Raw genomic sequence first — 230,686 nt, 5'->3', positions numbered from 1 at the left:
TGCTTCAGTTTATCCATTCTTTTTTGTCCATCAAGAGCAATATTATTGAAAAACTATTTACCGGCTTGTATGCTTTCATGTCGTTGTGGATAGTGATCGAATATATTGTTTTTAATCAGATAGAGTATTTTACAAAATATATATACTTCCCTTTCATTTTTATTTCATTGATGCTGCTTGTGTACGGAAATATCATATGCATCAAGTCCATGAGGGACAAAAAGCCTTATGCGGGCATGACCTTCATGGGGTTTTTCCTTTTAACTGCCGGTTATGCCTACAGTATTCTCACATTCATGGACATCATTAAAAGTGAAGCTGTTCTTATAGAAGGCTTCTTCGCCATGACCCTGGTCTTCGCATGGGTCCTGGCCTCGCGTTTCGCCCAGGTCCACACGGACCTGGAAACGGCCCATGGCGAGCTGCTGGTCATGGATAAAATGAAGGACGAGTTTCTCGCCACGACCTCACATGAGCTGCGTACGCCCCTGCACGGCATCATCGGCCTGACCCAGTCCCTGCAGTCCCGGGGGAGCGGACCGGTCACGGAACAGCAGATGGAGGACCTCCTGCTCATCGAATCGAGCGCCCAGAGGCTGAACCGCCTCGTGGAGGAAATACTGGACTTCAGCAAGATCCGCGCCGGTCGCGTGGACCTCTTTCTCGGCGAGGTGCGCCTTGACACGGTCATTCCCTCCCTGGTGTCATTGTCGCGGGGCCTTCTGGGGGAGAAGTCCCTGGAGCTGAAATATGAACTGGCACCGGACCTGCCGGCCATTATGGGCGACAAAGAGCGCATAGAACAGGTTCTCCTGAATCTCATAGGCAATGCTATAAAGTTCACCGCGACGGGGTCCGTCACCGTTTCAGCCGTTCCCGAAGAGGGCGGCGTGCACATAACTGTGAGCGACACGGGAAAGGGCATCAGCCGGGAAAAACTGGAGCGCATCTGGAATCCCTATGAACAGGCCGACGATGCCGATTCCCGCGAGAGCGGAGGCACGGGCCTGGGACTGGCCATCGCCCGTCATCTCGTGGAGCTCCACGGCGGCAGGATATGGGCCGGCAGCGAACCGGGCCTGGGGAGCGATTTTCATGTCTTTATTCCCCTGGAACCGCCGCGGAACATGGCCGGCATATCACGCAGGAAAATGGAGCAGGCCGAGACTCTGCCTTCCGTGATCATTGACCCGGGAATGAACCAGGCGAAGATCATGCAGGAAATATCCGACATTGACGCCCGAAGCGCCGGTGGGGGCGGCGATACGGTGCTCCTCGTCGACGATGATCCCGTGAATCTCAAAATACTGCAGCGCATTCTGGCCGAAGAGGGATATACGACCGCTACGGCCCGCACCGGACCCGAGGCCCTGGAAATAATTGCACGGCAGAGGCCCCAGTGCATTCTTCTGGACCTCATGCTGCCCGGCATGAGCGGCTATGACGTCATGATGCAGCTTCGGAGCCGGTACCGCGAGGAGTTCCTTCCCGTCATCATGGTAACGGCGCGCAACCAGATGGAAGACATGGTGAAGGGATTCATCTTCGGGTGCAACGATTATCTTACCAAGCCCTTCAATCCCCGGGAGCTCCTGGTGCGCGTGGAAAACCAGCTGGTCATGAAGCATTTTTTCGATACGGAGCGCCATGTCAACCGTGACCTGGAGGGAAACAATCATGACGCGCCGTCACCCCTGGAGAGGAGCCGCCTTTTCAGCGACACGGTGCGGAAGCTCCGGGACTGGGAGAATATAATCGCCAAGGACCTGGTCCTTTCACAGAATTTCCTGGAAAAAATGATGAACCGAGAACTGCGAACGGACAGGGTCGCCGCCTGTCTCCACTACGATCCCCTCATCACTATCGGCGGTGATCTCTATGACATGGAGGAACTGCCTGACGGCCGCGTACGCTTTTTCATGGCAGACGCCACGGGGCACGGCATCAACGCATCCATGAATCTCATAACGATACTTTCGGAATACAACCTGTTGAAGCGCGAAGACCTCTCACCGGCCCGGCTCATGGAGCAGCTCAACAACCGGTTCTGCATGGAGCAGGCCCCCTATCATATCGTATTCACCTGCTGCCTGGCCGACATAGATCTGCACGCCGGTACACTCACCGTGGCCTCGGCGGGCCACCCGAAGCAGTACTGCACCCTGCCCGGCGGTGAAATTAAAGACCTGTGGACTCGGCGGCCCATCATCGGTATGATGAACAACCTGGAATATCACGAGATAACGTGTGATTTTCCGCCGGGATCGACGCTCTTTTTGTTCACCGACGGCCTCATTGAGGGCTATGCGGGAAGGCCCGCTTCGGAACATGATAACAGGCGTATTATAAAAGGAGAGAGCTATCTCCGGGAAACCATCGGGAAAAACGCCGTCGGGGATAATGTGGAGGCCATGTGCCGGGACATAATTATCGACATGAAAGGCGACTATAAAAAGAACCGTCTCGATGACGATGATATCACCCTCATGGTGGTGCGACGCCTTTCCTGAAGCCGGTGGGTCATGATTCGCCCTGCGTATCGGACACCGTTTCCGCGCAGGCCAGGTCCATCACCCTCATGCAGTAGGGAATCTCCGGGTTCATGTCGCGATACCATTCTGAAGGCCGAACCAGGCCGCATTTCACGCATAAATCATTGTGACGGCACGAGGGGCATGTTTTTTCATCAGGACCCACGGCTGTGTCGTATTCTCCCGAGACCAGTATCTCTTCAAGCAGACCCCGCCGGTACTCTCCGAAGGATTCCCGCGTGGAATGGGCCAGGGTTACATTGCGGTCGGCCATGATGACCAGGCGTCCACTGCGGTGCAGGTGCGGTTCCACGGGCAGCCAGGGCATACCGAGGCAACGGGCCGTCACGGCTGCCAGGGGATTTTCCAGTATGGTGACCCCGTATCCTCCCAGGTCCAGGAGCGCCGTCGTTTTTACCAGGGAAATGAAATCTTCAGGCCGCAGTACCTCGCGGGAAAGATCGAGCGCGTCCCCGGCGACACGGATCATCTGGATGAAGGCAAGGTACTCAATGGCGCTGAACCGCTTAAAGATATCGGCAACGAAACGGGAAAGCCCCGGGAGGAGCGAACGGCCCGTGGCTGTATACACGGCGGTCTTGATGGAACGGTTCAGGAGGTTCCCGATGCCCGCGGCGGCCCTGTCCCATGATCCTGGACCGCGTACAGTATCGTGCAGCTCCCGGGGGCCCTGGAGGCTCACGGAAAGAGACAGGCCGGGGCCGTATCCCGCCAGCACACTGCACAGGGAATCGCTGAGCAGAGTCCCGTTGGTGTTGATGAAAACGGTTTCATATCCTGTTGAGAAAGCCTCATCCAGCAGTTCCAGTATCGATTCATAGAGAAAGGGTTCACCACCCGTTATGTGAAGGCGGTGGTATCCCAGGGTGAAGGCCTCGCGGAGTATGGCCGCCGCGGTATCATGGTCCAGGGAGAAATCCCGCCCGCGTCCGGCCCGGGCGAAGCAGTGCGAACAGGAGCTGTTGCAGCGCGTGCTTATTTCAATGGAAACGGCTTCCCCGGTTAGATTATGCCTGATCCGGTTCATGGGCGGTCATGGAGCCACAGGGCCAGGGGCCCGCGGAGCGTCATGAGTTCATCGGCCAGTTCTGTCATGCCCCGGTCACGGACGATGGTTTCCGCCCTGAGAAGATATTTTTCGGCGGTGAGAATAAGGGTGTCGATCGTATCGGCGGCGTGGATGTGAAGCATGAGCTCGTTTATATCGCGCACGGTCTCGTGGGAGTCCCAGAGGATCTGCCACTGGCGGGGAAGCAGGTAGTACACGGCGCTGTGCTCATGGTTGTGCATGTCCTCTTCTACGTCATTGATGTCGTCGAGGAGCCGCCAGGCGATGCCGAAACATTCATAGGCCTCTTTGATGTCGTCGGCGAAACTGCGGTCGCGGTAGCGCTTCAGGCTTGCCAGGTAGGGTATCAGGGTCCAGGTGGCCATCTGACGGCGGAAGAGGCGGCAGTATTCGTCGAGCCCTGAAAGGGTTGCCCTGCTGCTTATCCCCTCATAATAGGTGTTGATGAAGTCGTCGATGGTTGCCCGGTCCACGGCATTGCCGCCGGTGAAACGTATCAGCTTTTCCTTCATGAGAAGCCAGGCCTGGCTTCTCAGCAGCAGGAGCAGGTGCGACGGGGTCATGGAGCCGTCATGGATATGATCGTCCAGGGAGTGAAGAAACATGGCCATGGCCTGGGCCCCGGCGGCGCATTCCATTTCGTCCGGTGTCAGGCGGCGGGATACCTTTTCGGCATGGCCGATCCAGTACAGGAAGGACCATGACGGCGAATGATAGTTCCTGAAGAGATCAAGTTTTTCGCCGATCCGCATCCCCGCATACTGCATGAGAAAGAGGAGGGACTCGGTCTGCATCGACACGGGCAGGGAATATACCAGGTCGATCATGTGTCGGTTGAAGGCATCGTAGAAAGCCCTCTCTTCGCTGGCAAGTAATGGTCTGCCGAAGGAGAGGGCGGTGAATTCATGTAATAGGTTGAGTCGTTCCTGGTACATATTGCAAGTGTCCAAATCACTTTTAAATGATAATGAAAATACGTATTTACATATACCAATGAAATGTTTATATATTTTGCCGGCAATAATTTTTTTGGCCTGTCGTCCAAAAAAATTATCAGGCTTCGCCATGGTGTTTTCATGATCCATAATAACTGAACAATGGGGGATTTTGATGATAATTGCAATTTAAATTTGTCGGTAAAACCATGACAAATACGTGAAAAAATGTGAAAGAGCATATTTAATGATGAAAAAAATATTGACAGATTTATATCCCTGTTTTAAAATAAACCGTCCGGACGTATTATAATATTGTATAAAAATAAATTTTAAAACCGGATAGCGTACTTGTCATTTTACTGAATAATTGAGGGAACAGTAACGTTATTTCTGTTCAGAGGCTATTTTAGAAAAACTTGCAGATTGGGGGGCAATCATGATGAGAAAGGGTTTTGTGCACATATGTTTCCTGGCACTTGTACTGGCACTGCCGTATGTAACTACGGGTTGCGGTAATTTTGATCAGAACTATACTCCGGCTTCCATTGAGTTTATCAGTCCCGGCAACGCCACGGTGTATGCCCCGGGAACGGAATCGGTGGTTATCACGGGCCGTGTCATCCCGGGAGAGACCGTCGATGACGACGGACTTGTCGTGGAAGTTCCCGTGGAAAAACTCTATGTGGGCAACAGCATCCTGGGTGAGAACCTGGCCTTCGATGAGACGACGGGAGAGTTTTCCTATACATTCACACTCGATCAGGATAAAGTCCATTCCACCTGTACTTTTGAGGTTCTCGATGCCGAGGGTATATCAAACCTGGAGCGCATTTCCTTTACCATGGGTACAACAGTGAGAGCGGGAGATCCCGGTGTGGTGGACGACGCTATCGGCGCCCTTCTTACGCAGGACATCATGGATACGCTGGCCATAGTCATAGCCAGGGTGATCAACACGGTAAAATACGATCTGGTGTATGGATATGACGATCCAGTGTACGGTTCAGGCACTCCCGATCCGCTTTTGGGAAATACAAAACTTCTTCCTCTCGATGTTCCCGTCGATGGGCTCGGCAGTATAGTAATTGACAATGATAATAATGTGGGCGGCAACAAACAGGGCTTTATCAATTTCGGCAAGGTCTCCCTGGGCGTTGATCTCCAGAACGGCAACAATATCGGCGCCACACTGACCATGGCGCCCGAAAGCGGTGTAAATCCCCGCGGCGGCGAGAGTGCCATTTTTGTCCAGGGATACCACGACTGGTGGCTGACGGGCTTTCCTCACTTCACGGTGTATGCGGCCGCCGTCAACGTGACAAATCTTAAAATACAGCTCCATATCAACTCGGAAAACAAGATATGTGCAAAGCTTGATTTTTCCAATTGCTCGATCGATATACCACGGGCGAATGTGGAATACGGCATTTTAAGCATTCCATCATGGCTCATGGGCATTGTTATCGATGTCGTTGAATTCGTACTCAAGCACATCCCCATCGATATCCCCATTATGGATGCGGGAAGCCTGGGGGCCGATATCATGGGTATGCACCTGGGCGTATGGCCCATGAATGCCAATCCCATCTTCACCTCGACGAACGACCAGATGAAGATTGACCTGGGAATTGCCATGTCTCTCGTGGACTGGAGCGCGGCTCTCAATCCCGGCGTGGATCGCTTCATCTCCACTCCCGGCGACGCCATGCCTGACTACGCCCTTACCGGCGATGAGAATGTTCTTGTGGCCGTTTCCGACGATTTCGTCAACCAGGCGGCCTTTATACTGGTTCAGTCCGGCATGCTTATGAACCTGGACATCACGGAAAAACTTAAAAAGGATATGCCGGATCTGGCGCTGTATAACGAGGACCTGAAAGTGACGGTTCAGATCAACACGCCGCCTGTTGCTGATTTTAATGAGGAAGCCATAATAAGCGAGGATTTCCAGAAATTCGGACGGTTCAAGATCGCCAACCTGGTGCTCAATATCAAGAGTCTGAAGCTCACGCCTTTCTCCTCGCCCATGGACGCCAGGGTCGGTGTTGACGCCGATGCGGTGGTAAACCTGGTTCTCAGTGAAGACATGAGAAAGCTCGAGGCGCGGGCCGATTTCACTCTCAGTGATGTCGATCTGAAGCTCCTGTACTGCACCGACATCAATGCCGGTGTGGGCGATGCTTTCGTTTCCACGATTAAATCCGTGGCGCAGATGCTCATCAACGATACGCTCTCGCTCACCATGGATCAGGACATACCGGCCATTGATTTGTACGGTGCGTCTCCCAAAGTGGAATTCGTGGGTAATGATTTTGAAAACAATTATATCATTGCCCGTCTCATACTTGGATTTGACATATAAAAATATCCTCGATTGACATATAATAGACGGCCCTTTCCTGCCGGCACAGACCGTCGGAAAAGGGCCTTTATTTTTTTTAAAAAAAAAGGGGGCACAGCAATATGTTGTACCCGTCGTTAATCAACCAGAGAATAAAAAAGTTATTCTGTTTTCATCTCATCATACTGATCGCCTTCATCTTCTCGGCCTGCGGCGGAAGCGGCGGCGGAGATGATAATCCATTTACCTGGACCGATCCTCTCATGCCCGAAATTTCTGTAACACAGGAGGGGGAGGAGTTTCTCTCCGGATCACAGTATGATTTCGGGAACATCCCTCTTGCCCAGGAAAGATCAGTTCAGTTCCTCATCGAAAATGCCGGGATAGGTCCTCTCACCATACACGATATGTTCATGTTTGACGAAGAATCTCTTTTCACCGTTGATGGTCTGGATGATATTGAACTCCCTATGGAACTGCAACAGGGTGAGAGTGTCATGGTCTCAATAATCTTTGAGTCAGAAGAAGAGACTGACAGCGTGGATAATACATTTTGTATCTTCAATAGCGATGGCGATGATGCTGCCTTTCTCATCGATGTAACCGGAAGATGTAATCAGATTATTGAGGATGAAACCTGGAATCTGCGTTTTGACGGTGATGGTGGTTATGATAGTGTGAAGGCGCTGGCCGTTGACAGTCTGGGTAATGTTTATGCAGCTGGCTTCGGAACGAATGTGGCCAATACGGATTCAGGCATGGACTGGTGGATTAAGAAATTCAGCAGTCTGGGAGCAGAAATTGGCGATGACCAGGGTTGGGATAAAAAACTGGATATCGATGGAGACCTTGAAGAGGTAATCGCTCTGGCCGTCGATTCAGGCAATAACCTGTATGTTCTGGGGCTTAGTTCGTCAGAAGACTTTACCGAGGATTATGTTCATATCAGAAAATACAACAGTGCCGGTGTGGAAGATCCAGTGTGGAACAAGAAAATAGGAAATATAAGCGGTAGTGCAGAGTATATATATGATTATCCCGGGGGCATTGTCGTAGGACCGGGTGATACTATCTATATAACCGGATACAGCACAGATGAATATAACAGCAGCAGTATCTTTTGGATTAAAAAATACGGGTCGGACGGAGTTGAAGATGCGACTGTATTTAATACGCAACTTCATACAAATTCTATCAGGCGTGATTGCGCAACAGCAATCAGTGTGGACAGTGCATCAGGAGATATCTATGTGGCTGGATACGCCTATGGGCTTGTGAGGTATTCCGAAGTAACCTTTGAAGAATCCAGCAGGGAAGACTGGTGGGTGAAGAAATTCGACAGTTCCGGCGTGGAGCAATGGTATGCAATCATTGGTTCGGAAACAGAAACCGATGATTCTTTCAGTGATATGTTGTATGACATTGCCCTTGATGCTTCGGGAAATCTGTATTGTGCAGGAAAAAAGGGTAGTGACTGGGCTATAAGTAGAATTGATACAGATAATGGTGAGGTTTCTATAGACTGGCAGCGCGAATCTATCTGGGAAACGGAAAGTGCCGCAAGGGCTTTATCTGTTGATGGTGACGGTAATGTCTTTGCAGCCGGATACGGCAAGAATATCGTGGGGGGGCAGAGTGATTATGACTGGTGGGTCAGAAGATTGAATCCCGCAGGCGACTATGCTTCCGATTTGTGGGAGGTCATGTACGACGGGTCTTCTTCGGCGGGAGACGACGCTGTTCTGGCCCTCTGTGCCTATGGTGACTCTCTCTATGCAGCGGGTTACGGCAGCAATCTTCTCAGCAGCAGCGACCCCGTCAGCAACAACGACTGGTGGATAAAAAAATTCTATGTCGATCCGGTGGATAAGTGATGAAACGGAAAATGAAAATAACCGCATCGTCTTTGTTTTTAAATATAATGTTATTATGTGTTGCCATGATATCTGCGTCCTGCTTTTCCGATCCGCTGGCGGAAGAGAAGAGTAAAATTGCCCCCGTGGCCCTGGCCGGCAGCGATCAGACGACGATCCCCGGCGCACTGGTGTACCTTGACGGATCCTATTCCTATGATCCCGATGGAAAGGTGGTTCTGTATAAATGGGCCGTTACCGATTCTTCCTGGAATACCAGAAGTGTCACCTCACCTCTTCTGTCCCGCGACGATGTTGCCAGTCCGGTCCTGCTAATTCCCACAAATGCTGATGATGGTGATACAATCGACCTGCACCTTACCGTTACCGACGACAGCGGCCAGACTGCCGTTGATAATGTAACCATAACGGTTGAAAAAACGGTCACTCTCAACAGTCTCGGTCAATATAAGGATATTCTCTTCGCTGCCTACGCCGGAATAGCATCGGAGTCTCCGGGTTCAGGCAATGATGTCCCTGTACTCTACAAAGTGATGATAGATGATCTCAACAGGGTCTCCATGGAGATGGCTGATTCAATGGTAACAGGACTTGAGCTGTCGGAATATTATGATCTGCTGGTAGACGGTAAGGAAATAGATGTGATCGACGAGGAACATGATACCGATGATGAACTGCTCTACCGTACGACATTGACCATGAAAGCCTGGTTTGATACACTTTGGGATCAATGGAATTTAATATACACCTTCAATGGCAGCCTTGTCATCGATGTCAATGAGTTTATCCCCGATTCCTGCGACTGCATATATACGGGAGCCTCTTCCTCCGATATAACCGTGAAACTGCAGGGAGAGTTTGAATTAAACGTTGACTATGAAGTAAAGAGATTCGAAATCACCTCCGTATCGATTTCAGCCGCCGATACTCTTCAGGCCTCTTATGACGAAGCATCGGTAGATGTTTCGTACGGCGGGTGGGAGATAAACTACTCCGTGAGTGAAGACTATAACCGGGGGATTCTTCCTGATAGTCTGTACTGGGAAGAGGGAGTCACCCTGTCAGATAACGATAACCGTGATTATACGGTGACCGGTAGTTTTAGAACTGCTTATACGACCGCCGAAGAGGTTGAAAGAAAGAGTTACCGCTATCTCAGCGGCTTCCGATATCGGCAGTACGAACCTGATAGCGGTGATATAATTCTATCGGTAAACGGAACGCTGGAAACCGACGAGTCGGGAGGAGCGGTGGTCATCGCTTCCACATATAATACATCCAATCCGACTTCCTATAATTCCATAACGCGCAATGCCGGCGGTCTCTTGAATTCGGGAGCTATGACCATCAACGGCACTGCCATGAACGTTGATTTTTATGTTGATTCAGGTACCGATACAGAAATAGCTGACTTCAGCGGTAGTAACAGTGAACTTACCGGAACGGAGTCTAACTGGCAGACGTCACTGGATCCACATAATTAAATATCACTTACTCCGCATCGAACTGAAATACCGGTTATCGGCCAGCACCACCGATGTCTCCACCTGCCGGTCCGGAAGGGACCAGTATGCTGTGAGCAGCCTGTTTTTTTCCTCTTCAGTCACCAAGGTGAAGCCGTGTTTTTCGTAAAAACGTACGGCCCATACCGCCGCAGACCAGGTCCCGATAAGAGTGGGCCGTTCCGTCCGTTGAACCAGAAATTGCAGAAGTTCTGAACCTATCCCGCAGCCTCTTTTTTCCGTGAGAACATAAGCGTGCCGCAGAAGCGTGACATCGCGGACATGCTGTATCCCCATCACCCCGAGAAGATTATTTTCTTTGTCATATCCATAGAACATAACACCGCTGTCGATTTCAGCGCGGAGGTAGTCTGCGGTCATGTAGGGTATATGATACCGGTCCGGGGGGATGACGCCGCGGTATGCCTGCGCGGAATCGTTAATGACCAGAAGCATTGTCTCGAAATCGGCTTCATTGCAGGGACGGATCATTACATTATCTCCATTTGTATGATGGGACAAGTATATACGGTGAGTAAAAATGGCAATAAAATTTTCAGGTTGACCGGCCTTTCACATCTTCCCTGCGACGGGAATATCATAGAAGGAGGCCAACTGGTCGCTCCGGTTGGTGAAGAACCCGTCGGCGCCGAACCAGCTGAAGAGCCGGTATTGCCAGTTCTCATTGATTGTGTAGATATGTACAAGAAGGTTTTTTTCATGGGCTTTTGCGGTATTCCAGGGCCAGCCCAGATATCCAACGGGACCCACTCCGGCGCAACGGGCCGAAAGGGCGTTTTCAAGAAGCCGGTCCCAGCCCTGGGTCTCTTTCATTTTTTCCTTTATAAGATAGATACGCGGCACCTGCGGTGAAAGGGCCTGGAGTTTCATCAGGCTGTCCAGATCAAAGGACTGGAAGATGACCGCCGCAATTTCCTGCCCGGTGACTGTAGTGACCAGGTAATCTCCGGCGGGTTTATTTCCGCCCGGGGCCGGTATCCACCGCCTTTTTGCAAGTGCTGATGCGAGTTGCTCTTCAATGCCGGGATAGAGGTGTGCGTCCTTGGTCTCGATGTAGAGGCCCGATTTCCTGCCCGAACCCTCGGCAATATCCAGGACTTCCTCCAGAGTCAGAATTCGGAGGCCCCTGTAGCGATCATCGGCCCTTTCGGGATAACGAAGGTTAAACCAGGTCCCGGCATCGAGTTTTTTCAGCTCGGCCAGGGTGAAGCTTCCCACGGGATCTTCTTCCCTGCCGGGAAAGGTTTCGGCAACGTTGGTATTTCGTGACAGGGTCTCGTCATGAAAGCATATAAGAACATTGTCCCTGGTCCGTTGAACGTCCATTTCCAGGTAATGGATTCCCATATTGCGGGCAAGCAGGTATGCCGGTTCCGTTTCCTCCGGGGCCAGGTATGAGGCACCGCGATGGGCAATGACAAGCCTGCCAGGGATGGAATATTTTTTATAAACAATATTTCCTTCGGGCCAGCGGGCCATGATGCTGCCCATAAGCAGAAAAATAAAAAGAATGAAAAAAGGGATGCCTGCCGCTATGGATGTGATTTTCAGTATTCTCATCGCTGCTACCTGCCTGTATCCGGTTTATGGGATTGCCGGAGTATCATGGTGTACAATTTTAATATTGTATGATACATATCCCCGGTAATAATTCAACCGGTATTTCTCCAGGGGAATGTCATTTTTAAATAAATTTGACAGGTCAGTTTGAGTATATAAAACTGTCATCAGGAAATTACTGCATTCCAGTCCGGGAATCGTCTCGCAGCAGTGATTATAAATGTTACTATAAAAGGGGATATCATGGAACAAAGCCTGATTTTGCAGACAATAGCATTGGAGCTGTCACTGAAAGTTAATCAGGCTGAGGCCGTAGTGGCCCTCTCCACCGAGGGATGCACCATCCCTTTCATCGCCCGTTATAGAAAAGAGAAGACCGGCGGCCTTGACGAGGTGGCCATCAGCGCAATACTGGAATCCTTTGAAAGGCATACGGAGCTGGAAAAGCGTCGGGAATATATTCTCCAGTACCTCACCGGGCAGGATAAACTGACGCCGGAGCTCGATACGCGGATCAGGAAGGCCCTGACCATGGCGGAACTCGAAGACATTTATCTTCCCTACAAGCCACGGAAGAAAACCCTGGCCGACCGGGCCATCGAGCTGGGCATGGAACCCCTGGCTGATCTCATCGTGGAGAAAAACCCGTCGCTTGACCGGGTACTGGCCCTTGCCGCTGAATTTACCGGCGGGGACGTTGCTGAACCCGGTATAGCCCTTGAGCATGCCATGAACATTCTGACCCAGCGTGTGTCCGATAATGCCGATGTGCGGCGGATAGTGCGCGTCGATCTGCAGAAGGGGAGCGTAAGGGCCGCGGTGAAGCGCGGTAAAAAGGAAGAAGGACAAAAATACCGTGATTACTTTGATTTTTCTGAAAAGGCGCAGCACATGGCAAGCCATCGCATCATGGCTGTTCTGCGGGGAGGCAAGGAGGGAATTCTCAATGTATCACTGGAATCGGCTGTGGGAACTGAACAACTGGCCGGGACGGTTATGACGGCTTGTTTCGGGAAGAGGGGCGAAGTCCTCCTGAAGAGCGCAACGGAATCTCTCGAGAGGCATCTCCTGTCCTCCATGGGAAATGAGATACTGAAGGAACTAAGGGAAAAGGCCGAAAGGGAGTCCCTGGAAATTTTTGCCCGCAACCTGGAGAAGATACTCCTGGCCGCACCATTCGGGGAGAGGGCGGTTATCGGCATTGATCCCGGCATCCGCACGGGGTGCAAGGCCGCGGTGATCGATAAGAACGGCGTGTACCGTGATTTTCTCACGATGCAGCTCAATGGAAATCCCTCCGAGGCAGGGAAGATTCTCCCCTGGCTGGCGACATACGGCGTGGAGGGGATTGCCGTGGGAAGCGGAACCTTCGGGCGGGAGACATGGTCCATGATCCGGGATCTGCTCGGGGAAAGGGGAGTAGTGGCGGCCCTGGTTGATGAGGACGGAGCCAGCGTCTACAGCGCCAGTGAAACGGCCCGGGAAGAGTTTCCCGGCCTGGATGTGACGGTAAAGGGAGCCATCTCCATCGGTCGGAGGTTCCAGGACCCACTGGCAGAGCTGGTCAAGATTGATCCGCGTTCTCTCGGCGTGGGCCAATATCAGCATGACATAACTGCGTCGCTCCTGGAGACAAAGCTCCGCCAGACCGTGGAGTGGGCCGTGAACAGGGTGGGAGTGAATCTCAATACGGCCGGTTATCATCTTCTGGCCTTTGTTTCGGGCCTCGATAAAAACAGGGCGCGGGAGATTGTGAAGTACCGCACGGAAAGCGGCCGTATCAGGTCCAGGAAGGAACTGAAGAAAATAAAGGGCATCGGTGACAAGGCCTTCCAGCAGTGTGCCGGATTTCTGCGCATCATGGACGGCGATAACAGTATCGAGCGGACCGGTGTGCATCCCGAATCCTACGATGATGTTGAAAAGATCGCTCATTATTACGGTAAAAGTGTTGTCGAGCTTGTGGCCGGCCCGGAGATAATGAACAAGGATGATATTAAAAAGCAACTGCACATAACTGAAGCAGAGGCTGTCATGGGCGAGCTCCTGAGCAGGGGGCTCGATCCCCGCAAAGAATATACGCCCGTATCCTTTGACGAGAAGTTAAAATCTATTGATGATATCGGCGACGGCATGATTCTCCACGGCATAGTTGACAATGTCACGGCCTTCGGCGCCTTCGTCGATGTGGGGATAAAGGACAAAGGGCTGGTCCATATCTCGGAGATATCGGTGGAATATGTGAAGGACATAAACAAGGTTCTTTCCGTGGGCGACCGGGTTCTGGTGAAGGTCATTGCCGTGGACCGGGAACGGGGGCGCATAAGCCTCTCCATGCGCCGGGCCGCTGAACGCTGATGCATGGCCGGCTCTATCCTGCTTCGCGCCTTTATCTTTTTTCTCATAGAAAACAGGCATTTGTCCCGTTTTATGCTTTACTATCGGTTCCCTGATGGTATAATTCAGTCATATCCCAAATTGGGATAAATATCATTATATGGTTATTATTGTATGGGGGCCGCAATGCAAAGACTGGCAGGAATTAAATATGTCATTGGCTGCGTTATTTTTCTGATTGCTGCAATTGCGGCTTTCGGCTGCGGGAAAAGCAGGCATGGGTATACCGTGGGCGTTATTTCCAATTTTGAAGGAAGCAATGCCCAGCCATCCATATTCGGTTTCAATGCAATCAAGCTTGCTTATGAGGAGTCCAGGGCCGTGAATCCCGCGTCGCCGGAAATTGAACTGCTCGCCATCGACAACAGTTTTGATCCGGAAAAGACCCGCCAGGCCTATGCGTCAATCGCAGATAAATGTGATATCGTTGTATTCCTCACTACCTCTACGTCATTTCTCGCGGTATATGACGATGTGTTGAAGAATCCCGTTAAACTCCACTGTGTAATCGGTCCCTCTACGACGATCATCAGCGGCCACGACGACAACATTATCCGCGGCAGCATGGACCTGGAACAGGAACAGAAAAATATTGCCTGGTTTTTGAATAAAAAGAACGCGGGCAGGACCCTGGTTTTTCTGGAAACGGAAAGCAACAAGGCCTATACGGAACCGGCTTTCAAATTATTTTCCCGCTATTTCAAGGGACCCCTGATTGTCAGCCGGTTTTCAGCCCGGCGGATGGATATCACGAAGGGACTGGAAATACTGCGCAGGGGAGGAGTCGGCTTTGTGTATATCCTGGCGGGTGGAGCATCCAGGGAAGCGGGCCTTATCATCCAGAATGTGAGGAAAATAAATCCAGCCATCGGCATCATGAACACCCTGTGGATAACGAGCACCATTTTCGAGGAAGCGGCGGGAAAGTCGGATAAAAATGTATTTATCCCTTCACAGTCTTTTATGTCCGAAGAAAATACCCGGTACATGAATTTTAAAAATACCTATGAGAAGCATTTCGGACCTTTAACCGGCTATTACGCCCCGGCCGCCTATGACATGGCTAAAATACTGCTCGACGCCCTGGAAAAAACAGGGAAGGCCGAAGCGCCGGTGTTGAAGAGTCATATCCTCTTCCGTAAATACCAGACAACCATGGGGACCATTTCCTTCGACAAATATGGAGACCTGGAGGGCAGGCTGTACTATTATTCTTACGGCGGGCGAGTCTATGAGAAAATCGAATAGAAACGTCTCACTGAGAAAAACCTCCTATATCATTGATGCGCTTCTGATCGTTCTTATCATACTCATCTCCTACATGATCTATGTAAACGCCACGGAACGTATTGTCATGCAGCTTGATCAGGAGCGGGAGAATCGTGTCCACAGCATGATCGGGAGTATTGACAACTACATTTTAAGTGAAATGAACAATCTCCAGATTGCCGCTTCAATGGTGGAAAGGACGGGATTACAGTGGCAGGACAGGAAAAATTTTCTCGCCAGGGTTCAATACCTCCAGGCCCTTTATCACGTGAACAGACGCCAGATTATCGGCGATTTTTATTACCTGCGCAATGAAAGCGGAGCCATGGATTTTCTCGACCTCTCGGGAACCGGAATGGCCCGGTATCTGCGTGAGGTTCAGGATACACAAAAACCCCTGGTAACACCGGTGTATTCATCGGTGATAACGGGTAAGGAAACATTCAGCTTCATTTTTCCTCATCACCGGGGGGTCATGGTGGGGGAGATCGATATCAGAGCCCTCTTCAGTCTCATCAAGAGGACCGGACTGATAAGGCTCCATTCCGAATCGATTATTCTTCTTCTCAAGGCCGACTCAAAACAGGTTTTGTACCGTTCATCCCCTGAAAAGTATCCCTACTGGGAATTCAGGGGAGGCCCTCATGAGGAGACGGTGATCAATGATGTCCGGTATCATTATCTTGAACAGATCATACAGAGCCTGAAGCTCCATCTCGTCATACTCACTCCCTACAAAGTGTACCACGAATCATCGTCAATAATCCGATATTATTTTATATCCCTTGTTTTTCTTGTAATCGGATTTTATTTTATAAGGATATTCTGGTTCAATAAATCATTTTTTGCCCCCCTGTATGAATTTCTCGGTTTCATAAAGAATAAGGCAGCATCGTCTCTGGTTCTTCAGTCCCGTTATGCGGAATGGAAAGTTCTTGAAACGACTTATAATGATGCAATTACTAAAATGAAGGAAACTGAGAAAGAACTGGAGAGGGCGCACAATTACCTGGGCAACGTATTCGATTCCATGCCATCGCTCTTGGTGGGAGTTGGCAGGGATGGCATGATCACGCAGTGGAACCGTGCAGCCCATACGATGACGGGCGTATCCGCAATCGACGCCCTGGGAAGGCCTTTCTGGGAAGTAACGGGGCTCCTGAAGAAGTACAAGAAGTATTTTGAGAATATAATACGAGACGGCAGGGAAGTTCAACTGCGTCGCGAAGTATTCCATGAAGGCGATATATCCTATCATGACGTGACGCTTTTCCCCATCGCAGGTGACGGCAGCAGCAGCGGTATCGTGATACGCATAGATAATACGACCGAAATGGAGAAAAAAGACCTGCAGCTCAGGCAGGCGCAGAAAATGGAAACCGTGGGAAGCCTGGCGGGCGGCCTGGCCCATGACTTCAATAATGTCCTGGGGGGGATTATCGGCGCTATTTCCCTCCTGAAAGTGAAGTTTGCGAAACTGGATGTTCATGCGCCTGACATCGAACGGTATCTCTCTCTCCTCGATGAATCATCACAGCGAGCTGCGGATATGGTGCAGCAGCTTCTTACACTCACGAGGAAGCAGGAACTGGTTCTTGTTCCCGTGGACCTGAACGAGGCGGTGCGGCACGTGCTGAAGGTCTGTCAGAGCTCTTTTGATAAATCAGTGACCGTCTCGGCCGAATACTGCAGTGACAGTGCCGTGATCAGGGCCGATCTTACCCAGATGGAACAGGTCCTGCTGAATCTTTGCGTAAACGGCTACCATGCCATGACACTTATGCGGGGGGAGGGAGAACCACAGGGTGGAGAGCTCAGGGTTGATATTCAAAAAAGGTTCGCCGATGACCGTTTCTGCGCCACGCACCCCGAATCGGAAATCAGGGACTACTGGGCCATTTCCGTGAGCGACACGGGCGTGGGGATTGATGCCACCGTGGCTGCAAAAATATTCGATCCTTTTTTTACCACAAAGGATAAAGGCAAGGGAACGGGCCTTGGTCTTTCCGTGACGTATAATATCGTCCGGCAGCATCGGGGATTCATCGACCTCTACTCCGAAGTCGGTGAAGGGTCAACATTCACCATGTATCTTCCTGCCGCAACTGAGCTCCTTCCCGAGATAAAGGAAAGGCCCGGATCAGGAGAGCTCACCCGGGGATCGGGGCTTGTTCTCGTAATTGACGATGAAGATATTATGCGCCGGTCGGCACAGTCCATTCTCGAGGAGTGCGGCTACGAAGTGATTCTGGCCGGGGATGGCGAGGAGGGAGTGCGTCTCTATAAAGAGAAACGGGATGATATTATCCTGGTGCTCCTGGATATGGTGATGCCGAAAAAATCAGGGAAGGAGGCCTTTATAGAATTGAAGGCATTTGATCCCTCCGTGAAAGTAATCCTCTCTTCGGGTTTCCGTCAGGATGACCGCGTGAGTGCCATCATCAATATGGGTGTGTCCGGTTTTCTTCAGAAACCTTATACGGCAGAAAAGCTTGCTGAAGCGGTTCATCAGGTTCTGTACAGTGCATAAAAGGTACAATGATTTTACCGTGGCGTGTCGTTGAAAAAGCGGTGTGCCGGTTATTTTTTCTGATACATTTCCCCCCGGTCATGGTTCTAATAATCGGTAAGCACGGGCAACGGCACCGGGCAAATATGTATAAGCAGGTATGATTATGGATAACTACCGGTACATCGAAGCAGAAGATTACTACGATATGGCATCGGCGTGGATAAATCACCGCAATTATGAAAAAGCGGAAGAATGTCTTAATCATGTAATTGATCTTAACCCGGGATTTGTCTATGCCTATATCGATCTCGCCTATATTCATGCCCTGAATGGCGCCTTTCATGATGCTATTCATGTTCTGAAAAAAGCCACACACCATGACCCGGCCTTTGACCGTATTTATTATCTCATGGCCAAATACGCTTACAAGGACGGCGATTTTCGCAATGCCGTACATTTTATAGGCCAGGCCTGTGATATCAACCCCTCGGCAATCAATGAAAAGGTTAAACGTATTATTGAGATTGCCTATCACCGGAAAAGAAGGTGAGGTCTGGGTATAGCCGCTGCCCCATACACTGAATAATTCCAGCCCGCATTTTTTTCTTGTCAAATTTGCCCCCTCTTTTTAATACTCACTTTTTTTATGTAAAAGAAAACCGTACATATGGGAACCGGGAGTATGCAGACAATGAATTCCGCGGCAAAAACAACCACCATTATAAAAGGTGCGGGTATTGATGATACCCGCACCTGGAGCCGGTACAACAAGGGCATGTGTTCCCGTTGTGCAGCCCGCTGCTGCACACTCATTGTGGAAGTAAATGCCGAGGATATGATTAATTGCGGATATGCTTCTCTCTGGGAAACGCAGCATGACATGAAGGGGCTGGTTAAGTCTCTTAAAAAGCAGGGAATTATAAAACGATATAACATCAGAACGGGAAAATTTGTCCTTGAACAAACGGCCAAGGGCGAGTGCATTTTTCTGGATGAAAGGAAACTCTGTTCAATTTATGACATGAGGCCCAGGGTCTGCCGGGAACATCCCGATGTGGCGGGCCCGAGGAAGGGGTTCTGTCCTTTCAGTCTCAAAGCCTGAGGGACCGGGCCCTGGTGGGAAAAGTTGAAAAGATGAACCGCGATATTGAAGAATTCGGCGATGAGCCCGCCGGCCTACAATGAAAACATCACATACCTGATGGATTTATTCTGGAGAAGGTACCGTTTTTCGTAGATGGTCTGGATTTCCGTGGCATCGCCGGAAAGGGCTGAAGAGTAGAGATTGTCGGTATTTCGGAGTATCATCCCTCCTTCCCGCCGCACCGTATCCATGGTATAATTATAGAGAAAACTGTCATCGGTCTTCAGATGCACAAGCCCGCCTTCTTTCAGAATTTTTTTGTAAATTGAAAGAAACCGCGGCGACGTGAGCCTTCGCCGGTCGCTTCGCACGGGACTGTCCTTATGGGGATCGGGGAACGTGAGCCAGATTTCCGAAACACTCTTATCGGGGAAAAAATAAGCAAGGTGGCTGATCTGCATCCGGATGAAAAATACATTGCTGAGTCCCTCTTCCAGGGAACGCACGGCGCCGTGCCAGAGCCGTGAGCCTTTGATGTCGATGCCGATAAAATCGCGTCCGGGGTGCCTTTTGCCAAGGTTAAGGGCATATTCTCCCCAGCCGCAGCCCAGTTCCAGTGTCAGGTCCTGACGGTCCCTGAAAATGCTGGTTTCCCAGCAGTTGCTCAGCACGAGGGGATCGGGGCTGATCAGGTTGTTCTCCAGGACATTGGGAAGGGTCCTGATGTGGTCGAATTTACGCAGTTTTCCTCGTGCCAAGATAGGGAGCTCCCGTCAATGTATTATGCCCCGCTGCAGTGGGGCATACATAACCTGACTTTGTCGTGGCTCTTTTTGTCAATTAAAAAGTCGGACGGGATTATTCACGGGAAGGATGGAAGGGCGCGCACTTCCCGTGAACTTTTTTTATCAACACTTAATCAGGACAACTGTTTCAGTAGAATCTCAACTGTCCTTTTCAATATGATATCGCCGTCTTCGGGCGCGATGTCCGAATCATACAGAGATTCCGTTTCATCGCCGGGAAATGCCCGGTCTAAACCTCTGGTAGCGCGCATAATAACCTTTTCCGTAAAATAGTCCCGCAGACGCTGTTCCCGTTCCTCGCGGGAACGCATAATATAGACGTTTTTCTCAAACTTTTCCATGGCTGCGGGAGAAATCATGATCATATCCTCGCCGCCTGCAGCTTTCTTGAGAAATGAATCCGGGCCCGGTGTCCCATTGTGACGTCCGGTATGGTTCCATCGAGTTTCGCTGAATTGTGCAAAATCATATATTTTCATACTGTTCCCCCTGGATTATTGAATTTCATATCGCAGGCTTTTTATATAGCCTTTATATACTATACATCGGTATAACTATATAAATGTTTAGCAAAAATTATGTGTAGTAGAAATATTTTTTTAATTTTCTATGATATTGATGTATTGTTTTCATCTACGGGACGAAATAATTTTTAAATATTCAATTTTTCTTAATAAATTTTGTCCACTTTTTCCACTCCCAATTGTATAACAGGCAGGAGATACTATGGGGTCTGCGAAGATTTTACTCTGAGCAACTACCCTGCAAACCCGCATATTATTTTCATACATGATTATATTTCCGGTTTTCAGCTGTCGCTCCCGCATATGACGGTGGAAATAAGGAAATAATAAAGAAAAATAGAAATATGGGAGTACTGATTTATTTTTAACAGTCTCAAATTTTTAAATTTTAACGGGGAGATTTTATGAAAAAGAACCTGTCGATGTATCTCGGTTTATTTCTTTCCGCCCTGCTCATCAGCTCCGGTCTGCTGGCCAGTCCGAAGATCATGAACAAGGAAGTGGAAGGAAAGAAGGTCCATTTTGCACAAAAAAATGGGCAGGCAGTTAACAAATGTGATTACTGCCACAAGGTCGCCAATATTGAAAAGAAAAAGCTTGGCTATTTGAAAGGGGAGACCAATTTTCAGAAGATCAAGGGAATTCAAAATTGCGCGGGAAGCGGATGCCACTAGGATCATATTTTGTCTGAGAATCATGTCTGATTACGAATGATAATATGAAGGCTGATGGAGCGGCAGATTTCATCAGAAAGATGAAATCTGCCCATCCAGACCACCGTTTCTGGGTCTGAAAAATATTTTTTAAGATGTTATACATCGGGGACAAAGCCCTATGAGACATAGAATGTATTCCTGCAGTTGCGCACTGCTCGTCATAATAAGTTGTTTTGCCATGTCGGCCTGCGGAGATATAAATTCCAATTTTGCCGAAGAAGAAATGTATGATACTGACGCGTCATGCGAAGCATCACTCTGTCATGTGTCTACAACCCTGGGCTTGTATCCGCCCCGAAGCGGTAAACATGAATCCCATTTATCCCCGGCGCTCAATATGACCTGTGATGATTGCCATAGCGGCTATCTTGATCATCCGCTCCACAAAGACCGCATACTGAACGGATACGATAGTGTCAATGAAACACAGACCGGGGGTGATATAATATTTTTCAGTGCTAAAAATGCCGATGCAGTCTGGGACAACAGCACCGGAACCTGCGCCAACATGAGCTGCCATGGAACGGTGAGCTGGTACACGACAGAGGAATCAAGCTGTCAGCTCTGCCATGGCCCGGGTCTTGCCAATGACCCTCTTGTGCTGGGCGGTGACGGGATCAATGGAAAGCATTCGATTCATGCCCAAGACCTGGACTATTCCTGTGAGACATGCCATAGTAATTATAAAACCAATCCCCTGCATATGAACGGCCAGCTTGATTCGGATAGTACCGCAGAGCTTATTTCTTTTGAAGGGGAAGATTCGGCAGTCTGGAATAACAGTACCGGGACATGCGACAATCTAAGCTGTCACGGATCGGTGAGTTGGTATACGACTGAAGAGTCGACCTGCCAGCTCTGTCACGCATCGGGCCTGGCAAACGACCCGATGACTCTTAACGGTTCCGGTAGCGACGGGAAACATGTTGCGCACGTGGGTGAGCACGGCTATTCATGCGATATCTGTCACAACGGATACAAAAGCATGCTGGATGCCGATGGAGCCGGGCAGATCATTTATTTTGCCGACGGATTCACCGCAACATGGGACAACAGCACCGGGACGTGCGCTAATTTAAGCTGTCACGGATCGATAAACTGGTACACGACAGAGGAATCAGGCTGTCAGCTCTGTCACGGACCGGGTCTTCCCAATGACCCTCTGGCTCTTAACGGTTCGGGCAGCGATGGAAAGCACTTGACTCATGTGAGCGACCGGGGCTATTCCTGCGAGACCTGTCATAACGGATATAAAAGCAATCCTCTGCACAGCAATGGAGAACTGGATACTGATGGACTGGCGCAGCTTGTTGTCTTTGCCGAAGAAGACACGGCGACCTGGAATAACAGTACCGCGACATGCGCAAATCTGAGCTGCCACGGATCGGTGAGCTGGTATACGACTGAAGAGTCGACCTGCCAGCTCTGTCACGCATCGGGCCTGGCAAATGACCCCATGACCCTTAACGGTTCCGGCAGTTATGGGAAACATATCGCTCACGTGGGTGAGCACGGCTATTCATGTGAGACGATGCCGATGGAGCCGGGCAGATCATTTATTTTGCCGACGGATTCACCGCAACATGGGACAACAGCACCGGGACCTGCGCAAGTTTGAGCTGTCATGGATCAATCTCCTGGTATACCACGGAAGAACTGGATTGCGTATCGTGCCACGCGCCGGGAACGGTCCTGGACCCCCTGGGGAAGGGGAGGCACAGCGTTCATCTGTCGACAAATCAGGCTGAGATGAATGGCATGATCTGCGAAACGTGTCATTACAATTACCGTGACAACGCCGCGCACACCGATGGAACGACGGACCTGTCGGGAATGGTGAGCTTCAGCGTGGAATACGGCGGCTCCTGGAATGATGTCCAGGGGACCTGTGAAAGCATGAGCTGCCACGGGAATGCCTCATGGGAAGGAGCATCACTGATGACATGTACATCATGCCACAGCAGCGCCTATTCTGCCTACTATCCTGATCCTCTTGATTCCGGTCACCATGACACGCATGTCGGGTATGCCCGTAATTTTGGCTACGCCGATACATGTGATTGTTGTCATCATGAATACACTAACAGCGGGACGCATATAAACGGAACGGGGGACCGGGATAATGAGGCGGTGAACCTGGTAATTTTTGAAGATCCGGCGAGCATTCTCCTGCTCTGGGATGATTCCAATAATTCCTGCGGACGGGTTGGTCTGGGCTGCCATAACAAATCGGCCCCGGGATGGGAAACTAAATACTGGTAAAAGCGGCTGTATGGTCTGAGAGTCGGGGTCTCAAACGTGCAACACGGCTGTGCCGCCTTTATGAGAATACAGCGAGTTCTGATATGAAGATTAAGTATTTTTATATTTTCTTTTTGTTCTTTGTGCAGGTTATAGTAATGAATCAAGGAGCCCGGTCTGAAATCAAATTCAGCGGGGTTTCCGATACTTCAGCCTATATGTATCCCACGGAGAATAAGGATCTGACAGGAACCGAAACTAACTGGCGCTTCCAACAGGGTGTTCTTTTCGATGTGGAGTTCACCGATGCGTTCGGGTTTCATCTCAACAGCAGGGTAATTTACCGGACCAATGAATATGAAAATCCCGAACAGCTGGCCTTCAACTGTTATTACGGCTATTTTCAGTACGCCTTTACGGAAAAGCTGGTTATGCAGATGGGCCGCATTATGGACGCCGGAAATTTATCCCTGACTTATTTTGACGGCGCCAATCTTGAGTATGGCCTGACTATGTTTAAACAGGATTTTACTTTCAATCTCTACGGCGGTATGCTGGTCAATGACGATTATCTTGACGAGGATTCGATCGCCGGGTTTAACAGTTTTGATTTCAAGAATTTTTTCATAAAGCAGAGGGCCGGGGACTATACGGCGGGTATGAAGACTAACTGTCATATCAAAGATATTGCCTTTGTGGGACTTGATTATCAGACCCTTTTCAACGGCGGTTCTCTGGCGGAGCAGTATATATCCCTTGACTTTGACACTCTTTTTTCAAAAAAGATCCGCTTCTACGGCTACGGTACCTTCGATCTCATCGAGGGACTTCCTTCAAATACTCTTGCGGCGACGCAGATCAACGCCGTGGATAAGCTCTCTGTCATAATTGAACATGAATACTATCGTCCCGTATATCCCCGTGATTCCTATTTCTGGAATTATTTTATTCCCTATGGCAACCAGGAGATAAGCTGCATGATGGTTTATTCCCTGACTGAATACGTCACGGCCGATATCAGGTACGGGGTTATCCTCTATGAGGCCGAAGGTACGCCGGGTCATGAAGTTTCGGCCGGATTTGAGCACGGCAGCTTTTACAATACCCGGATAAAGGTCAACGGTGAATATATCTTCGGGCCCGAAGGCGATAAAATAACACTCATGACGGTTCTCAACAGACGGTTTTTTATAATTGATGCCATAGCCGGAGGCGGTATAGTATTTTATCAGGATGGCGAAGGCGGCGATACATACGATACAGGCATCTATGGCATGGGCGGAGCCGAGGCTTCCATTCTTAAGGATCTTCTTCTTTCCGTTACTATGGAATATTATCATAACCCTAAATACGATTATGATCTACGGGGTATTTTTTCGCTAAAATATTTTTTCTGACAGGACATGACATGACCAGGAACGGACGACACATGCTTATTATCATATCGGCGGCAATTATGCTTGTATTTGCCGTATTTCTCTATTCGGAGAACAGCCGGGTGTTCCCGCATAAGCCGCATATGGATATGGAGATGGAATGCACGGCCTGTCACACCGGTGCTGCGGCCAGTGAAAAGGCCCGTGATAATAATCTTCCCGACCTGAAAAAATGCAGCGGGGAATGTCATGAGAAGGATATCCTGAAGAAATTCGCCCCTGCCGGGTCCAGGCCCGGATACCGTCTCGACTTCAATCATAAAATGCACGCCGATCTGGACATGAAATGCCAGAAGTGCCATAAGGGGATTGCCGCTGATAAATTTGTTCCAGGCAGCGCTTTCCCGGCAATGAAGCTCTGTTTTGAATGTCATAACAATGACATGGCGGAAAAGAAATGTACAAAGTGCCACAGTGAAAAAGTCCGGTTTCCTCATAAAACGCATATTGACGCGTCGTTGAGCTGCGATGGGTGCCATACGGAAATTGCCAAAAGCATAAAAACCGATAACGGCCCTGATATTCCCGGCAAAGCATCCTGTAATGACTGTCATGAAAAAGAGGATGGTTACGGCGAGGTAACGGATTTTCAGTACAGGCAATCATATAAATTCAATCATACGTATCATACGAAGGAGCAGGGCCTTGAATGCAAGGGCTGTCATGAGAGCCTTTTTATAAAAAACAGGGTGGAACAATTTGAGATCGTTAAGGATTATAAGGATTGCTGTGCCTGCCATGATAATGAAACGGCATCGGGGTACTGCATGTACTGTCATATAACGCCCATAAAACCGGTAGACCATGGCCCCGACTGGGACAGGCAGCATAAGGTAAAGGCGGCTACGAATCTGAAAGCATGCAAGAGCTGTCACATCAGCAAAGATTTCTGCAGCAGCTGCCACAACGGGGTCCGGAAACCTCTGAACAGTCATAATCCGAATTTCGAGCTTACGCACCGGTATGAGTCCCGTGTATCATTGAAAAATTGTAAATCCTGTCATAGCGAACGATACTGCAGGAACTGTCACACCGCACGGGGGGTAACCACGGCGAGCAAAAAGTATCGTAGTCCTCACCCCGCCGGATGGCTAACAGCCGGTTCGCCGAACTTTCACAAGCGCAAGGCCCGTTTAAGGCTTTCTTCATGTACATCATGCCATACGAAGAATGACTGCAGTTTCTGTCATTTTACAAAAAGAAGGCGGTAGCTGGAATTGTAATGGAAGAATTCATTGATCAAACCGCTGCATGGAGTGGAGCAGGTAATCGGAATTGCTTCTGACGGAAGTGTAAAAATTACCGAATTTCCCTGCCCAGATCGCGGGCGCCTTCGCGCAGGTCATACAGGGCCCAGTTACGGCTCTCTATATCCATTTTTTTCTTCTTCATCAGGCCCAGAAATTTGCGTATACCCACGGGTTCATTCCCGTTGCCATGCACCAGGATAATGCTTCCATTGTGGGGCCACTGGTTTTTTGCCAGCCATGAATCGGTTCCGATGGGTATAAGGCCGAAACCGGTAATTTTATTAAAAAGGGTCAGGTCCGATGTGAGTCCGGGAAAACGGAAAAATATTGATGGCTTGATAGATCTTTCGATCATGGCCTTCTCGGTTTTCAGAATCTCCTCCTCAATGTGCAGCTTGTCGCCCAGGAGAAAGTTTTTGCGCAGCGGTGTCCCTTTTTTACTGTGGTGATAGTATGTATGGTTGATCCAGGTAATGGCAATCTTGCCATCGGTCTCCATGCGGCGGAGCCAGATGATATCATCCTCATGTTTTTCCATCCAGAGACCCGTGACCGCCACTGCCATGGGGACCGGCCTTCCCGCCGTCGTGAATTGCTGGATAACCTCGGTAAAGAGCTTCCTGTCCAGGGGATGCCGTGACGGGCACAGGTCAACGGTGAGATAGGTTTTCCGGTTCTGCGGTGAAAAATGGGTGATTCCCGCGTTGAGGAGCTTTTTTCCCCTTGATTCCGCATAGGAGAACAGCCGGCAATAGGGAGTACCCCTGAAAGTTTCCCGTATCTTTTTCATGTCGGCCGGAACCATGGTCAGGGAGTCGCGGGAATATATGGCGGTCTGAAGGGTTACGGGGTGAATTGTCAGAATCAGGTTGTTGCCGTTATGTCTGAATTTTCTCAGGGCAATTACCTGGACTCCGGTGTTCTTGATGGCGCATATGGCGTAATATTGTTCATAGAGATCGACGGTCCGGGCCGTCAGGGACAATGGCAGGAGTGTGAGCAGAATGATTATCTTTTTTTTAATACCCATGTGCCTTTGGGGGAAATCAGTTTTTTCAGGAAGGCGTCACCTGTGCAGCATGAAATCACCGCTTTCCCCTGCCACCTCCATAATTAATCACACAAATATACTGAAAGTCATGATATTTGTGGAGTAAAAATTATGGCATTGGCGATAATTTTCGATTTATCTCACAAATTTCTATTCTGCCCGAACAGGGGCTCTGACCCCCCAATGAGGATTTACAGTGCCCCGAAATATTCCTTCGGATATTCCACTTTCCCGGAGATTTCCGCAAGCCCGCCCGGGACAAGTTCAATGGCCAAGGAAGCTTCGTCAGGGGCGTCAAAGGGGAGGCGGATATTCCATGCCGAAGCACGTTTAAAACCAAAGCGGGGATAGTAGTCTGCATGGCCCAGGACATGCACTGCTTTGAATCCCTGTTTCACGCAGGCCTCGAGCCCGCTGCGTACGAGCCTGCTTCCTATGCCGCGATACTGGTATTCCGGTAGAACGGCCATGGGGGCCAGTGACAGTATAGTATGACGTTTGGCGTCGTCCAGGAGCGGTACGGGGAAAAAAAGGATGTGGCCCGTGAGTTCATCGCCCACCATCGCCACGAGAGACAGTCCGGGAATGAAAGCCTTATTCTTTCGCAGTTCCCTTATCATTACTCCTTCGTTGGTCTGGCCGAAGGCCAGGTCATTGACGGCGGTGATCTCGTCGTAGTCGCTGCTGTTTTCGAGGCGGATGATTATGTTCATGATGTGATAATGGCCTGGATATTTTCCCGTGTCAATGGAAATATATTTCCGGCGATGCTTACAGTTACGCATATCATCTTCGCGATGACGATATTCCTGATTTTTCCCGGTGTTTAATTCCCCTGATGTAATTGTTAAAAATGCTTGACAATTACACTGTTATTGCGATAAACGATTATCGATAATCGATATAATAAAAAAATATTGATCATATGTGGAGAGGATGTATGAATACCGCTATCAAAACTGAACAGTGGAATGTGGCCGAGACCCTTGATTCGCAAAGAAGCTTTTTCCTTACACAAAGAACAAAGGATGTTAAATTCAGGATCGAAAACCTGAAAAAATTGAAAAAGGCCATATTGAAGTACGAGGACGACCTTTTTGAGGCCCTGAAAATGGATCTTAATAAGGCGAAGTTCGAGGCCTTTGCCACGGAAGTTGGTTTTGTCCTTGAGGAAATATCCCATCATATAAAGCACCTGAAAAAGTGGATGAAACCGGTAAAGGTCAGGACTGACCTGGTGAATTTTGGTTCGCGGAGTTATGTCCTTCATGAACCCTTCGGAGTCGTGCTCATCATGTCTCCATGGAATTATCCGTTCCAGCTCCTCATGGACCCACTTGTAGGCGCCATTTCGGCGGGTAACTGTGCCGTGCTCAAACCGGCAAATTATTCCAGGCATGTTACCGATGTCATAGTACGTATGATAGGTGAAACTTTTGACCGTGAATATATCAGTGTTTTTACCGGGGGCCGAGACGCTATTCAGGAAATTCTTGAACACCGTTTTGATTATATCTTTTTCACCGGCAGTCCTTTTCTTGGGAAAATCGTCATGGAAAAAGCGGCACGGCACCTGACACCCGTGTCCCTGGAGCTGGGAGGCAAAAGCCCCTGCATAGTCGAGGATGATGCCAACCTGGATGTGGCGGCCCGGCGAATAGTTTTCGGCAAGTTTCTCAATTCCGGGCAGACCTGTATCGCACCCGATTATCTTCTTGTAAATGCGAAAGTAAAGAGCCGGCTCATTGAAAAATTAAAACATTACATTACACTTTCTTATGGAACCGATCCACATGTCAGTCCTGATTACGGCCGGATAATTAATGACGCCCAGTTTAAAAAATTATCGGAATTACTGAAAACTGGCGAGGTGATTTTTGGCGGTGATGTCGATGTGAGGGACCGCTATATGGCACCAACGCTCATGGACAATGTGAAGCCCGGGGACCCCATAATGCAGGAAGAGATTTTTGGACCGATTTTCCCCATCATGGAATACGATGATCTCGACGAGGTCGTATCATACATTAACAGCGGAGAAAAGCCCCTGGCCTTCTATTTCTTTACATCGAGCCGGAAAAAAGAAAAACTGGTTCTTTCGCAGACTTCATCGGGCGGCGGTTGTATCAACGATACTATGGTGCACCTGACTAATCCGCGTATGCCTTTCGGCGGTGTGGGGAACAGCGGCATGGGAGCCTATCACGGTAAATACAGTTTCGACACCTTCAGTCACCACCGTTCCATTCTGGCCAAGACAACGCTTTTTGATATTCCCCTGAGATACGCGCCTTATGGGGATAAGCTGAAGTATGCGAAAATGGTTTTCAAATAGTACTTAATCCACACCGGGGGAACACCGCATCGGCGGTTGATTGTCACTGTTTCCCTGACAGGTTTTTTGAAAATACTGATCGCAGGTATTCCCCGCCGCGTGGCGGGGCTGCCTGCAGGAAAAAGTCGCGTGAAAACCCATCAGGACTTTTCCAGGATGCCGATGGCGATTCTTTTTTCATTCCGGGTATATTCTTTGATCGTTTCAATCAATTTATCCAGGTTGGCTTCCAGCATGTATTTTTCCAGCTGCTTGAAATATTTCAGGTTCTTTAACAGTTCGTCTTTCCGGTATTTCAGGGTCATATATTCGACCCTGCGCTTGTTGGGCCACAGATCGGTGATGATATTTTTCAGCAGGGAGCTGTCTACGGCCCTGAGGGCTACCATGGCGATTTCGAATATGTTATTGAAGTAGTTTTCCACATCATTATTCTTTGCCGATATCTCGAGTTTTTTAAAGACCTCAAGAATTTCTTTAATGTAGAGCTCTGTTTTGCGCTCCATGGCTTTTCGTATAAGCAGCGCGTAGAGCTCCGAAACGATATCATACATGATATCGATATTCGATATGGATAATTCCGTTACATAGGTGCCCCGTCTCTGGTTTATTTCAACCAGGCCGTTTTTTTCAAGGATGCGCAGGGCCTCACGGACGGAACTCTGGCTTACGTCGAGATCTTTAGCTATTTTTGATTCGATCAGACGTTCACCGGAGCCCAACTCCATCCTGATAATCCTGCCCGATAGATGTTCCGCTATTTCATAAGCGAGGTTCTGAGATTTTAGCACAGCCATTTGTGGATCACTCCTATTTTTGGTAACAGATTATGGATAATGACAGGTACTGTGTTTATTTGTTAAGTATTTTTTAAATTAAAATTATCGTTGACTTTAAAACGATAATCGATAACCGTTAAACGGTTAATGGTGATTCTTGTTTGATAATAATAAGAATTCACAAAATAAATATATAAAAAGAACTCATACATGCCTGTCTTGAAACCGGTTAAAGCTCTTTGCCTGTTCATGTTTTATTTCCAATTCAAACATAGTTCTGGTGAATTATCCAGAAAAATTTAACAAAAAGAGAGATAATTATGAACAAACCGAAAATCCAGAAAAAAGCCTCATCAGGGAAAAACACAACAATCTGCATCAATCCTGCCACGGGGGAAAAACTGGCGGAATATGATGTGAACAACGTAAATGACGTTAAGGAGGCTGTGCGGAAGGCCGGGAAGGCGCAGCCCGCATGGGAGGCTCTCCCCCTTAAAAAGCGGATAGCTCATATCAAAAAAATGCGGCGATACATCATTGATAATCTCGATGAACTTTCAGAAATTATTTCCCGCGATAACGGCAAGACCCGCGTCGATGCCCTTGCCACGGAAGTTCTCTGTTCCGCCATGGCCGCTTCATATTACTGCAATAATTCCAGAAGATTTTTAAAAGACAGGAAACTGAGCATGGGAAATATCATGTTCATTAACAAACGAAGCAGGATAGCGCGCGTTCCTTTCGGCGTTGTGGGAATTATTGCGCCGTGGAATTATCCCTTTTCAATTCCCTTCTCTGAAATTGTCATGGCGCTTCTGGCCGGCAATACCGTAATTTTTAAGGCCGCTTCGGAAACCCAGATGGTGGGACATGTTTTGAAAAAGTGTGTCGACGCAGGGGCTCTGCCTGAGAACGTCTTTACCTATATCAATATGCCCGGGAGCCAGGCTGGCGACGCTTTTCTTGAGGCCGGTATCGACAAGCTTTTTTTTACCGGATCAGTGAAGATAGGCATGTATCTCATGAAAAAGGCCTCGGAAACCCTGACACCGGTATCCCTTGAGCTGGGAGGCAATGATCCCATGGTGGTATGCGAGGATGCCGATCTCGAGAGGGCCGCGAAGGGCGCTGTCTGGGCTGGCTGCCAGAACGCCGGGCAGTCATGCGGCGGCGTCGAAAGGATATATGTTCACAGTAATGTGTATCATGAATTCCTGAATCTGCTGCGGAAAGAGATACTTGCCCTGCGTATCGGTTATGATAGTGATTACAATGTTGATATAGGCGCCATGACAACATCGCGGCAGATGGACACGGTCAGGTCGCATATAAAGGACGCCCTTAAAAAAGGCGCCAGAATTTTTGCCGAATCACAGCCGCCGCAGGGAACCGGGGGGCAGTTTCTGCCCTGCACGGTCCTGGTTGATGTCAATCATGACATGGACGTGATGAAGGATGAAACTTTCGGTCCGGTACTGGGCGTAATGCAGGTGAACAGCATCGACGAGGCCGTTAAGCTCGCCAATGATTCATATCTGGGGCTTACCGCTTCGGTGTGGTCACGGAATAATAAAAAGGCTCTGGCCATTGGCCGGAAGATAAAATCAGGGGCCATCACCATCAACGATCACCTCATGAGTCACGGGCTTGCCGAAACGCCCTGGGGCGGATTCAAGCAGTCGGGGATCGGCAGGACCCACGGGGATATCGGCTTCGCCGAGATGACCCAGCCGCAGGTCCTGGTCAACGAAATACTTCCCTTTGCCAGGAAAAATTTCTGGTGGCATCCCTTCAGTCGGAATATTTATGAGGGACTAAAGGGTGTTGCTTACGTTCTGTATGCGAGAAGCCCCTTTTTACGGATTAAGGGCGCGATAAATCTTCTGAAGGTTTTTCCGAGAACATTTACCTTGCGATAGAATTTCTACTGAGTAAAGAAAGCAGGCTGATAAACCGGGACGGAAGGATTTCTGCCCGGTTTTTTTGCCCTATGGTACTGCTGAGCTGGATTACGGTTGCTCGGTTATAGTTGCTCAGAGTAAAAATTTTACTCTGAGCAACAGATTATTTTTGTTTACCCCTGTAATTACTGTTGACGATGAAGACTTTTATCATTAAATTGGACTCATAAACCGAAACGGACTGATAGTCCAAATATAATCAGATTAAAGCAGGATATCAATTTAACCATGGGACCCCGTGACAGAAAACTGCGTGAGCTGGAGGACCGCAAAAAATACATTCTGGAGAAGAGCAGGGAACTGTTTTTCCGGAAGGGCTATGAGCAGGTTACTATCCAGGATATCTGTGATGCCGTGGAATACGGCCGCAGCGTCATTTACTCCATGTTCGAGAGCAAGGAGGAGATTTATTCCTACATCTATCTCGATGCCCTGGAAATCCTCATTACGCTCAATTCATCCATTGATCCGCATAGCGATGACTTCGATGCGCAATTCATGAGGGGAGCGGAAAATCTGTACCGGTTTTACGCCGATTATACTGACTACTATAAGGCACTGTCTTATTTTAACAATAATTCCATGGCCTATTCAAAGATACCTCCGGCGCTGCTGGAACGGAAAAAATTTTTAGGGGAAAAAGCAGGGGAGCCCTTTGCCGTTCTGCTGGAGAGGTTTATGCAAAAAGATCTGCTCCGCCGTGTGAATATCCCCGACTTTATTAATCTTTTCTTTTCCGCTGTGATCGGTGTTATCGGCTTGTTCATTCATACCGAGGAAGAAGAGGACAAGGAGCGGATTCGGTCCTTTGTCATGCTTCATGCAGAACTGTATCGTGAGGGATTGAAAAAATAAATTGTTTTTTGCAAATACCGGACTGGCAGTCCGTTTAAGACTACTATATTAGTAAGATCGGATATTCAGAGAAGAAAAAGTGAAGTGAATAATCGGGTAAGGAGGATAGAGATGCTGTACAGAAAAATGCCGAAGAACGGTGATACCCTTTCAATCCTGGGTTTCGGCTGCATGCGCCTGCCGGAAAAGAACGGCAGGATCGATGAGGAACGGGCAATGGCCCAGGTGCGTCACGCCATTGATAACGGGGTCAATTATATCGACACTGCCATGCCCTACCACCTGGGGGCCAGTGAGCCCTTCCTGGGCCGGGCCCTGAAGGACGGCTATCGCGAAAAAGTGAAACTGGCCACGAAGCTGCCGCACTGGCAGGTGAAAAAAGCCGGTGACATGGAAAGGCTTCTGCGGGCCCAGCTGAAAAACCTCAATACGGGCAGCATCGACTATTACCTGATCCACAACATGAACGGTGATGACTGGGAGCGGCTCCAGGGCCTGGGTCTGCGTGAATTTATCACGGCGTCGAAGAAAGAAGGACTCATCGTCAACATTGGTTTTTCCTTCCACAGCAGGCTGCCGGAATTTAAAAATATCATCGACTCCTTTGACTGGGACTTCTGCCAGATCCAGTACAATTATCTCGATGAAGAAAACCAGGCCGGGACCGATGGCCTGGAGTATGCCGCGGCAAAGGGACTGGGGGTCATCATCATGGAGCCCCTGCGCGGCGGGAGCCTGGCCGGAGAGATGCCGCCCGCCATTGAGGATATATGGAGAAAGTCCCCGGTGAAACGCAGCGCTGCTGAATGGTCACTGCGGTGGATTTGGAATCATCGTGAGGTCACGGTGGTGCTCTCAGGTATGAACAATGAGGATCACATTGCGGAAAACCTGCGCATCGCCGGCGAGGCCCACGCGGACTCCCTTTCAGCCGAGGAGCTTGCCCTGGTCAGGGAGGCGGCGGAGAAATTCCAGTCCCTGATGAAGGTGGGCTGCACGGGTTGCCGGTACTGCATGCCCTGTCCATCGGGGGTCGATATTCCGGGCTGCTTCGAGATGTACAACAGCCGTCACATGTGGGGCAAGGAGAAGGAATCCATGATCAACTACATGGCGCGTTTCATGGGTGCCCTGGGTAAGGAACCGTCCAACGCCTCGCTGTGCCGCGAATGCGGGATGTGTGAAAAGGAGTGTCCCCAGGAACTGCCCATACAGGAACACCTGAAAGAAGTGGCCCGTGAGTTCGAGGGATGGAAGATGACCATGCTCGCCATGGTGGTACGCAGGATATTCGCGTTCCAGCGATGGAAAGAGCTGAGGAAGGGAGGCAGGTGATGGCCATGACTGTTTTTATGAAAACGGCACTATTCATATCCGTAGCAGGAGTCTTTCTGTTCGTGGCATCACAGTGTTCGAAATCAGCGGTGCGGAGAAGTGCCGACGGAAATTCCCTCCGGACACTGAAGGTTTCGCGTAACTATGACGGGAAGAAATTTTATAACACGGAATACACGGTCGTGACCAGGCCGGGGACCTTCTGGAAGAATATGGCAAACTTTTTCAGGGGTGATGAAATCCGCCGCCCTCCCTTTGCCCTGAAAAAGTTTACTGTGAACAGCTCCGCTCTGCATGATAGCGGCGCGGAACATCTGTGCGTCACCTGGATGGGACATTCAACGGTCCTGATTGAAATTGACGGCAAACGCTTTCTCACGGACCCGGTCTGGAGTGAGCGTGTTTCTCCCATCCCCTTTATGGGTCCCAAACGATTCTTCGATCCTCCCTGCGCCCTGAGTGAACTGCCTCCCCTGGACGGCGTCATTATTTCCCATGACCATTACGATCATCTCGACAGCGATACGGTCCGGTGGTTTGCCTCACGCGGCGTTGATTTCTACGCCCCCCTGGGCGTGGGCAGGTACCTCCTGGAGTGGGGTGTGGCCCCGGAGAAAATTCATGAGTTGGACTGGTGGGAGGATATTGTCCTGGGACAGCACCGGCTCGCGGCCACCCCGGCCCGGCATTTCTCGGGCCGGAAATTCATAAACGGCAATGATACCCTCTGGGCCTCGTGGGTGATCGCCGGACCGGGACACCGGGTATTTTACGGCGGTGACGGCGGCATGTTTTCCGGGTTTCATGAAATCGGTTCGAAGCTGGGCCCCTTTGACGTGACCATGCTTGAGATCGGCGCCTATCATGAAAACTGGAGCGAGATACACCTGGGGCCCCGGGGAGCACTGGAGGCCCACGCCTCCCTGCGGGGAAAGATTCTCATGCCCATCCACTGGGGAACCTTTACCCTGGCTTTTCATGACTGGGATGGGCCGGTCAGGGAATTGATCAGGGGGGCCGACGATGATGATATAAAGCTCCTGGTTCCGGAGCCGGGGAGAAGCATTGTACCCGGCAATGATCCGGTGATACAGCGCTGGTGGGAAGAAGGGGCCCATTAAAAAATAATTGCAATAAGAAATATATTATCGCAGTGCATTATTGTGCCGCGATAATTTTTCAGTGTGCGTTTTTAAAACTGTCAAAGACCTCCAGGAACTGTTCGGGAATGTCGCGGCGCTTTGATTCGTCATAGGTTCCTGCCAGTACGGACTGGAGCAGGTGGAGATAATTGCCAATGGCCTGGGGCGGAGGATTCGTTGAAGAGAGTAATTCCTGGATAACCTGCGATACCGGTATCCTCTCGGCGGGCGGGCCGTTCAGGGATTCGGCGAATGCGGAATCTGTCAGTGTCGTGAAGAAGTCCATCATGTCCGTGCGGGCCATATCGCGTATGACGCCGGTATATAGCTCCGCGAGTTTCCGGTCCAGGAGGGGAAACATTTCGGTCGTATCCTCACCTTTAACAAGGGCCATGAGAAATGCCAGGTAGCGGGCAATATCCTGAGATCCTCCCTCGGGCTGGGATGCCAGGATCATCTCCAGTTCCTGCAGGGCCATATCCTGCTCCGTCTTTTCTCCTTTGGCTGCCAGCACGGTCTTTTGTGTGATTTCCTTGAGCCGGTCAAAAATTTCATTGCCCTTGAATTTGCGCATTACCTGGCCGAAGATGTCCTGTAAATCCGGTGTCAGGCGTGACCATAATTCCTCTGCATCGTCGCCCTTCACCACGGTGAGAAGAAATTCCAGGTAGAGGAGCATATCCTGCGGCGCTCCCTCTGGCCGGTCAGAGAGCAGTGTATCCAGCTCGGATTGAATTTGTTGACGTTCCAGGTCGCCGGTACGGGCGGCAATAATTGCGCGTTCGGTGAAGCTTTTCAGATATTCCTGCATTGATTTATTCTCCCAATGAGGTTATTTTTCTCACAGGGACATTCAGGGCAAGACTTTTTCGCAGAAAATGACGCGTGGTTTTGAAAAAAGAGTCTTTTATCGGGGAATGAATGAAGGGGCTCTGACCCCGATCGCGGGAAAAAGTAAAAAAGAGTAGCCGGAAATGGCCTTTTTTCATATCTGGAGTGAAAAAGCAGGGGGACAGAGCATAATGGTGCAACCGGGAAAACATAACAAGCTGAAGGTCTTAAAAGTACATGAATCAGGCGTGCTTCTCGATGGAGAGGATTACGGTCAGGTGAAGCTGCACCCCAGGGAGGCTCCCGCGGGATGCAAGGCCGGTGATATAATCATTGTTTTTCTTTACCAGGATGCCGGCGGGACGCTGAAGGCCACGACCCGGGAGCCCCATGCTGAAGTGGGGCAGTTTGCCCTTTTAAAAGTGGTGTCGGTCAATGAGACCGGTGCTTTTCTCGACTGGGGTCTGCCCAAGGATCTCCTGGTTCCTTTCCGGGAACAGCACAAAAAGATGGAAGAGGGAAAAACCTACGTGGTCCATATTTATTTTGATGAAACGAGCGGCCGGATCGTCGCCTCGTCAAAGCTGAACAGGTTCGTCGATAAAAGCCCCATAGCCGCAAAGGAGGGGGAGGAAGTTGACCTGTTAATCTGCGGACGTACTGACCTGGGATACAAGGCCGTCATCAACGGCAGGCATATGGGTGTGCTGTATAAAAATGAGGTGTTCCGGTCGCTGCATACCGGGGAGCCCGTCAAGGGATTCATTAAAAAGATACGTGATGACGGAAAAATCGATCTGACGCTCCATAAGCCCGGATTTAAAAAGGTGAACACCTTGTCAAAGGTGATCCTGGAAAGGCTCAGGAATGAGGGCGGCTTTATTGCCGTGAACGATAAAAGTCCACAGGAACTGATTTACCGTCTCTTCGGTGAAAGCAAGACTACTTTCAAGACCGCCATAGGCAATCTCTATAAGAAAAGAAAAATATCCATTGATAAGGACGGCATAAGGCTTGCCGAAGACAAGGGGAACGCTGATCGGGGTGAGCGATAATATTCTTGACAGGGACTATCTGAATTAAGACTATATATCGATACGTTGCAACCAGGCGGAATTTTCGCCGCTGCTTAAATAAAACAGTATAACGATTGTGTGATGAAAGAAGCAATAAGAGAGCTGAGTCTCAGACGCCAGGAAATAGACGAGATACTCTATGAAACCATGTCGGCGATATATCAGTTCGACCGCCTGAAGGTGTCGCTCTTCGGCATGACGTACCAGGACTCCTACCTGCTTTATTATATATCATATAAGGTTTCAGCGCGGATCGGTGAAATCGCCGAGGAAATGAATATTCATATCAGCACTGCCAGCAGGGCCGTTGATAAGCTGGAAAAACGGAGACTGGTGGTGAGAAAAAAAGACCAGGCCGATAGACGGAATATGCTCGTAGCCCTGACACCGGCAGGCGCCATGCTGATGAAGGCCTCGGAAGATCATTCGTTCAATACGATCCTGGCCGGTTTGAGCGATTTTACCGACGAAGAGATAATGGCCATTATCAAAGCCGCGAAAAAACTGAATAAAATTCTCGGAGTTCCTTCCATTTCCAATTTACAAAAAACCTCAAAGCCCTGAAGGCAATCTTTTCTTCTGTCCTGAAACCGGAATAGGAGCCCCATTGACTGTCAAATAATACTTGTATATATACAAATAATATTTGACAAATTAAATAATCCCTGAATTATTGAACTATTACATAAATATTCAATGATTGCATGCATGCAACCAAAATATACATCGCGGAAGGTTATATAGAAAAAGACAAGTAGTGAAAATACAGGCGACAAAGAACTCCGGAGAAATCGCACAAAATTTTATAACCGAGGGAATCTATGAAAACCATCTTTTTTGAGGTCAGTATTCCACGAATATTACTTACAAAAGCACTGGCGAAGCTGAGTCAGCGGGTGTATTACTCGCCGCTCTCTCCGGTGAGGTTCAGGAATATACCCGACAGGTCACTGCCCGGGGAAAACTGGGTGCGAGTCAAGACCCGGATCGCCGGTATTTGCGGCGCCGACATGTCGCTTTTCTATGTAAAGGCCGACCCGCGAATTTCAATCGCCGCCCTGCCCGGAGTTCCCAGGGTTTTCATGGGCCATGAACTGGTAGGAAATGTTGTGGAAACCGGTGACGGCGTCACGCACCTTTCTCCGGGCGACCGGGTTGTACTCCAGCGTTATCTTCCCTGCTGTTCGATCAAAGAAATAAAACCGCCGTGCAGGAGTTGCAGCGAAGGCAACTATACTCTCTGTGAAAACTTTTCTGAAGGTGACATGCCCGTAAACCTCGGTGCCGGATTCGGCGACCATTTTATAGCGCATAGCTCGCAGTTGATAAAAATTCCCGATGATATTTCCGATGAAACGGCTGTCATGATCGAACCGGCTTCCGTATCGCTCCACGCCGTGCTGCGCCGCCTTCCCCGCAAGGGTGAACGGGTGCTCGTAATCGGTGCCGGTGTGATAGGATTGAATGTAATACAGTTCGCCCGACTGCTGCAGCCCGAGTGTTCAATTTATGTCCTCGAGAAAATGGATTTTAAAAAGAAGCTGGCCGGACAGATGGGAGCTGATCATATCCTGGAGGGAGATCCTTATGAGGCTGCCGCAGGGATGACCGGAGCTCGACTCTACCGGGGGCCCCTGGGCAACAAATATATGCTGGGGGGCTTTGATCTCATTTATGACTGCGTCGGACAGTCCTCTACCATACATGATTCTCTCCGATGGCTCAGGGCCAGAGGCGATTACATGATGATCGGCAACCAGCTGTCCCCGGTTCGATTTGATCAGACGCCGGTGTGGAACCAGGAAGTCAATATCATCGGCGTAAACTCCCACGGCGGCGAAATGTATGAAGGGGAGAACATCAGCACATTCGATCTTACCGTCAGGATGGCCCGGGAGGGCAGGGTGGGTTTTGAAAAGTTTATCACACACCGGTTCCCTCTTTCGCGTTATCGCGAGGCTTTCAAATTTATCAAAAGCGGCACGGGTAATAATATCAAGACCATACTCGAGATGGAATGACCGTGAATTTATCGGTACGATTATTCCGCTTTAAATGATATTACAATAAGGAGTGCATCATGCCAGTTACAGACGAAGAAATCATCAAGCTGCGACAGCACGCGAAAACGCTGAGGATGGATACGGTAGACGTGACATTCTGGGCCGGGGGCGCACATATAGGCGGCGCCCTCAGCATGGTCGAAATTATGATCCTGCTTTATTACAGGTATATGAAAATTGATCCAAAGAATCCCGATATGCCGGACCGGGACAGGCTGATACTGAGCAAGGGCCACGCCGGCGTAGGATTTGCCCCGCTTCTAGCGCGCCTCGGCTATTTCGATTTTGAATTGCTGAGAGACTTTAACAAGTTTAATTCGCCCTTCGGTATGCACCTTGATGGACAAAAGGTAAAAGGAGTCGATGTTTCAACCGGGTCCCTGGGCCACGGTCTGTCCATGGCCGTGGGATTGGCCCTGGGAGCGAGGCTGCGCGGCAAGTCATGGCGCACCTACTGCATTCTCGGTGACGGAGAATGTAATGAAGGGTCCGTATGGGAGGCAGCCATGGCGGCTTCCCACTATAAAACTACGAACCTGATCACTTTTATAGACAGAAACCGTCTTTGCGTGGACGGTTCGACTGAAGAGGTTATGGCCGTGGAGCCCTTTGCCGATAAATGGAAATCTTTTGGATTCATTGTAAAGGAAGTTGACGGACACAGTTTCAGGGAATTGTCGCAGGCAATCGAGGAGGCGCAGGCCGAGACCGGGGCTCCCGTGGTTATAATTGCGCATACCGTTAAAGGTAAGGGCATCGGTTTCATGGAAAACGACGTGCGCTGGCATTATGGCGGCCTCGATTCAGATAAAATAGTTGAGGCAAAACAGTTGATAGAAAGTTCCGTCATAGGTTGACGGTGTTTTGGAAACAGAACAATAAGGGCACCTCTAAAAATTTGTTTTTGGAAGTTCCCTTGTGGGCACAGGCATATGGAAAACCTGATTTTTAGAGGTTCCCATAAATAATATCCGGGAGGTTTATCATGGCGGTGGGATTGACGTGGAATGTCTATGACGCGAATACCATGACACAGGCAGAGATATATGGCAGGGTACTGTGTGCCCTGGGAGAGACAAATGAGGACATAGTCGGTCTTTCGGCAGACCTGGCGAAATCGACGAAGATCGGGGAATTCGCTGCAAAATTTCCTAAAAGGTTTTTCAACGCGGGGATAGCGGAACAAAACATGTTCGGTATGGCTGCAGGACTTGCGAAGGCGGGATTTATGCCCTTTGTGTCGACCATGGCGGTATTCACCACCATGAGGGCAGCGGAACAGGTCAGGACGGATATTTGTTATCAGAAACTCAATGTTAAAATCATCGCCACGCACGGGGGCATTTCCTTTGGTCAGGCCGGGACCACGCATCAGTGCACGGAAGACATCGCAATTACGCGATCTATGGCGAATATGACGGTCATCATACCGGCTGACGGTATCGAATGCGCCAACGCGATAAAGGCCTGCATCGACCGTCCCGGTCCAGTGTATATCCGTATCGGGCGGGGGTTTGAGCCAAATTGCCATACGAGTGATGATTATGGTTTTGAAATAGGAAAGGCCCTGGAGATGCATCCCGGGACGGATATTACGCTCATCTGCTGCGGAGTGACGGTGCTGCAGGCGCTGGAGGCTGCGCGGATGCTCCAGAAGAACGACGGCATCAGCGTTCGTGTGATCAATATGCATACTATCAAGCCCCTCGATGAGGACATCATTCGTAAGGCCGTGACGGAAACACGGAGAATTATCACCTGCGAGGACCATAACATTTACGGGGGACTGGGAAGCGCTGTTTCCGAAGTAATCGCCGAATACGGGAAGTCCTGCGTGTTTACGCGGGTTGGGATACCTGACTGCTTTTCTATCGTGGGATATCCGGAAGATCTTTATTCCCATTATAAACTGGACGCCGACGGAATTATGGAAAAGGTCAGGGAGATCATGGGCAGGGATTTCGAGGATGATGACAACTGGGAGGATAATTTCTGATATGGCATCGCACGATGAAAGGCTGGCGGCGGAACTGGTTCTCAATGCGCTTTTTCCATTACTCAAGGTCGTCCTGAAAGAAAACCCGGCAGTGAGGAAAAAGTTTGAGGGTGTCGAGGCTGTGGTTCAGTTTCACGCTCGTGATCCTGAAGGCGATGTGGGTTCTTATCTTCGTTTCAGCGGCGGCGGACTCGAGGTAGTCCGGGGGATATGGGAAAACCCCGATATTTCCTTCGTCTTCGGCAGCGTGGGACGAATGGTCAGGATGCTGGGAGGCAAGCCGGCCCTTTTCAGGATAAAGGGTCTCTTAAAGTTTTCCCTGCTTCTTAAGGTGCTGGCCCTTCTCATGAATCTGACGCTGCTCATGCCCACGGCACGTCCCGGTGATCCGGACAAAAAAAGGATGAAGGTCAAGTTGACCCTGTACATGATGGCGGCGTCGTTGAGCCAGTTCAACAAGCTGGGTGATCCGGAAATGAAAAAATGGACATCGAAACAGCCGGAGCGCATTTACCAGTTTTCCGTGGCGGGTAATGAGGAAATGGCCGCCTATCTGCGTGTAAAGGCCGGGAAGTCACAGGCCGGTCCGGGGATATGCGGAAGACGCCAGCCCTTTGTCCATATGAAATTCCGCAGTATCGACGAGGCCCTGCCCATTATTCTTAATGACATAAACATGGTTGTTGCCGTTGAAAAAGGGTATCTGTCGCTGGAGGGGTCCCCCGAATACGCAAGGGACATCGGTACTTTCATGATGAGGATACAGTCTCTTATCATGTAAATGTAAAGCGGAATCACGATTTCTGTATTAAAAAGAATAATCAAAGGAGAAGGGTATGGCTGGATCGAAAAGAGTACTTTGCATAACAGGGGCCTTCGGTTATATCGGCAGTCGCCTTGTGGAAAGGCTGCGAAGCGATACGGTTTTCACAAAGATAATATGCATGGATATAATGCAGCCATCGGTGGACCTGCCGGAAAAGTATAAATATTATTTTTGTGACATACGCGATAAAGAAAGCATGATGTCAATTGTGGGAGATGAAGGGGTCGATACCATCATACATCTGGCCTTTATCGCCAATCCTACGCGTGATCCTGACTTTGAATTTGACGTCGATGTCAACGGAACGAAGAACGTGATAGATGTCTGCGGAAAAATGAAAATTAAAAAACTGGTTGTGGCCAGTTCGGACTGCGCTTATGGTTTTTTTGAAGGCACGCCGGACTATCTTCCCGAGACCGCCCCGATTCGCTCCACACCGGGATTCCCCTATTCAGAGAATAAAGCGGAAATTGAAAAGCTGCTTTCCGATTTCATAAGGAGCGATCATGGCTGTGAAGCGGTTATAATGCGGCCGTGCATCGTTATGGGTCCCAACGCGAAAAATACGACATCGAAATCTATGAAGGATCCCGTCATCATCGGCGTACGGGGGTATGATCCCATCATGCAGTTCATTCACGAGGACGATGCTGCCGAGGCCTTTTATCTTGCGGCGGTAAAAAAAGTGAAGGGAGCCTTCAATCTCGCCGCCGATAAAGGGCTTCGCTATTCGGCGCTCGCGCGGGAGCTGGGCAAACCCATGATCTCACTCCCGGCGTGGCTCATCTATCCCCTGGTACAGCTCCTCTATAGCCTGCGTATTGTACCCTTTGGAAAGGCGCAGGTGGATTATATCAGGTATCCCCTCTCCATGGATGTCAGTAAAATAGGAAAGGAACTGGGGTTCAGGCCGAAGTATTCATCGTCAGAAACGGTCAGAACAATTATGCCTGTGAAACCGCAATAGTAATCTTTGTTCCTGGAAGCATATCGCTACAACTCCCACCTCTGGTGGGGGTCGTTAATTAAAAACCGGAATGCATGAACTTGCAGTGACAAAAAGCATCATGAATTGGTTCCGAATGCCGTAGTATCTAATGGCGACGGGTCACCATTTCATGGAAGAAACGCTTTGCATTTTTCATGTGGGAAGAAGTTTCGTCTATAAACAAAGTGGACGTTTCCGATAGTTCGAAAACGTCCACGTATGCAGGTGACGAGGGTCTCGAACCCCCAACCTGCGGTTTTGGAGACCGCTGCTCTACCAATTGAGCTAGTCACCTAGGTACTCAACCATATACTAAAACAAAGAATATCAGCGTCTTGTTTCCGTCAAGTAATTAATTTGCGTGTATTTTCTAATAGTACTCGCTGCAACTCATATCCTCGAAGAGATATTTCTGGTTCTCTTCAGCGCAGTCATCCAGGGGAGAAGGATAATTGCTGTCGAAACAGGCCGTGCAGAAGCCCATTTTGGGACGGTCAATAGCCTGCAGCATGGTTTCAACGGTCATGTATTCGATGGAATCGACGCGCAGATATTTCCGTATCTCCTCGATGGTGTGCGATGCGGCGATGAGCTCCTTGCGTGTCGGTATGTCTATTCCGTAGAAGCAGGGAAAGCGCGTGGGCGGTGATGATATGCGTACATGAATCTCCTTGGCGCCGGCATTGCGGAACATTTTTATAATCTTCCGCATGGTGGTGCCGCGCATGATGGAGTCGTCGACAACAACGATCTTTTTGCCTTCGACGGCTGAGCGGACCACGTTGAATTTAATTTTTACGCCGAAGTCACGGATGCGCTGTTCCGGCTCGATGAATGTCCTGCCGATGTAATGGCTCCGTATCATTGCAAGCTCATAGGGAATGTTCGATTCCCGGGCGTACCCGATGGCCGCCGATACGGATGAGTCCGGTATGGGTACTACTATGTCGGCTTCCACGGGAGCCTGCCGGGCCAGCATGCGGCCCAGCTGGATGCGCATCTCGTGAACCGATTCTCCGAATATGATGCTGTCGGGCCGTGAGAAGTAGATATATTCGAAAACGCAGAGCGATTCGGGCTGTTTTTCAAAGGGATAGTAGGACTTGATGCCATAGCTGGAGAGTTCCACCAGTTCGCCGGGATGTATTTCGCGGAGGTACTCGGCATCGACGATATCGAAGGCGCAGGTCTCCGAGGCCACGCAGTAGGCGCCCTGTACTTTTCCCAGGACCAATGGCCGAAGTCCGTGGGGATCCCGCACGGCATAGATTTTTTCACGATTCATTATGAGAAGGGAATAGGCGCCCTTTACCTGTTTCAGCGAGTGAATGAGGGCTTCAAGGAAATCTTTTATGCCGGAGCGGGCCATGAGGTGAACGATGACTTCTGAATCTATGGTTGTCTGGAAGATGTGTCCTTTTTGTTCGAGCTCGAAGCGGAGAGTTCCCGCATTGGATAGATTGCCGTTATGCGCCAGTACAATGGGCCCAAGGTTCGATTCGGCGCGAAAAGGCTGGGCGTTCCTGAGATAGGATGATCCCGTGGTGCTGTACCTGTTGTGCCCGATGGCCCGGTCACCCTGCAGGTTGTCCATGTGCTTCGGTTCGAATACGTCTATGACTTTGCCCATGCCGGCATACCGGACTATGTGATTACCGTCCGATGAGGCAATGCCGGCCGATTCCTGTCCCCGGTGCTGAAGGGCGTAAAGACCCAGGTATGCGAGATTTGCGGCTTTAGGATGACCGAAGATGCCGAAAATGCCGCATTCCTCTTTTGGTCTCCCGTCGTCTGACGATAAAAATTGATTTTCGGATAACTCCATATTAGCACCGCTGATGGTTTATGATGACTCACATATAGGTTCAGTCTCAATACTGTAAAGTAATTTTACGATAAATTACTAAAATAATCAAGTTAATTTACAGCACCGTAATTCAGTTCCCAAAGGGGCCCTGTTAATGCAGGTCATCGGTGTAATTTATGTTTCTGAACACCTTATAGGGATCGTCATAAAATGTGATCTCATCCTCACCGATGACACGAATTTCGGCATTGTTATAAAAATCAATGAGTTTTCCTTTACCGGCATCGATGAGCTGTTTTATAGGTTTGATGCAGGAAGTTGAATAAATGGCATGAAGCGGCTGATAATGTCCGTCAAGCATGGGCACTATCACGTCATATTGTGGCGGGATAGAGGCCATGTAGGCTATTAATGAAGAATTCAGAAAGGGCATGTCGCAGGGAACTACAAAGGCCCTGCCGTTTTCACAATTGCATAGAGCGGAATATACTCCGCCTATGGGGCCAAGACCTGGAATGATGTCGGGATACACTTTCACGCCGGGAATTGAATATTTATCCCCTTCATCGGCGATGATGGATATCTCTTGGAATACGGGGGACAGGGCATCGTAGACATGCATGATCATGGGCTTTCCATTGAATTCATAGAGGGATTTGTCCCTGCCGAAACGGCTGCTCCTGCCGCCGGCGATAATATAGGCGCGGGTAATATTAGTATCAGTCATGGTAACAGATTCCTTTTTTTTAACACCATACGAAAGAGTCATTGAATCATTCAATGATTTTTTTATTAAAAATCATTTGATAAAACGCCCGATATAGGCCAGGGTGTCCCGTGAAAAGTACGACCGCGCATACAAACCGGGAATGGTTTATGAAGTCTGTATGCACAGGGCATGAGAAAGGCGGGAACCATAGCAATGAAGATATTCGCTGTCGTTGGCAGATCTAATTCGGGCAAAACTACCCTGGTAGAGAAACTTGTGCGCCATTATACGCGTGGAGGCCTGAAGGTTTCCACTATTAAGAGCATCCGACATGATTATGAAATGGACCATCCCGGCAAGGATTCGTACCGCCACAGGGAAGCCGGCGCTTTTTCCAGTGCCATTACCAGCGGAAAAAAATTCAGTCTGATCTCCACTATTGATGATGATATGACCCCCCTGGAGCTGGCACAGCGTTATTTCTCACATTCGGACCTGGTGATCATTGAAGGATACAAGGAAGGCGATACACAGAAAATAGAGGTCGTCGGCGATTCTTCGGAAGACCCGCTCTTTCTGTCAGGAGTGGATAATATTCTCCTTGTTGCCTCGGATAATAGTCTTGAGACGGTTTTACCTCAGTACAGGCGTGATGACGTGGAGGGAATCCTCCGCGGCATCGAGGACCTTATCCTGAAAACAACGAATACATGAAAGGAATTTTTCAGCGGTCCACGCGTCTGACCGTGATACATGCCTCGCCCAGGAAGTCGGTCTTTTCTTTTACGGGATGATCTCCGTCATTCAGTTCCAGAATTTCATCTGTGGCAAATACGCATACGTTGAATATGTTGTGATTTCCCTGCCGGGGGTTTCCCAGCCAGGTGATGGCTCGCCAGATGCCCTTGCTGTCAAGGGTGCCTTCCGGTTCAATATGCCATATCTTTTCCTTTGTGCTCTGTTCAATGAGATATACATGAAGATTATTTTTCAATTTGGCATCCAGTTTGTCATAGTTGACCACGGTGCCGCTCATCTTCAGCGGCAGGGAGCGGGAGACCACGGAGCCGTCTTTATGACTGGTGAAGTTAAATTGCACTGCCGTGGATTTTTTCCCGCATGCGGCGGTCATGACCGTGATGAAGATCACCGATAAAAAAAGAACGCTGTTTTTCGCCAGGTATGTTTTTTTCATATTTTGCCTCTTGCCCCTAAGATATATTTATAAATTATCACTTTTCCACAAAGGAATTTCCGACATCGTTACGGTAAATAATCTTCCCGAAGGGGAGAGAAGACCTCTACGGCAATGGAGTCCTCGAGAATCTCCGCTTCATGCTCCACACCGCCGGGGATGCACCAGCTGTCGCCGGGATGGGCTTCATGAATGAAATTACCGATCCTCAGGTTGATCCTTCCCGATACAAGGTAGCCCGTCTGCTCCTGTGGATGGCTGTGCCTGGGGAGGATATGGCCCCTCTCCAGGCGGAATTCCGTCATGAGCGTGTTATCTCCGTAGGCAATGGTCTTCATTTCTACTCCCGCCAGGGGTTTCTTGTACCCGTCGTCGGATTTTTTGGAAAACATGGAATCTCCTCCGGTCTCTTTGCTTTATGTCCACTGTATGATCGACGGTTCATAGTCCGCCGGCGGTACCAGGTCCATGAGCATGAGGAGTGTGGCAGCTACGTTGGCCAGTCCTGGTTTCTTAATATCGGCCAGAGCGTACTCTCCGGCAAAACCGGGATCATAAATGATGGCCGGTACGGGATTGAGCGTATGTGACGTTTTCTTCATGGGAAGTCCCGTTTCCTTGTCGATCTTTGCATTGCCGGTTTTTTTATCCATCTCGAACATCTCATCCAGGTTCCCATGGTCGGCCGTAATAAGGGCGATACCGCCCTGTTCATGTATGACCGGTAGGAGCCTCCTGAGGCAGAGATCAATGGTTTCAGCCGCTATGATGGCCGCCTCCAGGTCGCCCGTATGGCCCACCATGTCGCCATTGGGATAATTCAGGCGCAGAAAATTATACTTTCCGCTTCTCAGTGCCGTCATGACGCTGTCGGTGATTTCGGCCGCCTTCATCCAGGGACGCTGGTTGAATTCCAGCCTGTCGGAGGTGATCTCCTCATAATCCTCAAGCTTCGCATCGAACTTGCCGCTGCGGTTGCCGTTCCAGAAATAGGTGACATGGCCGAACTTCTGCGTTTCGGAAATGGCATACTGGGTTTTACCTGTGTGGACCAGGTATTCACTCATGGTCTCCTCAATGGCCGGCGGGATCACCAGGTATTTTTTCGGGATCTTCAGGTCTCCGTCGTATTCCATCATGCCGGCGTATACCACATCGGGCCTGCGCACCCGGTCGAATTTATCCAGGGTCTCTTCCTCGAAGGCCCGGGACATTTCGATGGCCCGGTCGCCGCGGAAGTTGAAAAATATGACCGAATCACCGTCATTGACGGTCCCCACGGGTCCGCTGCCGTCCGTTATGGTAAAGGAGGGGAGATACTGATCTGTTATCTCCGGGTCGTCGCTGCGGAAGGTTTCGATGGCCTGGCGTGCCGAGGTGAAAGCCCGGGCTATGCCCAGGACATGGGCGTCCCAGCCCCTTTTTACAATGGACCAGTCGGCCTCGTAGCGGTCCATGGTGGTTATCATCCTGCCTCCGCCCGAGGCTATGGCGTAGTCGAGTCCCTGTTTCCTGAAGTCCTCTAGAAAGGCCTCCATCTCGTCGACGTACTGCAGGGCCGAGGTTTCGGGAACATCGCGTCCGTCAAGGAGTATGTGAACCTTGCATTTTTTCACTCCTTCCGACGCGCTCTGTTTTATTATACCCATAAGGTGATCAATGTGAGAGTGAACATTGCCGTCGGAGAGGAGCCCTATGAAGTGAAGGGTCGTTCCCTGTGTGGCGGGTTTTATAACCAGTTCCTTCCAGGTATCGGTGGTGAAAATATCACCGGATTCCAGTGCCCTGTTGACCAGCTTGGCTCCCTGTTCGAAAATTTTTCCCGCTCCCAGGGCATTGTGTCCCACCTCGCTGTTACCCATATCATCGTCGCTGGGGAGTCCCACGGCTGTTCCATGGGCCTTTAGCGTGGTATTCATGTATTCCCTTCGCAGGGAGTCGAGCAGGGGAGTACGGGCCTGGCGGAAGGCGTCGCCTTCATCTCCCTTTCCCAGTCCGACGCCGTCCATGATGATGAGGACAACGGGTCCCTTTCTTTTTATTTTATGTGATTTCTGCAGTGCTTTCATTGTCATATCCTCTATGTTGGTATATATACCATTTTGCAGAATGTTTCAATTATTAATTATCTTTCCACTATTTCCGCCGGGTTGTATAATCTCAACAAATAAATGAACCGGGCCCGTTGATTTTTGACAGGGGGTGTTGTGTAGAAAAGGAGGACGATTAGTCCAGCAGAAAAGCATCGAGGCCGGCGAGTTCCAGAACACGCATGACCCCTTCAGTTGGGTTGATGAGGTTCAGTTTCCTGCCTGATTTACCCAGCCTGTTTTTGACACGGATAAGTGCCGCCAGAGACATGGAGTCGATTTTGGTGACATTAGTTAAATCGATTATGGCGTTTCTGTCATCTTCCCGGATAAAATTATTGAGCAAATCTTCCAGTTTGAGCAGTTTTACCGAAATAACTTCATCTTTCAATAAGAATGTACGATCATTGTCGTTATCAATAAACTCAACCATGGTGAAGTTCCTATTGTTTATTCTATAAAAGTATGATTTATTTAGTCAAATAAAATATATATGTCTCATAAAAAAGAAGTGATTATGTCGTTAATTAGCAATGTCGTTTTTTTCTTCCCTGCCCAGAACCATTTTCAAGTCCCTGGACCTGTTTTCCAGCGAATCGGAGAGAAGCTTCAGGTATTTCAGGTTTTCCATGATATCGGTTCCCAGCTTATTCATGCTGTTGAACCAGTCCGTGATTTTTTCAACAGACTCGGTCTGGATGACGGACTGCTCATATACCTCTTTTGCCGCCTTTTCAACCTCGACGGAAGAATCGTAGAGTTTCTTGCTTTCTTCAAATTCTTTGCTGGTATTATCATTCAGGCTCTGCATGAAGATAGAATTTTCCCTGATGAAGGATATGGTCTGGTTCAGGTACTGGGCCAGGTTGCCTATCATGGCCGAGATATTTTCAATGTTGCCCACCGTATCCTGTATGATCTTGGCAATCTCCTTGGAGGAATCAATGCTCATGGTGGCCAGTTTTGATATTTCATCGGCGACAACGGCAAAACCCCTGCCGTGCTCCCCGGCACGGGCTGATTCGATGGCGGCGTTGAGGGAGAGCAGATTGGTCTGGTCGGCGATTTCACTGATGGTTTTTGATATTTCCTCGATTTTCTGGGAATTCATTTTCATGTCCGTTATAGCCTTTGTGGTACTCTTGAGGTTGTCCTCGTTGATGGTGGCCAGGTTCAGCGCCTCCCGGGCTTTTTTGCTCTGGGCCGTACTGTCACTGTATATCCCTTCCATGAGGTTGGATATCTCTTTAATTTTAAGAAAATTTTCCTCAACGGTCCTATACTGGAAGTCCGACTTGCTGCGTATCTCTTCGATGCTTCCCGATATGTTTGTTTTGATGGTTTCCACGTCGTTCATAAGCTTTCCGTGGGCGCGGATACTCTCGCTGATTTCCTTCAGAGAATTGGCAAGCTCTCTGCTGCTGGCCAGAAGTTCCTCCGAGGTCTGATCAACAGTGGCAAGGACATTTTTCATTTCACCATAATTTTTCTCTGCCCCGGTTCGGGCATCGGCCAGTTCGTCCATATTTTTGTTGGTAAAATCGGCCATCTTGTAGAGGAAGTAGGTGAAGCCGAGGAGAAATAGTATCTTGGGTGCTTCTGCTGATCCCCGCAGCGTGTTTGTGGCAAAGAATTTTGTTACATCTTTTGTAAAGGTCATTCCTCCGTCTATGATGGCCAGGCTGAGGAGTGCTATGTAGGTAGTCACTGCCAGCAAGCCTGCATAGAGCGTGAGTTTTTTATTATACCGCATGGCGTTCATGGCCATGAACAGGAAGTAGACGAGGAAGGTGGCCGGCTCTTTCATTGTCAGTCCGTATCCCACGCGTTCGTCAAAGTGCATGGTGAATTTCAGAAAGAAAATCAGCAAAAATTCGATGGTTACCGAGGTATAGATGAGGGGAACTGATATGGTATTTTTCATTATGGAAGCCTGGTTTACAATGGCCAGGGTGAGGAAAATAGTATCGGCTGCCAGGATGGCGCCCCAGCTCATTATGCTGGATCCGCTTACGTAGGCTGAAACAGCTGCTATAAAGAAAAAAACGATGAATACATACCGGGCGCGGTTGATGATGCGTTCAGTAGCAATGGTGCTCATGATTACCTCGGATTTTTTAGCCGTTCTGAGTGCATAGAATATAGGGTCTGTGCATATTTTGCAAGTTAATTGTGAAAAACAAGGGAAAATGTTGTCATAAACTGCGGAGTTGACAGGCTTATGTCAGTTAATTGTATCCACTAGTTTTCTGATGTCTTTTACGAGCTTGTCGGCCTGTGAAGACAGGATCTCATTTTTATCATTCCCGCCATTGTTTTTCTGTAAAGTAATATAGAGGGAGAGAGACTTCAGCATGAGCTCCCGCGAGGTCTCGCGGGTCAATTGATCTCTGAGTCTTCTCCCGCTTCCGGGCAGCAGTCTGAACAGGACATTCCTGATCTGCGGGAACAGAAAGGGGACGAAGGCCTTCAGTAAAATATAGGTTATGAGGGGAATGAGCAGAATCAGGTTTGCCCGTAAAACGGGAACCAGGTATGAAAGAGATTCAGGATTAAAACTGTCCTTCCATAAAATCCAGAGCGTATCAGCCATGGCAAGGGAAAGGAGGAATACGGTTTTCCCCTTCGGCAGGCCGATGGCTGAGAGACCCGAGGATATGATCAGGACCGATATAAAGAGGAGAATGGTTTGGAATCCCACAAGTCCCGTTACCGTACTGACCCGTGAAATAAAGGTATTGATGCCCGTGATAAGGTCCTGGATGTCGCGGATTACGGAGGGAACGGCCGGTTTGAAAAATGACGGACCATCGCCGCACGAGATAAAGACCAGGAACAGCAGGAATAACAGGGCCGGAACTATCCTACTTTTTTTTTCGCCTGACATACTCAGCTCGATAGCTCAAAATTCATAATGATCTGGTTGCCTTTTTCGTTCCATTCAATATGGCAGAACTGATTGATAATAAAGAGGCCCCGCCCCCGGCGCTTAAAACGGTTTTCTTCCGATAGCGTCATTTTGAGTTCATTGTAATTGAATCCCTTTCCGTCGTCGGTAACTATTATAACAAGATGAGATCTGTCGACAGAAATGGAAATGTGGACATTTTTTGACGAAGACCATTTGTTGCCGTGCTCCATAGCATTGGTTATGGCTTCATCAAGGGCCAGATACAGTTCCTCGTATCTGATGCGTAGTCCTATCTTTTCATGTTTTATGAAATTAGTAACTGCATCAACAATGTTCTTTTTAGAATGTTTGCTGGAGGGGAACTGATTCTGATAAATGTTGGTATTTTGGTTATTCAACATTGTATAAAAATAAGCTAAGATTAGATTAACGTTAATAAAGTGGACATATTGTTCATCATACTATATGTGATTCCGATGTCATAACTCTCAATGCCAGGTGAAGAATGTTAATCTTATATCTTGATATTTCGGGATGGGGAGATTCGAACTCCCGACTTCTTCGTCCCGAACGAAGCGCGCTACCGGGCTGCGCTACATCCCGTCATGGAACTTGCTCAATTACTCAATAATTGAGTCACTTACACATACAATGGTGATATTTGCAATTAATTTTTTGATGCTTTATAATTATTTCGTATACCGCACAATTGTTTTACAATGCCTCTCTTTGTTGAAGATAACTATTTTGTGTTGCCAAAAAAAACTTGTTTGATATTATGTTTCCATATACATTCTGATAGTAACAAAAGAATGTTAAAATTTTCATAATAATGGTCGCTACATTAAGCCATATTTCTCAAGTGCTAACGATTACATTATGATGTCTCGCTGGTGAAAACAAATTATATACAGAAGAGGCGATTATGGATCTATCTTACCGATACTCGGGCAAGTCAGTGCTGATTATTGATATTGATGAGGCAAGCGGCTCATTGGTAAATGGCACTATAGAGGATTTTATTGAGACCATGTTAACCATGGACAGAAAGAAGAGCACTATGATCGCCCTGGATATGAGCAGGAAAAAATATCTCAACAGTTCGGGCCTGGGTGATCTGATCATGACAAAGGACAGGCTCTTTGACCAGGGAGTAGAACTGGTCCTTATCGGTGTAGCGGGAAACATCCAGTCGCTCCTTTCCATGGTGGGAGTGGAGGATTTTTTTAAACTGGCGGGAAATGAAACAGATTTATAAGAGCGAGTGCGGAACATGACAGAATCAAATATCACAGAAAACAAATACACATCGTACATAATGGATGGTATCGTCCAGCGGCGTTCCAACAGGGTCTTCGAAAACATCGTGCGGATGCTTTTCAGGAGAACCGAATTCGACGGTGAAAGCCTGGCAACGCTGAAGGATTATGAGGAAAAGGGGAAAATTGTATACGTTTCTTTTCAGAGTTCCACCACGTCACTGCTTATTTTCACGTATCTTCTGAAGCGGCATGGACTGAAGGCGCCGGTGCTGGCCCTGGGCTATAATCCCTACCTGTTCCAGGTTGTGACAAACCTGGTGCGCAGGATATACCGGTTTTTGTGGGGGGGGCTGGGACTCCGGAGTTTCCGCATGGTGACCGATGAAGAGTATATTGAGGATGTCCTGGAAAAAAACGATCCCATGGTCATATCACTGCTGTCGGGCAAACTTTTTGTGCGGCGATACGTGGAGATCAAGATGGATATATTGCAGCATCTGATTGAAAGTCAGAAAAAATCATCACTCCCCATATACATTTTGCCCCAGATAATGTTCTGGAACCGGAACCCGGAAAAAACCAGGACCTTTGTTTCCTCCAGGGCCACGGGCGACCGCGGGCTGTGGAGCGGATTTTTTACCGTGGCGAAAAGCGCTACCCATCCCTTCATGCGGATCTCGGGTCCCATCAACCTGCAGGAGGAGATCGAAGCGGCATCCGTTGATGACTCCAACCACATCGCCAGGATCGTCAGGAACAAGATACTGGAGATGTACAATCACGAAAAGAGAACGGTTCTAGGACCCGTAATGAAATCCAGCAGCGAGATGATGGAGCGCGTACTCTATCACAAGAACGTTCTTGACGAGATCCAGCGGCAGATGGAAGGCGGCAAGTCCGGTGAAGAGAAGCTGCGCAGGAAGGCATACAAATATTTTCGGGAAATAGCGGCTGATTTTTCCATAATATACATACGGTTTTTTGAGAAGAGCCTGAACTATGTTTTTAGAAAGATATTTGACGGCATTCATTACAACATGGATGATTTCAAGATGCTCAGGGAGGAATCGCAGAAGGGCCCCTTGATCATTATGCCCAGTCATAAAAGCCACATGGACTATCTCATTATCTCCAGTCTTTTATTTCAGAATAAAATCATTCCGCCCCATATCCTGGCCGGTGCGAACCTGACTTTTTTCCCCATGGGCAAGATATTCAGGCGGTCCGGGGCCTTTTTCATGAGGCGGTCCTTTAAAGGCCTGGATCTCTACGCGGCCGTATTCAAACAGTATGTAAAGATCCTGGTAAATGAAGGATATAGTATCGAGTTTTTTATCGAAGGCGGCAGGACGCGCACGGGAAAACTCCTGGTGCCGAAACTGGGGATGCTGAAGTACCTTATCGAGTCCGTCGAGGAAGGATACAACAAAGATATCATGCTTGTCCCGGCTACGATCAATTATGACCGGATACTCGAGGAAAGTTCCTATCAGAAGGAACTGAAGGGGAAGGAGAAAAAAGAAGAATCAACCAGTTCCTTTGTGAAGAGCCGGTCGCTCCTGAAGAGAAACTACGGGAAGGTTCATGTCTCCTTCAGCAAGCCTGTAAGTCTGAATGAATTGAAGGCGGCCGTGGGGGGCGGTGAGGATGAAACCTATAATGTGGCCATGTACGTTATGCGGAGAATCAATGAGATCACCATGGTCACACCCTTCGCCATCACGACCTCGGCCATTCTTTTTTCATCGGTGCGGGGAATATCACGGCTGGCGCTTTATGAGAAGGTCGGCATTCTCCATGATTTCCTTGCCTTTGCCAAAGTCCCCATGGCTGAAATGCTGCAAAACAGGGATAATATCGGCCCCGCAGTGGATATGGTTTTGCAGTCCTTCAAGGCCGACGGCATCCTGGGGGAACTCAAACTGGAAGGAATAGAAACCCTGAGCAAGCAGGCCGTCATGGAAGACCTGTTTGTCATCAATGAAGAAGAAAGGATTAAAATCTGTTTTTACAAGAACACTATCATACATTATATTCTTCCCGTATCTTTTACCGCTATCGCGATTCTGCGCTTTTCCGGAAAGGGAAGCATGAGCTACGAAAAGGTCAGGAAGGTCTACAGGGCGATCATCGATCTCTTTAACGAGGAATTCATATATCCCGAAGTCCTCATTGAAGGGGATGGCGGCATAGAGGCCATGGTTGAATACCTGGCGGGGCGGGGAATAATTTCCCGTACAAATGGGAAAATATCCATAGAGGGTAACGGAGAAGAGGAACTGCTGTTCTACGCCTACATGGTTCATGATTATTTCGAATCCTATTATGTCGTTTTCGACACGATAATTCATCTTGAGAGAGAAAAGATTTCCCGGAAAGACCTCATGGCCGATATCCGGAAAAACGGCATTCGCCATTATCACCTGGGGAAAGTAAGGCTTATGGAGTCGCTTTCCATTTCCAATTATAACAATGCCCTGGTTTCCATGGCCTATTCAGGTATAATAAAGGAAAGAACAGTGGGTAAAAAGAATATCGAGGTCACCATTGCCGACAAAAAGAAGGCTGTGGAGGTTATGGAAAATATACGGCAATATATTGAGAGATCATAAATATACTATTCTGGAGGATTTTTAATGGATCACAAACCAAGCAAATCAGCTGAAAAACTGGCCGCCATGATTAAAAAGGCCATTGATGATGGGAAAGTTACCGCAACGGAACGGGAAAAAATCATGATGCTCGCCGACGAGGATCATGTTATCGACCCCCAGGAGCGGAGGCTTCTCGGCGAACTACAGAATATGATCGATAACGGTTCGGTAAAAGTCGTTCCCGACTGATCCCATGAACCGGTATTGATTATACAACGCGAAAGAGGCGGCCTTGAAGGGCCGCCTCTTTCGCGTTGTATGTGCGTGTAAAATTTCTACTTCTTTTTAATGCCCAGTTTTTTCAGCAGCCGGTCCGTGGGGATTCCGTTTTTATCGAAGCCGCGTTCCCGGTAATAACTGTCCAGCATCTTGTGCAGAGGGACTGTCATTCCCTTGGGATCGCATTCACGGCCCTCGGTGAGCATGCGCTCCGGAAGCGTATCATCCTTGCGGCTGATGCCTTCCAGCGTGTTCATGTAACGCTCCAGGACATGAATGCGTTCCCCGGCCTTCAGCATCTGCCACTGGTTCAGCCTGAGACCCGTGATCCCGGACCAGAGCCTTGACCACGTGGCCACATCCATGGCCATGAGTGCAACCTTGGGCAGGTAGGTCATGAGCTGTCTCAGCACCGGGACCGGTGAAAATTTCACCAGAGGCGGCTGCAGCGTATAGGCGAAAGCCGTGAACTGGCATGTATGCAGAGAGTTGACTGCGCTGTAGAGGTTTTCAAAATATTTTACCAGGGTCGGTTTGGCGCTTGTATTGTAGGGCTTTACCATGTTGAAGAAGGCCTCCAGTACCATCATGGATGTGGAGAGATGGCAGGCCCCGCGGTTAGCCGTGGCATAGGAAAGCCCGTGTCCCCAGACACCCCGGGGATCGTAGGCAGGCATTTCCATTCCCTTTACCTGGATGGCGAAGGATTCACCGCCGTATTTTCTGGATAGCGACCGTGATCCCATGGCCATTTCCTTCCCGAAACCTTTGCCGAGGGCCATATCCTTGAGCGCCTGGGAAACACCCTGGGGAGATCCGAACTTAAGATCGCTCTTTACGAGGCCCTTCTGTGCAGCTTCCATTACCCAGGCAATGGTACCGCCGGCAGAAATGGTGTCCATGCCCATGTCTCCGCATATCCGGTTCCAGTCGGCGATCTGAGCCTGGTCAAAGATACCGATGTTGGATCCCAGCAGTACGGTTGTTTCAAATTCCGGGAGGGGGAGTTCCTTGCCATTGAAGGTCCCCATTTTCCCGCAGAGAATCTGGCATCGCTTGCAGGTATGGTATTTTGTGCTGTACTCATCCTTGAAGAATTCGCCCGATAGTTTATAGGCCTCGTCATGCCTGCCCTTGGTGAAGTTATTCACGGGCAGAATCCAGGCCTCGTTGTCGGGCATGGTATTTGCGTTGGTGCCGAATTGTTTATAATTATCCACCGGCGCGGAGTTTTTCAGGTAATTCATGGCCCGCTTTCGGGCTCTCTCGAATTTTTTTCCGTTTTTGGGAATAACCTTATAGGCTTTTCCTATTGCCACGACAGCTTTAAGGTTTTTGGCGCCCATGACCGCTCCCATGCCGCCCCTGCCAAGGTATCGTTCCCCGGAGATGACGTTGGCAAAAAGATTGATGGTTTCACCGGCCTGACCGATACAAACCGCAGCGCTGCCCGGGATTTCCTTGTTCAGGGCCGCCTGCGTATCGATGGATCCCTTTCCCCAGAGTTTATCGGCCTTTTTAAATTCAACGCCCGAGGAGGATATAACCAGGTATGTCTTATTTTTTGCTTTTCCCCTGACAATAAGTCCGTCATAGCCGGCCGTTTTCAGGCTTTCACCAAAAGGCCCACCGCATGAGGAATGGGTCATGATGCCCGTGAGGGGCGATTTGGTTATGGCGGAAAATCGGGCCGAACAGGGGGCCGTAGTGCTCATGTATACACCCATCATGAAGGCGATCATGTTGTCTTCGCCAAGAGGGTCCGTCCCCGGTTCCATACGGTCGTACAGAAGTTTCAGACCGAGTCCCTTACCTCCCAGGTACATTGTTCTCTCTTCATTGGTAACAGTGTATTCGCGAGCAGTTTCATCGGAAAGATTGATCTCCAGTATTCTGTTGCTGGTTCCAATTATTTCTTGCATGAAGCTTCTCCTTTTTTGTGTATTGTATATTTTTTATATATTTGTTTGCTGAAGATCAACCTCCGGCCGAGGGTTTCAGGCAGGATATCTGATCGCCGTCATAGAGCTTTGACCAGAGGCCGATCCTTTCCCCGCTGCGGAAATACGCGAAGGACGATGTGCCTGTAAGGCCGAGATCTTTGAGTACGCTTCGCAGTCGCCTGTTTGTCGTGGTGATATCCACTCCTTTTGCCGGATCGTAGTTTTCCAGGGACAGAGCCTTGTGAATACCGGAATAGAATTTCAAATTGATGGTGATTTCCTTTGCCATGGTTTTTCTTTTTACCGTATGAGATGTATTGTTGTATGCGGAGCAATGAACTCTTCCGAGAATGAATAGTCGCTCACTGTCCACGATAATTATCCAGTATAACTTAAAAATCAATGAAAAATTTGTTCAGATCAGAAATCAAAGTAAATAAAAATGAATTTAGTCCAGTTTTATGAAAATGGACTAAATTCACATATAATATATACTGTAGGTATATATTATATGTGATATACTGAAGGATATTTTTCCGCAAGCAGAAAACAGATTTTAAGGAACAAAAAAAGGGATTGTGGGTGTATATGTTGTACGGGCGGGTTTCAAACCCGCCCGTACAAAAGGAATATGTTTAGATATCGAGACGCAGGCCCAGGTGAACAGCGTGCCCTGTGGCCTTCTGGCCATCCTGTTTTGCTATACTGTAGAGGTATTCGCCGAAGAGCTGAACTTTCATCACCGGCAGGGGAAGAATAGTGAAAAGGAGTCCTCCGCCAATGGAATAAGCCTTGAAAAATTCAGTGCTGTTGTACGATGAAGATGTGTCGACCTTTTCCCAGATGGCCGTATTGAACTTCACGTAGGGGTCAATGGGGAAAAGCGGGATATCTACCTGATTGTATATATCAAGACCGATGATCTTCTTATCGTAGTCGCTGCTGCTGCCGTACTTGAGGACCGAACCCTGATAGAAGGCCCCTACCCCCAGTTTGAGGATCACCAGGTAGGTAACATTGAGATGCGCATCAAGCCCGTACTCGAAGCCCGCAGGGTCCACATTTGTTCCTTCAATTTCAGTACCGAAGGCATAACCGCCATAAGCGCCTACATCAACGATGGCAAAACTCGCTGTAGGTATTAAAAGAAGAAAACCTGCTGCAATGATGAAAGACTTTATTCTGTTCATTAGTATTCCTCCGTTATTGTAATCTACTTCAATTTCTATAGTACAGGATTACGGGGGCAATGGTCAAGAATTATATTGCATAATTATTTCGAGCAGCTCTTTTCGTCTCTTCTGGAGTTGACGGCCAATCCAGGTATCCTTGATTTTTTTCGGCATCTCGTAGGTGGCTATATGCTCGAAGAGAAGCTTTGCCGGTTCCTTCTTTGTTTTCGATTCCTCCAGTTCCTCTTCGGTGGGGAGGATAATGGCGAAGAGGGAGTAGGGCGTGTGGATAAGGGAGTGGCCGCGTCCCAGGTAGGCATCGGAAAAACCACCGTCGATGTTGATGGCCCGGCCGTTCGATGAGGCGAGTTTCTGGCCCTTCATTATGTTCACCGGCGTGTGTCCGTAGACCACTCGTTCCGCGCCGAATTCCTTCTCGATGAGATCCATGAATTCATCTTTCTGGATATTCTCGCCCCAGTGCAGTGTTATTTCCTCATGTGTATCCTTGTCGCGGAAGAAATATCGCTCGAATGTTTTCATGGCGTGCTTGCCGAAGAAGGGGGATTTCGGCCCGCACCAGAGATAGAACATGACCGCGAGTTGGAAGTCTTCCTGTTTGTTCCCGTTCAGATAGTTTTCGCCCACGTCCTTTACCGTGGCTTCTATGTAGTCCAGGAGCTCCTTCCCTTTTTTTCCGTATAGCTCGTCGAACTGGCCATCGGCGGTACTGGGTATGAGGGCGTGGATGTTGAGGATGAAATTATGGACATGATAGAGTTTTCCCTCGCGGAAAAGGAATTCCATGAGGCGTTTTATCTGCAGGCTACCCGTGAACTGTTCCGCCAGGTCGTCAATGATTTCCCGCTCCTCGGCGGTGAGTTCCAGGGGATTGTCCGGATTGAGTGTGGGGAAGTGCGTGTCCGTGAGGCCTGCCATGTCGCCTGCCTTGAGCATGCCGGCAAGTTTTTCCAGATTGAGCCGTGAATCCATGTCCAGCTGGGGATATTTTTTTATAGTCTGTTCTTCAAGTTTGAACTGGATCATGGTCAGGGTTTTTTCGATTTTTCTCGAGAGCGGTTCTATGGCTTTGAAATTTCCACTTACGTTGTCGGGGTACAGGCGTGAGGCGAATTCCTGGAGGCGCGTTGTGTCGATGCCGAGCCGGGTGACGAAGACCAGATTGTCATACCTGAAGGATATACGCAATGCTTCGGCTATGAGCGACCTGTTGCCCGCTGCCGCCCCCATCCAGAGGATGTCATGGTTTCCCCAGACGAATTTCACAAAGGGCTTTATCTCCTTCGAAGAGAGTATCCTGAGAATCTTGTCAGGTTCATCGCCCCTGTCGAATACATCACCCAGCACCACGAGCTGACCCAGGATGACCTGTTTGGTTATTTTGGCCAGGGAGCTGATTACCTTGTCGGCTATAAGTGTATTTTCATAGACCACGTTAGGGACCGGAAAGTTCAGCAGGAGATTTTCCAGCAGTGTCCGCAGGTCCTTGTTGATGCTTCCCCGTATCTGATCGAAATCCTGTATGTTCTGCATTTTGTATCGTATGATGGTAACCAGTGAGGAAATGACATCCTGTCGCTCCATAGCGTATTCATCACTGATGAAGTATTTCTCTTTTCGTATTATCCGGTCCAGGTAATCGAGTTTTTCATCGGAAAAGGTTTTGGGCAGGGCCTCCTGGGCCGACCGAAAGACCAGGCCGAAGCGTCCTTTTAATATGGCGACGAAGCGGTCGCCGGCACCGTGGGGGTCGCTTACCCACAGGGTCGTCTCGATGAGCTGCTCAAGTTCCGTTTCTATCTGGGCCAGTTCTTTAATGTATTCATGCAGTGATGATATTGACAATTTCTGGTTCATGTCGTGCTCCGGGAAATTGAATTTGGCGTCTGTCAGTATCAGGTGTATGAGCTTAATTCACGACGGGGATATGTCAATGCTAATTTGGGTCGTTATTGCGGTGATGATGTGTGCCTTGTAAATGAAAGAATGATTGCTCAGTCATTGAAAAAAAGTGATACAGGCAATAAGTTTTTGGACCTCATTTCCCGACACTCCCCCTTTAATAAGCCACCCCTTTTCCGCCTCGGAGAAGCACACAGCAGGATGATGCAGTGTCGAGCGCAGACAGGAGGTCCAAAAGGCGCTCGACGATGGCCGGGGGATGATATCATTTCATTATAATGAGAAAAATTCGATCTCTCCCGCCAGGGTATCGGCCCTGTCATCCAGCACCCTGGACAGGTCGTTGACCGATGATGCCTTGGTGGCTATGTCCTGGATGGCCTCGGAAATTCTGGCAACGGTGTCGATGAACTCCTGGTGGGTCGTGGCCTGTTCCTCGGCTGCCCGCAGATTGGCCACGGCCATGTTGATCATGTCGTTGAAATGCTTCTGTATCTCCTCGCTTATGGTGGACTGGGACTGTGCTTCCTCGGCGATCTTAACTACTATGGCCGCGGTTTTTTTCACGAAGGCTATTATCTCGCTGAATTTTTCCGATGTCATCTTGATGGAGGCGATTCCCGTATTGACGTCGGCGAGCGTCATGGTTATGGACTTTGTTATCTGGTCGGCGTTTTTCTGTGTGTTATCGGCGAGCTTGGATATCTCTTCGGCGACGACGCTGAATCCTTTCCCGTAGTCACCGGCCCTGGCTGCTTCAATTGAGGCGTTAAGTGATAGCAGGTTTACCTGGTCTGCGATATCCTTAATGATTGAAGCGGAGTCGTTGATAGACTGGGTGCTTTTCTGGATGTTCTCTATTTTTGAAATGGTATCGTTGAGGATTATCTCGCCCTCTCCGGCCTTCTGCTCCGTAACCTTTGATATATCCGCTCCTGACGAGGCGCTTTGTGCGATGGTCTCGGCGTTTTTCAGGATTTTTTCCATGAGCGATGAAACCATTGTTGTCTGCTGATTCTGCTCCTTGGAATTGTCTGCGATGCTCTCGCTGGAGGCCGCCAGCTCTTCGATGGAGGCGCTCATTTCCTCAACGGACGAGGCCACGTCCTGGGTGTTGTCACTGAGCTTGCTGATGGTGTCCGACAGGTTCCGGGAATCAATGCTAAGATTTTTCGCTTCCCCGTCGATTCCCGAGATGATTTTATTGAGCACGGCGATGAGGTTGTTGAGATAATTATTCATGGAGCCCATTTCATCCCGTGTTGTTACCGGTACTGAGATATTAAGATTTCCATCGACGATCCGGTTTATGCCGGTACGCGTATGCTCGAAGGTCCTTTGCACCGAGGATGAGAAAACATGGGCAATGTAGACAAGGTTGAGAAGAAGAAGTGTCGCGATGACGATCACATGGAGACCGATGTTCTCGAAATGAACCATATTATGGTTCATTTCCAGGATGATGAAGCCGAAAGCCATAGATGGAGAAAAAGACATGGTGAAGAGCGATATTGCGATCTTGACCCTCAGTGAAAACCGGGTGGAAGTCTCACAGTTCAAAGCGGCGATTCTGGGTGTATCGAGAAGACGGGCAAATTCCTTCTCTGCTATAAAATAGGAGTACACGTATCCCGGGGGCACGATGACCAGGAGTACAATGAAAATTGCATAGTATTGCAGCGCTTCCATGGGAACGAATAAATGTCCGACCATTACGGCAAGCGTTGGATTGATGACCCATCGGATTGTTATGCTCAGGGCCTGCTGCACGGGCTCGCGGAGCAGGATTTCATGGGCCCATTTCAGATCGGCATCATTTGAATTTTCATCGAATATTATGGTGAGGGGCTTCTTGAGACGCAGGTAATTTATCATGATCCCCACGGCAAGCACGGGACCGGCACTGATGAGAATGCCAAGGAATATGGCCATGAGTTTATCGCCGCGCACATCGCCGCAGATCACGGCTATATATACAGCCAGCGGTACTGCTAATATGTAGGTGACAAGATTCTGTCGTGCTTCCATCGAAAAGAAAAATTTTTTTGCCTGCTTGTTCATGGTGATACCTCAATATTAATGAGTTGAAAGGAGAAGGTTGTTTATAATTATAGAACAGGTATCGTCAGTTGTCATGCACTTTTTAAGAATATTTATGATAGGGTGACGCATGACATGATAGAATGAGAGATTCTACGGAAGTGTTTTTCGGTGTCTTTAACCTATGATACCAGCAGCATGCCAGGTCTGGAGCATGAACACTGAAAGCACAAGTGTGAGTATGGTCACGATAATGCCGGCCTTGAAAAATTCCCTGAACCCGATTTTCACGTCCAGGGACCGGGCCGATTCTATGACGATGAGATTGGCCATGGCCCCGATGATCGTGGCATTCCCCGCCAGGGTTGAAGCCGAGGCCAGGGCAAGCCAGAGCGTGGGGCTGTCGCTGCTTTTCATGAAGGGGAGCATGACTACGGTGTATGGAACATTGCTTACGATCTGGGAAAGGACCAGGCTTATGCCATGCAGAATGCCGATGCCACGGAGATCGGGTGTGAGGAGTTTCGCGTCGATGAATCCGGCAATGAGCCCGGTTTTTTCAATACCGCGGACAACAATGAAAAGGGATGCGAAAAAAAGAAGGAGGACCCAGTCAACTTCTTTGATGATTTCTGATGGCCGTAATTTCCCCAGGAGCAGGATCAGGGAAGCGCCGCAGAGAGCTATGATGGGGATGGACAGTCCGATACGGTGATTGATGAAAAAGAGGAATGTCACCAGGATGAAAACGGGAACAGAGAATTTCATCGATGCATAGTTATATTGCCGGGGCTCCTCCCGGAATACGATCCTGTCGCGGTGGCTGAAATTTTCCGGGTAGAGGAGCTTGATGACAAAAACAATGATGACCATGCCGATAAGTGAAACGGGAAGCAGTAGAAAAAGGAACGTTGCGTAAGGAATGCCGGAGTTTATGCCGATGAGCATGTTCTGGGGATTCCCCGTAATGGTCATGGCGCTTCCTGTGTTGGATGCCAGGATTTCGGCGATGAGGTAGGGTATAGGGCTCAGGCCCGATGAGCGGCATATCCTTATTATGACGGGCGTAAAGAGGAGAACCACGGCATCATTCACCAGGAAGGCGCTGGATATTCCCGTGGCAAAGACAATGATGACGAGGAGCCGAAACTGGTTCTCCGACATGGCCGTGGTTTTCTGTGCTATGAGGGCGAAGAAGCCGTCAAGTTCCAGTGTGACGATGATAATCATCATGCCTAAAAGGAGGGCAATGGTGTTGAAGTCAATGGCTGCCACGGCCTCTTCAAAGGAAAGGATTCCCGTCAGGATCATGAGCACGGCGCCGAAAAAGGCCGCCGATGGACGGTCCATGTTGACGCCGGGAAGGCGGGTGAAGATTATCCCCGTGTAGGTGATGACGAATATTATCAGCGCTGTCCACTGAACGTATGACACGGTGGTAACTCCATCCCGAATTAAATTTTGAAATAATTATCTTTCTTTTCTTTTCGGATTTACCCGATGACAGGCATAGCAATGTAAAATGTCAAATACTTATTTGTGCATGTACTCCGGATGGACCCGTTGCATCAGTAAAATTTCGTGATAGAAGTTGACATAAATATATATATGTTGAGGATGGTCATCATAACGAAATGCAAAATGTTGAGGTTATGTCATGGCAAATCCCTTTTCACGATATTTTTTAAAGAAATATGATGAGAGTGATTACCTGGTACGAAAAAAGGCCGGGCTGGTCATGTTCTTCGCCCTTTTGCTTATAATTGCTCTCAATGCGGGGGCTGTCGCATCATTTATGATCAGCGTGGAACGGGGCATTGATTTTTTTAAGTCAGCCTTTCTCGTGTCGCTGGCATCTCTGTTTACACTGGTCCTGCTGAGAATAGGAAAATCCGAGATGGCGGCCTATGTCTATGTCTTCGCCTGCGTTTTTGTCGTCACCCTCATGCTGTTTACCAAGGAACCTCATCTGGCTTACAGCACCATGATCTACTTCATGTTTGTAACCCTCATCTTCGCTTCAGTCTTCACGACGCTTTTTGTATCAACGGTGGTAATGGGTATACAGTGCATCGGCAATGTCGTCTATTTTCTCATGCACAAAGATGTTGCTGATCCCCTCGTTAAAACCATTTTGAAAGCCGGCCTGGTTGACAGTCTTGTCGCGCTCTTCCTTGCTTATTTCATCAGCCTTTTCAGTATAACGGTGCTGCAGAATTCAATTAAAATGGTAAACGAGGAAAAGGAGCGCAACGATTCCCAGTTCAAGGAACTGCGGGGTCTTCATACCATAATCAGTGAAATAGCCCAGAAAATATCATCGTTCGCCGAGTGGATATCGGAAAGGACTAAAAACTTTTCCGGTAACATGGAGGAACAGGCGCGCTTTGCTGCGGAGATCGACGGCTCTACGGCCGATGTGGCCGCGGGAGTGGCCAACATAAGCGGCAATATCGAGGGACAGTACAGTGCCCTCATGAGCGTCATCGAAAGAATGGCATCGCTTTCCAATGAGACGGATTCATTGAAGCAGAGGTCCGGGGATGTGGCCGGTGCCTTCGGCAGCATGGTGGACCTGGCGCGCCAGGGCGAGGAGGCGGTGAATCATATAAACAGGAACTCCCAGTCTCTCATCGAGAGCTCGAACCGTCTCTCGTCGATAATGGTCATGATAGAGGATCTCTTTGACAAGATACAGCTCCTGGCGCTTAACGCCTCCATAGAGGCAGCCCGGGCCGGCGAGCACGGCCGTGGTTTCGCCGTTGTGGCCGATGAGGTGAACAAGCTCTCGGAACAATCGGTGAACAATCTCAAGGAAATAAAGGAACATATAAACAACAATACCCGGGGCGCCGAAGAAGGACGTCAGAGCATCCAGGTTATCGTGGAACTCATCAGCCAGATATTCAAGACCATCAATAATCTCGAGGACCGGTCGCGGGAAATATTCAGCCATATCGATAACCAGGAAAAGATCAAGAATGAAATCGTGCAGATGATAGATGACCTGAAGAATCGTTCTGTCGTTATACGCGAGGATACTTCGAAGCAGGATAGCGCCGTAAAGGATATAGCTGGAAGGATATCCAATATCAATCAGCTCCTCCAGTCAAATACATCGGTAACAATGGAATTGACGGATAAGTCCGTGGAACTCGCCCAGATATCCGTGGAACTGACGCAGAAGGTGGGGAGCTGATGCAGGGAGGGCGCCGGACAAACCTCCGGGCCCTTTCCATTCCGGTTTACAGCTTCGAAACGATGAGGACACCCATCTCTGCCGTGCCTACCTGTTTTTTCCCTTCACTCATGATGTCAATGGTGCGGTATCCTTCGGCCAGTACGTTCTCGATGGCGCCGTATATCCTGTCGTAGGCACTGTCAAGGCCGAAACTGTATTTCAGCATCATGGCAGCAGAAAGAATCTGGGCGATGGGATTAGCTATACCCTTGCCGGCAATGTCCGGGGCCGATCCGCCCGACGGCTCATAAAGGCCGAAGGTCCCTTCGGAAAGGGAAGCCGAGGGCAGCATTCCCAGGGAGCCCGTGATCATGGAAGCCTCGTCGGAGAGAATGTCGCCGAACATATTGTCGCAGAGCATCACATCGAACTGCCGGGGATTGCGCACAAGTTGCATGGCGGCGTTGTCGACGTACATATGGTTCAAAGCCACATCGGGATATTCTTTTGCTATTTCAATGACTACCTCGCGCCACAGGACCATGGTGGCCAATACATTGGCCTTGTCTATCGAAGTGACCTTTTTGTTCCGCTTGCGCGCCGTTTCAAAGGCCACGCGGGCGATGCGCTCGATCTCTGGCTTCGTGTAAACCAGGGTGTCGAAGCCCTTGTCGCCTTCCCGTCCCTTGGGCTGGCCGAAATAAATGCCGCCCGTCAGTTCCCGGATTATCATGATATCGAAGCCGTCACCGATAATGGATGATTTCAGGGGTGAGGCGTCCCTGAGCTCTTTGAAGACTATGGCGGGCCGTAGATTCGCATAGAGGTTGAACATTTTTCTCAGGGGGAGCAGGGCGCCCCGTTCAGGCTGTTTCTCCGGCGGCAGGCTTTCCCATTTCGGGCCGCCCACGGAACCGAAGAGGATGGCCTTGGCCGCCCTGCAGGTATCGATGGTGGACTGGGGCAGTGCCTCGCCGTGATTGTCAATGGCGGCCCCTCCCACATGGGCCTGGGTATATGAGAAGGAGATATCCTCCTTTTTAGCGATCGTATCAAGCACTTTCAGCGCTTCCTTCATGACTTCGGGGCCGATTCCGTCTCCCGGGAGTACGGCAATTTTTTTCATGCTCATTTGTTTCTCCTGCTTCAAAAATGGCCTGGTGCAGACCGTGGTTTTGCGCCGTTTTTTTTCCAGCGGCCGGCAGTCTTTCCTCCGGGAAAATAAAGGGGAAAACATGCCGGAATTTGTACAGTGGCAATTCCACGGGTTACTTGTCAATTGGAAAAAGGTCTGCCGTGAGGTTAATTTGGTCCGCGTGAAAGGGGGTCAGAGCCTCATAAAAAGGATTTTCTGCAAGGGAAATGGGGCTCTGACTCTATCGGGAGATAATTTCTTACAGGGAGGCTCTGACCCCTGTTATCGGCAGGTGCAGGGAAGGTGAACATCAGTAAAAAATGTATAGCAAAGTTAAAAATATCTTGCTATGTTTATTCCCGTTGTTCAATATTGACACAACTGAGCATCCGCTCATTTCTTGTTGGCAGAAATAATAACTAAAAATAGAAGGGGTAAATCAATGGGTAACTATGTACTGGACAAGCCCGATAATCTCGTGGAAATGTTCGAAGAAAGCGTGGCGAAATTCGCCGACCGAAACTGGCTCGGAACAAAAAACAAAGAAAAGACCGGGTATGATTGGGTAACCTACGGAGAAACAGCTGCAAGGGTTGACAATCTCAGGGCCGGTCTGGCAGGACTGGGAGTGAAAAAAGGCGATGCCGTGGGCATCATCGATAATAACAGTGTGGCCTGGGCGGTTTCCTGTTATGCAACCTACGGCCTGGCAGCCCGATTCGTTCCCATGTACAAGGCTGAACTGGAGAAAATATGGCAGTATATCATTACCGACAGCACCGTGAAAGTCCTTCTTGTTTCCGACCAGGGGATTTATGAAAAGGTGAAGAACTGGACAAAGGAGATCGCTACTCTTGAGCATATCATCCTTATCGACGGCGAAGGCCCCGGGTCCATGAGGGACCTGGAGGATAAAGGGAAACAGAATCCCGTGAAGACCGTTTATCCCGCTCCCGAAGATGTTGCCGGACTCATCTACACGTCGGGTACCACGGGAGACCCTAAAGGCGTGCTTCTCACCCATGGCAACTTCAGCAGCAACGTTCATGCCATCATCAAGATATTTCATGTTCTTGATAAGGAGGATATTACGCTCTCCTTCCTTCCCTGGGCCCATTCCTACGGGCAGACAGCGGAACTTCATACGGTCATGCGCTTCGGCGGATCTACGGGTTTTGCCGAAAGCCCCACGACCATCGTGGATGACCTGGCCCTGGTGAAGCCTACCATGCTCGTGGCTGTGCCCCGAATATTCAACCGGGTTTACGACGGTCTCAATGCCAAGATGAACGAGGACGGCGGCCTGGCCAAGTTCCTTTTCGATATGGGAGTCAAGGCCGGCAAGAAACGCCGGGCCCTGGCTGCACGGGGAAAATCCAGCCTGGGAACGAATATCAAATTCGCCATCGCCGACAAGATCGTATTCTCGAAAATCCGCCTGAAATTCGGCGGCTGCATGAAACATGCCATAAGCTCCAGCGCGGCTTTGAGCCCCCATATCGCCGAATTCTTTTTTGATATCGGCATCCCCGTGTATGAATGCTGGGGTATGACGGAGATAACACCGGCCGGGTCCGTCAACGCCCCTGACGGATTTAAAATCGGCAGCTGCGGCCGGGCCATTGACAAGGTAACCCTGGTCATTGACAGATCAGAGACCGGCGAAAACAGCAAGGACGGCGAGCTCATCGTATACGGTCCCAATGTCATGAAGGGCTATCACAACAAGCCCGAGGCCACGACCGAGACCATGACCGCCGACGGTGGACTGCGTACCGGCGACCGGGCCTTCGTGGACCAGGATGGGTATCTCTTCATCACGGGCCGGATCAAGGAGCAGTTTAAACTGGAAAACGGCAAGTTTGTTTTTCCCGCCGCCATAGAGGAGGAGATAAAGCTCATCCCCTATGTGGAGCAGGCCATGATCTATGGTCTCAATAAGCTCTTCACGGTCTGTCTCATCTATCCCGATTTTGTCGTCATGGATAAATACGTCCGTGATAAGGACATCCCCCTTGATCATGCGGCCATGGTGCAGGACAAGCGGATCATCGATCTCATAGAGACGGCTATAAGGAAGCAGCTCGATGGGAAATTCGGCAACTATGAAATCCCCAAAAGATTTATCATCCTCAGCGAGGGCTTTTCCGTGGAAAACGGCATGCTCACGCAGACATTGAAATTAAAGCGCCGCGAGGTCCTGAAAAAATACCAGGACTCCATCGACGCCGTTTATGTAAATAACTGAGTATGCGCATTTTACAAACGGGGCGTTCCGCATACCTGATGGGCGGGACGCCCTTTTTTATATGCATTTCATTCCTTCCGTATCTCTATCTTCATCCCCTGGATAAATTCATAAAAACCCGAATCGATATATGAAAAGTATATTTTTGTTCTTGCAATTTTCGGGCTTTCCCTCTATTTAATAACATGTACTTGCGGTATATCTTATGTGGAATAAAAAATATGTTATCTGCTTGATTTTTATTTAAAACAGGTATAATGCTGGTTAGTAAATATCATCATTGCCCGAACCGTTTCAGTCTCAAATAAATAACCGGAACCGGGTTCTTGCGAAAAACAAAGAGCGCGTTTTCTGTCGTATGTATACTCCGGATCATGTACGAATAACCTGGTTATATCACCGGGATTACAATATATATACAGCAGTCCTGAATATAAAAATGGGATTGTACGAAAAAACACGTAAGAGGAGATTTTATGAAGGCACCAAATTTTTTTGAATTTTTCAGCCAGGCCAAAATAATTTCCGGCAAAAAGGGTATGGAGAATATCCCCCTGGAGTTTGCCGGAATGGGCGTTCACCGGCCCATGATTGTTACCAGCAGGTCTGTGGTGGACTCGGGCCTTTTGCAAAAACTCATTAAAGCATTTTATGAATCCACGCTGACCATCGGCGCTGTATTTGACGGAGCGACCTCCACCGTCAGCGCCTCGCTCATTGAAAAAGGAGCTGCGCTTTTCCGATGGAAGGAATGTGACTCCATAATAGCCCTGGGAAGCGGTTCAATCATGGATCTCGCCAGGGGCATCAATATGGCCGTAACTGAAAAGGCTTCCCTGGCCAGCCTGGCCGGCGAGGACCGGGTTGCGGGAAACCTGCGGCCCTTTGCGGCCGTTGTCACGGCGTCGCTTTCCGGTTATGAAGCGGGTAACAAGGCGCTGATCGATAACCGGGTTTATAAATCGGATTTTCTTTTTCCCGATATCATATGCATCGACAACCGCATGATGCTGAAACAGGCTCCCGGTGATGCCGTGAATTCCGCCATGGCGGCACTGACTCATGCCATAGAGGCATGCCAGGAACCGGTAAACAATCCCATGACCGATGCGTATGCCCTGGCGGCAATTCGCTATATCAGCGATCATCTTCCCGTAGTGGTGAAAAAACCGCGCAACAATAAAGCACTCATGGCTCTCGCCAATGCCTCGGTGGCTGCAAACATCGCCTATGCCAATGCGCCGGCCGGTATCGTTCACAACCTGGCCAGGGCCCTGGCCCTTGAAACGGGCCATAACGAAGGGATGCTCATGGGACTTCTCCTTTCCGCCAGTCTGGAATACAAGCTGGCAAAAAAAGAAAACATCCGCCAGGACCTGCTCATGGCCCTCATAGGCTTTGACGAATCGTGCCGCGTATCCGATGCGGACAAGGCGGAGAAATCCATTCAAAAGATACGGGCCCTGCAGAAGGCCTGCGCAAAGGCCATGCCGCGGGGTCTTAAGGAGCTGAATATTCCCGCCTATCGGATGGAAAAGGCCGCCGGGGACGCCGCTATAACGGCTGGTGGTAAAGTGAAGGCACAGGATTGCATGGCAATCATGAACAAGGCCCTGTAGTAAACGGCGTCAGAGAATAAACAAGGAGTGATACGATGAAAACATGCAATTGTCAGGATTTTTCACCAAAGAAAAAATACATAAAGCGAATATATCTCATCATCCTTTTATGGATCGTGGGAAGGGCCATCCAGGTGGGGGCAAAGATAGATCGGGATATAAAGAAAGAGTTCGATGAGCTCCCCGATGATTTCGCCTTCTACCTGGGAGTTCACCCCCATGGACCGTACATGGTCGTGGGAAAGAATGAAAAGAAACAGGTCAAGTTCATGGGAATGAATCCCGTGGGCAAGCGGATACCGTTGAAAATGAACTTCAAGAATATCGAGGCGGCTATCCTGGTTCTCACCTTCCAGGAATCCACCACCGTGGCCTTTGCCAGGGACCGGTATTTTGTCGACGGCAATCTGCCCCAGTCCCTGGCCATTGTGAGGGTCCTGAACAGGATCGAGACCTATCTGCTTCCCAAGGTGATCACCAAGCTGGCGGTGAAACGCTATCCCTCGTGGTCGGAGTTTTCTCCCCTGCGTAAATGGGTGGGCCGTATCCTCATCTATGCCCGCCTGATCACGGGATAGAAGGAGCGGCGGCATGAACACCGGCTGCACCAATTAAAAAATGGAAAGGAGTTAAACATGGATTTACCAGTATATTATGAATTCTGCAATCGAGTTAAAACCATATCGGGGCACAAGGCCCTGGAAAAGATACCGGAGATTCTATCGAGACTGAGCGCGGCAAGACCCATGATAATTACCGACAAGGGCGTTTCACAGGCGGGGCTTATAAAGCTTGTTGAGAAGGCCGTGAAGGTAAAGGGTTCCAAAGTAACCATCGGGGCCGTAAATGATGAAGTTCCCCCCGATTCGGACCTTACCGTGGTCAATAAACTGGCCGGTATATACCACAAAAACAAGTGTGATTCCATTATTGTCGTGGGCGGCGGATCGGCCATTGACACTGCAAAGGGTGTTAATATCCTTGTCTCCTATGATGACGATAACCTTATGAAATACAGCGGAGCCGGCGCCATCAATAAGAAGCTCAAACCCCTCATCGCCGTGCCTACCACATCGGGGACAGGTTCCGAGGTAACGGTCGTGGCAGTTATCGCAGACCATGTGAAGAACCTTAAAATGCTCTTTGTTTCGTATTACCTGCTGCCCGATGTGGCAATCCTGGATTCGCGCATGACGAAAACCCTGCCGCCCTTCCTGACGGCGCCTACGGGCATGGACGCCCTGACGCACGCCTGCGAGGCCTATACCTGTCTCGGGAAAAACCCCATCAGCGACACCACGGCTCTTATCGCCATACGCGATATAAGCAGGAATATTCTTGGTGTCGTCAAAAAACCCAACGACCTGAACGGCCGCCTGGCCCTGGCCAACGGGGCGAACCTGGCCGGAATGGCCTTCTCCAATTCAATGGTGGGCATGGTCCATACCCTGGGCCATTCCGTGGGCGCCGTATGCCATGTTCCCCACGGTATGTGTATGTCCATTCTGCTGCCGTACGGCCTGGAGTATAACCTGCACAAATCGGGAAAATATACGGGGCATCTCCTCTGGGCCCTGGCCGGCGACGAGGTCTATGCAGCGACGTCCGAGAAGGATCGCCCCCTGAAAGCCATTGAATACATCCGCGGCCTCAACCAGTCCCTCTATGACGCCACGGGCGGGAGGCATGCCCGATGCCTCAAGGAAATCACGGATCGCAGCGGGAATCAGGTAGTGCCGAAGGACATGCTTTCCGCCATTGCCAAAACGGCCATGGGTGACGGCAGTATCGTGTACAACCCCGAGGAGCTCACCTACGATGATGCCATGATGGTGCTTGAAGCCGCCTGGGAGGGAACTCCCCTTGACTTGAAGAAGGTTAAGAAGAGTCCCGGGAAGATGAAGGTATAGATTTTACTATCGTAGCGGCAGGTTTCAAACCTGCCACCACGGCATAATGAAAATACATATTTACGTTTTTTAGATTAATATAGAGGGTGTCCCAAAAGGGTTGCCCTTTTTTTATGTACAACTGCCCGGAGGGGATTGCGGCAGCTATCGTCTGCCTGGCTATGATATAAGAAGCGCCCGGTACAGGGCGGAGTTGTGGCCTGGGTCCTCAGGCCGGGTAGAGTGTTCCGGGAGGCCAGAACCGGCCGTGTTAGGGGGTAGTTGGCACGACCACCCCCTAACGACCCCCGCGTGCTCCTCAGTCGCCGGAGCGGCTTGGCAGCTCATGCGCCGCTGGGCTTATCTTCCGTAGAAAAAATTGGTTCGATATCGAAATCTTTATTGAAATGAACTTATTCATACCATGATTCGGCCAAAACATATTCCGACGGCTCGCAACGGTCATCGTGACCGGCTCGCCACGCGCGTGACATCCTGTCACGCTTTCTTTATGCAGTGACGGTTTTGGCCGGGATCATCGGTGGTGGATATTTCAAACCAGCATAGGAGGAACAACGGAGGAGTGCTATACTGCTTGACAGGCCGGGGTGTTGGTTGTATTTCTTTCGCTTGTGACGATCTGGCTTAAGTGTGAAGATGAATCTGATTATTTTTAAGGATTCGGTGGGACACGAAACAACCTGCGCATCTATGTACTTTTAAGAGAAAATAATCAACTAATACAGATCACTTATTGTGTGGCCGGATTAATTTTTTCTGTACATGAAAAGAAGGATAAAAAATTGAAAAAAATAATAATAATTTTAGTAATCTTAGTTCTTTCTTGCAATAAAGAAAAAACTATTGATGGTATAGTAAAAAATTTTAGTGAGAGTGATTTTAAAAGAGAATTAAATAGTGGTTTGAGTATTAATGCGAAGAATTATTTTAATTATTCATTATTGCATTTATCTATCGCGTTTGACAGGATTGATATTGCAAAGATATTGATAAATAAAGGCGCTGATATTAATTCTTTAAATGATAGTAATGATACTCCCTTACATTTTGCATGTGAAAAAGGAAAAATTGAATTTGTTAAATTGCTAATTAAAAATAGTGCTAATAAATATTTAAGAAATAATCTTGAAGAAACTCCTCTACATACGGCAGTAAGGAGTGGAAATATTAATATAATTGAATATTTATTAAATAAAAATTATGATATAAATATTAAAGGATTATTGGGTAAAACTCCAATATATACTGCAATCGAGCATGATCAACATAACGCTTTAAAATTATTATTAGCTTCTAAAGCTGACTTAAATATTATCGATGAAACAGGCTTTACTCCATTAATGATAGCAGTAGTATGCCAGAATATTAATGCAATAAAAGAATTAATCGCTGGTAATGTTAATGTGAATCAAGTTACGGAAAATGGAACGGCATTCATGCTTGCTGCTAGAAAGGATAATGTTAATATAATGAGGTTGTTATACAATGCAGGTGCGGATATAAAACAAAAAAATTTTGATGGGAAATCAGCGTTAGATATTGCAAAAAATGAGAATAGAATAGAAGCAGTTAATTTTCTGGAAAAAAATGAACAGTAATGTGAACAGTGATGGTATTGACCTGACAGTAGTCTGAAACATATGGCCTGTAGCGCTCACATAGTCAGTGGGCAGGATTGATCTTTCATTCCGACAAGGGTTCTAAATATGCGAGCGATGAGTTTTGACTCTTGCTTGATCGTTACAAGTTTCTTTCAAGTATGAGTCCTAAAGGAGATTGCTGGGATAATGCCTGTGCTGAATTTGTTTTCAGCACCTTAAAAACCGAATTAATATTTACCAGGGAGTACTGTACTGGGAAGATGTGAAACGTGATATTTTTGAATACATCAAAATCTTTTATAACAGGTTCAGGCGACATTCAACAATGGGGAATGTGAGTCCCAAGAGAGATGAAATGCGAAAATGTGCTTAATATGATGTTGAAAAAAATTGAGAAAGGCCCAAATGAACACTTTATTTGAAAAAAGCATATTCTATTTTTATTTTTTTCCTTTCTTAGTAGTTTCAAGTTGGGATGCAATAATTACTGGAGTATTTCATCATAAAAATATTATTGTTCCTCAAATTATTGGTAGAATGTACGGAATAACAGGTTTATGTGTTGGTATTTCGGCATTTATAACTACATATATAGGATTTTATATTTTAAGAAGATCACATTTTATGTTTTTAATTATTTCGATCAAATCTGGATTTACTATTGTATTTATAATATTATTCTATTATCGATTAATAATTTTTCCAAATACCGTACAATATAGGTTGTTAGTATATGTAGGAATTTTATTAATTTGTACTTTGACACAATATAATTTTATACGATTGTTGAGGAAAGTAATTACAAAATAGAATAGATCTAAATTTTATTGCCATCCAATATAATCTTGAAAAACAACAAACCCCCGGACCCCGCACCAGAGATTTCGGTAAAGAAAGTTCGATGTTCAAAAAAATCCCGGCCTGAAACTTTTTGTACTTCCTGTGTTAAATCTCACTTTAGTAAAATAGAAGGCATTAAGCAGAAACCTTGTCGATTTGCAGAGAAATGCCGCTTATGCGGTTATCCTCCGGTTTGTAGGAAAGTAACTCAATACCGATCGGTTCATTAGTCGCTGCGTCCTTGATGAGAATAATGCCGTCATCCAGTTCGGAACAGATCTGGTTCTTTCGCGGCGGCTGCCAGAAAATGGTCATGAGTTCGGTTTCCTGCTCGTAGTATACTTTTATTTCCGCCATATGATTTCACCTTCTTTGATCTTGTCTGTAATATACGCAGTAACAAGGAATCCTTCAAGTCCCGGATGTTTAAAGATTAGTTTTTCCCAATAGTCGTACGTCGTGTGGATAATAAATTCTAAGGGAGTTGTAACCTCAAAGAGATAATTTTTCATTATTAATCAGCCCTGATTTTTCAATTGCTTTTTCTGAGTTATAAAAGCATCAAAATATTGTCGCGTCAATTACATTTTCATGTCTGAAAGAGGGGTTGTGCATATAGTTTATACTGCAATCTGTATCAAGTAGAAAGGCCGGCACGATGGAGGCCCGGGCGAGTCGGCCACGATGGCCGTTGCGAGACCGCCACCGGTGATTCATGTAACGGGTTGATAACCGGAGATTTATGCCTGCAATAAATTGCTTTCCCGGTAAAATTCTGCAAACAATAAAGTAAGCCTCGGCGGCGTATGAGCCGCTAAGCCGCTCCGGCGCTTGAGGAGCACGCGGGGGTCGTTAGGGGGTGCTCGTGCAAGCACCCCCTAACCGGCAGATCCCGGACGCTCGGGGATTACATCACCGGCCTTTGATCAAGGTCAAACCCTCGCCAGGAAGGCGACCCCTGCCATCTACCGCCCCCGGAAATGTTTCTTAAGCAGTTCAGTAAACTCTTCGGGCGGAACGGGCTTGCTGAAAAGAAATCCCTGGTACTGGTCACAATGGTTCTTCTGCAGGAAGTCGAGTTGTTCCTGCTTTTCTATTCCCTCGGCTACGACCTTGAATCCCAGGTTGTGGGCCAGTTCTATCACCGTGGCGGCGATAGTGGATGATTTCACATCCAGGGGGATTGTGTCGATGAATGACTTGTCTATTTTCAGCACGTTTATGGGATAGTCCTTTAGCTTGCTCAGGGAGGAGTAGCCCGTGCCGAAATCGTCTATGGATATCGATATGCCCAGGTTGCGGATGGCCTGCAGTTTTTCGATGCTTTCATCTTCGTTCTGCATAATGCTCGATTCGGTGATTTCCAGCTCAAGCAGATTCGGGTCAAGGCCCGTGTCTTCGAGAACCTCCCTGATGGTTTCCAGGAGATCGGGCTGGCGGAACTGAAGGGGAGAGATATTGACGGCTACGACCAGGGAATCGAATCCGTCGTCGTACCACTGTTTCGCCTGGCGGCACGACATCTCCAGGACCATTCTTCCGGCCTCCATGATCAGGCCGTTTTTCTCCAGCAGCGGTATGAAATGGCTTGGGTACATTATCCCGTGGACGGGAGACTTCCAGCGGATAAGGGCCTCCATTCCTATGATATGGTTATCCATGGTGAGCTTGGGCTGATAGTGACAAAAAAACTCCTCACCATGAACTGCATTGCTCAGTTCAAATTCGAGCCTGAGATTGTTTAAAAGTCTTTCGTTCAGTGCAGCATCGTAGAGATGATAGGTGGCATTCCCGTCCTTCTTTGCCGTGAGGAGCGCACGTTCACTGTTTTTCATGAGCTCTTCGGCCGTTGCGCCGTCATGGGGATAGAGACAGACCCCAATGGATATGGAGATGCTGATCTCAGTGTTGCTGATGGGAAAGGGAACCGTGAAGAGTTCAAAAACTTTTCTCACGATTTCAATGATTCCATCCGTGGTGCCTATGTCGGAAAAAAGGATCATGAAGCGGTCCCGTTCTATGCGTGACAGGAAGTCGTCCCCCCTGATGAGATTTTTTAGTTTTTTCGCCGTATACAGAAGGACTTCATCGCCGAAGAGGGGACCGTGTATCTCGTTGATATTTTTAAACTTGTCAATATCGATGTACATGACAGCGAAAATATTTTCCTTATTCTTTCTGCGTGATTTAACGATCTCTTCCTTGAGTTTTCCTGCAAACATGTTTCGGTTGGGAAGGCTCGTGAGCTGATCGTAAAAGGTCAAGCGGTGGAGACTTTCCTCGGTTTCCTTACGTTTTGTAACATCGGTGAATACGGCCTCGACGCGGTTGCCGGGATTGACAAGCCTGGCCGAAATTTCCGCCCAAATGAGGGAGTTATCTTTTTTACGGTACTGGACTTCCACCGATGATATTTTTCCGTTCTGGATAAGATGGGTCAGTATTCTCTCGCGGTGTTCGGGATTGGCGTATACGTCAGTCATTTTCAGTTTATTTTCAATCTCGTCTTTCACGTCATAGCCCAGCATGTGTTTTCCCGTTTCATTGATTTTCAGGATTATTCCATCGGGCTCCTGTATGGAGATAATACCGGCCAGGGCGTTATCATAGAGACCGCGATATCGTTTTTCACTCAGCATCAATTCATTCTGCGACCCCAGCAGTTCTTCATTCATGGCTTCGAACTCTTCATTTGATGCTAGCAGTTCCTCATTCTGGACCTGGATTTCCTGCTCATAGACACTGAACTTGTCGAAGGTGCGTCTGTAGGAATAAAAAATGATAAATGAAACGAGATTGATAATGATAAATATCAAACTGAAAAAAATGGAATAATTGAGTGCCATCCCCGGCGGAAGGATGTTCTTTTGATTCAAAAGATAGAAGTATACCGTCAGGGTAACAATGTTGACACCGGAGTACAGCACTATAATTCCAAAGCGACGGATCAGGATCAGGGGTATTGTCATTGAAATAAGAAGGTTAACGAATAGCCCCACCAGCTTTTCATAGAGATTCCTGTCCTCGTCGAGGATCTTAAATGTATATGCCCATACCGTGGTGAAAAGAAATATAAGCATGAGCTGTACTGCCAGAAAATAATGTCCCTTCCGCAGGATGGCTAAAACGATTGTTATGCACAGGTATGCCGTCAGTGGGAAAAAGATGAAATCCCATTTATTTCCGCTGAACTTTAAATAGGCGATCAAGGCCGGCAGAACAAAGAAGATGATGAAGAGGTTAATTAAATACAACATCAACGACTTTTCTTTTAAAAGCAGATCGCTTTCGTTATAACGGTGAAGAAAATATGATTGGATCTCTTTAAACATTTAGACCTGTATGGGAATTCGATTTTACATGACAAAGGGCCTTTTCGGAGAAGCAGGGCACCATTTTGATAATATACTGAAGGGTTATTTTGTTGTCATCAATAAAATATTATTGAACATCGGGGGGCCAGGGTTTGCAATGGTCATATATGCCGGGAAACCAGATGACTGGACGGATTTTGAGATTATTTATCTTGACTTTCCTGTGCACCTGTCATTATTTTATAAGGTAATTAATTGGGAAATATAATAGGGGGGCCTTTCTGATACATTTGATACTGTCCGTTCTGATAGGCCTCATAACCGGGTTTGTTACGGGACTCACTGGAGCCTCGGGAGTCATGGTTGTGGTGCCGCTTGCTCATTATCTTCTCCTTCTGCCGGTTCATGACGCCATTGGAACCAGTCTCATGGCTGATGTCATAGCTTCATGCGCAGTTTCGTACGCCTATTATCGCCATGGCAACACGGACCTGCGGTCGGGCATATTCGTGGCTGCCGGGGCCATACTGGGCGCACAGGTGAGCGCCGGTTTCGCCGTGGCCATACCGGAAAACAGCCTGGGAATTCTTTTCGGCGGCGGCATGATGGTTACATCACTCATACTTGTGCGCAGGGGATCGGGGCGTGTGGCCGGTGATGGCTCCTTTTCAACAAGGGAGTTCAGGTTCAGGTCTCCGTCAATGCGGACCATCATGGCCCTTTTTCTTGGGTACTGTCTGGGAACCATGACCGGTATTTTCGGCTCAGGCGGGGGTATCATGGCCTTCATGATACTTTTTTTCATTCTCGATTATCCTGTGAAAAAAGCCATCGGCACCTCGACCCTTATCATGGCCGTAACCGCCCTTTCGGGGTGCATGGCCTATGCGTCGAATGGGAAGATAAGCCCGTCCGATGGGCTCATCATCGGTTTTGCTGCCGTGGCCGGGGGTTTCATGAGCGCCCGCATCGCCAACAGGCTGGATGAGAAAAAGCTTATCAAGGTGCTGGGTATTATCTTTGTCCTTATGGGCCTTTTCATGACGGTTCATGGTCTGCTGAAGTTTCTTGACTATCTCTGATGGTAAAAGAAATATTTTATTCTTCCCCGTGACTGCTATAGCCGAATATGCTTGACGTCTTTTGTTTACGGCAATATGTTATATACAGATATCCGTGCGCCTCTCCGGGCGATATGTATGCATTTAACCTCGCAGCATAAAGGATGCTAAATAATAAAGGATGCTAAATATGGAAGATACATTACAATTTACCACCGAAGGGGAGAAGGAAATCTTTGATGATGTGGCTCTCTATGCCCTTTCCACCTGTGGCTTCTGTAAAATGAGTATATATTTTCTTCGTACTCACAAAATAAAATTCAGGTATATCTATATCGATCAGCTCGATATGGATGTGAAACAGAACGTGAAGAGCGGTCTGAAGGAAAAATTCAATGTCAATGTCGGCTTCCCCTTCCTGGTCATCAATGAAAAGGATGTCCTTGTGGGATACAAAGAAGAGGAATGGAAGGAAAAATTCCAGATTAAATAAGGTATAGTGAGGATGGTCATGCCGGAACCAGGAAAGGAAAAAACCAGTGAAGATACGCGCACCTTCGTGGAAATGGTGGCAAAGAAGAATGGCTGGCACCTTCATCCCGATGAGATGTTTCTCAATATCATCATCGACGGGCTTACGGTGAACTACAACCGGTACGGCTATTTTTCCTGCCCCTGCAGGGATGCCGACGGTGTCCGTGAAAAGGACGGGGATATCATCTGTCCCTGCCATTACTGCGTCCCCGACCAGAAGGAACACGGGCATTGCTACTGCGGTCTCTATCTGACCGGGGAATTCTCGCGGAGCGGGAAAAAACCAGGCTCGATTCCTGAAAGACGTTTTTCCGGTTCAGAATGACATCTCGTCGTTAAAGCTACCTGTTGCCGCCTGTTCCCGTGAAATAGGAATACTTGATGTATGAGAAGATATTTTTTGCGCTGGTTATGCGAGACAGGTCGCTGTCAATTACGCTGTCCGTTCCCAGCACGCTCCCGTGACCGATGATGACCGGAACTGTCTCTGAGTTACCGCCGCCCGTATTGATGGTTCCCTTCCACACCAGGGACGGCTGGCCGTTTACATCGCTGTAACCCGTATCGTTTTTCCCCGCATCCTTCCGGTAATGATCGTTGTAGTCAAAGGAAACATTCCCCTCGAGGAAAATATCCACGCTGCGGTTCGCCAGGTTCTCCGGGACCTGCCAGTATATGGTGAAACCCTCGCCTCCCGGTGTGGCTCCCGTCACACTGTCTATTTCCGTCGTCAATGCGGCCTTCTTTTTTATGCCCAGCCATACCGGGGCCGAGGAGGGACGTTCGTCGGCCATCATCCACTTGTTTTTTCCGGCCTTGCCCGTCACGAATATGGTACGGATATATCCTGACTTCTTTTCTTCAATCCATACGGCAAAGGTGGGATATTTTTTCCCCATGAGCCATGGATATGTTTCGGGATTGAAAGTCAGATCGATTTTAATATAAGGTTTTCCCGTGTCAACAGCGCCTTTTTCACTACGCGAAGCGCAGCTTATGGCAAGCACAATGGAGATAATCAGCAGCAGGTGTCTAGGCATGATACTCCTCCTTTACAGAATTGTTACTGTCACGCCGCCGTTGACCCCGATCTTCACGTCGAAGTCCCGGTTCACCGCGGGATAGATGAGACAGACCGGTCCGGCGAAGAGGCTGAAGCGTTCACTGAACTGCCAGCCCGGCAGCAGCCTGATAGTGACGGCGGCGTATCCCTCGCTGCCCGAGCTGTCCATGTTGAAGAGATCGCCGTTGAATCCCCGTGACATGAAATGGAACATGAGGTCCGTGTCGGCGTAAAAAGATATCGGTAGGGGGATGCGGGCTCCGAAACCGAAACCGAAGGAGGCCCGGTCCGTCGTGCCGCCGGGCCTGGGGTCAAAGCCTGCACTGAATATGCCGTAGCTGTATTTGCCCATGGAGCGGACCGACAGGTTCGTGAGGGTATACAGGCCGCTGTACAGGGACAGGTCCACGCCGCCTCCCGTGAAGATGTTGAGAAAACCCAGGGAGGCCCCGGTCATTTCACGGCTGATGTTGATGAGGCCCACCTGGCACCCCGTGCCGTTTCGGCAGATGTTGATGAAGCCGATCTGTGCACCGTACAGATCATCGGTCTTATTGATGAAGCCAATCTGGGTTCCTTTGACGACGGCCGTATCCACATATCCCGAAGAGCGGTCTTCCAGGACTCCCGTGATATTCAGTGCTGCCAGTTGCACACCCCGTATCTCCGGTCCGGTGAGGTTGATAACCGCAGCCTGGAACCCCCGCAGGTTCATGCAGAGATTGACAAGGGCAGCCTGGACACCCGTCACATCGCCCTGCACATTGTTGAAGAAAGCGAGTTCTGTTCCAAGGACTGAATTCTCAACGCGGTGAGCAGGACCCAGGGAAAATCCCTTCAGTGAGCCTGTTCTTCCATATATCAGCGACAGGTGCACCCCGTGTATTTCCTCGTTCCAGCCGGGAAAAATCTCCAGGGGGGAATACAGGGACAATTCCACGGGAATGATCTTTTTCTCTTTGTTTATGCCGGTGGGGGATTCCTGGCCCGGGGCTTCGGTTCCCGTAAAGAAGATGGCAATGAGAATGAGTATGGGGAAAAGGGTTTTCACTGTGCGGGACTCCTTAACGGTACATGTTTGGTAACAGTGATGCATGCATATATACAATCACGCCTTGATGAATAATGCAATAGGTGTTTTGCCTGAACAGGGAAAAAGTATAAATCAGGCCCCCCTATGAGAGAATCCTCACCACATCGACATAGGTTACATAGACCATGAGACCCATCATTATAACCCATCCCGCAATACTGAGAGGTATTTGTACCACCTTCAGCCGGGGATGGATCTTCTCCAGCATATACATGAGTATTTTCCCGCCATCCAGGACGGGAAAAGGGAGAAGATTGAACACGGCCAGGTTCAGACTCAGGAGCGATGAGAAGAGGATTATTTTCACCGGGTCAGAGGCCGTGGCCCGGCTCCCCATGGCAACGATGCCCACGACTCCCGAAAGCTGGCCGGGCCCGGTGAAGAGTGACGGGATTGCGGTGATGATCATGGTCAGCTGATTTATGGTGTAAACCACGGGTTCCAGAAAGATGCTCTGGAGCGACGGACCGTGCAGCAGGGCGAAAAGGGGCGAAAGAATCAGAAGGGGCGCAGCCAGGTTTGCCAGGGGGCCGCCCAGGGACAGAACAATCCTTTTCCAGGCCGGAATGGATTGATAATCTTCCATGTTGTCTACAGCGGGCATCACATATCCTCCCAGGGGGATACTGGAGACAAGAAATTCAGTTTCTTTATTTTTAAAACTCCAGAGGCGCGGCCCGAATCCCAGGGAGAAGCGTGATACGGGAATGCCCACGGCCCGGGCAGCAATAAAATGTCCCGCTTCATGTATGAGTATTATGAGGCCTATGATCCATATAATAATCAGTGTATTCATATTTGTAGTAGTCCTTTTACCGGAATCAAATGTAATATTTGATCATAAATTCACGGGATACATTATGTCAATAGTTAATCGCGCATATCAAGGCAAATCATGGCTGATATTTGTGCATCACGGGATCTCCTTCGGGGTCAGAGCCTTATTTTTTGCTTGCAATTGACCGGCCTTTTCTGCTACCATATTTCTTTCTTTCATGAATCGACATACTTTAATTTAACATATCAAGGAGTACACTATGGTAAGCTACAAGGACATTGGACTGGTTAACAGCAGGGATCTTTTTAAAAAGGCTGTGGCGGGCGGATACGCCATCCCCGCATATAATTTTAACAACATGGAACAGCTCCAGGCCATCATACAGGCCTGCGTGGAGACCAAATCACCGGTCATTCTCCAGGTATCGGCCGGGGCACGGAAATACGCCAACCAGACCATGCTGCGGTACATGGCCGAAGGAGCGGTTCAGTTTGCCAAAGAGTTGGGCTATCAGATACCCATCGTACTGCACCTGGATCATGGCGACACCTTTGAATTATGTAAAAGCTGCATCGAGACGGGATTTTCCTCGGTCATGATTGACGGGTCCCATCATTCCTATGAGAAAAACGTGGAACTCACGGCCCAGGTTGTGGAGTACGCCCATAAATATGATGTCACCGTGGAAGGAGAACTGGGGGTTCTTTCCGGAATCGAGGACGATGTGGTGGCCGCCAAATCGGTCTACACGCAGCCTGAAGAGGTGGAGGATTTTGTGAAAAAGACCGGCGTTGACTCCCTGGCCATATCCATCGGCACATCGCACGGGGCTAACAAGTTCAAGCCCGCACAGTGCACCCGCAATGCCGAGGGCATCCTGGTACCGCCGCCTCTTCGTTTCGATATCCTCGAAGAGATCGAAAAACGCATTCCCGGATTTCCCATTGTACTGCACGGCTCCTCGTCGGTGCCCCAGGACCTGGTAAAGGTCATAAACAGCAACGGCGGAAAACTCAAGGACACCATCGGCATACCCGAGGACCAGCTCCGCAGGGCAGCCGGATCAGCGGTATGCAAGATAAACATCGATTCCGACGGGCGCCTCGCCATGACCGCCGCGGTGCGGAAGGTTTTTGTCGATTCTCCCGGTGAATTCGACCCGAGAAAATACCTGGGACCGGCACGTGACTCTCTCAAAGAGCTTTATAAGCACAAGAATATCAATGTCCTGGGTTCAGCCGGCAAGGGTTGACATGACCTCACCCCCCGGCCCCCTCTCCCGAAGGGAGAGGGGGAGGTCGTAGCAGAAATTTTATGCTAAAGAGCCCTCTCCCACTGGGAGAGGGCGCGGCGGAGCCGGGGTGAGGTTATTTATTATTTTTACTGCTTGACGCCTTTCCTTCGGACTGATTTTTTATTATATTGTAAACAGATCGCTTTTTAAGGAAAAGATTTTGAAACTGAACCGGAACATAAAAAAGCACCTCATATATCTCCTCATCTGTGTTGCGCCCTTTTCATTCATGGGCCTTGACTGCGGGCTTGCCGATGATCCCGGTTATTATAAACTGATTGTTTATTCCGTTGGGGAGTCCTTCAGCGGCTATTATATGAAAAATACCGATACAACGGAGATAAACGGAACTGAGACATCAGTAGGTTCTAATCTTTATAAATATGAGGCGGATCTTGGGACCTTTACATCATTTGAAGTTAGTGTAACTGGTGTAATTAATTTTACATCTTCACTTAATGTGTATTTATACGAAGATGATTATCAGATTAAACATTATTCTGACAGTATTAATGGAGATGGCGATGTTGTTTCAATAGATTTTTATTATGAACCGGGAAGTGAAGTACCTGCTGAATGATGGCAGTGCAAATTTTTTAGTATATCCTTATAATTACGAACCCTCCTTTGTAACCTTATGATCCCTCCAAATACTTAACAGTTGAACCTTTTACTCGTTTTAAATAACCACTTTTTATTTACGATACATTGAATATGAATTGATCAGGGGAAAATGAAAGTCATGCCTGAATATCATTGACTTACAGCAATATTTTTTTAAATCTGCATTATAATAACCATATGAATCAGCAATAAGAGGGGTGTTCTCATGGATTATGTGGCAATTGAAAGACTCACGGAACAGGTGAAAAAGGAAAACGTTTTTGTTCAGCAGATACGTGACGAAATAGGCAAGGTCATCATGGGCCAGGAAAAGCTCATCGACCGCATAATTATATCATTCATTATGGGCGGCCACATCCTGGTTGAGGGACTGCCGGGTCTGGCCAAAACCCTGACGGTGAGGGCCTTTGCCCGGGCCATTGACACGGCCTTCAGCCGTATCCAGTTCACGCCGGACCTTCTGCCGGCGGACCTCATCGGTACGCGTATATACAATCCCCGCGACCTTGATTTCATCACGAAAAAGGGACCGGTCTTTACCAGCATTCTCCTGGCCGATGAGATCAACCGGGCCCCGGCCAAGGTCCAGTCGGCGCTCCTCCAGGCCATGGAGGAGAAACAGGTCACCATCGGCGATGAAACGTTTCCCCTGGCAAGTCCCTTCATGGTTCTGGCCACGGAAAATCCCATTGAACAGGAAGGGACCTATCCCCTCCCCGAGGCGCAGCTGGACCGATTTTTCATGAAGGTCCTGGTGGACTATCCCACTGCCGAAGAGGAAAAAAATATCCTTACGCGTTTTAAGGATATTAATATCGACGCCATTTCGGCCGTCATCCACGCCGGGGTCATACTGGACAAGGCTCCGGTGATCGAATCCATTTATATCGACGATAAGCTTATCGATTACATCGTCACCATCACGGGCGAAACCAGGAAGCCGACGCGCAAGGAACTGAAAAAATACATCGAATACGGGGCGAGCCCCCGGGCCTCCATCGCACTCATGAAGGCATCGCGCTGTGTCGCCTTCATGCGCGGCAGGGGATTCGTGACGCCCGATGATATTAAGGAGATAGGCGCCGATGTTCTGCGGCACCGCATCATCCTCTCCTACGAGGCCGAGGCCGACGGGAAGAGCGCCGATGACGTGGTGAAGATGCTGTTTGATTCCGTGGAAGTTCCATAAAAGCGGTTGCGGAACCCGGCGGACGCATGGAGCTTTTTACATACACGGACCATCGCTATCCCTGAAAGGGATTAATACATGTACAGAAAACATATTTCATAGAGGCGTCAGGATTGAAGAGTGACAGGACAATAAACGAGGAACGGGAATCCAGTGAGCTTTCCCTGCTGCGGAAGATAAAGCTCCAGACCGGGAAAAAACTCAACACTACTTTCGTGGGGGAGTACCACTCGGCCTTCAAGGGCTTCGGTCTTTCCTTCGAAAGCGTCCGGGAGTACCAGTCCGGCGATGACGTGCGCAGCATAGACTGGAATGTCTCGGCCAGGATGAACCATCTTTTTATAAAAGAATACATCGAGGAACGCGAGCTTTCGGTCGTGCTCATGGTGGACCTCTCGGGTTCACTGGAATTCGGCGGCCGCAGGTCCAAACGCGATGTTACTCTGGAACTGGTGACATTGCTCCTCTACCTGTCGCAGATGAACAATGACCGCGTATCGGTCCTTCTTTTTACGGACCGCGTTGAAAAATTCATCAGGCCCCGGAAAGGAAGGAAATTTATTCTGAAGGTCCTGGACGAGATCATGAAGTGCGAGCCCGCGGGAAGGGGCACCGATATCGGGGCGGCCGTGGACTTCGTCAGCCGGGTCATGAAAAAGCGCAGCGTAATTTTCTGCATATCGGATTTTCTCGATGACAGCAAAAATTTTCAGCTGAAGCTGCGTCTCCTGGGGCGGAAGCATGACATCATCCCCGTGCAGATTTCGGACCCCATGGAAAAGGAGATGAGATTTTTCGGGCTCACGGAATTTATGGATCTGGAAACGGGAAAGGTCTTCCTGTCCGATACCGTTCCGGAAAAGGGTCATTTCCCCGTCCTGCAGGAGATGGATGCCGTTTTTCTTGATACCGGCGAACCTATCGAACCGGCCCTTCTGAAATTTTTTGAAAAGCGGAACAGAACCCGGCTTGTGCGCCGGTAGTGGGTGAGGAGTGATGACTAAGGCCTGGAAATATAGTCTGTTTGCAATTATCGGTATCATTTTCTGTACAGTGTCTCTTTTATCTGGAGAAAAGACCGGCGATGATGAGTTCCTGAAAATAAACGCCGCGGTGAAGCCTGAGAAGGGTACCGTGGGTGACATCCTGGAGTACCGGGTCACCATCGCCGGAAAAGAGATGAAGGGCGTTGATATCCTCCTGCCGGAGAAAAAGGAATTCTATCCCGATGAAAACCCCGCCGCTGGAAAAGGAAAAAAGAAGACCGGTGAAGAACAGGATGAGGATGATCCCGCGCGGCACGTTCCTCTCTATGTCATTCATTCCGCCAAAAAGGAGGACAGCTCCGATAAAGAGATGACCTATATTGCCGTTGTTATGCGGCTGTCCTACTACCGCCCGGGAACCTTCGCTCTGCCGGAAATCGAGATTTCCGGAAAGGATAAAATAAAAGTAGGATATAAGATTCCCTCCGTGGAAATATCCGCCCTGAACAGTGAAGCGCAGCTCCAGGAAATAGAGCCGCCCCTGGCCCTGGGAGGCAATTACTACCGCCTCATCATTCTCATTGCCGCCGCCGTCATCGTCACGCTTCTCGCCCTGTGGGGATACCGCTACCTGAAAAAAAGGAGAGAGGCAGCCCAAGCCATTGTGCCCGAGGTTGATCCCCTCGAGGCCTTTTTGAAAGAGATGGATGATCTGGGCGGCAGGGCACTTATTGTAAACGGAAAGGTGGAGGAATACATCGTGGGAGTCAGCATGATCTTCCGCCGCTACCTGTCCAGGCTCTTCCATTTCGACGCCACAGAAATGACCTCGGCCGAGATAGACGATACGTTGAAAAAGATTTCACGGCGTTTTAATACGAAAGCGTATCATGATGAAATAATGCTGCGTTTTGGTCTCTGGGACCTCTCCAAGTTTGCAGAATTCACCCCCTCGGAAGATGTGCTCCTGGAGAGTCATGAAAAAACCATGGGGCTTGCCAGGAATTTACGGGAGGTTGCTGGACATGTGGCAACTTGAATTCAAACATCCCTATGCGCTGCTGCTCCTGGTTCCCTATGCCCTCATGATTTTCTGGTACCTCTACGGCCGTGTCTACGGGCATGATTCGGTTATTGCTGTTTCCTCGGAAAAAATAATCGATAAGAGAAAGACCTTTCGTGTGCGCACCTACCGGTACGTCCCGGCTCTGCGTTTCCTGGCGATCCTTTTTCTCATCATCGCTCTGGCGAGGCCCGGACAGGGGATACATTATTCCAGCATAAAAAACCTGGGTATCGATATAATGGTGGTCCTCGATGTTTCCGGGTCCATGGCCGGTGAGGATTTTCAGCCCAAGAACCGCCTTGCCGTAGCCAAGGACGTGGTCAGGGATTTCATTAAAAAACGCGAAAGCGACCGCATCGGCATGGTTATTTTCGCCGGGGAGGCCTATCTGCAATGTCCCCTGACAGCCGAACACGATATGCTCACGGACCTGGCCGATGAGATCGATTTCGACTCCGTAAGCGTGGACGGGACTGCCATTGGAGACGCCCTGGCCCTGGCCGCGTCGAGAATGATGGACAGCAAGGCCAAAAGCCGCATTATTCTCCTTATAACTGACGGGATGAATAACCGGGGCACCATCGATCCCGAGACTGCTGCAGAAACGTGCAAAGATCTGGGGATAAAGATATACAGCGTGGGAATCGGCAGCGAGGGGCGCGTCTCCTATCCTAATCCCGGGGGATTCTTCGGCAAGCGCTACCTGGTGAACCACTTCGACCCGGCCATGCTGGAGCAGGCATCGTCTCTTACGGGAGGCAAATTCTACCGCGCCACGTCCAGCGGGGTTTTCTGGGATAACATGAAAGAGATCAACATGCTGGAAAAAAGCGAAGTGGACCTGAAGATATACCATGAGTTCTATGACAAGTTCGAGATTTTTCTCATTCTTGCCGTTTCACTCTTTTTCGTTGAGATACTGATGCGTTCGGCATATTACAGGAAAATACCATGATCACATTCGGCAACATGGCATACGTCATATATATCGCCCTTGTGGCCTTTCTCGTCCTGGTCGTTTATGGGCTCTACCTGTTCTGGAAAAGAAGAGCCATGGGGATCCTGACTGGCCGCGGCCGGGCCGCTGCTGGATTTGTCCGCGGATCAAAGGTCATATCGCGTATAAAGACGGGCATCATCATCACATCAGTCCTGTTATGTGTTATTCTGCTTCTGAGGCCCCAGTGGGGGGAAAAGATTCGCGAGGTTAACAGCGAGGGCTCCGACGTTCTCATCGCTCTCGATGTGAGCCGTTCCATGACTGCCAGGGACGTGAAACCCAGCCGTCTTGATCGCGCGAAGGATGCCGTCAAGTGGATCGTCGGCTCCCTGAAGGGAGACCGTGTGGGTCTCATTGTCTTTGCCGGCGACGCCTTTCTCCAGTGTCCTCTCACAAATGATACGGGAGCCTTCATGATGTTCCTGGACGCGGCCGGGCCTGAATCCATACGGCTCCAGGGGACCGATATGGGCAGGATGTTCCGAGAGGCATACCGCGTATTCCAGAAAAAGCGTCTCACGTCGAAGATACTTGTTGTCATAACCGACGGTGAGGACAACGAGGGTGCGGTCATACCGGCCATGAAGGCCTTCAAGGAACTGGGCGTGTCAGTGTACACTGTGGGGGTAGGACGCGCTGAAGGGGAGTATATACCCGGCGAATCGAGCGAGGGCTCCGGCGAGGTGTATCTCCGGGATACGGAAGGGAAACTCATCCGCTCAAGTAAGAATGCGGACCTGCTGAAGCAACTGGCCGGGGCCACGGGCGGTGCATACCTGGACATCACGGGCGGTTTTTCCGATCTCCGCTTTATTCTTGAGATCATCGAGGACCAGCAGCGCAATGCCTATGGTTCCCGTATTATAAAAGAACGGAAAGAACGCTTTGCAATTGTAGCGGCCCTTCTTCTCGCGCTTTTATCCGTGGAACTCATGCTTCCGGAAAGAAAAATATCGGGTCGTTCGAAGGGGCGAATGAAGGAGCGTCTGCGGCGTATACTAATGAAGATGAAAAGAAAGCCATGATATATCACCGAAAATTAAAACTCATTATTCTCTGCCTGCTTGTGCTCCAGACAGCGGCCTGGCTCGATCCCTATCGTGACAGGGTGGACCGGGGTAACAGCCTCTTTCATGAAAAGAAATATGCCGAGGCCGGGAAGGAATACCGGGAAGCTGAAAATTATGCCCCGGGAGAATCGGATAAAAAGAAGCTGGCCTTTAACAAAGGTAATGCCGATTACATGTCGGGCGATATGGAGAGCGCCCTGGCCAACTATAAAAAGGCCCTGCAGTCCGATGATCCCGATGTGCAGAAGAAGGCCTTCCTGAACATGGGCAATACCTACCTGAAGATGGGAAACAACCGGGAAGCCGTTGACGCCTATATCAATGCCCTGAAGATCGATCCTCGTTATGAAAAAGCCAAGAAGAATATCGAATACATGCTGAAGAAAAAGGAAAAAGATAAACAGGATAAGCAGGATAAAAAGTCCGGCGACGGCAACGACCAGAAAAATAAGAATGACAAAAATGAGAAAGATCAGGATAAAAAGAATCAGGACAAAAATCAGGATAAAAAAAATGATTCACAGAAGGCGGGGCAGCGTATGAATAAGGAGCAGATCAGGAACATGCTCGAGTCCATGCAGAAAAAACCGGTACAGAGACAGAAGGGGAGCAATGATGATCAGCGACATCTTGAAAAAAACTGGTAGCATGTTTTTTGTTATATTCCTGTGCGCTGCCGTGGCGGAGGCCCAGGTAAAAACGGCAGAAACGGACCTTGCCAAGTCTGCCATCGAAGTGGGTGAGAGTACCACGCTGACTATCCGTATCACTTCCGGAACAGGAGACATGAAGCAGGTGCAGGTGCCCCGGGTTTCCGGCCTTGATATCACTTATTCGGGTATGCAGCGGAGCTTTCAGTTTATCAACGGTAAAACCTGGCAGGGGGTGTCGCTGACCTATACTGTTACCGGTGAAAAAAAAGGGTCCTATAAAATACCACCCCTGGTTTTTGAACAGGATGGCGCATTTATCAAATCAAGGGAAGTGTCTCTCATTGTGAAAAATGCCTCGGGAAGGACGACGAGCGGCGGTGGAGGAACGGTTATGCCCGAAGTCGTTCTGTCAAAGAAGAAGGTATATCTCGGCGAGCCGGTCCTGGTGCGATATTACCTGCTGACATCGGGCGGCGGCAGTATCAACATCGAAGCCATTGAAAAACAGCCCGAGGCCCGGGGCTTTATGGTCAACAGGATCGAGGAAAATCGCGGCGATGATATGGCCTCCCGGGACGGCAATGAGCTGATCCGGTCGCACCTGTACACCTTCGCGCTGATTCCCACCCAGACGGGTTCACTTGAAACGGGAGGCGGTTCGGTCATCATGAGCGCTGAAAGAAGAGACGGGTTCTTCGGCATGATGGACAGAAAGCGGATTATTTTTGATACGGGTTCACTGGAGGTCCTTCCCCTGCCTGAAAAGGGGAAGCCCGCTGATTTCCCGGGAAACGTGGGCACCTTCACCATGAAGCTTGATTACGACAGGGAAACCCTGAAAGCCTTCAATGAGAAGCGGGCAACGATTACTATTGAAGGCGAGGGCAGCCTGTACCTTGTGGCCAAACCCCTGCATGAGGGCGGCGACAGGGATGTGCGTGTTCTTGTGGAAGAAGGGGAGAAGGATATCTCCGTATCGGGAGATACGCTGAAAGGGAAGGTGACCTTCACTGTCACGGTCATACCGGAAAGGGAAGGATCGGTTAATGCCGGGAGATTTATTTTTCCCTATTTCAATCCCGCCGATAAATCGTATCATACTCTGAAGACCGGGGATATTCTCCTTGAGGTGAAAGGCGGAGGAAAGAGCGGTCCCCACATGGGATTTGACACCGACTCTTCGGGTTCCGTGGATTTCAATCCCCTGTATATAGCCATCATTGTTCTTCTCGTTGTCGGTTCCATTACGGGTATTGTTATATGGGAGAGGCGCCGGTACCGTATCATTTCCCGCGGCGAAACGATAAAAGAAGAGAAGCCGGAACAGGAGTCCGACGTATTGAAATCGCTGGAGAGAGACCTGTCCGCGTCCCTTTTCAAAAAGGACAGTGATCTTTTTTTTAAAACCGTGGACAGGATATTAGGACATGCAGCCGGACTCTCACCGGCGGTGAAAAAGCTGAAGGTTCCCGGTGATGAGCTGGATAAAATCAGGGACCGGCTCTATGCAACACGTTTCGGCGGCGGCACTATGAGCGAAGCGGATATGAAGGAAATATCCGACAGTCTTAAAAAATCGGGGATTTTTTCATAAACAGCTGCGGCTATTTCAGCTTCTTCAGCTCACCGAGCAGTTTTCGTCCAGCCTCGGTGAGATGACGATTTTTTACATGGACGGCGTAAAAGTCCCGGTTGATGGTTATGCCGTTGAGCCCGATTATCCGCAGTGATTTCAGCTGGAGTTCACGCTGAATGGCCAGTCGTGAGATGAAGGCGATGCCGATTCCGGAAATCACCGCTTCCTTTACTCCCTCCGACGTGGAACATTCGTACACTACCGAAAGGTCTGACGGGGCAATATCGTGCCCGTTGAGACACTTCTCCGCGGCGTCCCTGGTGCCCGAACCATTTTCACGCTGAATCAGGGGCATATGGGGAAGTTCCTGCAGTGATATGCTTGCCGGGGAGTTTTTCCCGCCGATAAGCACGATTTCATCACTGAAGATGTGATAGTAATTCAACGACGGATGCTTGAGCATTTTACCCACGATGCCCAGTTCAACTTTTCCTTCCTTTATCATTTCAATGGCCTCGCGGCTGTCGGCTGCCTCGATGGAGAAATAGAGTTCCGGGTCCTCTTTTTTTAATGAGGCCACTACATCAGGAAGAATATAGGTGGAAGATATGGTGCTGGCGGCGATTTTTGTCACGCCGCCGAAGCCTCCCCTGGACATATCGCGCTTGAGATTTTCAACATCGCTGAACAGGGATTCGGCGAATTTCTTGAATATTTTACCCTCGGGAGTGACGGAAAAAGTCTTGCTGCTCCGCTCCATGAGTACAACGCCCAGCATTTCTTCCAGCAGGTTGATGTGATGGCTGATAGTGGCCTGGCCGATCTTCAGTTTCCGTGAGGCCTTGGTGAAACTGTTTTCCTGGATAATTTCAAGAAATGAGCGGATCTGTTTCAGATCAAAATTGAATTCCTTGTTTTTTTTCACAGCGGGATAACCTCTTCTTCAGGAATAACATGTTTATGTTCGATATTTTCAAGCGCAGTGCATGGAATCGGAGCTGACGATTCGCAAAGTGAATACTGGGGCACTATCTTTTTGTTGTAAAGCATAATTACTGTCTTTTCGCCTCATCCCAGAGTTCGTCGAGTTCCTTCAGGGTCATGTCTTCCATGGCCCTGCCCATTTCTCCGGTGCGCTTCTCGATGTGCCTGAACCGTGTGATAAATTTGTTCACGGTTTTCTGCAGGGCCTCTTCGGGATTTATTTTCACGAAGCGAAGCACGTTGACAATGCTGAAAAGCAGGTCCCCGGCCTCCTCGGTCATGTTGTGCATGTCCTTTTTCTCCAGGGCTTCTTTGAACTCGTCTATTTCCTCGTAGATTTTTTTGAAGACATCATCGATCTTTTCCCAGTCAAAACCGATACGCGATGCCTTCTGCTGGATGCGGTAGGCCTTCAACAGGGCCGGCAGGTGTTTGGGAACGCCGTCAAGAATGGATTCCCGGTGAGACTTTTCCACCTTTTTTATTTTTTCCCACTGCTCCATGACCTCACCCGATGTACGTGCTTCTTCGTTTCCGAAAACGTGGGGGTGCCGGCGGATCAGTTTACGGGAGATGTCCGATGCCACATCATCGATGGTGAAGCGGCTTTCTTCCATGGCTATCTGGGCGTGGGCATAAATCTGGTAGAGGAGGTCACCAAGTTCCTCGCGTATATGGTCTGCATCGCCTGACTCAATTGCATCATAGAGTTCATAGGACTCCTCTATGAGGTAGGGTTTCAGGGACTGGCTGGTCTGCTCCCGGTCCCAGGCGCACCCGTTTTCCGCTCTCAGAATCGATGTAATTTCGGCCAGAAGGTACAGGGGAAGCTTTTCCTTAAATTGCATTGTTTTTCTCCATGGGTATATACCTGCAAATAAAAAGGCTGGATGACATTTATGTCCAGTTATTTTTCTCAATTATAGTATTCCCGGCCCCCGGTGTATGTACTTTTTCAGGTTCATACCATCAGTCACCACCTCCAAAGGGGGTTAATATATTCGGTGACCATAAATAAAAACATTCTGAGCCCCCATGGGGGCGGCGAAAGCACATGCCGGGGACTTTTCTGAATAATTCGGGGGGGGCTTACCGGTGTGGCAAAGGCTTCAATTACCCGGAACTAAGGCGGATTGCGTTTGAAATTTTCCTTTCGTCGAGATTTTCTATTGACATATGGCGTAATTTCATCATGGTGGAATCGAACCTTTCCAAAAACCGCAACCGGGCCTTTTTGCAGGGCTGATCCCGGGTTGACTGTCCAGAAATTTATCGTAATGGAGGAACATATATGAACAAGGATTATTCCCTGAAACAGACGGACTCCGATGTGTACCGCATCCTGCAGGATGAAAATAAACGTCAGGAGGAGAGCCTTATTCTCATAGCCTCGGAGAATTATGTTTCCCGGGCCGTTCTCGAGGCATCGTCATCGACCATGACAAATAAATATGCCGAGGGGTATCCCGGAAAGCGTTATTATAACGGTTGCCGCCACGTTGATGAGGTGGAAAGCCTGGCCATTGAAAGAATCAAAAAGCTTTTCGGCGCCGACTATGCCAATGTTCAGCCCCACAGCGGGGCTCAGGCAAATATGTCGGTCATGATGTCGCTGGTAAAACCCGGCGATACCTACATGGGGATGAACCTCTCCCATGGAGGCCATCTTTCCCACGGTTCACCTGTTAATTTCTCGGGCCTCTATTTTAACGTGGTATCATACGGCGTTACCCGCGACACCAATCTCATCGATTATGATGAGGTGGCCCGGGTCGCCCGTGAACATAAACCGAAACTGATCATAGCCGGGGCATCGGCATATCCCCGCATAATTGATTTTGAGAAATTCAGTGAAATAGCCCGCGAGGTTGGTGCCAAGCTCATGGTGGATATCGCCCATATAGCGGGCCTCGTGGCTGCGGGTCTTCATCCATCGCCGGTTCCCCTGGCCGATTTTGTCACCATGACCACCCACAAGACCCTTCGCGGTCCCCGGGGCGGCGTCATTCTTGCAAAGGAAGAGTACGAGAAGGATGTCAACAAATTCCTCTTCCCTGGAACACAGGGCGGGCCCCAGATGCACAGTATCGCAGCAAAGGCCGTGGCATTCAAGGAAGCGCTGGAGCCTTCGTTTAAAGACTACCAGAAACAGGTAATAAAGAATGCGGCGGTCCTGGCTGAATCGCTCATGTCCCGGGGATTCAACATCACCTCGGGTGGAACGGACAATCATCTCATGCTCGTGGATCTGCGAAATAAAAACATCACGGGCAAGGATGCCGCTAACCGTCTCGACGAGGCCGGCATTACCTGCAATAAAAACGGAGTTCCCTTCGACGATAAATCGCCTTTTGTCACCAGCGGTATCCGTCTCGGCAGCCCGGCTCTTACGACACGCGGTCTGAAAGAGGACGATTTTAAAAAGATCGGAACCCTTATCGCCGACATATGCGAGAACATGGAGGATGAGTCCGTGCTGAAACGCGTACGGGGAAGTGTGAAGGAAATCTGCCAGGCGCATCCCACGGATTTTCTGAGGTTGTAAAAGGGATCGTGAACGCCGGATTAATTTTCTGTTTATGAAATCAGGGAAGGGATTTATCCTGTCACTGCGGCATTGCGTCGCATGCATACTTTTGGTCCTGCCGGTATTGGGAGCAGTACGATGCACCATGGGCCGGATACTACCGGCGCCGGATTCCTTTCGATTTGCCGTCACGGGGAATACCTATCCTGATTCTCCCTATAAATGGTCCGATGATGTCCTGGTCAGGACAATTCAGTCAATCAACCGTGAAAATCCCCTTTTTCTTGTTCACACCGGCGATATGATTCACGGCGGGAATGACTGGATGGGAATACGTGAAACGGATCTTAACCGGCAGTTCGACAGGTTCCTTGCCGTGATGGGGCGCCTTGATTCGATTCTCTATACTATCCCCGGTGAGATGGATCTCTATAATAATACTCATACCGTGTATGAGCAGCGGACAGGAAGGAAGGCCTTCTACTCCTTTAATTACGGGACAACGCATTTTATCGTAATGGAAACACGGGGGAAAGGTGATTCACCCGTTAACGCCGATGTACTGGACTGGCTGAAAGGGGATTTGAAAGTAAACCGGAGGACAGCGGCAATCATTGTGCTGACCCATGACTTTCTGGTGAAAAAGGCCAGGCAGGGCGGGGAGCATGCACCTCTGTGTCCGGAATTGCATGGACTGTTCAGGACCTATCCTGTAAAGGCCGTTATTTCCGGCGACAATGAACGTTATTTTGAATGTAAAATTGACAATATCAGTTATGTCAATGCCGGATGCGGCGGTTTCAGGGTTGCGGAAAAATATCAGCAGAACAGCCAGTATTATGTGATGGATTTCAATGGACAGGAACTTCGTGTCAAGGGAAGGAATGTTCCTAAATAATAAGAAGGGTATGAAATGGCCGGACAGAAAGTATACAGTGAACTGACCACGTTTATCAGCGAGCTCAAAAAGAACGGGATAGCAAAGATCGTCTTTGCCGTGACCAGTGAAAAAAGGGCGGAACAGGTCGATCAGGGAAAACTCGAGGTGGTATTTGTGCGAAAAGCGGAAGTGCTTGCATATAAGAATGCCATGCTGTATAAATGTCTTACCGGGGATGCAGATATCGATTCCCTGCAGGAATCCCTTGAAAAGGAGGGATTTGAAGTGACCAGGACCAGCAGGAATATTACCTGAATTTCATGTCAAATGCCATCGATACATTACTACAGGTGCGGAACCTGGGCGTGACCTTTCATCTTTCCGAAAGGGAAGTCATGGCCGTGCGCGATGTATCCTTTTCCCTGGCCCGGGGTGAAACCCTGGGGCTGGTGGGTGAATCGGGCTGTGGAAAGTCAGTCACGGCTTTTTCTATCCTGCGGCTTGTGAGCCCGCCGGGCGAAATTATTTCGGGAGAAGTCATCTACGGCGGAAGAAATATCGTCGCTATGACCAGTGAAGAGGTGAGATCCATACGGGGTAAGGACATCGCCATGATCTTCCAGGAGCCCATGACCTCGCTCAATCCTGTTTTTTCCATAGGCTTTCAGATATCGGAAAGTATCATGCTTCATTCCGGTGCGGCGAAGAAAGATGCCAGAGACCTGACTATTGAAATGCTGGGTCTCGTGGGGATCCCCAATGCGGAAAAGCGTTTTGACTCCTATCCCCATGAATTTTCCGGCGGCATGCGGCAGCGGGTAATGATAGCCATGGCCCTCTCGGCCTCACCATCGGTGCTCATTGCCGATGAGCCTACCACGGCCCTGGACGTAACCATCCAGGCCCAGATCCTGGACCTCCTTCTTGAAATTCAGCAGAAAAAGAACATGTCTCTCCTGCTGATCACTCATGACCTGGGGATTGTAGCTAATATCGCCGACAATATTGCCATTATGTACGCCGGGGAAATTGTCGAGACAGGGAAAACCGGGGATATTTTCTCCAACCCCGGGCACCCCTATACCAGGGGGCTTTTCGAGGCGATTCCCCGTGTCGGGGAAACCAGGGACCGCCTCAGGACCATACCGGGTATTGTTCCCACCATTTCATCGATTCCCCAGGGCTGCGTGTTTTATCCCCGTTGTCACCTGAGGACAGAAGAATGCCTCAGCGATGCTGTTGTCCTGCGGGAAATATCCCCGGGTCACTCCGTACGCTGTATTAAAGCCTGAAATTTTTGCACACTGCAGTGTCGACCTCGGATAAAAAGTCCGGCGGTGCATGACTATGCCCTGCAATTGATTTTGTTCCGGGCCTGATTCTGGATCAGTGTTTCAGGTTAGGATGGATGCAGACATGGACACAAGTGCTTCACGTGGATATTGATTCCTGTGAACACCTGTGTCCTTTATGTTTTAGCGGTTTAAACTGAACGCTTTTTAGAGCGACATGTTGACGTGGTAGGTCTGCTTGACAGTGTTGAGAATTTGAGAAACATCAGCTGGGCTTAATTCCTGGGCAGTCCTGATGACTGACAGAATTTCTCCTCTGGTCAGCTCAACATCATAATTTTTCACTTTTGTGATGAACTGAGCAAGGTTCAGGGTCTCCTCGCCAATTCTGATGTAAGCCTGATTCATGGAATTTCTCTGATTCATGGTATTCCTCCGTATATTTGGAAATAAATTTTTTCAGAATAAGTTGTATAGGAGATATAATATGCATGTTCTGTGCCAAATGCTATTTCTTTGCTTGTAAAGATAAAGATTGAGTTAATTTTTTGTAAATAAATAGTTAAAGCATGAAAAATGGTTACTAAAAACAAAGAATTAATACGCATAGACTGTTTTATTTTTAATATTAATGTTTTAATGAGACATAATGCTTGTTTTTGTTGGAAGGTGAGAGCGTTTTTGTTATAGAAAGTGTGGAATTAATGGACAGTGTAGCAATTATGCAACAGTAGAATGTCTTTTTTAGTAGTGCTCATAGTTCCGTTGAAGATTTTTATAGGAAAGGGCCTCGAGAACATGGCTTTTTTCTATTACGGGGCATTCATGGAGGTCGGCAATGGTTCTGCTGATTTTCAGAATTTTGTAATATGTGCGCGCCGTGAGCCGCAGTGACTTCAGGGCCTGCTCAAGTATTTTTTCAGAATCCGTATCGAGTCGGCAGTGTTCCCTGGTTTCTTCGGTGGTCATGCGCGAATTATACCGCGTGGCGTTTCCTTTAAATCGGTGGGCCTGTATGCCCCGGGCTCTATCCACTCTCTCCCGAATACGCTCCGAGCTTTCACAGTTTCCTTTTTCCATAAGGCTTTTATAGTCCACCCTGTTTACCAGTACCTCCAGATCGATGCGGTCCAGAATGGGACCGGCGATTTTCTGGAAGTGGTTTTTTATCCGCAGGGGGGTGCATGAGCAGCGGTTTTCCTTATCGAAAAGAAAACCGCAACTGCAGGGATTGCTGGCAGCGATAAGCATAAAGTCGGCCGGGAAGGTGAATGACCCATGGGCCCTGGCCACGGTGATTTCATAATCCTCCAGGGGCTGCCGCAGGGCCTGAATAACGTGGTGCTTGAATTCCACCAGCTCGTCCAGGAAGAGCACGCCGTTATGGGACAGGGACACGGCACCCACGGAGGGAATATGTCCGCCGCCCACGAGGGCCACGTCAGAGGATGTGTGGTGAGGAGCGCAGAAGGGGGGCGTGGTGATGATGCCCGATTCTCCCGTGAGTTTTCCCCCGGCGGAATGAATCATGGTAGTCTCGATGGCCTGATCGCGGGAAAGTTCCGGGAGGATGGATATAATGCGGCGCGCCAGCATGGTCTTGCCTGAACCCGGGGCCCCATACAGGAGGATATTGTGGTGTCCGGCGGCAGCAATCTCCATGGCCCGCTTCGCCGTCTCCTGACCCCGCACATGGGCGAAATCAATGGTGACCGGCATTCTTGGCGAAGGGGAATCGCTGATAAAAGGCTCGTGGGCGCCGTTAAGCACTTCCAGTGTTTCATGTATGCTTTTTACGGGATATATGCTTACTTCCTTCAGGGCCGCTGCCTCATGGCGGTTCTCGTAGGGCACAATGAAGGAACGGAATCCCTTACGGTACAGGGTAATGGCCATGGATATGACGCCCCGAACAGGCTTGACGCGTCCATCCAGGGAAAGTTCACCCACCATGGGGATCATCTCATTGGCCATTTCGATCTGGCCCGTTGCCTTCAGGATGGAAACGGCAACGGGAAGATCGAAGTTGGCTCCCTGTTTTTTAAAACCGGCCGGGGCCAGGTTTACCACGAAGTTGTGGGGAGGAAAGGTATAGCCGCTGTTTTCCACGGCGGATCGGATGCGGTCTTTTGATTCCCTGATGGTGGAATCGGGAAGCCCCACTATGGTGAAATTGGGGAGCCCCTTGATGATATCCACCTCGATCTCGATTATCTGTGCGTCAATGCCCTGCAGGGCCAGTGAAACTGCCTGGGATAGCATGGGTGTCCTCCGGTGTATTTATCATTGTTATGCGTCCATATTATTACACGAACGGGGGAGGTGCGTTATGAAAGATTTTTTTAATATCTCCGGTTTTTCTATGTATTCGGTGTAAACGATTTATGTGATACAATTAATAATCATACAATTCAGATATTATAATTTTTCTTGAACTTTGTTCCTTTTATAAATTGAATACCCTTGATGTTTCGCTGGTTCTTTCACGGATCATCATGAGGAATTCCGGTAAAAACTCCGACCGCAAAAAATTTTCATCATTCCGTGCTATTTGCTTGCCAAAAGGAATTTCCTGTGGATACTGCCATAGATCAATGATGTATTGGGAGGGGTCATGGCAAGCAATATTGCGTACTACCAGCGTTCCGAGAGGATAATCGAAGCGGGCAGGCAGGACAGGGCCATGTATATCATTCTGGAAGGTGAAGTGGAAATAACACTGACCAATGGAAGCGAACGCATCGTCGTGGCTATCCTTAAAAAGAACGATTTTTTCGGCGAGATATCGCTTTTTACCAGCAAGCCCAGGAGTGCCACGGCAACGGCCCTGGGGAATATTAAACTGCTGAAAATAGACAACGAAGAACAGCTCAAGGCCCTTCTTCTGAAGAATCCCGTATTCGCGGCGAAGATGGTCCACATGCTGGCCCAGAGACTGGCAAAAACCGATGAGATACTCATCGGCAAGATCAGCGAGCTGAACAGGCTGAAACAGACAAGGAATATATAGGCGATGAGATGGAATGGCGGGATATTGTCGAAAATCTCGGTCTGGTGAGGCACCCCGAAGGGGGATACTACCGGGAGATATACCGCTCCGATGAAACCATTGCCGGTGAGGCTCTCCCGTCTCGCTATTCCGGGAGCCGGGCCTTCGGCACCTCCATTTATTTTCTTCTGCCGTCAGCGGAATATTCCCATTTTCACCGCCTCAAATCCGATGAGATATGGCATTTCTACAGCGGTTCCCCGCTGGTTGTCCACTGCATTGATGAAAAGGGTGTATATGCCGCCCACCGCCTGGGTGGCTGCATGACCGAAGAGGAATCATTCCAGGTTGTCATACGAAAGAATACCTGGTTCGCAGCGGAAGTTGTGGACGAAAGCGGATACGCGTTGATGGGGTGCTCCGTGATGCCCGGTTTTGATTTCAGCGATTTTGAACTGGGTGACAGGGAATTCCTGCTGGCCCGATATCCGCATCACGGCGAACTGATAGCCCGTTTGACTCTCCGATGAGGGTCAGGTTGTAGGCGTGTTTTATAAAGCCCGCATCGCACTTCACCTTGAGTTTCTGCATGGATATTATTGAATTGAAATCGTCATATGGTTGTTGTACAATAGGTCATGCTGTAACTTTTAATAAACATGGGATCATATATATTGATACTATAAAAGGGGAGGTAATTATGGGAAATTTTTTAAAGGATATCGCCATATTGTTGTTTTCGGCCGGTGAGGAGATCGAACAAAAGGCCGATGATTTCAAGCAGAAGCGTGATGAACGGTACAAGGAATTCGAGGAGAAGATCCAGCAGAAGAAAGAAACCATGAAAACGAAACTGGATGAGGAAGTGGAAAAAGCGAAACAGAATCTGAAGGATTTTTCCGGCAAGCTGGGTTTTGTATCAAAGGATGAATTCAATGATCTTAAGAAAAAGATCGATGAACTCGGCGAAAAGCTGGACAAAATCATAAAGTAAACCACACTGCTTTTTTTTAATTTGCTGAGGAGAATACCCGTGAAGAAAAGACTCTTTGTTATCGACGGCCATGCCCTGTGTTACCGGGCTTACTTCGCCTTCCTGAAAAACCCACTGACAAATTCCCGGGGCCAGAATGTATCGGCCATTTTCGGCTTTGCCCGCATGCTGTATAAACTGATGGATGAACAGAAGCCCGACTATATAGTCGTTGCCTTTGATCCACCGAAAAAATCCTTCAGGTTCGGTATGTATGCCGAATACAAGGCCAATCGTGAGAAGATGCCCGACGACCTGCGCAGCCAGATCGGCGAGATAAAGGACATGGTGGCGGTCATGGGGATAGAAACGCTGGAGCATCCCGATTACGAGGCCGATGACATTCTGGGGACCATCGTGGAAAAGTACGCCCGGGGCGAAACTGAGGTTGTTCTAGTCACGGGTGACAAGGATGCCTACCAGCTCGTGAGGGAGAATGTGCTCATCTATGCCAATAAAAAGGGCATAACCGAATATGAAATTTACGATGAAAAGGCCGTGGAGGAAAAACTGGGGATACGTCCTGGCCAGGTCATCGACTATATGGCCCTCACGGGTGATTCATCGGACAATATTCCCGGCGTTAAGGGGATCGGCGAGAAGACGGCCCTGAAGCTCATAACTGAATATGGCACACTGGAAAACATCTATGCGCACATCGATGACCTGAAAGGGAAGGTGAAGGAGCAACTCGTTCACGACCATGACATGGCCTTCCTGAGCAGGGACCTGGTTACCATCAGGCGCGATGTTGAGATACCGGGGGAACTGGACAGCCATGCTCTTCCCGATATCCGGTCCGATAAGGCCAGGGAATATTTCGGCTCCATGGAGATGAACGGTATCATCCGTGATTTTTTCGGCAGTGATGAGATAAAACCTGCCGCCAATGCCACTACGGGGAAAAAGGATTACCGTATTGTCCGCAGCGAGGCCGATCTCAGGGACCTTGTTTCTGCCATAGAGAAGGCCCGGGAGGTCTCCGTCGATACGGAGACCACCTCCATATCACCCGTTGAGGCCGAACTGGTGGGCATGTCCTTTTCGGTAGAGGAACGTGCCGGCTGGTATGTTCCCATGCAGAGCCGGGGACTTTTCAGTGAAGAGTATCCCGATCCGGTCCTGTCCATCAAACTTCTGAAACCCCTCCTGGAGGATGAGACGATAAAAAAAATAGGCCAGAATATCAAGTATGATCTCATCGTTTTCAGAAATAACGGTATTGAGCTCAAGGGGGTCTGGTTCGATACCATGGTGGCCTCCTATCTTCTCAATCCCACGGAGCGCCGGCATAATCTTGACGACATGGCAGAGCATCATCTCAATTACCGGACGATAACCTTCAAGGAGCTCACGGGAACAGGGAAAAATGCCGTGCCGGTATGGGAGGTTCCCCTGGACAGGCTGGCCGAATATGCAATTGAGGATGCCGATATCACATACCGTCTCTATAAGCTGTTCAGCGGGCAGCTTGCTGAAGAAAAACTGGAGAGTCTTTTTTTCGACGTGGAGATGAAGCTGGTAACCATTCTTGCCGACATGGAACAGGCGGGCGTGAAAATCGATGCGGAATATTTTTCCGGTCTAGCCAGGAAGAACGATGCCATGCTTGCCGAGGTTGAAGAGAATATCTACCATGAAGCGGGCCAGACCTTCAATATTAATTCAACGCGCGAGCTGGCGGCCATACTTTTCGAGAAGCTGGGGCTCAAGCCCGTGAAAAAGACCAAGACGGGCTTTTCAACGGATATAACTGTCCTGGAGTCTCTTCGGGGCCATCACGCCATTGTCGATAACCTGATCGCGTACCGGACCCTGAGTAAACTCAAGAGCACCTATATCGACACTCTGCCGAAGCTTATAAACCCGAAAACCGGCAGGATACACACATCGTACAACCAGACCGTTGTGGCCACGGGACGACTTTCCTCGTCGGACCCCAATCTGCAGAATATACCGGTGCGCGATGATTTCGGCAAGAATATTCGCAAGGGATTCACGGCTGAACCGGGCTTCGTCATGCTGGCGGCCGATTATTCGCAGATAGAACTGCGGCTGGCAGCCCACCTTTCCATGGATGAAAATATGATCAGGGCCTTCAAGGAGGGCATTGATATTCACAGCCTGACTGCCTCGTCGGTCTTCGGATGCGCAATAGACGCCGTGACTCCCGACATGCGCAGGAAGGCCAAGGTTGTCAATTTCGCCACCATCTACGGCGTATCTCCTTATGGTCTTTCACAGCAGGCCGAGATAGACTTTAAGGAGGCGGCCGAATTCATACGGCGATATTTTGAAACCTATCCCGGTTTCAGAAAATACATGGACGACACAATCGCCTTCGCCAGGGAGCATGGATATGTGAAAACCCTTCTTGGACGAAAAAGGCTCATCCCCGATATAGGGTCCGACACGGTCTTCAGGCGTGAGGGGGCCGAGAGGGTTGCGATCAATACCCCTATCCAGGGAACATCAGCCGATATGATAAAGATTGCCATGATTAACATCGCAGGAGAGTTCAATAAGAAGGGGCTAAGGTCCCGCATGATCATGCAGGTTCACGATGAACTGGTTTTCGAGGTCCACGAAGACGAGAAGGTCGAGGTGGAATCCATCGTGGTGGACAAGATGGAGCACGCACTGGATCTTCAGGTACCCATCGTGGTGGACACGGGATGGGGAAACAACTGGGAGGAGGCGCACTGACTGGACCACCGGCCTGGAAAAACATTTTTCTCCCACCTTATTTTTTTTTTGGAAATAAGCCATGGCGTGTCGTATACTGTTGCTGGAGTCTGGATATTCAGGCAGTACATGCAGACAGGGAATAAATACGCAATGTCTGTCTTCTTGTGACAAAAATTACAAAAAATTACAAAAAATAATAAAAAAGGATTGAAGTATTACTGGATTGATTTAGATGTTCTTAAATTTAGGATTTTCTCGCAAAAAGATTGACAAAAACAATGTCCGGTATATGAATATTCAATTTTCGTTATTTAACATAATCCCGTCTATTTGCCCGCAAAATCCAAAAACACTATTGGTATCATTGGTGATTTCGTAGCACCACTCTTGCACATAAAATGCGGATAACCGCAAAAAAAATAAATGGAGGAGAACCGTGAGACTTCATCGTCGTGTACCGGCGGCCATAACCGCTATACTCATACTTATAAGTACGGCCTGCAGCCTGGACCCCTGGGATGCGGGGGGGAAATATCCTAACATGGTGACCATTACCAAAACCACAAAATTTGCCGTAGCTGCTGATGGTATTTCTCCCATGAAGAGCCAGCTCGGCGTCGTTACCTTCTCCCATAAGACCCACGAGGATATGGGCATGAAATGTATTGACTGCCATCACAAGAATGCCAATGCCGACAGGATAAAGCAGTGTGCAGTCTGTCATAAGGGCGATAACGGCTATGAAACCATGCATGGCCTCTGCGTTGACTGTCATATCGCAAAGAAGGACGGTCCGCAGCAGTGTTTTGAATGTCATTAATGGCAACACGGGATATGCAAACTGTATTGTGTGATGTACTTGTACTGGGAATCGGCAATCTCCTTCAAAAGGATGACGGCGTGGGTGTTCATGTCGTGAATTACATGAACGAAACCGGAACAACGGTTCCCCGGTACGTGGAAATTGTTGATGGTGGAACAGCCGGCTATGATCTGGTGCCCATCATGAAAGGCAGAAAAAAAATAATCATCGTTGATGCGCTGAAAGTTGATGATGTCCCGGGCAGTGTTTACCGATTTACTCCCGAACATCTGGCGCAGTCAAAAGAAAAGTTTTCATTGCATGAAGTGGGGGTCAAGGAGCTCATCAGACACCTGCAACTAATGGGAGACGATCCGGTCATCGAGATAATAGGGATCGTGCCCGAAGATATACAAACGCTGGAGATAGGTACCAGTGATTCTGTAAAGAAATCTATACCACGGGTTGTCGAGCTGATTCTTGAAGCGGCAACTCATTAAAAAAGGAGGATTTTATGTCATTAAACAGGCGGGATTTCCTGAAAATCATGGGCGGCACAACAGCAGCTTTTGCATTTCCCGGTGTCATTCTGCAGGGATGTAAAAAGGCCATAGAAAAAGCCTCGGCCAGAACACCTGTCATCTGGATACAGGCTCAGTCGTGTTCAGGATGTTCTGTATCATTATTGAATAAGGTAAACCCTGATATCGTTTCGGTGATTACTGAATATATCAGTCTTAATTATCACCAGACACTGATGGGGGCCACGGGAGATGTGGCCATCAATGTTCTTGAAGAAGCGGTTAAGAAGAACAGAAAGGATTTCGTTCTTATCGTCGAGGGATCAATACCGACGAAGGACGAATCATATTGCACTGTGGGCGAACTTAACGGACGACCCGTGGGTGCCCGCACATGGGTCGAGGAACTGGGCAAAAACGCCATCGCGGTCGTTGCCGTGGGAACCTGCGCCACGGGCGGCGGCATACCCGGCGCCGAGATCAGGGCCACGGGAGATAATCCCACAGGCGCAAAAGCCCTGGCGGAAATTCTCCCGGATAAAACCATCATCAATATCGGCGGCTGTCCTCCCCATCCGGACTGGATCGTGGGAACACTGCTGCACGTGCTTCTGAAGGGCATTCCTGCCCTGGACGAGCAGAACAGGCCTCTCATGTATTACGGAAAAACAGTACACGAGCAGTGCGAGCGTCTCAGCTACTACAAGATGGGAAGATTCGCGAAGCATTGGGGTGATGAGGGATGCCTTTACAACCTGGGCTGCCTCGGTATGGATTCGGGATGTGATATCCCCACCAGGAAATGGTTGGATGGAACTAATTCATGCACCCAGAGCGGCGCCGGATGTATCGGCTGTACTGAAAACGTCTTCCCCGATTACGGCAAACGCGGCATTTATAAACATCTCAGCGCGAGCCTCGATGAAATTAATAAAATCGAACACCAGGAAGTTCGAGATACAATACTCAAATTGAAAGATGGAGGTGTCATCAATGGCTAAAGTATTGCTTGATCCCATTACCAGGATAGAAGGTCATCTCTCCATAGAACTGGATGTACAAAATGGAAAGGTTGTTGATGCAAAGAGCCGGGGTGACATGTTCCGTGGCTTTGAGATGATTCTTAAGGGAAGAAACCCCGTTGATGCCAACCAGATTACCCAGAGGATTTGTGGTGTCTGTCCCATTTCCCACGGTCTGGCGTCCAGCAAATGTCTCGATGACGCCTTCGGAATCAAACCGAACAAAAACGGACGGATTCTCAGGAATCTTATTCTGGCGGCGAACTATCTGCAGTCTCATATACTGCATTTCTATCATCTTGCCGCTCTGGACTTCGTCGACATTACGGCAATTCTTCAGTACAAGGGCTCCGATGCCGGTCTTGTCAAACTGAAGGAGTGGGCAAAGAACGAGCTTCAGGTGAAGAAGGGCAGGGTTGATGCCATATCCACGGTCGGCCCCTTCCTCCCCAGATACGGTGGACTTGACGGCGGCGGATTCTATATCAAGGATGTGGAAACCAACATCAGCGCGATAGCCGGCTACGTAAAGGCCCTGGATATCAGGATGAAGGCTCACAAGATGGTAACCCTCTTCGGTGGACGCGTTCCCCACGCTATCGGGCTCGTTCCCGGCGGTGTTACCCAGGTTCCCACGTCTTCCAATATCAGGGAGTACAAAAAGCTCCTGAAGGAAGTGGAAAAGTTTGTTAACACAACATATACCGACCACATCATCGCCGTGGCTAAAACATTCCCGGAATACTTTACTCTTGGTAAATACAGCAACTTCCTTTCCTACGGTGTGTTCGACAAGGACGAAGACCGCAAGGAATACATGTTCGAGCAGGGTGTCGTTTACGGCGGCGCCAAGCTGGAAAAATTTGATTCGGCAAAAATAAGGGAGCAGGTCAAATACTCCCGCTATAATTCCGGGTCCAATCTTCATCCTCTCAAGGGAGAGACAAATCCCGATCCCAGGAAGGGCGGCGCCTATACATGGCTCAAGGCTCCGAGATATAACGAAGCTCCCATGGAAGTGGGTCCGCTTGCGCGTGTTGCCGTTGCCTATCTTTCAGGGAACAAAGCTGTTAAAAATGAGCTCGATGCGGTTCTGAAGATTTTTCATGCCGACGTTCCCGCTGCCTTCTCAGTGCTGGGTCGTCACGCTTCACGTCTGATCGAGTGTAAGCTTATCGCCAAGCAGGCCTATGGCTGGCTCGATGAACTGGAAAAAGGCGGAGCGCCCAGATCGACCTATGACATTCCCGATGTGGGCGAAGGTGAGGGTATCACCGAGGCACCCAGGGGAGCTCTTGGACACTGGATCGTTGTTAAAGGCAAAAAGATCGAGAACTATCAGTGTGTTGTTCCCACAACCTGGTTCTGCGGACCCCGTGATGACCGGGGCGTAAAGGGACCGGTTGAGGAAGCATTGATGGGCACTCCCATTGCCGACAATAACAATCCTATTGAGGCTGCGAGGGTCGTCAGGTCATTCGATCCCTGTATCGCCTGTGCCGTTCACGTTGTTGAAGGCGATAAGGAAATAGGAACTTTTAAAGTGTGCTGACAGGTTTTACCTGAAATAGAAAAAAAAGGCTGTCCATAACGGGCGGCCTTTTTTTATTTCAGGACGTCTTTGATTTTTTCTGACAGCATGGATCGGGAATAGGGCTTGGCGATGAATCCTGTGGCCCCTTCTTTTAGCAGTTTTCCTACCCTGGTGTCGTGGGAAAAACCTGAGGATAAAAGGACTTTAACATGGGGATTGATCTTCCTCAATTCCAGGAAGACATCATATCCCGACATAACCGGCATTGACAGGTCCAGGATTACGGCGTCGATGCCGCTATGATCTCTGCGGTAGATATCCAGTCCCTCCAGTGGGCCCGGGGCCAGGATCGTGGTGTAGCCGAACTGTGAAAGGAATTCCTGCGCCACGGACAGAATATTTTCCTCGTCATCAATGACCAGGATGTTCCCGGTTCCGCTGAATATCCTGGTCTCTTTGGCCGGTCTGAGGACTGAATCGTCGGCAGTAAACCGGGGGAGATAAACCTTTATTGATGTTCCCTGTCCCGATTCGGAGTATACTCCCAGGAATCCATCATGGGATGTGACGATGTTGTATACCATGGACAGACCGAGACCGGTTCCCTGGTCCTTGTCCTTGGTGGTGAAGAAGGGCTCGAAAATCCTTTTTTTATCATCATCATTTATACCCACACCGGAGTCGGAAACTGTTATCTCCGTGTAGGTTTCTCCGGCCCGGGCAGCTGGATGATTTCGTATGAAATCATCGTCGGCGTGGAGTATATCGATACTGATATTAAGGTTACCTCCCTCCCTGTCATTTTCGGGCCGCATTAATGTCATGGCATGGGAGGCATTTACGCAGAGATTCAGGAACACCTGCTCCAGTTGGGTCGGGTCTCCCATGACATAGATCGGGCTTTCAGTGAATTGAAAATCAAGGTTGACGGATTTTGGAAAGCTGTTTTTGGCGATTTGGAGTATGTGCTTCAGGGCGAGGTTGATTTCAACGGGATTGTGGCGTTCTTTTTCCAGGCGTGACAGCGCCATGAGATCTTTGATGATGTCCGCCGCCCTCTGTGACGAGGACTGGGCCGTTCCCAGGTATTTAAATATTTTGTCGGCGTTGTTGAGACTTTCCTTTCCGAGATAGGTTTCCATGATATCCAGGCTGCCCTTCATGGCCCCCAGCACATTGTTGAAGTCGTGGGCCAGACCCCCGGCCAGTGTGCCGATGGCTTCCATTTTCTGGGCCTGGAAGAGCTGCCGTTCAACGAGGGCCTTCTCCTCTTCGACTCTTTTTATTTCCGTGAGGTCCGTGTGGGTGCCGATAAAGCGCAGGGGAGTGCCATTCTCGTCATATTCAACCACCTTGCCCCGGTCCAGTATCCATTTCCATTGGTTGTCTTTTGTTTTCATGCGGAACTCAATGTTGTAGGGTAAGTTGCGTGAGGAAATTGTTTTATGCACTTCCTCCTCGGCCTGGGAAACATCATCGGGATGCAGGAGACTCTTCCAGGTGTCATAGGAAGTCTCATATTCGTCGGCTTCATAGCCCAGCATGGTGAACCATTGAGGACTGAAATAGAGTGTATTGGAAGTCAGGTCCCAGTCCCATATGGCATCCGATGACGCCTCCAGCGCCAGGTTCAGGCGTTCCTGGCTGATCCTGAGGTTTTCCATGATGGTTTTATAGTCCGTTATATCTTCGAAAACCGTGGCAAAACGTGTGGCGCTCAAGGGGAAGGAGGATATTTTAAAATGCTTTTTCTGAGGGGTGAAATAGGTCTCAAAACTGAAGGGGGTTTTACTTTTAACAACATTGGCATATTCATCAAGATAGGGAGCCTCACCGGTGCCATAAAAAGCCGTGGCCAGGGATCCCCGGGCCTGGGTTGCGGTCATGCCGGTATGATCTTCAAAGGCCGGATTGACTTCAATAATACGGTAGTCTTTCGGCATGCCGTCAGTGTCATAAACCAGTTCATGGAGAGCCACACCCTCGATCATGTTCTCAAAAAGAAGCCTGAATTTATTTTCACTTTCCCTGAGTTCTTCATTTATCTTCTGTATTAACGAGATATCGTGGAATTCCACTAGCGACAACATTTTGCCCTGATACTTAATGGGTTTTCTCTGCACTTCAATATCGATAATAGTGCCGTCCCTGCGCAGGAGTTGTGTGATGAACCTATCGTTTTTATTTGATGTGATTGAATTCTTTACAAATTCATGATGCCGTGGAGGAATAACGATTAAACCGCTGGCACCGATAAGTTCTTCACGGCTGTAACCGGTAATGCGGCAAAAAACATCGTTTACATCAATGATAATTCCCCTGTCATGAATAGCGGTGCCGCTGAAGGACAGGTCGTTGATGATCCCCGTGAGATTATTGGTCTCATCGGGAAGCGATTTCTTTTTTGAGATGTTCTTTTTCCGACCGTCTGAGTTTCCCATACCGTATCGCTGATATAGATGCTTGCACATAAACGTTATGACGCATTATTACCGCATATCGCTATACAATTTTATCACGGGCCACAGGCTATGTCAATAGAGGGAACCGTTGTCTCTATAATAATGCTCATTTTATACATGTGGGATTTTTACTATTTTGAAATTTTCTTATAGACTTTTATTGCTGTCTTGTCAAAGTGGATACGTTGTGCTAAAAATAAAATAATCATGGCACGGATGTTTTTTAATCCAGGATCACGGAGTCAGGATAACAGGTAATGCATGAATTTTCAATAGTAAGCAGCCTCTATGATATTATCGAAGAGGTTGCCAGAGAAAATAGCCTGGTAAAGGTATACAGGGTGAGCCTCATCGTGGGGAAAATGCGCCAGGTGGTGCCCGTGGCCATGGAAATGGCCTTTGAAGCTATAACAAAGGGCACAATTGCCGAAGGCGCGGAACTGCAGTTGGAATTTGTCCCCATAAAAATGCAATGCAGGTCCTGTGGACATCAGTTCACCGTTGATGAACATGTATACATCTGTCCCAAATGTGAGGCAGTGGAGCTGGACCTGGTGGAAGGACAGGAACTGCTGATCAAACAGATTGAAGGAGAAAACTGATATGGAAATAACTGTAATGAAAAATATTTTCGGTGCTAATGCCGAGAAGGCCGGAGAGCTCAGGGCACTTTTGAAGCAGAAAAAGGTCCTCATGGTCAATCTCATCGGTTCTCCCGGCGCCGGAAAAACCACCATCCTGGAAAAGACCATCGAGGAGCTGAATAAAAAATACAAGGTGGCTGTCATCGAGGGCGATGTGGCCACGGACCGCGACGCGCGCCGTCTTCAGAAGTATGAGGTCCCCATCACTCTCATCAATACCGACGGAGCATGTCATCTCGAGGCCCTGAGCATCGAGCAGTCTCTGAATGGCTTCGACCTCGATTCCCTTGATATGATATTCATTGAGAACGTGGGCAACCTGGTATGTCCCGCGGAATTCGACATCGGGGAGCATGCCAAGATTGCCATAATCAGCGTGACCGAGGGCGATGATAAGCCGGCTAAGTATCCCCTGCTTTTCAGGGAGTCCGAGGCCGTCATTCTGAACAAGACTGATCTGGAACAATATACAAATTTTAACAGGGCGTCTTTCCTGGAGGATGTAAAAAATCTTAACGCCTCCATTCCGCTTTTTGAAATGTCCTGTACGAAGGGGCCGAACCTGGCGCCCTGGATTCAGTGGTTGGAAAAGCGGCTTCAGTCGCTGTAATGCTGAATATACCGTGACCGGGGCCCGGATATTCTGAAGGGCTTCCTGTCTGATGATGCTCGGAGGGGATGCATGCATAATATTACCAGATTCGGTGTTTCCATCGATGACAGACTGTTACAAAAATTCGATAATCTCATAGAGGAAAAGGGATATGTCAACAGGTCCGAAGCCATACGGGACCTCATCCGTTATATGCTGGATAACAATGAGATCGCGGACCCGGAATCGGAATCTATCGGCACGCTGACCCTGGTCTACAGCCATGAAGTCAGGGAGATTTCCGATAAACTCAACGAAATACAGCACCAGTATTTCAAAAGCATAGTCTCGGCGACGCATATTCATCTCGACGAGCATAACTGCCTCGAGGTCCTTATTCTGCGCGGGAAAACGGGAGATGTAAAAGCAATCGCCGATAAATTATGTTCACTGAAAAACGTTAAAAAGGGTGAGTTGACCCTGACTGCCCTGGAACATTATGATCATGATCATGACCACGATCATGATCATGATCATTCTTGACATTTTATTTTTTTAGAAAAAGATTGACAATTGTCAGAGTTATAGAATATTAGCAATTTCTAAAAAACTAAATAAATAAGGTTTGCCATGCCAATCTATGAATTTAAATGCAATGCCTGCGGACACGCCTTTTCCGAATTGCGGAAGATGGGAGATTTCAAAGCCCAATGCCCGCAATGTCAATCATCAAAAACCGAGAAACTGATGTCAGCCTTTGCAAGCCACTCGTCATCACATCAGTGCTCGCATTCGGGCGGGGGCTGAAAGCCCTTCTAAGGACCGGTCGGTCCTTCTCTGATTGTTTTTTCTCCATTACCAGCAGCATCAGATATATAGCCAATAATGCTCATGCATTGAACAATTGTTTTACTGAGAATAAGATGAACATACAGATATTCGGCACTAAAAAATGTCGCGACACCCAGAAGGCCCTGCGTTATTTCAAGGAACGGGGCACCCAGCCTCATTTTGTCGACCTCGCGCAGAAGGCCATGAGCAGGGGCGAGCTGCAGAATGTAAAGCGGTCAGTACCGTTGGAGAACCTGATCGACAGGGACTGCAAGGCATATACTGACCGGGGTCTCGCCCATATACGTCATGATATCGAAGAAACCATCCTTGATGATCCTCGCCTTATAAAAACACCTGTTGTGCGGTTTGGTTCCCACGCCTCCGTGGGGTATACACCCGATCTATGGGAGACATGGCGTGCCGGTGAGGATAAATGAGCAGCATTATGAACAGTAAGAGCATTGATATTCCGGTTTTGCAGGATGTGCAGGGCCTCATCTTTGACCTGGACGGAACCCTGGTTGACTCCATGCCCCTCCATCTTGTCGCCTGGAAGGAGGCCGTGGCAGCCCAGGGCCATGACTATCCTGAATACCTTTTTTATGAATATGCCGGCATTCCAACGGGGAAAATAACCCTGCTCATCAACGAACGCCTGGGCTGGAACCTGGATCCCCGGGAAACGGTCCGCCTGAAGGAAGAGGCCTTCATGACCATGATAGACCGGGTCAGGGTCATTGAACCGGTTTTTGCCATTGTGGAAAAATATGCCGGGGCAAAGCCCATGTCCATAGGAACGGGTTCCCGGAGAGTTATGGCACAGCGCATTATGGAGGCCGCCGGTCTTAATGAATATTTTCCAATTCTTGTCGCCGCCGATGATGTTGAACGACATAAACCGGAGCCGGAAACATTTCTTCGCTGCGCGGAACTCATGGGAACGGCTCCTCACCGGTGTCAGGTTTTCGAGGACGGTGACGCCGGTTTGCAGGCGGCCCTCCGCGCCGGCATGATTGCCACAGACATACGTCCTTATCTAGTATAGTTGACGGCGGGAAAAAAGGCAAAGGGGGAGAGCACGGAGCCGGTCTGCTCCCGTTCACTGCTCAGAACCAGTTCACCGCCCAGAAGAGAGAAAATATTGTCGGCCAGCACACAGTCTTTGACCCTTCCCGTTATTTCCCCGTTTTCCACCAGGTAGGCCAGGTCCAGGTTTCCGGAAAAGTCACCGGTCAGCGTGTTGGACTGTCCCAGTCCGATAAACTGTTCCACCAGGATGCCGCGTCCCATATCCCGGAGCATGCTTTCCATGGATGCAGTTCCTTCTCCTATGATGATGCTGCTGAAGGAAGGTGACGGCAGGGAGGCGTATCCCCGTGACGCGTTTCCGCCGGGAATGAGCCCAAGCTTTTCGGCATGCTTCAGATCGGTCACAAAATTTTCAATGATACCGCTCCTGATAAGGTCTTTTCGCAGGCCGGGAACACCCTCATCGTCGAAAGGATAGCTGTAGGGGGAATCGAGGGCAGTGGGATCATCGGTGAGGGTAAATCCTTCATTGAAAAACTTCTCGCCGGTTTTTCCGCTAAAGGGGGATATGCCGCGGTATACGGATCTGGCGTCGAGACCCGAGGCCACTATTCCCAGGAGCCGGGAAAAGGCCCGTGGTGTAAGTATGACGGGAATTTTACCGCTCTCGGCGGAGCGGGTGTTTTCAGCCAGCCGTATCCGCTCAAGAAGTCTGCCCGGGATTTCGTCGCAGTCCCGGGGAGACATGGACGAGATGCTGTCCCACACATCTATTTTTGTCCCGTCGTCCTGTATGACCGTGATAGATACGGACAGGGAGTAAAAGGAATTTCTATATGTTGCATTAAAGCCACTGGAATTGACGATGCGGGTCAGTCCCAGGGACGCGCCCATGCTCACATCTATATTGGCCTTGGGATAACGCGCCAGGATGTCGGCAATGACGTTGTTTCCCTTTTCTATTTCATCCCTGGTGTCAAATAAACTGATTTTCTCATCAAAGGGTTCAAAAGCGGCGGGGGCGGGACCGGGGAGGAGGAACCCTTCCTGATCGCCATATGAGGCCATGGCCAGGGCCCTTTCTATAATACCGTCCATATTTGAACTGTCGTTGGTGTAAGAGAAACCGGTTCGGTTATCAATGTTGATCCGTATGCCTGAACCGCTGTTCTGTTTTTCATTGAGAGAATGGAGCCGGTTGTTCTTGAATGAAATGGAGGTGCTGGTTCCCTCAGTTGAGAGGATATCGAACCAATTTACCGTATCCGGAAGCTTTTTAATGAGGGAGTCGATCATTGCTTGCCCCCGATAAGAACCTCTTCTATCAGCATGTGGGGCCCTCCGAATGATACGGGCAGGGGGCTCTGTCCCCCCTTGCCGCAGCCGCCGAGGCCGCCGAACATCTGGAGATCGTTCCCGATCATTTTTATATTTTTAAGGGTCTGGAAGACATTGCCCGAGAGCTGTATGTCGCGGTACATTTTTCCCCGTTTGCCGTTTTTAATTTCAAAACCGAATCCCGAGGTAAAGGTGAACATCTCCAGGTTGGTCTGACCTCCGATGACATCGATGGCGTAGATACCCCGGTCAACGGCTGAAAAGATATCTTCTTTACTGTAAGGTCCTTTGTCGATATAGGTGTTGGTCATTCTTACAATGGGCTGCCGCATGACGTTAATGGCCCGGCCGTTTCCCGTGGGATTTTCATTCATCCTGGCTGCCGTTTCACGGGAATGGAGCCTGCCGGTGAGCATCCCCCCTGATATAAGGGCCGTTTTTTCAGGAAGGACCCCTTCATCGTCGAAGGGCGTGTAACCCGGGAGATGGGCCAGGCTGCCGTCATCATAGACATTCAGGCCTTCGGGGCCGAATTGCCTGCCCAGGACCATCACCCTCCGCATTTCCTCATTTTCATGGATGAAATCGGCCTCGGAAAGATGACCGAAGGCCTCGTGAATGAATACGCCGGCCAGCTTGGGATCAACAATGACGGCGCAGGTGCCGCCGGGAGCCGCTTCGGCCTTGAGCAGATCAACGGCTGTCCTGACTACTTCCTCGGCTATTTCCTCGCGGTCTTCAACGATTTCGTATCCGCCGTATCCCGAAATGGAGTTGTGAAAGGGCTGAATAACGGAACCGCTCCTGGCTATTGAACTGAGCGAGACACCGCAATAGGAACGGTTGTAAATGATTTCCGATCCCTCGGTATTGAGCAGAATGTACTGTGAAACAGTATCTCGGTAAATTGCGCGCGTCGTCTGAATGTCGGGCGACGATTTCAGTATGTTATTATATGAGCGGATGAGCTGGAATTTTTCGTCGATCGATATATCATTGATGTTTTTCCCCGCCCCGGTGCTGAATCGCCGCCGGACCGGCCCATATGGGGCTACGGAAGATTTTTCACTTCCCGCTATTTGCAATGCCAGTTCCATGGCACGGCGGGCGAAACGTTTGATTTCGGAGAAATCATTGAATGAGACGAATCCCCACGCTCCGTCTTTCAGCACCCGGACAGAGCCGCCGATTGATTCACCGGTGGAAAAGGAATCTATATCATCGCCAGAAAGAGAAATCGATGTACCTGATCCACATGAAATCCGGATTTCGGCGTATTCACAGGAAAGGCCTGACAGGGCGTCACGGCCGGTCTGCAGAAGATCCTGTGGGTCCCTTTTCATGAATGGTGCTCATCGAAGCCCTTCTGGATGGAATCCCTCGCTTTGTCCATGAGGACCTGGATGTTGTCCTCGTTGTAACCCGTCACTTCGATGGGGGGATGGATGATCAGTTTGGCTTTTCCCGGGAAGAGTGCCATGGTGTTGCTGGGAAGCACATCTTTTGTTCCGATGATGGTAACAGGCAGCAGGGGAAGGTTCATATCCAGGGCGAATTTGAAGGCGCCCTTTTTGAATTCCAGGAGCCTGCCGTCGGAGCTTCGGTGTCCCTCGGGAAAGAAAATTATGCTGGTCCCTCCCGTGATGCTTTTTTTGGCTTCATTGATGGAATCAATTGCGGCCTGGGAATTGGAGCGGTCGATGAAAACATGCCCGATTTTATAACATGAGTATCCGAGAAAGGGAATTTGCCGGAGTTCTATCTTCATCACCCATTTGAAGTCTACGGGAATCCAGCCGTAGAGGAGGAAAATATCGAACTGGCTCTGGTGATTTGAAATGATGATATACGATTGGTTTTTATCGATATTTTTCTTCCCGATCACCTTCACGAACATGGGTGTCATGTAGGCATTGAGGCGGGCCCAGATGATCCCCATGACAGTGCCGATTTTGGGATGCACGGCAATGGCCAGGACCGCTGCCACTATTCCACACACGGTCGTTGAAATGGCCAGAAATGGCAGATACACAATGTACTTGTAGACCTGGTAAAGATTGAATAAGATTTTATTATTTCGCATAGTACCTTCCGCTTAGATTGTGTGCGCCAGCATAGTCATATTTATCTTTTTTTCAACTAAAAAAAGGAAGAAAATTGATTTTGGGAAACAGTATTTTTTTAGACAATATTAAAGATACTATCGGCAATAAATAGTAATTTTTTTTATTTTTCTATTATCAAAAATTTTTAATATACCGAAATTGTTAGTAGATACAATCCAAGGAAGGAGGTTGTTGAAATGGAAGTCAACACTGCTTATACCAACACCTATTCGGGCAACTATCAAGCCGTAATGAATTTGCCGGCGGAAGAAACCGCTAATGCCCTTCCGGCCATGAAAACTCCTCAGGAAGTGAAACAGGCCGAGATTCAAGAAAAAGTGATGATGGATCTTCAGGATGTGCAGAATTTTCTTTATACGCTCATTGGATCAAAACTTAGGGTTCATGAAGGTAAGAGCATTCCCGGGGCTTCGCTTAATGTGAGTGCATAAATAATGAGGTTGCCATGTGGAAGACAAAAGGAAACTGATGCAGTGTTTCGAAATCATCGGAGAGCAATAGAAGGAACTGCATCAGTTTTTACTATCAAACTTGCCTGATCCTGTCCCATTTCAGTATTACCCGCCATTTTTTAACATGTAATAATAAAAATTTTTATCTATAAAAATATTGAATGTGTCCTGAAAAATTGTTGACCCACAGATTATTTATTTTATATTATACAATAAATTGTAATTATATCTATTTAAAATTACATAAACAGAAAAGAGCAGTCATAGAAATCATTTTTAATCGGGCAGGGTGTTTATATCCTTTAAAGAAGACCTGAAGGATGGACGATACAGTAGTAAAGAGAAATCATGACTCTGCCGCACATGAAAACATGATCAACACAGATTAAGAAATATGTGGTATCTATGAGTAAAGAAATCCAGGAGAGAGCCGACGAAATGATCAAGGAATTGAAGGATGCTCTCATTCCCATCAAGGAAGAGATCAAACGCTTAAAAAGATCATCGGAACGTCTGATTTAATATGCTTTTAGACTATTATTGTTCATCACTTTGTGCAGATAGCAAAGTCAATTTTATTTCAAACATTGCATGATCCATCTACAGTTTTAGAATTATCAAAACGAGGTAAGTTGTATGCCACCCAAGGGAGAACGAAGAAAACAGCAGATAATTGATACTGCCAAGGACATGTTTATAGATAAGGGGTTTCAGAGCACCCATATCGGACAGGTCTGCGAAAAGCTCAATATAGCGCGGGGAACCGTATATCAGTATTTCAGCAATAAAAAGGAAATTCTGTATGCCCTTATGGAAGCGGTTATTGAAAAGATAGAGGATGTTCTGGATCAGGACGATCTTCGCGAGTACCTGAATTCAAATCCTTCTCATGATGATGTGATAAATCTCATAACTAAGCGGATCTACTCCAGTATAGAAATGCTCCTCAGTGAGCCCATTGTAATCAAGCTCATATTCAAGGATATCATCGGTATCGACCAGGAGGTGGTGGACCAGGTGAATATTTCCGTGGAAAACATTAAGAATATCATCGCCAGCGAAATAACCGAATTAAGGAACAGAGGGTTTTTCCGGCAGGACCTTAATCCGACGATAACCGCCTCCATGCTCGTGGGCGGCATCATGCTGGTTGTGTATGAATATGATAAACTGAACCGGGATGTGCTGAAAAAAGATGTTATTAACGCCATCGTTCAGAATTATCTCAACGGTACCTTCAAGTAGAAAATACGTTTCACGACGGTAAGGGAGTCTGCACTGCCTGCGTCATGGATGGAGCTTTACCGTCGGTCTCGTGGCAGGGAAGGGCCGCCTCAGCCCGATAAATATGATAGACTGAATAGACAGCGAGACCCGGTTATGCCGGGTTTTTATATATAGTGAGCCTGATCCGGGAAAGAAACCCGGTAGAATTCCAACGGGACTTAAATATGAACAAGAAAATACGATTGTCAGCAATAAATGGTCACATCTGCCGCTGGATTATCATCGGCCTCATGGTGTGTGCTGCCACGGCACTTCAGGCCCAGGATGGGGGAGAAAAGAGTACCGAAGATACGGGGAAGAAAATTTTCAACAACATAACCTCGGCAAAAGAGGAGGAGCGGAAGGCCTCCATCTCCTACATTCAGAAAAATACACCGCCGGAGTTCCTCCCTTTGCTGGTTAAAGCCATTATCGATAATGATAAATCAGCTCAACGACAGAATTATATCGACGTATTGAAGCTGTATCCTTCCGAGAGCGCCGTGGACAGCTGGGTTGAAATATTGGAAAAGACCCGTTCTTTTATTTTAAAACAGGAAGTTATTGAACATGTCAGTACGCTGAATGACAGGCGGGCCGTTCTTCCCATTGCCCGTGAATTGTACAGCCCCTTCCGGACCGTACGCAGGAGTGCGGCAATGGCCCTGCAGAAAAGCGGTGATGACAGGGTCTATCCCTTCATTATTGAAATGGCCGGAAGCGACAGCCCGGTAAAGAGAATCTATGCCGTGGAAGCCCTCTACTTTCTCTATGATATGCGTTTTCAACAGATACTGATGGGGCTCCTGGAGGATGAGAATAAATCGGTGCGCATATATGCCCTGCATTGCGTGCTGGAAAACGGTATGAAAAAAGCCGTTTCGGTCATACGGAAGAGCGCCCTGGACGATTCCGATGACGAGGTCAGGATAAACGCCATCATGGTCCTGGGAGAATTTCAGGATACGGGAGCCCTGTATGTGCTGTTGAAAACCCTGTCTGATGCAAATCGCGATGTAAGGCTGGAGTCGGTGCGTTCGCTTTATAAATTTGCCCTGTCCGGTTCGGCCTATGCCGTTTCATCCCGCCTTCTCGATGAGGATGATGATGAAATTAAAGATCTGATCATCGAGACCCTGCTGCGCGTGAAGAAAACAGGAAACCCCGCAGCCCTCCGCAAGGTTCTGCTTGAAGATAAAAATGTGAGAATGAGGATAAAGACGGCATGGATACTCGGCGTCCTCAAAGAGGAAAGGAATATGCAAATCCTCATGGAAGGGCTTGAAGACGGCGATTATCGCGTTCGGGCCGAGGTGTGCTCTTCCCTGGGGAAATACCGTTCGCGTATCATGATAAACAGGCTCATCGATATTGTGAAAAACGATAAGATCCGGTATGTGAGATGTTCGGCGCTGTACGCCCTGGGTTACATGAATTTCAGGGAATCCATAGTCCCCTTATTTGACCTTTACTCAACGGAGCAGGAGATCATATTCAAAGAGCTTCTACGAGGTGTTATACGGCAGCTGATGAAGAATTATCTCTGAGCGGTGACGATATCCGCCACGAGAATGAACGTGGGAGTTGCCGTAATGTCGCCATATGAGGAAGAGCTTTTTCTCCTGTAGTCGGTTCGGGCTATAAGGGGATAAAGCTTTTTCAGCGACTCACCGGGAAACGCACGCGTGGAGGCCATGAATTTTTCCCGGCTTTTCTGGTTGATGCCGCATTTTTCAACGGCCTCGTCGACGGCCATGCCGGCTTCGGTGAATGAATAATATTTTTCCAACAGATCAAATTGTCGGGTTATCTCGAAAAAAATGCGGCCCTCGGGAATTCCTTCATCGATCAGTTTCTTGTAGAGCGGAATCGCCCTTCTATCCTTTTTAAAAAGAAGGTCCGTAAAGTCAAAGAGGGAAACCTCGCTTACGTCGTGCAGAAGACCGGCTATGGTTTGGCCAGTGATTATATCACCCGATCCGGAATACCGTATCATCTCCAGCGCCTCATCGATTTTTTTGATGTCCTTCCCCGTCCTCTCAATGAGGAGATTCATCCCCTTTTCATCGATGGTGAGACCCATTTTTCGGATACACGTCATTATGTAATTGTAAATATCATTGTCAAAATATCTCCAGAACTGGACGACCATAATTGTTTCGAGCTGTTTCTGTGTGAGGAAATCGGGCGGCCTGTTTTTAAGCGTGGTCATTATTATTGTCGTACCGTCGGGTTTGTTGAAAATGATATCCTCCAGAAGCGCCTGGTAGGATTTGGGATTTTTCAGGGCATCCATGTTGCTCATGATGCAGACTTTTGAGCTGGAGAACATGGATGACGACAGGATAAAATCCGCTGCGGCCATGAATTCATCGTTGTCTATGTGAAAACGTCCCGTTGAATTCCGCCTTTCATCGGTATTTTTAAAAATGGCATCCAGTATACGGCCGATGAATTTGTCCTTTTCTCCCTCTTCCTCCCCCATAAAAAGATAAGCAGGATATAATTTTTTTCGGTCCAGTTCGGCCTTGAAAACTTTTGAGCTGGGATATTTCTTTATGGCCATTATTTTTTTCCTTTTTCTACGGGAGTCATCTGGTCTGTGTACCATCCCGATGCTATCATTGACAATAGCCGTTTGGCAAGGCTTTCGATCAACCGCTCCCGGGCCTGAAATTCGGTTTCCACGGGCGGCTTTATCTCGGAGAAGGTCCTGAAGGCCTGTACGCCGGAATTCTGCAGGATGACCCTGTCTTTTTTCAGGTCTACAAGCATTATGTTCATTGCAATGAGCAGGCGCACCTTTTCCGGGCGGCCGAAATCGGTAAAGGTTACGGGTGACGCCCTGTACTGAACGATGATACCGCGCAGCAGAAGATCGGCCATTGTTTTTTCCGTGGTTATGGCCAGCCTGCCGTCATCGGTAATATGCTTATTAAGCATGGCATGGAGACGGTCATGTATATCGGGCTGAGCCGTGCGGTTAAGAAAAGGCTCGATATATATGGTGTTTGCACGACGCGGGATAACAGGCTCGCCGTTCAGGGTATTAATGACACGGTCTATGGGGGCTCCGGTCCTGTCCGCAGGGGTTGTACCGCATGTCGTGAGGATTAAGGCGAAAGAGATCGCCGTGATGGTTGATTTTAGTTTCATGGCTGTCCGGTGCTTCTCAGCTGCCTGGTATATTGTCTATGTCGAAGATACGGATTGTCTCCGTCAGGTCGTATATGGTCTGAACATATTGTTTCGCCGGCCTGTCCCAGTAGTAGACGGAATTTTCCGCGTTCATGCGCGCCGCGTGAACCGTTTCTTCACTGCTATCCCTGAAGAAGGCTGCGGCGCGCTGCATGGCGTCATAGAAGGCCCAGGAATGGTAATCAGAAAAAAGGAAACCGTTTCCCTTCACCCTGTTTCCCTGTGTCAGGATGGGCAGGACTGTGTCACGCAGACCTCCCGTTGCCCGGGCCACGACAAGGCAGCCCGTTGCGAAGGCCTCAAGCTGGCTGATGCCTCCCGGTTCATGCATGGACGGCATGCAGAAAAGGTCCGATGCCAGAAGCGGGATGGCAACATCCTGAAAGCCGAAGTTGACGTTGACGTTCCCCGGGTAATACTGTCCAAGGAGGTACAGGCCGTGGGCTATTTCATCACCGCGCCTGTCACCGGAAGATACGGCACCGCCGATGATAGCCTGGTACCCGAGGTTTCTGAACACGCCCTCGGAGGCCTCGAGAAGAAGCTGAAATCCTTTCTGTTCCGAGATGCGGTGAATCATGGTAAAAAGGATGATATCCGGGTCGACAACAAGGCCCCTCTCGGCCTGCAGCAGGAGCTTGTTGCGGATTCGCTTGACAATAGCATTGCGAGTCGGGTCCTCGATCGAATCGACGCCGTATGCGCTTTTGAGTATTTCGGGATATCTTGTTTCAATTTTTTCCTGGAGTGCGGCGTTTTCCCGGATATGGTCAACGAGCTTCATGTAGTTGTGCTCTATGAAATTCGAAGAGTTGTAGCGCTGTATGATTGTATTTTTGAAATCCCTGCCGATGGCGTTGCTGATGCCGATGACGTTATTCAGTATTCTCTCCATGCCGTCGCAGGCATATTCTATCTGGCGTGCATATGACGGACTCACGGTGATGGTTCGGTCGGCGAATCGTATCCCCGTGGCCATGCAGTTGATGCGGTCCCGGAATACGGGATCACAGAATTCATGGGCGCGCCAGGCCGGGAGATTGAACAGGTTGAAAAGGTCGAAATCCCGTTCGTGACGGTTATAGGCGTCGAAATACTGCCATCCACCGTTGTGCACGATGTGGAGAAAGGTGTTTCTACGGAAGTGTTCGCTGTTCGCGTAATAAGGATCGCACTTGACTATTCCGTTGAAAAGTCCTATATACGCGTCATTGGTGAATGTGTAGTGCGGGTCAAGGTTAAAGACCGATATGACCTCGGCGCAGGACCGGGCAAAGGCCACTCTTCGCCGCAGCTTCTCCTCGGCGGTAAATCCCCAGTAGAGGCCGTCGAAGAATTCATAATGCTCGAGAAGATAATAATGAATGCCGTCGACGATTCCATGATGTACGCCTACCTCGCAGGGACGGTCCATGATGTAAAAACGGACATTGACTCCCGTATAGGTGATGCCATGTTTCTTTACCGCTTCGTTCATCCTGTGGCGTTCCTTGTCGGAACCATGGCGGTACAATCCCGTGATTACATGCACATCCTCACCCAGTTGTGCCAATTCCCGGGGGAGCTCGTACACGACGCTGGCAAGTCCGCCGCTTTTTGAAAAGGGATCGGCCTCGGCAGACATGAAAACCAGGGGGCCGCGCCTGTTGAAGCGGATGAGTTTTTCCCCCAGGTCTTTCAGTACGGTGTTTTTTGAGTGCTCGAACTTTCGTGCGTAGTTGAAAAGGACGCGGCCGTCAACCAGGTTGTTCCTGTACAGGTGATAGACGGCTCTCTTGAGTCCCAGGAGCAGGTTTTCGTAGTTGTCACTGAAGAGCGGGGATAGTTTGTTTTTTATGAATTCCTCGGCGTCGTCATAACTGCCGCAATGGCTCATGATTTCCGAGAAGGCGAAATTGGAGCGTATGCTGTCCACGGCTGCCAGTGTGCATAGACGGATGAAGGAATCGCGAAGAAAATCGAGATAGTGTTCTTCGATACTTACTTTTTCAAGCCGGAAGAGCTTAACGCGGTCCGTATATGAAACGACGGTGTTGATTCGTGAAATCTTCAGTTCGTCTCCGCGGTAATACCCGTACCTGCCTGTCGTTTCGGAAAAAATGACATCGACGAGGCGGTAGCAGGCGTCACCGGGAATGGGGAGTGTGGGATTATCGAACTGGAGCGAGATGTTCTGCGACACATCTGAAAAATTGAAAGCGCCAATCCAGACGATATCTCCGGTGAATTTCATGGCTGCGGCGACCTGGTTGTTATTCGCCCAGATGAGATGTCCCTTGCCCCGGGCAGAACGATGGAAACGGTACCACTCCCGGTAAAAGGGGTCGACGCTGCGGTGCGATGCGTATTCAAACTGGTTCCAGTTTACAAAGATGTTGTCCAGGAACACCTTCCAGCTCTCACCCTCGGCGCTCCCTTCGTAGTCCATGATGATGTTATGCATGAAGGAGGTGAGGGCTACGGTGGCCCTGAGTCCCCGGTGTCCGAAGGTGTTCAATGCCCGGCGTTCGTCGTGGTTGCCCAGTATGCCCAGCAATTCGGTTCCCTCGGGAAGCACGGCGGGATAGTAGGTGTCGTAGATATGATATATCTCCCTTACATCTGTTTTTCCCTGTACGATATTTTCACAGATTTTAAAAAGGGACGAGTTGTAGGGGATGAGCCCGGTCCTGGTGAGGAAACGTTCGTGGCCCCAGTAACATTCGGCTATATTTATGAAGTAATTTTTATTTCGTTCCCGTAGCTTTCGTTCCACATTGAGCATGATGTAATAGTGAAGAGGAACGGAGATCTGGTCCCGGCAGGCCGAGTCATAGTAACCGGTGGTGATGTGGTGACCGTGTTCGCGGTCATTGACGATTATATCGCCTTCAACCATTTCCTCGTGGGTGCGCTTTACGTCATAGGTGTAGAGATAATTATTTTTTTTCATCATGATGGGAACGGCATGGGCTGAGTCGAAGCGGATCCCGTCAATATCAAAGTTATCTATGAGCGTTGTGATGGACCTGGTGAGCCATTCCCATATCTCGAATTTACGGTAGTTCAGCAGTTTGCCGTCGTTCCATGACCCGTATTTTCCGTCCGTGGAGGAGCGCATGACTACGTTGCCTTCGTTATCGTAGGTTTTCACCACGAAACTGTCCGGGAGGTGGTCGCTCCTCCTGTTGATGTGGGGGACGATGTCCACGATGATTTTGATATTCAGTTCATGGGCGCGGCTTACCAGCTTTTTAAAGGATTGTTCGCCGCCCAGCGAGGGTTCGATTTCGATGAGACTCATGGGGGAGAAGGGTGATGGTGATGATGCCTCGGGAGCCCAGTCTTCCCGGTTGTTCCCCCGTTTCTGTGTTCCCAGGAGATAGATGGCCGTGATATAATAACGGCTTTTAATGTCTTCCAGGTGGGCCGTCACATCGGAAAGATTCCCAAGCCGTATTACCTCGCCGTTTTCATTATAGAGGAGGCCGGGATGACCGTCATTATTGCGCCAGTATACTTTTGTATGCCCATGAATGTCAGTGAAAATTTCCAATATGATTTCACCCCGCACATCGGGGATGACATTGACCCGGCCGTTGCATCCGGGGTCGTGAATCCATTCCATGTTCTTGGTTTTTTTTCTTATTACGGCAAAGTCGTAGTGCCCGTATTCCTTGAAAGCGAACTTGCAGCGGAACAGGTTATCCGCCTCATCGTACTTGAGTCTGACCTCGTCAAAAGTGATTTCCTTTTCCAGCGTCAGCTCCGCGCCGCTGCGGTTTTTATATATGCGAAGATAGTATCCCTTAATTTTACTGTCAAGGTTCCTGAAGGTGAACAAGTATGAATCGCCGATGCTGATATTTATAAATTTGGTCGCCAGTGGAGCATCGAATTCCTTCGGGGACAAAATTCTCTCGATGAGCATGTTTGCCTTGTTCCGCACTTCATGTATGTCATGTCCCGAAGCGGCCACCAGAAGCCGCATGACTTCATGGAGTGTTTTCCGGTCATCACTGTTTTTATAACGACGGGCGAGCCGTTCCAGCGTCGTGACGGCGTGGAGGTTTTTTTCGTAATCAAAGTTCAATTCATCGTCGTGAACACGGGTGTCCAGGTCACGCAGGAGGTTTTTCCTGTTGGCGTCGGTGAATTTTTTGACCGGCTTAACCTCGGGGGCGATCCACTCGATTTCCTCCATGACAGTGGAATCAATGACCTGTTCAACCAGGAATACCAGGGCGCGAGATACCTGGGGAGGAAAGGCCACTTCATGGACATACCCGGTTTCAATTGTCCGTTCTTCCACCATGAGGAGCAGTTTGAAGGCCTCGAAGAGATCATTTCCCCCCTTTTTTTGCTCGGCTGTCAGGGCGAAAAAAATATTTAAGCCCAGGTATATGGTGGGAATTTCAGTCCAGGGAGGACCCTGGCCCACGTGGGATATGACCGTAGATTCCCGTGATATATGATACAGGGTGGGCATGCCGGCCCGTTCCTTAATCAGCACTATCCGCCGGTCATATATAGAGGTGAACTGTCCTTCGGCAACGGCCCGGTGAAAGAAGGCCAGGGCTAAGATGATACGTGAGATGAGCCTGGTATCGCTGGCCAGCCTGTTACGGATAGTCTGATCGCCATCGGCCTCGCTGTCGAATATGCGGTTGAGCATGTCCAGGAAACGTTCCCTGAATATCTCAACGGGGTCGCCGTCTTTAATGCGGGACACCGTGTCCCGGTCGGGATAGAATCCGAAGCATCGTTTTTCCCTGAAGGCCTGGGCTATCTCGGCCTTCACTTTTGCATCGGTAATAAGATCTTCATCTTCTACGCGGAAACGGCAGAGGCTGCTGGCGATACTTCTTTCAAGGGCTTTTTCCATGGGTGTACGGGTCTCGATAACAATGGGATTTTTTATTTTTATAGTGTCAGTATACCCCGTGACGGCCAAATAATCAATTTAAATTTTCCGGCGTATCAGATTTATACCGCATGGGTATGAAATCAAAAACTGAATGACCTGAGAATAAAGAAATTGACAGGGATTTAAGAAAGGATTATGTCGTTTACAGTTCACTTTATTTTAATGGAGGATACGGCAGGGTCATGTATATGGAAAATCTCATTGATCTCCTGACATCCAATGTATTCTATCTGGTTATTGCCATTCTCATAGCCATCATGGTGCTTATCACCATACTCAAAAAGCTTTTTAAGCTCTTTCTTGTGTCAGTACTGGTGCTGGTTCTGTATGCGGGCTATCTCGCCTATTCGGGACAGAAAATCCCCCTGACCACGGAGGAAATACTGCAGCATGGGAGCGAGCAGATCGACAGGCTGAAACCGGGAAATTTCGGGAAGGGCGATGCCGATTCCCTGCTCAATCTGAAAAAGCTTACGGACGGGGTGAAGTGAATACCTATTCCTGGTTCAGCCATAGCTGAATCGTTCTCTTGTAGTATTCAAAGGGCGGCGTCGTCGGCTCCCCTTTTTGTATGAGGATTTTTCTGACCCAGCGCCGTTCGGCGAATTCACAAATATCCTTGATGCTCCTTCCTGAAAGCTGATTTGAGCGCTCTCCCAGCACCGACAATTCCTCTTCTTTGAGATGTCTGGCATAATTGCCGAAAATGGCCGTACGTTCCGCCGCATTAGGCAGGGGGAAGAGTATGGTCTGGTCAAACCTGCTGATGAGGGCGTGATCCAGGTCATTTTTCCTGTTAGTGGCACCGATCGTTATGGTGGTGGTTGCGGCGTCGATCCCGTCGAGCTTCCTGAGCAGTACCGAGAGGATGCGGCGCGTGGCCTCGAACATGTTCTGGTCCCGCGATCCGGCCAGAGAGTCTATTTCATCGAGGAAAATAATGGCGCCATTCATGTCTTCACCGGCGTCGAATATCCGGGCAAGGTTTTGGGAGGACTGGCCGTACCATTTCGACATGATGGATTCAATGGGGACATAAATGAGGGGAACTTTTGCCTCGCCGGCGATGATTCTTGCCACGGTGGTTTTCCCCACGCCGGGAGGGCCTTCGAAAAGAATGGCCCGGGGTCTGTTGCTTTCATAGACCTTGCGCGTCAGTTGTGCAATGGCGTCATATATCCCGGGATTCTGCAAGGGGAGGATGATGGATTCGCGTATCTTTCTTTTCACCTCATCATAGCCGGCAATATAGTCCCAGCCCAGGGCACTGTTATCGGTGAACACCGAAGCACCGAGTTTTTTAAGCCTGCTGAGCGGATCCTCTTTCATCGAAGAGTGAATTTTTTTAAAAAGTTCTATAACGATATTTATTTCTTCCTGGGAGAGGTTTCCCTTTTTTGAAATTTCGATGCGCGAACTTACCAGGCTGAAAAATTCCACCTTCATGTTTTCCAGCATATTTTCCGTGTTGAACATGTTCCGGTTCATGGCCTGGAATGCGTAATGTCCGTCATTGAATGAGCTTATGCGGATATTGTCGATATGCTTTTTAATGATACCCAGGCAATCGAAAAGCATGGAGTCCGTGAGGGGGGGGATAATGAAGGATACCTGTGTGGCCCCACGTTCATACGAGAGCTCGGGAATGGGGATGTCGCTCACTGTTGTTGCCGAATCAAGAAACTCGTTCAGTTCCTTGAGTACCTGTTCCTTCATTCTGTCATAGGGAATGAGTATTTCTTCTGATGCCACAAATATCCTGCCTTTGTGAAATTACCGTATCGGTTTTGCCGTCTCGAATTGAAGTATGTAATAGTCCCGTTTCTTTTCTATCCGCTTGCTGTAATCATCGCTCCACTCCATCTTCATCACGGATAGATAAATGGTTTTTTCACGGATTTTTTCCAGGGCAAGGGGCTCGCGGGAGTTGTCGATATCGCCGATTTTAGCGATATTCCTTTTACAGATCAGCATGTCGGGCTGCCTCACGATTTCATTAAACCGATGATCGTCCTCGCTGTTGTAATACCAGAAGCTGAAATTTGTTTTTGAAATATTAAGAATGTCATTTTTATTGAACAGTTCTTCCGTTATTCCGTTTCCCCGGAATCCCGGCATTTCGTCGTCGGTTTTCCCCGCCAGAAGCTCATCCTGCGTCTGACGCTCAAAGGAGGCGTTCAGAAAGATGCTATCGGGATTGATGAAACGCACTATTATGGAGAAGGGCTTTTTTTGCAGGATCACCTGATGGGATTCGATGGGGACGATCGCGCCGTCCTGTTCAAAGGAAATTTCAAAATACTGAAAGGATGGTACTGTTTTCTTTTTATTTTCGCCGGCGCACCCGGCAATAAAGAGTAAAACTGTTGTAAGTGCAATAATATATCTGTTCATGAAGCAGGTCCTTTTTTCAACATCGGTTTTGCGTTTCGGCGACAATCGTATTCATTGTGTGTCATTATGACATTAAAGGCACTTTCGCGTCTCTGTCAAATGACTTTTTTAACTGGATTTGGCCCCGGTGTTATTTTCCTGAACCGGATTTTTCCGCCGTTTCCGAATCCATGACACAGGTGGCGAGGATGCCTCCCCGGATATTGTATACGGTTTTTATTTTCAGGGAGACGGGTTTCAAACATTTATACAGGTCACGGTAGATACGGTCCGTGGCAGCCTCCTGGTAAATACCCACATTGCGGAATGATATAAAATAGTATTTCAGCGATTTTAGTTCCACAATTTTTTTACCAGGTATGTATTCTATGGTGACCCTGGCAATATCGGGCAGACCCGAAAAGGGGCACACGGCGCTGAATTCATCGGTCTCATAGGTGATGAGCTGGGGATTTCCTTCGTATTCGATGGTTTCAAGAAAATCAGTTTTTATGTTCTCAGGGCCGGTGAATTCAAAAATTTGGCCTTCGGCAGCGGGCATGATATTCTCCTTTCAGTACCAGTTTATGCTTCTATTGCATACCCTTCCAGATGAATCATTGTAAAGAAGAATTTCAATACTGTCAATTGAAAATGCGGGGAATCTACGGGTTTTAAAAATGAACGGTCATGTCATGGTTTACGGTGAACGAGGCGTTACAGTCGGGACACAGGTATTCTCCCGATTCCCTGACGCGTATCAGTGATTTACAGCGGGCGCATTCGATGATGAAGGGGGCAAATGCGACTTTTTCCTGAATCTCTTCGGGCGGGCTTTCATTGTCTTTTTTCTGTTTTTCAATGTCGGTAAGTACAGACGGCATATCTTCCGATTCGGTTTTTCCTCCCGGTGATTCCCGCATCTCCAGCTGACGGTCGATGACCTCCATGGCCTCGATCCTGCTTCCCGTGGTCCATACTATTTTGTCAAAGCCCAGGAGCAGGAAAAGCTGCCGGATCTCATTATTGAGATCATATATGACGAAAAAACCGTTTTTCTCTGAAATTTTTTTCTGCATGAAAAGGATTACGCCGATTCCCTCGGAGCTGACATAGTCTATTGAAAGGGCGTTGAGAATGATGAAGATGCTGTTTCTGGCCAGGAGCCGGTTGATGTATTCTTCAAAATCTACGCTCGTCTCACTGTTCAGGGGGCCTTTTACTTCGACGATGATAACTTTCCCATCCAGCACATCATGGTGATTTATATATATCATTGCCGTGGCCTCTTGCCTGCCGCCGGTATGGCATCCTTAACGGTATGTCTCTGGATGCTTTCCAGGGACTCCTCCCTTACGGGCTCGATCGCCTGCAGGTCTTCCATGAAAATCTCGCCTTCATATTTTTCGATATGAATACCGTCATCGTCCACATTTATTTCCATTGGTACTTCCCGTTTATTATCTTCAATGGCTGCCGAGATGTCGATTGTTATGTATTCACCGCTTGCCGTTGTCACATCTGGGCTGCTTTCACTTTCCGGGGCCAGGGCAGCCCGTTGAAGCGTGGAAGTTTTTTCCATGGTTTTTCCCGCAGCTTGTCCCTCTTTTGTGACCACGGATGAAGAGAAGGAGAGCGTTTTTTTCTGGATGCTCCTGTATCGGAAAAGGATGATCAGTGACAGGAGAAACGCCATGGCCAGGGAACCTTCCAGGCCGTATCGCAGGTACATGATGGTTTCTTCGATATGTACCTTGATGAAGTCAAATATTCTTTTTTTGCTGATGAGGAAGTTCACTGTTCCCACGGGTTTATTTCCCGAATAGACCGCCCTGCCGATGAGCCATCCCATGATCCTTACATCGGGATAGAGGTACTTTTCTATCAGGTCACGCTGGTCCCGGGGGAAGGGATTTCGCTGTGAAATGATGTTGTAATCGGAAAAGTGGGTCTCCCGGCTTTTTTTGAGCGAAGGCGCCAGAATCATGTCCAGGTTGTAGGTGAATTCGTCATTGGCGATGTTACCGCTCAGCTCCTTCTCTATCTCCCCGTTGGAATGAACCACGATGCTGCCGTTATTGAGAACAAAAAAAGCCTCATCGATGGTGTTTCCCCGTATTTTTTCCCTGAAAAGAGACTGCAGGGTTTTATACTGACGAGTGCGGAAACTCAGTTCAGCCACGTCGGCAAAAGCGTCGGCCAGGGTCATGCTGTAATTGCGGGTATATTTTTCCATGTCAGCAATACGTTTTTTACCGGTGCTGATAAAATACAGGGTCATGGCGCTCACGACGATAAACGATTGGATTATGAATATGAGGAGAAACATTCCCAGGGGGAATATTTTTTTTCTTATTTTTATTTTTTTTTCCGTGGTCATATGCAGAGATGCCTGAATATAAAAGTATATATGTAATATCGGGACAACAGTGTGATATTTTTACTATAAACTTGTGTATCGGTTGAAATTATCATTGATTTCAGAGAAACTTGCCGGAATCTATATGGATCATGGTTTTACGTTCGGCACGGGCAGATATCCAGGAGAGGCAGGGGCTAAAAGGTATGAGTAAAGAAGAAATGCTGGAGATATGGGATTGGGAGACGGGCCTGCCCACGGGGAAGGCCGTGGAACGGACGCACGCTCACTATAACGGTATTGCGCATGAGGGAGTGCATCTCTGGGTTGTAAGGACCGCGGGCGCAAAACCATCGCTGCTTTTCCAGCAGAGGGCCGGATTCAAGGAAAGCTATCCAGGATGCCTGGATATTACTGTGGGAGGACATGTCCCCTTTGGTCTGGAAAAGAATAAAATTCAGAAGGAGGCCTTCGAGGAGATCGGGATTGATCCCTCCGATGATGATCTCGTTGACCTGGGACATTTCCGTTACGAGGAACACGAGGAAAAGGGACGATTCCACCGCGAGTTCCAGCGCGTATATCTTCTCGTGGACAACCGCTCCCTGGATCAGTACCGGTTTACCGACGGTGAGGTCGAGGCCATATTTGCCGTGCCGCTGGAAGAACTTGAATCCATGATGGAAAGGGACGGCATTGTCCGGGCCGAAGGCTATGAAGGCCGTGAAGTTACGGTGAAAACACTAACCAGAAAGGATTTTCATCCCCTTCTTTTCGCTCCTTCCATGGAAAAATATATGGAAGTGGTCATATCGGCTGTGAAGGAACTGATAGACTCGGGTTGTGTCACACGTAAAATGCCGTCATAACCCGAGGAATGACTTTGAACAGTTTATATCCCGTCAATCTTCGGGCTTGTTGTTTTTGTCGTGGATTTTTGCCGTCAGGTATAGTGCCGACAGGAGAACGGTCCAGTATACCAGCCAGGGGAGTGTTATTTCCTGTAAAATGGGCCACTGCCAGCTTCTTGTTTTCAACACACCGTTGAAGCCGATGAGGGGGGCAAGCACAGCCGTGGGGAAGATATGGCTGTCGGGGAAGAAGTTGCTCACGGGAATCCAGAGACAGGACCAAATAGTGAGCACTATGATTATTTTTGCCACCAGGCTTTTGCCTATCATGCATAACCGTCCCTCCGGGCAGACCCGGATTCTTTCATCCTTCATACATACATGAAGCATCGGGAGTGTCAAGCCTTAACAATAATGCCAACGGAAGAAAATATGAAATGAAGGATATTAATATTTTTTTTATTAAGGAGAAAGTTAACTACAGGTAATTGCTTGACTTCAGAGATTATTTCATTATGGATTAACCCTTATCTGGGTAAAACATCTTAAGGAGGCATTTTTAATGAAAAGGCTACTTACACTTGGTATTTGTATCGTATTTTTAGGCGCTGCTCTGTCTTGCAGTAAGGACAGAGGCAATACGATCAAAATCGGGGCCATCTTTGCCGTGACCGGCCCGGCATCCTTTCTGGGAGCTCCCGAAGCGAAAACCGTGGAGATGCTCGTGGAGGATATCAATGCGCAGGGCGGCATCAACGGCAAGAAACTCGAAGTGATTCTCAAGGATTCAGGCGGGAGCCCTGAAAAGGCCATTTCTTTCGCCAAGCAGCTTATTGAAGAGAATCAGGTTTTTGCCATCGTGGGACCTTCGACAAGCGGAGAGACCATGAATATCAAAAACATATGCGAAGAGAACAAAACCATTCTTATGTCATGCGCCGCGGCGGAAGTCATCGTCAACCCCCTGGCAAAATATGTTTTTAAAACACCGCAGAAGGACAGCCATGCGGCAATGAAGATATTTCAGACCATGAAGGATATGGGTATCTCGAAAATCGGCATAATTTCCGACAATAGCGGATTCGGTAACGCGGGGAAAGCCCAACTCGAAAAAATAGCACCGGAGTACGGCATCACCATCGTCCTCAGTGAGGTATATGACAGCAAGGCCACTGATCTCTCCGGGGTTCTGGCAAAGCTGAAGGCAAAAAACGTTCAGGCCGTGGTAAACTGGTCCATAGTTCCTGCCCAGGCCATCGTGGCGAAGAACATGAAACAGCTCAACATGAAAGCTCCGTTATTTCAGAGCCATGGATTCGGCAACATCAAATATGTCAAGGAAGCGGGAAAGGCCGGCGAAGGCATCATTTTCCCCTGCGGCCGTCTTCTGGTTGCCGATGAGCTTGCCGACACGAACAGACAGAAATCCCTTCTCCTGAAATACAAGAAAGATTATGAATCCAGGTACAAGGAAGATGTGAGCACCTTCGGCGGTCATGCCTATGACGCGGTAGTCATTCTGGCCGAAGCCATTAAGAGGGGCGGTGCTGACAGGGAAAAAGTCCGTGATGCCATTGAAACCATCACGAATTTCCCGGGAACCGGCGGTATTTTTAATTTTTCACCGGCTGATCATAATGGACTTGACATAGATTCATTTGAAATGCTTACCGTTAAAGACGGAAAATTTGTTCCTTATAAGAAGTAGTGAATAGCCGGCAGTGAAAAGTGAATAGTGAAGAGAGTAGGCCGGGCCTGTACTCTTTGCTATTCACTCCATATACTTTTTTTTATGTCTGGTCTTCTTCGTGTCAATTTATACTTCTTATCTGACAGCATCATTTCATATATGCCATATGGCAAGTTTAAATAAGGCTGCGTGACTCATGACCTTTGAACAGTTTTTACAATACGCCCTTTCGGGAATTACCATGGGGAGTATTTACGCTATTGTGGCCATCGGCTATAATATTATCTATAACACGACGGGTATCATCAACTTTGCCCAGGGTGAATTCGTCATGCTGGGAGGTATGACGGCCATATCCCTTAATCTCTTTATGCCCCTTCCCCTGGCCATAATCCTTTCCGTGGCCATTGTATCCCTTGCCGGTGCTTCCATTGATATCCTCCTGATCCGCCGGCTGAAAAAACCAACGGTCCTTAACATGATAATCGTGACAATCGGGCTATCCACGGTTATACGGGAAATCGCGCTCCATATATGGGATGAGAAGGTGAGATCGCTTCCGTATTTCACCGGCGATGAATCCACATCGATAAACATTTTCGGGGCCTATATATCGCCGCAGGTGCTCTGGGTCCTTGGTGTGAGCGCAGTGATAGTGATGCTCCTCTCGGTATTTTTCAGATATACCGTACCGGGCCGCTCCATGAGGGCCTGCTCGGCCAATCTCATGGCGGCGAAACTCTGCGGTATCAACACGAAGAATATGATAACCCTCTCCTTCGTGCTCAGTGCCGCTATCGGCGCCCTGGCGGGGTGCGTGGTCTCCCCCATAACCATGACGCAGTATGACGGTGGGACTCCCCTGGCCATCAAGGGATTCGCCGTAGCCATACTGGGCGGGCTGGGTAACAGTACCGGTGCCGTTGTGGGCGGTATCATGATCGGTCTGCTCGAGGCCTTCAGTATAAGCATCCTCCCCCTGGCCTACATGGACGTTATCGCCATAACCATTCTGCTCCTGATACTTTTTATCAAACCAAGCGGCCTCCTGGGGAGCAGTGAAGTCTCGGCACTGAAGGATTATTAAGAGGATGATGGAACGCAACAGGAGATATATGCCCGTTGTGCTGCTGGCCCTGGCCGTGGTCCTGTTCCAGGCCCTGGTAAGCATTACCGGCAGTGAATATATTCTGACGCAGATGACCATGTCGGGATATTACATACTGGTCATCGTGGGCTTAACGGTCCTCATGGGGTATACGGGCCAGATATCCATCGGCCACGCCGGTTTTTTCGCCATTGGCGGATACACCACGGCCGTCCTGACGACGAAAAATCTTCTTGCTTTCCAGAACAGTCCCCTGGCCGCATTTCTTTTAAAGTGGGGACTGGCTGTGCACACCACGGACCTCTATGGTACAACGATTGCGCATGTATCGCCCTGGGTTTCCCTTGTCGTGTCGGTTTTGATAACGATGATCATATCGTTCCTCATCGGGATCCCCATATTAAAGCTGAAGGGGCATTATCTCGCCATGGCCACGCTGGGATTCGGGACCATTATCTATCACCTGGTACTTGGCTCCCGGCTTTTCGGTGAGGCCGACGGTATATCATCGGTACCTTCTTTTGTTATAGCCGGTCCCCTGCGTATTACCGGTGATACATCCCAGCGTATCGCGAATTATTATATCGCCTGGTTTATCGTCATCGCCGGAATAATACTTCTGGTCAATCTCATCAACTCCAGGGCCGGCCGGGCTCTCAGGGCCATTCACGGCAGCGAGGACGCCGCCAGTGCCATGGGAGTGAACACGGCCCGGTACAAGCTGTCTATATTTGTGCTCAGTGCGGTCTTCGCAGCCGTGGGCGGAGCTCTTCTCACGCATTTTAACGGCAGTATTGGTCCTTCCGAATCCAGTGTGGTAAAATCGATCCGGTACGTGGCCATCGTTGCCGTGGGCGGGATGGCGAATATCTGGGGCTCCCTGACCATGGGGCTGCTTCTGAATTTTCTCTCCCTGCGGGGATATCTGGGAAGCTATGATGACGCCTTTTTCGGCCTGATGCTCATCGTGATTATGCTGTTTTTCCCCGATGGACTGCTCACCAGGGAGACACTGGGAAATGCGGCGGGGCTGATAAAAAGCCTGAAGAAAAGACTGACCGGCAAAGACAAGGGTGTGCATAAATGAAGCGGTATGTAGCAAAAAATAAGGTTGAACCCTGAAAAATCATGAATATACTGGAAGTCAGCAATCTCAGCCGTTCCTTCGGAGGACTCCGCGCCGTGGACGATGTGAGTTTCTCCGTTGAGAAAAACATGATCAAAGCCGTTATCGGTCCCAACGGCGCCGGTAAGACGACCCTTTTCAATCTCATTGCCGGTTCCCTTAAAGCAGATTCAGGAAAGATACGCTTCAATGACCGGCAGATTGGGAAACTGCCTCCGTATAAAATCGCTTCCTGCGGCATAGCCCGGACATTCCAGAATATCAAACTCTATTCCCATATGACGGTCCTGGAAAATGTTATGGTGGGACGGCACGTGCGAAGCAGATCGGGTTTCTTCTCGGGCATGCTGTCACTCCCGGCCACGATGAAAGAGGAGAAAGCCATCAGGCAAAAGTCCATGGAGCTCCTGGAGATGCTGGAAATCGGCGACCTGGCACAGCATGACGCTACAAGTCTTGCCTTTGGCCAGCAGCGCACCGTTGAGTTTGCCCGCGCCCTGGCCATGGAGCCCGAGCTGCTGCTTCTCGATGAGCCTGCGGCCGGGCTTAATATTTATGAAACGGCCGGGATCGCCGGGACAATACAGCGCATACGGGACTGGGGCATAACCATCCTCATAATTGAACATGACATGTCGCTCATCATGGACATATCGGATGAAATCGTGGTGCTCAGTTCAGGGCGTAGAATCGCCCAGGGGACTCCGGAAGAGATACAGAAAAATGACGAAGTGATTAAGGTATACCTGGGAGAGGACAATGCTTAAAGTCAGGAACCTTCAGTCGGGATACGGCAAGCTCAGGGTGCTGAAGGGGATTTCAATGCACATCAATCCCGGTGAAATTGTCAGCATAATCGGTGCCAATGGAGCGGGTAAAACGACATTGTTGCAGACCATTGCCGGCATCATAAAAACCAGGGAGGGCGAGATTCTCTTTGAAGAGAGAAAACTGCACCAGGCAAGTCCGGAAAACATCGTCGCGGCGGGCTGCTCTCTTGTTCCCGAAGGCCGCCAGGTCTTCAGCACCATGACCGTGCGGGAGAATCTCCTGCTGGGGGCCTACCCGCTGCGGAGAAAAAGGGAAGGGCGGCTTATCCGTGAAGAGCTGGATAACGTATACTCTCTCTTCCCCCGTCTCCTGGAACGAAAGGAACAGCTGGCAGGAACGCTTTCCGGTGGAGAGCAGCAGATGCTGGCCATCGGGCGTGCGCTCATGGCCCGGCCGAAACTCATAATGCTCGATGAACCATCCATGGGACTCGCTCCCCTCATCGTAAAGGATATTTTCAGCATCATCGTGAAACTGAGAGAACGCGGCAACACCATACTGCTCGTGGAACAGAATGCCCGGGCCGCGCTTCATATTTCGGACCGGGGATATGTCATTGAAACGGGACAGATAATGCTGGAGGAATCAGCCGACGAACTGCTCAATAATAACGACGTGCAGAGGGCTTATCTTGGCAAGGATTATAAGAGCATCGGCGACGTCAATGGTAACAGGCCCGAGAGGCAGTAAGATAGGGAGGTACGCATGATTCATAATGAAAAATTTGAAAAGATGCCCCGCAGGGAACTGGAACAGCTGCAGACGGAAAGGCTGCAGAGCACTCTTAACAGGGTCTACCGCAATGTGGAGTTCTATCGAAAGAAGTTCGATGAATGTAAAATTGACATAGAAAAAATAACCGCCATCGATGACATTAAAAACCTTCCCTTTACCACCAAGGAAGACCTGAGAAACAGCTATCCTTACGGCATGTTCGCCGTACCTCTCCGCGACATTGTGCGGATACATTCTTCGAGCGGTCGTACGGGGAAACCCATCGCCATCGGTTATACCCGTAATGACCTGAAAAACTGGTCGGAAATCGTCGCCAGGCTTCTCGTGGCAGTTGGTATCACAGAGCAAGATTTTCTCCAGATTGCTTTTGACTATAGCATGTTCACCGGGGCTTTCGGGATTCATTATGGAGCAGAATCCCTGGGGGCATCGGTAATCCCCTCCTCATCGACCAGGAAGATCGGCGACCAGATTATGATTATGAGGGATTATAAAACCTCGGCACTTCTCAGCACTCCAAGTTACGCCATCGATATCGCCAATAACCTGAAGGAGATGAACATCCATCCCGAGGAACTGAACCTTCGGCTCGGCATATTCGGCGCCGAGGCGTGGAGCGAAAAAATACGAGCCGGCATAGAGGAAAAGCTTCACATATCGGCCTTTAATCATTACGGGATCAACGAGCTCGTGGGTCCCGGAACCTCGGGCGAATGCCGGGAAAAGAACGGACTGCATATCAACGAGGACCATTTTATCGTAGAAGTGATAGATCCCCATACGCTTCAGCCCGTTAGTCCCGGCGGGGAAGGGGAACTGGTTTTTACCACCATCACACGCGAGGGATTCCCTCTCATACGATACCGGACCGGGGACCTTTCGTCTCTGATTGACGGACCCTGCGCCTGTGGAAGGACCTTTGTAAGGATGAACCGCGTGGCTGCGCGCACCGATGATCTCATCGTGATCAAGGGAATCAATGTGTTCCCGGCCCAGATAGAAGAGGTCCTGCTCAGGTCCGAGGGTGTCGCACCCCATTTTCAGATCATCATCGAGAACGAGGATGGGATAGATACAATGGAAATTCTAATAGAGGTTTCGGACAGCCTGTTCAATGATGAGATAAAGCGGCTGATGGAAATGAAAAGCAGGATGTCTAAAATGCTGCTTGCGGATATCGGTATTGCGGCGCGTATTACCCTGGTCGAACAGGAAACATTCAGAAAAACCTCGGGCGGCAAACCCTACGTGGTCATAGACCGTCGTTAACAGCCCCGGTATTCGTAAATCCCCTGAATAAAAAAAGCTCCCGGAGGTGACTCCGGGAGTGAATGTATTAATCAACCAGAATAATTATTAGAGGAATATGTTAAGCTTATTCAGGGGGATACATGGCTTCAATAGCGTCCTGGTACTTCGTTTCGATCACCCGGCGTTTGACCTTGAGTGACGGGGTAAGCTCGCCTGTATCCTGCGTCCATTCCGCGTCGAGAAGTGAAAACTTGCGTATCTGTTCGACGCGGGCGAATTGTTTTGTGTATTTTTCGATCTCGGAACCGATGAGTCCGATGACCGATTTGTTTTTGACCAGGTCATTGTTGTCGGTATAGCTGATGCCATTTCTCTTTGCCCACGTGGTAAGGCCCTCAAAAGCGGGGATGACCAGGGCGGAGAGATATTTCCGTCTGTCTCCTATAATGGCGACCTGCTCAATATAGATCGATTCCTTGAGACTGTTTTCTATGTTCTGGGGCGAAATATTTTTTCCGCCGGCGGTGACGATGATGTCCTTGATGCGTCCCGTGATGGCCACGTATCCTTCATTGTCGATAACGGCCATGTCTCCGGTGCGAAACCATCCGTCCTTGGTGAAGGCCTCTTCCGTGGCCTTTTTGTTCTTGTAGTATCCCTGCATGACCTGGGGACCCTTGATGAGCAGTTCCCCTTCGTCGGATATCTTCTCTTTTGTCTCGCTCAGAGCGGGGCCGATGGTTCCCGGTTTGATTTTCCAGGGGGTATTCACGTTGGTTACCGGCGTGGTTTCCGTGAGACCGAATCCCTCGAGAATGCGCAGGCCCATGCCGATGAAAAATTCCGCATCGGAGATGGACAGCGGCGCGCCGCCGGAGACTATGTATGAGATTTTGTCCATGCCCAGGGCTTCTTTTATTTTGGAATAGACCAGTTTGTCAAAGAGATTGTACTTCAGGGCGAAGAGACCCTTTCTCTTCCAGCCGTTACATTCGTAGGGAAGGTTTTTCGCCGCGGTTTTCGTGGCCATTTTAAACATGAACTGCTTCGCTTTGGACGCTTCGGGAAGCCGTGTCAGTATGGTGGAATGAATCTTTTCATACACGCGCGGCACGCTTACCATGAAGGTGGGGCGTATGGCCTGGAGGTCCGCGAGGAGAGTGGAAAAATCCTCGGCAAAGGCGACTGAGCATCCCGCGCACATGGCCATATAGTATCCCGACGTCCTCTCAAATGAATGGGACAGGGGAAGCAGGGAAAGGAGCCTGTGCCCGTCGTGAATATATTCCTTAAAATCGTTGAGAATCTGGCGGACGTCCGAGATGAAGTTATCATGGGAGAGCATTACTCCCTTGGGATTCCCCGTTGTCCCCGATGTATACATTATGGTGGCCAGGTCTTTCGGTTTTACCGCTTTGAGTCTCTTTTCAAAATCTCCTTTCTTGTTGTATGCTTCACCGCTTTTCATGGCATCGGCAAAGGTGGCGACTTCGCGTTTTTTTACCTGGACATCGTCGAAAACAATGATCTTTTTCAGTTTTGGAAGTTTCTTTTTTGCTTTCAGGGTTTTTTCCATCTGGTCTTCCGAACCGCAGAAACATATGATAGCCCCTGAATGATCTATGACATAATGGGTTTCTTCAACGGAATTGGTGGAATATATGGGGACATTGATGGCTCCTATGGAAAGGATCGCCAGGTCGGCAATCCACCACTCGGGCCGGTTAGCCGAAAAAATGGCAACCCGGTCTCCTTTTTTAACTCCCTGTGAAAGGAGATACCATCCAATTTTATGGACCATGTCATTCATGGCGCTCCAGGACAGATCGCGATATTTTTTATCCGTGCCGTCCTTATACTGAACACAGACTCTGCTCCCGTATTTTTGCGCCTGACTCTGAAACACGACAGGAATTGTCGTATTTTTTAAATCCTGCAAAGACATATGACGCTCCTCTGTATATTGAATTGTGAGAAAAACAAAGCCTTCCAGTGACTCCGCTAACAAGTAATAATTAGGGTGAAAAAAAATCAATTAAAAAACCGGCTGGTCAGTATTTTTTATTGGAGATTATATCGTGATAGTAAGACTATAAGACGAAATATAAGTGTCTTCCCGCGCCTCTCTTTTACCCTGTCGATAATACTATATAGTGTGGAATCATTATGCCGATACTATAAGACAGGATAAATTCCATCCATGGTCTTCCCCTACTTCAATACAGATTAAGATGCGTATATGCATCAGTGAGGTTATACGATGAAACGTGGCATGTGCTTATTGATGATGATATCCCTGGCGGGCTCTCAGGTTTACGCGGGACAGCTCAGGTGGAATATCCCCCTGAATGAGCGCCTGGAGATCGTGCGCACCGCCAGGGTCAACTACTACATCAATGCCCGGTTGAACCGCACACATGAGGAACGCAACATTATCGATCTCACCTGCTATGAGCAGGGCAAGGATGCCAGCAGGGTGAAGGGTGTCTTTACGGTTTTTCAACGCGAATCGGGAGAGACCGTTTTCACCGTAAGAGAACAGTACAATGCCGATTTTTCCATAAGTCCCACGGGGCGATTCATCGTTGATGCAAAATCCTACATGCCCAACCTTCGTCACGTGCCGTCCTTTCCCGATAGAGAGGTAAACACCGGTGATACATGGACCGCCCCGGGCGAGCTGGTACTGAATAATTTTTCCCGGGCCTTCAAACTTATTTTTCCCGTAGAATATGTTTTTTCCGAAGTGGAGAAAATGGCAGGGAGCGAGATAGCGGTAATCAAATATAAGTACGTTATCGACATGGATCTTCGGGGGAGTAAATATCCTCGCGATTTTCCCGTAAAGATAGCGGGACGGAACGACGGTGTCATCCGCTGGGACATGACGCAGGGCACGCCCGTGGAATACCGGGACACGTACCGCATTGTTTTCGCCTTTGGGACCGGGCAGACCGGTATTGACACTCACGAATTCCGCATGAATATTGACAGCACCAATAAGCTCTACGCTGCAGTTACGGAAAAAGAAAAGGAGAAGGCCAGAGAGGAAATACAGAAGGTCCTGCCTGGCGGCAGCGGCATCGATGTGGATACGGAAAAAAGAGGGCTGGTCCTCCGCATGGGCGAAGTGCTCTTCGATTTTGATTCCTCTGCCATACGCGCCGATACAAAAGCGACCCTGGAGAAAGTGATAGCCCTTCTCCGGGAAAAGTATCCCGACAGGGAAATCATCGTTGAGGGGCATACTGATGATATGGGCAGCTACAATTACAACCAGAATCTTTCGAAGGAGCGGGCCCGCACCGTGGCGGAATATCTGAAACCCCGCATGGGTCATGATAAGTTTTCATACCGGGGATTCGGGCCGGACAAGCCCATGGCCGGCAACGATACAAAAGAGGGGCGGCAAAAAAACCGCCGTGTTGAGATAATCATCAAGCTCCACTAACCGGGCCTGCGGTCAGGCGGAAATTACGGCTTGATCATATCTACCAGGGTGAGATCGTTTTTATTCAGGACGATTATCTGCTTGTCGTAGCGGTTGATATAGATATAATCGCCGAAAAAGCTGATAAAGGTGTCTTCATTTATCCACTCGCCGGAGCGGGCCACTATCTTGAAATTGAGGTCATACTTGCCCAGGTAGTAGCGCCCGCTTTCTACCATGATGGCGTAGATATGGTCTTCGCGGATCTCGATAAAACTCCGCCAGAATACGTCATCATCGCCGGAACTGATGGGTTTCAGGGTTTTGCGGTCGATGAGGGTCAGTCGGTGCCCGGACTGGTGGTTGCCCAGGTGTGTTATCACCACAATGCCTTTGGAAAATATATCGTACCGGCGGCCGCATATGTTATCGATGGGTGATTTAAATACGATTTTTCTCGAGGCCGGATCTATCATGTAAAGCTCATTGTTGTAGTGGCCCCCCTGCAGGTATTCCTTTACTTTCAGATAGTAGAGCATGGAGTCGTAGATATTTTCATCAAGCGCTTTTTCTCTGAGTTTGTTCTCGCGCAGATCCAGTTCCTCCTCGCGTTTATTCAGCTCTGTTTCCTTTTGTTCGAGTTTTTTTTCCCCGTCACCGGCGCGTATTTTTGTTTTACCGTCACCGTCCTTTTCCAGTTCTTTTTTTTCTTCGGCGACTATCTTTTTCTTATCTTCAAGCACCCTGTCTTTCCGTTCGGCCGAGTCTTTTTTCTTTTTCAGTTCTTCCTTTTTCTCCCGGATCTTGTCCTCGTCCGCCTTTCTTTTCTGTTCCTCTTTTTCCAGGCGATTCCGGTCTTCCTCGAGTTTTTTTTCCTTTTCTTTTATCGTTCCCTCTTTTTTTCTTTTTTCACCGCTTTCCGGCTGTGATTTCAGTGTATCCTTTTCTTTGCGCAGTAATTCCTTTTTGTTTTCCAGATCCTTTTTCTGCCGCTCGTTTTCATCTTTATTCTTTTGGATCTCTTTTTCTTCGGTGGTAATTATTTTTTCCTTTTCCGCAATGAGGATTTTTTCCTTTTCCAGCTTTGTCGTTTCCTCTTCAATGTTGCGTTTTTTCAACTCGTGGAGGTCTTTTCTTTCATCGATGCTGCTTTCATCTTTGCGAACCTGGTCATTGACATTCCTGTCGGAGATAGTGAAGGGGTCGATCTTTCCCGGTTCTCCCGGGCCGGTTCCCGTGAGAGGGATGATGAGCTTTGTTGCGCCGGGCCAGCGGGAGTAATGCGTGGATATCCCGGCATTTTTAGTGTTTATGTGCTTCATCATGAGGCTTTTGTATTTGCCCCGGAAATAGTCCACGTTTCCGCGGTAAATGGCGTTATAGTAGGATATAAAGAGGGCCAGGGCCCGGGCCTCCTCGCGGGAATATCCGTACATCTCCGTCAGGTAGGCTGCGGTGATCCTTCTCACGTTGATGATATGCCCTATTTTTGCTTTGCGGTCAATGGAGATGATGTCGGCCTGGAATTTGCCCGGCTCTTCGTCGGAAAGAATGCGGATGACGGAATATTTTCCATAGAAACCGTAAGGTGTATTGGGGCCCGCTTTTTTTACACCGCGTCCCAGTTGCAGTCCTATTTCCTCGATGGCCCTTACGGAATCCTTTTTGCCATATGCGCCTTTGTAATTAGTAAAGGTGACCTTTCTGGTTTTTATCTCTTCCCTGTCAACCTCCAGCGATCGGGTAATGGAAGGATAGAAGAGATGCAGCATGGTAATTATGAGGGCGGCAGAAACGGGCTTTCGCATACGGAGCCTCCTGTGCAGTACAGGATAAAGTATTTTCCGCCGTATGCAAGCCAAAAATATGGTTCCGGCTGAATAATCATAAATTTCCTGACAGTCAATAAGTTATTGACAAGTAAAAAGAATCTATTTACAGGAAAAATCAGATTGCGCCGGGTTTACCCGGCTTATAATTTATCAATAAGCACTTGAAGGACCGGCCATGTACTGGAATAAGGATATTGAAGCCATCGATAGAAAAAGCCTGGAGCAGCTCCAGTTCAGGAAGCTGAAGACGGCCCTGGAGTCCGCCCGCAGGACTTCGTATTATAAAAAGATATTTGATGATAACAATATCGACATCGACAGAATAACAAGCCTGGACCATCTCAGGGATTTGCCCTTCACATCGAAGCATGATCTCCGGTACAGCTATCCCGATGGCATGGTGTCCGTTCCGCGGAGCGATATTGTGCGCATGCATGCCTCATCGGGCACCACGGGGAAATCAACGGTTATATTTTATACACAGAAGGACATAAACGACTGGGCCGACCTGGTGGCCCGGTGTATGATGGCCACGGGAACGACCCGCGACGATGTTTTTCAGAATATGATGGGATACGGGCTCTTTACGGGAGGCCTGGGTCTTCATTATGGTGCTGAAAGGCTGGGCTGCATGGTCATCCCCTCGTCGACGGGAAACAGCCTCAAACAGATTCAGCTGATACAGGATTTCCAGACCTCGGTAATTCATATAACGCCCAGTTATGCCCTGCATCTCGTGGAGGTCATCCTGGAGCACGGTATCGATCCCCATGACCTGTCAATAAGGAAGGCATACCTGGGGGCGGAACCCTATTCCGAGGGAGTGAAGGACAAGATACAGGAGCAGTGGGGCCTTGAAGCCTATAATTCCTACGGGATGTCGGAAATGAACGGTCCCGGCGTCGCCTTTGAATGTATCCATAAAAACGGCATGCACCTCTGGGAGGATTTCTATATAATGGAAATCATAGATCCCGATACGGAGGAGGCTCTTCCCGACGGTGAGGAAGGGGAACTGGTTCTGACCCATGTGAATCGCGAGGCCATGCCTATCATTCGGTACCGGACCCGGGATCTCACCAGGATCATACCTGAGCCGTGTCCCTGCGGCAGAACTCACCGCAGAATATCGCGTATAAAGGGGAGGACCGACGACATGCTCATTGTCGGCGGTGTCAATGTTTTCCCCTCGCAGATAGAGACCGTGCTTATGAAGATCCCCGAGGTGGGGAATAATTACCAGATCGTGCTTGACCGGAAGAATAACCTGGACAGGATGCACATTAAGGTGGAACTCTATTCCAAGATGTTTCACGGGGACCTGAAGGGACTGAAAAACCTCTCGGCGAAAATAACCGAGGAGCTGCGTGCTCTCATTACGATAAATCCTCTCGTTGAACTTCTTGAACCGGGATCATTGCCGCCAAGCACGGGAAAGGCCGTTCGTGTCATAGACAACAGGGAAATATAATGCCGCATAATAAGGGAGGATGAGTATGCCGAAACAGATATCCGTTTTTGCTGAAAACAAGCCGGGAAAGATAAAAAAGATTACCATAGTTTTGGAAAAGAAGAACATCAATATCAGGGCCATCACCATTTCCGATTCCGGCGATTACGGCATAATCAAGCTCCTGGTGGATAAACCTTTGGAATGCTGTGAGGTCCTCATGGAAGAGGGTTTTGCCGCCACGCTGAAAGATATCGTGGCTGTAAAGATCGACGATACGCCCGGTTCGCTCCGCAGGGCATCATCGGTACTGGCCGATAATGATGTCAATGTTGATGATGCCTATGGGTTTATCCTTCAGGGAACCAAAGAAGCCGTTTTTGTTTTCCAGGTGGAAAATGTGCAGCGGACCGAAAACATTCTGAAGGATCAGGGCTACGACGTGCTCACCGACAATGAATTATATCTAATCTGAACAGCCTCAAAGTGAAGCGATTGCCGGTTTAACAATGCTCTCAGACCGGCAAAAAAACTAAAAAAAATAATACTTTCCACTGGAAATAGTTGACAATGACAAATAATATCTGTATCTTGTATTTAAGAAATTTAAAAAATATTTAAATAATAAATAACGGGATATACAGCATCAGTCCTGAAATCAGGCGGCAAATGATCCTGAAAAAAATGAGAAGGAAGGGGATTCTATTATGGAACACTTGAACGTTGAAACTTTTAAGGAAAAAATCTTTGATTTTGAAACAAAGAAAGAATGGGAATATGCCGGGGATCTTCCTGCGGTTATTGACTTCTATGCAGACTGGTGCGGTCCCTGTAAAATGGTAGCTCCCGTACTGGAAGAACTTTCCCGGGAATATGAGGGAAAGGTGAATATTTACAAGGTGAATACGGAGCAGGAGAGGGATCTGGCTGCTGCCTTTGGAATATCAAGCATTCCCAGCATACTTTTCATTCCCATGAATGATAAGCCCCAGATGGCGGCAGGAGCGCTTCCGAAACAGACTTTTGTTGAGGTTTTTCGTGATGTGCTGAAAATTCAGTAAAAAGCGGATTTCGTTCCGGTAATAGAATAGCCATGCCCTGTAAAACCGGAATGGATATAATGCCCTTAAATACATTATATATAGAGCAACCTTTTAATGCACAACTGCTGGCTACCGACCGGCAGTTGTGCATTAATGGGGAGTGAAAAAACAAGAAAATTTAAAAACAGGCTCCTGCCGGGATGTCCTTCAAAATATCCTGATGTTGAAGCCTAACTTAATGTAATACCCGATGCAGGTATTGTTTTGTGAATTATTTATTATTTTTTCAACAGGATATGCCGGTGTTCCTGTTATAGTTTCATGTATTTTCTCTACATCTACATTATTGAAATAGCTGGAATAAACCTGACCATCAATGCCGATAGAAAAAACAAGTTCCATAAAACGGGAAATATACACTGTTGTGCCAACTTCACATTTTAAAATGAAGGCATGCCCGACAGGCTTTAATAGATATTCACCAGAGATGCCATCTGATCCATCGGAATAATCATAATATAATGAATAACTTTCTTTTTGTTTGTTAAATCTATATCCTATTCCCGGAGCGATGAACAGGTGGAAGCCGGTTAGCGGAAATTTATACATGGGAAAGATGGTTACATCAAAACTTTCTGACTTTCTATCATCTACAATTAAATTTTGACTATAGTTAACACCCGAAGCAATGTCATCAAACTCACGTACTGATGTATCCAGGTACAGCATATAACTAAACTCTGCCTTTAATTCAAAATTGTGTAAGAACTCATATCCAGCCGATATGATGAGTGAATGAGTTAATATCTCAGCTCCTTTGCCTTGAAACTTATGAATACCATCCGAGGAATCGTAAACCAGGGAGGGCATTCTATAATTGGGATACAGGCCGAACTGATACAACAGGCCAATGGAAAACCTGTTTCTCTCATCGTCCTGCAGGTAAGTGCGTACAGGAATGGCATAGCTCGTGCCAGCAATTTTATTGGTGAGTTTGACTGATAGTATCCTTGAGGCCAGTTCAAAATCATCCTCTTTTGTGCAACGTTCCGTTTCAGCCACATCAATGCGACCCGATTCAACGTCCACGACCTTTGCTGTGATGACATAGACATTTCCCGTTTTATTCACGGTACCGATGATGATTTTTTTTGCCGACAAAAGTTTCCCCATCTCTACGGCGCAGGACTGGTCGGTGCATCCCGTCTTCTGGAACCCCTGTTCGTTCAGTATGGCTCCGACCTGACTCCGTTCGATAATGGTGAGTTCCTTTTTGTTGGCCATTTCGATGCCGATGAACTCAGAAACGGCGATGGTGGAAAATTTTGAGGTGTCATTGGCCTTGAAATCCATTACGGCAATTCGTATTTCAGCAGGTTCGGAAAATGCCTGCAGAGTAAAGCCGGATATTAGCAGCAGGATCGTGATGATATTGATTTTTAAAGAAGTAGCTGTCATGATTATCGCCCTGTAGTTGATATATTAAATTTTGTATTGTTATTAAAATAGTGTTTTTTAGTCAAATGAAATATTATATTTATCGCCCGGTTTATGGGTTTATGGGGGTGCCCTACTGTACTTCGTGTAAACATATAAAAAAATGATATTATTCAGCTCGCTCCCCCCTGTGCCTCTGTATCTGTGGAGATATTCTTTAAAATATTTCCTGGACTATAAGTATTTCTCCCGCGATCCTTAATTACTTAAAAATAAAAACTGCTTGACTGATTCCCGATTAAAAATTGTATTGAAAATTCTGTGTGCGTCTCAGCATGGTTACCCTTGACAATATCCTGTACATTGTATATTAGGTAAAAAACATCTCAAAAGGTGTTAATTAAGGAAGGTATATCTCAATGTCAAAAGAGAAGATTTTTTGTTCCAACTGTCAGCATTGTATTGTCATCAGGCAGTACGAATCAGAGCCCGACAGGTACGTTCTCAGGGTCAAATGCCTGAAGAAAAAATGGGTTAAACGGTCCGGTGAGGAAAAACTCTACAAGTATTTTACCGTGGCGCGCCGTATTATGGAAGATTGTGAGTATTATGCCCCATCAGGAGAGCTTTTCCCTTACATCAAAAACCTGAGAAAAGAACTTCCTATTAAAGACGAGATCTATTCTACCAAGGAAGTCTGATGATTTTTTCCAGCTTTCGGGGAGGCATTCATCCTCCTGAAAACAAACATATAACCGAGGGGATGGCTTTTTCCAATCTGGTCATCCCGAAAACCTGTTATATCCCGATGCAGCAGCATATCGGGGCCCCGGCCAGACCGATTGTGAAAGTGGGTGATATTGTTGAAGAAGGACAGCTCATCGGTGAGGCAACGGGATTTGTCAGCGCCAATGTACATGCATCGGTGCCGGGAAAGGTCGTTGATATCGCCGAAACCCTGACAGTCTACCAGAAACAGCCCACAGTTATAATCGAGGCCGAGGGCGCCTTCACTTCTTCTCATGCTGCCCGCGACGACAGAAAAATTGAGGATATCACGGCAGAAGAAATTCTCGTGAAGATCCGCAGTGCCGGTATCGTGGGCCTGGGCGGTGCAGCTTTCCCCACGTCGGTAAAACTTTCGCCCCCTTCGGAAACGGCGATCGATACGCTGATCGTAAACGGAGCTGAATGTGAGCCTTATCTTACTGTCGATGATATGCTCATGCATACCTTCCCCAGTCAGATAATCGAGGGAATTCAGATAACACTGAAAGCCCTGGGGATCAAAAAGGCCATTGTGGGCGTGGAAAATAATAAAATCGGCGCAGTAAAGGTGCTTCAGAAGGCCCTGCTGGAAGTAAAACCCCGGGAAGACATCAGCGTTAAGGCGCTTCGGACCAAGTATCCCCAGGGAGCAGAAAAACAGCTCATATATACTCTCACGGGAAAGGAAGTGCCTTCGCGCGGACTGCCCATGGATGTGGGTATTGTAGTTCAGAATATAGGCACTGTTTTTGCAATCCGCGAGGCGGTTCTTTTTGATAAACCTCTTTTTGAACGGTATATCACCGTATCAGGAAAGATGATAAATAAACCAGGCAATTACAAGGTCCGCATAGGCACCAGGATATCCGAAATCGTTGAGGATTGCGGCGGCCTGAAGGGAGACCCGGCGAAAATTATCATCGGCGGCCCCATGTGCGGTCTCAGCGTGCATTCCATGGATATACCCGTGGTGAAAGGTACCTCGGGAATATTATTTCTCTCGCGCGATGAGGTGAATATAGGTGATTTTTCACCATGTATTCGATGCGGGAAATGTGTCGCGGCCTGTCCCATGGGTCTTCTGCCCTGCGATCTGGGCACGGCTGTGGAAAATAACAGGTTTGACCTGGCGAACAATCTGAATCCATCGGATTGTATTATGTGCGGTTCATGTTCCTACAGCTGTCCGGCGAATAGACCTCTCAGTCATTTCATAAAGCTGGCCCAGGAACGCATCAAACAAAAAAAATAGTAATGGTACCGGTATGTCTGAGAATGGAAACAAAGTATCCAGCGCCCTGCTTGCGGTTTCAAGTCCTCCCCATATACGTGTCACAAATTCCATTCCCTCAATAATGTGGACGGTCGTCATTGCCCTACTTCCCGCCATGGCTTTTTCAGTTTATTCATTCGGTCTCAGGGCGGCCCTTGTTCTTTTGACCGGTGCCGTGTCCGCTGTCATCGCCGAGGCCATCATGCAGTTTCTGCTGAAAAAGCCCGTTACAGTGAAAGATGGTTCCGCGGTTATTACGGGAATTCTTGTGGCCATGAATGTGCCTCCCCAGGCCCCGGTATGGATGGTGTCCATCGGTTCTTTTTTTGCCATTATCATTGTAAAACAGCTTTTTGGCGGCCTGGGATTCAATATTTTCAACCCGGCCCTGGCAGCAAGGGCCTTTATGCTGGCCTCCTGGCCGGTGCAGATGACCACGGGGTGGCACACCTTTCAGGGAGTCAGTGTCCTGGCTGGGAATGTGCAGAACACTATGGGGCTTCCTGAAAAGGCCTTTGATGCGCTTACGCAGGCCACACCGCTCACCGCCTTCAAAGAAGGGGCCAAACTTCTCGGTGAATATAATATCACGATTCAGCAGTTCAGCGACTTCCTTTTTTCACCGTCAATGCTAAAAACACAGTTCATGGGGAACATGGGTGGCTGTATCGGGGAAACCTCGGCCATGCTTCTGCTTCTCGGCGGCATATTTATGCTTTATCGAAAAGTGATCACCTGGCATGTGCCGGTGTCCTTTATCGGCACCGTGGGCATTCTGACCCTGGTCTATTATAATCTTATCGGCTATCCGTCGCCGCACATGGTGGCCCTGTCAAATATCCTGTCGGGAGGTCTTTTTCTCGGGGCCTTTTTTATGGCCACGGACATGGTGACATCGCCGGTGACGGGAAAGGGCATGCTGCTTTTTGGCATGGGCTGCGGCATTATTACATTCGTCATAAGGATCTGGGGCGGGTATCCCGAGGGAGTATCATACTCCATACTCCTGATGAACGCATTGGTTCCGCTCATAGACCGGTTTTTGAAACCGAAGCTTTTCGGAACATGAGTTGCATGGTAAAGAGCACCTGTCGGGAATATTTTTTCGGGGTGTTTTTTTTAAGGATATTAATGTGTATAAACACGTGATGGAATAGAAAGAGTAATTATGATGAATACTATTATCAAGCCCACATTAATTCTTACGGCTGTTGCTTTTATTGCTGCATTTGTGCTCTCGCATGTAGAGAAAATTACCTATCCCAATATTTTGAAGCAAAAAAAAGTAAAACAGGATAACGCTCTCCTTCTCATATTGCCCGGCTATAAGATTGTTAAAGAAAATAAAACTGAAATTGACCACGCGGCGTTTCATTACTGGATCGGGGAAAAGGAAGTTGATGGAAAACCCGTCAAGGCATACGCCTTTATCGCCGCCAGTGCCGGATACGGCGGTCCCGTAGAATCCATCGTAGGTGTAGATGAGAATAACAGGATACTGGGAATCTCCATCCTGAACCAGACCGAGACGCCGGGCCTGGGAGCCCGCTGTATGGAAATTGCCAGCCAGAATACATTATTCGGCAAACTAACGGGGGTTAAAAATGGTGATGACGGAAATATGTTGCCCTGGTTCCAGGAGCAATTTTCCGGTCTAAGTCTGGACAGCGGCATTAATATTCTGAAAAAGGGAGACTGGTCTCCGGCAATGAAGAATGAGCTCATGGAGCGTAATGCCATAACATCGATCACCGGCGCTACCATTACGGGCCGGGCCGTTATCAGGAGTCTTGATTCAGGTTTTAAAAAACTGCAGAAGGCCTTGTCGGCGGAATCGAACAGTGCGGGGGGGCAGAAATGAATTACTGGTCGGAGTTTAAAAAGGGCATATGGGCAAAAAATCCCATTCTGGTCATCGGCATCGGCATGTGTCCCACCCTGGCCGTATCAACGTCGGTTTCCAATGCCTTCTGGATGACACTTGCCACAACCTTTGTCCTTACGGGTTCCAACCTGATCGTTTCCCTTGTGAAAGGATTTGTCCCGGATCACATACGGATGCCGATTTTTATCAGTATTATCGCCACCTTTGTTACCGTTGTGGAACTGATGCTCAATGCCTTTCAGCCCGGTGTGTACAAGGCTCTGGGCATATTCATTCCCCTCATCGTGGTGAACTGCATAATCCTGGGAAGGGCCGAAGAATTCGCGTCAAAAAACGGTATCATAACTTCCATTCTCGATGGCCTGGGTATGGGGCTCGGCTTTGGTCTGACACTATCCGCTTTGGCCTTTGTCAGGGAAAGCCTGGGAGCCAACAAACTCTTCGGCCTGACGCTTATACCGGGCATGCAGCCATCGACGGCCATGATCCTTGCCCCGGGAGCATTTTTTACATTGGGGCTCATGCTCTGGGGCATGAACGCCATCAATTCTCGCAAAGGGTAATGCTATGGAAATAAAAATTCTTCTCGGAATACTCATCAGCACGATTTTTATAAATAACTATGTCCTCTCCCAGATGCTGGGACTTTGCCCCTTTCTCGGTGTATCGAAAAAGCTTGATTCAGCCCTGGGTATGGGACTGGCAGTAATATTCGTCATGGTAATGGCATCATTTTTCACGTATCTCATCTACAAGTTTATTCTGATTCCTTATGAAATCGTGTATCTCAGTACAATATCGTTCATCCTGGTCATTGCCGCGCTCGTACAGCTTGTCGAGATGGTCATCCAGAAGGTGTCGCCGTCTCTGTATCAGGCCCTGGGAATTTTCCTTCCCCTCATTACGACCAACTGTGCCGTGTTAGGCGTAGCTTTGCTTAATATCAATTCGGGATTTATAACATCAAAAATGGGACTTCTGGAATCTGTGGTGCAGGGACTTGGAGCCGGACTGGGATTCACCCTGGCGCTTCTTCTCATGGCGGGGATTCGGGAACGCCTGGAGCTTGCCGATATCCCCAAAAATCTTAAAGGGCTCCCCATCACTTTCATTACAGCGGGACTTCTGGCCCTGGCCTTTCTCGGTTTTTCAGGAATGAAAATTTAAGTGTTGCCGGAATAACGACGCACCCGGCGTCTATTTACAGGACTGGTGTTACTATATGGAAATAAATAAACCGGAAGTGAAACTTCTTGCAGTCACTCCCAATGCGGAAAAACTCATCGAAGAGGCGGGCAGAACCTGTTACCTTTCCCTGGACCGGATTACGGAAAACAGTTCCGATAATTTTATCCAGGCTGCCATTCGCCGCGGACACCTCAGTATCATAGAACATGCAAGCGCCACATTCAGAATACTGGGAGCATCACGGGCCTTCACCCATCAGCTGGTGCGGCACCGCCTGGCCAGCTATTCACAGCAGTCCCAGCGCTATGTCGATGAATCGGAATTTAACTATGTCATTCCGCCGTCGATCATGGAGAACGACGAGGCGGCCCGTATATTCCGCGAGTATATCGAAACATCGCGGAAGACTTATGAAATGCTGCGGGAAGCGGGAGCCAGAAAGGAGGATGCCCGCTTTGTCCTTCCCAATGCCCTGGAAAGCCAGATAGTTTTTTCAGCCAATTTCCGTGAATTCAGAACTATTTTCTCTCTGCGGCTCGAAAAGGCGGCGCAGTGGGAGATACGCCGTGTGTGCCTTGAAATGCTAAAGGCCCTGCAGAAAGAGGCCCCATCCATTTTCGGTGATTTTATCATTAATGAAGAGGAATGGACGGCTCGCTCTCACTATAAATGAAAAACGGATTTCTATGATGAATGAGAATCAAAAAGGCGGCCTGCAGGGCCGCCTTATGTATTATCAAGCGGGATTATTTCTTTTTTATTTCAGGGCGATGTTCATCTCCAACTGGCCCATGGGGCTGTAGAGGTTGATACCGAGAGTAGTTTGTTTTATCATGGTTATGGTAAAATTCTTCCCTTCCACAACAGTCGGGGTGGTAATTTCTATGCTTTTACCCGTGGTGGCGAAGAGGTTCATGGCGTTACCCGTGATCATATTGGCGAGCTCGCCGATGATGTCCTTGTACTCCTGCTTTATCTGTTCCTCGGAAAGTCCCGGGGCCAGGATATCGGATATTTTTTTTACCATGTTAAATTCCATGCTGTAGACAACCTCGCCGGTCACGGCACCGGTGATGCCGATGATTATGGCAATATCCATGGCTGGAGAGGGGCTTTCCTTAATTACCAGCTTGCCTCTTCGGAGGTCTACGTTGAGGATTGATTTAAAAACCGCGCTTGCCGCTTCAAGAAAAGGATTAACATATTCAGCATTTATATTCATCGGCCTTGCAATTCTCCTTGTATGGGTGAATATCGTATGTTTGTATCAGTTATACTATATTACAGAGAAATATCAATCAGTTTTTAAATTTTTTATTATTTTTGATTCCTCGTTGAGCTTCTGCATCAGGTTCATTGAAAGGGCGTTCAGCCGTTCATATTGCATGCGCTTCTTAATGGAATCAAGTTCCTTGTCATCGGGTTCCGATTTAGGAATTTCGCTCATGACAGGGGTAAAGATAAACAGGCCCGAAGGCGTTTTGATGACCTGGGAAGCTGATCCTTTTTTGAGGATGAGACAGTTGTCCCGGAACACCGGTGAATTTGCCAGGAGAGTCAGGGGTTTCCCGTCTTTTTTTGAGTCCTGGGGCTGTTCACCTATTTTAAAGACGGTGGAAAGTCCCTGCTGGCCCTGCAGTATGGCCGCTGCCGCAGTAAAAGATCCGTTATTTGCCGCCAGGGCATTTATTCTCTCTATTATGCTATCTTCAACGGCTTCCAGTTTCCGTTTTTCCAGCTTGGCTTTGATTCTGTTTTTATCGGTTTTAGGATCTTTCAGATCTGCAGTACTTATTTTCATTTCCCGGGATATTTCCTCTTCTGTAACGTTCAATGCCCGGGCATATTGTTTTTTCAGGTCTGCTGCCGCCAGGAAAGCGTACTGAATCTGGAGTTTTGATTTGTCGGCTATATATTCTGCCCGTGCATCATCGTTGGTTATTGAAAGACCCATGCCGATCTGGCGGTAAAAACCGCTTTTAGTCATGTCATTTTTAATCAATTTATAGAACTCCGTGAAGCTCAGGCGGTTCTGTTCAAGAATGAGCTTGAAGCGCTCAGGACTGTATTTACCCGTTGCAGGATCTTTAAAATCATCCATCTCTTTGATAGTGCGCATGATATACTCATCGGTAGAGGTAAAGCCGAGTTTTTCCGCATACTGCAGAAGAAGCACTTCCGCTATAAAATTATTCAAAATCATGTCTTCCATTTCCTTGCTACGGAGGTTGCGGAATCTCGTATCGCGGTATCGCAGGAAATCGAGGACATGGACTTTTTTCCCGTTGACTGTGGCGACGATGGTCTTATCGAGTCCGATCCGTGAGAGAAAATCGGGCATTCCAAAGGAAATAATAATGATGAGGAGGAAAAAACCGATTACGGTATAACCTACGAAACGAACAATGGGTGATCTGGAATCAAACATGCCTTACCTTCTCCAGCTATAATAATATTTACATCTGTTGTAATGCGTCGAGGAGTATGAATTGAGAATTCCATTTTAGCGGAATACTCATGTCAATCAATAAATATCTGTACAATAATAATTATTTATGGGGTCCCCATGGCAATAAATAGAATAATAACAGGTCCTGTGCGCTATTTCTGCGGCATCTCGGCTTCATCAATCAGCATGACAGGAATTCCATCCTTGACGGGATATTTTCTGCCGCACTCCGTGCAGATGATTTTTTCATTTCTTGCGTCGTATTCAACATCACCCTTGCAGGCTGGACAGGCTAAGATATCGAGAAGCTTTGTATCGATCATTGAATTCCTCCTGGTATTTTTTCAGTTCTATCGGGAATAATTGTCTCATTCTGGCTTTTTTGCCGGCATGACGTCAATCAAAATAGGGAAGAAGTGGGAAAATATTGACAGGAAAATCAATCGGGTGTAGATTTGCCACTGTATGCCATTTGTCAAAATAATGTTATGTTCTCTCCTTCTGTTTCCGGCTTGTGATATGGGAAACATGTTCGTGGAGTTTGAAAAACTTCCCGTGCCCATTAACCATGGGATTGTGGATCTGCGTTCCGTTGATCTGGCAAAGAACGGATATGTGCGGCTTTCCGGAGAGGCTGAATTTTACTGGAAGCGGCTTCTTTCTCCGGAGGATTTCAGAAGAGGAAATGTTGATGAGCAACCCCGGTTTATTAAAATACCGGCAGGATGGAACAGTGTGCGCCATAACGGTGATACCCTGCCTGCAACGGGCTTTGGAACGTACCGTTTCATTATAAAAACGAATTATTCCGGAGACATGGCACTTGTTGTAGGCAATCCTAACAGCGCATACCGGCTATGGATCAATGACGTTCCAGTCGGATCAGTCGGGTCCGTGGGCACAAATGCAGCCGATTCAACGCCGGCCAAATACTCCCAGGTTCATGATTTTTTCTCTCACGGAGGAGATCTGGCTGTTACCGTGCAGGTAAGCAATTTTAATTATTATCAGGGCGGCATGACCGAGCTCATGTTTTTTGGATTGAAAGGCCCGCTTCGCGAACGGCAGATCAGGCGCATGTCCCTCGATCTGTTTTTATTTGGAGTCTTTCTTGTCATCGCCCTCTTCAATCTGGCGGTCTTTGCTATCCGGCGGAAAGAAATGGCTCCTCTGTGGTTTGCTCTCTTTGCGATTTTGATTGCCGGCAGGGTGCTGCTTACCAATGAGGTCTATCTTTCCTTTATGTATCCCCATATCAGCTATGAGCTGATCCGCGGAATCGAGTTCATAACAGTTGCCCTGGGCATTGTATTTTTTATTAAATTTTTATCCAATCTCTTTCCTGAAGACATACACCGGTATGTGAATATACTGTTTTATGCCGTGGCAGGAATATATTCGCTGATTATTCTGTTGACACCGTCTCTTACGTTTAGCCGATTTCTCCCCTACTATCACGTGGTCTATCTTGCGGGCGGACTCTATGTGACCTATATTTACCTGCGGGCCTTTATTAAAAGGAGGAGTGGAGCATCAATTTCCATGACGGGCTTTGCCATTCTCTTTCTGACGGTTGTCAACGATATCCTCGCGGCGAATTATATTATCCAGACATATCTCATGATTCAGATCGGGTTTCTGTTTTTCATTGTCGCTCAGTCAATGAGTCTCACAATGCGTTTTTCCCGGGCCTTCTCCCGGGTCGAGGGCCTGTCGGAAAGCCTGGAGAAAAAGGTCCGGGAACGGACCCGGGAACTGGAACAGGAGAGGAACCGGTTTAAAAAAAGAAACGAACTGCTGGAGAAAGAACTCACTCTGGCCAGAAAAATCCAGCAGCAGCTGATACCCCATCCATGGCCCACGAGCTATATAGCCTCCCTGTATAAGCCCATGGAGCAGGTTGGCGGGGACTTCTATGATTTTCTTAAATTCAGGAGCAGTGACCGCATCGGTATATTCTTAAGCGATGTCTCGGGTCACGGCGTACCGGCGGCTTTTATCACCTCCATGGTGAAAACGATCATTCTCCAGTCCGGACCCAGGAGGGAGGACCCGGCCATGCTTCTCACCTATCTGAATGACCTCCTTATCAACCAGACCGGAGAAAATTTCATTACGGCCTTTTACGGCATATATGACCCGGCCACGCGCGTGATACTGTTTGCCAATGCCGGTCACCATGCGCCGTTCATTATTACTGATGATGCTGTAAAACAGCTGAACGGTAAAAGAAGTATGCCCCTGGCGATTGTAGATAACGGCTCGCTGGAAAAAATGAACAAACGTTATTGTAATAACGAGGCAGTCCTTGAGAAAAACAGTAAGGTTCTTTTCTATACCGATGGTCTTACGGAAACGACCCGGTACAATGACACCAGCCTGTATTTTGATGATGAAGTGCTGGAGGGAGTGTTGCTGCGCCAGAAGGGCGAACACTGCAGGGATTTTGTCGACAACATCATGAAAGACCTGGTGCAGTTTCGGGGGAGCGAGAGCTTCGAGGATGATATCTGTCTTATCTGTCTCGATGTGCAATGAGCAAAAAAAAGCCCCAGTGCAACTAACGCAGAGGGGGCAAGGAAGTTTAATGTGTAAAATGATATTCTAATTATCGGCAACACATTGGATTTCTTTAAATAATTTTTTTCAGTATGGTTATTTTTATCAACAGGCATACAGTGAGAAAGCGGTGATTTTTCCGAAGGGGAAATCAGGTGTTTTGTACGGGATGGCCGTTTACCCGATTGCTCCAGCCGCACGATGAACAGCGGAAATCCCCATGATATTTTTCTATTCCCGGCGATATCTCCTGAATTTTTACCATGACAAGCGATTCACAGGTTGGACATCTTTTGGCGATCAATTCGTATCTCTCGTTCTTGTGTGATGGTATCATATAAATCCCCTATATTAAAGAGTGAGTTATCACTCATTATTGATATATTCTTTATCACTGTCAATAAAAATATGTGTAAATCAGATATAAAATAACTGTTTATTCGATTGAGGGTAAAAAGCGCTGTTTAACGGCAGTGCAGGCTGCTCTGTTGTGTCGGGCTTATCCAGGTGCATTCAGAACATTTATAATCGCTGTAATGCGGTTCCCCTGGGCTTTCCGACTGGATTCGTGCCATGACCAGAGAATTACAACTGGGACAGCGTTTCGCCACAAGCTCGAAATGCTCCTCATTTATTGATTTCATAATACCCTCCCCTGTAGTTGTTAATCTAAAACAGAACATATTCACAATATCGTCGGTTTTGTCAACGGATAAAACAATTTAATGCATATTATTGAACAAAAATATCAAAATGCCTGAAAAATAAATATGCAGTTATCCCGGTCAAGAAAATTACGGGTTTCTGTATGGGCTCTGACCCCCGGTACTGTTACGAAATAATTCATATCCCTGGATTTTTTAACTTTACCGGAAATTAATACTTGAAATTATGTCCCTTTGGTGCAAGAAAGTGATAGCCACGGGAAGTCTCATGAATCCTGCTTCAAGTGTGATACGCATTATGCCGAAAAACCTTTCGAGGGGACCCGGGTCTTTTTTAAGCATGGCATCTGTTGATGCCGGAGGAACATAAAACTGTCATGGAATTTATTCATCTACATAATCACTCCGATTATTCCCTTCTGGACGGGGCCATTACCGTGGGCAAGCTTGTCAAAAAGGCCATTGATATGGGTATGCCGGCCATTGCCCTCACGGACCACGGAAACATGTTCGGCGCCATCGAGTTTTATCAGAAGGCCAGGAAGGCGGGGATCACACCTATTATCGGGCAGGAATTCTATATGGCGCCCGGCTCAAGGTTGAGCAAGGAATTCGTAAAGGACAGTAACGAGGAGAAGTCATACCATCTGCTCCTCCTGGCTAAAAACGAAAAGGGCTACAAGAACCTGCTGAAGCTTTCCTCCATCGGATACACCGAGGGTTTTTATTACAAGCCCCGGATCGATATGGAAATGCTGGTAAAACACTCTGAAGGACTCATATGCGGCTCGGCATGTCTGGCCGGCCAGATACCACGCCACATCATGAAGGGGCAGCTGAAGGAGGCCCGTGATCTGGCCGGGACGTACAGTGAAATTTTCGGCCGGGATAATTTTTATCTCGAACTGCAGGACCACGGCATACCGGAACAGGTCCAGGTCAACCGGGAACTGGTGGCCATTTCCTCGGAACTAAATATCCCCCTCATTGCCACGAACGATGCCCATTACGTGAACAGGGAAGATGCCTATTCCCACGAAATACTGCTGTGCATCCAGACCGGAAAAACCATGAAGGACGAGAACAGGATGCGCTTCCCGGGCACCGAGTTTTATCTTAAATCGGGCGATGAAATGCGGACCCTGTTTGCGGAGCTTCCCGACGCCATCTATAACACGCATAAAATATTTGAAATGATAGATCTCACCCTGGACCTGGGGAATCCCATACTCCCCAATTTCGATGTGCCCCAGGGATACAATCTCGATTCCTATCTGAGACACCTGGTTTTTGAGGGTGTCGAGATGCGCTACGGGAAAAATGTTCCCGAAGCAGTGATCCAGAGGATAGAGTACGAGCTGACCGTAATTACCAACATGCATTTTTCAGGCTATTTCCTCATTGTCTGGGATTTTATCAAAGAGGCAAGGAGGATGCAGATACCCGTGGGCCCGGGACGGGGTTCGGCGGCAGGTTCCATGGTATCCTTCTGCCTGGGCATCACGGCACTGGACCCGCTGAAATACGATCTTCTCTTCGAACGATTTCTGAATCCCGACCGTAACGAGATGCCTGATATGGACCTTGACTTCTGCGCCGACAGGCGTGAGGAGGTCATCGACTATGTGAAGCAAAAATACGGAGAGGACAAGGTGAGCCAGATCATCACCTTCAACAAAATGAAGGCCAAGCTTGTGGTGAAAGATGTGGCCAGGGTAATGGATATTCCCTTCGCCCGCGCCAACGAGATAAGCAAGATGATTGCGGAAAACACCCTGCAGGAGTCGCTGAATAAATCGCCGGAACTTCAGAAGCTTTACAAATCCGGCGACGTGGAAAAGGAGCTCATCGATATCTCCCTCCGCCTCGAGGGACTGGCCCGGTCAGCCGGAAAGCACGCTGCCGGTGTGGTCATCTCCAAGGGAGCCCTCACGGAATATGTTCCCCTGTACATGGAACCCAAGGAGGGGAGTATCTCGTCGCAGTACGAGAAGAACACCCTGGAGCAGGCCGGCCTGGTCAAGATGGATTTCCTGGGACTGAAGAACCTTACAGTCATCGATAAATGTCTGAAGCTCATCAAGAAAAACACGGGACTCTTCGTGGATATAGAAACGATTCCACTGGACGACAAAGCCACCTTTGGTGTTCTGCAGCGGGCCGAGACCGTGGGAGTGTTCCAGCTTGAAAGCAGCGGCATGCAAAACCTGCTGCGTCGTCTGGGCCCCACCGTTTTCGACGATATCATTGCCGTGGTTGCGCTCTATCGGCCCGGTCCCCTGGGATCGGGAATGGCCGACGATTTTGTGAAAAGAAAACGGACCCCCAGCCTGGTAAAATACGAACATCCCCTGCTGGAGAGTATCCTGAAGGATACCCTGGGCGTCATAATATACCAGGAACAGGTTATGCTTATTTCCCAGGTGATAGGCGGCTTCACTATGCCCGAAGCGGATAAACTCCGCAAGGCCATGGGAAAGAAAAAGATGGATATCATCAATGAATTGGAGGAAAAATTCCTTGCCGGCGCCGCGAATAATAAAATTGACAAGAGTTTCGCCGAGGAGCTATACGGGCAGATCAAGAAATTCGGCGAGTATGGATTCAACAAGTCCCATTCGGCCGCCTATGCCCTGGTCACGTATCAGACGGCCTATCTGAAGGCCCATTATTCCATACAGTACATGACAGCCCTTCTTTCGACACAGCCCGATGATGTAACGATGCTCATCAATGACTGCCGGAGAATGGGCATCGAGGTGCTGCCCCCGTCCATCAATAAAAGCATGTTCGATTTTACCATAGAAGGGAAGAAGATCCGCTTCGGCTTCAGCGCTATCAAGGGACTGGGGGAGAAGGCCATCGAGAACATTATCAAGACCCGCGAGCAATGCGGGACCTTCAATACCCTGAAGGACTTTTTTGAAAACATCAGCCTGCTGACGGTGAACAAGGGCGTTCTGGAAGCTCTGGTAAAGGCCGGGGCATTCGAGGACATCCATAAAAACCGGGCCCAGCTTTTTGCGTCGATTGAACTCCTCATCGATACGGCCCGTAAGCTCCAGGAGGACAAGGCGTCGGGACAGGGGAATCTTTTCAGCCTGGGTGAGGGCACGCAGGCCTCCGTTGACATTGATCTTCTCGATGTTGCAGAATGGAAGGATAACGAAAGACTGCTTAACGAGAAGGAGGTCCTGGGCCTCTATGTCTCGGGACATCCCCTGGCCAGGTTCGAGGATGAGATCCGCTCCTTCTCGTCAACAACCATCGGCAGGCTTGCAGAAGAAAATAATGAAAGTGATGTTTCCATAGTGGGCGTCATCCATGACTTTACGGTGAAACGTTCGCAGAAAAGCGGTAAAAAATATGCCACGGGCTTTCTCGAGGACCTGGAGGGGACCATCGAGCTTTTGGCCTTTGCCCGCGTGGTGGAAAAGAACGAAGATCTGCTCATGTCGAACCAGCCCGTCATGGTGAGCGGTAAAATAGAGATGGACGGCGATGTACCGAAAAAAATAATCGTCAACAGCGTGCGCGCCCTGAAGGACGTTCGGCGAGAAGCCATCTCGGCCATCCATATCAAGCTGGACCCCATCGGTGTTGATGAAAAGATACTCGATATGATCAAATCGACTTTTTTAAGGTACAAGGGAGACTGTCCCATATTCTTCCATGTGAATGAGCGGAACGACCGGGAAAAGATAATCAAGGTTCACAACACCTTCAATATCACGCCATCGGAAGGACTGGTGAAGGACTTGTCGCAGATACTGGGACAGGAGAGCATCCGCTACACCATAGGCCATCAGTAAAGGTGTCGGGGAATATTCAAATAACAATTTATTGATGTTCCCTTATGAGGTGAAGGGATTTTTTCAGCAGGTTGTATCCCTTTGCCTGGGAAAGAACGGCGTTATTCGATTCAGTGATGTTGATGGTGATATTGCTGAAGCTTCCCAGGTCCTTGGTCAGGATCTGTATAAGTGACGGCGTCAGCGTCGAGTCCACAATGCATTTATCCGTCAGGTTTATAATGATGGCATCATCTCCGGCGAAGACCTTCTCCGTGCCCAGTCCCTTCCTGACAGCGATTATAACCTTATCTGCCGTTTCTATGAGGGTTTTATTCACCCAATGGCCCATTACATAGAACTGGTTGCTCTCCAGCTGATTCATGCTGCCGCTCTTAACCGTTTTTATTTCACCGTCGATATATACCTTTTTATCATCGAGGCGGTAAAGCACCTTTGCAGCCTCATAGTCCCCCGTGTTGATAGACGCTTTGGTTTCCTTCAATCTTTTTAGATGTTTCCGGGCGTATATGGCTTTGATCATGGTGTCCATGACGACATGGATGTCGTTGACGGAACTTTCGGTGCTCATGGCCCTGATATAAAAAAGCTGATTGAAGTGGTAAGAGTTGCTTTTAAGCTCATTGATAAAGGAATTTACGATTTTATCCGAGGTGGAGAGTATCTTGAGGATGCGCAGCGGGTCCGATTCTATCTGTCGTGCCCGGGCCAGATCGTTCTTTTCCGCAAGGAGGAGAAAATTCCCGCGGAGCTTTTCGAATCCCGCGCCCCGGGCAAGGATGATGCAGGAGATGAGTAAAGTACGCAGGAGCTTCATCCCGTCAGGATCCAGCTGCTTACCCACACCGGTATCGATCTTATAATCCATGATGAACAGAAAAGGGAAGCCTGTTTCCCTGATGAAACGCACAAGCTCGCTCCGCATGAAACTGGTGTTTCCGGTCTGCCCGATGCCCTTCTTTATCATGTCAATGGAATGAAGGTTGCTGTAATCGTCGGCAATATCCATCCCGTGCTTTGTTATTATACCCTTCAGTGTCTCGGAAAGGTCTTGGTATTTTGAGATCTGAATTATTTTATTTGAACTCTCCAGCACTGTGTGGCTCTCCCTTGTTGAAAAGGCAATCGTTTTGATCGTTGATATTGACTTTATCCCAATGAGGGGATTTTTTCAAGAATAATATTTGACGTCTCCGTTGATTTACATATAAAGATGCAATTGCTGAACACATCAAAAGGCGGCACAGGTAAAGATGGAAACGATTTCATGCATTATATGTGAAAATGATAATACAAAAAAACTCTTTGAGAAGGCCTCCCGCGACGGCGAGCGGTTTCAGCTCGTTCAATGCCGAAGCTGCGGTCTGCAGTACATCAATCCGCGGCCCGGAGAGGAAGAAATAGGGAAATATTACGGAGCCGAGTATTTTACCCGGCGTACCGAGAGGGGATATAATAACTATTTTTCACCGGAACTGAAACGGGAGATCGAACGGGTTTTTACGCTGAATCTGGAAGACCTGGGTTTTTTTGGATTTGAGCAGGGCCTGGATGGCGAGAAGAGGTGCCTCGATATCGGCTGCGCCGCGGGTTATTTTGTCGGGTTCATGAAGGACCGGGGCTGGGACGCCCGAGGCATAGATATATCCCATGAGTGTGTGGAATTCGCCCGCAGTGGGGGACTCAATGTGGTCAGGGGTGATTATCTCGATGCCGCCTTCGACGGTCCCTTTGACGTTATAACCCTCTGGGCGAGCATCGAGCATCTTCATCATCCCCACCTCTTCCTTGAAAAGATAAGCAGGGAGCTGGCCCCTGGCGGCAGGCTGTATATCTCCACGTGCCGTGCCGGCGGCCTTAACTTCATGAAGTTTTTCGGAAGCGCATGGCGTTTTTATAATTTTCCCGAACACCTGTATTATTTCTCCCGTTCAAGCATGAAAAAGCTTCTGGAGAAAAACGGGTTTTCCATTCTGGCCCGGGAGACCTACGGCAGCGGTGCAGGGAAGCCCGGTTCGTGGTTGAGAAAAACCGCCGATTTTACCGCAAAGCACTTCAGCTTGGGAGACATGATGATCCTGGCGGCGAAAAAATCCCGGTCTGATTCTTTTTAATTGACACGGGCATAGCCGGCGGCGATCATGATGTGCGGGAACGTGAATAAATTATCAGAGGAGCTCGTCCATGGATATTGTATATTCCATAGCAGAGGTTCGTGAAAAGATCAGCGAGGCCAGGATCAGGGGACTCAGCATTGGATTCGTCCCAACCATGGGCTTTCTCCACGAGGGGCATCTGAGCCTGGTGAGAGAGTCGCGGAAGCATACACGGTACCAGGTCATGAGCATTTTCGTCAACCGCATGCAGTTTAATGACCCGAAGGATTTTGATGCATATCCAATAGACCTGGAACGTGATTTTAAGCTGGCCCGCGAGGCCGGTGTTGATCTGGTGTTCGTTCCCGACGAGAAGGAAATATACAGCGACCGGAAAACCTATATCGACATGGATATTTTTACCGACCACCTCTGCGGCTCGGCGCGCCCCGGCCATTTCCGCGGCGTGTTTACCGTGGTGGGCAAGCTCTTTAATATCATACAGCCCGACGTGTCTGTTTTCGGCCAGAAGGATATTCAGCAGGCCGTGTCCATCGAGAAAATGGTTTTCGATCTGAACTTCCCCGTGAAGATCATCATCTCTCCCACAGTGCGTGAGGAGGGCGGCCTGGCCATGAGTTCCCGCAACAAGCATTTGAAGGAAGCCGAGCGGAAAAGCGCCCTGGTCATTTACCGGGGCCTTCAGAAAGCCGAAGAAATGCTGAAGACGGGGGAGCGGCGCTGGGAAACCATACGAGCTGAAATGGGGAAAATCATCGCCTCGGGAAATCCCCGGTCCATCGATTACATCACTGCCGTGAGCTACGCGGATCTGCAGCCCGTCAGTAAGATGGCCGAAAAGTCGGTGATTGCCATTGCGTCTTTTTTCGGCGCCACGAGGCTTATCGATAATATGATAATAGAAATAAAGGGAGACGGGGTAACATGTATTTATTGAGAAAACAGGCAGGACTGTGGGTTGCCGTCCTGACTATCTTCATATCGTGCGTATCCGGTGGTCCCCTGACACCCGAGGATTCCTTCCATGATCTCCGCAGGGCCTTCGCATCGCAGGACGCCGTTCTTTTAAAAAAAATTATCTCCAGGGACAGCCTGGCAAAGATGAAAAAAATTATCGCCCATATTTCCACCATGAGCGAAGAGCAGAAAAGCGGGATATCGGCCCTGTACGGCATTCCCCGCGAGCGTCTGGAAACGATTACTCCCGATGATTTCTGCTCCCTCTACATTGTCACGCAAAACAAGGGCCCGATGGGGCAGGCACTCCGGTCCGATATCGTCAGCCGCGAGCAACAGGGCGATCATGTCATTATGAGCGTCGCTTCGGGCGTCCGCTTTTCCTTTGTGAAGGAAGGGCCATACTGGAAGTTTGATCTGACCGGACTGTAGGAACCGGTTTCAACCAGAGAGGTGTAATTGCATGAAAAAGGTACCAATCGTAATTCTGCTGCTCGTGTTCATCGTTCTCCCTCTTTTATTGCTGGGGAAAAAAAGCATCAAAACAGACATTGTAATAAATGCTCCGGTTGATAAGGTCTGGAACGTGCTGATTGATTTTGATAAGTATCCGGAATGGAATCCTTTTATTCGAAAGGCAACAGGAATTATAAAAACAGGGAATACTATCGAAGTTACATTCCAAACAAAGGGAAGTAATCCTGTCGTCTTCACACCAAAGATCATTTTGTTTAAAGAGTATAATGTATTACGCTGGGAAGGCAGGCTGTTGATGCCGGGGATTTTTACCGGGCGGCATACTTTTCAGGTTAAATCGATTGGTACCGGTAAAACACAACTCATTCAAAAAGAAAAATTTTATGGCATTCTGGTTCCTTTTTTCAGTTTTGACTCAACGGTCGAGGGTTTTACATTGATGAATGAGGCGCTGAAGAAACGAGTGGAAAATAAATAGAATTATATTCTGTTGGATAGATGTGGCCGGAATCACCGGCCGGGTGAGGTATCCCGGTTTCCCGGGACTTATGGAACGAAGAGGGGGCCTCGCCGCCCCCTCCTCGACCTCCCCGGCGGTCGCTGGCCGCGACGGGCTAAGACATAAGGTTTCAGGTAACTCACTCAGAGCACGCTGTGGAGGCACATCGTGTGCCATCCTCGCGTGCGACACAGCAGCCCGGTCGTCCATGACCGGTCTGAATGGGGAATAGATCATAACTTTTATTCAGGAAAGCAATATGACTATTGAGTATAAAATCATTACGTTTTGGTTTAAAGTATTACCAATTAGTATAATTATTTTTACCGTTATCTTGTCGTGTTCCGAAAAGAAAATAATCGATCTTGATAAAATTGAATTTAATGATAATATTAAGCGAGTAGTTGCTAATGAAAATGGCCCAATTATTTTGCCCAAACTTTTAAGTCAAATTAAGTTGTCATATCCTAAATTAGCAAAAGAAATGAATGTCGAAGCTAAAGTATTTACCATGACAACTATTACTAAGGACGGAACAGTTGATGATGTTGAAATATTAAAAATATATTTCAATAAAAATGTGACTGAAAATTCTGAAAGAAAACTACATCAGGAATTCAGTGAGGCAACTATCTCTACATTAAAACAACAAAAATTTTCACCTGGGTTATATAAGGGCCAAAAAATTAAAGTAAGGATGGATATTCCAGTAAGATATAGATTATAATAATGCTGAATAATATCCGTGACGCCACAGATATTGCCTGTCTTCAGTCCTTTTATTTACCTCAACTGGTATCTTGCAGACAGCCCTCTCCTTTGGGAGAGGGCGCGGCGGAGCCGGGGTGAGGTCTTACGACGCTATCTTCGCCTTGTAGTTCATGAGGAGCTTCTCGGCCTTCTTGTTCTGGCCTTTGAAGATGTAGAGCATGCTGAGCCGGGAGATTTCCGATACGGCGGGCCGTTCTCCCAGCATGTTTTTCTCCAGTTCCTTTATGGCCTTTTCCACGTCGCCGACTTCTTTTACCTTGCTTTCATACGTGAGATTCTGAAGATAGGTCTTGAATTTTGCGTATCGGGGCTGTGATTCCAGGGCTTCCGTGAGATAGTCCACGGCCTCAGTGAAGCGTCCCAGATAATAGCAGCAGAAGCCGTAGTATTTCTTGATAAAGGACTTATCGTCGGCGGTGTCCTTTATATTGTCCAGACATGCCAGGACCTTTTCGTACTGTTTCCATTCGTAGTAAATGTAGGACAGTATATAATTGGCCTTCATATGCTTCATGTCGATGTTGATGACCCTGCCCAGGTAGGTTTCAGCTTCCTTGTATTTCTTATCGTCATAGAATATGAGCCCGGCATAATAGTTCCCTTCGAGAAAATCGGGTTTCATTGTCAGGGAATCGAGGAAATACTGGAGCGCCTTTTCGGGCCGTCCCGAGTTGTAGTACTCCACGCCGATATTCAGGAGGACCCGGTAATGCTTCTCTATTGTCAGGGCCTGCAGGTAGGCCGAAACGGCCAGGTCGCTGTTCCCCATGCCGGAATGTATTTCGCCGATATTGTTATAGGCCTCGACGAATCCGGGATAGATGTCGATTGCCCGCCGGTATTCGGCAAGCGCTGTTGCCAGGTCACCCCTGGTGGAAAGCTCCAGCGCATTATTGTATATGGTGACAGCTTCTGTCGGGACAGAGATGGAATTCATAATAAACCCCTCACATGTAAATTCTTGCGGTCTTCCGCTTCACGGCAAACGGCCATGTCAGCCTGAGATTTCGCGTATCTTTTACATTTATCGGATGAACCGATAAATTAATGTAGAATATATTGCTTAAAAAATCGTTTCATGCCGTGAATCGGAAGCTCCTTTATTACTTATTGTTAATGAAAAACCTAATTTTTAGAGGTGCCCATAAATACATTGACAGGATGTGTAATATTTGCAAATATGAAGGAACAAGCTAAAAGCCGGGAGTTTCCGCTCCTGAAGAATACCGCCAAGGGAGTTTTTCAGGACAGTATCGGCGATACTGATCCATATGAATGGTATGATGAGAAAAAGATACGCGCACATCATTGGGTTTTGTCTTCTGCTCTTTTTTTTATCAGCCCGGCATCTCCAGGCTGATAATGTCTTTATAATCGATCCAGATTTTAAAAAACTGGACATCGGTACCGGTTTTGAAATGCTGGAGGACGGAAAGAAAACTCTCACCATCGATCAGGTCCTCAGGCCGGAAATATCCTCCCTGTTCGTCATGAAAAAACAGATTTCTCCGTCCTTCGGTTTCACCAGTTCCGCCTACTGGGTCCGGTTCAGGGTGGAAAACCGAACCGGCTCCGACGTCACGTTCCTGCTGGAAACGGCCTATCCCCTTCTCGACGATATCAGGCTCTACCGTGTTGACGACCGGGGTACTATACTCGAATCAAGAACGGGGGGAAAGATGCGCCCCTTCCGCGAACGAGAGGTGGATTACCGCAACTGGGTGTTCCGCTGCACAGAAAAGGCCGGAGCCGGGACCACCTATATTCTCAGGGTGACCACGGAGAGCTCCATGAACCTGTCCATGCACCTGTGGACTCCCGACGTTTTTTTTTATAATGTGACAAGGGAAAACGTCCTGCAGGGGATTTATTACGGCGCCATACTGGTGATGCTCATCTACAACCTTTTTCTGTTTTGCTCTATTCGGGATATGAGCTATCTTTTTTATGTCCTGTATTATGCCTTTTTTCTCATGTTCCAGCTGAGCCTGAACGGCCTTGCAGCCCAGTATTTATGGCCTGGATCGCAGTGGTGGGCCAACAACAACCTGGTCTTTTTCATCCTGCTGTCAATCATCTTCGCCCTTAATTTCTGCCGCACCTTCCTGGAGATGGAGCGTACTATCCCCAGGATGAACGAGATTTTTCTCGTCCTGATCATGTTGCTTATCATATTTGTTCCCTTTTCCTTTTTCCTGAATTACCGCATCATGATGATGGGGGCCATTTCCATCACTTTTATGACGGCCCTGCTGGTTTCCATCTCCCTGGTGAAGGTCCTGAAGAAGGGATTCAAGCCGGCGCGCTTTTACGCCATAGCCTGGAGTTTTTTCTGGGTCATGGTTGTTCTTCACGGACTTAAGTCCTTTGCCCTGATTCCCGATAACATGGTCACGCAGTGGGGGATGCAGGCCTCTTCATTCATGGAGGTTGTCCTTATATCCCTGGGTCTTGCCGACAGGATTAATTATCTGAAAAAAGAACTGGAATCCCTGAACGAGAACCTGGAAAATATCGTCGAGGAACGCACCGAGGAGATAAACTCCATCCTCAACCGCATGGAAAAACGCGATAACGAGTTGCAGCAGGAGCTTGACCTGGCCGCCGATATCCAGCGCGGGATTCTCCCCCAGACGCCCTTCTATCATGAAGGGATTGCCGTTGAGGCCTGGTCCCGTTCCATGGGGAAGGTGGGAGGAGACTTTTTTGACATATTCCAGATGCAGGGCGGCCATGTGGGAGTGCTCATCGCCGACGCCTCGGGACACGGAATGCCCGCAGCCTTTATTACGGCCCTGGCCAAAATCAGTTTTGCCGAGACGATCCAGACCCAGCTTTTCCCGCGGGATATTTTTGTCAATGTGAACAATGAACTCATGAAAACCATCAAGACCGATGATTTTGTCACGGCCTTTTTTCTCGTTATCGGTCCCACCTACGAGGTCTTCTACGGCAATGCATCGCATGTACTTCCCCTTGTTCTCCGCCGGGAAGGACTTACGGTGGAGGAGTGGGATACCAATGGATTGTTCATGGGCGCCATGGATATAGCCAACGAGATGTATGAGGACCGCCAGGACATTCTCAATTTCGGCGACAGGGTGCTGCTCTTAACCGACGGTCTGTCCGAGGCGAAAAACACTGAAGGCGAAAGCTTCGGCAGCGGCAGGCTGAAGAATATATTGACTGAAACCGCCCATCTCTCTATCGGTGAGGTCAGGGACAGAATCATGAAAGAATGGAACGGGTTTACCCGGGGAACCGAGCAGAGCGACGATGTGACCCTGGTGATAGTGGAGATCGATCCCGTGTACCGTGACCTGGTTCTGTTCCGTGAAAAAGGATTCAAACTCCTGTCGAAGGGCAGTTACGATGAGGCAGTCACGGAGCTGGAAAAGGCCCTGGCCATTGACGCCAGCGATGAGAAAACACACCTCTATGTGGGAGAGTGCTACCTGAACGCCGGTAACTATCCGCGCGCCGTGGAGCACTTGAAGGAGTATCTGGGCAAAAATGAAATTGATGCCAATGTGTGGTGCCACCTGGCCGAAGCCTATCTTCATCTGCGCAATTTTTCCATGGCCTACCAGGCGGCCCAGAAGGCCCTGCAGTTCAGGAGCAATTTTGTCCGCGCCCTGGTCGTATCGGGCCTGTCACTGAAAAATCTTCAGAAGAAAAAGGAAGCCTATGTCGTCTGGAAAAAACTTCTCACCATTGACCCCAAGCATGAAATGGCCCTGCAGGAAATTCAGCATGTTCAGGATGAATTCGGCAAGTAGGATATTTCTTTCCCTTCTCTTTCTCTTTGGCGTTTCCGCGGCCCATACCGCCGATGTGAAAATACCCGTGGAGCCCGGGGTCGTCGATCCCGCATTGTCGTCGAAGAAAACTGAATTGAAAAATGTGAAGAATGCTCTTTCCCTTCCCGCGGCCATAACCTTTGCCTCGGGAAATGTTCTCCGGGGCTCCCTGCGTTTCCTGGTGAAAGACATGGTCATAAGCGCAAAGGATACCCATGACGGCAGATCCAGGAGGATATCTCTGGAGGAGATTACGGGTCTTGGCATCCTGCGCTGGCAGGGCCGTAAGGAAAAGGGAGGCAGCTATGCGTTCTATCCTGCCCTGGCAACCCTGAGCCTGAAGAGCGGAGATGTATACCGGATCGGTTCGCTTACACAGTTTTATCGTCTCTACTTCACCTACTCCGGACAGGAAAGCATTGTTTATTCATATTTTTATGTACAGCGAGATAAAAACGGATGGGTGGGGTATGGAAATAACACTATTGATTATCCTGAAACCCATCCGCACAACCAGACCGTGGTGGAAATCCGCTTTTTTAATAAAGCCGATGAGACCCAGCCCGCCCAGGATCTGTTGAAGTACTTTCTGAAATAGGACCTTCATGTGTAATTCATGAAAAAAACTTGACAAAAGCCGCTCGTGAAAAAGTATGTTTGTAACAGGAGTTTTCATTAATGACTTTTGACCGTTCCAATACTTGGTACTTTATCGCTTTTATACTCATTGGTGCCATTCTGGGATCGGCTCTGGGGTCATTACTGGTAAAAGCCTTTCCCGATCTGGCCGTTCTTACGCGGAGCCTGACCGGGCCTGTGGGATTCAATCTCGAAATAATTTCGTTCAGCCTGAAATTAAATCTTTCGTCGATTATCGGTCTTGTGGCCGGTATATTTATTTTTCGGAAGATTTAGGCCGCGCCTGCGGCTATCAATTGCACCCTGAATAAGGGTGTGTACCAGAAATCGGACAGGGGTCCGATTGCCAACTCTCCGTGAGAAGCGGCAATTAATTAATTTATCTAAATGAATCTCCTGCGGAACGGCATGTTCCGCCCGAGTATACAGCACCTGCGGAAAATCCCTTTGGGGACCGGGTGCATTAATTTATTATTATCAGGGGGTAATATCATTGGCAGTAGTATCAATGAAAGCGTTACTTGAGTCTGGCGTGCATTTCGGCCATCAGACCAGACGATGGAATCCTAAAATGGCGCAGTATATCTTCACGGCCAGAAATGGAATTCACATAATAGATCTTCAGAAGACCATGCAGAGAGTGAAAGTAGCCCATGGGGCCATGAAGGATCTGGCCTCCAATAACGGCAAGGTTCTCTTTGTAGGTACAAAAAAACAGGCTCAGGGCGCCATCGTGGAATATGCGCAGAAGTGCGGTATGTTCTATGTAGCCGAGCGCTGGCTGGGCGGGCTCCTGACTAACTTTAAAACCGTAAGCAAATCCATCGAGCGCCTGAAAGAGCTGGAAAAAATGCAGGCAACCGATATTTGGGAAGCGGAAACGAAAAAAGAAAGGCTGGATCTGCAGCGTGAGTTGGATAAGAAAAACAAAATTCTTGCCGGCATCAAAGACATGAAAAAACTTCCCGATGCCCTTTTTATCATCGATCCGAAAAGGGAATCAATCGCGGTAAATGAAGCGCATAAGCTGGGCATTCCCATTTTCGCTGTTGTGGACACAAACTGTAATCCCGATGAAGTAGATTTCCCCATTCCCGGCAACGATGACGCTATTCGCGCAATCGCCCTGTTTCTGGATGTAATGGTCAATGCCATTGTGGAAGGACAGTCGGGCGGCCAGGCCGATCTCGTGCAGGTGGAAGACGAAGAGGGTCTCGTCGAAAGTGAAGAGACTGAACTTGACGTCCCCGAACCTGATAGCAAACCCGCCGAAGAAACAGCCGGAGAAGATGCGCCTAAAGGAGCAGTAAAAGCGGACGCCAAGGACAGTGACTACGGCGAATATGATGAGTATGACGAAAAGAAAAAGACCTGGTAATACAGGATCTTTTTCTTTCGCATAAAATAGTCGCGCGTCTTTCTCTGAAAAGACCGGAAGCTGCGCGTGCTGTTTGACTAAATGAAAAAAGGAGAAATATCGTGGCTGAAGTTAGCAGTGATATGATTAAGGAATTACGTGAAAAAACACAGGCAGGGATGCTGGATTGCAAGAAGGCGCTTATCGAGACCGGCGGTGACATGGATAAGTCCGTCGAGCTTCTTCGCAAGAAAGGCCTTGCCGCCGCCGATAAAAAAATGGGAAGGGAAGCGACGGAAGGAATTATCGCCTCCTACATCCACTCAAATCAGAAAATCGGGGTTCTTCTCGAGCTGCGCACCGTTACGGATTTCGTTGCTCGAAACGAAGACTTCCAGATTCTTGCCAAGGAACTGTGCATGCAGATAGCGGCTGCGTGTCCCCTCTATATCAATAAAGAGGAAGTTCCCGCCGACATGCTTGAGAAGGAAAGGGAAATATACCGCGAGCAGCTGAAGCAGAGCGGCAAACCCGATAATGTTATTGAAAAAATCGTCGAAGGCAAGCTGAATAAATTCTATTCCGATGTATGTCTGCTCGAGCAGGAATACATCAAGGATAACAAGATCATCATCAAGGATCTCATCAAGGAAAAGATCGCTACCTACGGTGAGAATATTGAAGTAGGCCGTTTTTCCCGTTTTCAGATCGGGTAATCCATGAAATCTGAATCGGGATCCCGGTATAAGAGGATACTCCTGAAGCTGAGCGGGGAGGCCCTGGCCGGTGAGGAAAAAACCGGCATCAACCCGAAAATTCTGGCGGACGTCGCCGGGGAAATCCGTGATATAACGGCCTCCGGCGTCGAGGTTGCCATGGTTATCGGAGCCGGAAATATTTTCCGGGGTTCTCTCGGCGAGAAGCTGGGAATAGACAGGGCCACGGGGGATTATATGGGGATGCTGGCCACGGTGATGAATTCACTGGCCATGCAGAACGCCCTGGAGCAGCTGCAGGTACCGGCACGGGTCATGACTGCCCTGGAAATGAAAGAGGTGGCTGAGCACTATTCCATACGGAAGGCTCTCAGCCATCTGGAAAAGGGCCGCGTGGTAATAGCCGCCGGAGGCACGGGGCATCCCTTCTTTACCACCGATACGGCTTCGAGCCTCAGGGCCATAGAGCTCGGGGCCGACGTTATGCTCAAGGCGACGCGGGTGGATGGGGTCTATACGAGCGATCCTGAAAAGGACCCTTCCGCCAGGAAAATAGACAGTATTTCATATATTGATGTGATTCAGAAACAGCTCAGGGTTTTAGACTTGACGTCTGTTTCATTATGTATGGATAATAAGTTGCCGATTATCGTCTTTAATCTTTTCGATAAAGGTTCGTTGAAAAAGGTTGTGATGGGAGAAAAAATCGGCACGTTAATATCCTGATGAAGGAGTCATTTGTATGGTGGAAGATATAATTTTAGACGTAGAAGACAGAATGAAAAAAAGCATTGCCGCCCTGCAGAAGGATTTTGTGGCAATACGGACGGGAAGGGCGAATCCGGCCATGTTTGACGGTATTAACGTCGATGTCTATGGAACACAGATGCCACTGAACCAGGTGGCGACGATTTCAATACCGGAACCCCGTCTGGTTATCATTCAGCCCTGGGATGCCGGAAATCTGGGCAATATCGAGAAAGCGATTCTCAAATCCGATCTATCGGTCAATCCAAATAATGACGGAAGGCTCATCCGTATTCAGATTCCCGATCTTACCGAGGAGAGGAGAAAAGAATATGTGAAGGTGGCGAAACATAAGGCCGAGGAATGCCGTATCTCCATCCGCAATGTCCGCAGGGACGGGAATGATATGATCAAGTCCCTTGAAAAGGATAAGGATATATCTGAAGACGATTCGAAAGGCGCTTTGGCCAGGATCCAGAAGCTCACGGACAAATTCGTGGAAGATGTTCAGAAACTGACTGATAATAAAGAAAAAGAAATTCTCAGCCTTTGAGGGGCTGCCTGAATCTCAAAAATAAATGAAAAAATACAAAGACCTATTAGATCCATCGAGAATTCCGGCCCATATCGGCATCATCATGGACGGGAATGGACGCTGGGCCAAAAAAATGGCGCTGCCCCGTGCTGAAGGTCATAGAAAAGGGGCCGAGGTCATCGAACCCCTCATGGATGTCTGCCTGGACCTTGGTGTAAAGGCCGTATCCTTATATGCCTTTTCCACGGAGAACTGGCTCAGGCCCAGCACCGAGATCTTTGCTTTATGGAAACTCCTGGACTATTTTTTTGATACGAAACTGGAGACCATCAAACAGAAAGGCATATCGGTCCGCCATTCAGGAACTACGGGCAAACTCCCCCCAAAAACTCGAAAAACCATCCTCAACGCCGTCGAGGAAACAAAGAAAAACAGGAAGGCCGTTCTCAATCTCTGTATCAATTACGGCGGCCGGCAGGAAATTGTCGACGGGGTGAATAAATGGCTTGCGGAGCGGGGGAATTCTGAAAAATTTACCCAGGGTAAAATGGAAAAATATCTTTATACGGCGGGACTGCCCGAGGTCGACCTGGTCATACGCACCAGCGGGGAATGCCGGATCAGTAATTTTTTATTGTGGCAGCTCGCCTATGCGGAACTCGCTTTTATTGATGTACTGTGGCCGGATTTTATGCCGGAACATCTGTATAAAGCAATTTATGATTATCAACAGAGAGAAAGGAGATACGGCGGATTATGAATGACAGGACAAAGGAAACGATAAAACGTATCGCCAGCGCCCTTGTGGCATTGCCGGTGTATTTTTTCGCCATTATTACAAGCAGTTTTCAGGATATTCCCCTGGTGGTGATCTCCCTCGTGATCTCCATGATCTGTCTTCTGGAGTTTTACCAGATATCCGAAAGGGAAGAGGGAAAACCTTTTATCGCGGCAGGCATGGTCATGGCCTTCCTGGTCAATATCATCATGTACCTTTTTGCCTTCGGGAAGGTTTACGGATATAACAGCATGGTGGGCGCCTTTGATGCCCGTCTCATGTTTGCTGTTATTGTACTCTTCCTGGCAGTGCTGGCATTTCTGCAGCTCTTCCAGAGGCCCCTGAAGGGAGGCATCTATTCACTGTCCGTCACGGTCTTCGGTGTCATCTTTATTGTATTATCCTTTTCACACATTATCCTGATGAAGGCTCTGAAAGACGGATTGTATTATATCTTAATTTTGAATGCCACGGTCATGCTCAATGATACCGGCGCTTATTTTGGTGGTGTGTTATTCGGAAAACACAAGACGAAATTTCCTGCCTCGCCGAACAAATCATGGGAAGGATATTTTTCCGGTCTGCTTTTCAGCATGCTCGGCATGATGATTATTAACCAGGTCTTTGCTTCTTTTTTTGGCAGGAATCTTTTCACCATGGTGGAGGCCGCACTCATCGGTATGGGCCTGAGCTTTTTCGGCAGTATCGGCGATCTCATCGAGTCAGCCGTTAAAAGAGACGGAATTATAAAAGATTCGGGATCAATAATCCCGGGTCACGGCGGCATGTGGGATGTCTTTGACGCCCTCATCGTCACTACGCCCCTGTTTTATTATTATCTCATTGTGAAGGGTATTCCGTAGAAATCAGTACCGGTTCCGATATGTCAAAAACAATTACCATACTGGGTTCTACGGGGTCCATCGGGCTTTCGTCGCTTCGCGTTCTAAGAATGTTGGGCGACAGTTATACGGTCTATGGCCTTTCATGCTGCAGGAATCTGCCGGAGCTTGAGAAACAGATTGATGAATTCCGTCCCTCCGCTGTTGCAGTTGATTCTATCGAAGTACAGTCGAGCGATCATTTCAGGCGGCTTAAGGGCAGGTATCCCGGCGTGGAGTTCATCGAGGGTGAAGACTGTGTGGCCCTGCTGGCAGGAAGGTCCGTTGATGTTGTTGTTTCCGCAATCGTGGGCGCAGCCGGCCTGCGGCCATCCTTTGCCGCATTGAACGCGTCGCCTCGGATAGCGCTGGCGAACAAGGAGACGCTGGTCATGGCAGGCCCGCTTTTCATGTCGGCGGTGAAGGATCGCGGCGTGGAACTTATCCCCGTAGACAGCGAGCACAGCGCTATTTTTTCACTCCTGCACGATAAAAGGCGCGGTGATATAGACAGAATAATTCTCACGGCGTCGGGCGGCAGCCTGAGAAACACGCCTATGGAAAGCCTGGCGGACGTATCACCGGAGCAGGCTCTGGACCATCCCACGTGGAATATGGGCAGCAAAATAACCATAGATTCGGCGACTCTCATGAATAAGGGTCTTGAAGTGATAGAAGCACATCATCTTTTCAATGTGGATTATGAGCATATCGATGTGATAATTCACAAAGAAAGCATCGTCCATTCCATGGTGGAGACTGTGGATGGTTCCGTCTTTGCGCACCTGGGGATAGCCGATATGGCCCTGCCCATACTCAATGCGCTCACCTATCCCGAAAAAATACGTAACAATTTCGGGAGACTCGATCTCACAAAGTATGGTTCTCTGAACTTTCACGTTTGTGATGATGCGAGATATCCGGCACTGAAGCTCTGTTATGAAGCGGGTAAAAGGGGCGGTACGGCGCCGGCGGCGCTCAATGCGGCGAACGAGATCGCCGTTGATGCTTTTCTGAAAAGAGAAACCGGTTTTACCGATATAGCGAAAATTGTCGAAAAAACACTGGAACAGCACGGCGTCGTGGACAATCCCTCCCTCGGTGATATTCTCGATGCCGACCGCACTGCCAGGGAAATATCCGCCGGATTTCTGAAAAACAAAAGGAAGTAAATATTACGAATTGAGGTGACTTACTATGATGTATGTAACATATATTCTATCCGCCGTGGTCCTTCTCGGGCTCTGCATATTTATTCACGAGCTGGGACATCTTCTGGGCGGGAAGCTGGTGGGAATAAAAGCGAAGGTCTTTTCCATGGGATACGGCCGGGGCGTTTACAAGAAGACGGTCAATGATACGACCTACCAGGTTACCCTCATACCCTTTGGAGGGTATGTGCAGTTTTACGGGGAAGATCCGTCGGAATCCAGGGTCGGCAAGGATTATGAGTTTCTCAGCGCGGCTCCCTGGAAGCGGATTGTAACCGTTGCCATGGGTCCCATGTTCAACCTTTTCTTCGGTATCCTGCTTTTTTTCGTCATGAATATGGTGGGATATACAAAGGAGACGAACAGGGTTTACATTCCTGAGGAGTACAGGGAAGAAGTCACTCTCTCTGCCGCCTACAAGGCCGGTATCCGGGACGGTGACCGCATAACCGCAATAAATGGTAAACGCATGAACGGCTTCGATGATATCCAGTCGCAGGTGATCTTTTCCGACGGGAAAGAACTTTCAATCGAAGTAGAGCGCGATGGTAAAAAAAGCATCTATGCTGTTGTGCCTTCCCTTTCGCCCCATACGGGCAGGTACGCCATAGGTATTATTCCCTTCGGGAACAGGGTGATGATCGCCGACGTGGCTCCCGATGATGTGGCATCCCGGGCGGGTTTGCAGCAGCTTGACGAGGTGCTGAAGGTCGACGGCAAAGAAATAAGGACTCCTGAAGAGTTTACCGACTATGTAAAGGTGCGGATGGGGCAGAGCATAACCTTCGATATACTCAGAAGCGGGAAAAATAAAAAGGTAACAGTCACGCCCCGGTCGAACGTCTACGTCAGCATCGACGGCAATCCCATATTTGACAGCCGCATCCTCGATGAAGTGGTAAAGGACATGTCTCTGAAACTCAACGGTGATACGGTTTTTTCCCGGGAAAATTTTATGGAATATATCCGGAAGAACAAGGATAAAACAGTGACACTGGAGCACAAGGGCAAATCAGTTACAGGAAAAATTTCCCTGGAGGAGCGTGGATTCATCGGTGTGTATCTCGCTATAGCTCCTGAAATGGTCGAGGTAAAGTTCGGCGTAATCGATGGACTCGCCCATGCCTTTGTTGAACCCTATGACTTCATCGTGATGAACGTGAAGGGCATCGGTATGCTCTTTGCCGGAGAAATGAATGTGCGGGAAAACCTGTCGGGGCCCATTCGCATAGCAAAGATTGCCGGAGACGTGGCCTATTACAAGGGAATCGCCGCATTTATTCTTCTCATGGCGAAGATATCAATTGTTCTCATGGTAATGAATCTTCTGCCCATACCGGCTGTGGATGGCAGCCACCTCCTCTTTTTCACGATTGAGGCTATCCGGGGAAAACCTCTTAATCAAAAAATCATGGAGCGCATCCAGACCGTGGGTGTCCTGATTCTCATTCTGATCGGAATTTTTGTCATCGTCAATGACATTTCCATGCTGCCGATTATTCAGAAATTGTTTAACTGACAGCATTTCATCGCATCGCATTGTACGGACAGGTCGCGACCTGTCCGTACAATGCGATGCCACCCCTACATTTATGCACATGGTTTTTCCATAATTAAAACATTTAAAATTGTACCTTCCATATTTTCCTGCCGGCGTTCTATTTCAAGGAAACCATGCTTGAGGTAGAACCGGACCCCCTTGATGTCGTTTTCCTCCACCTCGAGGTGAACGGTCCTGGCTTCAGGGAAATTGTCGATTGACTTTTTCAGGAGCCGGGTGCCGATACCCCGGTGCTGATGCTGGGGGTGAACATACAATCTTCCCAGTACAATATTTTTTTCATCATTAATTACGGCCGTGGAAAGTCCCACAAAGGTCCCGTCTTCGTTTACGGCAATGAGGAAATGGACATGGGGATTCTGTATCTGTTTCCTGAGAAGCTGCGGATTATGCCACAATTCCGTTACCTTGTGGATGATCTTGTCCGAGAGAAAGCTGGCGTAGGTGTCGGCCCAGGTATAACTCAGGAGCTGTTCAACATCGGGCAGATCGTTTTCCGTGACTTCTCTTATGGTAATCATGGATATACCTCACGTTATGCATATTTGACGCGGGTCGCCGCCTTAAACAGGCTCAATTGTGTTTAGAGACGTTCCGGCAGGACGTTTCCCGCTCCGCTGCCGTGATGATTTTAATATACCATAAGAGAGGGGGGAAGGTCAAGCAGGTTTATTTGCCTGCGCCTGAATGCAGCAAAGCCATGGCTTTATATACATTCTTGTAATCGTTGGAGGCGTTCCAGAAGAGATAACCCCGGCCGCCCGAGTCGTTCGAGGCCTTGATCTGTTCTATGATGTATTCCGGTGAATAGGAGCTCACTTTCCATTTAAATGCCTGAAGCCAGGGTCTTACTATTACATTATTGCCGGAGAGCCGGGCCATTACTTTTTTGTTGCCATTGAATATGAAGTAGTAGGGGTGATCGGCGGGATTGCCGTAGCCGTCGAACTCATCGTTGAAATGAGACGGGTAAAGCATGGGTGAGATATAGTCGCAGTACCGGGACAGGAGTTCGATCCTCTGGCCGGTCCGGATAATATCCACTTCTTTGCCCCAGGCTACAACGCCGAATATATCAATGGAAAGACGGACATTTTTTTCCTGCAGACGCTCCCGGGCACGTTTCAGGAAATATGTGATGGCCTGGTCTTTAGACATCGTACCGAAGTCATAGGCGTAGTCTGCATCCTTCAGGTCGCCCACAGTGGGGAACCGAATATAATCAAACTGTATTTCATCGGCTCCCTTGTCGGCGATCTCACAGGCCAGCTCGATATTGTAGTCCTGGACCGCCTTGCTGGTGGGGTCGCACCACATCTCTTTTGCTCCCTTATTCCAGATGCCGCCGGTGCGACGCGAGCGTATTGCCAGAGAAGGAGCCTTTTTGACAATCAGCTGGTCATGAAAAACCGCGATGCGCGCGATGACATAGATGTTCTGTTCCTTCATGCGGCGGATGAAAAGTTCGATATTATCTATGGGATTTTTGTCATGGGCGTTTATTTTTATCGCCAGGGGGACCCTGCTTTTATAGCTTACTGTGCCGGGGATATCCTTCACATCGAAAACTACGGCATTCAGCCCTATTGTATGAAACCGGGGAAACAGGGCCAGGGTATTTTCATCACCGGCGGTAAGTCCCGTGAAATAAAGAGCCTTTGCCTCCAGGATGGGCGGTTTACGGATATTTCTCAATTCCGTCATGAAGGGCGGCAGGGCACCGGGAATGATCACCGGTTTCCCGCCTTTTATGGCTATTCCATTGATACCGTTAATGGACTGGATGGCGTTTTTAAGCCGATGATTCCGGTAAAAGGAGGTGAAGGAAATAATTTTTTCCGCCACTTCATTCAGGGATGTCTCCGCGTTATTATTGTATATAAGGAAAGGACCACAATGGGTGAATCCCGCTGGAAGAACGGCATAGGTATTTACAAGGGGTGTTTCTATCTGACCTGTATGGTATGATTGCCGGGCGAAGGCCCTGTCGGCCATGGAGAGAAGAAAGCCGCGGATGATATCATTCACATATATGATTCGATAATAATTGCTGCTGATGAGGAATACGGCAAAGATGAAAATCAGGGTTGTGAGGATAAGATTTTTTGTATGCTGTGTCATTTGATTTCATTTTCCCGTGGGTTTGTGACTTTCTCCTAAAATGACCCAATTATTCAATTATTTTTTTTATTACCGGGGTCATAAAACAAATTTTTTAAGAATTGTCATGAAGCGCGCTAAAGATGAGAATTGTAATTGATTTCTCAGGGCCATTTTTTATAGTATAGGCATAGAGAGCAAAGGCTGGCAGCAGATGAAGAGCATAGAAAACATAGCGGTAATGGCTGGAAGCCGGGTATTGAATATATGGAGCGGCATCAGCGGATTCTACACCTATATCAGGTCTATTGCCATGTCCTTCCATTCAATGCGGTATCTCAGGTTTCGCTCCATCTACAGCATCATCATCAACCAGACGCGCTTTACCGGTATCGATGCTCTTCCCTTTGTCGTTCTCATTGCCCTGCTCATCGGTGGAACTGTTATCATACAGGCCATGACATCTCTTCCCAAGTTCGGTATCGAAGGCTTCCTGGGCAACCTCATGGTAATAATTATCGCCCGTGAGCTTGGCCCCCTGATTACTGCCCTCATCGTCATAAGCAGGTCCGGTTCGGCAATAACCGCTGAAATAGCCACGCAGAAACAGAACGGGGAGATCCTGTCCATGGAAATCATGGGGATCGACACGAAGCTTTATATCGTGTTCCCGCGTATCATGGCTTCGACCCTTTCTATTTTTTCTCTCATTGTGATATTTGATCTCATCGCGTTCGTGGGCGGTTATGGTATCTCCCAGATAACGGTCTATATCCCCGTCGATGTATTTTTTCAGGCGCTGCTCAACGCCTTCAGTCTCAAGGATGTCCTGGCCATGGTCCTGAAGAGTATAATATTCGGTATAATAATACCACTCATCTGCTGCTTTTATGGATTCAAACCGCGTTCCAAGTTTGAAATACCGATATTTGTTTCCCGTGCAGTTATCAGGACGCTTTTTACTATTTTAATTATAAACACAGTTGTATCCATACTCTTTTATCTGTAGTTTTATATAGAGGGACTGCCCCGTTATGAAGGCAGAAGAAGAACGAAAACAATGCCATCAAAAGGCAAATAGTATATAATTGGACGCGTGCATGCGATGAACGGAACACTTCTTTCGGTCAATAACCTCAGCTATATCGGTGAGGAAATGAACAATATTCATAATCTCACCTTTTCACTTGAATATGGCGAGAATATAGTCCTCTTTGGGCCGGAAAATTCGGGACTCGATGTTATTTTTTCCCTGATCATGGGATTCATTGAGGACTTTGACGGCGAGGTGCTCTTCAAGGGAAAGTCGGTCAAAGACTTTGATTATGTGGAGCGTCATAATTTTAAAAAGGGGATCGGATATATACACCGTGATTACGGGCTCATCAGCAACATGAACGTAGAAGAGAACATTTCTCTGCCCCTGCAGTACCACTCGCAGATGAGCAGCGTGGAGATAAAGAAATATGTGGACATGATTATAGGAGATCTGAACCTTGAATCGTGTAAAAAGTTTCGGCCGGTAAATCTTACCAGGTCGGAAATACTGAAGACGGCATACGGAAGGGCTATAGCACTTAATCCCGATATACTCCTTGTTGAGCATGCTTTCGAAAGCCAGTCTCCTCTCAATATCAATTCATTCTGGGAGGAGTTGAAAAAAAGGGCGCAGCTTGAAAATAAGGCCCATATTTTTATAACCTATGAGCCGGAAAAATATATTGATATTGCCGATACGTTCATTATGTTGTTCGGCGGCAGGAACGTGTTCAGCGGATCCAGGGACGAATTCATCAATACGAACAATCCCTATATCCACCAGTATAAGCTGAAAACGACCGTGGGCCCCATGGTCTTATTATAAAAATGCCGTAAACGGTTAAGGCGGTTACTATGGCGTCAAAAAACAGAAACGAACTCCGTGTCGGACTTTTCATTCTGGTTCCCACGGCCATTCTCTTTATCATTATCATGCTCAAACTGGGTTACAGTGTTGCCAGTTCAACCATCGATGTTTTTCTCAAGGTAGATAGTCTCACATCGGTGAAGAACGGGACCCCTGTCATGATAAAGGGCTACACCATCGGGAAAGTCGTGGATATTCAGCCCGTATACAAACCGACGCTTCATTTCCTGGCCACCATGAGGATCAATAGCGATATCGAGCTCTACGAAGACTGTTCAGCCATAATCCAGAACCAGAACGTCCTGGGTGATCCCGCCATCGATATCCGTAACCCCGAGATCCGTGGACCGCGACTCCTGGACAAGGACTGTATAGAGGGCCTGGAATTTTCCGGTCTCAATGCCATCATGCAGGATGTTCACGAGGTACTCAGCAAACTCTCCACCACGATAGGGAGTGTCAACATGATTGTGCTCGAGAGCCGCAGTAATATCCGGAGTCTTACCACCAATCTTTCAAACAGTGTGGCCAATGTGAACCGCCTCCTGGAAGACTCGCAGAAGGATATTCTGGAAATTCTGCGATCGTTCCGCGCCACGGCCCAGACCATGAATGAGATTTCCGTCGAGCTGAAGAAACATCCGGTCAAGTTCCTATTCAAGGATGGGAAAGATTAGACGCTATCACTCATTCCGGATTCCCGGGATTTTTGATTCCACCGGAGAGGGACAGATGCCAATAAATGTAAAGAATATAAATCGCTTTACATTGACTATACCCGAGTAAAAAAGGTAATAATAATTCACGCGGAGTCGCAGAGGCGCAAAGTTTTTTTAATGGTTTTATTTGAATCTCGCCGACAACTTTTAAATCAGGAACTGATATGCTTACATTGTTTCCAGCGTAACGCTTTGCGTCTTAGCGCCTTTGCGTGATTACATTTTTTAATGTTTACCTGATTTCAGGTATTGAGGTAAAATCCCAAAAATACGGAATGAGCCGAAACTATTTATTATAATGAAAATTTCAGAACTTGCCTATCTCGTCGATCCCGTAAGGGAAATGATTGACCAATACAGTATGATTCTGAACAGGTTTCGTGAGGAGACCGGCGCCTTTCTCGCCTGTAGTCCCGTTGACGCCCTGCCAGTGGAAATTGCCGCATCATTCAATCTGTATATAGGCACTCCACCGGTACATGCCGGAGCACGGGGTGCCTGTCGGAGCAGGGTACTTGAGTCTTCCATTCCCGGCTGTTATGATGCCCTTCTTGTGCCCCGGAACACGGGTCTGGAGGAGCACGGGATCGCTGCCATTCCCGTTATACCTTTCACTTTTCCCGGTGGTTTCGGCGAGGAAGCGGGTGTGGCCATTCATTCCGTCATGGATGATATTCTTCAGAAAACAGTCGGTGCATGCATTAAAGATCTCGACGTTGATAAACTTCAGGCCGTGGCCGGTGAGTATGACAATTTGCGGCGTATAATGAGGAGCATAGCGGCGAAGCGCAGGGAGGTGCCCCGAATTCTGTCGAACCGGGATCTCCTTGTCCTTTTCGAGGCAGCCGTTATATTTCCCCCATCGGTGATACTTGGGCACCTCTCGGCTGTACGGGATGCCTGTAATGCGTACGGCGAGGGTCATGATCCTGCGATGACCCCGGTTATGGTCTATGCCGGACCCATTAACGACGGGGCACTGCTCGATGACATGGAGGAGTCGGGGTTCCTTGTTGCAGAGGATGACCACTGCAACGGGCGGCGGCAGTTTGATATATCGGTAAATCCCCTTTCCGATTATATCTATTATGAAATACTCGATGCCTATACGTACAAGCCTTTATGTCCTTCCCTGCGTATAAAGGAAGAGCGTTTTGAGCTTCTGTACAAACTGCTGAGAAATTATGCCGTTGAGACCGTGGTTTTCCTCGAGGATCTGTGCTGCCCGTTTCGGAAAATTGAGATGGAATACCTGCGGGTCAGGCTTATGCGGATCGGCGTGGACCCTGTTATTGCATCGTCCAAGACAGTCCTGGATGCCCTGGAGAGGTATAAGACATTGTTGTGAACGCCATATAAAACAGATTTAAATTGCAAAGAGGCCACGGAGGCGCAGAGGCACAGAGAGGCGGATGGAGCGATAATGTATTTTAAAATAAGAATTCACATGAAGAGCGCGAAGAGAAAAAATAAAAAGAATGGATTGAACAGGAGCGCGTTGAAGGAGAGAAAATCGATTCAGTCCGCTATTGATTTTTACCCTAGGCAAAGATTTCAAACAATACGGCAAATACTGCGATATCCTGCTGCACGTACCCCGGAAAAAAAATAGAACGGTTTATCCTTCTCCCTCGGGGGGGGTTATCCCCTCCCCGGGGAGGCGGTTTTTACAATTATTTCTTTGTCATCTTGATATATTCATTTGTTATGTTAAAGGCTTCTTTCAGGAAGAGATCGTTTTCTATATCGATAGTTTTTCTTTCCTGCTCCTTGCGCATGTTTTTTTCCAGTTCTTTTTTCTTCTGCTTTTCTATCCCCGATTCCTCTTTGAGGCTTATTTCCTTGTTCTGAATCTGGGCCTTGAATTTATTTATTTTTTCAATGAGCTCCCGGTATTTTTTATCATTCTGAATCCTTCCCCGCGATGACAGGGTCAGGCGTTTTATGATCCCGTCGTTGACGGCGTCGACCCTTTTAAAAGGAGCGCTCTGTATTTTTTTCCAGTGAAGTGCATAGGTGGTTTTATCTTCACCGATGTCCCAGATAGCGCTCATGTCGGGCAGCAGAATGTCGGGGGCAATACCGTTGAGCTGGTTCGAGGTGCCGCCGGGCTGGTAGAAAATATGGGTTGTCACCTTGATGGCGCCGACGGACAGGGGATTGTATGACTGCACCGTTCCCTTGCCGAAGGTGTTGCTGGAGCCGATGATGAGGCCCCGCCGGTAATCCTTTATGGCCCCGGCCAGGATCTCCGAGGCGCTGGCGCTGAATTTATCGATGAGAATAACCACGGGTCCGTCGTAAAAAATTCCATTGTCGTTATCGTATATGACATGGGGAGGGTTCCTGCCGTCTTTGATCTGGACGATGGGACCGTTGTCTATGAAGAGACCCGCTATGTCGATTGCCTCATTGAGAAGGCCGCCGGGGTTTCCGCGCAGGTCCAGGACCAGGCCTTCGATGTTTTTCTTGATGAGATTGTCGATGTGCAGTTTCATGTCACCTGCCGAAGTCTTGCCTCTTTCCAGGTCCTGGTAAAAAGAGGGAAGATTGATGTAGCCGATGCGCGACCGCTTCCCGTTATTTTCCATGGTGTAGATGTCCGATTCGGCGTCGCTGTCCTGCAGGTTGATCTCCTCGCGTACGATGGGAATGATCATGCGCTCGGGCCTTTTGCTTTCTCCCGTATCGCGAAGTACGGTGAGTCGCACCTCGGTTCCCTTTTTGCCGCGGATTTTTTTCACCACGTCGCGAAGATCCATGTCGATGACATCGACGGGCTCATCGTCACCCTGGGCAACAGCCACGATTTTATCACTGGGTACGAGCTTGATTTCCTTCGGGAGTTTGTCCGTGGCGCCGCCGGGTATGATCGATTCGACAATAACGAATCCGTCTTCGGACTTGAGCCGTACGCCGATTCCCTCGAGTTTCAGCTCCATGGAGATTTTAAAATCCTCATGTTCGTCCAGAGTGAGAAAGTTGGAGTGAGGGTCAAGGGCCATTGAATAGGCGTTGATGAACTTCGCCAGGAGGTCTTCTGTGGTTATTTCATCAACGCGTTTTTTCAGAAGTTCATATCTCTTTCTCAGTTTTTTCTTTGAATAGTCCATGTCCTGGCCCGTGGAAATATAATTCAGGAGCTGCAGCTTTATATTTTTTCTCCAGCGCTCCTTCATTTCCTCTTTGGTTCCGGCGTAATCGATTTTTTCGCTGTCGATTATCATCGTCTCGTCCTTGTTGAAGTCAAAGGGCTGTTCAATGAGCTGATCGAAGAGAGTCATGGTTTCGGCGAATCTTTTTTTATACACCATAAAGATATCGAAAATGATGTCGTATTTGTTGGCAGCCACATCGTCATCAAGCAGGTCCTTGTGCTTGAGAAAGGTATTTATATCATCACGATAAAAATAGTATTTTCCGTAATCCAGCATGTTCAGGTAATTGTGCATGGTCCTTTCCGAGAGTTCATCGTTAAAAACATGGTATTGCACATGCATGGAAAGGAACTGGTTTACCAGTCCCGGAACATCGGATTGCTTGATGCCCTGGGATTTTTTAAAGCATGAGAAAACAAGAATGACGGTCAGAAAGGGGATGATTATTTTTCTGCTGGATAGATTATTCATTCAAAATACTCCGGTGAAACAGTAATGTTACCTGGTGTCAGGATTGTGTGTTTTCAATGTAATATATGATACGATGTCTATCTTTAAAAGGCAATCGGCATTGTTCATAATATCCATTAATATACCAGTTTAAAGGCAGCTTTGTTTCATAAAAAAGCATGGTAAAGGTAAATTTGTCAAACCGTCAATTACTATTGGTCATTTTATAAGGATTTTTTATTGACACTTGCTCCGGATTTTGTTCTTTGAACATGGTTTGGAGGAATTGAATGATCATCGGGAAAAGTCTGGATTGTCTTGCCGATCTGCTCGAGAAGGGGGATATTACCTCCGTGGAAATAGTCCGGGAGTACCTGGACCGGATCAATACCGTTGATCCCGGCATTCATGCCTTTTTAACCGTTCCCGGTGATGAGCTCCTTTCAGCTGCCCGGGCGTCGGACATGAGAAGAAAAGAGGGCAAAAAACTGTCCCGTTTCGACGGTATTCCCGTGGCCGTGAAAGACAATATAAATACAATCGGTGTGAAAACCACCTGCGCCTCCAGGATGCTGGAAAACTTTGTTCCTTCCTTCAATGCCACGGCTTATCAGAAAATGGCTGATCAGGGATTTCTCCTTCTGGGGAAAACCAACATGGATGAATTTGCCATGGGTTCCACAACGGAGACATCGGGTTTTGGTCCCACCAGGAATCCCTATGACCGGGAAAGGGTCCCGGGAGGAAGCTCAGGAGGATCGGCCGCAGCAGTGGCTTCCATGATGGCGCCGGCGGCCCTGGGCTCCGATACGGGAGGCTCCATCAGGCAGCCCGCCGCCTTCTGCGGTGTGGTGGGAATCAAGCCGACCTACGGCCGTGTTTCCCGGTACGGCCTCGTCGCCTTCGCCTCGTCCCTTGACCAGATTGGAACCTTCGCGGGAAATGTCGACGGCGCTGCCCGCATGCTCGGTGTTATTTCCGGTATCGATAAAAAAGACGGTACTTCCATCGACCGGGAAATCGATTTCGAACCGGAAAACCTTGCGCTTGATATGAATGGCATAACCATCGGTGTTCCCGATGAATATTTTCAGGGCATAGACGGGGAAATAGCGGATACGGTCAGAGCCAGGATAGAGACCCTGCGTTCCCTGGGGGCACGGATAGAAAAGATATCGTTGAAGTACACGGAGTATGCCATTCCCATATACTATCTCATTGCAACGGCCGAGGCCTCGTCCAACCTGGCCCGCTATGACGGAGTCCGCTACGGATACCGCTCCGCCGCAGCGACGAACCTGGAATCACTGTACCTGAAGTCCCGCAGCGAGGGCTTCGGTACGGAGGTGAAGCGCAGGATCATCCTGGGCACCTTCTCGCTCAGTTCCGGTTACTACGACGCCTATTATCTTAAAGCGCTGAAGGGACGGGCCCTCATCATTGAAGACTTCAGGCAGGCCTTCTCGAAGGTCGATGCCATCATAACGCCTGTTACGACCACGCCGGCCTTCCGGCTCGGCGAAATGGTGAGTGATCCGCTGCAGATGTACATGTCGGACATCCTGACCATTTCGGCCAACCTGGCGGGGATACCGGGAATATCCGTTCCCGCGGGCCTTACGACCGGGGGGCTTCCCATCGGGCTTCAGATAATGGGAAGCCATTTCCGGGAAAGGACTATTTTATCAATAGCAAAGGTTGTTGAGCAAAACAGTGAAATCAGGCCGCCCGCGTTGTAAGGCAGCAGGTGTTGCTGTCGTCATGGTTTTGCTGGTATCCTGCTACCAGTACAGACAGGTGCGTATATCCAACCCGATTTATATCGGAAAACCGGATGTAGCGGCCGGGAAAATATCAGCCCCATCCCTCACGGCGGAACCGGCTTCTAAGAAATTCGTTTTTTCCAAGAAAAAGCAATTCTGCCGTATCCTTTCATGGTCGCCACGGGCGGAAATAAACAACAGCGCCGTTGACCTGGCCCTCGCGGGAAAGCTGCCCGAAGCTGAAATATTGTTTCGCGATATTATCGAAGATGATCCCGATGATGCGGCGGCCCTTAACAACCTGGGAATTATTTATGAGATCGCCGGTGACATGAAGGCAGCCTTTGACATGTACTCGCGGGCCTGCATACTGGAGCCCGGGAATGCGGTGTTCCGTCAGAATTTCATGACGTGTATCGAGGCGCAGCATGATGTCATCATCGATAGTGATGAGCCCCCTAAATCCCCCGGAGGGGGACTTGAAGAGTAGTGCAGGTTGAGAGATAGTTAATTTACCCCCTAAGGGGGTGGCACAAGAAAATTTATGAATCGAGTGAATACCTGTGCCGGGGGCCGGTGATTAAAGATAGAAGAGATGTTTTATGTATAGATCAAGATAATGAAGAAACAGTATATATATTTAATTTTGCTAATGATTCTGATCTTCCCCCCCTGGGTGCGGGCCGAGACTGCTGTTTTCACAGAAAAAACGGAGAAAAAAGAGATCACTGTTGAAGCTGATAAGCAGGATATTTCCGTGCCGGAAAAGGTTGACAATACAGGGGACTTGAAAGACGGTGACGTACCTGTTGAGAAGAAGGATGAACCCTTCCAGAAAGGGAAAGCGGGAAGTAACCATACGGTTGATGTACAGGAACCGGTGAAAAAAAGCCAGATATCCATGCCTCTCCTTCTTGGACTGGATCTGCTCGTGCCGGGCGGAGGGCACTTTTACCGTGGAAGCTATATCATGGGCGGTACTTTTCTTACGCTGAAGGTGGCCGGAGCCTGGTCAATTTATTATTTTTATAAGGACTGGCAGTACATCAGGTCGCTTTATTTTTCGGCCAAAAAGGCCAATGCAGAGATAGATCCTGACCATGAACTGCTTTTCAAGGATCCCCGCGGCGGATACAAGACCGTGAAGGAATTCAAGAGGGACTATGACAGTGCGGCACAGAATATGACCTTCACCGTCGTGGCCAATGTTGTTGTTTATGGCGTGTCGCTCGCCATTAATTATATGTACGGCACCGAGTATAATGAAGACCGGACACCCCTGTTTTCATTTTATTATTCAATGCCGCAAAGCCCCCTGGATTGCGGCACCATGGGAGTGATGTACACGTTAAGGTATTAACTATGCTGACCGATTCCTATCTGAGAAAACATGATTACCTGAGGGTATCAATTACCGATAAATGCAACCTCCGGTGTGCATACTGCATGCCCCCCGAAGGCATCCCTTTTCTTGCCCATGATGAGGTCCTTCGTAATGAGGAGTTCGCCCGACTCATCGGGATTTTTGTGGAAATGGGCATTACCAAGATACGCTTCACCGGTGGAGAGCCCCTGATCAGAAAGGGCCTTATGAATATCATTGAAGAGACCAGGATTCGTTTCCCCGGTTTGGAACTTGCCCTTACGACCAACGGTATCCTTCTTGATGAATTTCTTGATGACCTGCACCGGCTTCGCGTACAGAAGCTGAATATCAGTCTGGATACGCTTTCGCCGGTGCGGTTCCTGGAAGTCACCAGGCGCGATGAGCTGCCCACGGTCCTGGCCAACATCGACAGGGCGCTGGAGCGGAAATTCTTTGATATCAAGCTCAACGCCGTTCTTTTCAAGGAAACGCTGGAAGAACTGGAAGACCTGCTGGTTTATGCCGGTGAAAGGGACATCGTTTTCCGCTTCATCGAGCGCATGCCTTTTTCCGATTCGGACCTGGCTGCGTCCTTCATCTCTTCGGACCTGCTCCTGGAAAAAATATCCCGCATGGGCGTTATGATACGCAATGACAGTCGCGACACGGCCGTATCGAACCGGTACGATCTGCGCATGGGCAGCGGGCTCCTGGTAAAAATAGGTGTCATACCCTCCATCACACATAAATTCTGCGCCAGCTGCAACCGGCTGCGTCTGACAGCCGACGGTTCGCTGAAAACCTGTCTCCATTCGGCCGTGGAGCACGACCTGAAAAAAGCGCTCAGATCCGGCAGCAGCGATGATGAACTGAAGGCCATTATCATGGGCGCCGTGAAAGACAAGCAAGGCAGCCACAAACTGGACTGCTATTCCGCCGATGGCGGATGCGCCGCCGTGGTCAACTCCCGGACCATGTCCAAGATCGGCGGGTAGTCATGAAAGGAATCCGTCCCCCGGCGCAAAGACCGTATCTTTTAAATGAACCGGCCGCCGCCGCCCCCGGAGGGGGCTTTTAACAGGCTGGTGTAAAATATTTATTAACCCCTCTCAGGGGTGGCGGGTATTGATAATAAACAAAGTGGAAATATATCCGCCGGGGTCCGGCGAGGGAATAGACCATTAAGTCCCCCGGACGGGGACTTAAAGAATGTGAAAAGGTTGGATCGAAACTATGAAAAAAATACTTGTTACGGGCGGGGCCGGGTATATCGGGTCCCATGTGGTGAAACTTTTGGGCAGGGCGGGATATGATGTTGTTGTCATCGACAATCTCTCCACGGGACACCGCGAGTCCGTGCTCTGCGGCGAACTTGTCGTGGGGAACATGGGAGACCGGGGCTTTGTGGATGCCGTTCTTAAGAAACACCGTCCCGACGCGGTCCTGCATTTTGCCGCCTTCATCCAGGTCGGTGAGTCCGTGGAAAAACCCATCATGTATTATCAGAATAATACGGCCAATACGCTGAATTTTCTTGAAACACTTCAGGATAACGGCATCAATAAATTCATCTTTTCATCAACGGCCGCCGTGTACGGTATACCTGAAACTGTCCCGGTAAGCGAGGAAACCCCCCTTGCTCCCATCAACCCCTATGGCATGTCAAAACGTTTCGTCGAACAAATCCTTAAGGATATATCCCTCGCCTCGGACTTCAAGTATGTGGCCCTGCGGTACTTCAATGTGGCCGGGGCCGATCCTGACGGTGAACTGGGGCAGAAGTACGAATCGGCCACGCATCTCATCACCAGGGCCCTGAAGACGGCAAAGGGTGAATTCAAAAAACTCCAGGTCTACGGCACGGATTTTCCTACGAAGGACGGCACTGGGGTCCGGGACTATATCCACGTGAACGATCTGGCCGGTGCCCATATTATGGCCCTGGAATACCTGCTGGCGGGCGGAAAGAGCGATATTTTCAACCTGGGTTACGGACACGGATTCTCCGTGCGTGAGATTATCGATGTGGCAAAGAAGGTGACAGGAATTGATTTCCCCGTGGAGGAAACGGGGCGCCGCGAGGGTGATCCGCCGGAACTTATCGCCGACAGCACGAAGATAAAAAACACACTGCACTGGAAACCGCAGTATGATGATATTGAATTTATAATAAAAACGGCATGGGAGTGGGAGAGAAGGCTATGATGGCTAAACATAATATTGCAAATTACATAGAAAAAGCTAAAAAAGAAATAGTACTTTTACCAGACAAGCCTGAGGAAACCTTTGAGAATACAATACATGCTCTTTGGCTGGCCGCTGCAGGTGAACCGGTGTCAGTTATGGAAGCCATGAAAAGAGAATTGCCGGATCTTGATGATGAGATGGAGCAGAGAATGCGATTTTTCTATGAAGAACGCTTGAAAGGGAAGCCCCTGGCCCATATTATAGGAGTTCAGCGATTTATGGGTATTGATTTTCGGGTTGGTCCCGGAGCTCTGATTCCCAGAAATGAAACGGAAATTCTTGGGAATGCAGTAGTGAGTCTGATAGAAGAATTGGGTGCAACGGAACCATTAACTGTTATTGATGTCTGCACCGGTATGGGAAATCTGGCATTATCGATAGCCTCAAGATTTCGCAATGTAAAAGTACACGGCTCGGATATTTCTGAAGAGGCAATAGCGCTGGCAAAAGAAAATGTAACACAACTGCATCTTCAGGACAGGGTTGATTTTTGTACAGGCGATTTGTTTGAGAAATTCATGGTAGAACCTTTTTTACAAACAGTGGATATTATAACATGCAACCCTCCGTATATTTCAACGTCAAAAGTGGAACAAATGCCGGAAGAAATAAGGGAATATGAACCGCGTGAGGCTTTTAGTGGTGGGACCTTCGGCATTACTATACTTACACGAGTACTGAATGAGTCCCCGCAATTATTAAAAAATAACGGGTGGCTTTGTTTTGAAGTTGGTTTAGGGCAGGGTGAGCCATTGATGAAGAAAATTGAAAAAATGAATAAATACTCGGAGATCAGACCCTATAAGGATTCTTCCGGCAATATCCGGGCGTTTCTTCTAAAAAAATAGTAAATCGGTGAATACAAAATCGTTGATGGTGAATATGCTATGAAGTTTGGATCTTGGAGTATGTTTTTTTGAATTTTATTTTATTTTCATAAAAAATTAGGATGTCAAGACCATCACGTAATTCTTCGCGGTCATCGATCTGCCATCTCAACAACCATTCTATAATGGCAGTTTGTTTTTCTTCATCGATATAGGTGTTTGTTATTTTAAAATTAAAATTTTTACTATTAAACCAGGGTCTCCATGCCCGGTATAATAATTTTTTTCCTTTTATTGTTGCATTGTTCCAGTTTTCAAAAAAAATGTCGTCGTGGAAATAATCCAATACTCCGGAAAGATCGTAAGTATTAAATTTAGATATCCAGTCAATAATGATTATTTCTATTTCATTTTTTTTGAGGTCCATAGCTGAAATCTAATTCAGCAATATATTATGAATAGTCAAGTCTTTTTAAATTTTAAATATAGAGAGGGTTTATGTTGATACATCAGTTTCTTGAAAAAAATGCTCAGCGTAATCCTGATAAAACGGCAGTCGTTTTTCAGGGAGCCAGGTTGACCTATGGGGAAATTAATGAAAAGGCCAATGTATTAGCAAACGCTTTAATAAAGGCCGGTTTGTCAAGAAATGACCGGGTAGCAATATTTTTTGATAACTCCATTGAGTCGATAATTTCGATTTACGGAGTTCTCAAAGCAGGCGGTATTTTTTCTACTATAAGTCCTACAATAAAATCAAAAAAACTGGAATATATTATCAATAATCTGGAAGCATCTTTTCTTTTAAGCCATGTATCAAAACTGGCTTCGATTAATGAAATTATAGAGCAATGTACTACTTTAAAAAAGGCGGTTATTGCCTCGCTTCCTGAAAATGAAGAGAAGAACAATATCATACTATGGGAACATTTTCTGGAAGGCTCTAGCCCCGATAATCCTGTTGCTAAAAGTATTGATATAGATCTGGCCAATATAATTTATACTTCAGGCTCAACAAAAGATCCCAAAGGTGTCATGATGACACATTTGAGTATGCGGTCTGCTGCACAATCAATAATTCAATATCTTGAATACAATGAACATGATGTTATAATTGATGTTTTACCCCTTTCTTTTGATTATGGTTTATACCAGGTGATAATGGGTTTCATTTGTGGAGCTACTATCGTGCTTGAAAAATCATTCATTTATCCCTACCAGGTCATTGATCGAATTAATAAAGAAAAAGTTACAGTTTTCCCCATCGTTCCGACTATACTCTCATTATTATTCCAGCTCAAAGATTTGGAAAAAATTTCATCTCCGGATTTGCGTTGCATTACGAATACTGGAGCGGCATTACCCGTCTCACATATAAAAAAGTTGCATGACTACTTTCCAGGGGTAAAAATTTATTCAATGTACGGCCTTACTGAATGTAAAAGAGTTTCCTATCTTCCTCCTCATGAGATATTAAATCGACCCACGTCGGTGGGGATAAGCATGCCCAATCAGGAAGTATTTATTGTTGATGAAAATGGGAATAAAGTAGGTCCTGGTATTATCGGTGAACTGGTGGTCCGGGGAGCCAATGTTATGAAAGGATATTGGAAGTCCGAGGAAGAGACTGCAGCGAGGTTAAAGCCGGGAGTTTTACCGGGAGAGAAAGTATTATACACCGGTGATTTTTTTAAAATGGATGACGAGGGATTTCTGTATTTTGTTTCGCGCAAAGACGATATAATAAAAACCAGAGGGGAAAGAGTAAGCCCGAAGGAAATTGAGAATACTCTGCATGAAATAGATGGTGTTGCAGAAGCTGCGATAATTCCTGTTGCCGATGAAGTGTTGGGAAATGCGATTAAAGCCTTCATTGTTAGAGCGAAGGATGGCTCGGTAGAGGAGAATGATGTTATTAATTATTGTAAAGCGAACCTGGAAGTATTCATGGTACCCAAATATGTAGAGTTTATTGATTCTTTTCAGAAAACCAGTTCAGGGAAGATAGATAAAAAAGTATTAAAATAATTGGGTCGGAGTTATTGTGTAAATTTTTGAATTTGAAGTAATGGTGGACTGTCTATATCACATCGATAATTATTTTTAGTTATAAAGTATATTGCAATTCTTTAGGAGTAATTGATTATGAAATTAAGTGTTGTAGGTACCGGTTATGTTGGCCTTGTCTCAGGGACCTGTTTTGCCGAGATGGGAAACACGGTGTACTGCGTTGATACAGATGAGAAAAAAATCGAGGGATTGAAAAAAGGTGTCCTTCCTATTTACGAGCCCGGCCTCGAGGATCTGGTCCTGGAAAACAGCAGGCGCGGTACTCTGAAATTTACTACGGACATTAAAGAGGCCCTGGATAATACGAAGATCATATTTATAGCTGTGGGAACTCCCATGGGCGAGGATGGGAGCGCTGACCTGCAATACGTGCTGTCTGTAGCACAGTCCATCGGCAGGAATATGAGTCATAATATGGTAGTGGTTGACAAATCCACGGTGCCTGTTGGAACGGCTGATAAGGTGAAGGCAACAATTCAGAAGGAACTCGATGCAAGAAAAAGCAATCTGAAATTTTCAGTGGTCAGTAATCCGGAATTTCTTAAAGAAGGTGCTGCAATCGAAGATTGTATGAGACCCGATCGTGTAGTCGTTGGCGTTGATGATGATGAAGCGCTTGAGACAGTAAAGGAACTCTACACACCCTTTACCCTGAACCATTCCCGCTTTGTGGTAATGGACATCAGGAGTGCCGAAATGACGAAATACGCCGCAAACGCCATGCTGGCCACGAAGATTAGCTTCATGAACGAGATGGCCAATATCTGTGAACGTCTGGGTGCCGATGCAAACATGGTGCGACTGGGTATAGGGTCTGACAGCAGAATCGGATATAATTTTATTTATCCCGGCGTTGGATATGGTGGAAGCTGTTTTCCCAAAGACGTTCAGGCTCTTCTGAAAACCGCCCGGGATCATGGATATGAACCAAGGATCATTCGTTCGGTGGAAGAGGTGAATTATGAACAGAAGCTGCTTCTTGTCAGCAAGGTGATCAGACGATTCGGTGAGGACCTGAAGGGAAAAACCTTTGCCGTATGGGGACTGGCCTTTAAGCCCGGTACTGATGACATGCGCGAGGCCCCCAGTATCGCCATTATAAATGAACTGGTACAACGCGGAGCCGCAATCAAGGCCCATGATCCCAGGGCTATAAAGGAAGCTCGGGAATGTTATCTTAAAAAAGTGACCAATATTGAGTATCATGACAGCAAATACGACGCCCTGAACAAAGCCGACGCCATGATCCTTTTGACGGAATGGAAGGAATTCAGGAGCCCCGACTTTGATGAGATGATACTTCGTCTTAAAACGCCTGTTATATTTGATGGAAGGAATCAGTATAATTTCCAGCGGCTGAAAGAAAAGGGCTTTGAATACTATCAGATCGGCGTGGCGGATCAATGAGTGGTATTGGGATTTTTTAAAATTTAGTTTCTGAATGAAGCACAGATACCTCCGGTGAAAGGACCTTTTGTTATAACATACCGTCCTCCACCACCCCCGGAGGGGGCTTAAGACCCCCTAAATCCCCCGGAGGGGGACTTGTAAAGAGAAAAGTCCATTCGCCGGGGTCCGGATGGGCTCGGTAAATAATTTATACCTGCCGGACATATTAAACCTTGACAACTATAGAGTAAAAAGTAATATTTGGCACTCATAAATCATAAAAATAAACAGATTTATCAGCACTCGACATACATCATATATGCCATTATTCAATGGCGAAAATCCGGGTAATATCAGATCGAAAACAAAGACCATATGTTCTACAGATACAGTTGCATACTCCTGTTGCTGAGCGCCCTCATAACCTCCTGCTCGGGCAGATATATCGGCCAGTACGAAAACGGCAAACGCCAGGGCAAGGGTTATTGCCTCTATCATAATGGAAATAAGTATATCGGCCAGTGGAAGGATGATAAAAGAGACGGCTACGGCGTCTTTATCCTGGGACCCAAATCCCCCTGGGCTGGAAACAAATACGCCGGTGAGTGGAAGGACGATAAGCGTCACGGGAAAGGGACCTATTCCTTCGCCGATGGTACTGAGTATGTGGGCGACTGGGAGAATGATTTTATGCATGGCTATGGCGTCATGACCTACTTTGATAATTCCGTGTATAAAGGCCAGTGGGCTAATGGATGGAAGACAAAGGGGGAGTATAGTCTCGGCGAGGGATCACGGTGGGCCGGAGGTAAATATACCGGTGAATGGCTCAAGGACCGGATGCACGGGAAGGGAACCTATATCTACGCCAACGGGAACCGGTATACGGGGGATTTCGTAAACGGTGTTCGCCAGGGGACCGGCCTCATGGAGTTTGCCAACGGCGATCGCTACGAGGGAGAGTGGTACAACGACCAGATCCGGGGCCAGGGAACCTACCGGTTTAAAAACGGTAACGTGTACGCGGGCCAGTGGAAAAACGACATGATGAACGGCCGGGGCGATATGAAGTATGCCGACGGGCAAAGCTATTCAGGCCAGTGGGAAAACGATATGCGCCATGGTATCGGAACGCTCAGCAATAAAAAAAGTGAAGTGGTTTTTTCCGGCGAGTGGAAATACGATATGCAGGTCGAGCCTCTGGAAAAGGGCGATATCGATGCGGGAAAATGGCGTAGCGGCGAGCATGCCTTCACCTTTGAGAGTGGAGATACTTTTACAGGAAACTGGAACGACGGCAAGCCTGACGGAAAAGGAGTTATGGCCTACGCAAACAGCGATAAATATGATGGTCAGTGGAAGGATGGCATGAGGCATGGCCGAGGTGTCTTTGTCCATGGTGAAAAGTCGCGATGGTCGGGGAACCGCTACGATGGTGAGTGGAAGAACGACAAGATGAATGGGAAGGGGACCTACACCTACGCCAACGGCAATAAATATACGGGCGAGTGGAAGGACGACAACATGAACGGTACGGGAATCATGACCTACGCCAACGGAGAACAGTACAACGGTCAGTGGCTGAACGGCGATAGGCACGGTAAAGGATCTTATCTGTATCCCGATGGGAAAAAGGTCGAGGGAGAATGGAAATATGGTATCCTCGCGGCCACCGCCGAAGAGGAAAAGATCAATCCGAAACAGTATGAAAACGGCATCCATACCTTTGTTTTCGATAATGGCGATAAATATACAGGACAATGGAAGAACGGCAAGCCCCACGGAGAGGGGACCATGATCTATGAAAACAGCAATGTCTACACCGGGACCTGGAAAAAGGGAAAACGGGAAGGGAAGGGTGTGTATACCCATGGACCCAAGTCGCGGTGGGCCGGGAATAAATACGAGGGCGACTGGAAAGACGATTACATGACGGGTCAGGGAACCTACATGTATGCCAACGGCAATAAATACACGGGCCAGTGGGTAAAGGATAACATGGAGGGGCAGGGCACCATGGTCTATTCCAACCACGATACCTACACGGGGCAGTGGAAGGACGGTGTCCGTCACGGCAAGGGTGAGTATCGCTATTATATCGATGGCCGCGTGGAAAAGGGGAAGTGGGAGGAGGATGTGTTTGTTGATGAGTGAGGAAGATTTCACAGGAAGAGCAAGAAGGTGTAATAATGAAAAATGTGCCACAGAGGCACGGAGAGCTTTTTGGAGCGATAGCGTTGATAAAAAGAGGGAAAAGTAAGAGTGTGAAGGTATAAATAATTTCACTGCTGTCCCATAAAAATGGGGGTATAAATAAAAAATGCTATTAATCTCACTGTTGTTTTGTATTATTGAAGTCGCCAAACAAACAATAATCAACAGTTTGAGGAGATTAACAGCATGTTCAAAAGTAAAACGGTCTTATTACAAATGCAATCATTTATTTCTGGATATGATTTTAAAAAGATGGTTTCCGAGCACAAAGGAGACAAGGAGACAAGGGAACAAGGAAATTTTCAACCAGGAATCTATTGAGTGTCATGCTCTACGTCCACATGGCATCGAAACAGAGCTTGAGGGATATTATCGATTCCCTGGAGAGCAGGAGTAATCTCTGGTATCATCTGGGGTTGAACTCATTGTCACGGAATTATTTATCCCATGCCTTGAAGAACAGATCGTATAAGATATTTGAAAGAACATTTTACTCGTTATTATCTAAATTACAAAATGAGAGAGGTTTCGTAAACGACAAGAGATTCAAGTTTAAGATGCCCGTAAGGAGTCTTGATTCAACAACCATAAGCCTGTGCCTGTCTCTTTTTGACTGGGCGACATTCAGGAAAAAGAAGGGCGGCATTAAGCTGCATGTCATGTTCAACAACAAAGAACAAATTCCGGAACTGTTAAACATGAGCAACGCCAGCACGCATGATATTACTATGGCGAATTCATTTGATATCGTTGAAAATTCCATCTATGTCTTTGATAAGGGTTATATATGCTTTAAATTCCTTGAAAAAATCAATAAAAACAGGGCATTTTTCGTTACACGGACAAAATCGAATACACAGTACAAGATTATTAAGAGACAGCAGAAGACCAGAGAAGGGATCAAGGCTGACTGGATCGTCTCATTTAGCAGTTATAAATCAAAAGATTATCCCGATCAGTTGCGGGTGGTCAGGTATTATGATAAAGAAACAAAAAAGATTTATGAATTTATGACTAATAATTTTACTCTTTCAGCAAAAACGATAGCTGATATTTATAAATCCCGATGGGACATTGAATTATTTTTTAAATGGATAAAACAGAATCTGAAAATTAAAACGTTTATCGGGACATCGGAGAACGCGGTGAAAATTCAGATATGGACGGCAATGATCGCGTATCTCTTGACGGAATATATTCGATTTAGATCAAAGACGTCTTTCACAATATTGAAGACGTTTAGAATACTCAGTGAAAACATATTGTCGCATGGTGAAATTTTTCCATTGCTGATGAAAAAATCACCCCCGCCCGGGAAGCAAAAAAGCTCGGGTGATTTGCAGTTAGCTTTCGGATTTTAAAATCTATGGGACAGCAGTGAAATAATTTATAATGAATAATGGTATTGAAAATTTAAATAAAATAACAGAAAAAATAATTTCTTGTGCAATTGAAGTTCATAAAATTCTGGGGCCGGGTCTTCTGGAATCTATTTATGAAAATGCGCTATGTTATGAATTTAAAGTGAGCAATATCAAATATGAAAAACAGGTAGAGATGCCGATTGTTTATAAAGATTTACAACTGGGTGTTTACCGTCTTGATATTCTTGTGGAAAATGAAATAATCATAGAACTCAAAGCGGTAGACAGAATAGATCCGGTTTTTGAGGTTCAGCTTCTAACATATTTAAAAGTTTCTGGTAAAAGATTGGGGTTATTAATAAACTTCAATACACCGGTCCTCAAGAATGGAATAAAAAGAATAATACTATAATTCTCCGTGCCTCTGTGTCTCTGTGGCTTTATATTATTTTGATAGCAGCAGATTCATATCATGCATGGTCGTAGAGGGCTATGACAAATATGACCTTAAAAATCCCCTTCCATAAACCGTACATCACCGAAGATGAGATCAACGCCGTTGCCGACTCCATGCGCCAGGGCTGGCTCACCATGGGACCGAAAACCGTTGAATTCGAAAAACAGTTTGCCCGGGCCGTGGGCGCCCCCCATGCCGTGGCCGTCAATTCCTGCACGGCTGCACTGCATCTGGCATTGAAGTGCATCGATCTGAAGCCCGGTGATGAGGTTATTATTCCTGCCATGACCTTCGTGGCCACGGCCGAGGTAGTGCGCTATTTCGATGCCGTGCCGGTGCTTGTCGACATCGAAGGCGATACGCACAACATGGACGTGTCAACAATCGAAAGAAAAATTAGCGGTAGAACCAGGGCCATTATCCCGGTTCATTTCGCCGGTCAGCCCGCGGACATGGATGAGATCATGGACCTGGCCGGGAAGCATAACCTGACAGTGATAGAAGACGCTGCTCATTCATTTCCGGCTTTATACAAAGACCGCAGAGTCGGTTCTATCGGTCACATCACCTGTTACAGTTTCTATGCCACGAAGACTATCACTACGGGTGAGGGCGGCATGGCCGTGACCGCCAATGAAGAGTGGGCCGAGCGCATGCGGGTCCTGCGTCTCCACGGCATCTCCCGCGACGCCTGGAAGCGCTATACCGACGAGGGAACCTGGCGTTACGATGTCATCGAAACGGGATATAAATACAACATGACAGACCCGGCCGCAGCCATGGGACTTGAACAGCTGAAGAAAGCGGAAATGATGAAAGAGGGGAGGAGCAGGATAGCGGAACTCTACACCACGGCTTTCAGCGAAAAAAAAGGACTGATTCCCTATACAGTGAAAAACGATCGTGATTGCGCCTGGCATCTGTATCCGCTGAAGCTTGATATCGATGTTTTGTCTATTAGCCGGGATCGGGTTATCGAGGAACTGAAAGAACGAGGAATCGGTACCAGCATGCATTTCATTCCCCTGCCCGTGTTTTCACATTACGGGGACCTGGGATACCGGATTGAGGATTTCCCGGGAAGTCGGTATGTATTTGAACGAACCGTGTCGCTGCCTATTTATTACGGTATGAGCGATGATGAGGTGGGGTATGTTATTGAATCTGTACTGGATGTTGTGGGGGAATATGCCACGGAGGGTCGAATTGAGCGATGACTTTTTTGAAGAGATATAACAGGAAGAGCGCGAAGGGCGCGAAGAGGGATGAGAGTTTTCTATTGCCAGGCAGGGACACTATCTGTTGTATTTTACCGGTCCTTTAAAAAAAACATTTTAAAGGACATATTTATATCTGCGGTGAAACACACCCTGGCTTTTTTTATGTACATCCCTGCATATATCCTGGTAAATCAGTCTGTTTCTCTCACAACTTTGTGCTCTTTGCGTTCTTCCTGCGAGAAATTATGAATACATTTCTGAAGTAAGTAACTCCATCAGGACCATAAAATGGCCCGATTTCAGGGTATCTTTATTTCAAATGTTCCTCTGAAATCTCTAAATTGATCTTGACGTAATCCGGCAAACCATTACTTTTTGCTATTACTATGGAGTATCATATTAACTTGCAGCCTATAATAAAATTCATGAATAGTATTTTCACCAGCATATTTGACTTGAAAAATAATAAACCGCTTGATGCATTATAATTCGGGATCACTAAAGAGGTTAAAAGCGTGATGTCATCAAAAGAAGCACTGATTCAACGAATAAACGAAAATAAAGAAATTGTGGGAATCCTGGGACTCGGCTATGTGGGACTTCCACTGGCAGTTGTATTCGCTAAAAAAGGTATACAGGTTCTCGGTTTTGAAAAATCGGAAAAAAAGGCGCAAAAGGTCAATAAAGGTGAAAATTACATCGGCGATGTCGATGACAATGATTTAAAGGCAGTCGTGGATAAAGAACTCCTCTCAGCCACAACGAATTTTGCCCGGATAAAGGAATGTGACGCACTGATCATATGTGTTCCCACGCCTCTCGATAGATTTAAAAAACCCGACATGTCTTATATCGAAAATTCCTGTCATGAAATTGGAAAGAATATAAAGAAGGGGGTTTTTGTCTCCCTTGAGAGTACCACCTATCCCACCACCACGGAAAATGTCATGAGGCCGATTATTGAAAAGGAATCGGGCCTCATATGTGAGAAGGATTTCTGGCTTGCCTTTTCACCGGAACGCGTTGATCCGGGCAATCATTTGTACAAGACTGAAAACACACCTAAGGTTCTGGGTGGTATAGGGGCTGATGCAGTGGAGATAGGTAAGCTGTTATATGAAAAAGTAATAAGCCAGGTTTATCCCGTCAGTTCTCCACGAGCCGCGGAAATGGTAAAAATCCTGGAGAATACCTATCGGCTGGTCAATATTAGTTTGATAAATGAGCTTGCACTTCTTGCAGGCCGTATGGACATAGATATCTGGGAAGTAATAGACGCGGCAAAAACCAAGCCCTTTGGTTTTCAACCCTTCTATCCCGGTCCTGGCATCGGAGGGCACTGTATACCTCTTGACCCCTTTTATCTGGAGTATATCGCAAAGAATTATCGTTTCAATCTTTCCATGATAAACGCCGCAGGCACTATTGATGATATCATGCCCCATAGAATGTTTGTGAAGATCAATTTCGCTCTCAACAGGCATAAAAAGGCAGTAAACGGTTCAAAGATTTTGTTTCTCGGTGTTGCCTATAAGGCGGACATTAATGATGAACGTGAGAGTGCGGCTCTGAAGATAATCGATGAAACAGTACGTAAAATGGGCGAGGTAATGTATCATGATCCCTACATTCCTGAAATTGTTACTGAAGAAGGAAGATCGTTTTCCAGTGTTGAACTCACTGATAAACTTTTGGAGGAAGTCGATTGTGTGGTCATTGTTACACCGCATAAGGTATTTGATATGAAGCGGATTGTTGACAAGTCAAAGCTTCTTGTAGACCTTCGCAATGCAACAAAGGGGATAGCTGCCGAAGGGAAGATATTTAAACTGTAGATATTAATAATAACAGCCCTGTAATGTTTAGCCTTTTTTAATTTAATAAAAACATTAATGATTGGTGATTGATGCTCGAAGATATCAGAAAAAAAGAACGTCTCATTGTCAGGATGCATCTCTTCCTTGACATGATTATTACCATAGCTTCTTTTTTAAGCGCCTATTATCTGCGGAAGTTTGTTCTGCCCTCGGGGGGGATTGCCGGGCTGAATATTACACCGAATTATTATATTGTGCTCCTACTGATCATCATTATCTGGATTATAGTTTTTGCCCTGTTTAATGTCTATGCCGGTTTTTCCGAGAAGAGCTACCTGGAAATCGTCAAGGATATTATCAAGACCACCAGCGTGGGTATGATAGTTGTTATTTCGGTCCTTTTTCTTTTTAACATGAAGGAAGTGAGCAGGCTGCTCCTGGGTATTTTCTATAGTACCAATACAATTTTTCTCCTCATAAGCAAACGTCTCATTCTCGTCATTCTCAGAAAGTATGGGCAAAACAGACATAATTTTCATAATATACTCATTGTGGGAAGTAAGCGCAGAGCCGAGGGTGCTATTGGTCTTATCAATTCTTCCAGAAAAGGATATAACATAATCGGATGTCTGGATACACATATCGATAAAGTAGGCTTGGAAGTAAAAGACGGTGTGAAAATCATCGGAACTATGGATGACCTGAAGGGAATTATGCTTAAACATGTCATTGACGAAGTAATTTTTGCCATGCCTTTGAAGGATATCGAGTCCGTGCAGGTCTACATGCTCCTCATCGAGATGATTGGCGTAAAGGTCCGTATTTTCCCGGACTGGCATATCTATTCAGTGTTGTATCAACCGGGCATCGCAAAGATATTTTTCGATGATTTTCACGGTATTCCCACTATGCTTATTACGGCAACCACGTCGAAACATCGTGATCTGCTTTTAAAATCTTTTATTGATTTTTCCGCATCGGCTTTTGGACTCCTTATAATTTCACCGTTGCTTATCCTTATATCGTTGCTTATAAAAATCGTTTCTCCCGGCGGGAAAGTACTTTTTAGTCAGCAGCGCCTGGGTCTCAATGGCAGGACTTTTAATGTGTATAAGTTCAGGACCATGGTGCCAAATGCCGAAGAGCTTCTGGTACAGTTAAAGGAAAAAAACGAGGTCGATGGCCCGGCTTTTAAAATCAAGAAAGACCCGCGTATAATTCCTTTTATCGGCACATTTCTTCGCAAGACAAGCCTGGATGAACTGCCACAGTTTTTTAACATACTGAAAGGTGAGATGAGCCTTGTGGGTCCCCGACCACCCATCCCGTCCGAAGTGGAGCAGTACGACGTGTGGCAGCGGCGGCGCCTCAGCATGAAGCCGGGACTTACCTGCCTGTGGCAGATCTCGCCGAACCGCAATGACGTCAGCTTCAACAAGTGGATGGAAATGGATTTACAGTATATCGATAACTGGTCGCTCTGGCTCGATTTCGAGATTCTCTGGAAGACTGTAAAGGTTGTATTTGCTGGAGAGGGGAGATGATTTTATTTTTGTACGGATATCCTCGACTCAGGTAAGAAGTAAAACGGGTAATGATGAAAGATTATAGAGGTTCAGTATGAAAAATTATTGTCTGCTACCATTCTTATGTATACTTTCAATTATGATTTCATGCGGCGGCGAGGAAAAGGTAATGAAAAAGGCGGGTAATGCAAGTCTCCTTCAGACCGTGAGTGCGGAGCAGTTACAGAAATTGAAAGATAAAAAAATCTACTGGGGGCACATGTCTGTCGGTTACAATATCATTAAAGGTATTAATGATATAATGAAAGAAAATTCCATGATTGAATTGAACATTATTGAAAAAAATCATATTAATGACAAAATGCAAGCCTTCTTTGCCCATTCACAAATAGGTGAAAACAGGAACCCGAAGTTAAAAGTAGATGATTTTGTAAAAATTATCAACAATGACTTCAAGACAGGTCTTGATATAGCCTTCATGAAATTCTGTTATGTCGATATTACTGATGAAAGCAATGTCGATGAAATTTTCAAGCATTACAGGAATTGTACGGATGCCTTGATTAAAAAATACCAAAAAACTACATTCATACACATGACAGTTCCCCTGACCGTAAATTCAGGGCTAAAGGGAAAAATCAAGGATGTAATCAAGGGCCTTATGGGACGTAAAACCACACAGCAATGGCAGAATGCATCAAATATTAAACGTGCCAGATATAATGAGCTTTTAAAAAATTATTACGGCGAAAAGAATGTTTTTGATCTCGCCCAATATGAATCAACCGCTCCCGGTGGCAGACGGCAGTCATTCGCTATGGATAACAAAATATTTTATGAACTTGTTCCCGTATATACCGACGATGGCGGTCATCTGAATGAGATGGGAAGAAGATATATCGCAGATCGTCTATTATTCTTCCTCATTAATCCGGGTAATTGATTGATAGAAAAATATTGGTGGAAATTTGCACCTTTTTGATAATTTAAAAAAGTAAGTAGTTTATTATAAGATTATAAAATAAATAGTTTTACCTTAACTATTAAATATCTGAGTGGTAAAAAATGGAAAAAAAAACGAGTCCCTTTGATCTAAGTGTAAAAGGTATAGTAGATATTATCTTCAGGCATAAAATGATAATTGTGATCGCCTTTATTATAAATATGATCTTTACAATGATTGGCATTCAATTTATCACACCAGTGTATGATGCCAACGTGAAAATGCTGATTCGTGGTCAAAGCATTACAGCGGCAGACACCTATACACCAATCGGTTCATACGCCATACGATCAACGCAGGCTCAAATTGTTCAGTCATATCCTGTTCTAAAGCGGGCGGTTATCGCACTTGATCTGCATAATCGCCCAGCCGATTATGAAACTCAATACTGTTCTGAGTTGAAGAAAATGGTCATAGAGTACAGGATGGAAAAGGCCAAAAAACAAGTGAAAAAGGGAATAAAACAGCTTTCACAGGAAATGAAGGAGGAGATGAAACTGCAGGGCGCTATAGAAAGCCTCAAATCAAGGTTGAAGGTCAGTCTGTTGCCAGGTACAGATATCATTGTTGTCAACGTCACTGCTTTTACCCCCGAAGAAGCCATCGAAACGGCGAATGTTATCAGTAGATCTTATACCATATTCGATCAAATGCAGCAGCTTGCTGAAATTACTATCAGGTATGGCGAATTTCATCCAACGGTGGTTCAAATAAAGGACAATATACGAGATGCCACTAACAATCTTTCGGGAAAGACACTTTCTGACATCCAGGCCATTGGAAATGCCAGTGTTAAGATAATTGAGCAGGCAACATCTGATAATATGCCGGTAAGCAAACCTAAAAGAAAAATTCTATCAGTGGGGCTTCTTGCTGCACTCTTTATAAGTTTTGGACTTGCTTTTGTTGTCGCTATTTTTGATCGGACTATAAAGTCACCGCAGGATGTTGTGGTGCATCTTAATGTTCCCTGCATCGGTTCGATTCCCGTGAAGCAAAGGAATGATAATTATTTAATTACTGAAGAAAGTCCTGATACAAGATACTCCGACTTTTATGAAGAGCTGGCTGAGCAGTTTTATGTTTTTTTAAAAACACAGGGTCTCAAGGCGGCAGTTATTACTTCTCCTTTATATGGCAATAATCATAAATATATAGTACCTAATCTTGGATACCTGCTTTCAGATGTTATGAAGCATAAAGTCCTGCTTATAGACGCGAACTTCCATAATCCTTCTTTTCAGGAAATTTACAAGTTAGGAGATGAAAATGGAAATGATAACACCGGGAGAATTAAAGTCCTGGACAAAAATGTCATTAGCATTGGAGAAGGCATTGATCTGTTTCCAGTGGAACAATTTAACGGGAATCTGGTTGATGCCATAAAAAAAATCGATTTAAAGGAAATAGTCAAGGTTAAAAAGGCAGACTACGATGCTATTGTAATCGATGCCACATCAGTAAAGAATATGAAGGAAGCCGCCAGAATTGCAGAATGCGGCGATGGGACGGTTATTATCATTGATGAAGGAAAATTGAAGATACAAATGATTAAAAATTCACTGCCTCGCCTGAGAAGCGCCGGGGTTAAAATTCTTGGTGGTATTTTGAATGAGCGGACTTTCCCTATACCGGAAATTATTTATAGAAGATTCAAATATTTTATTGATTGAACATGATGAAGACCTGGAATACATTCACGAATGATTCTTCAATCAGCCATGCTGGGGATAAACATGGAGAGTATGCTTTGTCTGATTATATATTATATGATATGAAACTGGTACATGCATGAATTTTCTTGTGCCAGTGATGATGTGGGGATGGATACCCTTTACCATTTTTCTCTTCCGGCGATTTACAATTCAGAAAGCTATTCTGATTTCCGTTATTGGTGGAGTTCTGTTTTTACCAGTTACAGAGTATGATTTACCGATGATAGAATATGAGAAAAATACGGCAATAGCTCTATCATTGCTCGGTGGAATTATTTTTTCAGGAAAATTTTCAGATATAACCTTCAGGCCGGGGAAGATAGATATTCCGATAATTACATATTGCATTATATCTCCCTTATTGTCTATTTTCGCCAACGGTTTGGGTGTTTATAATGCTGTTGCTGCTGCTGTCCAGACATCATTAGATTGGGGCATTTTTTATCTGGCAGGGAGAATGTTTTTTACGGATAAAGTTGCACTGCGCCATCTGGTAGGAGGAATAATAATCGGGGGCCTTATCTATGCTCCCCTTGCGCTTTTTGAAGTGAGGATGAGCCCTCAGCTTTCTATCATTGTTTACGGATTTTTCCCCAGCAGTTTTTTACAGCAAATCAGGTATGGAGGGTTCAGGCCCATTGTCTTCATGACACACGGATTAATGGTCTCGCTATGGATGGCCGCAACATTTACTGTTTCATTCTGGTTGTTTCGGGCAAAGGAGATTACTGAAATAAATAAAATACCAATGATCCTGGTAGTTTTACTGCTTTTAATAACAACGGTGCTGTGTAAATCTGCCAACGGATTTGTATTTATAATATTAGGCATTCTTAGCTACTATCTATGCAAAATACTGAAATCAACAATGATGTTAAAAATAATTATTCTGGTTATTCCATTATATTTGATTCTAAGGGTGTCGGGAGTGTTGCCGACTGAAACACTGATTGACTATCTGGCAAAAATATTTGACGCAGAGAGGATTGAATCCCTTTCAGTGCGATTGTTTCAGGAGGAAGTATTCGGTAGAAAGGCGCTGGAGCATCCTCTGCTGGGATGGGGCTGGATGGATTTTGCATGGCCATTGGATCCTTTCACGGGAATAAATGCTGTCCGCATGATTGATGCTTATTATATCATAATCTTTGGAGTGAGGGGATTTTTAGGACTTGCAAGTCTCTATGCCGTTTTGCTTTCAGGGCCATGGATTATTATGAAGTTTAAGAACACATACATTGATGCTATGGTTCTCAGTATTATTGTGATCTTTTTCGCGATAGATACCCTTATAAACGGTATGATTAATCCCGTATATATTTTAATAGCAGGCGCATTAATAGGTTTTTCTGAGAAACTGAAACTGCAAAATGATAAATCTAGAGTTTATTAAATCGTGTTGTCATCGATGCTGATACTATATCTATACAGGGATAAATATGGAATTTAAGAGATGTAAATTACTGAACTGTACTATTGATAGTCTTTCTATGAATCAACTGTTATTTAAATTGACAGAAGGGGTGCTGCTCACTCCCAATGTGGATCACATGATGACCCTCCAGGAAGATCCGGAATTTTACAGAATATACCAGGAGGCGGAATATGTGGTTCTCGACAGCCAAGTGATTGCTTTCGTGATGAAATATTTTCTGCGAACGCCTGTTCCCGAAAAAATTTCCGGATCGGACTTTTTCCCTGCCTTCTGTCGGTATCACAAAGATGATCCTGAAATTAAAATTTTTCTTCTTGGCGGTAAACCGGGCGCACCTGAAAAAGCCATGGAAAATATAAATAGCAGGATTGGCCATGATATTATAATAGGGGCACATTCCCCGTCTATGGGATTTGAAAAAAATCCTGATGAATGTGCTGTTATAGTGGACATGATTAACTCTTCAGGGGCGACGGTGTTGGCTGTTGGGGTTGGGGCTCCCAAGCAGGAGAAATGGATTTACAATTATAAAGCCATGTTGAAGGGGGTGAAAATATTCATGGGCATTGGCGCTACCATCGAATTTGAAGCCGGATTTGTGGAGAGGGCCCCTTCGTGGATGAGCAGTGCCGGACTTGAATGGTTGTACAGGATGTTGCAGGAACCTGGCCGATTGTGGCGAAGATATTTAGTCAGGGATATTCCTTTTTTCTGGCTGGTCTTTAAACAGAAGCTGGGAAAATATAGGAATCCTTTTGCGTAAAATATTTTCTGATTGAGCGTTTTGCGTTGCATATAACCATATGATGTCGTTGAATCGAGGCAGTTTGTCATGAATATTTCTGTTATCATACCTTCCTATAATACACAGGACTCTATCGAGGATACATTGTTGCATCTTGTGCAGCAAAAAATTGATGTCGAATGTGAAATTATTGTGGTAGATTGCTCTGAGCATAATTTAGTAGAACAAATCGTTGAACGTATTAAAGAATCATCCGTGAAACTACGTTATATTTATAAAAAGGAGCGCTTTAATCCAGGTGAAGGAAGAAATATTGGAGCCCGTGAAGCGTGGGGTAGTTTGTTGATTTTTATCGATGCTGATGTAGCGCTTGCGCCTGGCTCTTTGCAGGCTGCATGGAATCATTTCACCGCAGGCAAGCAGATATTTGGCGGTGCCCTGGAACTTGATACAAGTGTAAACAGCAGTTTTGCCGCATATATAGAACATTATTTTTTCAACCACGAATCACAAAGAGGCCGTCCTGAATGTGAAAGGAAAAACCTGAGTTCCGCGCTCATGTTTTTTGACAGAGAAATCTTTATTCAGGAGGGCGGTTTCAAAGACATCCCGCGGATGCAGGATACGGAGTTGACAGAACGCTTGCGAAGGCAGGGCCATCATTTATTTTTTTGCCCCGATGTTCTGGCTTTTCAAAAACAGGATTCCCCTCTTCCAAAGGTACTTAAGAAAATTTATATCAATGGACAGAATCTTTATTACATTCGCTATCATAATTCGATGTCTCTGGTTAAAAGAGTTGTATTTTTTATAGTCTTACCTTTAATTACAATTATAAAAATGGGGCGGATAATTATCAGGCATCTGGTTTACCAGCCTCCTCTGCGAAAACTGATAATGTTGGCTATCGGTTTTCCCTTGCTTGTCTCCGGTTTCTTCTGGATGGCAGGCTTTTATAATGCGCTGATTACTGAAAAAGGAATCAGCGCAGAGCGTTGACAGATATTATATGTATATTAAAACAACAAATGTTTTTAAATGAACAATGAATAAAGAACGTATAATCTTAATGAAGATTGAGAGTGTTCTGTTCATTTCAATTGTCCGAAACACAATTTAAAAACTGTATCATAAGAGGGGATATAGAATGTTTGATCAATTTAAAGCTGATTATAGAAGGCATGAAAAATCCCTGTTAAATCCGGCTTTATGGGCAGTATGTAATTTTCGTTTTGGCCGCAGCGTCATGCGGATAAGATTTGCTCCCCTGCGGTGGTTTTTGCGTAAAATTTATGGATTTAACTTATTTTTAATATTAATAACCAGTGGAATTCGTTTATATTGTGAAACTCAGATTGGTGAAGATTTTCATCTTATCCATTCAGGGAATATCAACATACATCCACAAACAGTTATTGGTGATCGATGTGGTATTCAACATGATGTCACTATTGGAACGAGTATTGGTCCAGGTGTGCCTGTTATCGGGAATGATGTTTTTATTGGCACAGGGGCTAAAATATTAGGCAATATTACAATTGGTGATGGTGCAACGATTGCTGCCAATTCGCTCGTAATTACTGATGTGCCGGCTCACACAACAGCTATGGGTGTTCCCGCAAGGGTCTGGAAGTATTCTGCTGTTGAAGCAAAAATTCAAAAGGAAGGAAGTAGAACAGATATAAAAGAAGCTAATGAAGATAAAAAAGCGGATTAATTAATAATAGAGGAATACTTCTTTTGGATTTTCAATGAATTATCGACAAGATATAGAATTATTTAGAATTTTAAGTGCTTTTGGCATTGTTTGGTTTCATTCCCATCTTAAAGGTGGAGATATCGGATATTCAGGCCTTCTTTATTTTATAATCCTTTCACTTTATCTTTCAGGTGATAATCACAGTGTAATTCAGCGCTCAAAACGTTTACTGATCCCCTGGTTATTCTGGTCTTTTTCTTATGGTTTTTTAAATATTATCACTACTAAACCATTTTTGGATATAAGTAATGGTGTTTTAGCTGGTTTGCTGGCTGGTCCACATATTCACTTATGGTATCTGCCCTTCATATTTTTTACATTGATTTTGTTTGATTTTATAAAAAGTAAATTAGCAATCTCAACAATCGGGATTTCTGCAGCATTCATTGCTTTTGTATCGCTCGTATCTGTATCTTTATGGAGAGATTATAGCAATTCCTTAGGAGCACCCTGGGCGCAGTATTTCCATGCCTTACCTGCAGTTTTTATTGGTGCATGCTATTGGGCTTCTAACAAGCTTGCTAATAGATTATTATTCTTTGTAATGGTGCTGGTATTATTTTTAACTGCAGCAATTAATATTAATGTATCCGGAGTAGGAATTCCTTATACGATTGCAATTTTACTGTATTTCCCTGTCTTGTTTCTTCCCCCTTGGTTAAAGTTAAATTTTAATATTAGAAAAGTATCCGAACTTACACTTGGAATCTATTTATTGCATCCATTTATTTTTATGGTGTTTTATAAATTAAATATCGATTTAGGCTATTATTCGCCACTTGTTGTTTTTATTAGTTGCAATATATTAGTATATACATGGAAAAAATGCTTTCCAACATTATCCAAATATATTATATAAAGTAAACTTTACAAAGAATAGTAATTAAACAAATTTCTCAATACAAATTAAACTTTGCTATAAAAAGTCTGGGTCGAGTATTCTTATGCTAAATGAAGCACTAAAAGGTGCAAGTTATCTTGATGTATTTGATCATCAGGTTGCGAAATACCCAACAGCGAATGCATTAACTAGCAAAACACTAACCTATACCTATGGGGAAGTCGCCCGGCAAGCCAAATCGTTTGCTCTGGCATTGAAAAGTCATGGAATTTACCCGGGTGATAAAGTCGCTGTGGGGATTTCCCGCAATGAATCACTGGTTCCATTATTGCTGGCCATATGGTCTTTAAGAGCCGCTTATGTCCCGGTCGATCCTGCTTTTCCTCAACAAAGACAATCCTGTATTCTGGAGAACTCTCGGGCAAAAATTGCGATATTTGATCATAACAAAATAGTGCCGAAGTTTGGTGGTTCCGTTGTTAACTTGAACGAATTAGTTGCACGCTCTTCAGCGTTGACGGTTTCGAATAACGTGTCTCTGGCAAGTGATACCGCTGATAAAAATGACGTCGCCTACATTATCTATACATCCGGTTCAACGGGGAATCCTAAGGGAGTGGCTGTGAGTCAGGCAAATTTGCTCAATTTTATCGAATCCATGGCCATTGAACCTGGTCTAGCAAACAATGATTGTTTATTAGCGATAACTACAATTTCATTTGATATTCATGTTCTGGAAATATTTCTGCCTCTATTTGTTGGAGCGCATCTGATTTTGGCTACGAGAGAAGAAAGCATATCGCAAAGTTTGTTGCGTGAGCTTATTGACAGCCGTAATATTACTGTAATGCAGGCAACACCCGCGACCTGGCGCATGATCCTGGAAAATGGCTGGCGACCTAAGCGCAAGCTAAAAATTTTAATAGGTGGAGAAATTTTCCCTCTTGATTTAAAGGCAACACTCCTTCGGGCGGCAAAGGAAGTCTGGAACATGTATGGTCCTACCGAGACAACAGTATGGTCCACATGTTTTAAATTGGATAGTTATAAAAAAGTATATCTCGGAAGGCCGATTAAAAATACCCGGCTTTATATCGTTGACGAAAAACTGGAACCTGTTTCCGAAAAATCGTCGGGAGAATTGTTGATAGGAGGTGAAGGTGTTGCTCTCGGTTACTATAACAATGATACGTTAACCGATAAAATGTTTATAACGCTGAAATCCGGTGAAAGAGTTTATCGTACGGGAGACCTTGTTAAAAAGGGGCCTGATGAAAATATTGAGTATATCAACCGCATCGACAATCAGATTAAAATCCGCGGATTTCGAATAGAACCATCGGAAATTGAACAGGTTTTAGCACAACATTCTTTAGTGCAACAAAGTGTTGTCGTCGCCTCTGAATTAAGCGCTGGTGACGTTCGTTTAATTGCCTTTTACATGGGCGAACCTGACAAAAATACCACATTACGTGATTTCTGCAAACAACGATTGCCTGAGTATATGGTACCGCAGCATTTCATTTATGTTACATTATTTCCAATGACGGCAAATTTTAAAATTGACCGAAAAGCTCTGGCAAGGGAAGGTGTTGACCGATTGGGGGAGGCCGAAAGCATCTATGTTATTGATCCGCGGGATGACCTCGATCGGAGTTTGATGTATGTATGGGCCTCTTTACTTTGTATAAATAAGATCAGTATAGACGATAATTTTTTCGATTTGGGTGGGCATTCTCTCCTGGTTTTGCAGGCTATAAAGGAAATGAAAGTAGCTACCGGGTTGGATTTCCCGTTATCCGTATTTTTCGAATCTCCGACAATTCGTCAAATTCGCTGTCATATAGGTAAAGAAGAAAGGCGGGCATCAAACGTTGTTAAGCTGAATAACGCCAGACATGGTGATCCTATATTTTGTATGTGCGGAGTTCAGATATACGCCGAACTGGCTGAATGCTTTCAGGGCCTGAGACCGGTGTATGGTATCTTCGCATCAGAGGAAGTTACTTTTCTTAATGCAGAAGCCAATAATCAAAGTATTGATTTTTCCTTTGATGCTTTGGTGGAATCATACAAAAGTGCACTTCTTCGTCAGGGCAGACCTCAAGCGCTCACACTGGTAGGACTGTCTTTTGGTGGGTTTATATGTCTCGAAGTTGCTAAAAAATTAATCGCGGAGGGTGTTGTTGTACACAACACGTATCTGCTTGATTCCTATACCGATATCAGCATATATCGCTCATGCCGGGGTTTAGCAGCGGACGCAATTAAGTGCATTAGTATCGAAGGGCCTTCAGAGATGTTTAAGCGTTTTCTTGGGAAAATTCGCAAATTTATATATTCTCAAAAGCCGGAAATAAGAAAATCTGCTGAATCCGCAGTTAATGATCAAAAAGAGAGGGAAAGAGCATTTGACCGGGCTGCACGCGTTTTCATGAAAGAAAATAATACTTATGCAATTGACTGCGTTTTGATAAAAGCCACAGAGACATATTTCGGATTTGGCATGCGGTCTTATCAGGATTATCGGCTTACGGAGTATGTCAAAGGAAAATTACGCATTCATAATATAAAGGCAGATCATATCGAAATGCTGGACGGAAAATGCGTAAAAAATATTTACGACATAATGCAACAATATGAACCAGAATCCGCTATTAAAAACGACTAGTTCGGGAATTCAAATAGCAGTATATAAGGGACTGCAAGGATTTGAGAAGCTGGAAGCCGCCTGGAATGAACTGGCAGGGAAATCGGGTACGCATTTTCTGCACTTTCCCGCCTGGTATGGAGCGGAGCTTCAACGAAGTGGTGGTGATAATACATATTTTGTATCCCTTTCGGATTTAAAAGGTTCTCTTTTTGCAGTGCTTTCATTTCAATGGGTAAAAATTAAAGTAAAATTATTTAACATTCCAATTGTTCAATTATACTACCCAAATGAAATGGGTGTGAACGATGTTATTGCCAGTACTTCACTATCTCCTTACTGGAACGATGCCGTAAAGACACTCCGAAAAGCATTGCCTTTTTTTCTATTAATGCGCTGGCAATGCCTTCCGGAAAATGGATATGCTGTTTCATTGGATATGGATAAATCATTTCGTCATACCCATTATTCGAAGTATCTTCACTTTGAAAGTGGCTTTTTGGAATTTATTGAACGGTATAGCAGTAAGTTTCGCAAAGGGCTGTTAAAAAAAATGCGAAAAATTGAGGAGCAAGGGCAGCTTGAATTAAGGATTTTTAAAAACAGTGATGAACTGAATGCGGCATTTGATTACTTTCTGCATGTGGAAGATTCCGGTTGGAAGGGACATGATGGCACCAGCATAATAAAACAGGCAGATAAATTGAGGTATTATCAATATTTTAAACAGCACTTTGGTGAGCTCGGATTATGTAGGATTATCCTTCTGACATTAAATGGCGAGGCAATTGCAGCCCAGTTTGGAATAGCTATTAGAAACAGGCTTCATCTTTTAAAAATCGGTTTTCGAGAAGATTTTTCAGAGTACAGCCCGGGCTTTTTGCTCCTTTACAAATTGATAGAGCATTATTGTCAGGAGAAGAGCATTGATACGATAAGCTTTGTGACAGGTGTTGGCTGGATTGATCGCTGGCATCCAGACTTTGTAAGCGTAGGAATTTTCTATACTTCAAACGGCTCATTGTTGAGCAACCTGGCTGTTGATGCTCTGCGAGCCATCATTAATATACGTGAAGCAATTAGCTCAAAAGCTTTGCCCCAAAAAGCGGAGAAAGAGGACGATTGAATATAGCCGGTGGCACAGATTTAAAAGTTGACACATGCCGGTAGAAAATTTATTATTCTCGTTCAGGGTGGAAATAATGAAAAAGATTGAATATCTTCTGCAGCTCCTGGTATCTGTTCTATGCTTCTATACACTGTCAAGATTTATCCAGTTTGATGTACTGGTAGATGTTTTTAAAAATGCACGAGTAGGCGCACTGGTAATCGTGTTCATTCTCATGTTTCCTGCTGTTCTTGTACGGGCATGGCGCTGGTATTATATTCTAAGAAGAAAGAATATTGATGTACCTATGAGTACCATGAGTCGAGTAACCTTTATCGGTATGGCCCTCAATCTTTTTATTCCAGGAGGTGGGGGGGATATCGCGAGAAGCTATTATGGCTGGCAGTCCCATGGGCATAAAGAGGCGATGCTGGCCACCTCGGTTTCCGATAAAGCCGTGGCGCTATTTACGCTGTGCCTCCTGGGGATTATTTGCGGATTGGCCATAGGCACATACCAGATAGTCTGGATCACATCACTATTGACAATTCCACTGGGCCTGTTGCTTTTTATTCCATGGCGTCTTCCCTGGAATATTCTCTCAAAACTGGTAAAACGTATAATCAAGAAAGATCTTGATGTGGATAAATTACTGGCGACATTTCAGATGGACGCGACAACAATGCTGGGATGTGTGGCGATTTCATTGATAGGATGGGCATTTACAAATTTGATGTATTACTATGCATGCATCGCTTTCAATCCTGCCGCAGATGCGTTGTATGTTTTTGCAACAGCCCCGCTTATCAATATTGTACGGGCTATACCAATTTCTATCAGCGGCCTGGGATCAGCCGATGCTTTAATAATCTATCTCTTTGCCGATATGGGTATGGCTAAGTCTGAAGCCTTGGCTGCGTCTATAATAATCAACATCTTTCTCATTGCCTTACCGGGTCTTATAGGAGCTGTTTACATATTGCTTCATAAAAACAGGCAAACGACAAAGACCGATTAATAAAAAGCCCTTGACTGCAAGGAGTGATGAGCAAGAATTGAAACCTTTTGTTATATGTATAGAAAACATACGAAATAAATAATGCAATGATGTTTTATCCCTGGAGATTATATTTAAAATGAATAAATTAAAGATCGCGATAGTTATCGGAACCCGTCCGGAAGCAATAAAAATGGCGCCGGTATATTTAAAAATGAAAGCTGATAGCCGGATAGAAGTAATTCTGATAGCAACTGCCCAGCACCGTCAGATGCTCGACGAGACACTGGCAATATTTGCGATCGAACCTGACATTGACCTGAATATTATGCAGGCAAACCAGACGCTGCCGGAATTATCGGCCCGATTGATCGTTAAAGTACAGGAGGCGCTGGCAAGAGTTAAGCCCGATGTTGTTCTTGTTCATGGAGATACGGCAACGTGCCTGTTTGCCGCCCTTGCTGCGAATTATGAAAAGATTCCCGTCGGCCATGTTGAAGCAGGGCTCCGAACATATAATTTTGATGCCCCGTGGCCGGAAGAGATAAATCGCCGTTTAACCGATCCTATCTGTAAATGGTGTTTTGCGCCTACAAAACGAGCCGCTCAAAATTTAATAGAAGAGAAAATTCCCGAATCACACATTCATATCACCGGCAATACAATTGTCGATGCCTTGCTGCTCAGCCGGGAAAAAATAGACAGGAGCAAAACCCTAATTAATGGATTCGATCTTGGCACTATCCAAAATAAACGTATGATTTTAGTTACGGGGCACAGGCGGGAAAGCTTTGGGAAACCTTTTGAACAATTCTGTCTGGCTTTGCGCGATATAGCCAGGAGTCACAATGATGTTGTTATTGTTTACCCAGTTCATCTCAACCCCAATGTACGGAAACCCGTCAATGAAATACTTAAAGATGAGGAGAGAGTTTTTCTAATCGAACCGGTCGAATACCTGTCCTTTGTATCGCTGATGGACCATTGCTTTTTTATTATTACCGATTCCGGCGGCATCCAGGAGGAAGCCCCTTCTCTTCATAAGCCCGTATTGGTGACCCGCGATACAACGGAACGTCCCGAGGCCATCGAATCAGGACTGGCAAGGCTCGTGGGAACTTCCCGCGATAATATTGTAAATGAAGCCAATAGGTTGCTGACTGATTCGGCGGCCTATTCCTCAATGGCAAATGGTGTCAATCCCTATGGCGATGGAAAAGCAAGCGAACGTATCATTGATGTAATTGTATCGGAAATAGGTTCCCGGTAATAACTGTGTCTGGGAAAAAGGATATGAACAAGTTCACGACAATCAGTTCCTTCTTTGTTCGATTTCCGCTTACAGGGGCAATTCTGCCAGTTCTCGCACTCCTGGTCCCTGCAGTTTTGTTTTTGCCTCGCGAATCGTTATGGACTGATGAAACAACTGTTCTCAGTGGTTTGACCCTGGGTCCTATCGAAATAATTGGATGGCTGACGGGGAAATTTCACCACTTTAATGTTCCACCCGATAATGCACCACCAGTGGGTTACTGGCTGCAGATGCTCTGGGCGTCCATATTCGGATTGACCGAACTGTCAATGCGAAGCTTTGCATTGGTTGTTGTCAGCATTGCTGTTGTCGTGGTTTTTGAGACGGCAAGAATCGCCTTTGGATTCAAATCTGGACTGCTGGCAGGTTTTTTATTTGCCTTATCTCCCAATGTAGTAGAGCAGGCTGTGAATATACGCGTATACCCCTGCTTGTTATTGCTATCGGCCTGCGGCTTTTACTGCCTCGTACGTTATTTCGATCAATCTCAAAAGAATCAAAACAGGTGGTTGACAGGCATCATAGTAGTTTCAATTCTTGCAACGTACTCGCATTTTTTTGGCCTGCTCTTGGCAGGGAGTTTACTGCTGGCAGTTCTTGCAGAAGTCTGGAAAGAGGGGAAATCTTTAAAACCTGTATTTATAGCAATAGCATTGGTTGGAGTTTCTGCTGCAGGTCTTGTGCCATTTTTGCTCACGATGTTTGGCAATCTCGGGAGCAAGGTAGGCGGGACAGATGAAGGCAATATTCGTGCAATAGTGAGACTGCTCTATCGCCAGGTTGCTCATCCAACAACCTCAGTTTCAATTTTCGCTGTCATATCAGCCACACTTGGATTCTTGACACTATTAATTCTCTCTCTATTAAGGAGGGGGAGTGAGAACAGACAAAGAGATGCCATATTGACGGCTTTGATCGGAGGTTTTATGGTAATAGTTCTTGGCAGAATTTTTGTTTCGCCTCTGGTCACTGAGACCCGTTACAACCTCTGGATCATACCCGGGCTTATGATTCTTCTTTCATCCTCGTTGACCGTTACATTCCGTTTTTCCGGAATACTTAAGGTGGCAGCGGTTATATTGCTTGTAGGAGCCAGTGTTTTTGCCGCTTCTCAGTTTGTTGTGAATGGTTTTTATTTTTCTCACTCCCGCTTTTCTTCGATCGATAAATACATACAGAAACTCGGGCCTGAAAATGTGGCAGTTATTCATGAAGGAAATGCAGCGGTTTGTTTTCCGATTCAATACACCTATGAATCAAAAATCAGCCAGTATATGCTGATGCCCAGTGAAAATTCCCGCCATCTGTTAAAAAAATTTCCTGAATTAAAAAATGAAGCAAGCATTTCTGAAATCAATTCAGCATATATTATGCTGCTTCGAACAGAGGCTATCGGTGCCTCGGATATCGCAGATCGGATAAAAAATGGGGAAAAGCCACTTGCTGACAGTACTTACCAGGAAATTCTGGAGAAATCCGGAAAGTGGAACTTAAATACCAGCCAGATATTTATATCTTATTTTCAAACGGACATGAAAATTTATGAAAAAAAGTAATGTTGTATCTAACAAGAAAAATATCAGCGGCACTACAATAAGGGAGAAGAATATGAAATTGAAAAAGTTCTACATTTATATACCCTGTTACAATGAAGAGGAGAATATCATTCCCCTTCTTGAGAACATACAGGAGTTGAGAAACTGCTCCACTGGCATAGGTATTGATGTACATGCCATAGTGGTAGACGATAAAAGCACGGATAACACGGCTGAGCATGCCCAGTCTTTCATCAAGAAGCATGATTTTGTGACGATGATTAGGCATGATCCTAATAAAGGGCTTGTTGGCGTCCTGGAAACAACATTTAAGGATGCGCAGAAGTATGTGAGTGATAAAGATGTATTGGGAATTGGACTTCTTGATGGAGATAATTCTCACAATCCGCTTACCTTTTTCCCAATGTTTTCTAAACTCAGGGAGGGTTACGATGTGGTAGTTGCATCACGTTATCAAACAGGAAGCATGATAATGGGGGTTACGAAATTCCGGCAGATGCTTTCCTTTGGCATGTCTATTTTGTTCAGGATGTTCGGCCGAATCGAAAATATACGTGATTATTCCTGTGGTTTCAGGGCTTATTCGTCCAGGATCGTTCAAAAGGTTGGACCGGTTCAGCTTACAGCGCGCAGCTTTGCCTGTATGGTCGAACTGTTAACGGTATGCGCAAAAAACGGAGCAACATTTTTAGAAGTGCCCTTTTGCCTGCGTTATGATTTCAAGGGGGGGGAGAGCAAGATGCCTTTTAAGAAAACAATTATTGAGACAATGAAAGTTCTTATAAAAAAATAGTCTTGTTTGAAAATACACGACTTATTGGAAAGTTTCCTTGTTCTTAAAAAGAAATAGTTATAGTTTTGAATGATTGTTTTTGTATAAGGCGTACACTTATATAAAATCTTCATAATGTGTTGTGGATTAAATTGATTGCAGCAATCGATGTTCCTATTATCAGTGACCTGCCCCCCCCCAAGAAGTACCACTGATTGAGGGAAAATCTCTTGCAAAAATAAAGTATATAATACAGGAGATTAAGAATGAAACGATAATTAATGTGTTTGGGGGGAAAATATTTCATGATTTCAGAAATGTAATTTTTATTGACTTTACTTTTTTGGTATGTTTTTCTTCTAAATAAAGGAGTAGAAGAAAAATAAGAAAAATATGATAGTTCCAGATTACTATAATGAATATATATAAGTATAACAAGAATAATTGGAGCACATTATGGAAGGCTACACCAACTCGGACGCAAAAATTCAACGTGTGTTGATATTTACCCTTCATTCACAGCAAGCCCTGCATGTTATCAGAGCCTTAAGCAGTGTTGGAATTAAGTGTTATGTTGTAGGCCATGATCGTTTCGCAATGCATCTATTTTCTAAACACTGCCATGTAGGCTTTTTTACAAAAAGAAAATTTCTGGAAGAAGGTGATGATCAGTTTTTTCAAAAAGTCAATTCTTTTGTTAGGAAAAAGAAAATTGATGTGCTGATAGGCACTGATGGGGATACAACTCGAATGTTGATCAAATGCAGGAATCAATTGAAGGGAGCAAGGGTGTATCCAGGGCCGGATTTGAATCTCTTTGATAAACTTCATGATAAATGGAATTTTGCAGAATTATTAAATCAGTTTAATCTTCCACAACCTGAATACCAGTTGATATCAAAGGTTGAAGACTTTGATCTGAAAAAATTAGGGTTTCCTGTTCTGCTTAAACCACTAATTGGTGCCGGCAGTATTGGTATTCAAAAGATAGATAACTTCTCTGCTTTTAAATCGGCTATACAAGAGCTTAAAAATAAAAATAGGTTGCCAATTCTTGCCCAGGAATATATCGATGGACAGGACATTGATTATAATGTTTTGTCAGAGGATGGGAATATAATCGCCTGGAGCATTCAGCAAAGAATCAACTCTCAAAAAGGTTTAATCCGGTACTTAGTCAATGAAGATGTTGCAGCAATTTGTAGAGAATTGATTCAGCGCTCTAAATACACCGGAGTTGGACATATCGATCTGAGGATTGATGATAAAGATGGTCGAGTAAAATTTATTGAATTTAATCCTCGCTTTTGGGGGTCTCTTGATTATTCAACCGCAATGGGGTTGAATTTTCCATATCTTGGTATCCAGATATTCACCAAACAATCAATTATTCCGTCACTACCTGTCGTTGGTGATTGTCCATATTTGCCAATATCATTGGCGGCTTTAGTTAGAAAGATAACAGGTCGAGGCATAAGCATTAAACAAGGAAGTCTTAAAAAATGGGCTCAATATCTTTGGGCTGATCCACTTCCTGAGCTAATTGAGGATATTCGTCGTCGTTTTCGTAAAACCTGATCTATTAAAAACGAATGTTTCGACATTGTTGGCCTATGAGAATGTATTTTAAACCAATTATAATCAGAAGCCTTGAGAGCAGTTTACTGCAGGGATATGATATATAAACTTAAAAATATTTAAGATGCGTGAGGAGCTCGAAAAAGACACGCTATTCAATAAGGGAAATCGAAGCAATATTAAATATGATTTGTTTTGATAGATACAGCTTTTCTGAATATGCTGAATACAAGAAAATGCTTTGCTTTTTTTTGAGATTCTTCTATTTGTCCTTCCAATCACAAACCGTTTCCACGTGACACTTGATCATACCGGAGTAACAAATGAATCTGGAAATAATAAGAAAACTATTTAAATACGATACCTATTCACTGAAGTTTAATACTATCCGGGCAGCCTTTTGGAGTATTGCTGGTAAGGGTGCCGGAAATGTTATTAGGATCGCAGGGAATCTGGTTCTTACCCGAATTTTATTTCCTGAAGCGTTCGGAATGATAGCAATTGCCAATGTCGTAATCATGATGATCTCTTTATTTGCTGATACGGGTGTTTCTCTCGCTGTCATTCAGAATCCCCGTGGCGCTGAAAAAGAATTTTTAGATACATCCTGGATAGTAAGTATTGTCCGGGGGATTATTTTGTGGTTTGTGGTTTCCGCACTTGCCTGGCCTGCGGCACTGTTTTATAAGGAGCCTCAGCTAACATGGATTCTTCTTATAATGGCCTCCAGCCAAATTGTTTATGGTTTTTTAAATCCAGCTTTACCTTTACTTGTCAAGAAGTTTCAGGTTGAAAAACAGGTGATGATGGAGATTTCTACTCAAGTAATAGGTTTGATTACTACTATTGTCTTAGCCATAGCAATGGGATCTGTGTATGCATTGGCAATTGGCTATATTGTTTCGAATATTTTGAAAGTGTTTGCATCTTACCTTGTTGTTAAATACAGGCCTTCATTCACATGGAATAAAGCTGTAGGGCGCGAATTGATACACTTCGGCAAACAGATAATTTTGAATACCATGATAACAGTGCTTGTCAATCAGATGGGTGTATTAATGATGGGGAAATTGCTGGGAATGGATGACGTATCATTTTATAATATTGGACATAATTTAGGCGGTTTGTTGGCTACTTTTTGCGTTCAAATGCTGTCGCAATCGTATATGGCAGCTGTTAGTTCTGTTCAGTCTGACTTGGAGAGAGTGCAGAGAATTTACCGCAGGACAATAACATTACTCATCGCAATAATGGTCCCGCTTTCAATGGCTCTTTCCTTATTTGCTCAAGATATTATTCGACTTTTATATGATCCACGTTACCAGCCCTCTTGTATTTCCATGTTTTGGATTGGACTAGCTGGGATCATTCGCACGATATCGTCAGTTACCGGAATAACTTTTTTTGCTATGGGACGTCCAATCTTTGAAACAATAGCCTACTTCTGCGGCTTAGTGCTACTTGTTATTTTGTTACCTTTTTCTATTCACTACGGAGGTCTTAACGGTGGTTCCGCTACTGTTGCTTTAGTTTTTGTTTTTGTGACAATTGTGGAATGCATTTTATTGAAATTCAGATTTAATTTTTCAACTAAAATCATACTTAACGCCTGGCTTCAGGCTGTTGTTACTTCTTGCTTTTGTTACATTGTCTACTTTATACTCCGTCCTTATTTAAGTAGTGAATATTTATACAATATTCCCTTTGCTGTTCTATCAGGAATCATTTTTGTCGCTATTTCAGCAATAGCATATCGGATTTTAGAGGGGAAAAATCCATTTCGCGATGAAACCTTACATAACCGTTTAAACAACCCCACCTTGTAAAAATCGAAGCAGCATGCTACGGTTCCTCTATTTTGAAAAATGGAGGAACCGTATGCAGGACAAAAGAAAATACCAGAGACGCGACCGGGAATACTGGCGTAGCCATGTGGTAAGCTGGGAAGTGAGCGGTATGAGTCAGACGGAATACTGCCGTCGCAACAACATCTCCTTTTCATCGTTCGCGAACTGGGAAACGAAACTTATGGGGACGCAAACGGGAAAACAATCGGAAGAACCGGTATTTGTTGAAATCGAACATGGTTTAATGCCCATGCGGGAGGTGCATATCCGAGCTGGTCAATCCCTATTTCGGGGAGAGGGTACCCCTGAATTCTGATACCCTCGGAAACGGCTTGATTTTTCAACACCCACAGAACATTTTTTTTAAAGAAAGGTCACACTTAATTGTTGAATCTAAGCATTTTTTATTCAATATAAATTCCTTATATCTAATAAACTTTAGAAAATTCATCAATTATATATGAGATTATTTTATGGTCCTGCCTGTTATTAATACTCGCAAGCGCCAATATCGTGGTAACTATCCCTTAATTTGCCGTAAAAATCAAGGGCATTAGAAGTGAATTCACCAGCATTTATAACCGGACTGCCGGCTCGAGGTTTACAGAAATTTGCGTTATTATAAGCTGTACTTAAAAACTGAGGGTCTGCAATGGAACTGTTTTTATCATTGCCGGTAGAAGATTGCCAGGTTGCTAGAGTCTTCCCATCAAATAAATTAGGATTTCTCTTCCAACTACTCCCAAAAAACATATTATTATTTGATTTTCCATTAAAAGTAGAACCTGACCTAAGGTCCAGAAAAGTGAGAGAAGTTCCCGTAGCAAGGTCTAACATTAAATTATTTTTAATATCAATATTGGAACAGGCAGTGTCCACAAATATACTATTAAAGGTATCTTTAGCAGTTGGGTTTATAAAGGTATTGTTATATACTTTTATTCTCTGAGAAGGACCAACAACCCTGTCGTTATCAATACCTACTCCAAATTGATAATTAAAAATAATATTATTCCTTATAACAATATCTTTTGCACGTATTGCAATTGCCATTTGTCGATCATTAGCATACAAACCCTGACCGATAATTAAATTGGAGTCCATTATACAATGATGTTGGTATTCTCTAGCAGAATTTCGGTTTTGCGGCCAGAAGGCCTGTATCCAGCCTTCCATCCTGTTTTTATAAATAACGACTTTTTCTGAATTTCCTCTTATGGTGGTTGCATCATAATTCACTAAAATATTCGGACCAAAAGTATTGTTTGCAATAAAATAACGGCTGCCGCCTTGCAAACGAAAAATGTGTTCTTCATTTGATTTATCAACAACATTCTTATCATATACCCAGTTTCCAATAATGGCATTTCCATCATTATCGCCTTCTGTATTCGATGTATACCCCGTTTGTGTAGTATTGTGAAATTTACATTCAGCAATAGTAGTGTACGTTCCATTAGGAGACATGGCTATACCGCCATTTTGAAATTCTTCAGTTCGATATTTGAGCATATTGGTACAACGATTATTCCATGTTATTCCAAAAGGATAACGTGGGCCTTCGCTGCTTTCTGCTATTGCCCTGGTTGCTATATCCATTATTCGAATATCGCTACACTTTGAAAAATAAATTGTTGCCCAATCAGAATCAACAGCGCTTGTATGTATAATAGGTTTATTTGATGATGAATTTTTTGGATCAATATATGCTCCAATAATTATTGGTCCAGTTTCATTTGATATCGTAACTTGTTTAGATATAGTAAAAGTATCTCCATTTTTAAATAAGACTCTAACATTAGCACCGAGAATAAATGATGACAAGGCATGACCAGGTGTTAAAAAAGGAGTATCCATGGTTAACCCATTGTTTGAGTCACTCCCATCACTAGCTACATAATAAGTCGTTCCGCTAAAAGCGGGAACTGTAACTTTAATATCTTTGAATGCTGTCCTTCCGGCAGCATCATAAACAGTTAAGCGGACCCGGTATGTACCGGTTTTTTCAAAGACATGACCGGCTAAAAACCCGCTGGCTTTTTCATTTTTACCTGACGGATCATTATTATCTGCATCAAAATCCCAGGCAAAAGTAGCATCCATATATGCTGCATTATTTGAAAAAAAACCATCATTAGCAAGACCTGAAGTTCCTGTCGCATCAAAAAATACAGACAAAGGAGCAATTCCATTTGCTCTGGACATACTTACTGATATAATAATTGGATTATTCCTGTTTGCAGTCTTTGATTTATTAATTGGACCATAACTGCCAGCGAATAATAATATGGGGCAGGAAATGATAAGGAAGAAAATCATGTTAATTATTCTACTACGTTTCAATTTTTGAAAAATTTTATTCATAGTTATTTCCCCTTTAAATAGACTGCTTTATGTTTTTTGTATCTGCATTTAAATATAGGTAGAAACTCGCTTTTATGCTGTCAAACAAAAATAGGGGCGTCATTACGCAGTTTTTCCAATAAGTTGTGGTTGGCAAAAAACATACCTTTTCTGTTACAATTTTTTAAAAAGCAATGAACTATTTGCTGTAAATAATTATACCGCTGGATACAAGATTAAATAGATACGGCGACACTTTGTATGAACTGGAAAAGCCCTCGGCTTTATGAGGACCTTTTATCAAGTTGAATATTCTTTTACTTTCCCAGATCTACTCGATGCCGGAAAATTCATCAATTATTTATGAAATTCTATTAATGCTTTTCCTATTAATAATATTCACAAGCGCCAATATCGCAGGAACTGTCCCTCAAATTACCGTTATAATCAAGTGCATTTGGAGTAAATCCACCAGCATTTATAACCGGGCTGCCGGCCTGAGGTTTGCAGAAATTCGTGTTACTATAATCTGTACTTAAAAGCTGAGGATCGGCAATGGAACTGTTTCGATCATTGCCTGTAGAAGATAGCCAAACGGCTAAAGTCGATCCGCTAAATAGGTTGGGATTCACCCCCCAGCTGCTTCCATAAAACATGTTATAATCTGATTCACCATTAAAAATGCTGCCTCTTGTAACTTCAAGAAAAGAGGTATTTAGAGGATTACCCCCGGCAATGTCTAACATTAAATTATTTTTAATATCAATATTGTAACAGGCCTCGTCGACATTTACGATTTTAAAAGTATCATTTGCAGCAGGGTTTATAAAAGTATTGTTATACACCTTGATTCTTTGAGAAGGACCAACAACCGTATCATCGCTAATCATGACCCCGTATTGATAATTATAAATAATATTATTTCTGATCACAATATCTTTTGCTCGTATTGCAATTGCGCTTTGTCGATCACCATCATACAAACCCTGACCGATAATTAAATTTGAATCCATTATGCAATGATGCTGATATTCACTGGCAGAATCCCGGTTTTGCGGCCAG

Annotated in this window: 206 protein-coding genes and 2 tRNA genes (2 of these 208 only partly in view); 144 read left to right on the top strand and 64 right to left on the bottom strand. The window is 47.4% G+C overall.

Features of this window, described 5'->3' with window-relative positions; all coding sequences use genetic code 11:
- Positions 1-2,510, top strand: the 3' portion of a protein-coding gene (locus tag CVV44_06560; protein PKL39878.1) for a hypothetical protein. It extends 799 nt beyond the left edge of the window; 2,510 of the gene's 3,309 nt are visible here — the last part of the coding sequence; the start codon falls outside the window, past its left edge; its stop codon occupies positions 2,508-2,510.
- 10 nt (positions 2,511-2,520) lie between these two features.
- On the opposite strand, the gene CVV44_06555 is transcribed toward CVV44_06560, so the two are convergent.
- Positions 2,521-3,579: a hypothetical protein gene (locus tag CVV44_06555; protein PKL39877.1), complete on the bottom strand. Its 1,059-nt coding sequence runs from the start codon at positions 3,577-3,579 to the stop codon at positions 2,521-2,523.
- Positions 3,576-4,688, bottom strand: coding sequence for a hypothetical protein (locus tag CVV44_06550; GenBank protein ID PKL39876.1), 1,113 nt, complete (start codon positions 4,686-4,688; stop codon positions 3,576-3,578). Before CVV44_06550 ends, CVV44_06555 begins: the two co-directional genes overlap by 4 nt.
- 307 nt (positions 4,689-4,995) lie before the next feature.
- Between CVV44_06550 and CVV44_06545 the strand changes: the two genes are divergently transcribed.
- The 3 genes from CVV44_06545 to CVV44_06535 all read left to right on the top strand — a co-directional run bounded on the left by CVV44_06545 (position 4,996) and on the right by CVV44_06535 (position 10,258).
- Entirely contained in the window at positions 4,996-6,921 is a 1,926-nt protein-coding gene (locus tag CVV44_06545) for a hypothetical protein (protein ID PKL39875.1), read from the top strand.
- 101 nt (positions 6,922-7,022) lie between these two features.
- Positions 7,023-8,774, top strand: a complete 1,752-nt coding sequence (locus CVV44_06540) for a hypothetical protein (GenBank protein ID PKL39874.1) — start codon at positions 7,023-7,025, stop codon at positions 8,772-8,774.
- Positions 8,774-10,258 (top strand): hypothetical protein, encoded by a 1,485-nt coding sequence (locus CVV44_06535; GenBank protein ID PKL39873.1) that lies wholly within the window; start codon positions 8,774-8,776, stop codon positions 10,256-10,258. The genes CVV44_06540 and CVV44_06535 overlap by 1 nt, the downstream gene beginning before the upstream one ends.
- 3 nt (positions 10,259-10,261) lie before the next feature.
- Here the strand turns inward: CVV44_06535 and CVV44_06530 are convergent, their stop codons facing one another.
- Together CVV44_06530 and CVV44_06525 are read right to left on the bottom strand one after the other, a co-directional pair.
- On the bottom strand, positions 10,262-10,768 hold the full coding sequence (locus CVV44_06530; GenBank protein ID PKL39872.1) for a GNAT family N-acetyltransferase: 507 nt from the start codon (positions 10,766-10,768) through the stop codon (positions 10,262-10,264).
- A gap of 81 nt (positions 10,769-10,849) precedes the next feature.
- Positions 10,850-11,857, bottom strand: a complete 1,008-nt coding sequence (locus CVV44_06525; GenBank protein PKL39871.1) for a glycerophosphodiester phosphodiesterase — start codon at positions 11,855-11,857, stop codon at positions 10,850-10,852.
- A 243-nt stretch (positions 11,858-12,100) separates the two neighbouring features.
- Between CVV44_06525 and CVV44_06520 the strand changes: the two genes are divergently transcribed.
- The 5 genes from CVV44_06520 (at position 12,101) to CVV44_06500 (ending at position 19,137) form a co-directional block, all read left to right on the top strand.
- Positions 12,101-14,215: an RNA-binding transcriptional accessory protein gene (locus CVV44_06520; protein ID PKL39870.1), complete on the top strand. Its 2,115-nt coding sequence runs from the start codon at positions 12,101-12,103 to the stop codon at positions 14,213-14,215.
- 153 nt (positions 14,216-14,368) lie between these two features.
- Positions 14,369-15,502, top strand: a complete 1,134-nt coding sequence (locus CVV44_06515; protein ID PKL39869.1) for a hypothetical protein — start codon at positions 14,369-14,371, stop codon at positions 15,500-15,502.
- Complete coding sequence (locus CVV44_06510; GenBank protein ID PKL39868.1) at positions 15,435-18,053, top strand: hypothetical protein; 2,619 nt, start codon at positions 15,435-15,437, stop codon at positions 18,051-18,053. Before CVV44_06515 ends, CVV44_06510 begins: the two co-directional genes overlap by 68 nt.
- 145 nt (positions 18,054-18,198) lie before the next feature.
- The gene (locus tag CVV44_06505) at positions 18,199-18,585 is read left to right on the top strand and encodes a hypothetical protein (GenBank protein PKL39867.1); all 387 of its coding nucleotides are present in this window, start codon (positions 18,199-18,201) and stop codon (positions 18,583-18,585) included.
- 117 nt (positions 18,586-18,702) lie between these two features.
- Positions 18,703-19,137, top strand: coding sequence for a Fe-S-oxidoreductase (locus tag CVV44_06500; GenBank protein PKL39866.1), 435 nt, complete (start codon positions 18,703-18,705; stop codon positions 19,135-19,137).
- Positions 19,138-19,211: 74 nt separating this feature from the next.
- Here the strand turns inward: CVV44_06500 and CVV44_06495 are convergent, their stop codons facing one another.
- Together CVV44_06495 and CVV44_06490 are read right to left on the bottom strand one after the other, a co-directional pair.
- Positions 19,212-19,880: a tRNA (guanosine(46)-N7)-methyltransferase TrmB gene (locus tag CVV44_06495; GenBank protein ID PKL39865.1), complete on the bottom strand. Its 669-nt coding sequence runs from the start codon at positions 19,878-19,880 to the stop codon at positions 19,212-19,214.
- 158 nt (positions 19,881-20,038) lie between these two features.
- Positions 20,039-20,404, bottom strand: a complete 366-nt coding sequence (locus tag CVV44_06490; GenBank protein ID PKL39864.1) for a hypothetical protein — start codon at positions 20,402-20,404, stop codon at positions 20,039-20,041.
- Positions 20,405-20,853: 449 nt separating this feature from the next.
- Between CVV44_06490 and CVV44_06485 the strand changes: the two genes are divergently transcribed.
- The 5 genes from CVV44_06485 to CVV44_06465 all read left to right on the top strand — a co-directional run bounded on the left by CVV44_06485 (position 20,854) and on the right by CVV44_06465 (position 26,053).
- Positions 20,854-21,123, top strand: a complete 270-nt coding sequence (locus CVV44_06485; GenBank protein ID PKL39863.1) for a hypothetical protein — start codon at positions 20,854-20,856, stop codon at positions 21,121-21,123.
- 220 nt (positions 21,124-21,343) lie between these two features.
- Positions 21,344-22,783: a hypothetical protein gene (locus CVV44_06480; GenBank protein PKL39862.1), complete on the top strand. Its 1,440-nt coding sequence runs from the start codon at positions 21,344-21,346 to the stop codon at positions 22,781-22,783.
- The gene (locus CVV44_06475) at positions 22,780-23,427 is read left to right on the top strand and encodes a hypothetical protein (protein PKL39861.1); all 648 of its coding nucleotides are present in this window, start codon (positions 22,780-22,782) and stop codon (positions 23,425-23,427) included. Before CVV44_06480 ends, CVV44_06475 begins: the two co-directional genes overlap by 4 nt.
- An 83-nt stretch (positions 23,428-23,510) precedes the next feature.
- Positions 23,511-24,803: a hypothetical protein gene (locus CVV44_06470; GenBank protein ID PKL39860.1), complete on the top strand. Its 1,293-nt coding sequence runs from the start codon at positions 23,511-23,513 to the stop codon at positions 24,801-24,803.
- Between the two features lie 32 nt (positions 24,804-24,835).
- Positions 24,836-26,053: a hypothetical protein gene (locus tag CVV44_06465; protein PKL39859.1), complete on the top strand. Its 1,218-nt coding sequence runs from the start codon at positions 24,836-24,838 to the stop codon at positions 26,051-26,053.
- 88 nt (positions 26,054-26,141) lie between these two features.
- Here the strand turns inward: CVV44_06465 and CVV44_06460 are convergent, their stop codons facing one another.
- Complete coding sequence (locus CVV44_06460) at positions 26,142-27,122, bottom strand: polysaccharide deacetylase (protein ID PKL39858.1); 981 nt, start codon at positions 27,120-27,122, stop codon at positions 26,142-26,144.
- A 212-nt stretch (positions 27,123-27,334) separates the two neighbouring features.
- Positions 27,335-27,928: a GNAT family N-acetyltransferase gene (locus CVV44_06455; GenBank protein PKL39857.1), complete on the bottom strand. Its 594-nt coding sequence runs from the start codon at positions 27,926-27,928 to the stop codon at positions 27,335-27,337.
- A 155-nt stretch (positions 27,929-28,083) separates the two neighbouring features.
- Here CVV44_06455 and CVV44_06450 point away from each other — a divergent pair, with 155 nt between their 5' ends.
- Entirely contained in the window at positions 28,084-29,478 is a 1,395-nt protein-coding gene (locus CVV44_06450; GenBank protein PKL39856.1) for an aldehyde dehydrogenase family protein, read from the top strand.
- 140 nt (positions 29,479-29,618) lie between these two features.
- Here CVV44_06450 and CVV44_06445 read toward each other — a convergent pair whose 3' ends face one another.
- Positions 29,619-30,275, bottom strand: a complete 657-nt coding sequence (locus CVV44_06445; protein ID PKL39855.1) for a hypothetical protein — start codon at positions 30,273-30,275, stop codon at positions 29,619-29,621.
- Between the two features lie 302 nt (positions 30,276-30,577).
- On the opposite strand from CVV44_06445, the gene CVV44_06440 reads away from it, so the two are divergent.
- The 4 genes from CVV44_06440 to CVV44_06425 all read left to right on the top strand — a co-directional run bounded on the left by CVV44_06440 (position 30,578) and on the right by CVV44_06425 (position 35,529).
- Entirely contained in the window at positions 30,578-32,176 is a 1,599-nt protein-coding gene (locus CVV44_06440; GenBank protein PKL39854.1) for a succinate-semialdehyde dehydrogenase, read from the top strand.
- Positions 32,177-32,446: 270 nt separating this feature from the next.
- On the top strand, positions 32,447-33,073 hold the full coding sequence (locus CVV44_06435) for a hypothetical protein (protein PKL39853.1): 627 nt from the start codon (positions 32,447-32,449) through the stop codon (positions 33,071-33,073).
- Positions 33,074-33,184: 111 nt separating this feature from the next.
- Positions 33,185-34,408 (top strand): aldo/keto reductase, encoded by a 1,224-nt coding sequence (locus tag CVV44_06430; GenBank protein PKL39852.1) that lies wholly within the window; start codon positions 33,185-33,187, stop codon positions 34,406-34,408.
- The gene (locus tag CVV44_06425) at positions 34,324-35,529 is read left to right on the top strand and encodes a hypothetical protein (GenBank protein PKL39851.1); all 1,206 of its coding nucleotides are present in this window, start codon (positions 34,324-34,326) and stop codon (positions 35,527-35,529) included. The genes CVV44_06430 and CVV44_06425 overlap by 85 nt, the downstream gene beginning before the upstream one ends.
- A 58-nt stretch (positions 35,530-35,587) precedes the next feature.
- Here CVV44_06425 and CVV44_06420 read toward each other — a convergent pair whose 3' ends face one another.
- Entirely contained in the window at positions 35,588-36,361 is a 774-nt protein-coding gene (locus CVV44_06420) for a hypothetical protein (protein PKL39850.1), read from the bottom strand.
- A 208-nt stretch (positions 36,362-36,569) separates the two neighbouring features.
- Here CVV44_06420 and CVV44_06415 point away from each other — a divergent pair, with 208 nt between their 5' ends.
- The 7 genes from CVV44_06415 (at position 36,570) to CVV44_06385 (ending at position 43,309) form a co-directional block, all read left to right on the top strand.
- A complete protein-coding gene (locus CVV44_06415; GenBank protein ID PKL40133.1) occupies positions 36,570-37,436 on the top strand; it encodes a GntR family transcriptional regulator in 867 nt (288 codons plus the stop codon).
- 102 nt (positions 37,437-37,538) lie between these two features.
- Positions 37,539-38,021 (top strand): hypothetical protein, encoded by a 483-nt coding sequence (locus CVV44_06410; protein ID PKL39849.1) that lies wholly within the window; start codon positions 37,539-37,541, stop codon positions 38,019-38,021.
- A 257-nt stretch (positions 38,022-38,278) separates the two neighbouring features.
- On the top strand, positions 38,279-39,478 hold the full coding sequence (locus CVV44_06405) for a hypothetical protein (protein ID PKL39848.1): 1,200 nt from the start codon (positions 38,279-38,281) through the stop codon (positions 39,476-39,478).
- A gap of 59 nt (positions 39,479-39,537) precedes the next feature.
- Entirely contained in the window at positions 39,538-40,377 is an 840-nt protein-coding gene (locus CVV44_06400) for a transketolase (protein ID PKL39847.1), read from the top strand.
- 128 nt (positions 40,378-40,505) lie between these two features.
- Complete coding sequence (locus tag CVV44_06395) at positions 40,506-41,516, top strand: transketolase (protein ID PKL39846.1); 1,011 nt, start codon at positions 40,506-40,508, stop codon at positions 41,514-41,516.
- Position 41,517: 1 nt separating this feature from the next.
- The gene (locus tag CVV44_06390; protein ID PKL39845.1) at positions 41,518-42,297 is read left to right on the top strand and encodes a hypothetical protein; all 780 of its coding nucleotides are present in this window, start codon (positions 41,518-41,520) and stop codon (positions 42,295-42,297) included.
- A gap of 55 nt (positions 42,298-42,352) precedes the next feature.
- On the top strand, positions 42,353-43,309 hold the full coding sequence (locus tag CVV44_06385; protein PKL39844.1) for a hypothetical protein: 957 nt from the start codon (positions 42,353-42,355) through the stop codon (positions 43,307-43,309).
- Between the two features lie 243 nt (positions 43,310-43,552).
- Here the strand turns inward: CVV44_06385 and CVV44_06380 are convergent.
- From CVV44_06380 to CVV44_06370, 3 genes are all read right to left on the bottom strand, one after another.
- Positions 43,553-43,625, bottom strand: a tRNA-Trp gene (locus CVV44_06380).
- Positions 43,626-43,700: 75 nt separating this feature from the next.
- Positions 43,701-45,155: an amidophosphoribosyltransferase gene (locus tag CVV44_06375; protein ID PKL39843.1), complete on the bottom strand. Its 1,455-nt coding sequence runs from the start codon at positions 45,153-45,155 to the stop codon at positions 43,701-43,703.
- Positions 45,156-45,288: 133 nt separating this feature from the next.
- A complete protein-coding gene (locus CVV44_06370; GenBank protein PKL39842.1) occupies positions 45,289-45,906 on the bottom strand; it encodes a molybdenum cofactor guanylyltransferase in 618 nt (205 codons plus the stop codon).
- A gap of 129 nt (positions 45,907-46,035) precedes the next feature.
- Here CVV44_06370 and mobB point away from each other — a divergent pair, with 129 nt between their 5' ends.
- Entirely contained in the window at positions 46,036-46,560 is a 525-nt protein-coding gene (gene mobB, locus CVV44_06365; GenBank protein PKL39841.1) for a molybdopterin-guanine dinucleotide biosynthesis protein B, read from the top strand.
- Positions 46,561-46,570: 10 nt separating this feature from the next.
- Here the strand turns inward: mobB and CVV44_06360 are convergent, their stop codons facing one another.
- From CVV44_06360 to CVV44_06325, 8 genes are all read right to left on the bottom strand, one after another.
- Positions 46,571-47,041 (bottom strand): hypothetical protein, encoded by a 471-nt coding sequence (locus CVV44_06360; protein PKL39840.1) that lies wholly within the window; start codon positions 47,039-47,041, stop codon positions 46,571-46,573.
- Positions 47,042-47,109: 68 nt separating this feature from the next.
- Positions 47,110-47,433: a cupin domain-containing protein gene (locus CVV44_06355; GenBank protein ID PKL39839.1), complete on the bottom strand. Its 324-nt coding sequence runs from the start codon at positions 47,431-47,433 to the stop codon at positions 47,110-47,112.
- Between the two features lie 24 nt (positions 47,434-47,457).
- Positions 47,458-49,110 carry a 2,3-bisphosphoglycerate-independent phosphoglycerate mutase gene (locus CVV44_06350; protein PKL39838.1) on the bottom strand — a complete coding sequence of 551 codons (1,653 nt, stop codon included), beginning with the start codon at positions 49,108-49,110 and terminating at the stop codon, positions 47,458-47,460.
- Between the two features lie 157 nt (positions 49,111-49,267).
- A complete protein-coding gene (locus CVV44_06345) occupies positions 49,268-49,564 on the bottom strand; it encodes a hypothetical protein (GenBank protein PKL39837.1) in 297 nt (98 codons plus the stop codon).
- 90 nt (positions 49,565-49,654) lie between these two features.
- Entirely contained in the window at positions 49,655-51,232 is a 1,578-nt protein-coding gene (locus tag CVV44_06340; protein PKL39836.1) for a hypothetical protein, read from the bottom strand.
- A gap of 123 nt (positions 51,233-51,355) precedes the next feature.
- Positions 51,356-52,018, bottom strand: coding sequence for a hypothetical protein (locus CVV44_06335; protein PKL39835.1), 663 nt, complete (start codon positions 52,016-52,018; stop codon positions 51,356-51,358).
- A gap of 2 nt (positions 52,019-52,020) precedes the next feature.
- Entirely contained in the window at positions 52,021-52,443 is a 423-nt protein-coding gene (locus CVV44_06330) for a hypothetical protein (protein PKL39834.1), read from the bottom strand.
- A gap of 128 nt (positions 52,444-52,571) precedes the next feature.
- Positions 52,572-52,645, bottom strand: a tRNA-Pro gene (locus CVV44_06325).
- Positions 52,646-52,967: 322 nt separating this feature from the next.
- Between CVV44_06325 and CVV44_06320 the strand changes: the two genes are divergently transcribed.
- Genes CVV44_06320 through CVV44_06310 form a run of 3 tightly spaced genes read left to right on the top strand, consistent with a single transcriptional unit; the run spans position 52,968 to position 56,147 of the window.
- Positions 52,968-53,300, top strand: coding sequence for a hypothetical protein (locus CVV44_06320; GenBank protein ID PKL39833.1), 333 nt, complete (start codon positions 52,968-52,970; stop codon positions 53,298-53,300).
- Between the two features lie 15 nt (positions 53,301-53,315).
- Positions 53,316-55,916, top strand: a complete 2,601-nt coding sequence (locus CVV44_06315; GenBank protein ID PKL39832.1) for a hypothetical protein — start codon at positions 53,316-53,318, stop codon at positions 55,914-55,916.
- Between the two features lie 24 nt (positions 55,917-55,940).
- Entirely contained in the window at positions 55,941-56,147 is a 207-nt protein-coding gene (locus CVV44_06310) for a hypothetical protein (GenBank protein ID PKL39831.1), read from the top strand.
- An 86-nt stretch (positions 56,148-56,233) separates the two neighbouring features.
- Here CVV44_06310 and CVV44_06305 read toward each other — a convergent pair whose 3' ends face one another.
- From CVV44_06305 to CVV44_06280, 6 genes are all read right to left on the bottom strand, one after another.
- On the bottom strand, positions 56,234-58,099 hold the full coding sequence (locus tag CVV44_06305) for an aldehyde ferredoxin oxidoreductase (protein PKL39830.1): 1,866 nt from the start codon (positions 58,097-58,099) through the stop codon (positions 56,234-56,236).
- A 55-nt stretch (positions 58,100-58,154) separates the two neighbouring features.
- Positions 58,155-58,409 (bottom strand): hypothetical protein, encoded by a 255-nt coding sequence (locus CVV44_06300; GenBank protein ID PKL39829.1) that lies wholly within the window; start codon positions 58,407-58,409, stop codon positions 58,155-58,157.
- 346 nt (positions 58,410-58,755) lie between these two features.
- Positions 58,756-59,310 carry a hypothetical protein gene (locus tag CVV44_06295; GenBank protein ID PKL39828.1) on the bottom strand — a complete coding sequence of 185 codons (555 nt, stop codon included), beginning with the start codon at positions 59,308-59,310 and terminating at the stop codon, positions 58,756-58,758.
- 63 nt (positions 59,311-59,373) lie between these two features.
- A complete protein-coding gene (locus CVV44_06290) occupies positions 59,374-61,170 on the bottom strand; it encodes a fructose-bisphosphatase class III (GenBank protein ID PKL39827.1) in 1,797 nt (598 codons plus the stop codon).
- Positions 61,171-61,488: 318 nt separating this feature from the next.
- Entirely contained in the window at positions 61,489-63,276 is a 1,788-nt protein-coding gene (locus tag CVV44_06285; GenBank protein PKL39826.1) for a hypothetical protein, read from the bottom strand.
- A gap of 156 nt (positions 63,277-63,432) precedes the next feature.
- Positions 63,433-64,710, bottom strand: a complete 1,278-nt coding sequence (locus tag CVV44_06280) for an anion transporter (protein PKL39825.1) — start codon at positions 64,708-64,710, stop codon at positions 63,433-63,435.
- A 202-nt stretch (positions 64,711-64,912) separates the two neighbouring features.
- On the opposite strand from CVV44_06280, the gene CVV44_06275 reads away from it, so the two are divergent.
- Positions 64,913-66,454 carry a hypothetical protein gene (locus CVV44_06275; protein PKL39824.1) on the top strand — a complete coding sequence of 514 codons (1,542 nt, stop codon included), beginning with the start codon at positions 64,913-64,915 and terminating at the stop codon, positions 66,452-66,454.
- A gap of 46 nt (positions 66,455-66,500) precedes the next feature.
- On the opposite strand, the gene leuB is transcribed toward CVV44_06275, so the two are convergent.
- Positions 66,501-67,568: a 3-isopropylmalate dehydrogenase gene (gene leuB / locus CVV44_06270; protein ID PKL40132.1), complete on the bottom strand. Its 1,068-nt coding sequence runs from the start codon at positions 67,566-67,568 to the stop codon at positions 66,501-66,503.
- 103 nt (positions 67,569-67,671) lie between these two features.
- On the opposite strand from leuB, the gene CVV44_06265 reads away from it, so the two are divergent.
- From CVV44_06265 to CVV44_06240, 6 genes are all read left to right on the top strand, one after another.
- On the top strand, positions 67,672-67,878 hold the full coding sequence (locus tag CVV44_06265; GenBank protein PKL39823.1) for a hypothetical protein: 207 nt from the start codon (positions 67,672-67,674) through the stop codon (positions 67,876-67,878).
- A gap of 135 nt (positions 67,879-68,013) precedes the next feature.
- Positions 68,014-69,819: a long-chain fatty acid--CoA ligase gene (locus CVV44_06260; protein ID PKL39822.1), complete on the top strand. Its 1,806-nt coding sequence runs from the start codon at positions 68,014-68,016 to the stop codon at positions 69,817-69,819.
- 476 nt (positions 69,820-70,295) lie between these two features.
- The gene (locus tag CVV44_06255) at positions 70,296-71,438 is read left to right on the top strand and encodes a hypothetical protein (GenBank protein ID PKL39821.1); all 1,143 of its coding nucleotides are present in this window, start codon (positions 70,296-70,298) and stop codon (positions 71,436-71,438) included.
- 35 nt (positions 71,439-71,473) lie between these two features.
- Positions 71,474-72,016, top strand: a complete 543-nt coding sequence (locus tag CVV44_06250) for a hypothetical protein (protein PKL39820.1) — start codon at positions 71,474-71,476, stop codon at positions 72,014-72,016.
- A 57-nt stretch (positions 72,017-72,073) separates the two neighbouring features.
- A complete protein-coding gene (locus CVV44_06245) occupies positions 72,074-73,348 on the top strand; it encodes an alcohol dehydrogenase (GenBank protein ID PKL39819.1) in 1,275 nt (424 codons plus the stop codon).
- Positions 73,349-74,085: 737 nt separating this feature from the next.
- On the top strand, positions 74,086-74,946 hold the full coding sequence (locus CVV44_06240; GenBank protein PKL39818.1) for a hypothetical protein: 861 nt from the start codon (positions 74,086-74,088) through the stop codon (positions 74,944-74,946).
- Positions 74,947-75,924: 978 nt separating this feature from the next.
- Here CVV44_06240 and CVV44_06235 read toward each other — a convergent pair.
- Positions 75,925-76,146 carry a hypothetical protein gene (locus CVV44_06235; protein ID PKL39817.1) on the bottom strand — a complete coding sequence of 74 codons (222 nt, stop codon included), beginning with the start codon at positions 76,144-76,146 and terminating at the stop codon, positions 75,925-75,927.
- Positions 76,147-76,754: 608 nt separating this feature from the next.
- Positions 76,755-79,121 (bottom strand): hypothetical protein, encoded by a 2,367-nt coding sequence (locus tag CVV44_06230; GenBank protein ID PKL39816.1) that lies wholly within the window; start codon positions 79,119-79,121, stop codon positions 76,755-76,757.
- Between the two features lie 28 nt (positions 79,122-79,149).
- On the opposite strand from CVV44_06230, the gene CVV44_06225 reads away from it, so the two are divergent.
- From CVV44_06225 to CVV44_06210, 4 genes are all read left to right on the top strand, one after another.
- A complete protein-coding gene (locus tag CVV44_06225) occupies positions 79,150-79,371 on the top strand; it encodes a hypothetical protein (GenBank protein PKL39815.1) in 222 nt (73 codons plus the stop codon).
- Positions 79,358-80,185: a hypothetical protein gene (locus tag CVV44_06220; protein ID PKL39814.1), complete on the top strand. Its 828-nt coding sequence runs from the start codon at positions 79,358-79,360 to the stop codon at positions 80,183-80,185. The genes CVV44_06225 and CVV44_06220 overlap by 14 nt, the downstream gene beginning before the upstream one ends.
- A 160-nt stretch (positions 80,186-80,345) precedes the next feature.
- The gene (locus tag CVV44_06215) at positions 80,346-80,657 is read left to right on the top strand and encodes a glutaredoxin family protein (GenBank protein PKL39813.1); all 312 of its coding nucleotides are present in this window, start codon (positions 80,346-80,348) and stop codon (positions 80,655-80,657) included.
- An 18-nt stretch (positions 80,658-80,675) separates the two neighbouring features.
- Positions 80,676-81,023: a ferredoxin:thioredoxin reductase gene (locus CVV44_06210; GenBank protein ID PKL40131.1), complete on the top strand. Its 348-nt coding sequence runs from the start codon at positions 80,676-80,678 to the stop codon at positions 81,021-81,023.
- 16 nt (positions 81,024-81,039) lie between these two features.
- Here CVV44_06210 and CVV44_06205 read toward each other — a convergent pair whose 3' ends face one another.
- The 3 genes from CVV44_06205 to CVV44_06195 all read right to left on the bottom strand — a co-directional run bounded on the left by CVV44_06205 (position 81,040) and on the right by CVV44_06195 (position 83,650).
- Positions 81,040-81,738, bottom strand: coding sequence for a hypothetical protein (locus CVV44_06205; protein ID PKL39812.1), 699 nt, complete (start codon positions 81,736-81,738; stop codon positions 81,040-81,042).
- Between the two features lie 12 nt (positions 81,739-81,750).
- A complete protein-coding gene (locus CVV44_06200; GenBank protein PKL39811.1) occupies positions 81,751-82,812 on the bottom strand; it encodes a hypothetical protein in 1,062 nt (353 codons plus the stop codon).
- 124 nt (positions 82,813-82,936) lie between these two features.
- The gene (locus tag CVV44_06195; GenBank protein ID PKL39810.1) at positions 82,937-83,650 is read right to left on the bottom strand and encodes a membrane-associated Zn-dependent protease; all 714 of its coding nucleotides are present in this window, start codon (positions 83,648-83,650) and stop codon (positions 82,937-82,939) included.
- A 241-nt stretch (positions 83,651-83,891) separates the two neighbouring features.
- Between CVV44_06195 and fba the strand changes: the two genes are divergently transcribed.
- The 9 genes from fba (at position 83,892) to CVV44_06150 (ending at position 93,108) form a co-directional block, all read left to right on the top strand.
- Positions 83,892-84,884, top strand: a complete 993-nt coding sequence (fba, locus tag CVV44_06190; protein PKL39809.1) for a fructose-1,6-bisphosphate aldolase, class II — start codon at positions 83,892-83,894, stop codon at positions 84,882-84,884.
- A 202-nt stretch (positions 84,885-85,086) separates the two neighbouring features.
- Positions 85,087-85,506, top strand: coding sequence for a hypothetical protein (locus CVV44_06185; GenBank protein ID PKL39808.1), 420 nt, complete (start codon positions 85,087-85,089; stop codon positions 85,504-85,506).
- A gap of 249 nt (positions 85,507-85,755) precedes the next feature.
- Entirely contained in the window at positions 85,756-86,739 is a 984-nt protein-coding gene (locus CVV44_06180) for an ATPase (protein PKL39807.1), read from the top strand.
- Between the two features lie 74 nt (positions 86,740-86,813).
- On the top strand, positions 86,814-87,722 hold the full coding sequence (locus CVV44_06175) for a DUF58 domain-containing protein (protein PKL39806.1): 909 nt from the start codon (positions 86,814-86,816) through the stop codon (positions 87,720-87,722).
- A 13-nt stretch (positions 87,723-87,735) separates the two neighbouring features.
- A complete protein-coding gene (locus CVV44_06170; protein ID PKL39805.1) occupies positions 87,736-88,764 on the top strand; it encodes a hypothetical protein in 1,029 nt (342 codons plus the stop codon).
- The gene (locus CVV44_06165) at positions 88,685-89,746 is read left to right on the top strand and encodes an aerotolerance regulator BatA (protein ID PKL39804.1); all 1,062 of its coding nucleotides are present in this window, start codon (positions 88,685-88,687) and stop codon (positions 89,744-89,746) included. The genes CVV44_06170 and CVV44_06165 overlap by 80 nt, the downstream gene beginning before the upstream one ends.
- The gene (locus tag CVV44_06160) at positions 89,743-90,816 is read left to right on the top strand and encodes a hypothetical protein (GenBank protein ID PKL39803.1); all 1,074 of its coding nucleotides are present in this window, start codon (positions 89,743-89,745) and stop codon (positions 90,814-90,816) included. Before CVV44_06165 ends, CVV44_06160 begins: the two co-directional genes overlap by 4 nt.
- Positions 90,813-91,508 carry a hypothetical protein gene (locus CVV44_06155; GenBank protein ID PKL39802.1) on the top strand — a complete coding sequence of 232 codons (696 nt, stop codon included), beginning with the start codon at positions 90,813-90,815 and terminating at the stop codon, positions 91,506-91,508. Before CVV44_06160 ends, CVV44_06155 begins: the two co-directional genes overlap by 4 nt.
- Positions 91,474-93,108, top strand: coding sequence for a hypothetical protein (locus CVV44_06150; GenBank protein ID PKL39801.1), 1,635 nt, complete (start codon positions 91,474-91,476; stop codon positions 93,106-93,108). The genes CVV44_06155 and CVV44_06150 overlap by 35 nt, the downstream gene beginning before the upstream one ends.
- A 10-nt stretch (positions 93,109-93,118) precedes the next feature.
- On the opposite strand, the gene CVV44_06145 is transcribed toward CVV44_06150, so the two are convergent.
- Positions 93,119-94,015 (bottom strand): hypothetical protein, encoded by an 897-nt coding sequence (locus CVV44_06145; protein ID PKL39800.1) that lies wholly within the window; start codon positions 94,013-94,015, stop codon positions 93,119-93,121.
- Positions 94,016-94,142: 127 nt separating this feature from the next.
- A complete protein-coding gene (locus CVV44_06140; protein PKL39799.1) occupies positions 94,143-94,922 on the bottom strand; it encodes a nucleoside triphosphate pyrophosphohydrolase in 780 nt (259 codons plus the stop codon).
- 206 nt (positions 94,923-95,128) lie between these two features.
- Between CVV44_06140 and CVV44_06135 the strand changes: the two genes are divergently transcribed.
- The 5 genes from CVV44_06135 to CVV44_06115 are packed head-to-tail and all read left to right on the top strand — an operon-like array spanning position 95,129 to position 98,773.
- Positions 95,129-95,320, top strand: coding sequence for a hypothetical protein (locus tag CVV44_06135; protein PKL39798.1), 192 nt, complete (start codon positions 95,129-95,131; stop codon positions 95,318-95,320).
- Positions 95,321-95,365: 45 nt separating this feature from the next.
- Entirely contained in the window at positions 95,366-96,619 is a 1,254-nt protein-coding gene (locus tag CVV44_06130; protein ID PKL39797.1) for a serine hydroxymethyltransferase, read from the top strand.
- Positions 96,620-96,653: 34 nt separating this feature from the next.
- Positions 96,654-97,499, top strand: coding sequence for a hypothetical protein (locus CVV44_06125; protein ID PKL39796.1), 846 nt, complete (start codon positions 96,654-96,656; stop codon positions 97,497-97,499).
- Positions 97,500-97,514: 15 nt separating this feature from the next.
- Positions 97,515-97,796 (top strand): hypothetical protein, encoded by a 282-nt coding sequence (locus tag CVV44_06120; GenBank protein ID PKL39795.1) that lies wholly within the window; start codon positions 97,515-97,517, stop codon positions 97,794-97,796.
- 5 nt (positions 97,797-97,801) lie between these two features.
- On the top strand, positions 97,802-98,773 hold the full coding sequence (locus CVV44_06115; GenBank protein ID PKL39794.1) for a peptide ABC transporter ATP-binding protein: 972 nt from the start codon (positions 97,802-97,804) through the stop codon (positions 98,771-98,773).
- 207 nt (positions 98,774-98,980) lie between these two features.
- Here CVV44_06115 and CVV44_06110 read toward each other — a convergent pair whose 3' ends face one another.
- Both CVV44_06110 and CVV44_06105 read right to left on the bottom strand, forming a co-directional pair.
- Complete coding sequence (locus tag CVV44_06110; protein ID PKL39793.1) at positions 98,981-99,199, bottom strand: hypothetical protein; 219 nt, start codon at positions 99,197-99,199, stop codon at positions 98,981-98,983.
- A 318-nt stretch (positions 99,200-99,517) separates the two neighbouring features.
- Positions 99,518-101,035, bottom strand: coding sequence for a hypothetical protein (locus CVV44_06105; protein PKL39792.1), 1,518 nt, complete (start codon positions 101,033-101,035; stop codon positions 99,518-99,520).
- A 352-nt stretch (positions 101,036-101,387) separates the two neighbouring features.
- Between CVV44_06105 and CVV44_06100 the strand changes: the two genes are divergently transcribed.
- The 8 genes from CVV44_06100 (at position 101,388) to CVV44_06065 (ending at position 109,380) form a co-directional block, all read left to right on the top strand.
- Positions 101,388-101,783 (top strand): cyclic nucleotide-binding protein, encoded by a 396-nt coding sequence (locus CVV44_06100; protein PKL39791.1) that lies wholly within the window; start codon positions 101,388-101,390, stop codon positions 101,781-101,783.
- Positions 101,784-101,791: 8 nt separating this feature from the next.
- Entirely contained in the window at positions 101,792-102,292 is a 501-nt protein-coding gene (locus tag CVV44_06095; protein ID PKL39790.1) for a hypothetical protein, read from the top strand.
- A 170-nt stretch (positions 102,293-102,462) separates the two neighbouring features.
- A complete protein-coding gene (locus CVV44_06090; protein ID PKL39789.1) occupies positions 102,463-102,756 on the top strand; it encodes a hypothetical protein in 294 nt (97 codons plus the stop codon).
- Positions 102,757-102,795: 39 nt separating this feature from the next.
- Positions 102,796-105,501, top strand: a complete 2,706-nt coding sequence (locus CVV44_06085; protein PKL39788.1) for a DNA polymerase I — start codon at positions 102,796-102,798, stop codon at positions 105,499-105,501.
- 523 nt (positions 105,502-106,024) lie between these two features.
- On the top strand, positions 106,025-106,303 hold the full coding sequence (locus CVV44_06080; GenBank protein PKL40130.1) for a hypothetical protein: 279 nt from the start codon (positions 106,025-106,027) through the stop codon (positions 106,301-106,303).
- Positions 106,294-106,785: a hydrogenase HupD gene (locus CVV44_06075; protein PKL39787.1), complete on the top strand. Its 492-nt coding sequence runs from the start codon at positions 106,294-106,296 to the stop codon at positions 106,783-106,785. The genes CVV44_06080 and CVV44_06075 overlap by 10 nt, the downstream gene beginning before the upstream one ends.
- 14 nt (positions 106,786-106,799) lie before the next feature.
- The gene (locus CVV44_06070; GenBank protein ID PKL39786.1) at positions 106,800-107,807 is read left to right on the top strand and encodes an iron hydrogenase; all 1,008 of its coding nucleotides are present in this window, start codon (positions 106,800-106,802) and stop codon (positions 107,805-107,807) included.
- Entirely contained in the window at positions 107,800-109,380 is a 1,581-nt protein-coding gene (locus CVV44_06065) for a nickel-dependent hydrogenase large subunit (protein ID PKL39785.1), read from the top strand. The genes CVV44_06070 and CVV44_06065 overlap by 8 nt, the downstream gene beginning before the upstream one ends.
- Before the next feature lie 53 nt (positions 109,381-109,433).
- Here CVV44_06065 and CVV44_06060 read toward each other — a convergent pair whose 3' ends face one another.
- Positions 109,434-111,833, bottom strand: a complete 2,400-nt coding sequence (locus CVV44_06060) for a hypothetical protein (protein ID PKL39784.1) — start codon at positions 111,831-111,833, stop codon at positions 109,434-109,436.
- Between the two features lie 248 nt (positions 111,834-112,081).
- Between CVV44_06060 and hypA the strand changes: the two genes are divergently transcribed.
- The 6 genes from hypA (at position 112,082) to CVV44_06030 (ending at position 114,939) form a co-directional block, all read left to right on the top strand.
- On the top strand, positions 112,082-112,426 hold the full coding sequence (gene hypA / locus CVV44_06055) for a hydrogenase maturation nickel metallochaperone HypA (protein ID PKL39783.1): 345 nt from the start codon (positions 112,082-112,084) through the stop codon (positions 112,424-112,426).
- 1 nt (position 112,427) lies between these two features.
- Positions 112,428-113,078, top strand: a complete 651-nt coding sequence (hypB, locus tag CVV44_06050) for a hydrogenase accessory protein HypB (protein ID PKL39782.1) — start codon at positions 112,428-112,430, stop codon at positions 113,076-113,078.
- Between the two features lie 72 nt (positions 113,079-113,150).
- Positions 113,151-113,603 (top strand): nickel-responsive transcriptional regulator NikR, encoded by a 453-nt coding sequence (locus CVV44_06045; GenBank protein ID PKL39781.1) that lies wholly within the window; start codon positions 113,151-113,153, stop codon positions 113,601-113,603.
- Positions 113,604-113,690: 87 nt separating this feature from the next.
- Positions 113,691-113,867: a zinc ribbon domain-containing protein gene (locus CVV44_06040; protein ID PKL39780.1), complete on the top strand. Its 177-nt coding sequence runs from the start codon at positions 113,691-113,693 to the stop codon at positions 113,865-113,867.
- 116 nt (positions 113,868-113,983) lie between these two features.
- On the top strand, positions 113,984-114,331 hold the full coding sequence (locus CVV44_06035; protein PKL39779.1) for an ArsC family transcriptional regulator: 348 nt from the start codon (positions 113,984-113,986) through the stop codon (positions 114,329-114,331).
- Positions 114,328-114,939, top strand: coding sequence for a phosphatase (locus tag CVV44_06030; protein PKL39778.1), 612 nt, complete (start codon positions 114,328-114,330; stop codon positions 114,937-114,939). The genes CVV44_06035 and CVV44_06030 overlap by 4 nt, the downstream gene beginning before the upstream one ends.
- On the opposite strand, the gene CVV44_06025 is transcribed toward CVV44_06030, so the two are convergent.
- The 3 genes from CVV44_06025 to CVV44_06015 are packed head-to-tail and all read right to left on the bottom strand — an operon-like array spanning position 114,927 to position 118,344.
- Positions 114,927-116,219, bottom strand: a complete 1,293-nt coding sequence (locus CVV44_06025; GenBank protein ID PKL39777.1) for a hypothetical protein — start codon at positions 116,217-116,219, stop codon at positions 114,927-114,929. The genes CVV44_06030 and CVV44_06025 overlap by 13 nt on opposite strands.
- Entirely contained in the window at positions 116,216-117,604 is a 1,389-nt protein-coding gene (locus tag CVV44_06020) for a hypothetical protein (protein PKL39776.1), read from the bottom strand. Before CVV44_06020 ends, CVV44_06025 begins: the two co-directional genes overlap by 4 nt.
- Positions 117,601-118,344, bottom strand: a complete 744-nt coding sequence (locus CVV44_06015) for a 1-acyl-sn-glycerol-3-phosphate acyltransferase (protein PKL39775.1) — start codon at positions 118,342-118,344, stop codon at positions 117,601-117,603. The genes CVV44_06020 and CVV44_06015 overlap by 4 nt, the downstream gene beginning before the upstream one ends.
- Before the next feature lie 219 nt (positions 118,345-118,563).
- Here CVV44_06015 and CVV44_06010 point away from each other — a divergent pair, with 219 nt between their 5' ends.
- The 3 genes from CVV44_06010 (at position 118,564) to CVV44_06000 (ending at position 121,652) form a co-directional block, all read left to right on the top strand.
- Positions 118,564-118,818 carry a hypothetical protein gene (locus CVV44_06010; GenBank protein ID PKL39774.1) on the top strand — a complete coding sequence of 85 codons (255 nt, stop codon included), beginning with the start codon at positions 118,564-118,566 and terminating at the stop codon, positions 118,816-118,818.
- Positions 118,819-119,475: 657 nt separating this feature from the next.
- Positions 119,476-120,084, top strand: coding sequence for a hypothetical protein (locus CVV44_06005; GenBank protein ID PKL39773.1), 609 nt, complete (start codon positions 119,476-119,478; stop codon positions 120,082-120,084).
- Between the two features lie 206 nt (positions 120,085-120,290).
- Positions 120,291-121,652 carry a hypothetical protein gene (locus CVV44_06000; protein PKL39772.1) on the top strand — a complete coding sequence of 454 codons (1,362 nt, stop codon included), beginning with the start codon at positions 120,291-120,293 and terminating at the stop codon, positions 121,650-121,652.
- Here CVV44_06000 and holA read toward each other — a convergent pair.
- Genes holA through CVV44_05985 form a run of 3 tightly spaced genes read right to left on the bottom strand, consistent with a single transcriptional unit; the run spans position 121,643 to position 128,236 of the window.
- Positions 121,643-122,716, bottom strand: coding sequence for a DNA polymerase III subunit delta (holA, locus tag CVV44_05995; GenBank protein PKL39771.1), 1,074 nt, complete (start codon positions 122,714-122,716; stop codon positions 121,643-121,645). The two genes, CVV44_06000 and holA, sit on opposite strands and share 10 nt — an antisense overlap.
- Positions 122,671-123,261, bottom strand: coding sequence for a hypothetical protein (locus CVV44_05990; protein PKL39770.1), 591 nt, complete (start codon positions 123,259-123,261; stop codon positions 122,671-122,673). Before CVV44_05990 ends, holA begins: the two co-directional genes overlap by 46 nt.
- A 16-nt stretch (positions 123,262-123,277) precedes the next feature.
- On the bottom strand, positions 123,278-128,236 hold the full coding sequence (locus CVV44_05985; protein ID PKL39769.1) for a hypothetical protein: 4,959 nt from the start codon (positions 128,234-128,236) through the stop codon (positions 123,278-123,280).
- Positions 128,237-128,397: 161 nt separating this feature from the next.
- On the opposite strand from CVV44_05985, the gene CVV44_05980 reads away from it, so the two are divergent.
- On the top strand, positions 128,398-128,700 hold the full coding sequence (locus CVV44_05980) for a hypothetical protein (GenBank protein ID PKL39768.1): 303 nt from the start codon (positions 128,398-128,400) through the stop codon (positions 128,698-128,700).
- 4 nt (positions 128,701-128,704) lie between these two features.
- On the opposite strand, the gene CVV44_05975 is transcribed toward CVV44_05980, so the two are convergent.
- The 5 genes from CVV44_05975 to CVV44_05955 all read right to left on the bottom strand — a co-directional run bounded on the left by CVV44_05975 (position 128,705) and on the right by CVV44_05955 (position 132,962).
- Positions 128,705-129,961 (bottom strand): AAA family ATPase, encoded by a 1,257-nt coding sequence (locus CVV44_05975; protein ID PKL39767.1) that lies wholly within the window; start codon positions 129,959-129,961, stop codon positions 128,705-128,707.
- A gap of 21 nt (positions 129,962-129,982) precedes the next feature.
- Positions 129,983-130,648: a hypothetical protein gene (locus CVV44_05970; GenBank protein ID PKL39766.1), complete on the bottom strand. Its 666-nt coding sequence runs from the start codon at positions 130,646-130,648 to the stop codon at positions 129,983-129,985.
- Between the two features lie 85 nt (positions 130,649-130,733).
- Positions 130,734-131,144, bottom strand: a complete 411-nt coding sequence (locus CVV44_05965; GenBank protein ID PKL39765.1) for an NADPH-dependent 7-cyano-7-deazaguanine reductase QueF — start codon at positions 131,142-131,144, stop codon at positions 130,734-130,736.
- 112 nt (positions 131,145-131,256) lie between these two features.
- Entirely contained in the window at positions 131,257-131,859 is a 603-nt protein-coding gene (locus CVV44_05960) for a hypothetical protein (GenBank protein PKL39764.1), read from the bottom strand.
- Entirely contained in the window at positions 131,856-132,962 is a 1,107-nt protein-coding gene (locus CVV44_05955; GenBank protein PKL39763.1) for a hypothetical protein, read from the bottom strand. The genes CVV44_05960 and CVV44_05955 overlap by 4 nt, the downstream gene beginning before the upstream one ends.
- 185 nt (positions 132,963-133,147) lie before the next feature.
- On the opposite strand from CVV44_05955, the gene CVV44_05950 reads away from it, so the two are divergent.
- The gene (locus CVV44_05950; GenBank protein PKL39762.1) at positions 133,148-133,810 is read left to right on the top strand and encodes a hypothetical protein; all 663 of its coding nucleotides are present in this window, start codon (positions 133,148-133,150) and stop codon (positions 133,808-133,810) included.
- A 33-nt stretch (positions 133,811-133,843) separates the two neighbouring features.
- Here CVV44_05950 and CVV44_05945 read toward each other — a convergent pair whose 3' ends face one another.
- Positions 133,844-134,122, bottom strand: coding sequence for a hypothetical protein (locus CVV44_05945; GenBank protein ID PKL39761.1), 279 nt, complete (start codon positions 134,120-134,122; stop codon positions 133,844-133,846).
- Between the two features lie 232 nt (positions 134,123-134,354).
- On the opposite strand from CVV44_05945, the gene CVV44_05940 reads away from it, so the two are divergent.
- The 6 genes from CVV44_05940 (at position 134,355) to CVV44_05915 (ending at position 140,551) form a co-directional block, all read left to right on the top strand.
- Positions 134,355-135,500 carry a branched-chain amino acid ABC transporter substrate-binding protein gene (locus CVV44_05940; GenBank protein ID PKL39760.1) on the top strand — a complete coding sequence of 382 codons (1,146 nt, stop codon included), beginning with the start codon at positions 134,355-134,357 and terminating at the stop codon, positions 135,498-135,500.
- Positions 135,501-135,678: 178 nt separating this feature from the next.
- Positions 135,679-136,569 (top strand): branched-chain amino acid ABC transporter permease, encoded by an 891-nt coding sequence (locus CVV44_05935; protein PKL39759.1) that lies wholly within the window; start codon positions 135,679-135,681, stop codon positions 136,567-136,569.
- A gap of 28 nt (positions 136,570-136,597) precedes the next feature.
- A complete protein-coding gene (locus CVV44_05930; protein PKL40129.1) occupies positions 136,598-137,677 on the top strand; it encodes a branched-chain amino acid ABC transporter permease in 1,080 nt (359 codons plus the stop codon).
- Between the two features lie 41 nt (positions 137,678-137,718).
- Entirely contained in the window at positions 137,719-138,483 is a 765-nt protein-coding gene (gene livG, locus CVV44_05925; GenBank protein ID PKL39758.1) for a high-affinity branched-chain amino acid ABC transporter ATP-binding protein LivG, read from the top strand.
- Complete coding sequence (gene livF / locus CVV44_05920; protein ID PKL39757.1) at positions 138,476-139,237, top strand: branched-chain amino acid ABC transporter ATP-binding protein; 762 nt, start codon at positions 138,476-138,478, stop codon at positions 139,235-139,237. The genes livG and livF overlap by 8 nt, the downstream gene beginning before the upstream one ends.
- A gap of 15 nt (positions 139,238-139,252) precedes the next feature.
- Positions 139,253-140,551, top strand: coding sequence for a phenylacetate--CoA ligase (locus tag CVV44_05915; GenBank protein ID PKL39756.1), 1,299 nt, complete (start codon positions 139,253-139,255; stop codon positions 140,549-140,551).
- Between the two features lie 106 nt (positions 140,552-140,657).
- Here CVV44_05915 and CVV44_05910 read toward each other — a convergent pair whose 3' ends face one another.
- Positions 140,658-142,478: a long-chain fatty acid--CoA ligase gene (locus CVV44_05910; protein ID PKL39755.1), complete on the bottom strand. Its 1,821-nt coding sequence runs from the start codon at positions 142,476-142,478 to the stop codon at positions 140,658-140,660.
- A 315-nt stretch (positions 142,479-142,793) separates the two neighbouring features.
- Here CVV44_05910 and CVV44_05905 point away from each other — a divergent pair, with 315 nt between their 5' ends.
- Positions 142,794-143,984, top strand: coding sequence for an OmpA family protein (locus tag CVV44_05905; GenBank protein PKL39754.1), 1,191 nt, complete (start codon positions 142,794-142,796; stop codon positions 143,982-143,984).
- Between the two features lie 23 nt (positions 143,985-144,007).
- Here CVV44_05905 and CVV44_05900 read toward each other — a convergent pair whose 3' ends face one another.
- Positions 144,008-145,771 carry a hypothetical protein gene (locus CVV44_05900; GenBank protein PKL39753.1) on the bottom strand — a complete coding sequence of 588 codons (1,764 nt, stop codon included), beginning with the start codon at positions 145,769-145,771 and terminating at the stop codon, positions 144,008-144,010.
- Positions 145,772-145,970: 199 nt separating this feature from the next.
- Here CVV44_05900 and CVV44_05895 point away from each other — a divergent pair, with 199 nt between their 5' ends.
- The 3 genes from CVV44_05895 (at position 145,971) to trxA (ending at position 148,306) form a co-directional block, all read left to right on the top strand.
- The gene (locus tag CVV44_05895; GenBank protein PKL39752.1) at positions 145,971-147,266 is read left to right on the top strand and encodes a phenylacetate--CoA ligase; all 1,296 of its coding nucleotides are present in this window, start codon (positions 145,971-145,973) and stop codon (positions 147,264-147,266) included.
- A gap of 19 nt (positions 147,267-147,285) precedes the next feature.
- On the top strand, positions 147,286-147,720 hold the full coding sequence (locus tag CVV44_05890; GenBank protein ID PKL39751.1) for a hypothetical protein: 435 nt from the start codon (positions 147,286-147,288) through the stop codon (positions 147,718-147,720).
- 232 nt (positions 147,721-147,952) lie between these two features.
- Entirely contained in the window at positions 147,953-148,306 is a 354-nt protein-coding gene (trxA, locus tag CVV44_05885) for a thioredoxin (GenBank protein ID PKL39750.1), read from the top strand.
- Between the two features lie 189 nt (positions 148,307-148,495).
- Here trxA and CVV44_05880 read toward each other — a convergent pair whose 3' ends face one another.
- Positions 148,496-149,746: a hypothetical protein gene (locus CVV44_05880; protein ID PKL39749.1), complete on the bottom strand. Its 1,251-nt coding sequence runs from the start codon at positions 149,744-149,746 to the stop codon at positions 148,496-148,498.
- Between the two features lie 398 nt (positions 149,747-150,144).
- On the opposite strand from CVV44_05880, the gene CVV44_05875 reads away from it, so the two are divergent.
- The 7 genes from CVV44_05875 to thyX all read left to right on the top strand — a co-directional run bounded on the left by CVV44_05875 (position 150,145) and on the right by thyX (position 155,512).
- The gene (locus CVV44_05875) at positions 150,145-150,426 is read left to right on the top strand and encodes a hypothetical protein (protein ID PKL39748.1); all 282 of its coding nucleotides are present in this window, start codon (positions 150,145-150,147) and stop codon (positions 150,424-150,426) included.
- 2 nt (positions 150,427-150,428) lie between these two features.
- Positions 150,429-151,745 carry an electron transport complex subunit RsxC gene (locus tag CVV44_05870; GenBank protein ID PKL40128.1) on the top strand — a complete coding sequence of 439 codons (1,317 nt, stop codon included), beginning with the start codon at positions 150,429-150,431 and terminating at the stop codon, positions 151,743-151,745.
- A gap of 13 nt (positions 151,746-151,758) precedes the next feature.
- On the top strand, positions 151,759-152,835 hold the full coding sequence (locus CVV44_05865) for a hypothetical protein (GenBank protein PKL39747.1): 1,077 nt from the start codon (positions 151,759-151,761) through the stop codon (positions 152,833-152,835).
- Between the two features lie 99 nt (positions 152,836-152,934).
- Positions 152,935-153,627 (top strand): hypothetical protein, encoded by a 693-nt coding sequence (locus CVV44_05860; protein PKL39746.1) that lies wholly within the window; start codon positions 152,935-152,937, stop codon positions 153,625-153,627.
- Positions 153,624-154,214 carry an electron transport complex subunit RsxE gene (locus CVV44_05855; protein ID PKL39745.1) on the top strand — a complete coding sequence of 197 codons (591 nt, stop codon included), beginning with the start codon at positions 153,624-153,626 and terminating at the stop codon, positions 154,212-154,214. Before CVV44_05860 ends, CVV44_05855 begins: the two co-directional genes overlap by 4 nt.
- Positions 154,215-154,218: 4 nt before the next feature.
- Positions 154,219-154,818 carry an electron transport complex subunit RsxA gene (locus tag CVV44_05850; protein ID PKL39744.1) on the top strand — a complete coding sequence of 200 codons (600 nt, stop codon included), beginning with the start codon at positions 154,219-154,221 and terminating at the stop codon, positions 154,816-154,818.
- 55 nt (positions 154,819-154,873) lie between these two features.
- Positions 154,874-155,512: a thymidylate synthase (FAD) gene (gene thyX / locus CVV44_05845; protein ID PKL39743.1), complete on the top strand. Its 639-nt coding sequence runs from the start codon at positions 154,874-154,876 to the stop codon at positions 155,510-155,512.
- 84 nt (positions 155,513-155,596) lie between these two features.
- Here thyX and CVV44_05840 read toward each other — a convergent pair whose 3' ends face one another.
- From CVV44_05840 to CVV44_05830, 3 genes are all read right to left on the bottom strand, one after another.
- Positions 155,597-156,061 (bottom strand): chemotaxis protein CheX, encoded by a 465-nt coding sequence (locus CVV44_05840; GenBank protein PKL39742.1) that lies wholly within the window; start codon positions 156,059-156,061, stop codon positions 155,597-155,599.
- Positions 156,062-156,133: 72 nt separating this feature from the next.
- Positions 156,134-157,267 carry a hypothetical protein gene (locus CVV44_05835; protein PKL39741.1) on the bottom strand — a complete coding sequence of 378 codons (1,134 nt, stop codon included), beginning with the start codon at positions 157,265-157,267 and terminating at the stop codon, positions 156,134-156,136.
- 173 nt (positions 157,268-157,440) lie between these two features.
- A complete protein-coding gene (locus CVV44_05830; GenBank protein ID PKL39740.1) occupies positions 157,441-157,611 on the bottom strand; it encodes a hypothetical protein in 171 nt (56 codons plus the stop codon).
- A gap of 142 nt (positions 157,612-157,753) precedes the next feature.
- On the opposite strand from CVV44_05830, the gene CVV44_05825 reads away from it, so the two are divergent.
- The gene (locus CVV44_05825; protein PKL39739.1) at positions 157,754-159,826 is read left to right on the top strand and encodes a hypothetical protein; all 2,073 of its coding nucleotides are present in this window, start codon (positions 157,754-157,756) and stop codon (positions 159,824-159,826) included.
- Positions 159,827-160,865: 1,039 nt separating this feature from the next.
- The gene (locus CVV44_05820; GenBank protein PKL39738.1) at positions 160,866-164,324 is read left to right on the top strand and encodes a DNA polymerase III subunit alpha; all 3,459 of its coding nucleotides are present in this window, start codon (positions 160,866-160,868) and stop codon (positions 164,322-164,324) included.
- A gap of 28 nt (positions 164,325-164,352) precedes the next feature.
- Here the strand turns inward: CVV44_05820 and CVV44_05815 are convergent, their stop codons facing one another.
- A complete protein-coding gene (locus tag CVV44_05815) occupies positions 164,353-165,420 on the bottom strand; it encodes a hypothetical protein (GenBank protein PKL39737.1) in 1,068 nt (355 codons plus the stop codon).
- Between the two features lie 157 nt (positions 165,421-165,577).
- Between CVV44_05815 and CVV44_05810 the strand changes: the two genes are divergently transcribed.
- From CVV44_05810 to CVV44_05790, 5 genes are all read left to right on the top strand, one after another.
- Positions 165,578-166,438 (top strand): hypothetical protein, encoded by an 861-nt coding sequence (locus CVV44_05810; protein PKL39736.1) that lies wholly within the window; start codon positions 165,578-165,580, stop codon positions 166,436-166,438.
- 70 nt (positions 166,439-166,508) lie between these two features.
- Complete coding sequence (locus tag CVV44_05805) at positions 166,509-167,378, top strand: pantoate--beta-alanine ligase (GenBank protein ID PKL39735.1); 870 nt, start codon at positions 166,509-166,511, stop codon at positions 167,376-167,378.
- Positions 167,366-167,830, top strand: a complete 465-nt coding sequence (locus CVV44_05800) for a hypothetical protein (protein ID PKL39734.1) — start codon at positions 167,366-167,368, stop codon at positions 167,828-167,830. The genes CVV44_05805 and CVV44_05800 overlap by 13 nt, the downstream gene beginning before the upstream one ends.
- Positions 167,831-167,861: 31 nt before the next feature.
- A complete protein-coding gene (locus CVV44_05795) occupies positions 167,862-168,353 on the top strand; it encodes an SRPBCC domain-containing protein (GenBank protein PKL39733.1) in 492 nt (163 codons plus the stop codon).
- Between the two features lie 280 nt (positions 168,354-168,633).
- Positions 168,634-169,101, top strand: coding sequence for a hypothetical protein (locus CVV44_05790; protein PKL39732.1), 468 nt, complete (start codon positions 168,634-168,636; stop codon positions 169,099-169,101).
- Positions 169,102-169,227: 126 nt separating this feature from the next.
- On the opposite strand, the gene CVV44_05785 is transcribed toward CVV44_05790, so the two are convergent.
- The gene (locus CVV44_05785; protein ID PKL39731.1) at positions 169,228-170,082 is read right to left on the bottom strand and encodes a hypothetical protein; all 855 of its coding nucleotides are present in this window, start codon (positions 170,080-170,082) and stop codon (positions 169,228-169,230) included.
- 334 nt (positions 170,083-170,416) lie between these two features.
- On the opposite strand from CVV44_05785, the gene CVV44_05780 reads away from it, so the two are divergent.
- The 11 genes from CVV44_05780 to rseP all read left to right on the top strand — a co-directional run bounded on the left by CVV44_05780 (position 170,417) and on the right by rseP (position 181,328).
- Positions 170,417-172,924 carry a hypothetical protein gene (locus CVV44_05780; GenBank protein PKL39730.1) on the top strand — a complete coding sequence of 836 codons (2,508 nt, stop codon included), beginning with the start codon at positions 170,417-170,419 and terminating at the stop codon, positions 172,922-172,924.
- Complete coding sequence (locus CVV44_05775) at positions 172,899-173,543, top strand: hypothetical protein (GenBank protein ID PKL39729.1); 645 nt, start codon at positions 172,899-172,901, stop codon at positions 173,541-173,543. Before CVV44_05780 ends, CVV44_05775 begins: the two co-directional genes overlap by 26 nt.
- Before the next feature lie 80 nt (positions 173,544-173,623).
- Complete coding sequence (locus tag CVV44_05770) at positions 173,624-173,860, top strand: hypothetical protein (GenBank protein ID PKL39728.1); 237 nt, start codon at positions 173,624-173,626, stop codon at positions 173,858-173,860.
- A 217-nt stretch (positions 173,861-174,077) separates the two neighbouring features.
- Positions 174,078-174,962 carry a 30S ribosomal protein S2 gene (gene rpsB, locus CVV44_05765; GenBank protein ID PKL39727.1) on the top strand — a complete coding sequence of 295 codons (885 nt, stop codon included), beginning with the start codon at positions 174,078-174,080 and terminating at the stop codon, positions 174,960-174,962.
- A 101-nt stretch (positions 174,963-175,063) separates the two neighbouring features.
- Positions 175,064-175,657: a translation elongation factor Ts gene (gene tsf, locus CVV44_05760; GenBank protein ID PKL39726.1), complete on the top strand. Its 594-nt coding sequence runs from the start codon at positions 175,064-175,066 to the stop codon at positions 175,655-175,657.
- 3 nt (positions 175,658-175,660) lie between these two features.
- Positions 175,661-176,383, top strand: a complete 723-nt coding sequence (locus CVV44_05755; protein PKL39725.1) for a UMP kinase — start codon at positions 175,661-175,663, stop codon at positions 176,381-176,383.
- Between the two features lie 19 nt (positions 176,384-176,402).
- Positions 176,403-176,957 (top strand): ribosome recycling factor, encoded by a 555-nt coding sequence (locus CVV44_05750; protein ID PKL40127.1) that lies wholly within the window; start codon positions 176,403-176,405, stop codon positions 176,955-176,957.
- A gap of 25 nt (positions 176,958-176,982) precedes the next feature.
- Complete coding sequence (gene uppS, locus CVV44_05745) at positions 176,983-177,699, top strand: di-trans,poly-cis-decaprenylcistransferase (protein ID PKL39724.1); 717 nt, start codon at positions 176,983-176,985, stop codon at positions 177,697-177,699.
- On the top strand, positions 177,696-178,580 hold the full coding sequence (locus CVV44_05740; protein PKL39723.1) for a phosphatidate cytidylyltransferase: 885 nt from the start codon (positions 177,696-177,698) through the stop codon (positions 178,578-178,580). The genes uppS and CVV44_05740 overlap by 4 nt, the downstream gene beginning before the upstream one ends.
- Before the next feature lie 20 nt (positions 178,581-178,600).
- Positions 178,601-179,770 carry a 1-deoxy-D-xylulose-5-phosphate reductoisomerase gene (locus tag CVV44_05735; protein ID PKL39722.1) on the top strand — a complete coding sequence of 390 codons (1,170 nt, stop codon included), beginning with the start codon at positions 178,601-178,603 and terminating at the stop codon, positions 179,768-179,770.
- Between the two features lie 25 nt (positions 179,771-179,795).
- Positions 179,796-181,328, top strand: a complete 1,533-nt coding sequence (gene rseP, locus CVV44_05730; GenBank protein ID PKL39721.1) for an RIP metalloprotease RseP — start codon at positions 179,796-179,798, stop codon at positions 181,326-181,328.
- A 71-nt stretch (positions 181,329-181,399) separates the two neighbouring features.
- On the opposite strand, the gene CVV44_05725 is transcribed toward rseP, so the two are convergent.
- A complete protein-coding gene (locus CVV44_05725) occupies positions 181,400-181,891 on the bottom strand; it encodes a GNAT family N-acetyltransferase (protein PKL39720.1) in 492 nt (163 codons plus the stop codon).
- Between the two features lie 148 nt (positions 181,892-182,039).
- Complete coding sequence (locus CVV44_05720; GenBank protein ID PKL39719.1) at positions 182,040-183,491, bottom strand: hypothetical protein; 1,452 nt, start codon at positions 183,489-183,491, stop codon at positions 182,040-182,042.
- Between the two features lie 193 nt (positions 183,492-183,684).
- On the opposite strand from CVV44_05720, the gene CVV44_05715 reads away from it, so the two are divergent.
- The 5 genes from CVV44_05715 (at position 183,685) to CVV44_05695 (ending at position 187,707) form a co-directional block, all read left to right on the top strand.
- A complete protein-coding gene (locus tag CVV44_05715) occupies positions 183,685-184,479 on the top strand; it encodes a hypothetical protein (GenBank protein ID PKL39718.1) in 795 nt (264 codons plus the stop codon).
- Between the two features lie 96 nt (positions 184,480-184,575).
- Positions 184,576-185,334, top strand: a complete 759-nt coding sequence (locus CVV44_05710) for a hypothetical protein (protein PKL39717.1) — start codon at positions 184,576-184,578, stop codon at positions 185,332-185,334.
- Positions 185,335-185,363: 29 nt separating this feature from the next.
- Positions 185,364-186,053, top strand: coding sequence for a hypothetical protein (locus tag CVV44_05705; protein ID PKL39716.1), 690 nt, complete (start codon positions 185,364-185,366; stop codon positions 186,051-186,053).
- Between the two features lie 340 nt (positions 186,054-186,393).
- On the top strand, positions 186,394-187,443 hold the full coding sequence (locus CVV44_05700; protein ID PKL39715.1) for a hypothetical protein: 1,050 nt from the start codon (positions 186,394-186,396) through the stop codon (positions 187,441-187,443).
- Between the two features lie 75 nt (positions 187,444-187,518).
- Entirely contained in the window at positions 187,519-187,707 is a 189-nt protein-coding gene (locus CVV44_05695; GenBank protein ID PKL39714.1) for a hypothetical protein, read from the top strand.
- Between the two features lie 61 nt (positions 187,708-187,768).
- Here CVV44_05695 and CVV44_05690 read toward each other — a convergent pair whose 3' ends face one another.
- A complete protein-coding gene (locus CVV44_05690) occupies positions 187,769-189,724 on the bottom strand; it encodes a hypothetical protein (GenBank protein ID PKL39713.1) in 1,956 nt (651 codons plus the stop codon).
- 269 nt (positions 189,725-189,993) lie between these two features.
- On the opposite strand from CVV44_05690, the gene gatA reads away from it, so the two are divergent.
- The 6 genes from gatA to prmC all read left to right on the top strand — a co-directional run bounded on the left by gatA (position 189,994) and on the right by prmC (position 195,927).
- Positions 189,994-191,442 carry an Asp-tRNA(Asn)/Glu-tRNA(Gln) amidotransferase GatCAB subunit A gene (gatA, locus tag CVV44_05685; GenBank protein PKL39712.1) on the top strand — a complete coding sequence of 483 codons (1,449 nt, stop codon included), beginning with the start codon at positions 189,994-189,996 and terminating at the stop codon, positions 191,440-191,442.
- 22 nt (positions 191,443-191,464) lie between these two features.
- Positions 191,465-191,956 (top strand): hypothetical protein, encoded by a 492-nt coding sequence (locus CVV44_05680; GenBank protein PKL39711.1) that lies wholly within the window; start codon positions 191,465-191,467, stop codon positions 191,954-191,956.
- A gap of 162 nt (positions 191,957-192,118) precedes the next feature.
- Positions 192,119-192,826, top strand: a complete 708-nt coding sequence (locus CVV44_05675; GenBank protein PKL39710.1) for a hypothetical protein — start codon at positions 192,119-192,121, stop codon at positions 192,824-192,826.
- Positions 192,827-192,828: 2 nt separating this feature from the next.
- Positions 192,829-193,827 (top strand): GTP 3',8-cyclase MoaA, encoded by a 999-nt coding sequence (moaA, locus tag CVV44_05670; GenBank protein PKL39709.1) that lies wholly within the window; start codon positions 192,829-192,831, stop codon positions 193,825-193,827.
- Between the two features lie 238 nt (positions 193,828-194,065).
- Positions 194,066-195,037 (top strand): UDP-glucose 4-epimerase GalE, encoded by a 972-nt coding sequence (gene galE / locus CVV44_05665; protein PKL39708.1) that lies wholly within the window; start codon positions 194,066-194,068, stop codon positions 195,035-195,037.
- The gene (gene prmC / locus CVV44_05660) at positions 195,013-195,927 is read left to right on the top strand and encodes a peptide chain release factor N(5)-glutamine methyltransferase (protein PKL39707.1); all 915 of its coding nucleotides are present in this window, start codon (positions 195,013-195,015) and stop codon (positions 195,925-195,927) included. The genes galE and prmC overlap by 25 nt, the downstream gene beginning before the upstream one ends.
- A gap of 37 nt (positions 195,928-195,964) precedes the next feature.
- Here prmC and CVV44_05655 read toward each other — a convergent pair whose 3' ends face one another.
- Complete coding sequence (locus tag CVV44_05655; GenBank protein ID PKL39706.1) at positions 195,965-196,333, bottom strand: hypothetical protein; 369 nt, start codon at positions 196,331-196,333, stop codon at positions 195,965-195,967.
- 71 nt (positions 196,334-196,404) lie between these two features.
- Between CVV44_05655 and CVV44_05650 the strand changes: the two genes are divergently transcribed.
- The 24 genes from CVV44_05650 (at position 196,405) to CVV44_05535 (ending at position 227,597) form a co-directional block, all read left to right on the top strand.
- The gene (locus CVV44_05650; GenBank protein ID PKL39705.1) at positions 196,405-197,934 is read left to right on the top strand and encodes an AMP-dependent synthetase; all 1,530 of its coding nucleotides are present in this window, start codon (positions 196,405-196,407) and stop codon (positions 197,932-197,934) included.
- 117 nt (positions 197,935-198,051) lie between these two features.
- On the top strand, positions 198,052-199,383 hold the full coding sequence (locus CVV44_05645) for a UDP-glucose 6-dehydrogenase (GenBank protein PKL39704.1): 1,332 nt from the start codon (positions 198,052-198,054) through the stop codon (positions 199,381-199,383).
- 357 nt (positions 199,384-199,740) lie between these two features.
- On the top strand, positions 199,741-201,519 hold the full coding sequence (locus CVV44_05640; GenBank protein PKL39703.1) for a hypothetical protein: 1,779 nt from the start codon (positions 199,741-199,743) through the stop codon (positions 201,517-201,519).
- A 377-nt stretch (positions 201,520-201,896) separates the two neighbouring features.
- On the top strand, positions 201,897-202,940 hold the full coding sequence (locus CVV44_05635) for an IS4 family transposase (GenBank protein ID PKL39702.1): 1,044 nt from the start codon (positions 201,897-201,899) through the stop codon (positions 202,938-202,940).
- 43 nt (positions 202,941-202,983) lie between these two features.
- Positions 202,984-203,355: a GxxExxY protein gene (locus CVV44_05630; GenBank protein PKL40126.1), complete on the top strand. Its 372-nt coding sequence runs from the start codon at positions 202,984-202,986 to the stop codon at positions 203,353-203,355.
- 80 nt (positions 203,356-203,435) lie between these two features.
- Positions 203,436-204,617, top strand: coding sequence for a UDP-4-amino-4,6-dideoxy-N-acetyl-beta-L-altrosamine transaminase (locus tag CVV44_05625; GenBank protein ID PKL39701.1), 1,182 nt, complete (start codon positions 203,436-203,438; stop codon positions 204,615-204,617).
- A 521-nt stretch (positions 204,618-205,138) separates the two neighbouring features.
- On the top strand, positions 205,139-206,455 hold the full coding sequence (locus tag CVV44_05620; protein ID PKL39700.1) for a UDP-N-acetyl-D-glucosamine dehydrogenase: 1,317 nt from the start codon (positions 205,139-205,141) through the stop codon (positions 206,453-206,455).
- 113 nt (positions 206,456-206,568) lie between these two features.
- Positions 206,569-207,981, top strand: a complete 1,413-nt coding sequence (locus CVV44_05615) for a sugar transferase (GenBank protein PKL40125.1) — start codon at positions 206,569-206,571, stop codon at positions 207,979-207,981.
- A 151-nt stretch (positions 207,982-208,132) separates the two neighbouring features.
- The gene (locus CVV44_05610; protein ID PKL39699.1) at positions 208,133-208,906 is read left to right on the top strand and encodes a hypothetical protein; all 774 of its coding nucleotides are present in this window, start codon (positions 208,133-208,135) and stop codon (positions 208,904-208,906) included.
- Positions 208,907-209,028: 122 nt separating this feature from the next.
- Complete coding sequence (locus tag CVV44_05605; protein ID PKL39698.1) at positions 209,029-210,639, top strand: hypothetical protein; 1,611 nt, start codon at positions 209,029-209,031, stop codon at positions 210,637-210,639.
- 118 nt (positions 210,640-210,757) lie between these two features.
- Positions 210,758-212,074: a hypothetical protein gene (locus CVV44_05600; protein ID PKL39697.1), complete on the top strand. Its 1,317-nt coding sequence runs from the start codon at positions 210,758-210,760 to the stop codon at positions 212,072-212,074.
- A gap of 46 nt (positions 212,075-212,120) precedes the next feature.
- Positions 212,121-212,879 (top strand): glycosyltransferase, encoded by a 759-nt coding sequence (locus CVV44_05595; GenBank protein ID PKL39696.1) that lies wholly within the window; start codon positions 212,121-212,123, stop codon positions 212,877-212,879.
- A 69-nt stretch (positions 212,880-212,948) separates the two neighbouring features.
- Positions 212,949-213,860 carry a glycosyl transferase family 2 gene (locus tag CVV44_05590; protein ID PKL39695.1) on the top strand — a complete coding sequence of 304 codons (912 nt, stop codon included), beginning with the start codon at positions 212,949-212,951 and terminating at the stop codon, positions 213,858-213,860.
- 148 nt (positions 213,861-214,008) lie between these two features.
- Positions 214,009-214,578, top strand: a complete 570-nt coding sequence (locus tag CVV44_05585) for a serine acetyltransferase (GenBank protein ID PKL39694.1) — start codon at positions 214,009-214,011, stop codon at positions 214,576-214,578.
- A 34-nt stretch (positions 214,579-214,612) separates the two neighbouring features.
- Positions 214,613-215,479 (top strand): hypothetical protein, encoded by an 867-nt coding sequence (locus CVV44_05580; GenBank protein PKL39693.1) that lies wholly within the window; start codon positions 214,613-214,615, stop codon positions 215,477-215,479.
- An 85-nt stretch (positions 215,480-215,564) separates the two neighbouring features.
- The gene (locus CVV44_05575) at positions 215,565-218,132 is read left to right on the top strand and encodes a hypothetical protein (GenBank protein PKL39692.1); all 2,568 of its coding nucleotides are present in this window, start codon (positions 215,565-215,567) and stop codon (positions 218,130-218,132) included.
- Positions 218,101-219,237 (top strand): hypothetical protein, encoded by a 1,137-nt coding sequence (locus tag CVV44_05570; protein ID PKL39691.1) that lies wholly within the window; start codon positions 218,101-218,103, stop codon positions 219,235-219,237. Before CVV44_05575 ends, CVV44_05570 begins: the two co-directional genes overlap by 32 nt.
- Before the next feature lie 34 nt (positions 219,238-219,271).
- Positions 219,272-220,237 (top strand): hypothetical protein, encoded by a 966-nt coding sequence (locus tag CVV44_05565; GenBank protein ID PKL39690.1) that lies wholly within the window; start codon positions 219,272-219,274, stop codon positions 220,235-220,237.
- A gap of 118 nt (positions 220,238-220,355) precedes the next feature.
- Positions 220,356-221,486: a UDP-N-acetylglucosamine 2-epimerase (non-hydrolyzing) gene (locus CVV44_05560; GenBank protein PKL39689.1), complete on the top strand. Its 1,131-nt coding sequence runs from the start codon at positions 220,356-220,358 to the stop codon at positions 221,484-221,486.
- Between the two features lie 5 nt (positions 221,487-221,491).
- Complete coding sequence (locus CVV44_05555) at positions 221,492-223,084, top strand: hypothetical protein (protein PKL39688.1); 1,593 nt, start codon at positions 221,492-221,494, stop codon at positions 223,082-223,084.
- Positions 223,071-223,877, top strand: coding sequence for a hypothetical protein (locus CVV44_05550; protein PKL39687.1), 807 nt, complete (start codon positions 223,071-223,073; stop codon positions 223,875-223,877). The genes CVV44_05555 and CVV44_05550 overlap by 14 nt, the downstream gene beginning before the upstream one ends.
- 435 nt (positions 223,878-224,312) lie before the next feature.
- Entirely contained in the window at positions 224,313-225,434 is a 1,122-nt protein-coding gene (locus tag CVV44_05545; protein PKL39686.1) for a hypothetical protein, read from the top strand.
- A 323-nt stretch (positions 225,435-225,757) separates the two neighbouring features.
- Positions 225,758-227,260, top strand: coding sequence for a hypothetical protein (locus CVV44_05540; GenBank protein ID PKL39685.1), 1,503 nt, complete (start codon positions 225,758-225,760; stop codon positions 227,258-227,260).
- Between the two features lie 52 nt (positions 227,261-227,312).
- On the top strand, positions 227,313-227,597 hold the full coding sequence (locus CVV44_05535; GenBank protein PKL39684.1) for a hypothetical protein: 285 nt from the start codon (positions 227,313-227,315) through the stop codon (positions 227,595-227,597).
- A 173-nt stretch (positions 227,598-227,770) separates the two neighbouring features.
- Here the strand turns inward: CVV44_05535 and CVV44_05530 are convergent, their stop codons facing one another.
- Both CVV44_05530 and CVV44_05525 read right to left on the bottom strand, forming a co-directional pair.
- On the bottom strand, positions 227,771-229,645 hold the full coding sequence (locus CVV44_05530; GenBank protein PKL39683.1) for a hypothetical protein: 1,875 nt from the start codon (positions 229,643-229,645) through the stop codon (positions 227,771-227,773).
- Between the two features lie 368 nt (positions 229,646-230,013).
- Positions 230,014-230,686 carry the end of a hypothetical protein gene (locus CVV44_05525; protein PKL39682.1) on the bottom strand. 1,199 nt of this gene lie beyond the right edge of the window, so 673 of the gene's 1,872 nt are visible here — the last part of the coding sequence; its start codon lies off the right edge, out of view — the gene reads right to left on this strand; the stop codon is at positions 230,014-230,016.

The sequence above is a fragment of the Spirochaetae bacterium HGW-Spirochaetae-1 genome, from assembly GCA_002839375.1.
Taxonomy (GTDB): domain Bacteria; phylum Spirochaetota; class UBA4802; order UBA4802; family UBA5550; genus PGXY01.
This window is presented reverse-complemented; position numbering and strand designations above follow the sequence as displayed.

Coding starts and splice junctions, on each gene's coding strand:
- gatA (PKL39712.1), top strand. CDS start 189,994: ATGATCATCGGGAAAAGTCTGGATTGTCTTGCCGATCTGCTCGAGAAG.
- CVV44_05540 (PKL39685.1), top strand. CDS start 225,758: ATGAATCTGGAAATAATAAGAAAACTATTTAAATACGATACCTATTCA.
- CVV44_06170 (PKL39805.1), top strand. CDS start 87,736: ATGACTAAGGCCTGGAAATATAGTCTGTTTGCAATTATCGGTATCATT.
- leuB (PKL40132.1), bottom strand. CDS start 67,568: ATGAGCATGAAAAAAATTGCCGTACTCCCGGGAGACGGAATCGGCCCC.
- CVV44_06435 (PKL39853.1), top strand. CDS start 32,447: ATGGGACCCCGTGACAGAAAACTGCGTGAGCTGGAGGACCGCAAAAAA.
- CVV44_06520 (PKL39870.1), top strand. CDS start 12,101: ATGGAACAAAGCCTGATTTTGCAGACAATAGCATTGGAGCTGTCACTG.
- CVV44_05900 (PKL39753.1), bottom strand. CDS start 145,771: ATGCGAAAGCCCGTTTCTGCCGCCCTCATAATTACCATGCTGCATCTC.
- CVV44_05865 (PKL39747.1), top strand. CDS start 151,759: ATGTCTGAGAATGGAAACAAAGTATCCAGCGCCCTGCTTGCGGTTTCA.
- CVV44_05550 (PKL39687.1), top strand. CDS start 223,071: ATGAAAAAAAGTAATGTTGTATCTAACAAGAAAAATATCAGCGGCACT.
- CVV44_06335 (PKL39835.1), bottom strand. CDS start 52,018: ATGTCAGGCGAAAAAAAAAGTAGGATAGTTCCGGCCCTGTTATTCCTG.
- CVV44_06425 (PKL39851.1), top strand. CDS start 34,324: ATGGAAGATGACCATGCTCGCCATGGTGGTACGCAGGATATTCGCGTT.
- CVV44_05530 (PKL39683.1), bottom strand. CDS start 229,645: ATGAATAAAATTTTTCAAAAATTGAAACGTAGTAGAATAATTAACATG.
- CVV44_05795 (PKL39733.1), top strand. CDS start 167,862: ATGAAAAAGGTACCAATCGTAATTCTGCTGCTCGTGTTCATCGTTCTC.
- CVV44_06065 (PKL39785.1), top strand. CDS start 107,800: ATGGCTAAAGTATTGCTTGATCCCATTACCAGGATAGAAGGTCATCTC.
- CVV44_06550 (PKL39876.1), bottom strand. CDS start 4,688: ATGGCGAAGCCTGATAATTTTTTTGGACGACAGGCCAAAAAAATTATT.
- CVV44_06400 (PKL39847.1), top strand. CDS start 39,538: ATGCCAGTTACAGACGAAGAAATCATCAAGCTGCGACAGCACGCGAAA.
- CVV44_05780 (PKL39730.1), top strand. CDS start 170,417: ATGAATGGTATGATGAGAAAAAGATACGCGCACATCATTGGGTTTTGT.
- CVV44_06230 (PKL39816.1), bottom strand. CDS start 79,121: ATGTTTAAAGAGATCCAATCATATTTTCTTCACCGTTATAACGAAAGC.
- CVV44_05560 (PKL39689.1), top strand. CDS start 220,356: ATGAATAAATTAAAGATCGCGATAGTTATCGGAACCCGTCCGGAAGCA.
- CVV44_06405 (PKL39848.1), top strand. CDS start 38,279: ATGAAAACCATCTTTTTTGAGGTCAGTATTCCACGAATATTACTTACA.
- CVV44_06430 (PKL39852.1), top strand. CDS start 33,185: ATGCTGTACAGAAAAATGCCGAAGAACGGTGATACCCTTTCAATCCTG.
- CVV44_06440 (PKL39854.1), top strand. CDS start 30,578: ATGAACAAACCGAAAATCCAGAAAAAAGCCTCATCAGGGAAAAACACA.
- CVV44_06265 (PKL39823.1), top strand. CDS start 67,672: ATGCCGGAATTTGTACAGTGGCAATTCCACGGGTTACTTGTCAATTGG.
- CVV44_06040 (PKL39780.1), top strand. CDS start 113,691: ATGCCAATCTATGAATTTAAATGCAATGCCTGCGGACACGCCTTTTCC.
- CVV44_05655 (PKL39706.1), bottom strand. CDS start 196,333: ATGGACCTCAAAAAAAATGAAATAGAAATAATCATTATTGACTGGATA.
- hypB (PKL39782.1), top strand. CDS start 112,428: ATGGAAATAACTGTAATGAAAAATATTTTCGGTGCTAATGCCGAGAAG.
- CVV44_05960 (PKL39764.1), bottom strand. CDS start 131,859: ATGATATATATAAATCACCATGATGTGCTGGATGGGAAAGTTATCATC.
- CVV44_06480 (PKL39862.1), top strand. CDS start 21,344: ATGTCGGCCTGCGGAGATATAAATTCCAATTTTGCCGAAGAAGAAATG.
- CVV44_05615 (PKL40125.1), top strand. CDS start 206,569: ATGCATCTCTTCCTTGACATGATTATTACCATAGCTTCTTTTTTAAGC.
- CVV44_06540 (PKL39874.1), top strand. CDS start 7,023: ATGTTGTACCCGTCGTTAATCAACCAGAGAATAAAAAAGTTATTCTGT.
- rseP (PKL39721.1), top strand. CDS start 179,796: ATGATGTATGTAACATATATTCTATCCGCCGTGGTCCTTCTCGGGCTC.
- CVV44_06010 (PKL39774.1), top strand. CDS start 118,564: ATGGAAGTCAACACTGCTTATACCAACACCTATTCGGGCAACTATCAA.
- CVV44_05770 (PKL39728.1), top strand. CDS start 173,624: ATGACTTTTGACCGTTCCAATACTTGGTACTTTATCGCTTTTATACTC.
- CVV44_06515 (PKL39869.1), top strand. CDS start 14,369: ATGGGGGCCGCAATGCAAAGACTGGCAGGAATTAAATATGTCATTGGC.
- CVV44_06135 (PKL39798.1), top strand. CDS start 95,129: ATGCCGGGGACTTTTCTGAATAATTCGGGGGGGGCTTACCGGTGTGGC.
- CVV44_06390 (PKL39845.1), top strand. CDS start 41,518: ATGGCATCGCACGATGAAAGGCTGGCGGCGGAACTGGTTCTCAATGCG.
- CVV44_05915 (PKL39756.1), top strand. CDS start 139,253: ATGATTCATAATGAAAAATTTGAAAAGATGCCCCGCAGGGAACTGGAA.
- CVV44_06250 (PKL39820.1), top strand. CDS start 71,474: ATGAAAACATGCAATTGTCAGGATTTTTCACCAAAGAAAAAATACATA.
- thyX (PKL39743.1), top strand. CDS start 154,874: ATGGAAATAAATAAACCGGAAGTGAAACTTCTTGCAGTCACTCCCAAT.
- CVV44_05755 (PKL39725.1), top strand. CDS start 175,661: ATGAAATCTGAATCGGGATCCCGGTATAAGAGGATACTCCTGAAGCTG.
- CVV44_05680 (PKL39711.1), top strand. CDS start 191,465: ATGGTTTTGCTGGTATCCTGCTACCAGTACAGACAGGTGCGTATATCC.
- CVV44_05710 (PKL39717.1), top strand. CDS start 184,576: ATGAACGGAACACTTCTTTCGGTCAATAACCTCAGCTATATCGGTGAG.
- CVV44_05645 (PKL39704.1), top strand. CDS start 198,052: ATGAAATTAAGTGTTGTAGGTACCGGTTATGTTGGCCTTGTCTCAGGG.
- CVV44_06420 (PKL39850.1), bottom strand. CDS start 36,361: ATGCAGGAATATCTGAAAAGCTTCACCGAACGCGCAATTATTGCCGCC.
- CVV44_05840 (PKL39742.1), bottom strand. CDS start 156,061: ATGAATATAAATGCTGAATATGTTAATCCTTTTCTTGAAGCGGCAAGC.
- CVV44_05830 (PKL39740.1), bottom strand. CDS start 157,611: ATGATCGATACAAAGCTTCTCGATATCTTAGCCTGTCCAGCCTGCAAG.
- CVV44_05605 (PKL39698.1), top strand. CDS start 209,029: ATGGAAAAAAAAACGAGTCCCTTTGATCTAAGTGTAAAAGGTATAGTA.
- CVV44_05860 (PKL39746.1), top strand. CDS start 152,935: ATGATGAATACTATTATCAAGCCCACATTAATTCTTACGGCTGTTGCT.
- CVV44_06195 (PKL39810.1), bottom strand. CDS start 83,650: ATGAATACACTGATTATTATATGGATCATAGGCCTCATAATACTCATA.
- CVV44_05690 (PKL39713.1), bottom strand. CDS start 189,724: ATGAATAATCTATCCAGCAGAAAAATAATCATCCCCTTTCTGACCGTC.
- CVV44_06530 (PKL39872.1), bottom strand. CDS start 10,768: ATGATCCGTCCCTGCAATGAAGCCGATTTCGAGACAATGCTTCTGGTC.
- CVV44_05880 (PKL39749.1), bottom strand. CDS start 149,746: ATGACAGCTACTTCTTTAAAAATCAATATCATCACGATCCTGCTGCTA.
- CVV44_05825 (PKL39739.1), top strand. CDS start 157,754: ATGCCATTTGTCAAAATAATGTTATGTTCTCTCCTTCTGTTTCCGGCT.
- mobB (PKL39841.1), top strand. CDS start 46,036: ATGAGAAAGGCGGGAACCATAGCAATGAAGATATTCGCTGTCGTTGGC.
- CVV44_06110 (PKL39793.1), bottom strand. CDS start 99,199: ATGAATCAGAGAAATTCCATGAATCAGGCTTACATCAGAATTGGCGAG.
- CVV44_05935 (PKL39759.1), top strand. CDS start 135,679: ATGACCTTTGAACAGTTTTTACAATACGCCCTTTCGGGAATTACCATG.
- CVV44_06165 (PKL39804.1), top strand. CDS start 88,685: ATGTGCTCCTGGAGAGTCATGAAAAAACCATGGGGCTTGCCAGGAATT.
- CVV44_06020 (PKL39776.1), bottom strand. CDS start 117,604: ATGAAAAGGGACCCACAGGATCTTCTGCAGACCGGCCGTGACGCCCTG.
- CVV44_06140 (PKL39799.1), bottom strand. CDS start 94,922: ATGCAATTTAAGGAAAAGCTTCCCCTGTACCTTCTGGCCGAAATTACA.
- CVV44_06045 (PKL39781.1), top strand. CDS start 113,151: ATGCATAATATTACCAGATTCGGTGTTTCCATCGATGACAGACTGTTA.
- CVV44_05610 (PKL39699.1), top strand. CDS start 208,133: ATGAAAAAGGCGGGTAATGCAAGTCTCCTTCAGACCGTGAGTGCGGAG.
- CVV44_06205 (PKL39812.1), bottom strand. CDS start 81,738: ATGCCTAGACACCTGCTGCTGATTATCTCCATTGTGCTTGCCATAAGC.
- CVV44_06300 (PKL39829.1), bottom strand. CDS start 58,409: ATGGCAAAGGAAATCACCATCAATTTGAAATTCTATTCCGGTATTCAC.
- CVV44_06015 (PKL39775.1), bottom strand. CDS start 118,344: ATGCGAAATAATAAAATCTTATTCAATCTTTACCAGGTCTACAAGTAC.
- CVV44_06245 (PKL39819.1), top strand. CDS start 72,074: ATGGATTTACCAGTATATTATGAATTCTGCAATCGAGTTAAAACCATA.
- holA (PKL39771.1), bottom strand. CDS start 122,716: ATGGTACACAGACCAGATGACTCCCGTAGAAAAAGGAAAAAAATAATG.
- CVV44_06290 (PKL39827.1), bottom strand. CDS start 61,170: ATGAACCAGAAATTGTCAATATCATCACTGCATGAATACATTAAAGAA.
- trxA (PKL39750.1), top strand. CDS start 147,953: ATGGAACACTTGAACGTTGAAACTTTTAAGGAAAAAATCTTTGATTTT.
- CVV44_05570 (PKL39691.1), top strand. CDS start 218,101: ATGAACCAGAATCCGCTATTAAAAACGACTAGTTCGGGAATTCAAATA.
- CVV44_06005 (PKL39773.1), top strand. CDS start 119,476: ATGCCACCCAAGGGAGAACGAAGAAAACAGCAGATAATTGATACTGCC.
- CVV44_06060 (PKL39784.1), bottom strand. CDS start 111,833: ATGTGCAAGCATCTATATCAGCGATACGGTATGGGAAACTCAGACGGT.
- CVV44_06120 (PKL39795.1), top strand. CDS start 97,515: ATGGCCGGACAGAAAGTATACAGTGAACTGACCACGTTTATCAGCGAG.
- CVV44_06305 (PKL39830.1), bottom strand. CDS start 58,099: ATGCAAGAAATAATTGGAACCAGCAACAGAATACTGGAGATCAATCTT.
- CVV44_05910 (PKL39755.1), bottom strand. CDS start 142,478: ATGTCTTTGCAGGATTTAAAAAATACGACAATTCCTGTCGTGTTTCAG.
- CVV44_05895 (PKL39752.1), top strand. CDS start 145,971: ATGTACTGGAATAAGGATATTGAAGCCATCGATAGAAAAAGCCTGGAG.
- CVV44_05810 (PKL39736.1), top strand. CDS start 165,578: ATGGAAACGATTTCATGCATTATATGTGAAAATGATAATACAAAAAAA.
- CVV44_05640 (PKL39703.1), top strand. CDS start 199,741: ATGTTCTACAGATACAGTTGCATACTCCTGTTGCTGAGCGCCCTCATA.
- CVV44_05595 (PKL39696.1), top strand. CDS start 212,121: ATGGAATTTAAGAGATGTAAATTACTGAACTGTACTATTGATAGTCTT.
- CVV44_05590 (PKL39695.1), top strand. CDS start 212,949: ATGAATATTTCTGTTATCATACCTTCCTATAATACACAGGACTCTATC.
- CVV44_05805 (PKL39735.1), top strand. CDS start 166,509: ATGGATATTGTATATTCCATAGCAGAGGTTCGTGAAAAGATCAGCGAG.
- CVV44_06310 (PKL39831.1), top strand. CDS start 55,941: ATGGATCACAAACCAAGCAAATCAGCTGAAAAACTGGCCGCCATGATT.
- CVV44_05955 (PKL39763.1), bottom strand. CDS start 132,962: ATGACCACGGAAAAAAAAATAAAAATAAGAAAAAAAATATTCCCCCTG.
- CVV44_06460 (PKL39858.1), bottom strand. CDS start 27,122: ATGGGTATTAAAAAAAAGATAATCATTCTGCTCACACTCCTGCCATTG.
- CVV44_05890 (PKL39751.1), top strand. CDS start 147,286: ATGAGTATGCCGAAACAGATATCCGTTTTTGCTGAAAACAAGCCGGGA.
- CVV44_05720 (PKL39719.1), bottom strand. CDS start 183,491: ATGACACAGCATACAAAAAATCTTATCCTCACAACCCTGATTTTCATC.
- CVV44_06500 (PKL39866.1), top strand. CDS start 18,703: ATGGGAACCGGGAGTATGCAGACAATGAATTCCGCGGCAAAAACAACC.
- CVV44_05740 (PKL39723.1), top strand. CDS start 177,696: ATGAATGACAGGACAAAGGAAACGATAAAACGTATCGCCAGCGCCCTT.
- CVV44_06320 (PKL39833.1), top strand. CDS start 52,968: ATGGATCTATCTTACCGATACTCGGGCAAGTCAGTGCTGATTATTGAT.
- CVV44_06545 (PKL39875.1), top strand. CDS start 4,996: ATGATGAGAAAGGGTTTTGTGCACATATGTTTCCTGGCACTTGTACTG.
- CVV44_06255 (PKL39821.1), top strand. CDS start 70,296: ATGAAGGCACCAAATTTTTTTGAATTTTTCAGCCAGGCCAAAATAATT.
- CVV44_06000 (PKL39772.1), top strand. CDS start 120,291: ATGAACAAGAAAATACGATTGTCAGCAATAAATGGTCACATCTGCCGC.
- CVV44_05790 (PKL39732.1), top strand. CDS start 168,634: ATGACTATTGAGTATAAAATCATTACGTTTTGGTTTAAAGTATTACCA.
- CVV44_06355 (PKL39839.1), bottom strand. CDS start 47,433: ATGTTTTCCAAAAAATCCGACGACGGGTACAAGAAACCCCTGGCGGGA.
- hypA (PKL39783.1), top strand. CDS start 112,082: ATGCATGAATTTTCAATAGTAAGCAGCCTCTATGATATTATCGAAGAG.
- CVV44_05620 (PKL39700.1), top strand. CDS start 205,139: ATGTCATCAAAAGAAGCACTGATTCAACGAATAAACGAAAATAAAGAA.
- CVV44_05575 (PKL39692.1), top strand. CDS start 215,565: ATGCTAAATGAAGCACTAAAAGGTGCAAGTTATCTTGATGTATTTGAT.
- CVV44_05625 (PKL39701.1), top strand. CDS start 203,436: ATGACAAATATGACCTTAAAAATCCCCTTCCATAAACCGTACATCACC.
- CVV44_06210 (PKL40131.1), top strand. CDS start 80,676: ATGCCGGAACCAGGAAAGGAAAAAACCAGTGAAGATACGCGCACCTTC.
- CVV44_05855 (PKL39745.1), top strand. CDS start 153,624: ATGAATTACTGGTCGGAGTTTAAAAAGGGCATATGGGCAAAAAATCCC.
- CVV44_06160 (PKL39803.1), top strand. CDS start 89,743: ATGATCACATTCGGCAACATGGCATACGTCATATATATCGCCCTTGTG.
- CVV44_06410 (PKL39849.1), top strand. CDS start 37,539: ATGAAAGAAGCAATAAGAGAGCTGAGTCTCAGACGCCAGGAAATAGAC.
- CVV44_06510 (PKL39868.1), top strand. CDS start 15,435: ATGGAGACCTGGAGGGCAGGCTGTACTATTATTCTTACGGCGGGCGAG.
- CVV44_06115 (PKL39794.1), top strand. CDS start 97,802: ATGTCAAATGCCATCGATACATTACTACAGGTGCGGAACCTGGGCGTG.
- CVV44_06375 (PKL39843.1), bottom strand. CDS start 45,155: ATGGAGTTATCCGAAAATCAATTTTTATCGTCAGACGACGGGAGACCA.
- CVV44_05965 (PKL39765.1), bottom strand. CDS start 131,144: ATGCCCGCTGCCGAAGGCCAAATTTTTGAATTCACCGGCCCTGAGAAC.
- CVV44_06555 (PKL39877.1), bottom strand. CDS start 3,579: ATGAACCGGATCAGGCATAATCTAACCGGGGAAGCCGTTTCCATTGAA.
- CVV44_06070 (PKL39786.1), top strand. CDS start 106,800: ATGTCATTAAACAGGCGGGATTTCCTGAAAATCATGGGCGGCACAACA.
- CVV44_05835 (PKL39741.1), bottom strand. CDS start 157,267: ATGTTTGATTCCAGATCACCCATTGTTCGTTTCGTAGGTTATACCGTA.
- CVV44_06105 (PKL39792.1), bottom strand. CDS start 101,035: ATGCTATCCCAGGCAGTTTCACTGGCCCTGCAGGGCATTGACGCACAG.
- CVV44_06285 (PKL39826.1), bottom strand. CDS start 63,276: ATGAACAAGCAGGCAAAAAAATTTTTCTTTTCGATGGAAGCACGACAG.
- CVV44_06345 (PKL39837.1), bottom strand. CDS start 49,564: ATGGTTGAGTTTATTGATAACGACAATGATCGTACATTCTTATTGAAA.
- CVV44_06485 (PKL39863.1), top strand. CDS start 20,854: ATGAAAAAGAACCTGTCGATGTATCTCGGTTTATTTCTTTCCGCCCTG.
- CVV44_06360 (PKL39840.1), bottom strand. CDS start 47,041: ATGAAAAAAACATACCTGGCGAAAAACAGCGTTCTTTTTTTATCGGTG.
- CVV44_05940 (PKL39760.1), top strand. CDS start 134,355: ATGAAAAGGCTACTTACACTTGGTATTTGTATCGTATTTTTAGGCGCT.
- CVV44_06225 (PKL39815.1), top strand. CDS start 79,150: ATGACAAAGGGCCTTTTCGGAGAAGCAGGGCACCATTTTGATAATATA.
- CVV44_06130 (PKL39797.1), top strand. CDS start 95,366: ATGAACAAGGATTATTCCCTGAAACAGACGGACTCCGATGTGTACCGC.
- CVV44_06180 (PKL39807.1), top strand. CDS start 85,756: ATGGATTATGTGGCAATTGAAAGACTCACGGAACAGGTGAAAAAGGAA.
- CVV44_05875 (PKL39748.1), top strand. CDS start 150,145: ATGTCAAAAGAGAAGATTTTTTGTTCCAACTGTCAGCATTGTATTGTC.
- CVV44_06535 (PKL39873.1), top strand. CDS start 8,774: ATGAAACGGAAAATGAAAATAACCGCATCGTCTTTGTTTTTAAATATA.
- CVV44_05650 (PKL39705.1), top strand. CDS start 196,405: ATGTTGATACATCAGTTTCTTGAAAAAAATGCTCAGCGTAATCCTGAT.
- CVV44_05600 (PKL39697.1), top strand. CDS start 210,758: ATGAATTTTCTTGTGCCAGTGATGATGTGGGGATGGATACCCTTTACC.
- CVV44_06330 (PKL39834.1), bottom strand. CDS start 52,443: ATGTTGAATAACCAAAATACCAACATTTATCAGAATCAGTTCCCCTCC.
- CVV44_06155 (PKL39802.1), top strand. CDS start 90,813: ATGATATATCACCGAAAATTAAAACTCATTATTCTCTGCCTGCTTGTG.
- CVV44_06445 (PKL39855.1), bottom strand. CDS start 30,275: ATGGCTGTGCTAAAATCTCAGAACCTCGCTTATGAAATAGCGGAACAT.
- CVV44_06095 (PKL39790.1), top strand. CDS start 101,792: ATGGAATGGCGGGATATTGTCGAAAATCTCGGTCTGGTGAGGCACCCC.
- CVV44_05850 (PKL39744.1), top strand. CDS start 154,219: ATGGAAATAAAAATTCTTCTCGGAATACTCATCAGCACGATTTTTATA.
- CVV44_06090 (PKL39789.1), top strand. CDS start 102,463: ATGGGAAATTTTTTAAAGGATATCGCCATATTGTTGTTTTCGGCCGGT.
- CVV44_06295 (PKL39828.1), bottom strand. CDS start 59,310: ATGAACAGAATAAAGTCTTTCATCATTGCAGCAGGTTTTCTTCTTTTA.
- CVV44_05700 (PKL39715.1), top strand. CDS start 186,394: ATGAAAATTTCAGAACTTGCCTATCTCGTCGATCCCGTAAGGGAAATG.
- CVV44_05715 (PKL39718.1), top strand. CDS start 183,685: ATGAAGAGCATAGAAAACATAGCGGTAATGGCTGGAAGCCGGGTATTG.
- CVV44_06525 (PKL39871.1), bottom strand. CDS start 11,857: ATGAGAATACTGAAAATCACATCCATAGCGGCAGGCATCCCTTTTTTC.
- CVV44_06450 (PKL39856.1), top strand. CDS start 28,084: ATGAATACCGCTATCAAAACTGAACAGTGGAATGTGGCCGAGACCCTT.
- CVV44_05820 (PKL39738.1), top strand. CDS start 160,866: ATGCCGGAGGAACATAAAACTGTCATGGAATTTATTCATCTACATAAT.
- CVV44_06340 (PKL39836.1), bottom strand. CDS start 51,232: ATGAGCACCATTGCTACTGAACGCATCATCAACCGCGCCCGGTATGTA.
- CVV44_06080 (PKL40130.1), top strand. CDS start 106,025: ATGGTGACCATTACCAAAACCACAAAATTTGCCGTAGCTGCTGATGGT.
- CVV44_06035 (PKL39779.1), top strand. CDS start 113,984: ATGAACATACAGATATTCGGCACTAAAAAATGTCGCGACACCCAGAAG.
- CVV44_06235 (PKL39817.1), bottom strand. CDS start 76,146: ATGGCGGAAATAAAAGTATACTACGAGCAGGAAACCGAACTCATGACC.
- galE (PKL39708.1), top strand. CDS start 194,066: ATGAAAAAAATACTTGTTACGGGCGGGGCCGGGTATATCGGGTCCCAT.
- CVV44_06030 (PKL39778.1), top strand. CDS start 114,328: ATGAGCAGCATTATGAACAGTAAGAGCATTGATATTCCGGTTTTGCAG.
- CVV44_06260 (PKL39822.1), top strand. CDS start 68,014: ATGGGTAACTATGTACTGGACAAGCCCGATAATCTCGTGGAAATGTTC.
- CVV44_05535 (PKL39684.1), top strand. CDS start 227,313: ATGCAGGACAAAAGAAAATACCAGAGACGCGACCGGGAATACTGGCGT.
- CVV44_05735 (PKL39722.1), top strand. CDS start 178,601: ATGTCAAAAACAATTACCATACTGGGTTCTACGGGGTCCATCGGGCTT.
- CVV44_05725 (PKL39720.1), bottom strand. CDS start 181,891: ATGATTACCATAAGAGAAGTCACGGAAAACGATCTGCCCGATGTTGAA.
- CVV44_06150 (PKL39801.1), top strand. CDS start 91,474: ATGATGATCAGCGACATCTTGAAAAAAACTGGTAGCATGTTTTTTGTT.
- CVV44_05930 (PKL40129.1), top strand. CDS start 136,598: ATGCCCGTTGTGCTGCTGGCCCTGGCCGTGGTCCTGTTCCAGGCCCTG.
- fba (PKL39809.1), top strand. CDS start 83,892: ATGGTAAGCTACAAGGACATTGGACTGGTTAACAGCAGGGATCTTTTT.
- CVV44_05585 (PKL39694.1), top strand. CDS start 214,009: ATGTTTGATCAATTTAAAGCTGATTATAGAAGGCATGAAAAATCCCTG.
- CVV44_05785 (PKL39731.1), bottom strand. CDS start 170,082: ATGAATTCCATCTCTGTCCCGACAGAAGCTGTCACCATATACAATAAT.
- CVV44_06395 (PKL39846.1), top strand. CDS start 40,506: ATGGCGGTGGGATTGACGTGGAATGTCTATGACGCGAATACCATGACA.
- moaA (PKL39709.1), top strand. CDS start 192,829: ATGCTGACCGATTCCTATCTGAGAAAACATGATTACCTGAGGGTATCA.
- CVV44_05775 (PKL39729.1), top strand. CDS start 172,899: ATGTTCAGGATGAATTCGGCAAGTAGGATATTTCTTTCCCTTCTCTTT.
- CVV44_05565 (PKL39690.1), top strand. CDS start 219,272: ATGCCGGTAGAAAATTTATTATTCTCGTTCAGGGTGGAAATAATGAAA.
- CVV44_05580 (PKL39693.1), top strand. CDS start 214,613: ATGAATTATCGACAAGATATAGAATTATTTAGAATTTTAAGTGCTTTT.
- CVV44_06385 (PKL39844.1), top strand. CDS start 42,353: ATGGCTGGATCGAAAAGAGTACTTTGCATAACAGGGGCCTTCGGTTAT.
- CVV44_06315 (PKL39832.1), top strand. CDS start 53,316: ATGACAGAATCAAATATCACAGAAAACAAATACACATCGTACATAATG.
- livF (PKL39757.1), top strand. CDS start 138,476: ATGCTTAAAGTCAGGAACCTTCAGTCGGGATACGGCAAGCTCAGGGTG.
- CVV44_06275 (PKL39824.1), top strand. CDS start 64,913: ATGGCAAATCCCTTTTCACGATATTTTTTAAAGAAATATGATGAGAGT.
- CVV44_06350 (PKL39838.1), bottom strand. CDS start 49,110: ATGAAAGCACTGCAGAAATCACATAAAATAAAAAGAAAGGGACCCGTT.
- livG (PKL39758.1), top strand. CDS start 137,719: ATGAATATACTGGAAGTCAGCAATCTCAGCCGTTCCTTCGGAGGACTC.
- CVV44_05945 (PKL39761.1), bottom strand. CDS start 134,122: ATGATAGGCAAAAGCCTGGTGGCAAAAATAATCATAGTGCTCACTATT.
- CVV44_06465 (PKL39859.1), top strand. CDS start 24,836: ATGCTTATTATCATATCGGCGGCAATTATGCTTGTATTTGCCGTATTT.
- prmC (PKL39707.1), top strand. CDS start 195,013: ATGGGAGTGGGAGAGAAGGCTATGATGGCTAAACATAATATTGCAAAT.
- CVV44_05695 (PKL39714.1), top strand. CDS start 187,519: ATGTATTTTAAAATAAGAATTCACATGAAGAGCGCGAAGAGAAAAAAT.
- uppS (PKL39724.1), top strand. CDS start 176,983: ATGAAAAAATACAAAGACCTATTAGATCCATCGAGAATTCCGGCCCAT.
- CVV44_06490 (PKL39864.1), bottom strand. CDS start 20,404: ATGAAAATATATGATTTTGCACAATTCAGCGAAACTCGATGGAACCAT.
- CVV44_05905 (PKL39754.1), top strand. CDS start 142,794: ATGAAACGTGGCATGTGCTTATTGATGATGATATCCCTGGCGGGCTCT.
- CVV44_06025 (PKL39777.1), bottom strand. CDS start 116,219: ATGATCGACTCCCTCATTAAAAAGCTTCCGGATACGGTAAATTGGTTC.
- CVV44_06125 (PKL39796.1), top strand. CDS start 96,654: ATGAAATCAGGGAAGGGATTTATCCTGTCACTGCGGCATTGCGTCGCA.
- CVV44_06505 (PKL39867.1), top strand. CDS start 18,199: ATGGATAACTACCGGTACATCGAAGCAGAAGATTACTACGATATGGCA.
- CVV44_06455 (PKL39857.1), bottom strand. CDS start 27,928: ATGCGTAACTGTAAGCATCGCCGGAAATATATTTCCATTGACACGGGA.
- CVV44_05545 (PKL39686.1), top strand. CDS start 224,313: ATGGAAGGCTACACCAACTCGGACGCAAAAATTCAACGTGTGTTGATA.
- CVV44_06100 (PKL39791.1), top strand. CDS start 101,388: ATGGCAAGCAATATTGCGTACTACCAGCGTTCCGAGAGGATAATCGAA.
- CVV44_05675 (PKL39710.1), top strand. CDS start 192,119: ATGATTCTGATCTTCCCCCCCTGGGTGCGGGCCGAGACTGCTGTTTTC.
- CVV44_05990 (PKL39770.1), bottom strand. CDS start 123,261: ATGAAACTAAAATCAACCATCACGGCGATCTCTTTCGCCTTAATCCTC.
- CVV44_05800 (PKL39734.1), top strand. CDS start 167,366: ATGTATTTATTGAGAAAACAGGCAGGACTGTGGGTTGCCGTCCTGACT.
- CVV44_06470 (PKL39860.1), top strand. CDS start 23,511: ATGAAGATTAAGTATTTTTATATTTTCTTTTTGTTCTTTGTGCAGGTT.
- CVV44_06075 (PKL39787.1), top strand. CDS start 106,294: ATGTCATTAATGGCAACACGGGATATGCAAACTGTATTGTGTGATGTA.
- CVV44_06370 (PKL39842.1), bottom strand. CDS start 45,906: ATGACTCTTTCGTATGGTGTTAAAAAAAAGGAATCTGTTACCATGACT.
- CVV44_05950 (PKL39762.1), top strand. CDS start 133,148: ATGAGTAAAGAAGAAATGCTGGAGATATGGGATTGGGAGACGGGCCTG.
- CVV44_05705 (PKL39716.1), top strand. CDS start 185,364: ATGGCGTCAAAAAACAGAAACGAACTCCGTGTCGGACTTTTCATTCTG.
- CVV44_06215 (PKL39813.1), top strand. CDS start 80,346: ATGCTAAATATGGAAGATACATTACAATTTACCACCGAAGGGGAGAAG.
- CVV44_05980 (PKL39768.1), top strand. CDS start 128,398: ATGGAAAATCTCATTGATCTCCTGACATCCAATGTATTCTATCTGGTT.